This is a genomic window from Bradyrhizobium sp. Kon10 (genome assembly GCF_055807395.1).
In genome coordinates, this window is sequence record NZ_JBVVOZ010000009.1 from 1 (window position 1) to 217500 (window position 217500).

Genomic DNA, 217500 nt, shown 5'->3' on the forward strand with positions numbered 1-217500 from the left:
CCCAGGTCCAACTCGCAACCGGGCTCTCGCGCACCAGAGAGAAATCGACCTCTTTGCCGACGGCGCCTCAATTTACCACTTTTGCCAACCCGCGAAAAGTTTCATTCAGCGCGCGTCGGCCCTCAAGGCCGGTCCCAACTCGCAATGACGATGGGCAGGCAGCCCGCCTACCTGCAGGACAATCCCGCGTCGATCGTGGTCCAGAAGCCGCAATGTTCCGGCGTGACCATCGGCGCGCCGGCGCGGGCTTCGAACAACAGGATCGTGACGCTGAAGACGAGCAGTGCCGAGGAGAAGATCCAGAAACGGTTGCGCATGGGGATGCGTTTAGTCGACATCGTGGTGGAACTATGGCGCGGACATTGGCTGAAACCGCGCTCAGGCGCGATCCGTAGTTTCCCGGTCGGCCATGATGTTCCGCGCAGGCCCCGCTTCGGAACGCGTGTAGCCCGGATGGAGCGGAGCGCAATCCGGGAATCGGCAGCGCCATTACCGCGCCAGCCATTCCGCGACCTGCTTCTGCGAATCGGTGCGGGCCTCGGCGTCGGTGCCGAGATGGCCGTGCTCGGGCGTGGCGGCGTCGCTGCTGCCGGCCGCGGCGTGCAGCGGCGTGTTGGCGCGGTCGAAATCGTGGTAGGCGCCGGGATAGACCACGATGCGTGTGAGCGCGCTGCGGCCAAGCGCGCCGTCCACCATCTGGCGGCAGGCCGGCGGCGACGAGACATCGTCCTTGCCGCCGATCAGCACCAGCGTCGGCACCCGCGTGCTCCAGCCGAGGCCTGCGGAAATGCGGCAGTCCGGATAGAAGGCGATGGCGGCGCGGAAATCCGGGGCGGCATCGCGCGCCGCGTTCTGCGGGCGCACCGCCCAGAGCAGCGCGCTGGCGCCATTGGCCCAACCGATCAGGCTGACGCGGCCGCGCGCCACCCAAGGCTGCTTCATCAACCAGGCGCGCGCCGCCACGACATCGGCGACACGTTCGCGCCGCGCCTTGACGTGCGTCTCCTTGACCCGGCATTGCGGCCCAAGCTCGCGCGAACCGTAGCTGTCGGGCAGCAGCACCGCATTGCCCGCCTTCAGCAGATCTTCGGCCCAGTCGCGATAGCGCGGCAACACCGGATCGGAATGGCCGCCGAGCCCGCCGCAGCCATGCAGCGCGATCACGGTCGGAAACGGCCCCGCGCCATCGGGTTTGTAGAGCTGCGCGTGCAGGATTCCGGCCGGCAGCGGAATGTCGACCTGCTGCGGCGCAGGTCCTGAGGCCGCGTACGCGGCCGACATCAGAAGTGACAGGAACAGGGTGGTAAGTCGAAGGCGCATCGGACGATCCTTCGCCGCAGCACTATCATGCGAAAACAGCAGAAAAACATCACAAATCGGTGGGTTTGACGGGCGGACAAGCCACCCTATTTATGCTAGATCAGACTCATCACATCATGGCCTCCGGTTTTGCGGACAGGCTTTCCACGGAGACTTCCAACCGTGCTCAACAAGTTCGGCCCCTCGGGCCACGGCGAAGCGCAAGTGCAATATCTCGACGGCGATTTCCGCGTGATCTCGCCGGGGACCTTCGTGCGCTGCGCCATCACAGACACGCGGATCCCGCTCGACGAATTGAAGTACTGGAGCGTGGACCTGCAAGAGGCCTACGCCACGCCCGCCGCGGTGCTGCAGCGGCATTTTCCCAACGCACCGAAGCCGTGATTCCGTGCGAGGGCACAGGCGCGACGTGCCACGACCACCTCTGCACAATCGAGACGAAGAACGTGGGCACGCTTCCGCTTTGCCCACCCTACGAGATCTGAATCGATAGGGGTTCTGCGATGAACGTCGCGTGAATGGCGGGGCTAACCCACCCTACGCAATCATCGTGTGGAAAACCTGCGCTCGCGCGCCTGGTAGAGATGATCGCTGATCAGGCGGCGGAGCGTCGCGAGATCGTCGAACGCGAGCTGAACCGCGAACGGCACGATGCCGTCCGGCACGCCGTTGCTGCCGTGCAGGCGCGCAAGATCCTTTTCCGTGGTGACCAGCGTGAGCTGCTCGCGCGTCGCATCCGCCGCCAGCGCGGCGAGCTCGGCTTGCGAGAACATGTGGTGATCGGCGAACGGACGCGTGCGCGCGACCTCGATGCCGCTGGCGCGTAAGGTGCGGAAGAAGCGCTCGGGATCGCCGATGCCGGCGAACGCAAGCACCGGTTTGCCAACCAGCCGCGCGACGGAGGCGGCGTCCGGCTTCAACCGCGCCCGCAGCACCGGCTTGCCGCGCGCGGAAATTGCCGCCGCGACATCATCCGCGGCCCGGCCATCGCCAATCAGCACCAGCGCGTCGGTGCGCGCGAGCTGCGCCTGCAGCGGCGCGCGCAAGGGACCTGCGGGAAACACCTTGCCGTTGCCCAGGCCGCGCGCGCTGTCGATCACGATCAGCGAGGCGTCCTTCATGATGCGCGGGTTCTGAAAGCCGTCATCCATCAGGATCACGGTCGCCGCTTGTGACTTGGCCAGCGCCACACCTTCGAGCCGGTCGCGCGCCACCGCAACAGGCACGTCGCGCACCATCATCAGCGGCTCGTCGCCGACATCGGCTGCGGTGTGGCGCGCGCGATCGACCATCACCGGACCCTGCAAACGCCCGCCATAGCCGCGGCTGAGCACGACCGGCGTCTCGCCGAGCTCGCGCAACAGTTTGGTCAGCGCAAGCACGGTCGGCGTCTTGCCGGCACCGCCGACATGATAGTTGCCGACGCAGAGCACGGGAATGCCGGCGTCAGCGCCCTTGCGCATCATGCGGCGGGCCGCGATCGCGCCATAGAGCGCGCCCAAGGGACGGAGGAGATGCGATCTCGGAGAACGTGGCCGGTACCAGAAGGCCGGCTCACGCATTGGCGGCTCCCATCTCGATCCGCAATTGCATCAGATACGGCTCGAGCGCGGTCATGGTGCGATCCAGCGCGCCGCCGAGCTGCGCGACGACGCCGTGGCCTGCCTGCTGCATCTTGTCGCGCACGGCGGGATCGGCGAGCAGCTGACCGAGCTGCTTGACCAGGGCCTCCTGGGTCTCGGCCAGACGCGCGCCGCCGCTTTGATCGAGCGCCGCATAAACCTCGGCGAAGTTGAAGACGTTCGGACCATGCACGATCGCCGCACCGAGCTTGATCGCCTCGATCGGATTCTGTCCGCCATGGCGGATCAGAGATCCGCCCATGAACACGATGGGCGAGAGACGATAGAACAGGCCGAGCTCGCCCATAGTGTCGGCGACATAGACGTCGGTCGCTGCTGTCGGCAGCTGCTCGCGCGAGCGCAGCGCCGGCTTCAGGCCCGACGCGGTGATCATGCCCGAGATCGAGGAGCCACGCTCCGGATGCCGCGGTACGATCACGGTCAGCAATTGCGGGAAGATACCGACCAGGCTGCGATGCGCCGCGACCAGCATCTCGTCCTCGCCCGGATGGGTCGAGGCCGCGACAACGATCGGCCGCCCCCGCGTCATCGCCATCAGCCGTTCCAGCTTTGCGGGATCGGCCGGCGGCGCCGTCACGTCGAGCTTGAGATTGCCGGTGGTGACGACATCGCGGCCGCCGAGCGCGGCAAAACGCTCGGCATCGGTGTTCGATTGCGCCAGGCAGATGTCGAACCGCGACAGCAGCGCCGAGATGGTGCCGTACATCCGCCGCCAGCGCGGGAACGAACGCGGCGACATCCGCCCGTTGATCAGCACCATCGGCACCCGGCGCGCAGCACCCGCCAGGATCAGGTTCGGCCACAGATCGGATTCGATGAACAGCGCCAGCGACGGCTTCCAATGGTCGAGGAAGCGCGCGACATAGCGCGGGGAATCGTAGGGAACGTATTGATGGATGACGTCGGGCGGAAAGCGCTTCGCCACGACGGCAGCCGAGGTGACGGTGCCGGAGGTGAGCAGGATGCGCAAATTGAGATCGCGCAATCGCTCGATCAGCGCAGCCGCGGCCAAGACCTCGCCGACGCTGGCGCCATGGATCCAGACCAGCGGGCCGTGCGGCCGCACGTCCCGGCTCAGGCCCCGCCGCTCGCCGACGCGCGCGGGATCCTCCTTGCCCTGCTTCAGCCGCCGCTTGATCAGCGCAGGCGCAAGCGGCACCAGGCCGCTGGCGAGGCGCCGATACATCCGCAGCGTCATGGGCAGCGCATTAGCCATCTTGGGGTCCCGGGCGGCCAAGCCGCGCATAGGCGCGGCGGGTCGCTTCGTTCAGCGTGTCCTCCAGCTCCTGCCGCAGCGCTTCCATGGTGGCGGCATCGGCATCCGGCGGCACCCTGATTTCCTTGATGCCGACCAATGCGCCCCGCCCGAATGGCAAATTGATGGTGGTGCGGTCCCAGTTCTTAAGCCGGATGAAGCGGCTGGTCGCCATCGCGAAAGGCATGATCGGCCGCCCCGATTCCCGTGCCAGCATGATAATGCCGAGCCCGGCCACGCGCGCGCGCTTCGGGACATCGGCGGTCAGCGCGACATTACAGCCGTCCTGCAGCGTCCGCACCATCTCCTTGAAGGCGCCGACGCCACCTTTGCGGTGGAAGGCGCTGCCATGGTCGCCGGAACCGCGGATCAGACCGATGCCGAGCCGCTCCACCGCGATGGCGTTGAACTCGCCGTCGCGATGCCGGGAGATCAGGACCTTGGCCCGGTAGGAGTCCTTGTTCCTGATGAAGGGCGTGAGGAAATGCTGGCCGTGCCAGAAGGCGAAGATCGCCGGAATCTGCGGCTCGACGATGTCATAGACGTCCGGCGGATCGAACGCGAAGCGATTGGTCCGCCAGACCAGACGCAGATACTCGGCCGCCAGAAACCCGACGGCACGCTGAAACCAGCTGCTCCGCAGCGTGTTGCGAAGCAGTTTTTTCAACGCGCCTTCGATTCTTGATTCGGATCGAGCAGCCGGTGGAGATGGACGATGAAATAGCGCATCTGGGCGTTGTCGACCGTGCTCTGCGCCTTGGCCCGCCAGGCGGCGTGCGCGGTCGCATAGTTCGGATAGAGGCCGACGACCTCGACGTCGTCCAGGTTCTTGAAAATGTTGTGCTCGAGATCGAGCAGTTCGCCACCGATCACGAGATGGAGCAGTTGTTGCGGGGCACTATCTGGCATGGGTTCTCTTCCTAGCGGGCTGCCCGGCAAAGCAGTGTTCGACAAGCACGACGAAAGCGCGTCAGGGCAAGGGACGATCTCGAAAATGCGAGACGATGCTCGCATGACGATCGCGGCCCGCTGCCACCAGCACCCCGTGCGTGACTTCCCGGCGGTTATAGAGGATGGGGTCTCCGGAGAGGTCGCTCATCCTACCATCCGCTTCCTGCACGATCAAATCGGCCGCCGCAAGGTCCCAATCATGGCTGTTGCCACCCGCAAAAGCCGCATCCAGCGCACCATGGGCGACCCGACACAGCCGCAGCGCGAGCGAGCCGATTCGCGGATGCAGCTTGATCTCGCCGAGGGACGGCTTCAGTCGCTCGACCAGGGGCTTCGGGCCGGCGACCCGCGAAAAGTCCAGCCGGGATCCGGATGTCGCCCGCACCGGCGCGCCGTTGAGCATCGTGCCCTGGCCGCGGGCCGCGAAAAAGAATTCGCCGCTGGTCGGCGCGAACACCGCGGCCAGCACCGGCGAGGCATCCTCGACCAGCGCCACGCTGACGCACCAATCGTCATGGCCGCCCAGATAATTGCGCGTGCCGTCGATGGGATCGACGATCCATGTCAGCCGCCGCGACAGCCGCGCCGAATCATCGGCGCTCTCTTCCGACAGCCAGCCGTAGTCCGGCGTGGCGCCGCGCAGCCGTGCTTCCAGCAGGTCGTTGACGGCGATGTCGGCTTCCGAGACCGGCGAGGACGCGCCCTTGGTCCACTTTTTCAGCTCGGTCCGAAACATCGAATGCGCCAGCGCGCCGGCGTCCCGCACCGTCTCTTGCAGCAGCGCTGCGTCACGCGTCAGGATGGATTGGTCCAGGGAGTCAGCGTCCGCCAAGCGTCAAGCCCTCGATGCGCACCGTCGGCGCATTGATGCCGTAGCGGAACTCGAGATTGTTCGCAGGCTGCATCGACTTGAAGATCTCGAACAGGTGCCCTGCGATCGTGACTTCGCTGACGGGATAGGTGAGCTCGCCATTCTCGATCCAGAACCCGGAGGCGCCGCGGCTGTAATCGCCGGTGACGCCGTTGACGCCGGAGCCGATCAAATCGGTGATGTAGAAGCCCTGCTTGATGTCGGCGATCAGCTCGGCAGGCGTCGGCGTGCCCGGTTCGAGATGCAGATTATAGGGTCCCGGCGACGGCGAGGACGACACGCCGCGATGCGCGTGGCCGGTGGTGGTGAGCCCGAGCTCGCGCGCGGTGGCGCAGTCGAGCAGCCAGGTCGTCAGCACGCCCTCGTCGATCAGCGCCGTTCTCTTCACCGCGACGCCTTCGGCATCAAAGGTCTGCGAGCGCAGGCCGCGCTTGCGCAGGGGATCGTCGATGATGCGGATATTTTTGGCGAACAGCTGCTGACCGAGCTTGTCCTTCAGGAAGCTGGTCTTGCGCGCGATCGAAGCGCCGTTGATGGCGCCGACGACATGGCCGACCAGCGAGCCCGCGACGCGCGGATCGAACACCACCGGCACCTTGCAGGTCGAGACCTTGCGCGGATTGAAGCGCGCCACCGTGCGCTCGCCGGCGGAACGGCCGACGATGTCCGGGGCGAGCAGATCGGCGGCATGCGGTGCCGAGGTGAAATCGTAGTCGCGCTCCATGCCGGTGCCTTCGCCGACAATCGCCGTGGCCGAGATGCCCTGGCTGGAGCGCAGATACGAGCCGTGGAAGCCGGTGCTGGTGACCAGCACCATGCCGCCGATGCCGGCAGAGGCCGAGGCGCCGCCGGATTTGGTCACGCCCTTCACCCCGAGTGCTGCAGCTTCGGCTTCGAGCGCGCGGCGCTCGAGCTCGGAAGTCGCGGGCACGTCGGGATCGAGCAGATCAAGATCGGGGAAGTCGCGCGCCAGCAGCGCGGGATCGGCAAGTCCGACATATTTGTCGTCGGGCGCGACCCGTGCCATCGCGACGGCGCGCTCCGCAAGCTTGGTCACGGCATCGCCGCTTGCGTCATTGGTCGAGACCACCGCCTGGCGCTGGCCGACGAAAACGCGCAAGCCGACATCGTCGCCCTCGGAACGCTCGGATTCCTCAACGCGCCCGTCGCGCACCTCGACACCTTGCGAGATGCCGCGCACCGCGACCGCATCGGCCGCATCCGCGCCGGCGCGCTTCGCCGCCTCGACCAGCCGCTGTGCGAGATCGGAAAGCGCGGACTGATCGAACAGGTCGCGATTGGCCTTGTCCGAATTTTTGGGCGACAGCGTCGAGTTCGCGGATGGTGAAGGGTTCACAAACGAAATCCTGTTGCGGCGGGAAGTTTCGGGGCGATACCGGCCTCAACACCAGATGTGCCCAATTGGCACGGACTTCAAGCTTTTTCAGCCCGTCAAAAGCTCAGATTCGCCGCTTGCGCGCAACGTCTCGTCAATCATGCGCGCCAAGGTCTTGTCAATCATGCGCGGCGGTGAGGTTGGATTAACCAGCCTTTTTAAGCGGTTTCGGAAGCGGCTCGCGCTAAGGTCCTCGCATCGACCGGGAACATAATCCTGGCGGGGAGACTAAAGCCGTGAGGCGTCAAACAGCAACATGTGGGGCCAACCCCACCGGGTCGAGCCGCAGCCTGCGGCTCGACCCTCTTTCCCTTCCGGTCCGCTTCGATGCGCATGATCCGCGCGCCGACGGATACACACGGCAAATCGAACTTCATCGCGAGCGTGTCGTGTTGCGCCGTGCCGTCCAGGGCATGCGGATGGCGATCAATGTCCGCGTCAGCGACTTCACCGGTGTCGCGCTGCGCGGCAATGACGAAGCCCAGAGCCTCGTCCTCGTGCATCGTGATCCTTCGCTCTCCGTTCCGCTGCTGATCAGCGCCGATGGCGATGAGCTCAACGAAGCCTGGGCGATCTGGAGCGAGATCTTCGCGCTGCCGCAGCTCGACGAAGGTGCACGCAAGCCGGCGCCGCGCCGTCGCCGCGCCAACGCGATCCGCGCCCGCCGGCCAAAGTTCCTGACGCGCCGTCGTACGGCCATGACGCGTGAGCTCCCGGTTCATCGCGAAGAACGCGAGATCATCGCGAGGAGCTAAAGCGGCACCTACGGTGCCGTAGGGTGGGTTAGCCGAAGGCGTAACCCACCAAGATTTATCCGCGCGCAAAGAAAGTGGTGGGTTACGCTTCGCTAACCCACCCTAAGAAACTACCCAGCCCGCGTCACCGCGTCGGCGAGCAATCCTGCGAACAACAACAGACCCGCATGCTTGTTCGAGTAGAACACGCGCTTGCAGAGATCGGGATCCTCGATCCTGAGCCGCCTGATCTGCCACGCCAGATGCGCGGCGAAGGCCGCAAGCCCGACCCAGGCCGGCCAGCGCGCATCGCCTGACGCGAGCGCGACGCCGATCAGCATCACCGCAAGCCCATAGAACAGGATCAGCGCCTGATGCGTATGCGCGCCGAACAGGCGCGCGGTGGATTTGACGCCGATCAGCGCGTCGTCCTCGGTGTCCTGATGCGCGTAGATCGTGTCATAGCCGATCACCCAGGAGATCGCGCCGGCATAGAGCACCAGCGCCGTCACATCGATGCGGCCGAAGGTGACGGCAAATCCCATCAGGGCGCCCCAGGAGAAGGCGAGCCCGAGGACGATCTGCGGCCACCAGGTGATGCGCTTCATGAAGGGATAGATTGCGACGATCAGAAGCGAGGCGATGCCGGTCGCAATCGCAAAGCGGTTGAATTGCAGGAGCACCACCAGTCCGATCAGGGCCTGCACCACCAGGAAAGCCAGCGCCTGCTTCGCGCTCACCTGCCCGGACGGCAGCGGCCGCGAGCGGGTGCGCTCGACCTTGGCGTCGAGGTCACGGTCGGTGATGTCGTTCCAGGTGCAGCCCGCCCCCCGCATCACGAAGGCGCCGATGAAGAACAGGACAATGGTGAGCGGCAGCCGGCGGACGTCGTGCGCCATGGCCGCGGTGAGTGCCGCCGACCACCAGCACGGCATCAGCAGCAGCCAGGAGCCGATCGGACGGTCGAAGCGCGACAATCGCAAATAAGGCCGCGCCCATTGCGGCGCGAGCGTATCGACCCAGTTGCCGGTGGAATCGGCAACGCGGGCGGATGTATCGCTCATCGGGTCAGAACGTTGCCGTTGAGCGTGTCGAAGGTGCTGCCGCCCTTCTTGCCGGCATTGGCTTCCGGCGCCGAGCCCGAACCAACCACCTCACTTAGCGACGGGCCGGCCGGTCCGCGCGGCTGTTGCGCGACCATGCAGACCTTCGTCTGCATGGCCTCGGTATTCTTGTGGCCGCTCTTCATCTGCTCGCCGATCTGCGGCGGGATTCCGCATTTGGCGGCATGCGTTTCGATGTACTTGATCATCTTGAATTCGGCCTGGCTGAAATTCTTGATCAGCTTGCAAGCCTCGTCCGGTGGGGCATGGCGGTCGCTCGCGGCCTTGATCAGCTTGCCGCGTTTTTCGGCGTCCTCGCGGAGCGGGATGAACGCCTTCATGCAGTCCTCGCCGGGACCGCTTTGCGTCGGGGGAGCCGCGCTGAAAGCGCCGGCGCCGCCGATGGGCGCGGCACCTCCCGTGGGGAAGGATGCTTGCGGCGCGCCGCCGACGGAGGCGACCGGCGCCGAGCCGTTGACGGGCGGAAACGCCGGATCGGGCGCGGTCTGGCCCGGCAGCGGCGCCGGGAAGCCCTGCGCGTAAGCTGCAGCGGCCCCCAAGGTGACCATGGCGGCAGTGATCGGAACCATCAAACGACGGATCATCAAGATAGTCTCTCCGGCAGGAGCTACGGGGGTTCGGCGTCTTCCCAATTGAAGCGCAACCAGCGTCTTCGCGCTTTTACGATTCCCGCCGGCGCTTAACAACCCGTTGAATAGGGCAAGAGCGCGGCGCGGGGACGCACCGGTTCGGCAATATTTACCCCCGAAATGGCTGCTTTCGGCTAAGAACGGCGGCAAAACGGACCTTTGAACGATGCCCTCCCACGATTTTCGCGCTCCCCGCCTGTTCGTCGATACCCCCCTCACCCAGGACGCCAGGGTTCCGCTCGACCGCGACCAGAGCAATTATATCGGCAACGTGCTCCGGCTCTCGGCTGGCGCCCCGATCCTGGCCTTCAACGGCCGCGACGGCGAATGGCAGGCCGCGATCGAAGGTCGCAAGCGGCCCGACAACCTCGTGATCCTCCAGCAGGCTCGTGCCCAGGACACCCTGCCCGACCTCGCCTACGTCTTTGCCCCGCTCAAGCATGCCCGGCTGGACTACACCGTGCAGAAGGCCGTCGAGATGGGTGCGGCCATCCTGCAACCGGTCCAGACCCGCTTCACGCAGGCGTCCCGCGTCAACACCGAGCGCATGCGGGCCAATGTGATCGAGGCGGCCGAGCAATGCGGGATCTTGAGCCTTGCTGCGGTGGCCGAGCCGGTGCCGCTCGAGCGCTTCCTGGGCCAGCGCGACCCCGACAGGCTCCTGGTCTTCTGCGATGAGGCGGCGGAGGTCGAAAACCCCATTCATGGTCTGCAAGCCGCGCGCGAGGCCGGGCACGACCAAGGCAGAATTGGCATCGACGTGCTGATCGGCCCGGAAGGCGGCTTTGCCGAGGAAGAGCGCGCGCTGCTGCTGCGGCAGCCCAGGATCCTGCGGCTCGCGCTCGGCCCGCGGATCCTGCGCGCTGACACGGCCGCCGTAGCGGCGCTGGCGCTGGTGCAGGCGGTGCTGGGCGATTGGCGTGGCAGCTAGCCCCGCCTTTCCTTGGAGCGTCGTGAATCAAGAGCCGCGGAGGCCGCGGTGTCACCAAGCCCTGATTCCGAGTGCTAGTCTTCGAAGAAGCCGGGATGTTTCGCGACAAAAGACTGCAATTCGCGCGACACGCGATCGAGATGATTCGCCATTTCGTTCTTTGCCTGATCCGGCTCATGCGCAGCAATCGCGCGGAATATCGCCTCGTGCTCGCGGAGGGTTCCCTCGGGCCGTCCCGGCTCCGGCAGCAGCGTGCGGCGAACTCGCTCAAGATGAGTTCGGATCGGATCGAGGACTTCGCCAACCCGCCCCAGATGCAAGCCCTCAGTCATCTGGCGATGAAATCGGGTGTCGAGTTCGTGGAAACCCTGGAGATCGCCGCTGTTGATGGCGGCCATTTGGTAGGCGAGGTTCTGACCAAGCGCCGCGATCGCATCGTCCCGCATGTCGGCCGCACAAACCCCCACGACCTCTACCTCCAGCGCGCGCCGCATCAACATCCATTGCCGCACATCCTCAAGGTGGATCTTGGCCACGTAAGAGCCGCGTTGCGGCTCAACGACGACAAGCCCCTCAAAAGCGAGTCGATTGATCGCGGTCGTGATGGAAAGTCGAGACACTTCGAAAATTGCACACCACTCGTTCTTGTCGATTGGGGCGTCCGGCGCGAGCGCGCCCGACACGATGGCTCGCTTGAGTGCCAAATAGGCCTGGTCGACTTTCGATCCGCCCGCCCGACGTGCGGCGGCCGTTCCTCCGCTGAATCCGCCGAGTGAATGCATGCTGTGGTCCTATGGCTGACGTTCACATGTCCAGTGGCGCGGGAGCAATTGTGGACACCAAGAGGCTTGACGAGCAGCAACTGATATAACTAGCATATCAGAAAAGCAACAAACGAACACTTGGCACGCGACATCTCCAAAGACTTTGGCGCGCCGGGAGGAGATTAGCCCGATGGAGACACGCTTCGGCGCCCTCGGAGGAGAGGATGATCGGGCCGCGGACCGCTCCCCCCGTATGGTCGAGATGAGCCGGGCCCGCGCGCCGACCGGGCAGGTCGTGCTTTCTGCGGAACGCGTCTCGAAGTCCTTTGCCGGCGTAAAGGCGCTCAATAACGTCGACTTCGATCTGCGCTGCGGTGAGGTGCACGCGCTGATGGGCGAGAACGGCGCCGGCAAGAGCACCTTGATGAAAATCCTTGCGGGCGTGCATACGAGCTATCAGGGGACGATTCAGGTCGGTGGCCGGGCCGCCGCATTTGCCGGCGTGCGCGATGCTGAAGAGGCCGGCGTCGCGATCATCCACCAGGAGCTCAATCTCGTTCCCGAGCTGAGCATTGCCGATAACATCTTTCTCGGCCGCGAGCCGCTGATCGGCGGCATGCTGATCGACCGCCGCCGCATGGTCAAGGCGGCGGAGCGTCTGCTGCACCGTCTCGGCGTCTGGATCGCTCCCGAAAGTCGGATCGCCGACTTGCGTGTCGGCGAGCAGCAATTGGTTGAAATCGCCAAGGCACTATCGCTCGACGCCCGCATCCTCATCATGGACGAGCCGACCTCTGCATTGTCGTCGTTGGAATGCGAGACCCTGTTCAAGATCGTCCGACAACTCGCAAGCGAGGGCGTCGCGATCATCTACACCTCGCATCGGATCGAGGAGGTGCTCGATCTCGCCGGCCGGGTGACGGTGCTGCGCGACGGCAGGCACGTTGTCACGGCTCCGATCGGTGACTTGTCGCGCGGCGCGATCATCTCGGCGATGGTCGGCCGCGACATGGTCACAAGCGATCGCGGTGCGGCCGCGCAAGGCGGTGCGAACGTCCTTTCTGTGGATGACCTGACGCTGGACACGCTCGGTCCGCACGGCTGGCGCCGGATGTTGCACGGCGTCAGCTTTCAGCTCAGGCGCGGCGAGATCCTCGGCATCGGCGGCCTGCTCGGTTCCGGCAGGACGGAGATCCTCGAATCTATCTTTGGTGTCGCAAACGGTTGGCGGGGTGGCACCATCGCGATCGACGGCACAACCGCCGATATCAGCTCGCCAACGGAGGCCTACCGCCTCGGTGTCGCGCTTGTGAGCGAGGATCGCAAAGAGCGCGGCCTGCACCTTGCGGCCTCGATATGCGACAATATCGCCCTGCCCTCGATCGGCGCGCTGTCGCGCTTCGGCCTGCGCGCCGTCGCGCGTGAGCGCGCCCTGGCGGCCGACATGGTCGGCCAGCTCTCGGTCCGCTGCACCGGCATCGATCAGACGGCAGCAGCGCTCTCCGGCGGCAATCAGCAGAAAGTCGTGATCGGCAAATGGCTCGCCACCGAACCACGGATTCTTCTGCTCGACGAGCCGACCCGCGGCATCGATATCGGCGCGAAGCAGGACATCTACCGGCTGATCTTCGATCTCGCCGCGCAGGGCCTCGGCATCGTCGTGGTCACCTCCGAGATGCCGGAACTTCTTCTGTTGTCCGACCGCATCCTGGTGATGTGTGAGGGACGGCAGACCGGAATCCTGCCGCGCGACTGCGCGACGCAAGAGACGGTGATGCGTCTTGCAGCGCCAGGCATGGCAGCGTGGTCGCAGGAAACATTGTCATGAAGGCGTTTCTTCGGCTCTTGTCCCGGACCAAGCTTTACTGGGGGTTGCTGCTCATCTGCCTGGTCGGTGCGCTCACCTCGCCGCATACGTCATCCGGTAACAACATCTTCCTGTCCTACGGCAACCTGACCGACGTGCTGCGGCAGGTCTCGATCACGGGCCTGGTGGCCACCGGCATGACGATGGTCATTCTGCTCGGCGGCATCGATTTGTCCGTCGGCTCGGTCATGGGCTTTTCGACGGTGATCTGCGCGATGCTGCTCACCAAGCCCGGCTGGACCGCGGCCGCGGTAATGGGCGTTCCGGCGGCGACGCTCGTGAGTGGCGCAGCCATTGCGCTCGTTGTGCGCTTCATTGTCCGCGGGTTGGCGCGAGGCCGTGACGTCGGCGCGGGGCGGCGCCGCGAACTCACCGTGTCGCGCTGGCACGGCCTGTGGATTCCCGCGCTGCTTGGCCTCCTCGGCGCCGCCGCAATGGCGTGGTGGACGGCAAGCCAGGCGACGGCCAAGTTCGGGGTTCTCGGCGTTCTCCTCGTCGCGCCGTGCCTGGCGCTGCTGCTTGGGGCGATCAACGGGATCTTGACCGTCGCGGGACGTTTGCAACCTTTCATTGCCACGCTGGCCATGATGGTCAGCGCACTCGGCATCGCCCGTCTCACCGCCGGTCAGGACAATGCCGTCGTGCCGGTCTATACCGGCACCAACGCCACCGAAGCGTTCGAGCTGCTCCGCTCGATGCTGTGGGGCGTGCTGCCTGTGCCGAGTGTTTTCTTCCTCGCGGCGATCATCCTGTTCGGCGCGCTCCTGCGCTTCACGACCTTTGGACGCTACGCCTATGCGATCGGCGGCAACATCGAGGCCACCAAGCTTTCGGGCATCAAGGTCGCCCAGGTCCAGCTCACGGCCTATCTGCTGTCGGGCCTGTTGGCGGGAATTGCGGGGGTCCTGTTCGTCGCGCAATACCGGCAAGGCAAGCCGGACGCCGGCGCCGGACTCGAGCTCGACGCCATCGCCGCCGTCGTAATCGGCGGCACCAGCCTGATGGGCGGGCGAGGTGGTCTCGCCGGCACCTTCGTCGGCGTCCTGATCTTCGGTTTGCTGTCGGACATCCTCCAGCTTCAGAATATCGACTCCAACGTCCAGCTGCTGATGAAGGGGTTGATCATCGTCTGCACCGTGCTGGTGCAGGAGCAGAATCTCGGCCAGCTCATCGCGCGATGGCGGTTCAGCCGATCGCCGGAAGCCAGTGCCGATCCGAAAACAGCCGAATCCTGTCGGCTGCCAAGCGCCGCCAAGGCGCAATTTGCAAGGGAGGATCTCGATGAAGCGTCGTGAATTCCTAAAACTGTCGACCACCATGGCCGGCGCCGCGATGACGATCTACGTGCCGGCCGGCTGGAGTCCCGCCAAGGCCGCCGCGAAGTGGAAAGTCGGCTTCAGCCAATGCACCACGCTCGAGCCGTGGCGCGTGCAATTCAACAAGGATATCCAGGCCGAGGCCAAGAAGCAGCCCGACGTCGAGCTCATCATCACCGACGGCCAGGACAAGACCGAGAAGCAGGTCGCCGATTGCGAGAACCTCGTTGTCCAGCAGGTCAACGTCCTCTTGATCTCACCCAAGGAATCGGCGGGCCTGACCGGGGTCGTCGAGAAGGCGATCGACGCCAAGATTCCGGTCATCGTGCTGGATCGCAACGTCGACACCAAGCGGATCACACAGTTCATCGGCGGCGACAATGTCGCGATCGGCAAGGCCGCCGGCGAATATGCCGTGAAGCTGCTCGGCGGTCCCGGCAAGGCGACCGGCAACGTCGTCGAAATCTGGGGCGGAATGGGCACGCAGCCCGCACACGACCGGCACGACGGCTTCCATGCTTTCACCGACAAGGAACCGGGCATCAAGAACCTGCTCAACAATCAGTCGGGCGACTGGAAGCAGGACAAGGCCTACAACATCATGACGACTGCGCTGCGCAACAACGAGAAGATCGACCTGGTCTATGGCCATAACGATCCGATGGCCTATGGCGCCTATCTCGCGGCCAAGGACGCCGGCCGCGACAAGGATATCAAGTTCATTCTTGGCATCGACGGCCTGCCGGATGAAGGCGTGACCTGGGTCAGCAAGGGGCAGCTCACGGCGACATTCCTCTATGCAACGCCCGGAGCCGAAGGGCTGCGGCAAGCTGTCAAACTCTTGAAGGGCGAAAAGCTCGAGCCGGTCATCACCTTGCCCACGATGCTGATTACGCGGGACAACGCATCGGAGATCCTGAAGAAGAACGGGCTGCTCTGAGCTCCTTATCTTCAGGCCGACGCAACAGCTGACAGAGTCTGGTTCGGCCTGGTCGAACCAGACTCTGTCTTGGTTTGGATTGTCCTGCTGGTTGCGGGATGGCATTGGACCGGCTGCCAAGACTCATCGAGGTATGACATGAGCGATCCGATCTTCGGCCGAAGCGACGGTGTGTGGCTGAACGAACCGGAACAATGGACCGCTCGCGAGGATGGTCTTGAGATGGTCACTGATCGAGCCACCGATTTCTGGCGCGAAACCCATTACGGTTTCAGCCGGGACAGCGGGCATTTCCTGGGCTTCCGCACCGCCGAGGCATTCACCGCCGAGCTGCGCGTCCAAGGCGATTTTCGGGCGCTGTACGACCAGGCGGGCATTATGATCCGGATCGACGCGGAACGTTGGGTCAAGGCCGGACTCGAATTCTCCGACGGCCGCGCCATGCTTGGCAGCGTTCTGACCGACGGACGATCGGACTGGGCGACAGCCCCCTATGAGCACGACGCCGGCGACTTCCGGATGCGCGCAACCGTAAAGAATGGCGTCCTTCGCTTGCAGGTCTCGCCCGATGGCAAGCTCTGGCCGCTTATGCGATTGGCACCATTCCCCAAGGCGAACTCGTTCCTTGTGGGGCCGATGGCCTGCACACCCGAGCGGGCCGGACTGAGGGTCGTTTTCTCGGCATTTCGCCTCACGGCGCCGCTTGGCAAGGATCTACATGATCTGAGCTGAGGTCAGCCTCTGTTGCATATGCCCCCGGGCGGCCGCGGGGTTGGGCCATTGCCGATCTCCAGAGCCGATCGGCGCAGCCACGCCGCAATCCAGTTCATATCGAGTCCAGGGCACGGCGACCGACTGTTAAGCGATTGATCCTTTGGAGGTCGAAACCGCTTTCGGGCCATGCTAAGGGCTGCGCCACTCCCGTCCCTTCCCTTGCCCTGCCCGGTTCCACCGGGACAATGGACCCCGAGATGACCGCGACTGCCACCTCAAATGCTGCCGGCTCCGCCGCCTGGGCGGATACGCTGCTGTTGTCGTTCGCGCAGGCCGGCTATGTCAGGGCCGAGCCCGCGATCCTGCAACCGGCCGAGCCGTTCCTCGATCTCTCCGGCGAGGACATCCGCAAAAGCCTGTATTTGACGACGGACCTGTCCGGCGAGGAGCTCTGCCTGCGCCCGGACCTGACGATTCCGGTGGCCCGCGATTATCTGGCCTCTAGCCGGGCCGGCCAGCCGGCCGGGTTCAGCTATCTCGGTCCGGTGTTCCGCTACCGCAGCGGGCAGGCCAGTGAATTCCTGCAGGCCGGCATCGAATCGTTCGGCCGCCAGGACCGCGCCGCGGCGGATGCCGAGATGCTGGCGCTGGCGCTGGAAGCAACCGCCGCGTTCGGCGTCCGCGACGTCGAGATCCGCACCGGCGACGTCGCGCTGTTCAATGCGCTGCTCGATGCGCTCGACCTCTATCCGGTGTGGCGCCGGCGCCTGGTCAAGGACTTCAACCGCAAGATCAGCCTGGAGCAGGATCTGGAACGGCTGGCGCGCACGACCGCTACCACCCGCAGTGAATATGAGGGCGTGCTGGCCGCGCTCGCCGGCTCCGACCGCAAGGCGGCGCTCGCGTTCGTCTCCGATTTGATGTCGATCGCCGGCACCACCAATGTCGGCGGCCGCACCACGGCCGAGATCGCCGACCGCTTCCTCGAGCAATCGACGCTCAAAGGCGGCGCGCTGCCGCGCCAGGCCATCGCCGTGCTCAAGCGCTTCCTCTCGATATCGGGCAATCCGGATGAGGCGATCGCCGGGCTGCGCGCGCTCACCACCGATGCAAAGCTCGACCTTGCCGCTGCGATCGACCAGTTCGAAAGCCGGGTCGGCTTCATGGCCGCGCGCGGCATCGACGTGAAGGGCACGCGGTTCTCGACGGCGTTCGGGCGCGGGCTCGACTACTACACCGGCTTCGAATTCGAACTGCATCACAGGGGCAACGGCACCGAGCCGCTGGTCGCCGGCGGCCGCTATGACGGACTGATGACCCAGCTCGGTTCGCCGGATCCGATTCCGGCCGTCGGTTTCTCGGTCTGGGTGGACGCGCTGACCGGAATCGGCCGCAAGGTGGGAGCTTGAGCATGAGCGCGCCGTTCGTTCTGGCCGTTCCCTCCAAGGGCCGCCTTCAGGAGAACACCGAAGCCTTCTTCGCCCGCGCGGGGCTTAAGTTGTCGAAGGCCGGCGGCGCCCGCGACTATCGCGGCACGATCGTGGGGCTCGATAATGTCGAGGTCGCCTACCTCTCGGCGAGCGAAATTGCCTCGCAACTGTCGCGCGGGGTGGCACATCTCGGCGTCACCGGCGAAGATTTGGTACGCGAGACCATCGCGGATGCAGACGAGCGCGTGTCCCTGATCGAGGGATTGGGCTTCGGCTATGCCGACGTGGTCGTCGCCGTGCCGCAGGCCTGGATCGACGTCCGCTCCATGGCCGACCTCGACGATGTCACCACCGGCTTCCGCGAGCAGCATCACATGCGGATGCGGGTCGCGACCAAGTTCATCAACCTCACCCGCGCGTTCTTCTCGAGCCACGGCATCGTCGACTATCGCATTGTCGAAAGCACCGGCGCGACCGAAGGCGCGCCGGCGGCCGGGGCCGCCGAGCTGATCGTCGACATCACCACCACCGGCGCGACGCTCGCCGCCAATGGCCTGCGGGTGCTCGACGACGGCATGATCCTGCGCAGCCAGGCCAATCTGGTCGCCTCGAAACATGCCGACTGGTCGCCTCAGGCCCGCGAGACGGCGCGCGTCATTCTCGATCACATCGCGGCACGGGCGCGGGCCAACAAATACCGCGAGGTCCGCACCCGCTTCCGGCAGTGCGACGATGCCCTGCTCACCGAGGCCCACAGCCGCTTCGGCGTCGAGACCCCGTTTGGCGGACCGACCTCGTCGGGCATGCTGACGCTGCACTGCCCACCGGGACAGCTCTACGCGCTGGCAAGCTTCCTGCGCGAGCATGGCGCCGAGACCGTCTCGGTGGTCTCGCTCGACTATGTGTTCGACCGTGAGAACCCGCTCTTCGCCAGGCTCGACGCCTTCCTGCGGCAGTGAACCTCCAGGTCCGTTCAGCATGGCGACAGGAAACGGCAGCTACCATATGCTGTTGAGACGACTTGCAAGACGACTCGAACGCCTCTGGAACCTTGATCGATGACGCTGGGCTCTGACGTTTCCGGCCTGACGACCAGCGCGGCCAGTGCCGCCGCGAAGGGATTGTCGATCGTCGTCCCCGTCTACAACGAGGCGGCGGGCCTGGTGTCCCTGCACCAGCGCATCTGCGATCTCGCCAAAACCTTGCGGCAGCGCTATCGCCTCGCCTGTGAGGTCGTTTATGTCGACGACGGCAGCGTGGACGCGTCGCTGTCGATCGCACGCAGCCTGCCGGCCGATACGGTCGACGTCCAGGTGGTCTCGCTGTCACGCAATTTCGGCAAGGAGGCCGCGCTGATGGCCGGGCTCGACCACGCCCGCCTCGGCGCCGTCATGTTCATGGACGGCGACGGCCAGCATCCGCCCGCCATGGTCGAGCAGCTGGTGCGGCACTGGATCGAGGACGGCTATGATGTCGTCTACACCGCCAAGGCGCATCGCGACAATGAGCCGTTCCTGCGCCGGCTCGCCGTGCACGGCTTCTACGCGCTGATCAATTGGGGGGCCCGCCAGAAAATCCCGGAGGACGCCGGCGACTTCCGCCTGCTGTCGCCGCGCGCGGTGGCGGCACTCCGGCAGCTGCCGGAGCGCAACCGCTTCTTCAAGGGTCTCGCAAGCTGGATCGGCTTCCGCCAGATCCGGGTCGATTACGAGCCGGCGCCCCGCATCCATGGTGTGACAACCTTCAGCGCCGCGCGCCTGCTTGGTCTGTCGATCGAGGGCGTGACGTCGTTCTCGGTGGCGCCGCTGCGCTTCGCCAGCCTGCTCGGCGTCATCCTGGCCGGGGGCGCCTTCCTGTTCGGCCTGTCGATCCTGTGGGAGGTCCTGACCACCGGCAAGCAGGTGCCCGGCTATCCCTCGCTCGTGATCGGCCTGATGACGATCGGCGGCGTGCAACTGATCATGATCGGCATCGTCGGCGAATACATCGGAAAGATCCTCTCCGAATTGAAGGCGCGCCCGATCTACTTCGTCGCCGAGCACAGCGAAAAGCATTTTGAGGCCGGCAAAGCCGACGACGCGTCGAGCAGGACGGCGGCCGAATGAGCCCGGCCGCGACGCCGCGGCGGATCTGGCTCTGCGCCGACGACTACGGCATCAGCCCGGGCGTCAACCGCGCCATCCGCGACCTGATCGAGCGCGGCCGCCTCAATGCGACGTCGGTGATGATGGTCGGTCCCGCGATCGAGCGCCGCGAGATCGATGCGCTCCAGGCCGCGGCGAAGGCGAGCCCGCGTTGCGCGATCGGACTGCATGTGACGCTGTCGGCGCCGTTCCGGCCGCTGACCATGCATTTCCGCCCGCTCGACGGCGACATGTTCCTGGCTTTCCCCAAGCTCCTGCGCGCGGGCGTGATGCGGCGTCTCGACCGCGAGTTCTTCCGCAACGAGGTGAAGGCGCAATCGGCGGCCTTCGCGGAAGCGTTCGGCCGCGCGCCGGATTTCGTCGACGGCCACCAGCATGTGCAGCTGTTTCCGCAGGTGCGCGACGGCTTCATCGATGCGGTCAGCGAAGCCGCGCCAGGCGCCTGGGTGCGCCAGGGCGGGCGCGACCTGCCGCTGGCGCAGCGGCTCAGCTCGCCGAAGGCGCTGCTGCTCGATATCCTCAGCGCGCAATTCCGCCGCCGCGCCGGCCAGGCAGGCCTCAGCTTCAATCCGGGATTTGCCGGCGCCTATGACTTCACCCGCGCCGCCGATTTCGGCGCACTGATGCGGCAGTTCCTGGAAGGCCTCCCCGAGGGTGGCCTCGTGATGTGCCATCCAGGTTTCGTCGACGACATCCTCACCGGCCTCGACCCGATGACCGACGTCCGCGAACGTGAGCATGCCTATCTCAAGAGCGACGCATTCGCGGACCTGCTCGCGGCCAGCAATGTGACACTGGGATGAAACCGGCGAAAGCTGGCCTGCGGGGCAGCTTGTCGCATACCGAAATTTAATCCGGCCGCCACTGTTGGGGCCACAATGGAACCCTACATCTCGGTCACGCTTGTTTCGCGCGAGGGAGATACACCATGACGCCGCAGGAACGCCAACTCGTCGACGAGCTTTTCGACCGGCTTTCGAAACTGGAAAATGCACCGCGCGATCCCGACGCGATCGCCGCGATCTCCGACGGCTTACGCAAGGCACCCGGCGCGGTCTATGCGCTGGTGCAAACCGTGCTGTTGCAGGATGAGGCGCTGAAGCGCGCCCATGCCCGCATCCAGGAGCTGGAGGCGGGACATGCGCCAGAGCAGGCGCAGTCCGGGGGCTTCCTGGATACGATGCGCGAGACCTTGTTCGGCGCGGGCACCTCGCGCAGCTCGGTTCCGAACGTGCCGCCGCGCGACCAGCGGCCAGTCTGGAATAGCGGCGGGGCGATGCAGCAGGCACAGCCTGGTTATGGCCAACCGTCTTACGGACAGGCTCCCGGTCAGGGCTACGGCCAAGGTTATGGCGCCCCACCGGTCGGCGGAGGCGGCGGCTCGTTCCTGGGGACGGCCGCAGCGGCCGCCGCAGGCGTTGTCGGCGGCTCGCTGCTGCTCTCGAGCTTCCGCGGCATGATGGGCGGCGGATCGCACCAGGCTTTTGGCGACAGCAGCGCGTTTGGAGACCGCGGTGGCAGCCCATGGGGCGGCAGCGACCAGTCCGGCGGCTCGCTCGCCCGCGATGCCGGGCTCAACGATATCGGCTCGAGCCGTGATCGCGGCGAGCAGCGCCAGAGCTTCGCGGATCAGACGAACAACGACGACCAGAACGACAACAATCAGAACGACAATGACGACGGCAATGTCGACCTGGCCGACGACGGCGATTTCGGCGGCGGCGACGACGGCGGCAGCGATTACGCGTGAGTTGCCTGCCCGCCAAAGCGGCCGCCGAATAGGCGGCCGTTTCGATTTTGCAGGTCTTGCTCAGAACTTCCTTCTCCCCTTGTGGGAGAAGGTGGCGCGAAGCGCCGGATGAGGGGTTCTCTCCGCGAATTGACTTGCGAGAGAAGTGATTGCGGAGAGAACCCTCACCCGTCTCGCCGCTTACGCGGCGATCCACCCTCTCCCACAAGGGGAGAGGGAACAAACCTCACATCACCACGACCTTGGTGCCGACGTTGACGCGGCCGTAGAGGTCGATGACGTCCTCGTTGCGCATGCGGATGCAGCCGGAGGAGACGTTGGTACCGATGGTCCAGGGCTCGTTGGAGCCGTGGATGCGGTAGAGCGTCGAGCCAAGATACATCGCGCGCGCGCCGAGCGGATTTTCCGGGCCGCCCTCCATGTGCCGCGGCAAATCGGGACGGCGTGCGATCATTTCAGCGGGCGGCGTCCAATCCGGCCATTCGCGCTTGGCCGTGATCGACTTCACGCCGGACCAGGTGAAGCCGGGGCGACCGACGCCGATGCCGTAGCGCATGGCCTTGCCGTTGCTCTCGACGAGATAGAGGAATTTGTTCGGCGTATCGACCACCAGGGTGCCGGCGCTTTCCTTGCCGCTATAGTCAACAAGTTGTTTTTCGAACCTCGGATCAAACTGGCGCTGCCGGGGATCGACGCTCTCCTGCTGCACGGCTGCGCCCTGCATCTGCGGCTCGCCCATCGGCGGCAGACGGCGCGGGTCGTTGTAACCGGGCTGCTGCTGATACATCGGCTGCTGCGGTGCATAGGCGGGACCGCGGCCGGGCCCATCGCCGAAGAGGAACTCGATGAAGCCTCCGCCCATGTTCGCATTGGAGGCGACGCGCACCGGCGCCGGCTGCACCTGCGGCTGGTAGAGCACCGCTGGCGGATCGTTCGGCACGCTATTGTCGAAGGCGCTGGCACTGGTCGCGCCGGCAACGAAGGTGCAAGCGCTGCCAAGCAGCGCGACAGACATTTTCTTGAACATCGACGTACTCTGTACTGTTTCGTCTAGTTGCATTCGCCGTCGAACGCGTCTGGCTGATCCGCGTCCTCGACGTGGTCAATAAAGAGCAAAAGCCGTTTTGTTTGGTAAACGGAAGCCGCGTTTCGATTCACCATCTCGTCAGGCGAAGGGCAATTTGGCGATCAGCGTTTATTTTCGGTGAACACCGCAAGTGCATGGTTAATCGCCGGTTTTCACGCCGTCGCGCACCGCCGCACAACAGTTCCGGCTGTGAACTTCGTGTTAAATCGGTTCTGCCTAAAAAGACGCGTGAGTGAGGTGGGGGGAGTATCCTGATGGCAATTCACCGCAAACGTTTTCGTGTCGAAGATATCGTCGGTGGCGAAATGCCAATTCTTGACGAAACCGAAGAGGCAGGCCCGATGCATAGCGAGATCATGGCCGAGCTGCGTGCGATCCGCGCACAGATGGCCAAGGGCAGCGTGCCCTTGTCCGGCAGCGCAGCCATGGCGGTGATCGACGCCACGACGGAGCAGGAGCTCTCAGACGCCCGCGTCAAGCTCGAGACCTACCGGGCCCAGATCGAACAGTGCGAGAAGCTGAAGGTCGAGCTCGACCTGATCCATGACGCCATCGACCGCACCAAGCGCGAAATCGCGACCCTGCACGGCAAGAGCTTCGACGGCGGCGAAATGGCCAAGGTCAATGGCGAGCTCGGCGCCGTGGTCGGTGGTACCGAGCAGGCCACCCAGCAGATCCTCGAAGCCGCGGAGTCGATCGACCAGGCGGCCAGCGCGATGACCAAGGTGCAATCGGCCGACCAGCAGAAGCGGCTCGCCGACGACATCCAGGAACGCGTCATCTCGATCTTCGAGGCCTGCAACTTCCAGGACTTGACTGGCCAGCGCATCAGCAAGGTCATGGGCACGATGAAATTCATCGAGCAGCACATCAACGCGATGATGGAGATCTGGGGCGGCGTCGACGCCATCAAGTCCCACGTGGTGCCGCAGGCCGACAGCCGCAGCGACGACGAAAAGCTCCTCAACGGCCCGAAGCTCGCTGGCGACGTCGGCCACGCCTCGCAGGACGATATCGACGCGCTGTTCGACTGAGTAGGCGCGACAGAGTAAAAAACAAAACGCCGGCGCAAGCCGGCGTTTTTTGTTTATTGTCTTGCACAGCTGCTTCCCTTCTCGCCCTGTGGGAGAAGGTGGCGCGAAGCGCCGGATGAGGGGTTGTTTCAGCAAACTCGAAAGTGAGAGTTTAACGCGGGGAGAGAAACCCCTCACCCGTCTCGCCGCGCTACGCGGCGATCCACCCTCTCCCACAAGGGGAGAGGGAAAGAAGCAGCGCGGTCCGCCTTACGCCCTTGGTGCGCAGCGGACGTAGACCATGTTGCCGTAGCGGGTGGCGGCGTCCTTGTCGACGAAGCGGGTGATCATGACGCGGCCGTCGAAGGAGACGATCTCGCGGTCCTGCTCGCCGGGTGTCGGGCCGGGCGGGCCGATATAGTTCTTGCCGCCTGGCGAGCCCTTCAGCCGCAGTTCCTGCGGGGTCGCCTGGTCGGCCAGATGCATGACCACGCCGCCGGAGGTGCCGGCGCCGATCACGTAGGGATTCTTGCACTGGGCCCGCGCAGCCGCCTCGGTGCGGGCGCGATCGGCCGGGTTCTGGAACGAGGCCAGACCCCAGCGGCCGACGATCTCGTCGGCACGGATGGACGCCGGCATTTCCGGCGCCTGGCCGGGCTCGGACTCGGGCGCCGGCTGCGACGACGAGAAGGACGGCAGGCTCATGCCGCCGCCGCAGGCGCCAAGCAGCAGCGCCAGGCAAGAGGCCGCCGCCAGATGGGCAACCGTGCGCGCATGTGCTGAACTGATCATCGCTTCCCCCCAAACAAGACCACGGCCGCACCCCTCCCGCAGCCAAGCGCAAAAATGCTGCCGGAGCAATGACGTCCTGATATACGCCCGCACCGGAATCGAGCTTCCGAACTCACCATCCTATATCCGCCTCACCAATCGCTTAACCACCTTTGCTTGACAGGATCGCAGCCAAGCCATATTCCCGGGCGTACTATTAGCACTCGGAAACACCGATTGCTAAGCGCGCCGTTCGATCCTCGGGAAGAGGGTGGATGGCAGCGCTGCCCTCACCCACTTCCGCTGCTTTCGGAAAACCGAGCCTCCAAAGGGAAACGTCATGGCTAAGTCCAAATTTCGTCCACTGCATGACCGTGTCGTGGTCAAACGTATCGATGCCGAGGCAAAGACCAAGGGCGGCATCATCATTCCCGACACCGCCAAGGAGAAGCCGTCCCAGGGCGAAGTCATCGCCGTCGGTCCCGGCGGGCGCGACGAGGCCGGCAAGCTGATCCCGATCGACCTCAAGGTCGGCGACCGCGTGCTGTTCGGCAAATGGTCGGGCACCGAGGTCAAGATCGACAACGAAGATCTCCTGATCATGAAAGAGTCGGACATCATGGGCGTGATGGCCTAAGGCCAGAGCCCTGAACGGCCGCTGAATACCATGCCCGGATCGTCAGATCCGGGCATGCATCGTTCCGCCGGGTTCGACCCACGGATCCCGGAATTGATGCGACGAGCACACAAGACACATCACCAAACAAGACACATCACGAATAACAGGGATTGCAGATCATGGCTGCCAAGGACGTCAAGTTTTCCGGAGACGCGCGCGATCGCATGCTGCGCGGCGTCGATATTCTCGCCAACGCCGTCAAGGTGACGCTCGGCCCGAAGGGCCGCAACGTCCTCATCGAGAAGTCGTTCGGCGCGCCCCGCATCACCAAGGACGGCGTCACCGTCGCCAAGGAGATCGAGCTCGAGGACAAGTTCGAGAACATGGGCGCCCAGATGGTCCGTGAGGTCGCTTCCAAGACCAACGACCTCGCCGGCGACGGCACCACCACTGCGACCGTGCTGGCCCAGGCCATCGTGCGCGAAGGCGCCAAGTCGGTCGCCGCCGGCATGAACCCGATGGACCTCAAGCGCGGCATCGACATCGCGGTCGCAGCCGTGATCAAGGACATCGAGAAGCGTGCCAAGCCGGTCGCCGCCTCCTCCGAAGTCGCCCAGGTCGGCACCATCTCGGCCAACGGCGACAGCGCCATCGGCAAGATGATCGCCCAGGCGATGCAGAAGGTCGGGAACGAGGGCGTCATCACCGTCGAGGAGAACAAGTCGCTCGATACCGAAGTCGACATCGTCGAGGGGATGAAGTTCGACCGCGGCTATCTCAGCCCCTACTTCGTCACCAACGCCGAGAAGATGACCGCCGAGCTCGAGGACGCCTACATCCTCCTGCACGAGAAGAAGCTCTCCGGCCTGCAGGCCATGCTGCCGGTGCTGGAAGCCGTGGTGCAGTCGGGCAAGCCGCTCGTCATCATCGCCGAGGACGTCGAGGGCGAGGCGCTGGCCACCCTGGTCGTCAACCGCCTGCGTGGCGGCCTCAAGGTCGCCGCCGTCAAGGCGCCGGGCTTCGGCGATCGCCGCAAGGCCATGCTGGAGGACCTCGCGATCCTCACCGGCGGCCAGCTCATCTCCGAAGACCTCGGCATGAAGCTCGAGAACGTCACGGTGAAGATGCTGGGACGTGCCGGCAAGGTGGTGATCGACAAGGAGAACACCACCATCGTCAAGGGCGCCGGCAAGAAGCCGGAGATCGAGGCGCGGGTCGGCCAGATCAAGGCGCAGATCGAGGAGACCACCTCGGATTACGACCGCGAGAAGCTCCAGGAGCGGCTGGCCAAGCTCGCCGGCGGCGTCGCGGTGATCCGCGTCGGCGGCGCGACCGAGATCGAGGTCAAGGAAAAGAAGGACCGCGTCGAGGACGCGCTCAACGCCACCCGCGCCGCGGTGCAGGAAGGCATCGTCCCCGGCGGCGGCGTCGCGCTGCTGCGCGCCAAGAAGGCGGTCGGCCGTCTCACCAACCCCAATGCCGACGTCCAGGCCGGCATCAACATCGTGCTGAAGGCACTGGAAGCCCCGGTCCGCCAGATCTCCGAGAACGCGGGGCTCGAAGGCTCCATCGTCGTCGGCAAGATCCTGGAGAACAAGTCCGAGACCTTCGGCTTCGACGCCCAGAACGAAGCCTATGTCGACATGGTCGAGAAGGGCATCATCGACCCCGCCAAGGTGGTGCGCACCGCGCTCCAGGACGCCGCCTCGATCGCCGGCCTGCTGGTCACCACCGAGGCCATGGTCGCCGAGATGCCCAAGAAGGAAGCGGCCCCGGCGATGCCGGCCGGCGGCGGCATGGGCGGCTTCTAGGCCGTCCGTTCCATTGCAATGTTGCGAAGGCCGCCTCCGGGCGGCCTTCTTTTTTGCCGACCATGGCCCAAGCTTCAACCGGCGGCCAAAACCCATTACGGTGGCGCCGATTCTATGTTCGAGCATGATGTTTTCGGAAAACCGCTTCACACTTTTCGCTAACGCGGCCCTCCGGGTCCAGATCATGCTCCATTGCTCGAGGACGACGTCGATGCGCGCGCTGCTGGTTTGCCCGACAATTCTTTTGGCCGCTCTGCTTGCGGGTTCGCCGCATTCCGCCTCCGCCCAGATGAAGCTTTCACCGAAGGCGGCGGCGCCCGGCGGCACGGAGACGCGCTATTTCACCTCGATCGACGGATTGATGGACGGCAATGCCGACGTGATCCTGAAGGAAACGCGCTCGGGCAAAACGGTGACGGCGGCCGTGCTGGACGTCTGCTACCCCGTCGCAAAGAATTCCGACCGCAAGGACCGCTTCGTCGTCAATCTCCAGGTTGCCGGCCAGACGCTGACCGGCACCACGCAGAGCCTCGGCGAGAAGGCGCCGGTCACCGTCAAGCTCTCGCGCAAGCCGACCGGCGACACCTTCGAATTCCGCGGCCAGATCGGCATCGGCCAGAGCGTGACCGAGGTGACCTCGCCGGACAATTCCGATCTCAGCGAGAAGGAATTCCTCGACAACCAGACCACCGACGACGGCATCACGCCGCAGCCCAAGGATTTTACCGAAGTCTCGCCGGAAGCAATCGCGGTCAAGGTCAAGCTGGACGCGGCGACCGACTTTCTGAAGAGCCTCAAAGGCCAGGATGTCGAGGTGACGCTGGCGAGCCTCACCGTCGGCTGCGACGCGCTGCGCGCCGGCGAGCAGACCATCAACATGTCGGTCGATCCGGAGCGCTCCGCCGCACTGCTCGCGAAATTCAAGGCGACGCCGGGCGTCACCGCCGCAGGCTGGACCTCCGGGATGGCCGAGATGGACCGCACCATCCGCATCGCCGCGGCCGACTGGCGCGACGGCGACAGGATCAACCGCGACAAGCTCGCCGCTGCGGTTGCGGGTGTGCTGAGCCGGACGCTTGCGGCCAAGCCGGTCTCGCAGGCCTTCAACCCCGCCACGGGCAAGCTCAAGCTGGTGTTCAAGCGGCCGAACCAGGATTTCCCGGCCCTCGAACTCACTGACACGATCGAGGTCGCAGGCCTTGTCGCCGCCGACAAGCCGGGGACGACCGACAAGCTGATGCTCTGGATCGGCAGCCCTGCGACCACCACCGCCGACGAGAGCAGCGGCGCGAAGCTCAATTTATCGGATGAGGCGGCAGCCGACGAGGAGAGCGACCAACCTGACGACAACGGCTCGATCGAGGCGCTCACCAGGGAGCTGAAGGGCCAGCGCTGGGACGCCGACAAGTCGGTGTGGAAGTAGGTCGGGTGTTGGCGCGCAAGCGCCGCCGATCCGAAGCTCGGTGAGTGCAAACGCGGCTGCTGTCTTCGAGTGAGCTGATAGCTCGCGGTGACTAAGGCCTGCTTCTCTTGAAGATGCTGCGTTTGCTGGCCATGAGGAAATCCGCGAACAGCCGGCTCACCGGCGGAAGTGTCCGTTGCGCTCGCTTGATCAGGCCGACCGGGCGCGAAAAATTGGTGTCACTGATCTTCCGGCTTCGCAGCGAGGGTTCGGCAACAATTTCCCGGGCTGAGGCGGGGAGGATGGTCAGGCCGATCCCGGCGCGCACCATGCCGATCGCCGTCATCATGTAGGTGGCCTCGGAGGCTGGCGTGGGCAGAAGCCCCGCCCGGTTGAACGCCAGATCGGTGACGGCGCGCACACTGGTGCCCTGGTCCATCATGACGAGCGGATAGTTCGCCAGCACGCGTGCCGTGATCCGTCGCTGCTCGCCGATCGGATGCTTGTCGGGATAGACGACGCTCATCTCGTCGTGCGCGGTGAAGATGGTCTCGATGTCCGGGAATGACACGTCGCCGCCGGTCAGGCCGAGATCGACATCCTCGGACCGGATAAGCGCCAGCACACGGCTCGCGATCACGTCCTTCAACGCGAAGGTCACGCCGGGATGCTGCGCGCGAAATCTCCCGATCACGTCGGGCAGGACACCAGCTGCGAAGGACGGCAATGCCGCGATACGGACCACACCGCGCTGCTCGGAGGCGTCACCCCGCGCGTCGCTGAGAACGGAGTCGAGATCCTGCAGAGTGCGTTCGAGTGCGGGCAGCAGCTCGCGCCCCATCCTGGTCAAAGCCACCGAACGCGGATTGCGGTCGAACAACTTGAGGCCGAGCGAGGCTTCGAGCCGCTTGATCTGGACCGTGAGCGTCGGCTGCGAAACGTGCAGCGCGGATGCCGCCTGTGTGAAGCTGCGCAATTTCGCGACCGCCACGAAAGAGCGGAGCTGCCTGACGTTGATATCCATAGGCTTTGTCTATTGCTGGCATTGAATAAATTCAATTGAATAATCGGAAGCCGCGCGCTCAATTCCGCCCAACCGCCGGGCACGAGTCCGGAACAGACATCAGGTGGGAGATATGCTCAATTTGGCGTGGCTGGGACTCGCGACGATCGCGGTCCTGCTTGTGGCGATTATGACGAAACGCATGTCGCCGCTGATCGCTCTCATCCTCGTACCGCTGGTTGCCTGCCTGCTGGGCGGCTTCGGCTGGGACACCAGCAAGTTCATCGTCAGCGGCCTGCAAAGCCTGGCCCCGGTTGTCGGCATGTTCGTGTTCGCGATCCTGTTCTTCGGGATCGTGACCGACGCCGGCATGCTCGACCCCATCATCGACCGGATCCTGCGGACCGTCGGCACGAGGCCGACGCGGATCGTCATGGGTACGACGCTGCTCGCACTGCTGATCCACCTCGACGGCTCTGGAGCGGTGACCTTCCTCATCACCATCCCCGCCATGCTGCCACTGTACGATCGTCTCGGTCTCGATCGGCGTATTCTGGCCTGCGCGGCGTCGCTCGCCGCCGGCGTGAACTTCCTGCCCTGGACCGGCCCGATGATCCGCGCATCGGCTTCACTCAAATTGCCGATACCCGAGATCTTCAATCCGCTGATCCCGGTTCAGTTGGTCGGCATCGTCTTCATCTTTGGCGTCGCCTATTGGCTCGGTCGCAGGGAGGAGAAGCGGCTTGGCCTCGAGAAAGGCGCGGCGATCGACATGACCGCTCGGCGGACGCTCTCCGAATCCGAGCTCAAGCTGCGGCGTCCCGACAAATTCTGGATCAACATCCTTCTCACCATCCTGGTCCTCGGCATCATGGTCGCGCTCGGCGACAAGCTGACCCCGGCGATCGTCTTCATGGTCGGGACCTGTCTTGCGCTGCTGATCAACTACCCGAATGTCGATGCGCAGCGCCAACGCATCGATGCGCATGCCAAGGCGGCGCTGTTGATGGCGTCGGTGCTGCTCGCAGCCGGCGTCTTTACCGGCATCATGCAAGGCTCGGGCATGCTGAAGGCGATGGCGCAGGCGGCGGTCGGATTTGTGCCTGCAAGCGCGGCCAAATTCATGCCGGTTGCACTCGGGGCGATCTCCATGCCACTTAGTCTCCTGTTCGACCCCGACTCCTTCTACTTCGGCGTCTTGCCCGTGGTGGCGGAGGTCGGTGGCCAACTCGGCGTCCCCAAGGTACAGCTGGCGCAGGCCGCACTGCTCGGACAGATGACGACCGGTTTCCCCGTCAGTCCGCTCACGCCGGCCACCTTCCTGGTGGTAGGATTGACCGGGATTGATCTGGCCGATCATCAGAAATTCTCGATCCCGTTTTTATTCGCGGCATCTCTTGTGATGACGATGGCTGGCGTCCTGTTCGGCATTTTCACGTTTTAGCGAGATCTCCGATGCGAACACTCCGGATTGGATCAGGTGCGGGCTATTCCGGCGACCGGATCGAACCAGCTGTCGAGCTCGCGGTGCACGGCAAGCTGGATTACCTCGTGTTCGAATGCCTGGCCGAGCGCACGATCGCGCTGGCGCAGGCAGCCAGGCTGAAGGATCCGGGCGCGGGCTATGATCCGCTGCTGACGACCCGGATGCGGGCGGTGCTGCCCGCTTGCCGTGCGAACAAGGTTCGTATCGTCACGAATATGGGAGCCGCCAATCCGGTATCGGCCGCCGAGGCGACGAGAGCGATCGCCCGTGAACTGGGGCTGGCTGGGCTCAAAGTCGCCGCGGTGACGGGCGACGACGTTCTCGCTGCGGTGAGGACGCCGCAATACCAGCTTGACATCGGCGGTACGGTGAACGAGCTGGGCAACCGTATCGTTTCCGCCAACGCCTATCTGGGCGGTGCATCCATCGCGCAGGCCCTGGCGCTCGGCGCCGATGTCGTCATCACCGGTCGCGCCGCCGATCCCTCGCTGTTCCTCGGGCCGCTGCTCCACGAGTTCGGTTGGGCGTTGGACGATTGGCCGCTGCTAGGAAAGGGAATACTAGCCGGGCATCTGCTCGAATGCGCCGGCCAGATCACCGGCGGATATTTCGCCGACCCGGGCCGTAAGGATGTCGAAGGGCTCGCCCGCCTCGGCTTCCCGATCGGAGAGGTGCGGGAAGATGGCGATCTCGTCATCACCAAGGTCGCCGACTCTGGCGGCCAGGTCACGGCCGCCACGGTCAAAGAGCAGTTGCTCTACGAGATCCACGATCCCGCGCGTTATGTCCAGCCGGATGTGATCGCAGACTTCTCCCAGGTGCGGATCGATGAGGTCGGCCAAGACCGCGTCCACGTCACCGGAGCAGGCGGCGTGTCGAAGACCGGTCAGTTGAAGGTCTCCGTCGGTTATGTCGACAGCTACATCGGCGAAGGTCAGATGTCTTACGCCGGCCCGGGCGCTGTCGCGCGCGGCAAGCTCGCCTGCGAGATCGTGCGCGAGCGTCTGGCGCTGACGGGTGTCAAGTTGACCGAGTTGCGGAGCGATCTGATCGGCGTCAGCGCCTTGCACGGTGAGGGCCGGTCCGAGAGCCACGACCCCTACGAAGTCAGGATTCGCATTGCCGGGCGTGCCGAGACGCTCGCAGAAGCGGCACGCGTCGGCGAGGAAGTCGAAACGCTCTACACCAATGGCCCGGCCGGCGGTGGCGGGGCCTGGAAATCGGCGCGCGAGGTGATCGCGGTCGCATCGACCCTCGTTCCCGAAACACAAGTCACGACGTCAGTCCGAATCTTCGAAGCATAAGCCGCCCGGCTCAAGGGTGCAGACGAACAGGAAACGTACGCTAACCCCGGATCTTGAACAGCGAGCCTCCTCATCATGAAGTTGCGCGACATTGCCCACTCCCGCACCGGAGACAAGGGCAACACATCGAACATCTCGCTGATCGCCTACGATCCGAACGACTACGAGGCGCTTCGGTCTTACGTCACAGCCGAGCGCGTGAAGCAGGCCTTCAGTGGCATCGTCATCGGGACTGTCACCCGCTATGAACTGCCGTCGATCGGTGCCCTGAACTTCGTGATGACCGGCGCTCTCGGCGGCGGCGTCACGCGATCGCTTGCACTGGACGCGCATGGCAAGTCGCTGAGTTCGCTCTTGCTGGACATGGATGTGCCCGACACCCTGCATTCCGCGTCAAGGAACGGATGATTGGAAAGCGCTAGTTTCCGTTGGTGCGGAAGCGCAGCGGCTTCGGGCCGATCAGGGTCAGCATGTCGCCCTGGCGCTTCCAGGTCTCGACGGCCGCGAGCGCCGCGACGAGATCGTCGTCGGCCTGGGCCTTTGCCGGCGGACAGGAACGGTCCTGAATTGGACCGGGCACGAAGATCACGGTGTTGCCGGCAACCGAAAACTGGCCCCTGCCGGCCTTGCACCACAGCTCGAGCACGACCTCGCCATTGTCGCCGATCTCGATGTTCGGGATCCGTTTCGAGCCGGGCTGGGGCACTGCCTCGAGCGTCATCTCGGTGCCGAAGGGGAAGCCCTCTTCCGCACGTGCGATAGTGGACATCGCAAGCACCGCAGCCGCCGCACATACCATCCGCTTCAACGAAACCATGAGACCTCTCGACCGACCCGATTTGCCGATCTTCTATAAGACGGCGAGGCGTTTGAGAAGGTTCGCCGATTCAAGCCACAAAAATCCCCGCAGGACGAGCCCGCGGGGATTTGCGTCGAAGCCGGACGTCGCCCGCTATTTCAGGACGAGCGCCGTGAACGGCCAGACATAGGCCTGCAACGTCACGAACACGCCGACCAGCGAGGCCAGCACGATCGAGTGCCAGAACACGAAACGCAGGATCTTGCCCTCATGGCCGTACCAGTTGGTGGCGGTCGAGGCGACCACGATCGATTGCGCATCGATCATCTTGCCCATCACACCGCCGGACGAGTTCGCCGCCGCCATCAGGATCGGCGACAGGCCGAGCTGCTGCGAGGTGATCTTCTGGAGGTTGCCGAACAGGATGTTCGAGGACGTGTCCGACCCGGTCAGCGCCACGCCGAGCCAACCGAGCAGCGTGCCGAAGAAGGGATAGAGCACGCCGGTTGCGGCAAAGGCGAGACCCAGCGTCGCGTCGACCCCGGACAGCCGCGTCAGCGTGCCGATTGCGAGCATCGCCGAGATCGTGATCAGCGAGATCGCGCAGAGCCGGATGGTGCGGCCATACTCGGTCAGCAGCCTGCCGGGACCGACGCCCATCAGGAAGCCTGAGATGATCGCCGCGATCAGCATGCCCGTACCCGTGAACGACAGGTAGGTGAAGCCGAACACCGCGCCTTCCTTGGTCGGTGCTGGGGCCACCGGCGGCATCTTGTTGATCATCTGGTGCAGTTCGGGAACGGGATAGTTCCAGGTGAAGATGCCGTTTGCCCAGGTCTTGAACGCGCCGTTGCCCCAGATCAGCATCACGATGCAGACGATGATCCACGGCAGCAGCGCGCTGAACAGTTCGCCCTGCGTGAGCGGCGTCTTGTCGAGCGGTTTTGCCGTGGCCATGGTCGAAGCTGATTCATCGTGACCGCGCAGTGCCGGCGATAACCAGAGCTGCCGCGGCTGCCACACCTTCAGGAACAGGATCAGAGCGCCCATCGAGATGAGTGACGCGCCGATATCGACGATCCAGGGATTGACGTAGTTCGAGATCACGAATTGCGGGACCGCGAACGATACGCCGGTGACGAGGATCGCCGGCCAGATGTCCTTCATGCCCTTCCAGCCCGCGAACGCCCACACCACCCAGAACGGTACAATCAGCGAGAACAGCGGCAATTGCCGCCCGACCATCGCGCCGAGAATGTAGGGATCGAGCCCGGTGACCGAGGCGAGACCCTGGATCGGCGTGCCCAGCGCACCGAAGGCGACCGGCGCGGTGTTGGCGATCAGCGACAGGCCGCTAGCCGCGAGCGGCGAGAAGCCGAGGCCGATCAGCACGGCACCGGTGATCGCCACCGGCGTGCCGAAGCCCGAAGCGCCCTCGAAGAAGGCGCCGAAGGAGAAGGCGATCAGCAGGAGTTGCAGCCGCCGGTCCTCGGTGACGCCGCCAACAGCACGCTTCAAAAGCTCGAAGCGCCCGGTCGTCACCGTCACCTGGTAGAGGAAGATGACGTTGAGGACGATCCAGCCGATCGGAAAGAAGCCGGTCACGATGCCCAGGATCGAGGCGCGGATCGACATGTTCACCGGCATCGTGAAAACGAAGATCGTGATCAGGTTGGTCACGATCACGGCGACGATGGCTGCGATGTGAGCCTGAACGCGCCCGCTTGCGATCAGGACCAGCAGCGTGACGACCGGTACCGCCGCCGCGATCGTCGACAGCACCGGGCTGTGCAGCGGATCGTAGATTTGATTCCACATAATCTTCCTCCCCCACGCGTTTATGTGGCAAGGCCGCCAGCGTGGATGCGGAGCCTGCCTGGCGTGATGCTGAGGGCGCCTGTGCACTTTTTGCGAATCTGTTGCGAATGCGGCTGTTCCCGCCCGCTCACAAGCCCGCGAAGTCCCGGAGGCCCCCACCCCGCGCCGTTGCGCCCATGCTAGGGTCGCAAGCCCGGACAAGCCAACGCAAATTGCACAATTTGCGACTTTAGTCTAAGCGCGCCTATCCTCGCCATTGCTCAGCCGTTTGGCTTCGGGCATTAGCGCACACCCCCGCAGGAGACTGAGCTCTGTGAAGAACATCAGCGCCACGCTCGCGACCGTCTGGCGAATCGCCGGCCCCTATTTCCGATCGGAGGACAAATGGGCCGGCCGCGGCCTGCTGGCCGCGGTGATCGCGATGGAGTTGGCGCTGGTCGCGGTCAATGTCCTGCTCAGCCAGTGGCAGAACCGGTTCTTCAACGCACTTCAGGCGTATGAGCTCGATAATTTCGTCAAGGAGATTTGGATCTTCCTCGTCCTCGCCACGATCTATATCGCGTTGCAGGTCTACAAGCTCTACCTCAACCAGTGGCTCCAGATCCGCTGGCGGAATTGGCTGACGGGGCGCTATCTTGGCGAATGGCTCCAGGGCGCCACGCACTATCGCATGCAGCTCAAAGGCGATGCGGCCGACAACCCCGACCAGCGCATCACCGACGACGTCAGGAATTTCGTCGAGCAGACGCTCAGCATTGGCTTGGGTCTGCTTTCGTCCATCGTGACGCTGGCGTCCTTCATGGTGATCCTGTGGGGACTGTCCAACAAGGCGCCCCTGCATCTTTTCGGCACCGATATCGTCATTCCCGGCTTCCTGCTCTGGTCTGCGCTGGCTTATGCCATCCTGGGTACGGCGCTGACGCACTGGGTCGGCGCACCGCTCATCAATCTTTATTTCGAGCAGCAGCGCTATGAAGCAGACTTCCGTTTCAACCTGATGCGGGTACGCGAAAACTCCGAACAGATCGCGCTGCTCAAGGGAGAGGGCGCCGAACGCGAGGGACTGTTGCGCCGCTTCGGATCCGTGATCGAGAACTGGTACGCGATCATGAGCCGGACCAAGCGCCTCACCACCTTCACGGCGAGCTACGGGCAGGCCGCGGTGATCTTTCCCTATGTGGTGGTGGCTCCGGCCTATTTCGCCAAGAGCATTCAGCTCGGCGACATGATGCAGACCGGCTCGGCATTCGGCACCGTACAGGATGCGCTGTCGTTCTTCGTGACATCCTACCGCACGATCGCAGAATGGCGCTCGGTGGTCGCCCGTCTCGACGGCTTCGAGATGTCGGTCAACTCCGCAGCTCACCTCGCAGAGCACGAGCCGACCATCGGCCTCGCGCCGTCCGCCAGCGGCACGGCAATCGCGCTCGAGCAGCTGCTGGTGAAACTGCCCAACGGCAAGCCGCTGGTCTCGGCCGACGCTTTCGCCATCCGCCCGTCGGAGCGGGTGCTGGTCACCGGGCCGTCCGGCTCCGGTAAGTCGACGCTGTTTCGCGCCGTCGCGGGCATCTGGCCGTTCGGCACTGGCAACATCGCCGTGCCCGGCAACGCCAAGCTCATGATGCTGCCGCAACGCCCCTATTTCCCGGTCGGCCCGCTCGCGGATGCCGTGGTCTATCCTGCCGAGCGCGGAATGTTTCCACCCGAGCAGATCGAGAATGCGCTGCTCGCGGTCGGGCTGCCCGATCTGGCCGAACGGCTCAACGAGGACGGCCATTGGAATAGAATGCTGTCGCTCGGCGAGCAGCAGCGCCTGGGGCTCGCACGCGCGCTGCTGCACGCGCCCGACTACCTGTTCCTGGATGAGGCCACCGCGTCACTCGACGAGCCCTCCGAGGCCCGGCTGTATCGGCTGTTGGCGGACAAGCTGCCGCAGGCGACCATCGTCTCGATCGGCCATCGCTCGACCCTCGACGCCTTCCACACCCGCAAGGTGGCGATGGTCGAGGACGGCGACGTCCACGTCCTCAGCGATGAGCGGGCCAAGGCGGAGCCGAGCACGGCGGGCTGAGGCGCAAGATGAGCCCGGCCGCTCCGACTGCGAACTGAAACCAGGCCTTCCCGATTGCGAAGTCGGCAATCCTGTTCACCGACATCTCCGCATTGTCATGGCCGGGCCTGTCCCGACCATCCACGAGTTATGTCACGGCGCCAGAGAACGCGGAGGCCCGGGCCTTCGCCTCGCCGAAGCGGCTTCGGCCGCGCAGGCGGGACAAGCCCGGGCATGACGATCCGCGGAGCGACCTGAGACCAAAGCAAAAGGGCGGCAGATTGCTCTGCCGCCCTCGTCAAGTCGTTCGGGAAGAAACTTACTTCAGGTTGCTCATCGCCGTCAGGTCGAAGGACAGCTTGGCGATGCCCGCCGAGCCGCACCAGTTTGAGCCGGCGCCGCCCGGGTTGATCGGGGTCACGTTGGTGGTGCCGGTGGCGTTGAAGGCGCTGGTGAAGGCGTTGCAATCACCCTTGTTCAGGTCGGTGCCGGAGTAACGCAGATCCAGCGTGAACACCTTGTAGGTGAAGCCGACGCCGAGGTTCCAGGTATTGTAGTCCTTGTAGGGGATACCGTTGGCGAAAACGGTGCCGGCACCGGTGCCGTAGAAGGCGTCCGACGTGCCGAACCACTGCCGGCCGAACTCACCCGAAACGTACATGCCGACGCCCGATGCGCCAAACGTCGTGCTCGGCGCGGTCCACTTCGCGGTCAATGACGCGTAGTTGCCCCAGGCGCCCGAGTTCAGGAAATTCGGCGAGTAGAACTCGGTCGCGCCGACCGTCCAGTTATCGTTGATGGTGTAGTTCACCTTGCCATAGACTTCGAAGAAGCTGACGTCCTTCTTCATGACGTTGCCATCGCCGAGAAAGATGGTCGTGGTGCTGACCGGGCAAACGCCGCCGCCCGGAATGCCACCGGTGAGCACGTTGTCGGCGCAGCTTCCACCCGGGTACAGGTAGCCCCAGACACCGATGTCGAAGGCGAAGGCGCCGAAGGTCGGGCGGATACCGCCGTAGATATCGACTTCAGCGGCAGCGCGGTTGGCGAAGGAGATGCTCTCCGCGGACACGCCGACGTAGAGCTGGAGGTCCTTGGTAACGTTGTAGCGCGGCTCGAAATAGGCAGCGACCGAGGGCTGGTGGTTCGACTGAGTGACACCGCGGAAGATGTAGTCGCTCATGATCGCGCCGCCGAAGGCGACGTCCCAGGGGTCAAACGCGGCCACCGGAGGCGCCTTCACGGCCTTCAAGGGCATATCCGCCGCGAAAGCCGAACCCGTCACCATTGCCAGCGCCGTTGCCAACAAAGTCACTTTCTTCATCTCGATCCCCAATACCAGTTCTAGACCCCGGTCGAGCTCCGGAGGCCCCCCGGGACACCCGACCTGATTGCAAATTTCCTAACTGCGGCAACTTGGATCGAGGAACCCCAACCGTGAAGCAAAAAACACGGGCATCTGCCGACTTTTTGGGCGTTCTGACGATTCCACGAAAGGTTGTCAGTCGGTGTTGCTTCTAGACCACATGATTTGCATGCGATCGGGCACAGGAGAGGCCGTGGAAGTACGGAAAGCTCAGGGGGCGTGGCCTCCACGCTACGAATCAAGGTGAGGCGAGGAGCAGCGGCCGCCAGAAGCGTCTACAAGGATGCAAAAAGGCCGCAGCGTCGCCGCTGCGGCCCTTCTGTCTGGAGTCGCTCTGAAGGAGGTAGGAGAGGGTCTCAGCCCTGCCCTTCGGCCGACGCCCCGTCCCCCGCGGATGAAGGCATCGCCCAGCTTGTCTCTGCTGCCGGCTCGGCAGCGGGAGCCGGTGCAGCCGTCGGAGCCGGCTTGGCCTTGGTCGCGCTCTTCTTGGCGGCGCTCTTCTTGGGCGCGGCTTTCTTCGCGGCTTTCTTGGCAGCCTTCTTCGGCGCAGCCTTCTTGGCCGATTTCTTTGCAGACTTCTTGGCGGCCTTCTTCGCTGATACCTTGCCCGACTTCTTCTTGCCGGCCTTGGTCGCGGTCTTCTTCTTCGCCGCTACAACCTTTTTGGCCTTTTTGGCCTTCTTGCTTTTCTTCTTCTTCGCTTTCGCCATCGTGGTCCTCCTGTTGTCGCCGAACAATGGTCGATCGGGGTCTTCAGCCGTCACCTCGGGACGAAAGCTCAGCTCGACGAATTCAATGCCGGCCGCGACCCGCCCGTAGCCCAATCGAGAAGCTCAATCGTGTGTACGACCGGGACTGACGTGCCACTGGCAATCTGCACCATGCAGCCGATATTGCCCGCGGCAATCATGTCCGGCTTGACGCTCGCGATGTTGGCGACCTTGCGATCGCGCAACCTGCCCGCAAGGTCGGGCTGGAGAATGTTGTAAGTCCCCGCCGAACCGCAACACAAATGGCTCTCCGGCACATCTTTCACCACGAATCCATTCTTGGAAAGCAATTCTTTCGGAAGGCCTGTGATTTTCTGCCCGTGCTGCAACGAACACGCGGAGTGATAGGCGACGACGATGTTGTCCTGTCGCGTCGTCGGCGCGAGTCCGAGACCGGCCACGTATTCGGTGATGTCCTTTGCGAGCGCGGATATCCGCGCGGCATCGGCGGCAAACGCACGGTCCTCGCGCAGCAGGTAGCCGTAGTCCTTGATCACCGTGCCGCAGCCGGACGCCGTCACCAGGATGGCGTCGAGCCCCTCGCCTGCCGCCTCCTTCCGCCACGCCGCAACGTTCGCGCGGGCGCGTGCCAGCGCGTCATCGTCATGGCCGAGGTGATGGGTGAGCGCCCCGCAGCATTGTTCGTCCTTGACCAGGACGACCTCGATGCCGTGCCGGGTCAGGAGACTGATGGCGGCCTGGTTGATGCGCGGCGCCAGCACCTGCTGGGCGCAGCCCTGGAGCAGCGCGACCCGCCCGCGCTTCTTGCCGAAGGCAGCAAACACGCTGCCGGCAGCGGGGCCCGGCGGCGGCAACCGGCCTGGCGCCAGCGCCAGCATCGCCTTGATCCGCTGGATCAAGCCGGGGGTAGCCGACGGTCGCGGGGTCGGCAGGAAGACCGCGAGGGGCCGGGCCAGCCGCGCCAGCTGCATACTCAGGCGAAACCGCTGCGGGTCGGGCAGGACGAACGCCAGCACCTGACGCAACAGCCGCTCGGCCAGCGGCCGCCGATAGCGCTGTTCGATCCTGACCCGGGCCTGGTCGACGAGGTGCATATAGTTCACCCCCGAGGGGCACGTCGTCATGCAGGCAAGGCACGAGAGGCAACGGTCGACATGCTTGACCACCTCCGGCCTCGGCGCCTGGTCCTTCTCCAGCATGTCCTTGATCAGATAGATCCGGCCGCGCGGGCTATCGAGCTCGTCGCCGAGCAGCACATAGGTCGGGCAGGTTGCGGTGCAGAAGCCGCAATGGACGCAGGCGCGCAGGATCTTGTCGGCTTCCGCGATGTCGGGATCAGCGAGCTGGGCCAGTGAGAATTCGGTCTTCATGCCGCAGCGCCCCGCGTCAGTCGTCCCCGGTTCAAAATGGTCTTTGGATCGAAACTGGCGCGGACCCGTTCGCTCAGGGCGGCGACGCCGGCCGGTTGCGGATGGAACACATCGATACTGCGCCTGACGTCCTCGGCCGCCCTGATCAGTGTGGCGTGGCCGCCGACGGCATTGGCGTGACGGCGCACCGCCGGGGCGTGCGCATCATCCTTCGGCGGCAGCGCGGCCCAGATCAGTCCACCGCCCCAATCGTAAATGAGCTCGCCGCCGGTCTCGCGCGCCAATTGCGTGCCGAGGACCGCCCCGGAAGCCGGCGGACAGACGATCCGCCACACCGGCCACGGCCCCAGCGTGCCGCTTGCCGCGAACGGCAGGACGTCGCGGATCGTGGCCCACAGCGCTGACGACGCGGCGTCCTCGATGAGGGTCGCGGTTCCGAACGGTGCCAGCAATTCGCGCAGCGAGCCGGCGCGATGGGCGGTGGACGCGGTAATGCCTTCGAGCCGCAGCACGGTGAGCGCATCGCCCTCGCCCGCGATGTCGCCAAGCCCGTTGGTCCCAGCCCGGAAGTCCGATTTCGGCAGGTGCGCCGCGCCCGAGACATCAAAGGGCGAGCCGAGCGCCGCGGTCATCGCCTTGTTGGCGGCGGCATCATCGAGCCCGCGCAGCAGCAGCGTCCGTTCGGCTTCGGGCTTCGGCATCACCTTCAGCGTGACCTCGGTCATCACGGATAGGGTGCCCCACGAGCCGGCGAGCAGCTTGCAGAGGTCGTAGCCGGTGACGTTCTTCACCACCTTGCCGCCGGTTTTGAAGCTGTCGCCGAAGCCGGAGACGGCATGCGCGCCCAGCAGATGGTCGCGCGCGCCGCCCGCCTTGATCCGTCGCGGCCCGGACAGCCCGGCCGCGATCATGCCGCCGATGGTTCCGAGCGCGGGCGTGCCGAGCAGCGGCGCCGTATCGATCGGCTCGAAAGCAAATTGCTGATTCTTGGAATCAATCAGCGAGAGCACGTCCGCGACCGGCGCTCCGGCCTGAAGCGTGACGATCAGTTCGTTGGGCTCGTAGGCGGTCACCGCGCTCAGCGCGGAGAGGTCGAGCACGGCATTGGTCGCCATCATGTGCCCGATGCTGCGCTTGCTGCCATGGCCGATGATCTCGAGCGGCTGCTCATTGGCAATCGCCGCACGCACCACCTCTTCGACGTCTCTGGCGTCTCTGACCTTGAGCGTATCCACGGATGAGCGGGTAGCGAAATTCGGCCCCAAAATCAAATGCGGCGTAACGCCGGGGAGCATTGCCGGCACAATCGGAAGCGGCCCCACGACCACACTTCGATCGCGACGGAAGCGTTCACGACATCGACAGTTCGATCATCGGCGAACCAAAGCCAGCGGGGCCGCGGCTACAAGTCTGCACCGATCGCGATCGAGAACCGATGGAGACAGACATCATGAACCACTATGCCACGCAGAAATCTCTCAGCGCCGCCGTCGATGGAGGCGGCCTGCTCGTCGTCGCGCAATGGGAGGCCAAGCCGGGCGAGGCCGACAAGGTCGCCGCGATCCTCGACCGCTTCCTGCCCGAGGCGCAGCGCGAGGACGGCGTCAAATTGTTCCTGATCTCCCGAGCCAAGGACAATCCGGCCCAGTTCCTGTTCTACGAACTGTTCCGCGACGAGGCGGCGTTCAAGGCGCACCAGGACAGCGCACATTTCAAGACCTGCATAGCCGGCGAAGCGCTGCCGTTGCTCGCCAAGCGAGAGCGGACTCAATACGGGCTTCTGTAAGTGCTCCCGGAGGGAAGAGCTTGCCTCGCAAGCCCCTTCCCTCCGCGCGATCGCCTAGAAGCGCGGGATGTCCGGGAAAGCCAGCTTGCCCGCGTGCACATGCATGCGGCCAAGCTCGGCGCAGCGGTGCAGCGTCGGAAACACCTTGCCGGGGTTGAGCAGGCCCTGCGCGTCGAAGGCGCATTTCAGGCGCTGCTGCTGGTTGAGGTCGATCTCGCTGAACATCTCCGGCATCAGGTCGCGCTTCTCGATGCCGACGCCGTGCTCGCCGGTGAGCACGCCGCCGAACTCGACGCAGGCGCGCAGGATGTCGGCGCCGAAGGCCTCGGCACGCTCGATCTCGCCCGGCTTGTTGGCGTCGTAGAGGATCAGCGGGTGCAGATTGCCGTCGCCGGCGTGGAACACGTTGGCGCAGCCGAGCCGGTATTTCTCCGAGAGCTCCCGGATGCGCGCCAGCGCCTTCGGCAGCGCGCCGCGGGGAATCGTGCCGTCCATGCAGAGATAGTCCGGCGAAATGCGGCCCACCGCGGGAAACGCGGCTTTGCGGCCGGCCCAGAACAAATTGCGCTCGGCCTCCGAGGTCGAGATCTGGCACGTTGTCGAGCCGCAGCCGTTCGCGATCGCCTCGACGCGGCTGATCAGCTCGTCGACCTCGATGGAAGGGCCGTCGAGTTCGATGATGAGGAGCGCCTCGACATCGAGCGGATACCCGGCATGAACGAAGGCTTCCGCGGCGTGAATCGCCGGCTTGTCCATCATCTCCATGCCACCGGGAATGATGCCGGCGCCGATGATCCGTGCCACGCATTCGCCGGCCGCCTCGACTTGCGCGAAGCCGACCATCAGCGCGCGCGCCGTCTCCGGCTTTTGCAGGATGCGCACCGTGATCTCGGTAATGACGCCGAGCAGGCCTTCGGAGCCGGTGATGACACCCATCAGATCGTAGCCGGAATTCTCCGCCGTCTTGCCGCCGATGCGCAGGATTTCGCCGCTCATCAGCACGATCTCGCAACCGAGCACGTTGTTGGTGGTCATGCCGTATTTCAGGCAGTGCACGCCGCCGGAATTTTCCGCGACATTGCCGCCGATCGAGCAGGCGATCTGCGACGACGGATCGGGTGCGTAGTAGAAGCCGGCATGTGCCACCGCCTGGCTGATCGCGAGATTGGTGACGCCGGGCTCGGTGACGACCGCGCGGTTGTCGAAATCGATCTCACGGATGCGCTTGAACTTGCCGAGGCCCAGCAGCACGCCGTCTTCCAGCGGCAGCGCGCCGCCGGAGAGCGACGTGCCGGAGCCGCGCGGCACCACCTTGATGCCCTGCCCGGCACAATATTTTAGGACGAGCGAAACCTGCTCGGTGGTATCGGGCAGCACCACGACCATCGGCGGCTGCCGATAGGCCGTCAGCCCGTCGGATTCATAGGCCCGCATCTCGGCGGCGCTGTCGATCACGCCTTCGCCAGGAACGATCGCACGTAGCGCTGTAACGATCTCGGCGCGGCGGGCGAGCACGGCCTCGTCGCTCGCCGGCATCATGATGGCCATGACGCATCCTTCATGACATATCCTTCCGGCTCGAGAGCCCACGATCAATTTGTCGCGCCAAATCAACCACGTCCGAGGTGGTTTGGGTAGGCCATCGAAAGTCGGAGCGACGATCTCGGGCGAGTTCGCTCTGGGACAAGTCCGAAATCTTGAAACCTGTCATGGTTTCGTGGCTTGTCGAAGCCGAGCGGGCCATGCCAAAAGCGGCAGGTTCGATGGTCGCCGATCAGGCCACAGACCCACCAGGGAAGAGACGAAGAGCACCCGATGAAAAAACTGACTTTTGGCGCGCTGATGATTCTCACCATGACTGCCACGGCCTCCACCGCGATGGCGCAGGATGTCGCGGCCGGCAAATCGTCGTTCAACAAATGCCTGGCCTGCCATGCGATCGGCGAAGGCGCCAAGAACAAGGTCGGTCCCGAACTCAACGGGCTGGACGGCCGCAAGTCCGGCACCGCACCGGACTACAATTATTCGGATGCAAACAAGAATTCCGGCATCACCTGGAACGAGGCGCAGTTCAAGGAATACATCAAGGACCCGAAGGCCAAGATCCCCGGCACCAAGATGGCGTTCGCCGGCATCAAGAGCGAGAACGAGATCAACAATCTCTGGGCTTACGTCTCGCAGTTCGACAAGGACGGTAAGATCAAGCAGTAAGCGGGCGCAATGCGGCCGCTAGTCAGCGGCCGCGTTCACCGAAGCGATCTTGCCTATCATGGTCTTGATTTCAGTCTTCACGAGATCCGGCACCGCGTTCTGCACCATGTGACCGAGATCGGGCAGCACGATCAGTTTTGCGTTCGGCACCGTCGCTGCGAACGGGCGGGCGTGGATGTTGGTCGAGACGGTCTTGTCGGGTTCGCCGGCGATGATCGTGACAGGCGCCTTGATCGCGCCATAGCGTGAGACTTGCGCGGCGACCGACGCCTTCAGCGTCACCAGGTCATAGGCATTGGCGATGAACTCGCGCGGGCGCAACAACAGCGGCGTCGCGGAATCCTTTACGAATCCGTCCGGCATCGTCTGCGGCAGGAAGACGTCGCGCGCGCCGGACTCGGCGACGAAATACCCCAGCGGCAGCGTGACGGTGTAAGCGAGCAGCGGGCCGATGACGGGGGTCGCGATGATCTCGTTGTAGCGCCCGACCCCGCCGCGCCAGGGATGGGTGACCGGCGCCAGCATCACGAGGCCGGCGACGCGGTGCGGATGATCGAGCGCCAGCCGCGCGCCGAGCGCGCCGCTCCAGGAATGCACGACGAAGAGCGCGCGATCGATGCCGAGCCTGCCAAGCGCCTCGTCGATCATCCGCGCCTGGATCTCCGGCGTCGAATCCTGCCGCCGCGCCCGCGTGCTCCAGCCATGGCCGGGACGGTCGATCAGGATGACGCGATGGTCTTTTGCGAGGAGATCGCCGAGTGGCCGCCGCATCACCACGAGATTCGAGCTCGCGCCGTGCAGCATCACAATGGGCAGGCCGGTATCGCGCGGACCGATGTCGACGACGTGAAGCGTCGCGCCCTCGACTTCGACCATCCGTCCCTGCGGCGGAAACGCGCGTTGCACGGCGATAATTCCCGCCTGCGTGACCAGCGCCAGCAAAGCCAGCGCCGTCATGACTGAGATCACGAGCATGGAGAGAGTCCGGGCGATCCAGGGCACATCGCAGCTACGGGTCTCGCCACGCCGCAGTTTCGGTCCCCAAGCAGCGCTTCCACTGAAAAGGAGGGGGCTGTGGATATGTGCATAATCTCGATCCGCAAAAGCACAGTAGAATCAACGTCCTTCCTAAGTGACCCACGAGCCTGGGACAGCTTCATGCAGTCGTCATCGCGGCTTCCATATAATCGCCACGGTCGGTTCCGCCATCTAGACGCGGGTGGGCGCCGATCCTCCCCGCAATCCACAGGAACGCGGGAATGGCCGGCAGATTGTCCTGGTTTGAACCGGAGGATTTTTGATGAGCTTCAGATCGAACGACACCGCGATCGAGGAGATCGTGGCGAGTTGTAGCGGCGACCTGCGCGGTGCGGTGCGTGCGCTGCTCCTGATCAATGAGCATCTCGAGGCGGAGCTTGCCAAGGCCTATGCCGCAGCGGCCGATCACGGCCTCACTGAGCGCGCTGGCAACGTCCTGCACTGACCCTAGTTCGCGCTGTCCTCGGCCTTGTCCTCGTCGGGGGTGACCGCGGGACAAGCACGGATGGTCGAGCGGGCGAGCTTGGCATCGGCCTTGGACTTGTAGGGGCCGTCGCCGAACCAGATGTCGCCAATGATGACGGGATTGCTGGTCACGATGGTGCACGTGCCGGTGGCGCGATTGCCGATCACCCAGAACATGCCGTCGGCCAGACTTGCCGTCCCCGACGCCAGCAGCAAGCTAACCGCAACGATCAAACGCTTCATGGCTTTCGCTCCTGCCATGCAGGTAGGCTTGCCGGCGCGCCGACAATACCCCTCGCAATGCGACGCATGCGATCGTGGTTAACCCGCGCAGGCCGCACTCGCTCAAGAAATGATCGAGTTGGAGGTTAGATGTCGCGGCCTTCGACCTTTTCGGTCAGCGCCTTGACCTGATCGGGTATCTTCTCGAGGTGCGGATTGATGGCAAGCGCCTTGCGGTAGGCCTCGAGCGCCCGTTTCTCGTCGCCCACTTCCTGCATGATCATGCCGAGGCCCGCGAGCGCGCCGAAATGGCGGGGCTCCCGGGCCAGCACTTGCTGGATGTCGGCAAGCGAACGGCCATAGTCGTTCTGCATGTAATACAGCGTGGCGCGCCGGTTCCAAGCTTCAATGTAATCGGGCCTGAGCTTGATGACGGAATCCAGGAGCTTGATCGCGATGTCGATCTTCTGCGCGTCGACCGCGGTCTTGGCCCGCGCCATCAGAAGCGCGGCGGTGTCGCTGGGGGTCTGGAGCCAGATCGCCCAGATCCGCGCCTCGACATGCTTGGCGCTGGCCTCGTCAGGGGCGGCCTTCAGCGCGCCGAACAGGAAGTCGAGATTCTTGCCGCGGTCGACTTTCGGCAGCTTGGCCGGCGCCTCCGGCAATTTCTTCTGCTTCGAGGGCGGTACCGGATCATTCTGCGCCTGAGCCGGAGCGAGGCCGCCGGTTCCCAAAACGAGGGCCAGACACAGGGTGCGCGCGAAAAGGAATCTCACTGCCATGGTGAAAGTGTAAACGCGCAAAGCCGCCCTTGCAAAGCAGGGGCGGCGTCAAACTCGTGTGAGACCGTGGTCTTGCGGGGCGCGCTTCGGGCCGCCGACAGGGCGTATCAGCCCTGGCGAGCCTTGAAACGGCGCTGCACCTTGTTGATCACATAGACCCGGCCCTTGCGGCGGACCAGGCGGTTGGCACGGTGGCGACCGCGCAGCGATTTCAGCGAGTTACGGACCTTCATGGCAGAATCCTGAACGTTCGAAAGGCCGTGTTCGGCACTACCGTTTCGGCACGCGCGAATGTGGCAAAATGAGATTTTCCCCGCCGGCGGACGACCGCCCGGGACGGGGCGGTTCTTAAGGCATGGCGGGACCGCATGTCAATGTTAACTGCCCCGGTCCGAACCGGCAAAATCGTGAAAACAACCCCATGCACAGTAGAAACGGCCGGATCGGCCCGATTCCGGCGATTCGCGGCCAAGCCTGGCAAAGACTTTTGCGACCTGCGGTTTGGGGCCGGCAACGCCTTGTCAAATTCGTTATATCCTATAATCAATTTGGCAACCCGTCGGGAGGAAACCAATGCCCAAGCTGAAGCTGCCCAATATCGACGACGTCGTCGCCATCGACATCCATACCCACGCCGAGGAGCCCTGCGGCACCCATCCCGACGACGGCTATGACGACTTCCAGGCGCAGATGGCCGACTATTTCAAGTCGCCGCACAAGCATCCGCCGACCGTGCCGGAGACCGCGGCCTATTACCGCTCCAAGAACATCGCCGCGGTGATCTTCCCGGTCGACGCCGAGCGCGAGACCGGCTTCCGCCGCTATAAGAATGAGGAGATGCTGGAGATCGCCTCCGACCATCTCGACGTGCTCATCCCGTTCGTCTCGATCGACCCGCACAAGGGCAAGCTCGGCGTGCGCGAGGCGCGCAAGCTGATCGAGGAATACGGCGTCCGCGGCTTCAAATTCCATCCGACCATGCAGGGCTTCTACGCCAACGACCGCATGGCCTATCCACTCTACGAAGAGATCAACAATGGCGGTGCGATCGCGCTGTTCCACACCGGCCAGACCGGCGTCGGCTCGGGCATGCCGGGCGGCATGGGGATGCGGCTGAAATATTCCAACCCGATGTACATGGACGATGTCGCGGCTGACTTCCCCGACCTCAAGATCATCCTCGCCCATCCTTCCTTCCCCTGGCAGGAAGAGGCGCTGTCGGTCGCGACCCACAAGCCGAACGTCTATATCGACCTGTCCGGCTGGTCGCCGAAATACTTCCCGCCGATCCTCGTGCGCTATATCAATTCGATCCTTCAGGATAAGATGCTGTTCGGCTCGGACTGGCCGGTGATCACGCCCGACCGCTGGCTTGCGGACTTCGCCAAGATCGACATCCGCGACGAGATCCGGCCGAAGGTGCTCAAGGCCAACGCAAGAAAGCTGTTGGGGATCTAGCGAGGTCAGCGTGACGATCAAAGCCGTCGTCTTCGACGCCTACGGGACGCTCTACGACATCCAGTCGGTCGCGGAGATCACCGAGGACGCGTTTCCCGGCTACGGCGAAATCATCACGCAGGTCTGGCGGATCAAGCAGCTCGAATACACCTGGTTGCGCTCGCTGATGCGGTGCTACCAGGATTTTTCGGCCGTCACGCGGGACTCGCTATCCTATACGCTGCGCATGCTCGGGCTCAGCTATGACGTCGAGACGTTCGATCGGGTGATCGAGAAATATCTGCAGCTCGATCTCTATCCGGATGCAGTGGCAGCACTTGGCGCATTGAAGCCACGACAACTCGCCATTCTCTCCAACGGCAGCCCGGACATGCTCAATGCGCTGGTGCGCAATTCCGGCCTCGACCGCCTGCTCGATGCCACCATCAGCGTCGATGCCAAGAAGATCTTCAAGCCGAGCCCCGAGGCCTACGCGCTGATCGGCGAGGTGCTCGGCACCAAGCCCGATGAGGTTCTGTTCGTCTCCTCAAATCCTTGGGACGCCGCGGGCGCGAAATCGTTCGGACTAAACGTCGCATGGATCGAGCGCGTCACGCCGGAAGCGATGGCGCTGGCTTGCGTCGAGAACGAGCTGGTGGCACCGCTGACCCTGTTCAAGGCGATCCGCACCCAGATGGACGAGCTCGGATTTGCGCCGGACCATCGGATCCGCACGCTCGCGGAGCTGCCAAGAATCGCCTAAGCAATCGCCGCCTGCCCATAGCCTGTAATGAGCCGACTGGAATGAGCCTGGAATCCGTTCGCGCCTTCTTCGCCGAAAAATCCCCCGACATCACCGTCATGGAATCGCCGATCAGCTCCGCCACGGTGGCGCTGGCCGCCGAGGCCTATGGCGTCGAGCCCGGCATGATCGCCAAGACATTGTCGCTGCGCGTCGGTGAGCGCGTGATCCTGATCGTCGCGGCCGGCACCTCGCGCATGGACAACAAGAAGGTCAAGGCGGCGTTCGGCGGCAAGCCGAAGATGCTGGGGCTGGAAGAGGTTGCCGAGATCACCGGGCACGAGGTCGGCGGCGTGTGCCCATTCGGACTGAAGTCACCACTGCCCGTTTATTGCGACGTCTCGCTGAAGGCGTTCGACGTCGTGGTGCCGGCGGCAGGTTCGACCCACAGCGCCGTGCGCATCACGCCCGAGCGGCTGGCCGAGCTGACCGCGGCCGAATGGGTCGATGTGTGCGAGGTCAGGGCGTAAGGCGGCTTCGGCGCCCCACGCCTGATGCATTTGCCGGTCAGGGAGGCTAGCATAGCAACCATGACCGACGATAAAGTGAAACGACGACTGACCACAGTCCTGTGCGCTGACGTGTACGGCTATTCTCGTCTGATGGAAGCAGACGAGACCGGAACGCTGGAGACGCTGCGCCGCTACCGCACCGCCATTGCGCGATTGGTCGAGCGTCACGACGGCCGCATCGTGAATACCTGGGGCGATGCCGTGATCGCCGAGTTCGCCAGCGTCGTCGAGGCCGTGCAATGCTCGGTCGAGATTCAGCAGGAAATCGCCCATCAGGATTCTGACGCGCCTCAGGCGAACCCGATGCGGTTTCGCATCGGCATCAACCTCGGCGATGTGATGGTGGACGGCTCCGACATCTATGGCGACGGGGTCAATATCGCGTCGCGCCTGCAAGAACTCGCCGAACCCGGCGGCGTCGTGATCTCGAGCTCGGTCTACGATCAGGTGCACAACAAATTATCCGTTGGGTTCGACTGTCTCGGTCAGCGCCCCCTGAAGAACATTGCTCCCCTGACCAGCTATCGGCTGACCTTGGGCGGACAGACTGCCGCGCAAGGGAGCGTCCCGATCGAGGAAAGCCCCGCTCCGCGAGGGGCATCTCGTGCTTCGCGAACTGGCGACAGCCACGAGCCGTCCTCCTGGACGCAAATCGTGTCGGATGGACTAGCGAAGCTGCCCCGCCCGGTGGCAGCAGCCCTTACGGTGTCGGCCTTCCTGATCGTGATCAATCTTTTCACGAGCCATAAGATCTGGTTCCATTGGCCGGTCGCAGTTATTCTCTTCGGTGTCGCCTTGCGGACGGTGCTGGGACGTCGACCTGAATCGGACCGCAAGCGAGAGCGTTGAACGAGCGGCACGACCGCATCGTCGCGCCTGCCGCTGCTTGGCATGTGGCTAGGGCACCGCTAATCGTCGTCGTCAAAGGGACGCGGTTGCGCGGGCGGAGGCGGCGGTGCAGCGTTGTAGCGCGGCGGCGCGGCGCGATTGCGCGGGACCGGTTGCTGCGGCTGCACCTGGTTGTTGGACTGGAACACCGCACGACATCCGCTCGAGAGCTGGGTCGTGTTCTGCTGCAAGCAGGCGACGATGCGGTTGACGTCTGGAATCTGGCTGCTGCACAGGCGCCAGACATCCGGGGTGCAAGCCATCTGCTGTTCCATCGTCCCCCGATAGTCTTCGGCGGACGCAGCCTCCTGCGCGACGATACCGCCGATCGCAAGCGCCAGGCCCAGCGCAATCCGCTCTGTTCGCATGTCCGATCCTTCCCGTTCAGTCAAAATCTCCCCAATCAATGAGGCGCGGGATGGTTCTGGACCAACAAAAAAATGTGAAAGCGAAACTGGAACCTATTCGACCTTGCCGATCTTCTTGACCGCCACGATGAGCCTCGCGCTATCGACTGCGACGAAGTCGGAAAATGCCGGCGCATCCTGATAGGCAACGAGACTGCCCGAGGCTTCAAACGTCCTGAGCACGTCCGGGCTCGTCATCACCTGCCCCATCGCTTGCCGCAGCCGGGTCGCGATCGGCTCAGGAAGAGCATTCTGCGCAAACAGCCCGGCCCAGATGTACATCTCGACATCCTTGTAGCCGAATTCCTGGAAGGTCGGCACGTCGGGGAAGCTCGCGATGCGCTGTGCGCCGCAATTGCCGAGCACGCGCAGCTTGCCGTCGTCGACCTGCGGCTTCAGCGTGACCGGTGCCGCCGCGATCGCCTGCACGGTGCCGCCGAGCAGCGCGGTCAGCGCGGGACCAGCGCCGCGAAAGGGCACGTGCAACAGCTTGATGCCGGCGCTGTTGGCGAACATCTCCATCGCCACATGCAGCGTGCCGTAAGGGCCGGACGAGCCATAGGTGATCTGGCCGGGTCGCTGCTTCGCATCCTCGACGAAATCCTGCGCCGTCTGCCATGGCGCGGAGGCCGGCACCGCGAGCAGCGTGGGGTCGGCCAGCACGCGCGCGATCGGCATGAACTGGGAGACCTCATAGGTGACGGGACGCTCGAACAACCGGTCGGCCTCGGGGAGCACCGCCAGCGAGGACAGCGTCATCAGCAGCGTATGGCCGTCCGGCTCGGCGCGCGCTGCGGCGGCATTGCCGACCGATCCGCCGGCCCCGCCGGCGCGGTTGTCGACGATGACGGACTTGCCGAGGATGCGCTCCAGCGCCTGCGCCAGGGGGCGTGCCGCGAGATCAGCCTGGCCCCCGGCCGGGAATGGCACGATCATGGTGATGTTGCGGGTGGGATAAGTTTGCGCCAAGGCTTTGTCAGGCAGCGCGGCGCGCAACAACGGCAGCGTGGCAGCGGCGCGCAGGACGTCGCGTCGATCCATGGCAGATCCCTCCCCGATCTTTTCTTGTTTCGCTCTCAGCCTAGCGCAGCGACCGGCAAGAACAAGATTTTTACCAAGCATTAACCATGTTCGGCCCGGTCAGGAACGCATGCTCCGAGCCACCGTTGCCCTGCCAGGAGGGGTGCCATGGGAAAACTTGCAACCATCGACGTCGCCCTGGACGAGATGCTGGTGAATCTTGCGGCGATCGTCCTGCGGCTTTCAAAGCCCGAAATGACGCGCACGCCGGAAGCGCGGCGCGCCCTGGTGCAGTCGGTCCATCAATACGCGGTCTGCGCGGCGCGCTCGACCGATCCGCGCGTCCACGAATGGAAGTCGCGGCTCGATGAGACGCTGAAGCCGAAGCTGCGTGTTGTCGCGCGCGACGGGATGAAGGTGCCGTAGCCGGAGATGATGGGCACGCTCCGCTTTGCCCACCCTACGATCGCTGTGCAATGAGATGCCGTAGGGTGGGCAAAGGCGCGCTCTTCGCGCGACGTGCCCACCATCATTCGCCGAACTGCCCGGCAATGTCCCGCATATCCCCTCCCCAATCTGCAGGAAGGGTGCCTTGATCGACGTAGCGATGGAAGCTGCTGAGGGGCCAATCGCAAACGCGCGCGACAAGCCCATGTTTCACCGGGTTGAAGTGAATGTAGTCAACGTGGCGCTCCAAGTCGGCGTCGTCCCGAATTGCGTGCTCCCAATAGCGGCGCTGCCAAATGCCCTTCTCGCGCTTTTTCAGTTTGCTAGTCGAGGGGGTACCGGCTTCCAGGCCACGCGAAAACCCAGCTTTGATCAGATTCCAACGCGATGAAAAATCGACATCGCCGTCCGGCAGCATCCAAATGGCGTGCAGGTGGTCTGGCAGAACGCAAATTGCGACGGTCTCGAATGGCTGGCGCTCAAACACGGTTCGGTAGATTCGTCTCAGGCGATCAGCTTGATCGACGAGCAGTGTGCTCGAGCGATCTGCGAGCACGACGGTGAAGAAGAACATCCTGCCCTGTGCGCGCCGATATCGAGACACTTGCGATCCTCTTAGGCAAAGCCGTGGGCACGCTGCGCTTTGCCCACCCTACGATAGCTGTGCTCGGACGATAGACTAGCGAGGTCTCGCAAGTGGGCAAAGGCGCAAAGCGCCGTGTCCACCAAGGTGTCTATCCGGCCTTTCCAGCTTTCTTCGGTCGCCGCTTGCAGGTACCTGGCAGTTTCGCCGCGAGAAAATCGCCGAGTGCTTCCACGCGCGCTGGCCTTGGGCCGCCGGGTGGCGTCACCAGATGTACGGCGCCTTCGGCCTGCTTCCAGTCCTTCAGGAGCACCTCGACCTCACCGGATGAAATGGCATCGCCGACGATGAATTCGGGAAGCTCGGCGATGCCGAGGCCGGCGAGCAACGCCGGCATCACGGCCTCGCCATTGTTGGCGCGAAGCTGGCCACCCGGGCGCACGCTGGCCTGCTCGCCGGCCGCATTGGTGTAGTGCCAGACATTGGGCGTGGAGAGATAGGCGTAGCTGAAGCATTTGTGCTCGGCGAGATGCATCGGATGCGTCGGCCGGCCGTGGCGCTTGAGGTATGACGGCGCGGCCACCGTGAAGCGCGGCATGGTGAAGAGACGCCGCGCGATCAGCGAAGAATCCGGCAGCCGCGCGATCCGCACCGCCATATCGAAACCTTCGCCGATCAAGTCGATGGTCGCATCGCTCAGGTGCAGGTCGACCGAGACTTCCGGATAGGTTTCGAAAAACTCCGGCAGCAACGGCGCTACGGCCTTGACCCCAAACGTCATGGGCACCGCGAGCCGCACCAGCCCGCGCGGCGCCACCGATTGCGCCAGCGCCTCGTTCTCCGCCGCCTCGCCGTCGCTCAGAAGGCGGGTCGCGCGCTCCGCAAGCTTGTGCCCGGCGTCGGTGAGCGCGAGCCGTCGCGAGGTGCGGTTGAACAGCCGTGCGCCGAGCCGCTCCTCCAGCCTGGTCACGGCCTTGGACACGGTTGCCTTGGACATCATGAGTTCGGCCGCGGCCGCCGCAAACGACCGTAATTCCACGACTTTTGCGAAGATCGCGAGCGCCTCGAAGTCCGGAAGTTTTGCCATGGCCGCCGCCCAATTGGGATGTTTAATGAAACAATATGTTTCGACAGTTTCTATTTCTATACCACAGACAGAGACTTATCCAAGGGTCGACGGCGGCTTTGGCGCCTGAGGCGTCAAGCTCAAGCAAAGGATTATGCAGATGATCGAACTCAGACCTTTCAACAAGCTCGGCGGCGCCGATCACGGCTGGCTCAAGGCCAAGCATCATTTCTCCTTCGCGAGCCACTATGACCCGGACAACATGGGTCACGGCGCCTTGCGGGTGTGGAACGACGACGAGATCGCGCCAAACACCGGCTTTCCCGCCCATCCCCACGCCAACATGGAAATTATCACCTATGTGCGCGAGGGCGCGATCACCCATCAGGACAACCTCGGCAATGAGGGGCGCACCGAGGCGGGCGACGTGCAGGTGATGAGCGCCGGCAGCGGCATCCGCCACTCCGAGTACAATCTCGAGCCGACCAAGGCGCGCATCTTCCAGATCTGGATCGAGCCGATGCTGCGCGGTGGCCAGCCGACCTGGGGCTCGAAGCCGTTCCCCAAGGCAAACCGCTCGGGCAAGCTCGTCACCATCGCGAGCGGCGACGCGAACGACAAGGACGCGCTGCCGATCCGTGCCGATGCCCGGGTGCTGGCGACCACGCTGAAGGCGGGTGAGACCGCGGAGTACGAGCCCGAGAGGTCGCGACACCTTTATCTGGTGCCGGCGGCAGGTGCCGTCGAGATCAACGGCGTGCGCGTCAACGCGCGGGACGGCGCCGCAATTCGTGGCGAGGCCAGCCTGAAGATCACAGCCCTGGAAGACTCCGAGCTCGTGCTCGTCGACGCGGCCTGAGCGCACCACTCCTGCCAATCAAACAGTCACCTTCAATCCCAACGGAGACCACCATGACCAAAGTTCTCGTTCTCTATTACTCTGCCTACGGCCACATCGAAGCGATGGCGAACGCGGTCGCCGAAGGCGCGCGCGAAGCCGGCGCCACCGTCGACATCAAGCGCGTGCCGGAGCTGGTGCCGGCCGAGGTCGCCAAGGCTTCGTACTACAAGGTCGACCAGGCCGCTCCTGTCGCCAAGGTCGAGGACCTCGCCAATTACGACGCGATCATCGTCGGCACCGGCACCCGTTTCGGCCGCATGACCTCGCAGATGGCGAACTTTCTGGATCAGGCCGGCGGGCTCTGGGCCAAGGGCGCGCTGCATGGCAAGGTCGGCGGCGCCTTCACGGCGACCGCGACCCAGCATGGCGGACAGGAGGCGACACTGTTCTCGATCATCACCAACCTCCTGCATTTCGGCATGGTGATCGTCGGCATGAACTACGGCTTTGCCGGCCAGATGAAGCTCGACGAGGTCACCGGCGGCGCGCCCTACGGCGCCACCACAATCACGGGCGGCGACGGCAGCCGCCAGCCCAGCGCCAACGAGCTCGCCGGCGCGCGCTACCAGGGACGTGCGATCGCGGAAACCGCCAAGAAGCTGCACGGTTGAGATTCACTATCAAGCCTCGCAATCGACTGCATGGCTGATGCTATCGGGGCGGCGTTCTCGTTCGGGAATGCCGCCCTATCTATCGTCGCAGGAGCGACGCGAATGGCTTTCGAATTTCTCTTTCTGGCGCAGATGATCCGCAGGCCGGTGCAGGCGCTGACACGGCGCTGGTATTGCCGCAGCCTGTTCCGCGCCTCCCGCGGCCGGTTTCACTGCGCCGGGTGCGCGGGATCATGAGGCGTCAGGCCTGCGTGATGTCCGCATGCGGCGGAATATCGATTGCCGGTGCAAATGCAGGCGCAGTCGAAAGCCACCAGCCGTCGCCGGCAAACCAGCAGGTGTCGTCGGGCGTGTCCCGTCTCCGCAACGACTGCACGCGCTCCCATCCTCTTGCGAACGCCTCGGCCAAGCGCCGGCCGGCATCCGCATCCTGCAGTCCCGCGCAACCGATGAACTGGGCTCGCCCTAAGAATTTGGCGGGCCAGGCCAGGCCCTGATCGGGGCGCGTGACCATCAGCATGCCGCCGAGCACGCCCTCCGGGGCCAACGGAAACACCAGTCGCCCGCCGGGCCGCAACGTCTCGAGCCATTCCATGGCGGGCTGCGCCGCGCCCGCACAGACGTAGATCACATCAGCCCTTGGCAGATCGGAGGCAATGCCCGAGCGCTCGCGCAGCTCGACTGCAGTGATGTCTTTCAAATTCTCGCGCGCGAGTGCCGCCAGGCGTTCATCGATCTCATAGGCATAGACGCGGCCATTGGGACCGACGAGCTCGGCGAGAATAGCCGTGTAGTAGCCGGTGCCCGCGCCGATCTGGAGCACGGTCTCACCTTCCTTCACGTCACAGCCGCCGAGCCAATAGGCGTGCGCGCCGGGCATGCCGATATTGACGCCACGCGCGGCATCCAGCGCCAGAAGCGTATTCTGATAGAGGAAGGCGGGATCATCGTCGGGCGTCACGACATAAGGATGCCCGCCGAGCGAGATCGACCACGGCCCGGGTCCGGCAAAGGGCTCGCGCCTGACGTTGCGAAACGCCTGCTCGATGCGGGGGTCGGGGGCTTTGGCGGCAGCGCAGATCAATTGCGCATAGAACGCGCGATATTTGTTCGAACGATCGTCCATGTCGCCTCCAGGCTTTGGAGACAACGATAGCACAACGATTGCGATATTCGAGCGACCGTTGCAACCAGGGGCGCTGCGCGATTCAGCGTCTCTTGGCCATGGCCCGCGCGACCAACGCTGCAAGCTTTGGATGCCGGCGCAGGCCCTGCGCGGCATGGTCGCGCAGGACAAAAGGCAGACCGCGCCAGGACAGCGCGATGCTGACATCGGTCAGCGGGACCTGCTCAGCGCCGAACCGGCGCTTGTAATCGTGATTGCCGATGCTGAGATCGAAGCGCCGCACGCCCTGGGCATGCAGCGCTGCCATGGTGCGCTCGGTCACCAGCAGGCCCGGCGAGCAATTCGCCCAGGCCTTGCCGGCATGGCCGATCCGCAGCAGGAAATAAGTTGCGCCGTATCGGACGCCGAACGTGGTCGCGACAATGCCCTCGTCGCAGGCGAGCGCCGAAACCACCGCATAGCCTTCCGCAATGCCCTGCCGCGCGACATCGCGGTAGAAGCGGGCGTGGACCTCGTTATTGAGGACGAATGGCGAGCCCAGCAGCTGCATACGCTCCTGCTGCTGCACGTCCATCACGTCGAGCAACTCGTGCGCGCGGGCAATATCCGTCGCGATTTCGAACCGGGCGCCGGCATGACGGCTGAACACGCGCCAGCAGCGCGGCATCTGCATGCGCTTGATCGACGCCTGATAATCTGCGTAGTCGTCGCCGGTCAGCACGAGGTTGCCGTTGAGCGAGCATGAGCCGAACCGGCCGAGCGACACCAGCGGATTCGGTTTGGCGCCGACATAGGCCGGCATCTTCTTGAAGCGAAGCAGGTCGAAGCGATCGGGCAAGGCGCGCAAACCATCGACCAGCGCCGCGCTGACCGCCTCTGCGCCGGCCGCATCGAAGCTGGCGTCGCAGGCCAGGATCGGAGCGTTGTTGTCGGAGACGCCGAGATCGGCAAACTCGACGACGCGGATGCCGCGTCTGATATGGCTGAACATCGGCACCATCGCGATGTCCCTGCCGGTCGCCGTGTCGGTGATGACTGCGATCAGCGGCGCCGCGCCGTGAAAGGCCTCGTACCAGGCAGCTAACCAGTAACCATGCTGGAACGCGGTGCGATGTCCAGCGTTCAGGCGCAATGCGGCCGGCCGCCAGTCGCGCAAGAAATCGACTGAGATTCCCGACGTGCTGGATACCTGACCGTCTAATTGCTCGACGCTGAGAAACGCCATTTGGGGGGGCATACGGTTACTGAACGTGTCCAGATAGATTATGTTTTGCCGCAGACCACAAGTTACGTCGCTGCTTATCGTTAAGCCGATACCGCCGTACGGAGCGTGACGTCCTCCTCTGTGTCCATATGAAACGGACCGCTGCGACGAGTTGTCAGCGAGCGGGTTCCATTGGCGCGACGCATTGGAATCTGGCCAGGAAATGCAATCCGGCGACCGCAAGCGCGAACATGAACCAAACCGGATTCTGCCGCTCGAGCAGGAAGGTCTCGGTCGTCCCGAAATACAGGCCAAACAGCCAGATGGTCAGAAACAGCTTGCCCAGCGCGTTGCTGCGGTTGTGGGCCTGGACCTGCTGGAAATTGCGCAGCGGCCCGATCACGAAGATGAGGACGACCAGCAGCAGGCCCGGCAGGCCGATGTTGACGGCGACGTCGAGCCAGCTGTTGTGGCTGTGGGCCGCGGTCACCGCCCATTCCGATCCCTGGGTGGTCTGCCGCTCCGTCACGCCGTCCCAGAACGCCGTGTAGCCGTGACCGGTGATCGGCTTTTCCGCAACGGCAGCGAGCGCAAACTCCCAGACCTCGGAACGGCCGGTGAAAGTGGGATCGACCGGCAGCGCTCGCGTGATGCTGCCGAGCACCGGGCTCATGACACTGCCAACCGTCAGCAGGTTCATCACGATCAGCGGCCCAAAGCAGATGATCCGCTTCAGCCACAGGCTCCGGGTGACGTAGACCAGCGATGCCAGGGCATAGATGGCAAGACACAGAACCGACGACGTCTTGCCGCCGGTGAAGACCAGGAAGATGCCGGCAAGCAGCGCGATAGCAGGCCCCATGACGAAGGAGCCCACGGCCGACAGGTAAATGCCGACATAGACCAGGATGCTCATGACCGGCGAGGCGGTGTTCTTGTGGCCAAAACTGCCGCGCCAGTCGCCGGCAAGCTGCGGCTCGCTGATGTCGAGCCCGCTGTGCATCGAATATTGCGGGGCAAAGAGAACGCCGAGATAGCACACGATCAGCAGCACCAGCGCGGCGCCGCCGAGACAGAGAGTGAAGCTCCGCTGCGTCGGGGGCAGCAAAGGCAGCAGGACCGCGAGCGTGGTTGCGCTGGCGGCGAGCACGAAGCGCTGGGTTGAGACCTCGCGGTTCTCGGAAAATGCGAGATCGATCAGCATCCAGCCGAGCAGGCAGAGATGCAGGGGCGTGACCAGGCTTCTGAGCGAGGCCGCGTCGGTGGTGAAGGTGAGCAGCACCGCGACCACGGCGAGCAATCCGAACGAGATGTAGGTCGTCGCCAATCGTCCGCCAACGACGGTGGCGACGTCGGGGTTGCGCAAGTCTGGAAACGGATCGAGCGTTATCAGGACCAAAAGCAGGGCAGCGACGGCAACAAGACAGCGCGCCGCGCTCACGACGTTGAGCCTCGCCAGTTCGTCGCGCAGCGCATGGCCGACCGAGCGGGCCTCGACGTCAGTCATGTCTGCGACGCTGCGATCCATGCCTCAAGGCCGGGTGGGACGATGCGGGACCTCGGAAGCCTAGCCCATCCCCGTTAACCATCCGTCAACCAGCACGCCGGAAGCGGCAGGAACCCGGCTCTGCCGCGCGACGCTGCGCGCGATCTCGTAATATTGCAGCGCGCGCTGCTCCAGCGTGAGATTGTCGAGGATGTAGCCTCGCGGATCGAATTTGCCCATGGTGCAGCCGGCCCAGAAATCGGTCCAGCGGTGCTCGAAGCCGGGGCGGTCCGTGAATTTGAGCCCGCAGCGATCATCCCAATAGGGTACCGACGACACCGGCTCGAACCGCACCCGGTGCGGATAATAATCGGGATCCGGCCATGGACCACCGGGATCCCAGGCAAGCACCGGCACACCGCAGGACAGCGCCTGCTGATAGGCGATGCCCTGGCTCTCGTTCTGGCACAGGAAAATCATCGCGCGGGCGTGTCGCAGCGCGGCCTGATAGTCTTCCTCCTGGTAGCTGCCGTAACGCAGCTCGGTGAACGAACGGCCTTCCCTGGTGAGGCGCGCGCGGACCGGCTCGACCAGCTCAGGCACGTAACGCTCCCGGTCCCAGCTGACCTTGTCGTAGAGCAGGACGTCGACGTTTTTCTCGCCCGGGCGGGAGGGCGCCCACAAATCAGTGTCGATGCCGACGGGCCAGGCTTCCGTCTCAGGCCAATGGGCCCGGTACATCTCGGCATACCACGGACCGGGCACCAGGAATTTCCGGACTGGAAGCCGCTTGAACAGGTCGGGATCGTCGAACGGATGGTTATAGGCACAAACGCCAAGCAGGATCGGGTTCTTCCATGCAAACTTGTCGAGCAGGAAAGCGCGGCCGAGGATGCAGGCGACTTCCTCCGGGTGCTGCGCGATGTAGCCGTAATCGTTGACGCGATAGCGGATGCCGAGCCGGTCGAGCCCCGCACAGAGATTGAAGAACACGCGCAGCTGCCCGCTCATCCGCGGCTCGCCGAACAGCATCTTGCGCGCCATGCGACGCAGATGACGATCGCCGGGAAACCAGCGATCGTCCTTGTCCTCGTAGAACAGGTTGAGGATCATGGCGTCGGGATCGTAGTCGAATGTCTTTGCGGGCACTGGGTCCATCCGCGGCATCAACAGCTGCATTCTCGCACGAGACCGGCTGTCGCACCTCTGAAAAGGCTGCGACAGACATAGCGCCACAGGTTTAACGCTAATTGACGAAACCGACGACGCGACGGCCTTCGCGACAACGATTTGATCGTTATGCGGGTATCATCCGCGCCAGCCCAGACTGCGATTGCCGACAGCCTGGTTAACAGATCCTTAAACACGACGAGCCATCGCTTGACCCTCACCGACGCCATGCTCGATGCATCCGCCGCCGCGCCCGCGGCGGCGAGTGCGCGCGCGATGCCGCCTGTGGTGTCCGTTGTCATTCCCGCGAAGAATGCCGCGGCCTATATCGGCGAAACCATCGCAAGCGCGCTGGCGCAAACCGATGTCTGCGAGGTGATCGTCGTCGATGACGGCTCGACCGATGCTACCGTGGCGATCGTCCAGGCCGTCCGCGATCCACGGCTGTGCCTGATCATGAACGATGCCCGCGGCGTGTCGGCTGCGCGAAATCTCGGCGCACGAGGCGCGCGCGGGGACTGGTTGATGTTCCTCGATGCCGATGACCGGCTGCGACCCAATGCGGTTGCGATATTGCTGGTGACGGCGAAGGCCGCGCCGCGCGCGGTGGTGGCCTACGGCGACTACAACACGATCGACAGCGCGGGCCGCCCGATCGGCCGCCGCGGCCTCCTGAAGGGGCGCCGCAAGCCCTCTGGCAACGTGCTGGCGCGGCTCGCCGGCGGCAATTTCATTGTCAATGGCGGAATCATGCTCGTGCGCGCCGACGCCTTCCGAACGACCGGCGGCTTCGACGTCTCGCTGCGATATTGCGAGGACTGGCATTGCTGGTGCCGCCTCGCGGCGCTCGGTGAATTCGCGTTCGTGCCCGAGCTTCTGCTCGATTATCGGCTGCACACGGCCAACACCATGAACGCCGCCATGCGGACGCCGCAGGATTTCGTTCCGGCGGTCGCGCGCGTCTTCAGCGATGAGCTGATCCTGTCCAGGCTGCCCGCGAATGCCGCATCGCGGCTGCGGCAGGCGGCCGAGATTCATCTCGTGACCTATTCGGCGACACAGGCGGTCCGCTTCGGCCGGTATCGCGACGCCCTCGCCTATCTCGGCATGATCGGTCGGCGATCGCCGAGGGCGATACCACGATCCGCGATCAAGATCGTTCTGGCTTATTTCGGAATCTAGCGGCTGACGCGTCAGGAAACGATCTTCGAGGCCTCATAGGGCTTCGGATCGTAACCGAATGCCGCGAGTGCAGAGCCGACGGCCACCAGCATCGGGTGCATCGCGACGATCGCTTTCGATGACGTCAGCAGGCGAGCCGAGCGTACCAGCGACAGCGGCAGCCGTCCCAGGGTCTGCGCAAACACCCGCGCCCGCGCGCCCGCGCCCTGCGCGGCTTTGGACTGCGCACGATAGTTGATCACCCCGATGCGGAGGCTCCGTTTGGCGATCCAGCCGAGGCTGGTGCGGTTCTGCGGCACCGTCTCGGTGATAACGGCTTCCGCCGTCCAGTGGAAGGTCAAGCCGGCATTGCGGCCGCGATAGAAGAAATCGCAATCGCCGCCACCGAGGAGATTGAAGCGCAAATCGAAAGCCGGACTGCCGAGCCGCTCGAACGCGGCGCGCGTGATCAGGCAATTGCCGCAGCCGTAGATCTGCGGCACCGCGCCGGTGTAATCGTAAGCGGGACAGAACGCGGGATGATGCGCGAGCCAGGGTTGGCTGTCGTCGTCGAACACTGGCAGCACCGGTCCGCCGACCACGTCGGCACCGGTCGCCTCCGCGGTACGGACCATCAGCTCGAGCCAGTCGGGCGAAGCGATCTCGTCGTCGTCGATCATCAGGAAGCAGGTCGCGGCGGGAAACAGCGCCTGCGCCGTCTCGAACGCGGCGTTGATCGCCTGACAATTGCCCTGCCGCTTCTCGACCAGACAGATCCCCTGGAGTTTGCCGGCGGCGAGATATTCGGCAGCGACCGGCGCACTCGCGCGCCCTGCCGCATCGTTCTCGACCATGACCACGGCGAAAGAGCGCGGGGTGCGCTGACCGACCAGCGAATCCAGCGTCAGCCGCAGATGGTCGGGGCGGCGGAAGCAGGGAATGCAGACGACGATGCCGACCGAGAGATCAATGACGCGCGAGCTCGCGGCGATCTCCCGGTTGGGATCACGCACGGCATCCGAGATCCGGCTGGCGGACAAATCGATCGGGATCAGCGTCATGGCGACTTAGATGCCTGAGATAAGTTGAAAAAGGCCTTGCACCAGAAAGGGATTTGCGCCGATCGCATGCACCGGCGCCGTCTCGCGACGGCACAGCGCCGCGGGACAGATCCGTCCCGAAATGGGTGGCGGGCTTTAGTCGCGAAACCGCGCCACACAGCTTGTCTCCCGACGATGCAGAGGTCCCATGATGCGCTTAACTGCTTTTGCGTGTTTTCCCGGCGAATTTCTTCAAGTGTGATACTGCAATTCGCAGTCCAAAGCGCCCGCGAGGTGCGACACGGACGATGCCGTAGTTAACGCGAGGGCACATTAACCCGACCGTAAGCACCGCGACCGGTGACACGATGCGGCATCAGATTTGCTCTTCGGGCATGTGGGATCTTGCCTGTAAATTTGAGTCGAACAAGCGCGGTCAAAAGACATGAACAAGTCAGCCACGATCGATTTCGCGACAGCTACCCAGACTCCGGTGCAGACCGGGGGGCTGCTCGAGCTTGTCCCCGGCGAAGCCCGCGACAGCCTGCTTGCCATTCACGACGTCTTGCGCCGCGAGTTGCCGCAAGGCCCCGTTGCCACCTACGAAGCCGGTGGCGGCTCCTCCAGCTTCCTGCCCGTCGACGTGCTCAGCCGCAGCCACGTCACCGTCGTCGACATCGACCAGGACCAGATCCGCAACAACGTTTACGCACAGGAGGCGATCCTCGGCGACGTGCAGACCTATCGCTTTGGTCCGGACACCTTCGACGTCGTGATCTGCTACAACGTCATCGAGCACCTGCCCGACGTCGAGGCGGCGCTGCTGAACTTCCGCGACGCGCTCAAGCGCGGCGGGATGATCCTGATCGGCGCGCCCAATCCGCGCTCGCTGTCCGGCGTCGTCACCAAATACTCGCCGCACTGGTTCCATGTCTGGTTCTACCGGCACATCCGCGGCATCAAGACCGCCGGGCTACCCGGCGAGGCGCCGTTCCCGACCTTCTTCCATCCCCTGGTGACGCTGTCGCGGCTCGAGGCATTTGCGGCCGCCAACGGTCTCGAGACCATCTACCGCCGCGAGGTCGAAAGCCCGCGCTATCCCGAGATGCGCCAGCGCAAGCCGCTGTTCGCCGCCCTCGTCGACGCTGGCGCCGCCGTGCTGAACGCGGTGCTTCCGCGCGGCACCGACGTCCGCCGCGGCGACTATCACGTCATCCTGCGAAAACACTAACGGCCATGCGTGCGCAGCCATGGTCCCAGCAGCTTTGCCGTCCAGCTGCGAAGGCGGACGCGCGCGTGCCAGGCGGCAAGCGTGGTAACGAACCGTTAATCAGCGAGGGATCTGCGCATCGGAACGGTCACAATGACGCGGCAAATGGCGCGGTGCGCTTAAACGCTTTGTTTGCCATTTCGGTGAATAGTCCCTCAATGAGTATGGTTAATTTTCCCTGTTGCGTTGATTGGACACCTATATCCCGGGTGTGTGGCGTAGAGCGAAGAGTAACCCCTCAGCCCGCGGCAGCTGGAATGGAAGCTGGGGATCATGCTTGACTACAACCAGCCAATAGACCGGAGCAGGTCGGAGGCCCCGCAGCGGGGGTCCGAGGCCGGCTTCAACGTGCTGGAGCTCGTCAGCCTGCTCTGGCGGCGCAAGATCGCGATTGCCTCCGCGGCCCTGATCGGCGCGTGCCTTGCCGTCACCGTCGGCAAGGGCTTGACCTCCCGCTACACCGCGACGTCCCAGCTCTATGTCGATCCGCGCGAGCTCCAGCTCGTCGACCGCGAACTCACGCCGCGCGCGCAGGACGTCTCCGGCATGTCCATGGTGGTGGAGAGTCAGGCGCGCCTGATCACCTCCAACAGCGTGCTGTTGCGGGTCATCGAGCAGGCGAATCTCGACAGGGATCCCGAATTCGGTGGCGGAGGCGGCAAGAGCGCGACATCGTCGCTGCTCGGCCTGATCGGACTGCAGCCCCGCGCGCCCTCCCCCGCGGAGAGCCGGGACGTGCAGCTCGCGGCGCTCGACGCGCTGAACAAGCACATCACGATCCGCAAGACCGATAAGAGTTTCATCGTCGATATCGAGGTCTGGTCGACTGATCCGGCGAAAGCAGCCATGCTCGCCAATACGCTGACCAATACCTACCTCACGGAGTCCCGCAACTCGCAGGCGCTGGCTGCCCGGCGCGCCACCAGCGAACTGTCCGGCCGGCTGAAGGAACTGCGCGAACGACTGCGCAACGCCGAGACCGCACTTGCCACCTACAAGGCCCAGAACAATTTCGTCGGCACCCAGGACGCGCTGATCAGCGACCAGCAGCTCTCTTCCAGCAACCAGCGGCTTTCCGCGGCCCGCGCGGCGACGATGGATGCGCAGGCGCGGCTGGACCAGATCGAGGCGAACAAGCGCACGGCGGCGGATGCAGGCGCGATCCCCGAAGCGCTGCAATCGCCGACGATCGCAAACCTGCGCGCGCAATATGCCGACGCCCGCAAGAAATATGCGGAGCAGACCGCCGAGCTCGGACCGCGCCATCCGGCGCTGCGCCAGACCGAGAAGCAGGTCGAGGATCTCAAGCGCAACATCAGCGAGGAGATCGACCGCTTCGCCCAGTCCGCTAAGAACGACCTGACGCGCGCCCGCGACTACGAAGCCTCGCTCAACCGGGCGCTGGAAGCGCAGAAGCGGCAGAGCGTCCAGCTCAGCCAGGCCGCGGTGCGCCTTCGCGAGCTCGAGCGCGAGGCCGATGCGAGCCGCGATGTCTATCAATCCTTCCTCAAGCGCTCGCGCGAGACCGAGGAGCAGGAGACACTCAACACCTCGGCCGCCCGAATTATCGGCGAGGCCACGGTGCCGCAGCGGCGCTCGTTCCCACCGGCGATGAGCCTGTTCGCCATGATTGGTTTCATCTTCGGTGGGCTTGCCGCCGCCTGCTGGTTTGTCGCGGCCGAGCATTTGTTCGCGGGCGCGCCCCAGCCGAGGCGTCGTGAGCGCGCGCCGGAGCCCGTGATGTCGAAGGATCCGGCGATCGCCGCGTCGCCTCCACCGCCGCTTTCGCTGGTCGAAAAGCCGGTGATCGCCCGGCTCCAGGAAGCCGACGTCATCCGCACGCTCGGCGCCATTCTCGCCACCGGTGGCAGCGTCGATCTCACCCGGCTGGGCTGGCCGACGCTGCGCCCCGGATTTCCGCTGACCACGCTGCTCAACGCCTTGCGCGACATGCGCGCCGCAGTAACACGGCGCGCCGGCAAGGCGATGCCGGTGATTGCTCTCGTCGGCGCCGGCGAGACCGTCGGGCGCAGCGTGACCGCGCTGAATTTCGCGCTCGCGGCCGCGCGCGACGGCAGCCGCGTCCTGATGATCGACGCCGACCCTCAGGCCCACATGCTCTCGAACAAGGTCAACCGCACCGGCAAGACCGAGCCGAACAAGCTCGGCTGGCTCTCCATCGGCAGCAATCTCGCGCGCGAGATCGGAACCGTCAACGGCATCACAGTGTTGCCGGCTGCCGAGGGCGACGCCGCCAAGGTGACGGACACGATCCGCAAGGCGATCGCGCAGGCGCGCTCTGCCGCCGGCTATGATCTCGTCATCCTCGACGGCCCGGCGATGCCGTTCTCGGCCGCCGGCCGCAAGCTGCTCGACAACGCCGATGCTTTGGTCGCCGTGCTGCCGACCAACCTCGATATCAACGAAAGCATGGAAGAGATCCTGGCCGCGCTCGGCGACGCCGAACGCAAACTCGTCGGCGTGATGCTCGACGAACTCACCCCCGCAGCCCAAACGCGCCAGCGAGGCAAACAATATGCTTGAGCGCCGCGTCAATCTTGAAGGACGGGCCGCGACCGCCGAGGTGCCACGGATCACCGTCGGCGGACTTCGCATGGCGGCGCTCGACCTCGAAGCTACCGCTGATTTCATGATCGAGGCCACCGACCCGCGTCATCGCATCAGCCGGCCGCTGTTCCTGACGTCCGCCAATGGCGAGGTGCTGGCACGCTGCGCGACCGAGCCGCAGACCGAGCGCCTGTTCCGCGCCGCCGATCTGATCAACGCCGACGGCCAGCCGCTGGTGGCGGCCTCGAAACTGCAGTCCTGGTTTCCGCTGCCGGAACGCGTCGCGACCACGGACTTGTTCCATATTGTGGCGCGCAAGGCAGAAGCCGCCGGCCGCAGCTTCTACATGCTCGGTGCCAGCGAGGAAGAGAACGCGGCGGCGGTCAGGAAAATCCAGAACCTGTATCCGAAACTCAAGATCGTCGGATTCAGCCACGGCTATCTACGTGGCGACGCGCTCCGCGCCAAAGTGGAAGAGATCAATGCGCTGGCGCCAGACTATCTCTGGGTTGCGCTCGGTGTTCCTTCCGAGCAGGCGTTCGTCGAGGAATTCACGCCGCTTCTGACCAATGTCGGCGTCATCAAAACATCCGGCGGTCTGTTCAATTTTTTGTCGGGCAGCCGATCGCGCGCGCCGCGATGGATGCAGAAAATGGCGCTGGAATGGGCCTGGCGCACCTGGCTCGAGCCGCGCCGCCTGTTTTGGCGCTATTTGACCACCAACCCCCGCGCGATCTATCTTCTCTTCCGCCGCAACAAGCCCTTCAATCGCTGAGAAGAGTAGAAATCGACATGACCGATCAGCCGACCGTCCTCGTCACAGGAGGCGCGGGCTATATTGGCTCGCATGCCTGCCGCGCCCTGGCCGCTGCCGGCTACCGGCCCATCGTCTATGACAATCTGTCGACAGGTCATCGCAGCTTCGTTGCCGGAGAGCTTGTGACAGGCGATCTGCTCGACGGCGCGGCGCTGGCGCGCGCATTCGCGGACCACAAGGTCACGGCGGTGATGCATTTCGCGGCCGCAAGCCTCGTCGGCGAGTCCATGATCGACCCGCAGAAATATTACGTCAACAATGTGCAGGGCACCTTGTCGCTGTTGCAGGCGATGCGCAACGCCGGATGCCACCGGATCGTGTTCTCCTCGACCGGCGCGGTCTATGGCAACGCCGATTCCAAGGAACTGCCGGAGGATTTTCCCTGCGCACCGATCAACCCCTACGGCGCATCGAAGTGGATGATCGAGCGCATGCTCGCCGATTACCGCACGGCCTATGGCTTCGGCGCGTTCTGCCTGCGCTATTTCAACGCCAGCGGTGCCGATCCGGCCGGCGGCATCGGCGAGCTGCGTGACAACGAAACGCATCTCATTCCGCGCGCCATGATGGCGCTGCAGGGCCATGTCGATTTCGCCGTGTTCGGCGACGACTATGACACGCCCGACGGCACCGCGATCCGCGACTATATCCACGTCACCGACCTCGCCGCGGCGCATGTCGCCGCGCTGAAGCTGTTGGAACAGGGACAAGCCGGCGGCAGCTTCAATCTCGGCACCGGCACCGGTTTTTCGGTGCGCGAGATCCTGACAGCCATCCGGCAGGAGACCGGACGCGAGGTGCCGCATACCATCAAGCCACGTCGCGCCGGCGATCCGACCTATCTCGTCGCCGACCCCTCCGCCGCGCGAAAGGTGCTGAAATTCGTGCCGCGCCATTCCGACCTGGCCACCGTGATCCGCACCGCCTGGGCCTGGCACCAGAAGGCACATCCGCGAAGGCCGCATTAGACTCCCGAATAGCGCCTTGCCGATCGGGACCGCGTGCTGCTAAAGAGACTGTGACAGTCGGCGTGGCAACTTTCCCGGTCGCCGCGCGTTCCTTGTCTGGCCGCCGATGGAAGCGGCACGTCTGGCTCAACCTCTAGCGAGCCATTTTTTCACAGCGAAGACCACAATCGAGTTCGCGCATCGACCTGCTTTCAGGCGCGACTCTGGGAGAACGAATGCATCAGGCCGCAAGCCTGCAATTCGAGCGCGTCATGGACGAACTCGTTGTCTGGCACGCCGTGCCGGAGGACGAACGCTCGGCGGCACCGGCCTGGTGGTGGGGCCCGGCGATGGCGGTGTTCGACGCGCACGAGCCGATGCGACACGCCTGGTGTCGTGAGCTCGGCCTGGGCGACGGCTCAACCTATGCCGAAGCTGCGCATGTTCTTCTCGCGCTGTTCGCCGAGCAGACCTCGCCGTCCTGGCCGGATGATTTTCCTCGCAAAGCGGAGGTCGAGAAACACGATGTCCGCGAGCTGCACCCGCAGCCGTCAGACGACAGCACGTTTCAGCCGTGACAGCACGGCTTCCTTTAATGCGGGATCCGTCTCCGGCTGCAGCGGCGGCGCTTCGGGCGGCACCATCGGCCGCAGCAGCGCGGCCATCTGCCGCGCCGGCACGGGCTGGGAGATCAGGAAACCCTGCATCTCGTCGCAGCCATGGGTGCGCAGGAACGCCTCCTGCTCGGCGTTCTCGACGCCTTCCGCGACCACGGTCATGCCGAGCGCCTTGCCCATGCTGATGATCGCCTGTGCGATCGCCTGATCCTCCGCGTCCTGCGGCAGGTCGCGCACGAAGGAGCGGTCGATCTTGATGGTGTCGATCGGGAAATGCTTCATCAGCGACATCGACGAATAGCCGGTGCCGAAATCGTCGATCGCCAGGCGAATACCGCGGCTTTGGATGGCGTCGAGCACTTTGATCGCACGTCCGACATTGCGCATCATCATGCTCTCGGTGACTTCGAGCTGGAGCAGCACCGGCGACATGCCGCTTGCGGCGAGAGCCTCGTCGATATCCTGCAACAGATGCTCGTCGACGAACTGGCGCGGCGACAGGTTCACCGCCATCGATACCGGCAACAGGCCGCGTCGCTGCCAGGCCATGGCCTGCGCGCAGGCCTCCTTCAGCACCCAGCGGCCGATCGGCACGATCAGTCCGGTTTCCTCGGCGAGGGGGATGAACTGTGCCGGCGAGATATTGCCGAGATCGGGATGCGCCCAGCGCAATAGCGCTTCCACGCCGGTGATCTGGCCGGTTACCATGTCCACCTTGGGCTGGTAGTTCAGCGAAAACTGCCCGCGCTCAAGCGCTCGACGCAGCGCACTTTCGAGCGAGAGCCGCTCGATCGACTGCGTCTTCACTTCCTTGGAGAAGAAGCGATAGCCGTTCTTGCCGTCCTCCTTGGCGAGATACATCGCCATGTCGGCGTTCTTGGTCAGCGTCAACGCGTCGGCACCGTTGGCCGGATACATCGCAATGCCGATCGAGGCGGTGGTATGGCACTCATGGCCGGCCAGCTCCATCGGCTTCGCGAGCACGTTGAGCAGTTCCGTCGCGATGCGCTGGACGTCGTCGATCGCGCCGCACTGGTCCAGGATCACCACGAACTCGTCGCCGCCGAGCCGCGCCACCACGTCGCTTGCCCGCAGAGCGCCGCGCAATCGGTCGGCGATTTCGAGCAGGAGCAAATCGCCCGCCTCGTGGCCGAGCGAATCGTTGATGACCTTGAACCGGTCGAGATCGATGAACAGCACCGCGAAACGATGGTCATGGCGCTCCGCCGCATCGATTGCCGCGCGCAACACGGAATTGAAGGTCTCGCGGTTGGGCAGGTTGGTCAGGCTGTCATAGGAGGCGAGATACTCGATCCGTTCGTCAGCCTTGTTCTTCTCCTCGGCGCGATCGAAATTCTCCATCGCGAAGGAAACGTTTTCGGCGAGACGCTGCAGCAGTTCGACGAACTCGTCGGTAAAGGCGACAGGCTCCGCCGACAGGTAGATCATGACGCCAACCGCCTGGTCGTGCGCGACCAGCGGGAATGCCGCGCCCGAGCGCGCCCCGTCGCCCCGTACGATGGCGTGGAAGGCGCGAACGCGATCGTCGTTGAGATAATCGTTGCTGATGCAAGGCTGGCGCGTGCGGAACGCCGTGCCGCTCATTCCGCGACCTTCCGGGCGATCGGGGTCGATGGAGAGGCGGACGGTGCGCGTGGTGCCGGACGCAGGCCCGGCGTCGGCGACGATTTCCAGCTGGTCGCTATCTGCCCTGACGAGCGCGATGGCGGTCGAGGTGAATTTTCCGCCATTCGAGGCTGCAAGGCAGACGAGCTCGAACAGTTCGGCGCGCGACTTCGCCCGCATGATCGCCTCGTTGGTGGCGCTCAGCGACGCAAACATTCGCGTCAGGCGTTCCTTCTGCACCTCAGTGCGGGCCTTCTCCTCGGCACGATCGAAATTGTCGAGGGCGAAAGAGACGTTTTCAGCCAGGCGTCCGAGCAGTTCGACCAGATCGGGTGTGAACGTATTCTCTTCCGGTGCGAGAAAAAGCAGGATGCCAATCGGCTCGTGGCCGGCCCGCAGCAGTGGGAAGCTGGCAGCAGCCCGGGTTCCATCCTCGATCGCCTTGGAATGCCAGTGCACCGACCGCGGATCGTTCTGATAATCATTGATGACACTGGCCCGGCGGGTCCGCAGCGACATCCCTATGATTCCCTGGCCCTCCGGATGGTCGGCGGAAACAAGGCAGGTGCGCCCCACCATTCGTTCCTGCAGGCGTCCCTTCACGGCGAGCACCCGGACGAGTTCACGTTTGTCGTCCAAAATCCCGATCGTCGCGGAGGCGAACACCCCGCCGAGCACGGCGGCCTGGCACGCGACCTCGAACAGCTCCTCGCGCGTCTTGGCACGCATGATGGCTTCATTGGTGGCGCTCAGCGCCTCGAACATGCCACTCAGGCGGTCACGCTGCTTGTCGGCCCGCGCTTTTTCATCGGCCCGATCGAAATTCTCCAGCGCGAAGGCGACGTTGGCCTGGAGCTTGCGCAACAGCTCGACGAATTCGTCCGTGAAAGTGCCGCGCTCGCGCGAGTTGAACAGGAATACACCCTCGACCCGGTCGCCGTTGAACAGCGGCAGGGCGGTCGACGACGCGATGCCGTTGCGACGCGCGCTGGCGTGCCAGGGCTTCAGGCGGACGTCGGCCAGAACATCGTTGCTGATGCAGGGCTGCCGCGTCCGGAACGCAGTGCCGGTCAGCCCACGACCCTCCGGCACCTTGTCGCTGACCGGCAATCTGAAGGTTCGTACCTCAGCGGCGTTCGGTCCGAAGGATGCGACAACGCGAAGCAGCCCCGTGTCGCCGTCGAGCAACGCGATCGAGGTCGAGGCGAACTTCGCGCCCTGCACCGTGGCTTCGCAAACCAGATCAAACAGTTCGCTGCGCGACTTTGCCCGCAGAATGGCCTCGTTGGTCGCGCTTAGCGCCGCGTACATGCGCGCCAGCCGTTCCTCCTCCAGGGCGATCTGGGCCTTCTCCTTATCGCGGTCAAAGTTCTCGAGCGCAAAGCATACGGTTTCGGTCATGCGCAGCAACAGTGCGACAATGCCCTCGTCCTTTGCCCAGGCTTTGCTCACGAAGAAAAACAGCACGCCGATGCTGGTGCCGCGCTTGATTAACGGAGCTGCCACGCAGGCGACGGCGCCGGCATTGACGTTGGTCTGCTCCCAGGTCGTCCCCTTGGTACGATTGACGAGGTCGTCCTCGACAATCGCCTTCTGGCTCCGGAACACCTCACCGGAGATGCCCCTGCCGTAGGGGCTCTCAGCATCGATCGAATAGCGCGAGTGTTTGATCAGATCCAGATTTTGTCCGGTCGCTGCCACCGGGGTCAGCCATTCGGAACCCGGCTCGCGCAGCAGGACGAAAGTCGCAAGCGATTTGCCGCTATACACAGCAGCGTCGCAGACCCGCTGATATAGATCCTGGTCGGTGCTGGCGTGCAGGATTGCCTCGTTCGTCGCAGTGAGGGCGCCAAACATGCGGTTGAGCCGCCGCACTGCCCGCTCGCCATCCAGGCGCGCTGTCTCGCGCGCGAAATTCTCCAGCGCATGTGAGATATTGCTCGACATCCGCTCGAACAGCGAGACCATCGCCTCGTCGAGCGTGCCTGCCCCCGAGCGCGTCACAAACAACACCCCGATGCTGCGACCGCCACAGATCAGGGGAAGCGCCGCGGCTGCACCGACACCGGCCCCAACCGCGCCTTCGCGCCACGCGAGCGAGCGCGGATCGTTGAGGTAATCGTTGCTGATGCAGATCCTCTGGCTGCGAAAGGCTTCGCCGCCGACGCCCGATCCCTCCGGCGTGCCGGCCTCCGTGGTGATCTTGATCGCACGCAGCCGCGCCATGTCGTCGCCGCAGCCGGCCGCAAATCGCAGCCGCTGGCCATCCGGCTCCGCCAGGAACACGGCGACAGCCATGAAGTCCCCACTCGAAAACCCGCCGTCGCAGACCTTCTGGTACAGCTCGTCCGGAGACTTCGCGTAGAGGATAGCTTCGTTGATGGCGCTCAACGCTGCAAATGTGCGCGCGAGGGTCGTCTGCACGATCTCAACTCCCCGGCATTTCTGCCATTTCTCCCGGGTAGCTTTATGAAGCCGATCGCCTAAGTGGTGGTTATTGGCCCCCGCAAACCGTCAATCAAAGTGAACCAGCTGCGAACAGCTGTCGCGAAACTGTCGGAAATCCCGCTATACCGGATGGCGGTTTCGGCCGAAGACGCGCTCCCTTTACGAATTTGCAGCCCTGTATTGGTTTACAGGAGATTGATATCGCACCTGTGCTTTGAGACGATGGCCTCCAACGAACGATAGCCCGCCAAGGGCGAGACCTGAGGAAGCGCCATGCCGATCGTCAACGCCGAACGCCTGACGCGCATTGGCGCGGCGCTGCTCGGGGCTGCGGGGGCCTCCGAGGAAGAAGCCGACGCGGTCGCCGTCGGCTGCGTCAACGCCAATCTCGCCGGCCACGACTCCCACGGCATCATCGCGGTTCCCGTCTATATCGATCGCATCAAGGCCGGACATATCGTTCCCGGCGCCAAATGGACCATCGTGCAGGAATCCCCGACCACGACCGTGATCGACGGCCAATGGGGTTTCGGCTTCCACGTCAACGCCAAGGCGATGGCGCTGACGATCGAAAAGGCGAAGACGGCGAACGTGGCTGCCTGCACCGTATTCCGGCAAAGCCATGTCGGCCGGCTCGCCGCCTATCCGCTGATGGCGATGCGCGAGGGCATGATCGGGATTGCGACGGCGGATTCCGGCCGCTCGCCGAAGCACGTCGCGCCGTTCGGCGGCAAGGAGGCGCGGCTCGGGACCAACCCGATCTCGATCGCGGTGCCGTCCGATCTCGAGGCCCCCTTCTATCTGGACATGGCGACCTCGGCGGTCGCGGCCGGCAAGATCCAGCTCGCGGTCGCGCGCGGCGAGGAGATTCCGGCCGGATGGATCATCGATGCCGACGGACGCCACACCACCGACCCGACCCAATATCGCAAGGGCGGCGCGCTGCTGCCGCTCGGCGGCAGCGAGGGCTACAAGGGCAGCGGCCTGGCCACAATGGTCGAGGTGCTCTGCGGCCTGCTCACCGGTCTCGGGTTCGGCGTCGAGCCGACCGGCCGGCACAATGACGGATGCTTCATGGCGGTGTTCAACGTCGCCGCGTTCCGCCCGCTGAAAGAGTTCAAGCGCGAGGTCGCGGAGTTCGCGCGCTATCTGAAATCGACGCCGCCGTCCGAGGGCAGCAAGGGCGTGTTCTATCCCGGCGAGATCGAGGGCCTGCGCGAGCAGCAGCGGCTGCGCGATGGCATCGAGATCGAGGATGCGACCTGGGACAAGCTGCGCGGATTGGCGCGTGAATACAGGCTGGAAACAATTCTCGATCTGGGTTGATGGGATTCGGAGAACAGCAGCATGAATCGGCAGATGGTCCTGGTCGGATTCCTTCAGGCGCAGAATTGCACGAATTTGCCGAGCTCCTGGCGGCATCCCGACTCGCGCGCCGATTCGATGTCTGCGGATTATTATCAGGAGATCGCCAGGATCCTCGAAGCTGGCAAATTCCACATGGCCTTCTTCGACGACCGCCTGGCGATGCCGGACCGGTACGGCAACGACCACGCTCACACCGTCGAATACGGCATCCGTTGCGTGAAGATGGATCCGCTGATCGTGCTGACGGCGATGGGCCTCGTCACCGACAAGCTCGGACTGGGAGCGACCTGCTCGACCACTTACTACGAGCCGTTCGACGTCGCCCGGCGCTTTGCCACGCTCGACCTGATGTCGGGCGGGCGTGCGGGCTGGAACGTCGTCACGTCGCTGAACGACGGCGAGGCGCTCAACATGGGCCGCGACTCTCATCCCGAACACGATTCCCGCTATGACCGCGCCGACGAATTCATGGAAGTGGTGCTCGGCCATTGGGACACCTGGGAAGACGGCGCGCTGATCATGGACAAGCAAAGCGGCCGCTTTGCCGATCCGTCCAAGGTGAAGCGGCTTGATCACATCGGAGCGGCGTTCAAGTCGCGCGGACCGTTCACCGTGCCGCGCTCGGACCAGGGCCATCCCGTGATCATCCAGGCCGGCGCGTCCGGCCGTGGCCAGCGCTTCGCAGGACGCTGGGGCGAGGTGATTTTCACCGCCGCGCGCAACCTTGCCGCGGCGAAGGAGGGCTATGCCGCCGTGCGCAACGAAGCCGCGAAAGCCGGCCGCGATCCGGAAGCGATGTTCCTCTGCAATCTGACGACGCCGGTCTGCGCCGCGACCAAGGCGGAAGCCGAAGACAAGATGGCGCTGATCAACAAGCTGCCGCTCCAGATCGACGCGCTGTCGCTGCTTGCGGAAGCCCTCAACTACGATTTTGCCTCAAAAGATCTCGACGAGCCGCTGACGACGGAAGAGCTGAAGAGCATGCAGGGCATCTTGGGTATCCGCGACGGCGTGCTGAAGAATTCGGGCAAGAGCAATCCGAGCGCCCGCGACTTCGTCACCTTCTCCGGCCGCGGCCAGGTCCAGGATGCGATGGTCGGCGGGCCCAAGGAGATCGCGGACAAATTCGAGCAGATGTTCGTCGAGCGCGGCTGCGACGGCTTCGTCATCGCCGCGACCCATGTGCCCGGCTCCTATGCCGATTTCGTCCAGCATATCGTGCCGGAATTGCAGCGCCGCGGCCTGTTCCAGAAGGATTATCGCGGCAAGACGCTGCGCGAGAATCTTGGGCTGATGCGGCCGGCTGCCGGCGCCTGGAAACTGCAACCGCGCGATGCCGCGGAATAGCGAGGACATGACATGCGCTGGCTGAAATTCACGGCGTCGGGCGAGACCTCCTGGGGCATCGTCGAAGGCGACCAGGTGATCGCGGTCCATGGCGACCCCTTTGGCGAATGGCGGCGCACCTCGCGCGTGCTTCCCTTGTCGCAGGTGAAGATCGAGCTACCGCTGATCCCGCGCACCTTCTACTGTGTCGGGCTGAACTATCTGAAGCATCTGAAGGAGGCCGCCGACAAGCGCGGCGAGGTGCCTGCCGTGCCCGAGAGGCCCGAAATCGGTTATCGCGCGCAGAACGCGCTGATCGCACATGACGAGGAGGTCGTGATCCCGTCATTTGCGACGGAGAAGATTCACTACGAGGGCGAGCTCGTCGTTGTCATCGGCAGGAAGGTCAAGCACCTGACCGCGGCCGACGCCATGGCGTGCGTGTTCGGCTACACCATCGGCAACGATGTCAGCGAGCGCAGCTGGCAGAAGGCCGATCGCAGCCTGTGGCGCTCGAAGAATGTCGACACGTTCAAGCCGATGGGGCCGTGGATCGAGACGGATGCCGATCTCGAAAAGATGGAGACCATCGTCCGGGTCAACGGCAAGGAGACCAACCGCTTCCACACCAACGACATGATCTTCGGCGTGGTGCCGTTCCTGGTCGAGCTGACCAAGTACTTTACGCTATGGCCCGGTGACGTGATCTGGATGGGCACGGACGGCGCCTCGCCCGACATCAAGCACGACGATGTCGTGGAGATCGAGATCACCGGTATCGGCACGCTGCGGAACAGGTTCGTGCGGGAGGGCTAGTGGCGCCCGGCACCTCAAGTCGTGGCGCTTGATCGGCCCTTCACATGGTCGATAAAGGCGCGCAGCTTCGGCATGATTTGTCGATTGCCGGGATAGTACAGGAACACACCCGGTGTCATCGGCGCGAATTGCTCCAGCACGCGGACGAGCTTTCCTTCCGTGACGGCGCCCGTGGCCAGCGGTGCCGGCACTTGCGCAAGACCCACGCCTTCGACCGCGGCCCCGAGCATCGTGGGAAAGTCGTAGGCGATGAAAGGTCCCGAAACTGCAATCTCGATCGAACGACCGTTGTCGTTGAGCGACCATGGTGCGAGCGCACCGCTCGATCGTCGCAATCTCAAGCACGCGTGCTGACGCAGATCGTCCGGGCGCTCGGGCCGGCCGCGGCGGCTGAGGTAGGCCGGGCTGCCGACGATGGCGAGAGGTAGCGGCTTGGTCAGCCGCACCGCGACCATGTCTGGCGTGATGAACTGGCCCATCCTGATGCCGGCATCAAACCCTCCGGCTGCGAGATCGACCATTTCTTCGCTTGCGGCAAGCTCCACCTCGATCTCCGGAAACGCCTGGCAGAACGATGCGACCAGCGGCTCGAGCAGGATCGGCACGACCGAGCGCGGTACGGTCAGTCGCAGGAGACCGGCCGGCCGTTGTCCGAGCTCACGGGCCGCCCCGCTTGCCGCGATCAGTTCTTCGAAGGCAGGTCTTGCGCGCGCCAGGAATCTTTCGCCGGCTTCGGTCAGACCGACGCTGCGGGTCGTGCGGATGAACAGCGCCGCGCCGACGCGCGCCTCGATCGCGCGTATCGCCTGACTGATGGCCGAGGGCGTCACCCCGAGTTCAGCGGCCGCGCGGCGGAAACTGCGGTGCTGGGCGACACTGAGGAACGCCTCCACGCCGTCCAGCGCACCGTGCCTGACTGTGAAGTTCTGCTTCATAGCCCGTCAACATTATCGCGAATAGTCGCGCGCGCAAAGCGGCCTTACATCCGGGTTGCAAATGAGCCGCCTCGGAGATGCGAAATTGATGAAGCCAATCCGCAATGCCGCCCTGGCACTCGCCCTCACACTGACAGGTGTTACCGCCATGACCGAACCATCCCTTGCCCAAGCACAAGCGCCAGCCCTCGCGACCACCGGGGTCATGGTCATCCTGACCGCCAAGGCGGGCATCACACGTGAGCAAATCATGGCCGTGATGCCCGAGGAAATCAGGCAGACCGTTCAGCTCTATCTCAACGGAAAAGTTCGCGAATGGTACTCGCGGTCCGATGGGCGCGGAGCCGTGTTCCTGCTGGACGTCAAGGATGTCGCCGAAGGGCACGCGATCATGGATGGCCTGCCGCTCGCCAGGCAGGATCTCATCGACCACGAATACATCGCGGTCGGCCCGCTGATGCCGCTTCGCCTGCTCATGACCAAGCCCTGAGCACGGCCGAACCGGATCGACCGGCTTCGAACCCCACCCGACCTCACAAGGACATCCGAACGTGCCACCGAGCTTCAACCTTCCATTCGTCCTCAGCGTCGCCGGCGCTTTCCTGACAACCTCGGTGGTCGCCGTCGTCTATGTTTGGCCGTTTGTCCGCGCGATGCCGCGCCATAATGCCTTGAGACTTCTCGCGGCTTTCCATGCGTTCAGGTTCTTGGGGATGAACTTCCTCGTTGCCGGATTCGTGTCTCCGCAGTTGAGCCCGGATTTCGCCAACGCAGTCGGGTGGGGAGATCTTATCGCCGCCACTCTCGCGCTCATTTCAATGGCGGCGCTCTCCTGGCGCTGGTCGATCGCCGTTCCGATGGTCTGGATATTCAACATCTGGGGTACGCTGGATCTTCTGAATGCGTACTACATGGGCGTGAAACTGCAGAATCCCGGCCTGTTGGGCGCCGGCATTTATATCCCGGCCGTGTACGTGCCCCTGCTGCTGGTCAGCCACGTTCTCATCTTCATGATTCTCTTGAGGCCCGAGCCGAAAGAACAGACGGCGTGACACAGGGAGCGGATCGCGAACTGCGACCTGCCGGCCGCGCAAGGTGCCTCAAAACGGCAGCATCACGCTGGTCTTGATTTCCTTCAGGACCACATTGCTGCGAACGTATCGGATGCCAGGGATGCGGAACATGAATTCGTCGAGGAATCTGTTGTAAGCGGCCATGTCCTGCACCACGACGCGCAAGTGATAATCAGCATCGCCGGTGGTCGCAAAGCACTCCAGCACCTCGCGCCGTTTTGTCACCCGCGCGACGAACTCATCGACGAACTTTGCATCGTGCCGCTCCAGCGAGACGTGGAGAATTGCGGACATCGCAAAGCCCGCCTGCTCGCGCGCGACCAGCGCAGCATAGCCCTTGATGACGCCGGTCTCCTCCAGCGCGCGCACCCGGCGCCAGCAGGCCGAGGTGGACATCCCGACCTCATCCGCAAGCTGCTGGTTGGTGGCGCGGCCGTCCTTCTGGAGATGAACGAGAATCCGCGCGTCCTGGTCTTCAATCATGGAAGCTCCTCAATTCGATAGAATCTACCAAATTTGACCAGTAACTGCAAAACACCACCAGATTTATGCCCTATATGGGATGAATAGGTAAGACCTACCAGCGTCGCGGGCCTAACCTTCGGCCATCCGGCAGGAAGCCGTGCGAGGCCCGCCATGGACGCTACTCCGTCACTCGACAGCTACGAGCTCTCCGACCGCTACGACCGCGAGGAGGGCCGCGTCTTTCTCACGGGCACGCAGGCGATCGTCCGCATCGCGCTCGATCAGGCGCGGCGCGACCGCGCGCGCGGGTTGAACACCGCCGGCTTCATCTCGGGCTATCGCGGCTCGCCGCTTGGCGGCGTCGATCTCGAGCTCTGGCGGATCAAGGAGCAGCTGAAGCGAGACCGCATCGAGTTCCTCCCTGCCGTCAACGAAGACCTTGCGGCAACCGCCGTGCTCGGCTCGCAGCAGGTCGAGACGCAAGCCGATCGTGAAGTGGATGGCGTGTTCGGGCTTTGGTACGGCAAAGGCCCCGGCGTCGACCGCTCCGGCGATGCACTCAAGCATGGCAATGCCTACGGCTCCTCGCCACATGGCGGCGTGCTGGTGGTCGCCGGCGACGATCATGGTTGCGTCTCGTCGTCGATGCCGCACCAGTCCGACGTCGCCTTCATGAGTTGGTTCATGCCGACACTGCATCCGGCCGATGTCGGCGAATATCTGGCGTTCGGCGAATATGGCTACGCGCTGAGCCGCTTTTCCGGCATGTGGGTCGGTTTCAAGGCGGTCTCGGAGATCGTGGAGTCCGGTGCATCGGTCGCGCTGCGGCCGCCACGCACCTTCCGCACGCCCGACTTCACGCCGCCGCCGGGCGGCCTGCACTATCGCTGGCCCGATCTGCCCGGCCCGCAGATCGAGGAGCGACTGGAGGCGAAGAAGCACGCGGTCTACGCCTTCGCAAAAGCCAATCCGATCGATCGCCGCATCTACGACATTGCGAACGCCAGCTACGGCATCGTTACCACAGGCAAGGCGCATCTCGATCTGATGGAAGCGCTGCGGCTGATGGGCCTCGATGAAGCCGCCTGCCGCAACATCGGCATCGACATCTACAAGGTCGGCATGGTCTGGCCGCTCGCGCTGCACGACGCCATGGACTTCGTGCAGGGCAAGCGCGAAATTCTGGTGGTCGAGGAAAAGCGCGGCATCATCGAGAGCCAATTCAAGGAATATTTTTACGACTATCCGGGTGCCAAGCCGGAACGCATGGTCGGCAAGCATGACGAGACCGGCGCGCGGCTGATCTCCTGGACCGGAGAATTGTCGCCGCGCGGGTTGGCTGCGGTGCTCGCACGCCGGCTCGATCCAATGTTTCCCGGCCTCAATCTTGGCGCGCGCGCCGCAGCCTTGTCGCCGGAGGCGGAGCGAACGATCAGTGTCCCTGGTGCCACGCGCACGCCCTATTTCTGCTCAGGCTGTCCGCACAACACATCCACCAAAGTGCCCGAAGGCTCGAAGGCGCTGGCGGGCATCGGCTGCCATTTCATGGCGAGCTGGATGGACCGCGAGACCTCGTCGCTGATCCAGATGGGCGGCGAAGGCGTGAACTGGGCCGCATCATCTCGGTTCACCGGCCACAAGCACATCTTCCAGAATCTCGGCGAAGGCACCTATTATCATTCCGGTTCGATGGCGATCCGCCAGGCCATCGCGGCCAAGGCAAACATCACTTACAAAATCCTGTTCAACGATGCCGTCGCCATGACCGGCGGCCAGCCGGTCGACGGCCCTGTCAGCGTGCATGCGATCGCACACAGCGTCCGCGCCGAAGGCGTCGCGCGCATCGCGCTGGTGTCGGACGATCCGTCGCAGTTTTCGCCGGCGGACTTGCCTGATGGCGTCACCATCCATCCACGCGAAGAGATGGACGCCGTGCAGCGCGATCTGCGCGACCTCTCCGGCGTCTCGGTGCTGATCTATCAGCAGACCTGCGCCACCGAAAAGCGGCGCCGACGCAAGCGCGGCCAGATGGCCGATCCAAGACGCTTTGCCTATATCAACGACCTCGTCTGCGAAGGCTGTGGCGACTGCTCGGTCGAATCCAATTGCCTCAGCGTCGAGCCGAAGGAGACGCCGTTCGGCCGCAAGCGCCAGATCAATCTGTCGGCCTGCAACAAGGATTTTTCCTGTCTCAACGGCTTTTGCCCAAGCTTCGTCACCGTCGAAGGCGCCACGCGCCGCGCCAAGGCCGCAAGCCAGATCGACGCAGTCGCTCGCGCTTCCACGCTGCCCCTGCCCCCGCCCGCCCCGCTCGATCGTCCCTACGATTTGCTCGTGACGGGCGTCGGCGGCACCGGCGTGATCACGGTCGGCGCGCTGATCGGGATGGCCGCGCATCTCGAGCGCCGCGGCGTCTCGGTGCTCGACTTCACCGGGTTCGCACAAAAGTTCGGCCCGGTGCTGAGCTACATCCGCCTGGCCGCGTCACCTCAGGCGCTGCACCAGGTCCGCATCGACCAGGGCGCGGCCGATGCGCTGATTGGCTGCGACCTCGTGGTGAGCTCCTCGCCCAAGGCTTCCGGCACCTATCATCGCGGCACGCGCGCTGCCGTCAACACCGCGGAAATGCCGACCGGCGACGTCGTGCGCTTCCGCGACGCCGATCTCGCCTCGCCTGCCCGCCTGCGTGCAATCGGCCGCGTGATCGGCGACGGCAATCTCGATGCGATCAACGCCAACGCGCTCGCCGAGCGTCTGCTTGGCGATGCCGTCTATGCCAATATCATCATGCTCGGCTTTGCATGGCAGCACGGCCTCGTGCCGGTCTCGCTGCAAGCGCTGCTGCGCGCGATCGAGCTCAACGGCGTCGCGGTCGAACGCAACAAGCAGGCGTTTGCCTGGGGCCGGATCGCCGCCGCCGATCCGGACTTTTTGCCGAAAACGAACGACGCACCCGGAGCCGAGACGCTCGATCAGCTCATCGATCGTCGCGCCGATTTCCTCAGTGCGTATCAGAACACGGCCTACGCCGCGCGTTACCGCGCGGTTGTCGCTAGGGTCCGCAATGCCGAAGCGGACCTGGACAGCGAGGTGTTGACCGAAGCGGTCGCGCGCGCCCTGTTCAAGCTGATGGCCTACAAGGACGAGTACGAGGTCGCGCGCCTGCACATGCAGAGCGGCTTTCTCGACGAGCTGAAGCACGAGTTCGAGGACGGCTTCAGCGTTCAGTACCACCTTGCGCCACCCTTCCTGCCATCGGAGCGCGACGCGCGCGGCCGTCCGCGCAAGCGCGCTTTCGGGCAATGGATCCAGACGCCGCTCGCCATTCTGGCGCGGCTCAAGGTGTTGCGCGGAACCCGGTTCGATCCGTTCGGCTACACAGCCGAGCGCCGCAGCGAGCGGGAGCTGATCGGCTGGTATGAAGGCGTGATCGACCGGATGCTCGGCGAACTCGACGCCACGCGCCTGCCCGATCTCGTCGCAATCGCCAAAGCGCCGATGGAGATTCGCGGCTATGGTCCGGTGAAGGAAGCCGCAATCGCCCAGGTGAAGCCTGAGGTCGAGCGCCGGCTCGCCGATCTGGCAGGATCCTCGCCGGCAAAGATGCGCGCCTATGGTTGACGCCGCGCCGGCGAGGCTTCAGCTTCAAACCCGGAGAGGCTCCCTTATGGAGTCCGTGCAATCGGGTGATGCATCATGGATTTGGACAAGTTGACCCTGACCCAGGCCGCGGCGGATCTCCGCGCCGGAAAACTGACCAGCACGGCGCTCACGCGCGAAGCGCTCGCCCGCGCCAAGGCCAATACCGAATTGAATGCCTTCGTGACCCTGGACGAGTCCGGCGCCGTGAAAGCCGCGGCGGCATTCGATGCGACCAGCGACAAAGCCAAGCCGCTCGGCGGCGTTCCGATCGTGATCAAGGACAATATCGAGGTCGCCGGGCTGCCCTGTAGCGCCGGCACACCGGCGCTGAAAGATTACGTTCCGAAAGCCGATGCGCCGGTTGTCGCAAAGCTTCGCGCTGCAGGCGCCATCATCATCGGCAAGACCAGCATGCATGAGCTGGCCTTCGGCATCTCCGGCTACAACGCCGCGTTCAAAACCGGCGCCGAATTCGGCGTGCGCAACGCCTATGATCGCGCCCTGATCGCCGGCGGCTCCTCGTCGGGAACGGGCGCGGCGATCGGCGCACGGATCGTCGCGGGCGGGCTCGGCACCGACACCGGCGGCTCGGTCCGGGTGCCCGCCGCCCTGAACGGATGCGCGTCGCTGCGCCCGACTGTCGGCCGCTATCCGCAAGCGGGCATCGCGCCGATCTCGCACACCCGCGACACGGCAGGCCCGATGGCCGCGACCATGGCCGATGTCGAACTGCTCGACCGCGTAATCGCCGGTGGCGAGGCCGTTGCGCCGGCCGATTTGAAGCAGGTGCGGATTGGCCTTGTGAGATCGATGCTGACCAATCTCGACGCCGATACCGACGCTGCCTTCCAGGCTGCGGTCGCGGAAATGAAAGCAAGGGGCGTCACGGTGGTCGAGATCGTGATGCCTGAGCTCGCCGAGCTCAACGGCCAGGCCGGCTTCCCCGTTGCGCTATACGAAGCCTATGACGACATGGTTGCCTATCTCGCGCACACCGGGACCGGCATCACCATCGAGGCGATGGCGAAGGAGATCGCCAGCCCCGACGTGAAGGGCACCTATGATGGCCTGGTGATCCCGCGCAAACTGCCCGGTCCCGACAACACGCTGGTCGATGCCAGGCCGATCTACGACGCCGCGATCAGGACCGCGCGACCGGCGCTTCAGACGCTTTACGCTCGCACCTTTGCCGACAATAAACTGGATGCTATCGTCTTCCCGACCACGCCGCGCGTGGCCATTCCCTCCAACCCGGAGTCCAGCAGTCTCGAGAATTTCGGCCTGTTCATCCAGAACACCGATCCCGGCAGCAATGCCGGGATTCCCGGCGTCCAGATTCCGATCGCGCTGGGCGCTGCCAGCAAGTTGCCGATTGGCCTTGAACTCGACGGCGCCGCCGGCAGCGACAAACGGCTGCTTGCGATCGGCATGGCGCTCGACGCCGTGTTCGGACGGCTGCCGCCGCCGCACCTCTCATGAATATGGATTGATCAGCTTCTGCTGCTCGGCGCTGTGCGCCACCAGCATGTCGATGAAGGTCCTGACCTTGGCCGACAGATGATGACGATGCGGATAGACCGCGTTCATCGACATCTCGACCGGACGATATTCCGGCAAGAGGCGCACCAGCCGGCCGGCTTCGAGATCGTCGCTGACCAGGAATCCCGCCATCAGGCAGATGCCCGCGCCTTCCAGCGCCATGTTCCGCAAAGCTTCTCCGCTGTTGGTGACGAGCCTGCCTGAAATGCGCACCGATGCCGGCGTCCCCTTGCGATCGAGAAAGCGCCACTCGTCACCAAAGGGATAGTTCAGGTGGCGTCCGCAATTATGCTGCGTGAGTTCATCGAGTTGCTGCACGCGGCCGTGCCTTTCGAGATAATCATGCGAGCAGCACAGCACGTGCCGCCACGTGGCGAGGCGGCGGACGATCAGGCTGGAATCCGGCGGCGCAATCATGCGCAGGGCCATGTCGTATCCCTCCTCGATCAGATCGACATCGGCCTCGCCCATGCGCAGGTCGACCTTGACCTCGGGATAGGTAGACAGGAGCTTGGCCACGACAGAGGCGACCATCGGCACCATGTGGGTGGCGGCGTGAATCCGCAACGTGCCCCGGGGCACCGAGTGCAGCTCGCTCGCGATGTCGTCGGCCTGCTCGAGATCGGCGAGGATCTGCGTTGAGCGGTCGTAATAGATCTGGCCGATTTCGGTGAGGCTCACCTTTCGCGTCGTGCGGTTGAGCAGCCGGACCCCGAGCCGGTCTTCCAGTGCCTGGACATGGTTGCTGACCATGGTCGTCGACATGTTGAGCCGGCGGCCGGCCGCGGAAAACCCGCCGTTCTCGACCACCCGGACAAAGGCCGTGAGGCTGGTGAAGCGATCCATGGCTCAAGCTCCGATTATCCGTCTGTGCTGGATAATGCTTCCAATATTTGAGGGATTATCACAATGGACGGGACAGCGCATCTTGACGCTTGAAAACAGCGCCCCTTCGGACCGGGACGCTCGGGATCCGGAGGACGTCATGTCGAATGCTTCTTACGTAGCTGAATCAAATGGGAAAATTAATCTTCGCCCGTCCCGGCAGGCGATCAAGCGGGCGGCGCTCGGCCTGGTATTGGCACTGGGCGTCGCGGTCGCCGGCGATTTTGGTTACGATTACCTGACCACGGGCCGCTACCTCGAATCGACCGATGACGCCTATGTGAAGGCCGATTCCACGATCGTCGCGCCGAAGGTTTCGGGCTACATCGCCCAGGTGCTGGTCGGCGACAACGAGAGGGTCAGAGCGGGCCAGGTTCTGGCCAAGATTGACGACCGCGACTTCCAGACCGCGTTGGGCCAAGCCCGCGCCGACGTCGCCGCAGCCGAAGCCTCGGTGCGCAATCTCGATGCCCAGCTCGAGCTGCAACAGCCGATCATCGAGCAGAGCACCGCCGATGTCACGGCCGCAGAGGCCAACCTGAAATTCGCGCAGGAAGAGCGTGCCCGCTACGACGATTTGATGAAGTCGGGCTCCGGCACGATCCAGCGCGCGCAACAGACCGACGCGGCTCTGCGCGCCAGCAGCGCACAACTTCAGCACGCGAAATCGGGCCTGCTGGCTGCGCAGCGCAAGGTCGATGTGCTCAGCACTCAGCGCGCCCAGGCCGCAGCCCAGCTCGAACACGCCCGCGCGGTGGCGCAGCAGGCCCAGCTGAATCTGTCTTATACCGAGATCACCGCGGCGGTCGACGGGACAGTCGGCGCCCGCTCGCTTCGCGTCGGCCAGTTCGTGCAGGCCGGCACCCAATTGATGGCGGTGGTGCCGCTCGACGCGGTCTATGTGGTCGCGAATTTCAAGGAGACGCAGCTCACCCATGTGCGCGCCGGCCAGCCGGTCGAGCTGCGTATCGACAGTTTTCGCAAGCAGACCCTGCACGGCCATGTCGACAGCCTGTCGCCGGCGAGCGGGCTCGAATTCGCTTTGCTGCCGCCGGACAACGCGACCGGCAATTTCACCAAGATCGTGCAGCGCGTGCCGGTGAAGATCGTGCTCGACGACCACGGCCTGACCGGCCTGCTCCGGCCCGGCATGTCGGCCGAGCCGACCATCGACACCAAGGCCACCGTGCTGGCCGAGCGGGAGACCGCCAAGCGCATGGCCGAAAGCATTGTGCGGCGAAACGGCGGCTGACGCCGAGAGGATCGCGGCAGGATTATCAAGTCCTGCCGGATGATCCTTCCAGAACTTCATCGATTATCGAAACGACCCGCCTAATGCATCCTGTCTCCACACCCGAGACGAGGCCTCCATGAGCACGCTCCAACCGGCCGTCGACGCCGCTTCCGCCCCCAGCCTCCCCGCCGCGGCTGCCGCCACGCAACTGGTGTCAGCCAAGACCTGGATCGCCGTGATCGGCGCCACGCTTGGCGCGTTCATGGCGGTGCTGAACATCCAGATCGTCAACGCCTCGCTCGCCGATATCCAGGGCGCGATCGGCGCCGGCATCGATGACGGTGGCTGGATCTCGACCTCCTATCTCATCGCCGAGATCGTGGTGATCCCGCTGTCCGGCTGGCTCGCGCAGGTGTTCTCGATCCGGATTTATCTCCTCACCAACGCAATCCTGTTCCTGCTGCTGTCCGCCGCCTGCGCGCTGGCGCAGGACCTGCCGCAGATGATCGTGCTGCGCGCGTTACAAGGCTTCACCGGCGGCGTGCTGATCCCGATGGCGTTCACGCTGATCATCACGCTGCTGCCGCGCGCAAAACAGCCGGTCGGGCTTGCGCTGTTCGCCTTGTCGGCAACCTTCGCGCCGGCGATCGGGCCGACCATCGGCGGCTATCTCACCGAGAACTTCGGCTGGCAGTACATCTTCTACGTCAACGTGGTGCCCGGCGCGATCATGGTCGGCATGCTCTGGTACGCACTCGACGCGAAGCCGATGAAGCTGTCGCTGCTCGCCGAGGGCGACTGGGCCGGCATTATCACCATGGCGATCGGCCTGGCCGCGCTTCAGACCGTGCTGGAGGAAGGCAACAAGGACGACTGGTTCGGCTCGCCGTTCATCGTCAAGCTCACGGTTATCGCCGCCGTCGCCCTCTCCGCTTTCCTGGTCATCGAACTCACGGTGAAGAAGCCGCTGTTGAACCTGCGACTGCTGGTCCGCCGCAATTTCGGCTTCGGCATGCTTGCGAACTTCCTGCTCGGCATCGCGCTGTACGGCTCGGTGTTCATCCTGCCGCAATATCTGTCGCGCATTCAGGGCTATAATTCCGAACAGATCGGCATGGTGCTGGCATGGACCGGCTTGCCGCAGCTCGTGCTGATCCCGCTGGTGCCGCGCCTGATGCAGCGCTTTGACGCGCGGATCATCATCGGCATCGGCTTCGTCCTGTTCGCAGGCTCGAACTTCATGAACATCTATATGACAAACGACTACGGGTCCGACCAGTTGCTCTGGCCCAATATCGTCCGCGCGATCGGGCAGGCGCTGGTATTGACGCCGCTGTCGGCGGTGGCGACCGCGGGCATCGAGCCGGAGAATGCGGGCTCGGCCTCCGGCCTGTTCAACATGATGCGAAATCTCGGCGGCGCCGTCGGCATCGCGCTGCTCCAGACCGTGCTGACCAAGCGCGAGCAATATCACTCCAACGTGCTGATGCAGTCGGTCTCGGTGTTCGAACAGGCGACCCGCACGCGGCTGGAGCAGCTCACGCAATATTTCATCAATCACGGCGTCCTCGACCGTGTCGATGCCGCGCATCGTGCCTATGTCGCGATCGGCCATGTCGTGCAGAAGCAGGCCTATATCCTCGCCTTCAGCGACACGTTCTACCTGCTCGGCATGGCGCTGATCGTGGCCTTGATGGCCGTGCTGTTCCTGAAGAAGGCCGGCCAGGCCTCGGCCGGCGGAGCCCACTGAGCTCAACCCAGCAAGGAGAACGACCATGAAACCGCGCATGAACTTCTACCAGGCCGCCCCGGACACCATCAAAGCACTGAACGCGCTGGAGATGCAGATCCAGTCGACGGGACTCGAGAAATCGCTGATCGAGCTCGTCAAGATCCGGGCTTCCCAGATCAACGGCTGTGCCTTCTGCATCAACATGCACACCGAAGACGCCCGCAAGCGCGGCGAGACCGAGCAGCGCATCTATCTGCTCGACGCCTGGCGCGAATCCCCGCTCTATACCGAGCGCGAGCGCGCCGCCCTGGCCTGGACCGAGTCGGTGACGCTGATCTCGGAGACGCGCGCTCCCGACGACGTCTACGAACAGGTCCGCGCGCAGTTCTCGGAAGAAGAGACGGTCAACCTGACCATGCTGATCGCCACCATCAATGCCTGGAATCGGCTCGCGATCTCGTTCCGCGCGGTGCACCCGGTGAAGGTGAAGGCGTCGATGGCGTGAGGCATTGACGCATGGAGGCCAAACTGCCTCAATACATTCGACTGTCATGCCCCGGCTTGACCGGGGCATCCAGTACGCTGCGGCTCCTCGCGTCAATCACTCCCGTCACGGAGTACTGGGCGGATTCAACCGGTCGTCGCAACAGTTCGTGTATGGCTCAGACCGCCGTCGCCTTGGCGAATTCCACGTAGATCTCGCGCAGACGCGTTGCCATCGGGCCGGGCTTGCCGTCGCCGATCGCCTTGCCGTCGATCGCGACCACCGGCTGCACGAACAGCGAGGCCGAGGTAGCGAAAGCCTCCTTGGCGGCCAGCGCCTCGGCGACCGTGAAAGCGCGCTCCTCGACGCGAAGCTGGCGCTCTTCGGCCAGAGCCACCACCGCCTTGCGGGTGCAGCCCGGCAGAATGGTATTGGAATTCTGGCGCGTCACGATGACGTCGTCCTGGGTCAGGATGAAGGCCGACGACGAGCCACCTTCGGTGACGTAGCCGTCCTCCAGCATCCAGGCCTCGCCGGCGCCGGCTTCGGCCGCGGCCTGCTTCGCCAGCACCTGCGCCAGCAGCGCCACGCTCTTGATGTCGCGCCGTTCCCAGCGGATGTCGGGCACCGTGATCACGTTGATGCCGGTCTTCGCCGACGGGGCATTGATGATGTCCTTCTCGGACGTGAACATCACCAGGCTGGACTTCACGTCGCCCTTGGGGAAGGCGAAATCGCGGCCCTTGTCGGCGCCACGCGTCACCTGGAGATAGACGAGGCCGCTCTCGACCTTGTTGCGCGCGATCAGCTCCTTCTGGATCGCGGTGATGCGCTCGACCGTTTCCGGCAGCCTCAGCTTGATCTCGCCAACCGAACGCTCCAGCCGCGCCAGATGCGAGGCGTTGTCGACCAGCTTGCCGTCGAGCACGGCCGAGACCTCGTAGATGCCGTCGGCGAACAGGAAGCCGCGGTCGAGCACCGAGACCTTGGCATCCGAGAGCGGGACGAATGAGCCGTTGACGTAGGCGATCGAGTCCAAGGCAGGTCTCCTGGCGGTGGGGAGGGGATTTGGCGCGCTTATACGGGAAATGGGGGCGGCGATCACCTCTCTATTCGTCATTCCTGGGCATTCGCGCAGCGAATGAGCCCGGAATCCATTTAGCCTCGTACAATGCCGCCCGATGGATTCCGGGCCCGCGACGACGTCGCGCCCCGGAATGACGGCGGAGTTAGTGGGAGAGAATCTTCGACAAGAACTTCTGCGCGCGGTCGCTGCGCGGCTTGCCGAAGAAATCGTCCTTCGGCGCGTCCTCGACGATCTCGCCGCGGTCCATGAAGATGACGCGATTGGCGACCTTGCGGGCAAAACCCATCTCGTGGGTGACGACCATCATGGTCATGCCGTCATGGGCGAGGTCGACCATGACGTCGAGCACCTCGCTGACCATTTCGGGGTCGAGTGCCGAGGTCGGTTCGTCGAACAGCATCACGATCGGGTCCATGGCGAGCGCGCGGGCGATCGCCACGCGCTGCTGCTGGCCGCCGGACAATTGCGCCGGAAACTTCTGCGCCTGTTCCTTCAGGCCGACGCGCTCCAGCAGCTGCATGCCCTTCGCCATCGCCTTGTCGCGCGAGCGGTCGAGCACCTTTTGCTGGGCGAGGCAGAGGTTGTCGATGATCTTGAGATGCGGAAACAGCTCGAAATGCTGGAACACCATGCCGACGCGCGAGCGCAGCTTCGGCAGATTGGTCTTGGGATCGTTAACCTTGGTGCCGTCGACGCTGATGTCGCCCTTCTGGAACGGCTCCAGCGCATTGACGCATTTGATCAGCGTCGACTTGCCGGATCCGGAGGGTCCGCAGACCACCACGACCTCGCCCTTGGTGACGCTGGTGGTGCAGTCGGTCAGCACCTGGAAAGTCGGGCTGTACCATTTGTCGACGTGGCTGATTTCGATCATGACGGGCTCTAACGGATGATGGCGATACGCGCCTGGAGGCGGCGGACGCCGAAGGATGCGATACAGGAGATGGTGAAGTAGACCACGGCGGCGAACAGATACATCTCGACCAGACGGCCATCGCGCTGCGCGACCTTGCTCGCCGCGCCGAGGAAATCCGTGATCGACAAGACGTAGACCAGGGAAGTGTCCTGGAACAGCACGATGGTCTGCGTGATCAGCACCGGCAGCATGTTGCGGAAGGCCTGCGGCAGCACGACGTAGCGCATGGTCTGGGCATAGGTCAGGCCGAGTGCGTTGGCCGCGGCCGGCTGGCCGCGCGAGATCGACTGGATGCCGGCGCGCATGATCTCGGAGAAGTACGCTGCCTCGAACATGATGAAGGTGATGAGCGAGGACGCAAACGCGCCGACACTGATCGGTCGGGACGCGCCGGTGACCCATTGCCCGATATAGGGCACCAGAAAGTAGAACCAGAAGATCACCAGCACCAGCGGCAGCGAGCGCATGAAATCGACATAGACGCCGGCGATGCGGCCCAGGATCTTGAAGCCGGAGAGCCGCATCAGCGCGATGGCCGTGCCGAAGACCAGGCCGCCGAGTGCAGACAGCCCCGTCAGCATCAGCGTGAACGTCATGCCCTCGTAGAACAGATAGGGCAGCGCGCGGCGGATGACCTCGAAATCGAAATTGCTGAACATGCTATTTCCCCGTGATGTAGCCGGGGATCGCGACATAGCGCTCGAGGAAGCGCATCGCGGTCACGACGACGGCGTTAACGAGGAGATAGAGGATGGTCGCGGCAGTGAAGGCCTCGAACACCTGGAACGAGAATTCCTGCATCGAGCGGGCCTGTCCGGTCAGTTCCAAGAGGCCGATGGTGATGGCAACGGCCGTATTCTTGATGGTGTTGAGAAACTCGGACGTCAACGGCGGCAGGATAATGCGGAAGGCCATCGGCAGCAGAATGTAGCGGTAGGTTTGGACTGTCGTCAGGCCGAGCGCAGTCGCCGCCATCTTCTGCCCGCGCGGCAGCGAGCCAATGCCGGCTTGCAATTGCACCGCGACGCGTGCCGACATGAAGAAGCCGATGCCGATCGCCGCCGTCCAGAACGGCGCATTCGGCAGTTGCTTCAACCAGAGTCCGGCGGTTTTCGGCAGCAATTCCGGCAGAACGAAGAACCACAGGAAGAGCTGCACCAGCAGCGGCATGTTGCGGAAGAATTCGACATAGGCAAAGCCGAACCAGTTCGCCCCCTTCGACGGCAGCGTGCGCATTACGCCGACGAACGAGCCGGTGATCAGCGCGATGATCCAGGCGAGCGCTCCCGTCTTGAGGGTCAGCACAAGTCCCGACAGCAGCATGTCGAGATAGGTGCCGGTCCCCATCGGGTTCGGCTGGAAGAAGATTCCCCAGTTCCAGTGGTAGTTCACGTGTCCCCCGCGCGAACGCGCCAGTCAGAGATGCCCCGGCGCTTATGCAAATGTCCGGCCACTCTCCCTCCAGAATGGCGGCAATACACTGCCTCACCCCGCACGCGGGGAGAGGCAAGCAGCATCTTACTTGTAGTCGTCCGGGTTCGGCGAGTCCGTGGGCTTGGCGAACTCGTGCTTCAGCTCGGGCGAGATCGGGGTGTTGAGGTTCAGGCCCTTCGGCGGGATCTTCTGGGTGAACCATTTGTCGTAGATCTTCTCGCCTTCGCCGGAGGTGTAGAGCGCGGCGGTTGCCGCATCGACCACCTTCTTGAACGGTGCGTCGTCCTTGCGCAGCATTATGCCGTAAGGCTCGGGCTTGGAGAACGCATCCTTGGAGATGACGTAGTCGGACGGCGTCTTCGAGCCCGCGACGAGGCTGGCGAGCAGGATGTCGTCCATCACGAAGGCGACCGCGCGGTCGGTCTCGACCATCAGGAAGGCTTCGGCGTGGTCCTTGGCCGGGATGATGTTGGCACCCAGGCTCTTGGCAACGTTAGCCTCGGTGAGCTGCTTGATGTTGGTGGTGCCGGCGGTGGAGACCACCGACTTGCCCTTGAGATCGTCGATCGACTTGAGGCCGCTCGACTTCTTGAAGACGTAGCGGCTCGCGGTCAGGTAGTGCGTGTTGGTGAAGGCGACCTGCTTCTGGCGCTCGGCATTGTTGGTGGTCGAGCCGCATTCGAGATCGATCGTGCCATTCGCCATCAGCGGGATACGCGTCGCCGAGGTCACCGGGTTGAGCTTGACCTCGAGCTTATCGAGCTTGAGCTCTTTCTTCACGGCGTCGACGATCTTGTAGCAGATGTCCATGGCGAACCCGACGGGCTTCTGGTTGTCGTCGAGATAGGAGAACGGGATCGAGGAATCGCGGAAGCCGAGCGTGATGGCCCCGGTGTCCTTGATGTTCTTCAGCGTGCCGGTGAGCTCCTCGGCGCCGGCCTGGCTGACGGCAAAGGTCGCGGCGAGCGCGAGCCCGATGCTACGGAAATGTTTCACTTTTTAGTCCCCTTTCAGGATGATGCGGCCGGATGCAAGCACAAATCGGCCCGGAATAGAATGTGACTTTTGGCTGGAGCGCGGCTCAGGTTAACGGGTGCGGCAATTCTCCGAGATCCCAGAACAGGCCGGCCATCACGGTCAGTGCCTCTTCGGTCAAAGGCAGCAGGATGTGCTCATTGGGCGCATGCTGGGAACAGCCGGGATAGGAGTGCGGGACCCAGATCGTCGGCAGGCCCAAAATCTCGGAGAACACGTCGTTCGGCAGCGAACCGCCGAAATTCGGCAGCACCGCCGGCGCCTTGCCGGTGGTCTGTCGCACCGAATCCGCCGCCCATTTGATCCAGGGGCTGTCGAAATCGGTGCGCGAGGCGGCAAAGCTCTGCGCCGCCCGCACCTCGACCATCGGAAAGCCCTTCTGCGCGAGGTGCGCGCGAATGGCCTCAATGAGACCCTCGACCTTGGTGCCGACCACGAAACGCAGTTGCAGCACGGCGTTGGCGTGGCCGGGAATGGCATTGGCCGGCTTCTCGATATTGCCGGATGACATCGCCAGCACTTCGAGCGTGTTCCAGGCGTAAAGCCGCTCGGGTGCCGACAGGCCCTCCTCACCCCAGTTCTCCGCGAGGGCGGGCTCGTTCTCGGTCGGCACCACCTGCACGTCGGCAAGGTAGCTCTTGATCTGGTTGGTGAGGCGCGGCGGCTTCAGTGCCTCGAGCTGGAGGCGGCCGTGGCCGTCGACCAGCGTTGAGATCGCATTGACAAGGATGGTCGCGGGATTGGCGAGCACGCCGCCCCAATTGCCGGAATGGTGGCCGCCATCGCGCAGATTGACGTCGAGATGGATGCGGACGCCACCACGGCAGCCGAGGAACAGCGTCGGACGATCCGCGGACAGACGCGGTCCATCAGAGGCCATGAACATATCCGCCTTGAGCGCCTCGCGATTGAGATCGCAGACCTTGCCGAGATCGGGCGAGCCGATCTCTTCGCCCATCTCGACGATGAATTTGGCATTGAAGCCGAGCTTGCCACCGCGGGCCTCGCGCACCGCGCGGAGCGCGGCCATGTTGATGCTGTGCTGCCCCTTGTTGTCGGCGGTGCCGCGGCCATAGAGGCGAGTCCCCGCAATCGTGGTGCGCCAGGGGTCGCGGCCGTCGCGCCACTCGCCCTCCATGCCGTCGACGACATCGCCATGGCCGTAGATCAGCACGGTCGGCGCGGATGCACTCTCATGATGCTCGGCGAACAGGAATGGCGCCTTGCCGCTGGGGGATTCGACCACGCGGCTAGTAAAATCGAGCGCGGCGAACGCCGGCACCATCTCCTGTTCCAAATAGCCGCGCAGCTCGGCGCCGCGCGACGGATTCTGGCTCTCGGTCCGGTAGGCCACGCGACGGTCGAGTTCGGCGAGGAACGCGCCGGACTGGAAATCGTCACGGGCGCGGGCGATGGCGTCGGCTCTGGTCATTGCTTTGGTTTTCACAGCTTCGAGGCGGGCGAGCGTAGCGGGCTAGGCCGGTTACCGAAAGTGGCGGGAAGTTGGGTCGCTCTTGATATCTTTTTGGGATTCGTTCTTGCTCTCTTGAGATCGGCTTGCCAAGGGCAGGAGCGCTGCTGATTTGGCCTTGCCAAGGTCGCGCGATATGCAAGAACTTCGCCAAGTCGGGGCGCACGTCTATCATTCGAAGAGCGCTCAGTACAGGGCGCCGAGGGACCAGCATGGCCAAACAGATCAGGCTCAACGCATTTGCGATGAACTGCGTCGCGCACCAATCACCGGGGCTATGGACCCATCCGCGTGACCGCACCGCCGAATACAACCGCCTGCCCTACTGGATCGATCTGGCCAAGACGCTGGAGCGTGGGCGCTTCGACGGGCTGTTCCTGGCCGACGTGCTCGGTGTCTACGACGTCTATGGCAACAGCCCTGACGCAGCCTTGCGCAATGCAGCACAGACGCCGTCGAACGAGCCGCTGCTGCTGCTCTCTGCCATGGCGGCGGTGACGCAAAATCTCGGCTTTGGCGTCACCAGTAATCTCTCCTTCGAGCCGCCCTATCCGTTCGCGCGGCGGATGTCGACGCTCGACCATCTGACCGAGGGGCGGATCGGCTGGAACGTCGTCACCGGCTATCTCGACAGCGCCGCCCGCGGCGCCGGCAAGGAGAAGCAGACGGGGCATGACGACCGCTACGACATCGCCGACGAATATATGGAGGTGGTCTACAAGCTCTGGGAAGGAAGCTGGGAGGACGGCGCCGTGCTGCGCGACCGCAAGCGCGGCATCTTCACGGATCCCACAAAAGTTCATCGCGTCAATCATGAAGGTGCGAACTACCGCATCAACAACACCATTCACCTCAGCGAGCCGTCGCCGCAGCGCACGCCGGTGCTGTACCAGGCCGGCACCTCGCCGCGCGGCCGGCAATTCGCGGCGCGCCACGCCGAATGCGTGTTCATGTCAGGACCATCGGCCAAGGTGATCGCGCCGCGCGTCTCCGCGATCCGTCAGGAGGCCGCAGCACTCGGCCGCAACCCGGCCGAGATCCTGATGTTCTCGATGATGACGATCATCCTCGGGCGGACGGAGGCGGAGGCGAAAGAGAAGTACGCCGACTATCGCCGCCATATCAGCCCCGAAGGCGCACTGGCGCTGATGTCGGGTTGGACCGGCGTCGACTTCTCCGGCTACGACCTCGACCAGCAGGTGCGCCACGTCCAGAACGACGCCGGCCGCAGCGCCATGGACAACGTCACCCGCGCCGATCCCGACCGCATCTGGACCGTGCGTGACGTGATCGAGCATGTCGGCGTCGGCGGCGCCGGCCCCGTCGTGGTCGGCACGCCGGAGACGGTCGCGGACAAGATCGAGGACTGGTTCGAGAAGACCGACGTCGACGGGCTCAACGTCGCGTTTGCGATCTCGCCCGGCGATTTCGAGGACATCGCCGACATGCTGGTGCCGGAGCTGACCAAGCGCGGCCGGTACAAGCCCGAATACGCCAAGGGCACGCTGCGGGAGAAGCTGTTCGGCGCGGGTCGTGCGCGGCTGGATGCGCCGCACCCGGCGGCGGAGTATCGGGTGGGAAAGACGGGATAGTTGCCACACCACGCTGTCATGCCCCGGCTTGACCGGGGCATCCAGTACGCCGCGGCCTATCGAGGAATCATAGCCATCTCTGGAATACTGGATCGCCCGATCAAGTCGGGCGATGACAGCTCAGAACGTGGCGAGCACCGGCGCGATGGCGCCACCTCACACCTTCCCGTCCACCATCACTTCGATCAGCTTCGTGCCGGGACGGTTGAACGCCGACGACAGCGTCGCCTTCAGCTCGCGGGGATCGCTGACCTTGATCGCCTCGCAGCCCAGCGCCTTCGCGATTCCCGCGAAATCCACCGGCGGATCGACGAAATCCATGCCGACATAATTATCGTCGCCGTGAAACGCGAGCAGGCGCTGCTTGATGATGCGGTAGCCGCCATTGTTAGCGATGACGACGTTGAGCGGCAGCTTGTGATGCGCGGCGGTCCATAGCGACTGGATCGAATACATCGCGCTGCCATCGCCAGAGAAGCACACGACGGGGCGCTGCGGATTGGCGATGCTGGCGCCGACCGAGGCCGGCAAGCCCCAGCCGATGCCACCGGAGGCGAGCCCGTGATAGCCATAGCGATCGCGGTGCGGACGCAGCGCCGTGACCTGGCGGCTGGAGGTGAGGCCTTCGTCGACGAGAATGGCGTTGTCAGGCATCGCCTCGACCATTTGCAGCACCAGCCAGTCGGGATCGATCGGCGCCCGACCGGCGCTCTTGCCGATCTGCTCGACTAGCGCGGCGCGGCGCGCGCTCCAGTTCTTCGGCGCGAGCTCGGCGAGGCGCTGCTTGGCGCGGCTCGCCAGTGCCGTGCCGCCCATCTGCTTCAGCACGGGGATCAGCGCGCGCAGGGTCTCCTTCAGATCTGCCTTGAGCGCGATCTCGACGCCATAGTTCTTGGCGATCTCCCAATCGGCTAGGCCGACCTGGACGATGCCGAGGTCATCCGGCAGCGCGTCGACCTCGCTATGGACCGACATCCGCAACGGATCGCCGCCGAGTGCGATCAGGAGATCGTAGGGCGCGAGCGTATCGCGCGCGACCTTCTGCACCCGCGGCAACGTGCCGACGAAGCTCGGGCTCTCGGAGAGGAAATGCGAACCATAGGGCGTCGAGGATTGATAGGCGGCAGCGCCCAGCAGCTCGGCAAGCTCGGCGGCCTCCTCGAGCGCATCGCTTTTCACCACCTCGTCCATGGTGACGATCACCGGACGCTCGGCCTTCAGCAGACGCGCGGCAAAAGCCTTCAGCGCCTCGTCCGACGGCCTTGTCCGGGCATCGATCCGCGTGGAGCGGCCGAGATCGATGCCGGCCTCGCTGTTCAGGATGTCGCCGGGCAGCGAGATGAACACCGGCCCGGTCGGCGGTGTCATCGCGACCTTGGCGGCGCGGCGCACGATGCGCGGCAGATCCTCCAGCCGCGTCACCTCGACCGCCCATTTCACCAGCGGCTCGGCCATACGCACCAGCGGACCATAAAGCACCGGCTCCATCAGACCGTGGCCCTGCTCCTGCTGGCCCGCGGTCAAGATCATCGGCGTGCCCGTGAACTGGGCGTTGTACAGCGAGCCCATCGCGTTGCCGAGGCCGGGCGCGACATGCACGTTGCAGGCGACGAGCTTGCCGGAGGCGCGGCTATAACCGTCCGCGATCGCGACCACCAGGCTCTCCTGCATCGCCATCACATAGGTGAGGTCAGGATGCTCCTTCAGCGCATGCATGATCGGCAGCTCGGTCGTGCCGGGATTGCCGAACAAATGCGTGATGCCTTCGTCCTTGAGCAGCGCGAGAAAGGCGGAGCGGCCGATGATCTTGTTCTTCATGCTTCCTCCAGCGCCCGCGACCGTTACCGTAAGGACGCGACGCATGATGGCCGAGGTCGCGGTATGCGCGCAAGGAAGTGTGTTCATGGCTGCCTTGCGCGCGCAACGAGAAGCTGGAAGGATAAGCTGAAACCGGAGGGACAGTCATGGCCTATGACGAAGGCACCGCCGCACGGGTTCGCAAGTTGCTGGCGGGACGACGCCAGGTCGCGGAAAAGAAGATGATGGGCGGGCTTTGTTTCATGGTGGACAACGTCATGTGCTGCACCATCAGCGGCCGCGGCGGCATGCTGTTTCGCGTCGGCCCACAGGCGCATGCGCGAATGCTGAAGGAGCCACATGCGAGTCCGATGGAAATGCGCGGGCGCATCATGACCGGCTTCGTGCGGGTCTCTGACGAAGGCACGCGAACCGATGCCGGGCTCAAGATCTGGGTGAAGCGCGCGCTCGATTTCGTGGCGACGATCCCTGCCAAGCCGCCGGTGAAGAAGGCTGCGCCGCGAAGGGCGGCGTCGGCCTACGCGAAGGCTAAAGCGCCTCCTCGCGGCCAAGCTCGAATGGGTCCTCGCCGGTAGAGCGTTTCTTCCTTTTCGAGCACTGCCAGACCACGCCGGGAAAGCCCTTCAGCGGCACCAGCGGCTCGCCGGTATAGGCCCATTCCTGGAGCTCTTCGATCGCGATGTGATAGAGCGGCTGGCGACCGGTGCGCTCGTTGAACAGCGCGCGGGGGATGTTGACCATGTGCGGCCCGCGCGGGCGTTCGTATGCAATCGGGGTGCCGCAATGAGAGCAGAAGCTGCGCGCGGTCTTGGTCGCCTTGTCCTCGTAGCGGGTCAGCGCGGCTTTCCCCGAAATGATGCGAAAGCGCTTTTTCCAGCTGCCGACATAGGTCGCGTAGGCCGCGCCATGGGCGCGCCGGCTGGCGGCGGAATGATCATGCCAGGCCCAGCGCGCGGGAACGTCGATCTCGAACGTGACCTTGCCGCAGAGGCATTGGCCCGTGGCGATCCCTGCGGCGACTGCGGCTTTGGCCATGATGTTTCCTCATCGTCATTGCGAGCGCAGCGAAGCAATCCAGAGTCGTCTCGCCGAGGCAGTCTGGATTGCTTCGCTGCGCTCGCAATGACGGAGTGTGTGGTGCGATTGCGCAACAAAATCAAGCTCGTCATTCCGGGGTGCGACGAAGTCGCGAGGCGGGAATGACGGTGGAGAAAGCTTACGCCGGCGTCAGCTCGTCATAGGCCGGATAGTCCGTATATCCCTTGTCCTCGCCGCCGTAAAACGTCGCGCGGTTGTACGGCGTGATCGGGTAGTCGTGCTCCAGACGGCGCGGCAAATCCGGATTGGAGATGAAGATGCGGCCGAAGGCGATGATGTCGGCGTGCCCCTCGCCGATCGCCGCATTGGCGGTCTGGCCGGTGAAGCCGCCGGCGGTCATCAGCACGCCGCTGTAGAGCGGGCGGAACAACAGCATCGCGGAGGGCACATTCTGCCAGTTGACCTCGGCTCGGCCGGAGCCGCTGGAACGCGGCTCGATGAAATGCAAATAGGCCAGACCGAGTTCGTCGAGCGCCTTCACCACGTGGGTGTAGAGCGGCATCGGATCGGCCTCGCCGGAAGCATTGGCGATGCCGTGAGGCGACAGCCGCACGCCGACGCGACCCGGGCCCCAGACGTCGATTGCGGCTTGCGTCACCTCCAGCAGGAGCCGCGCGCGGTTCTCGATTCCGCCGCCATATTGATCGGTCCGCCGGTTGCTGCGCGATTGCAAGAACTGCTCGAGCAGATAGCCGTTGGCACCGTGGATCTCGACACCGTCGAAGCCGGCGGCGAGCGCGTTCTTCGCGCCCTGCCGGAAGGCCTCGACGATGTCCTTGACCTCGTCCGTCTCCAGCGCGCGCGGCGTCTCGTAGTCGGCGATCTTGCCGTCGGCGGTCATCGCCTTCATGCCTTCGGCCTTGATCGCAATTGCCGAAGCCGACACCGGCAGCGCGCCACCATGGAAGGATGAATGCGAGACGCGGCCGACATGCCAGAGCTGGAGGAAGATGATGCCGTCCTTGGCATGGACGGCATCGACCACCTCGCGCCAGCCGGATATTTGCGCCTCCGAATAGATGCCGGGCGTCGCCGGATTGCCGCGGCCGTGCGAGAGCACCGGCGAGGCTTCGGCGATGATCAAACCGCCCGGCGTCGCACGCTGGCCGTAATAGTCGGCGTTGAGCGGACGCGGCGCAAAGCTGTCGCGCTCGGCCCGCATGCGCGTTAGCGGCGCCATCGCCACGCGATGCGCAAGCTTGTACGGACCGACCTGCAACGGTTGAAACAACGCCTCGAACTTCATATGGGCCCCGGACGCTTTGAAAGGATGCGGATCATATAGCGAGGGGCGGCCACCGGAAAAGGCGCCGCCCCCACCAAAAGCAGATATTCCCTCGCGCGGAACGCGAGAGAGGACAGGCTTTACGCTGTCTTGATCCAGACGGCCTTCACGTTGAGATATTCCTCGACATGCTGCTTGCCGGATTCGCGGCCGTAGCCGCTCATCTTGTAGCCGCCGAAGGGCATCGCCGGGTCCATCGCCTGGTAGCAGTTGACCCACACCGATCCGGCGCGCAAGCGTTTCGCGACCGCATGCGCCTTGCTGACGTCGCGCGTCCACAGGCCCGAGCCGAGGCCGAACGTCGTGGCGTTGGCGCGCTTGATCAGTTCGTCCATGTCCTTGAACGCGATCGCGGAGATGACGGGACCGAAGATCTCTTCCTGCGCGATCCGCATATTGTCCTGGACGCCCGCGAACACCGTCGGAGAGACGAAGAAGCCCTTGGACAGCGCGCCTTCGGTGACGCGGCCGCCACCGGCAAGCGCCTTGGCGCCTTCCTTCTGGCCGATATCGAGATAACTGGTGACGCGTTCGAGCTGCTGCTCGGAGACGAGCGGTCCGATCTGGGTATTGGGATCGAGGCCGTTGCCGACTTGCAGCTTCTTGCCGAATTCGGCGACGCGGCCGACGAACTCCTCGTAGATCGACTCCTCGACGAACAGGCGCGTGCCGGCGCTGCAGATCTGGCCGGAATTGGCGAACACCGCCATCGCCGCACCGGGCACGGCCGCATCGAGATCGGCATCCGCGAACACGATGTCCGGCGACTTGCCGCCGAGCTCGAGCGAAACACGCTTAAGGTTACCGGCCGAGGCGCGGATGATCGACTGGCCCGTAACATGCGAGCCGGTGAAGGCGACCTTGTCGACATCGTGATGCGAGGCGAGCGCCGCACCGGCGGTCTCGCCATAGCCCGGCACGACATTGATGACGCCGGGCGGCACGCCCGCTTCCATTGCGAGCTCGGCGATGCGCAGCGATGTCAGCGGCGCTTCCTCGGCGGGCTTCAGCACGACAGTGCAGCCGGTCGCGATCGCAGGGCCGATCTTCCAGATCGTCGCGGTCAGCGGGCCGTTCCACGGAATGATGGCGCCGACGACGCCGACCGGCTCCTTCAGCGTGTAGGAGAATATTTCGCCGGGCAGCGAGTTCTCGACGGTCTCGCCATGAATGGCAGTGGTCTGGCCGGCATAATAGCGCAGCATGCCCACGGCGCGCAGGCGATAGGCGCGGGTGCGGCTGAGCGGTGCGCCCATGTCGAGGGTGTCGAGCTGCGACAATTCGTCAAAATTCTTCTCGACGAGGTCGGCGAGCTTCAGAAGCAGGTTCTGCCGCTCGAACGGTTTGACCTTGCTCCAGGGCCCTTCGAACGCACGACGGGCGGCTGCGACCGCGCGGTCGATGTCTTCCTTGTCACCCTCGGCAACGGTTGCGAGCAGCTCGCCGGTGGCGGGGTTGTGGGTCTCGAAGCGCTTGCCTGAGGCAGCATCGACCCACTTGCCGTCGATCAACATCTGCTTGTAGGACCCGTTGGCGAACGGATGGCGCGTGATCGGAATAGCTTGCGACACAGCCATGGCTGCACTCCCTAGGTAGGATGATTGATTGGTTCGATCTGCGCTGGATCGTTGAGCTCCGTAGAATACAGCGACCGTGAAACTGGGTAAAGTCGGCGCGGAACGAAGACCTCGCATGCCGATTTGTGCAGGGTCGCGCGAGCGCCGTGCTATAGCGCGATCGAACGCCCCTCCCGGAGAATTGCCATGCCACATCCCGTCATCGCCAAGGATAATGTCGCCGTGATCACGGGTGGTGCGTCGGGCATCGGATTTGCCGCCGCCATGGCCTTTGCACGCGCCGGGATGAAGGTGTGCATCGCCGATGTCGATCATGCGAGGCTGCAAGAGGCAGCAACAAGATTGTCGTCGGCTTCGGGTGCCGCGAATGTGATGACATCCGTTGTCGATGTCAGCCGGGCCGAGACCGTCGCGGAACTCGAACGCGCGGTCGGCGCGCGTTTCGGCGGCACCGACATTCTCATGAACAACGCCGGCATCCAGCCGGGCAGCACGGTGTTCGGCGAGCCCGACAATTGGCAGCGCGTCATCGACGTCAACATGTGGGGCGTCATCAACGGCTCGCGCATCTTCGCGCCCGGCATGATCGCGCGCGGCAAGGCCGGCCTGATCATCAACACCGGCTCGAAGCAGGGCATCACAACACCGCCCGGCGACCCCGCCTACAACGTGTCGAAGGCCGGCGTGAAGGCGTTCACGGACGCGCTCCAGCACGAGCTGCGCAATACCAAGAATTGCCACATCACTGCGCATCTGCTGATCCCCGGCTTCGTCTTCACCGGGCTCACCGCCAAGGGCCGCACCGAGAAGCCGGCCGCAGCCTGGACGGCGGAACAGACCGTCGAGTTCATGATCGCGCGGCTCGACGCCGGCGATTTCTACATCCTGTGCCCGGACAACGACGTGCCGCGCGCGCTCGACGAGAAGCGTATGCTATGGGCCGCCGGCGACATCGTCGAGAATCGCCCGCCGCTGTCGCGCTGGCATCCGGACTATGCGGATGCATTCGCGAAATTCGTGAAGGGGAGTTAGGCGCTTTTCCTTCTCCCCCTGTGGGAGAAGGTGGCGCGAAGCGCCGGATGAGGGGTTGTATCCGCGAATACGACTGAGAGGGTGACTCGCGGATAGAGACCCCTCACCCGCCTTCGCTGCGCGAAGCCACCCTCTCCCACAAGGGGAGAGGGTGCAGTCGCGAAAGCCTACAGCGTCTCTTGCTGATGCCCGCAATTCTTACAGGCGAACTTGACTCTGGATTGGCCCTTTTCCGCCTGCACCCGGTTCGGGGCGCCGCACTTGCCGCAGACCGCCTCGATGCGGGTCGTGCCCTGCTTGACGACGATGGACTTCTTTTCCATCGATTCGCGGATCAGGCGCTCGGCCTCCTCTCGCAGCGATTGTTTCGACAAAGCTCGTCTCCGCCTCTGAAAGCGCGAGAGCCATATCGCACCTGCGTCGAAATCACAATCGGCAAAGCCTGCTCAGACCTCGACAATCACATAGCTGTCTTCGACATGCACCGGAAAGGTCTCGGCGACATACGGCCCCTTTTGCAGTTCCTCTCCGCGCTCGACCGCGACGGGATATGAGCGGATCTTGACCCGCTTCGGGTCGAACCAGGATTGGCCGTTGCGCATGTCGAATTCCCAGCCGTGCCAGGCACAGCGCAGCATCTCGCCGACGCGCGAGCGCTGGTAGACGCCGGGCTCGGGCGAGGTCAGCCGCGCGACGCAGGCCGCCTTTTCGAGCGGCGCGCCTTCGTGCGGGCAGCGGTTCAACAGCGCGAAGAACTCGCCATTGACATGGAACACGACGATGTCGCGGCCCGCGATGTCGACGACCTTGTTGCCGCCAGGCGGGATCTCGGTGGTGCGGGCGACGATGTGACGGGCCATGCTGGTGTCAGAACTTGTAGACCGCGCGGGCATTGGTCGAGAAGATTTTCTTGCGCTCGGCGTCGGTCAGCGGCGTCTTGAAGGCGAAGCGCGGATCGTCGAAATCCCAGTGCGGATAGTCCGACGAGAACAGCAGCCGGTCGATTCCGACCCATTCGATCAACGAGCGCAGATGCCGCGCCTCGTCTGGCTCGTCGATCGGCTGGGTCGTGAACCAGAAATGCTCGCGCACATATTCCGACGGCTTTCGCTTGAGGTGCGGCACCTCGCTGCGGAAACGCTCGAAATGCTGGTCCATCCGCCACACCGCCGACGGGATCCAGCCAAACCCGCCCTCGATGAAGACGATCTTCAATTTTGGGAAGCGCTCCAGCACACCCTCGATGACGAGACTCGCAAGCTGCGCCGCGATGGTGTGGGCGTTGGACTGGTGTTCCTCGACATAATAGGACGGCCAGCCGCCGCCGGTCGGCGCATGACCGCCGTAGCCGCCGACGTGGATGCCGAGCGGCAGGTCCAGCGTCTGCGCGCGCTCGTAGATCGGCCAGTAACGGCGGCGGCCGAGTGGCTCGTTGGCCCGCGGCGAGACGTTGATCTGGATGTACTCGCCGACTTTGGCGCAGCGCTCGATCTCGGCAATCGCCAGATCCGTGCCGTCCTGGCCGACCAGGATCGAGGCCTTCAGGCGTGGATCCCTGTGGGTCCAGAACGCCAGCTGCCAATCGTTGATGGCGCGCTGGATCGCGGCGCCAAATTCGAGGTTCTGCTGCGAGAAGATGAAGAGATCGAGCACCTGCAAGATCCCGAACTCGACGTCAAGCGGATCGAGATGCTGCTTCTGCATGAAGGCGAGGTCCGAGCCCGGCGGCCCGCCGGTCGGCGGCCAGGCATCGCGCCGCGCGATCAGCGGAGATGATCGCGGATAGGGCGTCGTGAAGAGATAGGGCGTGCGCAGATGGCTGCCATATTCCTTCAGATGCCGCTGCCAGCGCTTTGGCAGGAACTCGTTGAGGTCATCGATGGAATGCAGGCTCGGATGCACGTCGCAATCGACGATGCGCAGCCGCGTCGCGGCCGGCTTCTCGTCTTCGCGCAGCGGACGGTCGATCACCTCACTCATGAGAACCTCCAAAATCTAGTTGAGCGACAATCGCGGAAAGGTCTCCAGCGGATTGTCGACGCACATCTTCGAGATGATGCTCTTTGGCAAGTTCGGCGGGATCGGATCGTCGCCGTCGAACTGCCAGTGCGGATAGTCGGACGCGAACAGGAACATCTTGTCGGAACCGATCTGGTCGATGATCTCCTCGACGCTCCGCGCGTCGCCCGGCGCATCGAACGGCTGCATGGTGACGCGGAAATTGTCGCGGATGATCGCAGCCGGCTCGCGCTCGACCCAGGGCACCTCGACGCGCACGCCGCGCCAGGTTTTGTTGGCGCGCCACATGAAGGCCGGCAGCCAGCTCACGCCGGATTCCATCAGCACGACCTTGAGCTCCGGATATTTTCCGAACACGCCTTCGTAGATCAGGCTCAGGATCTGCGCCTGAAACGCCTGCGCCTCGACGAAGTAATATTCATAGCGATGCGAGGGCCAGCCAGCCGAACTCGGCGCCTGCCGATATTGCGTGCCGGCGTGGATCGCGAGCGGCAGCTGGTACTTTTCCGCGAGCTGATAGACCGGCCAGAAGTGCCGCCGCCCCAGCAGCGTCTCGCCCTGCACCAGCATCAGGATGGAGACGAAGCGATTGTCGCCGGCGCGGCGCTCGATCTCCTCGATCGCGAGATCCGGCGCCTGCATCGGCACCACGATGGAAGCGCGCAGGCGCGGGTCGCGCGAAAGCCACTCGGCAGCGATCCAGTCGTTGATGGCTTTGCAGAAATCAGCCGCCATGTAGGAATCGAACACCGCCTGCGCGCCATAGAGCACGTTGAGGATCGCGTGGCTGGCGCCGAGCTGCTCGAACGCGCCCTTCTGCACCATCGCGAGGTCGGAGCCCGGCTTAGTGCCGTCGGGCGGCCGCCAGTCGGCGCGGGCCGAAAACGGCATGCTCGGCGGATAGCTTGTGAGATCGAGCCCGTCGATCGCGCGGCTCACCACCTGTTCTTTCCAGTGATCGCTGAGATAGGGCAACAGCGTCGTGCGCGTGCCACCAACCGCCGGGTGGATATCGCAGTCGATCCGCGTCACCGCCATGGATGCTTCCTCGCGCAGCCCTTATTGGCGGGCATTCTGTGCGCCGCCCGCGCAGAGTGCTCCGGCCGGTGTGGCGGCGCAAGGGCGCAGGCCTGCGTGATCCGTCATGGCTCGGTTGCATTTCGCAGCTGCAACAAAGCGGCGTTCAAGAAATGCGAGCGCTCAAGGACGGCCCAGCTTCTGACTAATATTTCGCCTGTCGTATCGCGCCCGGCGCGCTTAGCTTTCGCAGCGTTTCCGTCCTCGCGCACTCTCCCCCGGAGTTCCCATGCCCCTCCTCATCCGCGGCGGCACCGTCGTCAATCATGATCACTCCCGCCGCGCGGACGTGCTGATCGAGGGCGACACCATCGTCGCGGTCGGCGCGTCGATCGATGCGCCCACGGGTGCCGCGATCATCGACGCCGGCGGCGCGTACGTCATCCCCGGCGGCATCGATCCGCACACCCATCTCGAGATGCCGTTCATGGGCACCGTCACCGCCGACGATTTCGAATCCGGAACGAAGGCGGCGCTGGCCGGCGGCACCACGATGGTGGTGGATTTCTGCCTGCCCGATCCCGGCCAGTCGATGCTCGCGGCCTATCAGGAGTGGCGGCACAAATCCGAGAAGGCGGCGTCCGACTACGGCTTCCACATGGCGGTGACGTCGTGGTCGAAGCAGATCTATGACGACATGGAGACCGTGGTCAAAACCTACGGCATCAACACCTTCAAGCATTTCATGGCCTACAAGGGCGCGCTGATGGTGAATGATGACGAGCTCTACAATTCGTTCGCGCGCTGCGCCCACCTCGGCGCCATGCCCGTGGTGCATGCCGAGAATGGCGACGTTGTCGCGCTGATGCAGGAGGCGCTGATCGCGCGCGGCGTCACCGGTCCCGAGGGCCATGCATATTCACGGCCGCCAGAGGTCGAGGGCGAGGCCACCAATCGCGCCATCATGATCGCCGACATGACGGGCACGCCGGTCTACATCGTGCACACGAGCTGCCGTGAAGCGCATGAGGCGATCGCGCGGGCGCGCGCGGCGGGAAAACGTGTCTACGGCGAACCGCTGATCCAGCACCTGCTGCTCGACGCGGGCGAATATCAGAACAAGAGCTGGGATCATTCCGCACAGCGCGTGATGTCGCCGCCGTTCCGCGACAGATCGCATCAGGACAGTCTCTGGGCGGGCCTGCAATCCGGCTCGCTCCAGGTGGTCGCGACCGATCACTGCGCCTTCACCACCGAGCAGAAGCGGTTCGGGCTCGACGACTTCAGAAAGATTCCGAACGGCACCGGCGGTCTGGAAGATCGCCTGGCGCTGCTGTGGACCGCGGGTGTGGCCACCGGGCGGCTGACGAAAGAGGAGTTCGTCGCGGTGACCTCGGCCAACATCGCCCGCATCCTCAACATCTATCCGCGCAAGGGTGCCGTCGCCGTCGGCTCGGATGCCGATGTCGTGGTGTGGGATCCAAAGGCAACGAAGACCATCAGCGCCAAGCGGCAGATGAGCCGGATCGATTACAACGTGTTCGAGGGCTTTTCCTGCACCGGTGGACCAGCCGCGACGCTGTCGCGCGGCCGCGTCGTCTGGAGGGATGGCGATCTGCGCGCCGAAGCCGGTGACGGCCACTATGTCGAGCGGCCCGCCTTCTCGCCGGTGCATGTCGCCAACTCGACCTGGAAAGAGCTGATCGCCCCGCGGGCCGTTAGCCGTGGCGCGGTCACCCCCTAGGAACGCAATGCTCGCGGGATGCGACGCCGTGAAGCGCGGCCGATGGCATGCGCCTTGCCTCTTTATGTCGCAAATCCGTTTCCCGAAGAGGCACCAATGACCGCATCACGTTTCGACATGAGCCGCCGTAACCTCGTCCTCGGCGGTCTCGGTGCCGCTGGAATGACGGCGATCGCGCCGCGCTTCGCCTGGGCGCAAGGGCGCGCGGAAACGCTGCTGGTGGTGCAGGAGCTCGGGCCGAACTCGCTCGACATGCAGGGCGTCGGCTCCAACCAGACCGTGAACGGCCTCTCCTGGAACTGCTACGATCGCCTGCTGACTTATGCGTCCAAGACGCTCGCAGACGGCACGACATCATATGACCGCGAGAAGCTCGCGCCTGAACTCGCCGAGAGCTGGGAAGTTGCCGCCGATGGCATGTCCTGCACCTTCAAGCTGCGGCAGAACGCGAAATTCCACGACGGCACGCCGGTCACGGCCAAGGACGTCAAATGGTCGTTCGACCGCGCCGTGAAGGTCGGTGGCTTTCCGACCTTCCAGATGTCGGCGGGATCGCTGGAGAATCCCGAGCAGTTCGTGGTCGTCGACGATTACACCTTCCGCATCGACTATCTGCGCCGGGACAAAATGCTGCTGTTCAACGTGGCCGTCGTCGTTCCCTTCATCATCAACTCCGAACTCGCGAAGAAGAACGCGACGGCCGACGATCCCTGGGCGCTGGCGTGGCTCAGGACCAACGAGGCCGGCGGCGGCGCCTACAAGATGGAAAGCTGGAAGCCGGGCAGCGAAACCGTGCTGTCGCGGTTCGACGACTGGACCAGCGGACCGCTGCCGAAGATCAGGCGCGTGATCGCACGCGACGTTCCTTCCGCCGGCACGCGCCGGGCGATGCTGGAGCGGGGCGATGCCGACCTCTCCAGCGGTTTTGCACCGCGCGATTTCGACCAGATCATCAAGGAGGGCAAGGTCAAGGTTTCCGGCGTCCCCATCCCCAACGCACTCTGGTCCGTGGCGCTAAATACCGCCAAACCGCCATTCGACAATGTCAAGCTTCGGCAAGCGATCGCCTGGGCGATGCCCTATGAGCAGATTCAGAGCAGCGCCTTCTTCGGGCGCGCCGTTCCGATGCATGGCGGCGCGGTGGATGTCTCAAAACCGGTGTGGCCGCAACCGTCTCCCTATGTCACCGATCTCGACAAGGCCAAGGCTTTGATGAAGGAGGCAGGATTCGAGTCCGGACTGGAGACGACGCTATCGCTCGACGCAGGGACTGCGACGGTCGGCGAGCCGACCGCCATCTTGATCCAGGAGAGTCTTGCCAAGATTGGGATCAAGGCGTCGATCGAGAAAATTCCCGGCGCGAACTGGCGCACGACGCTGAACAAGAAGGAGCTGCCGCTGGCGCTCAACCGCTTCAGCGGCTGGCTCGATTATCCCGAGTACTATTTCTACTGGAATTTCCACGGCAACAATTCGATTTTCAACATCTCCTCGTACCAGAACAAGGAAATGGACGCGCTGATCGACAAGGCGCGGTTCACCACGGATACGGCTGAGTACGAGAAGGCCGTGAAAGACTTCATCGCGCTCTGCATGCGCGACGTTCCCGTCATCCCGCTCAACCAGCCGATCCACGACGTGGCCATGCAGAAGGGCGTGTCCGGCTACGAGTTCTGGTTTCACCGCGAGCCGGACTACCGTCAGTTCGCGAAGGGCTAATTCTTGTCGACCACGCGGACGGCGCTTGAAGTCGCGCGCGGCTGGTCGATGGGACAGCCCCCTTTCCAGCCGCGCCGCGCTTGCATGCAGCATTGCCGGATCGAGCCGCGACCAGGGACTATCACCTAGATCGCAAACACCCAGGCGGCGACGATGGTACCGATGGTGACCAGGCCGGCGATGGTCCAGCCTGCGGCATATTCCAGTTCAGGGTGACCATTCGCCCGCATGATCTCGGCCGGATCGGCGGTATGCTTCCACTGCTCTGCCATGACAGCCTCGCACGTTTCTTCCCGCGTCTTATGTAAGTCGCGTCACCGGCCATTAGGTTCCATCACGGAAATGCGACGAACCGCGACGGCGGCCGGACGAGGAAGAGAGCAACTGGAATGACGCAGCTTGGTTTGTTTGCCGACCCGCGCGGCGGGCCCGCGGGGCTTCGCTACACTGACGATTTCATCGAGCCCGCCGTCGAGCAGGCCTTGATCGGCCGCATCGCAGCATTGCCGCTCCAGCGCTTCCAGTTCGGCGCCTTCGAGGGCAACCGCCGGGTGGCGTCCTTCGGCCATCGTTATGACTATTCGCTGCAAAGGCTGACCGAGGCCGAGCCGATTCCGGACTGGCTGCTGTCCGTGGCGCGGCAGGTCGAGGCATGGGCCGGGCTCGCGAGTGGCAGCGTGCGGCAGGTGCTCTGCACCGAATATGAGGCCGGCGTCGGCATCGGCTGGCACCGCGACAAGCCGCAGTTCGACAAGATCCTCGGCCTCTCGCTCGGCTCGGCCTGCAAATTCCGCTTCCGCCGTCGCAACGGCGATAGATGGGAGCGCCACACGCTCGAGGCCGCACCGCGCTCGCTTTACATGATGGACGGCGAGGCGCGGTCGCGATGGGAGCACAGCATCCCACCGGTCGAGTCGCGCCGCTATTCCATCACGTTTCGGACCATGAAGCCGGCCTAACAGCTCGGCCTGAACAAAAACCGCGAAAACAACCCCATGCACAGTAGAACCGGCTTGCCGCATCAGGCGCGGCCGCGCCGCGTAACCGTTTGGCGCCTCTGAGCAAAGCAGCCGCGCGGCGCAAAGGCGTGGGCCTGGGGAACTTGCCTTCCAATTGGCGTTTGCGTGCTAGAGTGGTTCCACGCGTCCCGCCGCGGAGCGAAGCCGAGACAGGGAGGCAAGGATGAAACCCAGCCGATTGATTCTCACCTGCGCGCTGGTCGTCGCCGGCGCCTCCCATGTCGCGGCCGCCTCCGGCGCTACGCCCAGCAAGATCTCGGGCTCCACCGCGCTGGCGCTCGCGGGCGTGATCGCGCCGCTGTCGCCGCAGCTGTCCGGCGCCGAGAGGAAGGCCATGGCGATGCTGTTCGCCGCCAACAGCGACATCCCTTACAAGAAGCCGATCGTGGTGACCGCTGATAGAATCGTCTGCCGCACCGGCAATGTCGACATCACCGTGCGCAGTTGCGAGGTGACGTTCGGCAAAAAGATCAGAAACGTGAACGGCGCGACGGCGAACGAGATCTTCGCCACCGAGGCGCTGGCCGGCGTTCCGTCCGACGGCGCGGCGGGATCGAATTTCGAGAGTCTGAGCCGGCTGAGCTGCACCATCGACCCCAATGCGATCAGGCAAAAGGACGGCAGCGGGGCGGATTGCACATTCGAGCCGGGAAATTGAACCCAGCCTGGAGAAGCCAAAGGTGCCGCGAAATCGCCGCAAGACGAACTGACTAATAAGGCGAATGGAAAAGACAGGCCAAAAGCGAGCCCCCATCAGGCCCGCAAGGCCGGCACCAACATGAAGAATTATCTCGCATTTTTCCTTGTTCTGACTCTCACTGCGGCGTCCGCGCATGGTCCGTTGCCGGCGCCGCTGACTGTCCCCTCTGATCTCGTCCGGGTGGGCCTCACGGACTCCGATACGATCGCCGGCGGCACAGCGCGGCTGTGCGATCAGGTCACCTTCTCGCGCGGGCTGCGCTACGGCGAGAGCGAGGCCAATGTGCTCGATGTCGCCGCCAGCACCACCAAGGCGGATACGCCACGGCCGGTGCTGCTGTTCGTGGCGGGCGACACCTTCACCGGGGACCGGTCCGCGCCGGAGCTCTCCCGCGACATCCAGGACGCCGCGATGTGCTTTGCCGCGCGCAACGACATGATCGGGGTGCGCGTGAACTACCGCCTGGCGCCGGCGGCGACCTGGCCCAAGGGTGCGACCGATGTCGCGGCGGCGCTGTCCTGGGTTCACGCGAATATCGACCTGTTCAACGGCGATGCCCGCGAGATCGTGGCGGTCGGCTATGGCGCCGGTGCCTTCCATGTCGCAAGCCTGTTGGCGCATCCCGAGCTCCAGACCGACCGCGCCGACGTCGCGGCCGTCGTGCTGGTGTCGGGCATCTATCGCGCCGGCAAGGACGCCAGCGACAGCGAAAAGGCCTATCTCGGCACTGACGCCAGCCAGTATGACAAGCGCTCGGTGTTTCCCGGCATCCTCAACGTCGAGGAGCCGATCCTGCTGGCCTGGGCCGCGGGCGATCCTGCAAACCTCGTGGTACAGGGCGAGATCCTGAAGAAGACGCTCTGCGGCGCCGGCCACTGCCCGCGCAGCACGATCCTGCGCAGCCACGACGGCATCGCCAGCGCATTTGGGCTGGACGGCTCCGGCGACAGCCTCGCCGAGCCGACCCTGTTGCTGGTGCATCAGCTCGAGGCGCGCGGGCTGCCGTAGACATCAGCAATTTCGGGAGCAATGTAGCGGGCGAAGGCGCGCGCAAGGCCACGCATTCCTTCCAGTTCATATATGTGACGCGCCACCCTCTTGCTTCAAGACCCCGCCTCCCCAGTAGAAGTCACGCCTCCTACCGAATCGGAGGTGGCAAATGACGGAACATGACGTGATCATCGTCGGCGGCGGTCCAACTGGATTGATGCTGGCCGGGGAGCTGGCCGTGGCCGGCGTGAACGCCGCGATCGTCGAGCGGCGTCCGAACCAGGACGTGGAGGGCTCGCGTGCGAGCGGTCTGCATCCACGGGCGATCGAGCTTCTCGATCAGCGGGGCATAGCGGATAAGTTCCTGCAGCAAGGGACCAAACACTACGCGGTCGCGCTCGCCGGCATTGTCCTCGACGCGCGCGACCGGCCGAGCCGCCACAACTACACGCTCGGGCTCTGGCAGGAAAAAATCGAGCGCGGTCTCGCCGACTGGGTCTCTGAACTCGCCGTGACGCTCTATCGAGGCTGCGAGATGGCCACTTTTGTCGAAGCAACCGAGCGGGTCGACGTTCACCTGACGGACGGGCGCAGGCTCGGTTCACGCTATCTCGTCGGCTGCGACGGCGGCCGCAGCCTCGTGCGCAAGACCGCGGGAATCGGGTTTCCCGGATCGGAGCCACAGGCGAGCTACCTCATCTTCGAAGCCGACATGAGTGACGAGCCGCCGCTTGGCATCCGCTACGGGGACCGGGGCCTGTATGCGCTGGGGCGGCTCGACGGCGGCGCGCGCGTGCGCGGCATCGTGACGGAGGAGCGGCTCGAGCGGGGCGCCAGCCCCACGGACGCAGATCTCAGGGCAGCGCTGCAAGCGGCCTACGGATCGGATCTGGGTGTCCATGAGATCACGTGGATGTCGCGGTTCACGGACGCCGCGCGGCAGGCGGAAGCGTACCGGAAGAACCGCATCCTGCTCGCGGGGGATGCCGCGCACGTCCACTCTCCCGTGGGAGGACAGGGGCTGAACGTCGGACTGCAGGACGCCGTGAATCTCGGGTGGAAGCTCGCCCAGGTGGTGAAGGGGATCTCAACCGACGCCCTGCTCGACACCTACCACGCGGAGCGGCATCCGGTTGGGGCCGCGCTGCTCGAGCTGACCCTGGCGCTCACCGCTCTCAATCGCGGCGACGAGCACACCACGGCGCTGCGCGGGTTCGTCGCCAATATGATGAAGATGGATCGGCCGAGGAGATGGTATTCCGCCAAGGTGTCCGGCCTGGACATCCGCTACGGCGAGGAAGGATGCCACCCTCTGCTCGGCAGCCGCATGCCCGATCTGGACCTTGTCACCGCCGATGGCCCGACGCGCGTATTCGAGCTGATGCGAGAGGCGCGGCCGCTCCTGCTCAATCTCGGCACGCCCAGCTGCGCCGTTCCCGCGCGCTGGGTCGAACGCGTCAGGCAGGTCAGCGCGACGATCACGGGAATCTGCGAGATGCCGGTGATCGGTGTCGTTCCGACCCCCGCCGCCGTTCTCGTCCGGCCCGACGGGCATGTCGCCTGGGTCAGCACAGGCAAATGCGAGGGTCTCGTGGATGCCCTCACGACCTGGTTCGGAGATTAGGCCGCAACAGCCGCGTTGGCCGGCCTGAGCGCACGCCTCTCCTTCGAGACGACCGCTCCGCGGTCTCCTCAGGATGAGGCTAAGCGGCATCGGCGCCCGTTGAAACTTCTGCCGTACACTCGGTCCTCATCCTGAGGGCCCGCCAAAGGCGGGCGTCTCGAAGGATGGCCACAAGCCCGCACTCAAATACGATCGCCCCCCCCCGCCTGTTGGAAGGGCTAGTGGGGGGTGCCACACGGGCACTCTTTCAAGCAGCGCGTCAGCACGCCTGCCGCTTCCATCGCGGCTGCCCGGCCACACGATCGCCCAACGCTTGACGTAGATCAACTCGCCTCGGTGCGGATTGAGCCGACCTCGTTGGGGGCCAACGACAAGGTGTCGAGCATGCGCGTCATCGGCAGGATGCTGTTGGTTGTGGCGGTCGCCTTCGCGTCGCTGGGAGCGATGTCCGAGCAACGCGCGGATCAACCCGCGGGCGAACCGGAAATCCGCATCGGCAATCTCATGCCGTATTCCGGACCGTTGTCCGAATTCAGCGCGATCGGCAAGGCGGAGGCCGCCTATTTCGACATGATCAACGATCGCGGCGGCATCAACGGCCGCAAGATCCGCTTCATCACGCGCGACGACAATTCCGATCCGGCGACCGCGCTGGAGCTCACGCGCAGTCTGGTCGAAAAGGACGATGTCCTCTTCATGTTCGGCTCGTTCGGCACGCCCGGCAACCTCGCCACGCGCCGGTATCTGAACGAGAAGAAAGTGCCGCAGCTTTTCGTCGCCTCCGGCGACGAGGCGCTGAGCCAGGCCAAGGCGTTTCCCTGGACCATGGGCTGGCAGCCGGCATTCCGGTCGGAAGGGCGCATCTACGCCAACTACATCCAGGCCTATTATCCGCATCGCAAGATCGTGGTGCTCTGGCAGAACGACCAGTTCGGACGCGCGCTGCTCAAGGGCTTGGAGGAAGGTCTTGGCGATTTGAACCGTCTCGTCCTCGTCGACATCGCCTTCGACATTGCCGACGAGCATCTCGAAGGCCACGTCTCGGTCCTCAAGCGCGCAGGCGCCGATATCTTCGTCTTTCTCGGCGTGCCGTCGACCGCGTCCAGGGTAATCCAGCTGGCCGCCTCGCTCAACTGGCACCCGGTCATGATCGTGAACGATGCGTCCGCCTCGATCGCCAATGCGATGGCGCCTGCCGGCCTGCAGAATTCGGCCGGAGTGATCTCGACCGCTTTTCTCAAGGATCCGAGTGATCCCGCATGGAAAGACGATCCTGCCATGAAGGACTGGTTCGCCTTCATGGACAAATATCATCACGTCGAAAGCATCAACAACAGCGCCGCGCTCTACGGCTACGCCGCGGCCGAGACGCTGACCCAGGTGCTGAAGCAATGCGGCGACGATCTGTCCCGCGAGAACGTCATGCGTCAGGCGGCTTCGCTCAGGAATTATCACCCCACCGTTGCGTTGCCCAGCATCAGGATGAATACCTCGCCGGACAGCTATCTGCCGATCAAGCAGACGCGGCTTGTGCAATTTGACGGCCGCTCCTGGCAATTATTCGGCGCGGTGATCGAGACGGCGTTCACGGAAGGCGCGGCGCGATGAGGTGACTTGCCACAATGTGATTCACAAGAGGTCGTCATGCCCGGGCTTGTCCCGGGCATCCACGTTCTTCGATCTGCAAAAGACGGTCGTGGATGGCCGGGACAAGCCCGGCCATGACGCTGCGGAAGCTTCTGAGTCCTCACGCCGGCTTCAGCGAGGCGAGTGCGCTTTCCAGCAGCGAGCGCACGCGCGCGGTATCGCCAGACTTCACCACCGCTGGGTCGAGATAGAGCTCGAGGCCGGGCGCGCGCTCGGTGATGATTCCGCTGCTCTCCGCTGAACCATCGTTGAGCGCATCGACCGAATACGGAATGATTTCGCGGCTGATGCCCTTCATGGTGATCGCGGGCAGCGCGTGGGCGCTGACGATGTCGCTGACGAGTGCAAAGCTCTCGTAGCTCAGGACAATGCCGCCGGGCTCGGCGATCGATTGCAGCCGCGCGGCGAGGTTCGCCTCGGCACCGATGATGGTGTAGTCCATGCGGTCGCTGCTGCCGAAATTGCCGACGTTGCAATAGCCGGAATTGATGCCCATGCGGGCCTTGAACGGCAGCTCGATGCCGGAGGCGCGCCACTTGGCATTGAGCTCGGTGAGGCGATGCTGCATGCGCCAGGCCATCTGGAGGCAGGCCTGTGCGTCGGCGCGGTCGCCCCTGGTCTCGGGATCGCCGAAGAAGATCAGCATGGCATCGCCGATGAACTTGTCGATGGTGCCGCCATATTCAAGCGCGATCGCCGACATCTCGGTGAAGTACTCGTTGAGCAGCTGGGTCAGCAATTCGGGCTGGAGCCGCTCCGCGGTCGCGGTGAAGTTCTGGATGTCGGAGAAGAAGATCGTCAGCTTCTTGCGCTCAGTGTGGATGGTGACGTCCTTCTGGCCGGAGAAGATGCTCTTGTAGACCTGGGGCGGGATGTAGCGCGAGATCTTCATCGAGAGCGCGGCGAGGAAGTCGTTGGCAGATTCGAGTTCCCTGTTCATGGTCTTGATGCGGCCGGCCTGGCGGCGCTGCAGCGAGAGGAAAGACAGGCCGCTGCCGGCGGCGATCAGGAAATACGCCAGCAGGAACTTGAACGAGAAGATGTTGGCGGCGATCGGCTGGGCGATGACCACCTCCTGGATTCCTCTGACATCGCCGACCTTCCAGTCCCGCTTCGGGCTCTCGGGATGGCTGTTGTGACAGCTGACGCAGGCCGGTCCCATCGTCACGGGGGCGATCAGGCGCACCTTGTCGTTGAAGAGCGAGGTATCGGTCTCGACGATCTTCTTCTCGGGGTCTGCGCGCAGGGCTTCCAGCGCGTCCTTCTCGAACGCGTCGAGCTGGTGCGGCGCCCGGTTCTGGAACGGAAAATCCGAGACGAAGCGGTAGGTGATATTTTCCTGCTGGGCGCCGATCACCCGCCCGAGTTCCAGCGACAGCGTGGCCGGGATCGGGATGGCACCGGGGACGGATTCATAATTGTGGATGACTTTGGTCGCGCCGTTCGGGTTGGCCAAAACCCGCCCGACCACGTTGGTCGCGTAATAGCTCCGCACGCTCGTGATCACCGAATTGAGATCCGCAGCCTGCCGGCGCAGCGCCGTCTTGCTCAGCTCAGTCAGGTCCAGCCACACCGCGACCGGCAAAGCGAGCAGCAGGAAGGCGATCGCGGCGCCCGTGACAAGGCTGCTCTTGCGCTGTTGTTCGGAAATCTGTTGTTTCACTCTGTGGCCCTTATCTGCATTTTTGTCGCAATTCCCAGGGATTGCGGCCCGGCATGCGGCGCCAGAGGGCCCGTGAACGCGAGCCCGCACAATCCCCATAGTATGGGAGTCGCCGCAGGCCGCTTTTCGTTTCACAATGCACGATTAAAATCGGCATTATTCTTTAGCTGCGCCGGAGACCGTCATGACCGAGACCATCCGCATCAAACGCTTCGTCGTGCGCCCCGTGATCGTGCCGATGAACCTGCCGCTCCAGACCTCGACCGGGGTGATCGCCAAGGCGCCGCTGGTCCTGATCGATTGCGAGACCGACCAGGGCGTGCGGGGACATGGCTATCTGTTCTCGATCACGCCGTCGGCGTTGAAGCCGCTGACGGCGATGGTCACGGAAATGTCAGAGCTGCTCACCGGCGACGAGCTGCTGCCGTTCGAGATCGAGCGCAAGCTGACCCAGCGCTTCACGCTGCTGGGTCTCGCCGGCCTGCAACGGCTGGCGCAATCCGGCATCGACATGGCGGCATGGGATGCGCTGGCGCGCAGCAAAGGCTCGCCGCTGGCCCGCCTGCTCGGTGGCGCGCCGAAGCCGGTCAAGGCCTATAATTCGAAGGGGCTCGGCATCATGCCGGCGGGCGCCGCGGTCGAAGAGGTGCACAAGCTGCTGGCGGAGGGCTTTCACGCCGCAAAAATCCGCGTCGGCCGGGCCGATGCGCGGGAGGATCTCGCCGTCGTGCGCGCGGTGCGAAAAGCCGTCGGCGACCAGGTGACGCTGATGTGCGACTACAATCAGGCGCTGACGGTGACGGAAGCGATCCGCCGCGGCGAGATGCTCGACGACGAGGGGCTGACCTGGATCGAGGAGCCGATCCGTCACGACGATTACGAGGGCTGCGCCCGCATCGCCGACGCGCTGCGCACCCCGGTCCAGATCGGCGAGAACTTTGACAGCGCTTTTGCGATGCAATCGGCGCTCACGGCTGAGGCCTGCGATTACGTGATGCCTGACGTGCAGCGCATCGGCGGCGTCACCGGCTGGCTGCGCGCGGCAGCGCTGGCGCACGCCGCCGGGATCGAGATGTCGACGCATCTGTTCTCGGAGGTGAGCGCGCATCTGCTCTGCGTAACGCCGACCGCACACTGGCTGGAATATGTCGACTGGGCCGATGCGGTGCTGGCGACACGATTGCAGATCAAGGACGGATTCGCGCTGCCGAGCGAGGAGCCCGGCAACGGGATTGCGTGGGACGAGGCGGCGGTCACCCGATATCTCGTGAGCTAGTCGTTGAAAGCGAGGCCCTTGGCAGCTTCGCCGGGAGGACCGGGTTCGACGATCCCAGCGCAATTGCCCTGCGGCTTTTTCCCGGCGAGCATGCCGCGGAAAAACGCGAGCGCATCCGGGAACGCCGCATGCAAGCCGCCATTATGCGTGTAACCGGGATAGGTCTTCCAGACCACGTCATTGCCGGCCGCGCACAGGGCCGCGACTTCGGCATATTGCCGGGTCGGCACCAGCGTGGAATCGGCAAGGCCGGTACCGAGCAGCACCGGCACCTTAAGGCGCACCGCTGGCGTGTCCGTAACCGGCGTCAACCGCGCCAACACATTGGCCATCGGCTCGACATAGACATTCTCGGCGGTGATGCCGTCGCGGCCCGCGATCTCGCGCATCTCCGGTGTGCAGCTTTCGCGCGCCGCCTTCAACACCGGCTTGCCCTTGTCGGCGACGAGATCGTCGGCCGACGGCGCGCCATCCGGCAACGATCCGCCGAGCAGCATCAGCGACGTGTAGATCGGCGAGCCGATCGCGGTGGTCTGCGGCGGCTTATAGGGACCATCGGGGAACGTGGACACCAGGCCCGTCGCGACGGTGGCGACGAGCGGCACATCGGGCGCGTAACTTTCCGCGATCACGGTCGCGCCTATTGCCGCGCCCGAGCCCTGCGACTGTCCGCTGACGAAAACCTTCGAAGCGAGCTTGCCGCGATATGCGGCGAGCGCCGCGCGCACGCCGTCGAGCACCGAGCGCCCTTCCGACTGCCAGATCAGATAGGGATGCGGCCCCGGTCCGCCGAGCCCCTGATAATCGGTCGCCACCACCGCAAAACCGTTCTCGAGCCAGCGCTGGATGTAGGTGGCATCGCGCGGCTTGTGCCCGGTCCAGGACGGCGCACAGACGTCCGACACGCCGAGCGTGCCGTGCGCCCAGGCCACCAGCGGCCAGCCTCCGGCCGGCGGCTCGCCTTTCGGCAGATAGAGCGTGCCGCTGACCGGTACGATGCCGGCGTGCCAGCGCACATCCGCCGACGTGTAGAGGATGCGCTCGGCGATACCTGCCGCCGTGATCTCCGGCTGCGCCAGCATCGGCTCGCTGCGCAGCATCACGCCGGGGCTTTCCGGCAGGGTTTGAGGCCCGCGATAAAAGGCGGACAAATCCCGATCGCCCACGCTCGGACCCACGGGAAGCGACGAGTCCGCGTGCGCCTGCGCCATCGCGAGGCCTGTGATGATGGCGAGCGCCATCGCGAATTTGGGGATCGGGGTTGTGAACATTGGGCATCTCCTGTCCCTTTGCGGCGTGCCGCATTCTTTGTTGGCGAGTCGACTGCCGCAGTAGTCCAGTTTCTACGTCGATTATGGAGACGTTCGCGCGGAGGTCCACGTCTTTTTCAGACCACGATTTTCTCAGACCACGTCTTTCTCAGACGTGCGCGGGATAGCTCAATCGGCCGCCGGGCAGGACGCGCGCGGCTGAGTTGATCGCCGCCTCCTCAACCTTTCCGGGTCCCAGAATGTGAAATACGCTCTCGCCGGCGGCGAGCAAATAATCGGTGATGATCCGGCGGTGGCACCGCCACCACAATGTCTCCGCGCACATGATGGCGCAGCGCTGCGCCTGCCCGAGTTCGCGCAAGTGAGCGAGGCCGTCGCGAAAGCTCTCGCTCATGGCGTAGTCGGCGTAGTTATGAAAGCTGTCGTTCTGCCAGAACGCATTGGTTTCGCGCGGCACCTCGCGCTTGCGGCTGCGCAGACCGCCGAGCGAGGCGATATGCTCGTAGCCGATCGACGCGGCTGCGAGCGCTTGCGGCAAGGTCTCGCGGTTGTACTGCGGATTGGTGCGCGAGCGGGGCACGGTGCGAACATCGGCAACGAGGGTGACCGAGGCGCCGTGCAACAATGCGATGAATTCATCGATCGGGCGTGTGGCGTGTCCGATCGTGAAAAATGGATGAGCCATGGCACGCTCTTGCTGTCTGTGCCGCAGCAACCGCAGCGCACGGCCAAGACGGCTCGTCAAGCCGGAGTTCGTCGCGCAGCGCCCGCCTGCGCCCTTTGGGCTTCGGCGTGGCATCCTTCTCTCGCTAGCGCGAGCGAAGGATGGTGGGCACGACAGGGATCGAACCTGTGACCCCTACCATGTCAAGGTAGTGCTCTCCCGCTGAGCTACGTGCCCTAGAGATATCTAGATCGGGTGGGGTCCCTATAACGGCTCAGGGGAGCGCGCGCAAGGACGGAACCGGCCGATTTAGGCCGCCAGCATCTTGTTCACTTCGCTGACCAATTCGCGCAGATGCACCGGTTTCGACAGCACCTTGGCATTCTTGGGGGCGTCCGAATCGGAGTTCAGGGCCACCGCGGCGAATCCGGTGATGAACATGATCTTGATGTCGGGATCGAGTTCCGAGGCCCGGCGGGCGAGCTCGATGCCGTCCATCTCCGGCATCACGATGTCGGTCAGGAGCATCTCGAACGGCTCTTCGCGCAACCGCTGATAGGCGGCCATGCCGTTGTCATGGGACGAGACCTGAAAACCGGCGTTTTCGAGCGCCTTGACCAGGAAACGTCGCATGTCGTTGTCGTCTTCGGCGAGCAGGATCTTTGGCATGGCTGGAACGTCGAATCCCCAAAGCAGTCACAACACAATCAGAAGGCATCGGCAGAGGTCACTAAGCCCGACAGAGGGTAAATTTCGAGTGAAAGTCTTTACCCTGGCGCCGACCGGCGCGCCCCCTTGTGAACCCGAACGCGGCGTGACGCAATCGACTAGCTCGGTGCGGTCCCCGCCTCGATGCCCGCAGGGTTAAGACATGTTCCAGTGTCGATCCCACTTTTTCGCTTGGCAGAATGGTTGCGATTCCGGACAATGACGACACATAAGAGCCGCTCGACCGGCCGAATCACGGATCCCTGCCTTGCCGGATCGTGCGGCGCCAGGATCTTTGGACGCCAGGATCTTGCGGCACGAAGGGACGAAGCCCGAGAAGATGACACGGTTTGACGGCGACAAGTCGCCAGCGTTCGAGATCGTGGAGCCCGCCGAATGGCGCGCGCCTGTTATCTTCAACTCGCCCCATTCCGGCTCGACCTATCCGGATCATTTCCTGAGTGCCTCGCGGATCGATCTGCCGACGCTGCGGCGCTCGGAAGATTCCTTCATGGACGAGCTGATCGGCCATCTCAGCGAACGCGGCTTTCCGACCGTGCGGGTCAATTTTCCCCGCTCCTATGTCGACGTCAATCGCGAGCCATATGAGCTCGATCCCCGGATGTTCACCGGCCGCCTGCCGAGCTTCGCCAATACCCGCTCGATGCGGGTCGCGGGCGGCCTCGGCACCATCCCGCGCGTGGTCGGCGACGGCCAGGAGATCTATCGCGAGCGGATCGCAGTCGACGATGCGCTGGCGCGGATCGAGACCCTCTACAAGCCCTATCATCGCGCGCTGCGCCGGCTGATCAACAAGGTGCACCAGATGTTCGGCACGGTGGTGCTGGTCGATTGCCACTCGATGCCCTCGGTCGGCGTCTCCCGCGACGAGCCGCGCCGGCCCGAAATCGTCATCGGCGACCGCTACGGCACGAGCTGCACGCCGCTTTTGCCGGACCGGGTCGAGGAGACCATGAGCGGGCTCGGCTATTCGATCGGCCGCAACAAGCCCTATGCCGGCGGCTTCATCACCGAGCATTACGGCAACCCGGCGAGCGGCCTGCACGCCGTGCAGCTCGAGCTCAACCGCGCGGTCTACATGGACGAACGGCGGCGCGAACGCGGCCCGCGCTTTGCGAAAGTGGCCGCCGACTTCGGAGTGCTCGCTGACGTGCTGGCGACGACGATCCCGTTCGGCGATCTCGGCCCGTTCCAGGCCGCAGCCGAATAGACGAGAGCTTTTTGTTCGGACCATCAGGTCCGCGCGGATCGGGCGCGGACGTGTTTCGCTTTGCGCCAACACGCGCGTTCAACTGAAAACAGGCCGAAAGAAAAAAGGGCCGCTTCTGATGAAGAAGCGGCCCAAGTCTAGGGAGGAAACGCCCAAGGAGGGCAGCGGTAACGCGAGAAGCGCTACCGCACCGCAACAATATGCGGCCGCGTCGCACAAAGTGCAAGGGCTTTTGAGCCGTTTCCCATGCAAAAACACATGGCTCAATTGCTCCCAGAGAAACCCAGATTCAGTTTCTTTGATAAGGAAATTCAATGGGTTGATAGCTGTTTGCATACGAACGAGGCAGGCTCGGAACTAAGCATTCAACTCAATGATCGATTGTTGCCCGAGAGATGGCCGATCCGAGGCAATAACCGCCGCATCCAAAATACCGGGGCGCAAGATCAAGACACTCTGCCTGTCTCCGGCGATTTGAGCTAGGCAGGTGCGAGCTTCACCCGACTTTCGTTTTGAGGATTCGGCCTGTGACGGTGATCGACTTCTCCGCCTTCATCGGACGGCTCGCCACCACGTCCGGCGAAACCATCCTGCCGTTCTTCCGCACCTCGCTGTCGATCGACGACAAGAGCAAGACCAAGGATTTCGATCCGGTCACGGAAGCCGACCGCGCCGCGGAAGCGGTGATGCGGCGGCTGATCAAGGCCAACTTCCCCCAGCACGGCATCGTCGGCGAGGAATTCGGCAATGAGCGCGAGGATTCGGACTATGTCTGGGTGCTCGACCCCATCGACGGCACCAAGTCCTTCATCGGCGGCTTTCCGATCTGGGGCACGCTGATCGCGCTGTTGCACAAGGGCGCGCCGGTGTACGGCATGATGCACCAGCCCTTCATCGGCGAGCGCTTCTCCGGCGACAACGGCTCGGCCATCTACAAAGGCCCGTCCGGCGAGCGCCGGCTCCAGGTCCGCCGCTGTGCCTCTCTTGCGGAGGCCACGACCTACACCACCAGCCCGCTGCTGATGAACGACCGCGACCGCGCCATCTTCGGCCGCATCGAGCAGGGCGCGCGGCTGTCGCGCTATGGTGGCGACTGCTACTCCTATTGCATGCTGGCGGCCGGCCACGTCGATCTCGTGGTCGAGACCGAGCTGAAACCCTACGATATCGCAGCCCTGATCCCGATCGTGACCGGCGCCGGCGGCATCGTCACCACCTGGGAAGGCAAGCCGGCCCAGGGCGGCGGCCGCATCATCGCCGCCGGCGATGCGCGGGTTCACGAAGAAGCCCTGAAACTGCTCAACGGCTAGTCACACCGCCGCCGCGCGCAGATGCTCCACCAGCATCTTCGCGGGCCGCGGCAGTGTCTTGAAGCTGCGCGCGCAGATCACGAGTTTGCGGTTGGCCCAGGCGTCGCGCAGACGGACCATGACGAGCGGCATCAGCCTCGCGCAGCGACGGGCGGCGGCTTCGGGCACGAGCGCTACGCCGACATCGGCGGCGACCATCTGGCAGATCGCGTCGAAGTCACGCAGCCGGGCGCGGTAATGCGGGCGCATGCCGAGCCGCGCCGCGTGCTTGGAAATATGGACCTGAAGCGCGGTGGCGCTGGTCAGTCCGATAAACTCGCAATCGCCGGCCTCCTGGAAATCGATCTGCCGGCGGCCGGCAAACGGACCGCGCCGCGACGTCACCAGCGTCAGGCGATCCTCGCTGAAGGCAAAGCGCTCGATATGGCCGGGCAGCGCGTGCTCGGCCGCGAAGCCGAGATCGGCAGCGCCGGCGGTGATGGCGGCCGCGATGTCGGTGCTCTCGCGTTCCTCGATGTCGATGGCGACGTCGCGATGCTCGCGCAGGAAGCCGGCGAGCGCCTTCGGCAGATGCTCCGACAGCCCGGAGGTGTTGGCGAGAAAATGCACGCTCGCCCGCACGCCGCTGGCAAAACCGGCGAGATCGCCGCGCATGGCATCGACCTGGTGAATGACGAGCCGCGCATGATCGAGCAGGCTCTCGCCAGCCGCGGTCAACTCGACGCCGCGACGCCCGCGCTTGAGCAGCGCGACGCCGAAGGCGTCCTCGAGCCCCTTGATGCGCGCGCTGGCCGAAGCCAGCGCCAGATTCGACCGCTCCGCGCCGCGGGTGATGCTGCGCTGGTCGGCGACCGCGATGAAGAGCTGGAGATCGACCAGGTCGAAACGCATCAGTTGCCTCCCCAAATGCTAGCCTTCGTCGTGCACGAAGGCTGTCTCCGTAACCTCCAGATTGTGCCGGCGCGCGGCTTCAGTCAATGTGGGCGGCATGATCGACCCGCTCCTGATCCTCATCGCCGCCGTTTTCCTGATCGCCGGATTCGTCAAGGGCGTGGTCGGACTTGGGCTGCCGACCGTCTCCATGGGACTGCTCGCCGTGAGCATGGCGCCGGGGCGCGCGATCGCCATCGTGATCGTGCCCGCCATCGTCACCAACATCTGGCAGACCTTTGTCGGCCCGCATCTGCGCGACATCCTCAAACGGCTGTGGCCGCTGATGATCGGCACCGTGATCGGATGCTGGCTCAATGCCGGCGCGCTGACCGGACCCTATGCGCGCTACGGCACGCTCGTGCTCGGCGTGCTGCTGGTGGTCTACGCCGTCATCGGGCTGAAGAAGTTTCAATTCCGGGTCGCGCCGCAGAACGAGAAATGGGTCGGCGGCGTGGTCGGGGTCGTCACCGGCGTGATCTCGGCCTCGACCGGCGTGCAGGTGATCCCCTCGATGCCGTTCATGCAGGCGATCGGCATGGAGAAGGACGAGCTGGTGCAGGCGCTCGGCGTGTTCTTCACGACAGCGACGATAGCGCTCGCCTTCAACCTCACCGCGGGCGGCCTGCTCACGCCGGCCAACGCCGTGCCCGGCGCCATCGCGATGGCCTGCGCCTTTGCCGGCATGTTCATCGGCCAGTCGGTGCGGGCGCGGATGCCGGCCGAAGCCTTTCGCCACTGGTTCCTGATCGCGATGATCCTGCTCGGCGTTTATCTGGCGGGCAGCGCGCTGGCCAAGCAATTCGCGTGAGACAAGTTACCGCGTCTCCAGCATGGCGACGCGGATGCCGAGATAGATGAAGAGACCCCCGAGGGCCCGGTTGACCCAGGCGATCACGCCTTCCGACTGCCTCAGGCGGTGGGCGGCCCTCGCCGCGAACGCCGCCAGCACCAGGCACCACAATGTTCCCGTGCAGATGAAGATCAGGCCGAGCGTCAGGAACGCGAGCGGCTTGTGGGCGGCGTCGGCTGCGACGAATTGAGGCAGGAAGGCCAGGAAGAACAGCGCGACCTTGGGATTGAGCGCGTTGGTGAAGACGCCCTGGAGGAAAACCCGCCGCAGCGAACTCCGCTCCGCCTCGTGCTTGTCCGCCGCCAACGTTGGCCGCGAGCACAGCATCTGAAGTCCCGTCAACACGAGATAGGCCGCGCCGACCAGCTTCAGGATCGAGAACGCGGTGGATGAGGCCATCAGGAGGGCCGAAAGGCCGATCGCGGCGCCCGCGACGTGGAAAAAGCAGCCGCAGCTGATGCCGAAGGCGGCAGCGGCCCCGCCTCGCCAGCCCATCTGCATGCTGCGGCCGATGACGTAGACCGTATCCGGCCCCGGCGTGACGTTGAGCAGGATGCCGGACAGGACGAACAGCCAGATTTCGTGAATGCCCAGCATGCGAGAGGCTCCCGCCGCCCCGGCCGGGCGGTCTGAAGGGGATTCGGCTTAATCGGTTCGCACCGCGTCGGCCACTACCGGAATTGCGTGGGGTTTGTATCGAATTTGCAATGTGGATCATAGTTTCGCTCGGCCTCATCTGCTCTATAAAGGCCGGGTTCTTGAAATGCGGGATTCGAGGCGGCTGCCACCCCGTGGCTGGTCCCCCTCCCTTGGAGCTCCGAGGATGGAAAGACGTCTGGCTGCCATCGTCTGCGCCGATGTCGCCGGCTATTCGCGGATGATGGGCAGTGACGAGGCCGGCACCCATGCCGCCTTCAAAGCCCATCGCAGCGCGATCCACCCCATCATCCTCAATCACGGCGGCCGCGTCGTGAAGAACACCGGCGACGGCTTCCTGCTCGAGTTTCCCTCCATCGTCGGCGCCGCCGAGGCGGCGGTCGCGATGCAGCTGCTGATGGCGGAGCGCAATCAGCATCTGCCCGCCGACCGCGCCATGCAGTTCCGACTCGGCATCCACATGGGCGACGTGATCGCCGACGAGGACGAGGTGTTCGGCGACGATGTCAACATCGCCGTCCGCCTCGAATCCGTGGCGAGCCCCGGCGGCTTCGCCATCTCGGCCAAGGCCTACAAGGAGGCCAGCAAACATCTCACCGTGCCGCTGGTCGATGCGGGCAACCACCGCTTCAAGAACATCAAGGACCCGGTCGGCGTCTGGACCTGGACGCACGAGGGCGCATCGGCGCTTGCGCCCGCGCTGAAGGAGGCATCCACCCTCGCGCAGCAGAACCGGACCGCGATCGTTGGCGTGCTGCCCTTCGCCAATCTCAGCGACGCCCAGGACGAATATTTCTCCGACGGCCTGACCGAGGATTTGATCCACGCGCTGTCGCTGCAATCCTTCTATCGCGTGCTCAGCCGCAACTCGACCTTCGCGTTCAAGGGCAACAACGCGAGCACCCGCCTGATCGCGCGGGAGATCGACGCCACCTATTTGATCCAGGGTTCGGTGCGGCGCGCCGGAGCCAAGATCCGCGTCACCGCCGAGTTGATTGCGCCGGAAACCGGCGAGCAGCTCTGGACCGGCCGCTACGACCGCGACATCGGCGACCTCTTCGCCATGCAGGACGAGATCACCACGAATCTGTCCGCCGCCATCGCCACCGAGATCGTCCGGGCCGAGGCCTCGGCGCCGGCGCGGCTCTCGACCGACGTGACCGCCTGGGACCGCTTTCTCAAAGGACTGTCGCACTATTACCGGCAGACCAAGGAGGACCTGAACGCCGCGGTCGAGCTGTTCCGGGAGGCCATCAGACTCGAGCCCAAACTGTCGATCGCACATGCCTATCTCGCCACGATCCAGCTCCAGAGCGTTCAGTTCGGCTGGGTCAAGGGCACGCGCCAGATGTGGGCCGAGGCGATGAGCCTCGCCGAAACCAGCGTCCGGCTCGACCCGCGCTCCTCCTTCGCCTTCTCGATCCTGTCCTGGGCGCACGCGCTGGAAGGCCATGACGAGGCGGCGATGGACGCCGCCAAGCGCGCGGTCGCCCTCAACCCCTACGACATGGGCGCCCGCGGCGTGCTCGGCATCTGCCACTTCGTCATCGGCGAGCATCGCCAGGCGATCGAGCTGTTTTCGATGGCAGCGCAGCGCGACAACAGCGACCCACGCTATCAATGGGCGGCGCTGAACGCGTTCAGCCATTATCTCGTCGACCAATACGACGCCACGCTGTCGTGGGCTCGCGAGCAGCTCTACGTCAATCCGAACCACTTGCAGGCCCTTGCGATCCGCGCCGCGGCGCTGGCGCAGCTGGGACGGACCGGCGAGGCGGTCGAGGCAACCTCCGTGCTCCTGAGCAATTACCCGACCCTGAACGTCGACCGGCACTTGCGGAATTTTCACTGGAAGCGGCCTGAGGACCTCGCACATTACCGCGACGGGTTGCTGAAGGCCGGCGTGCCGCTCGGCAAGCTCACTTTGGTCCAGAGCGACCTCAAACGCGCCGCCGAATCCTGAGCGCAAGCCGCGCGTGCGCCGCGATCTCGCGCTGGACATTATTGACACGACCGTGAATTCGGCCACACTTCGTCACACGCGGAAGTAGTAACATTGCGCCGCGTCCGCGCAGTCTGTTGGTTTGGAATTCCGCGCTCTATCAGAGCGTCATGCTTTTCACGTATCGCTGTTTTCAGGATTTTGGGCCATGCACGATCCCACCTCGAAACCCTTCGTTCCATCGATCGAGGTCTCGCCTGACAATCCCTGTCCGTTCCTGCGCGGTCTCGTTGGCGAGGGCTTTGTTGCCGGCGGGACCGTCCCGCTCAACACCCTGTCGCAGAGCATCGGGGCAGCGAGCGGCGAGACCGGCTTCAAGAAGGTCGGGGCGCGGATTGCGGCTTATCTGATCGCTCTCGGCGCGAACGGCGCCCTCCATTTGCCGAAGAGCATCTTTTCTGGCGCACAACTCGATCAGCTGCGCAACGGCCCGCTGGACAAGCACGGCGCCGGCTCGCGAATCCTCAACGAGCACGCTGTGGTGCAGGAGAGCGAGATCGAGCGTCTTGCGAGCTTCGGCCGCGATTACCCCGATCCCTGCGGCGGCGTCGAGCGCGGCCTGAACGAAGCCGAGATCACCACCTATATGCGCGCGAACCTCGCGCGCGCAGACAACAAGCGCTGGTACTTCCCGATCCTGATGAAGGGCGAATGGCCGGTGCTGCTGAACATCCTCGGCAAGGGCGAGGGCAAGAACCGATACCTCAGCGTGGCCGAGGTCCGGACACTGTTCGAAAAGCGCAAGCTTCCCGCTCGGATCGAGCAGCGGCTGCTCGACCAGCCGGTGCTGTCGCGCGGTCAGCACATCGCGCGCGGGATCGGCATCGCCGCAGCCGCGCTCGTGGTTGTCGCGCTGGCGATCGTGTTTGCGGTGGCCGAATTCCCCAACCAGGTTCGGGCGATCCTGCCCGAGAAATTCAAGGTGGCGCTGCCGCCGCCCCTGCCGCGGCTTCCCAGGACCACTACCGCCTATTGGCTCGAGCAGAACTGGTCGCTGGAGGACCGGTACTGGTTCCACCATGTGAGCCAGGGCACTGCGACATTCCCCGTACCCTATGCCTGGTTTGTCGCGCTGGAGCAGCCGACGTTCAACCTGTTCAGCAGGAACGGCATGTTGAAGGACAGCGCCTATCTCGAGCGCTTCGGCTTCATCCCGAGCCCGCAGACCATCCACACCGACGAAACCACGCTCCGCCGCTTTGGCTTTGCCAACGTCTACGACACGAACCCGGCCCCGCCGCCCTCAGGGCTCTGGAAGACGCCGGTCGAAAACGTGGACGGACTGCCGGTTGGGTTTGCTCGGCTGACCGGTGTCCTCGATCCCGCCTCGGGCCGCCGCGAGGAGGACAAGATCGGGCTGACCTGCGCAGCGTGTCACACCGGCCATATCCGCTACAAGGGCGTCGATGTCCGCTTCGACGGCGGACCCGCGATGACCGACCTGAAGAAGCTCGAGCTCGTGACGGGCCTGTCGATCGTCTACACCTGGAAGCTGCCGACGCGCTTCAAGCGTTTTGCCGATCGCGTGCTCGGCCCGAATGCCGGCGACGTGGAACGTCACGAATTGAAGCAGAAGCTCGGTGAGATCGGACAGTTCCTGCTCGACTGGCAGAACACGTATAACCAGACGATTGCCGGCAAGAAGACCTACGACGGCAAGGAGCAGCAGCGCGATACCGAGGAAGGCTTTGGCCGGCTCGACGCGCTGAACCGTATCGGCAACCAGGTCTTCTCGCAGGATTTTGCGCTCAGCGGGGTCGACGGTTTCGAAAAGAACCTGCATGCTCAGGACGCGCCCGTCAGCTTCCCGCCGATTTGGACAGTGCCGTGGTTCAAGTTCGCGCAGTATGACGCGTCGATCGAGCAACCGCTGATCCGCAATGCCGGCGAGGCGCTCGGTGTCACAGCGCTGCTCAACCTGTCTGACGGATATGCGCCGGACAAGATCTGGCGCTCGTCCGTCGCCCTGCAAAATCTGGAATGGATCGAGCGGCTCATAGCCGGCCCCGATACGCTGGCCGAGAAGAAGTTCAGTGGGCTCCAGGCGCCGAAATGGCCATCGCAGCTGTTCGGCGACAGCGCGTGGACGATCGACGACGAGCGCGTCAGCAAGGGCCGAAAGCTTTACGCGGAGATGTGCGCGGGATGCCATCTTGGACCCGTCAACGACCCCGCGTTCGATCAGGACTATTCGGCGAAGAGCCTATGGTCCCCGGATTCCAAACATTGGGAAACCAGCGGCACCAGCAAGGTGCTGGATCCGATCCAGATCCCGGTTACCCATGTCAACACCGACCCCGGGCAAGCCGAAGTGCTGGTGAAGCGGACGATCGAGGTGCCCGGTTTCCTCAAGGTCGACCCCGCACGCCAGCTCACTGCCTGGTGGGACTGCAAAGGTCTGAAGAGCACGGCCGAGATGCCGTACTCGCTCGCGCTTATGACCACCGTTGATCTCGTCGCGCGGAAGTGGATGAGCGAGGCGCAGATGCCGCAAGAGCAGCAGAAGGCGTGGTGGGGCGCGCGACAGAACTGCCCCAACCCGACGCCCGTGGCGGTCTATCGCACGCGGCCATTGAACGGCGTCTGGGCCACCGCACCCTATCTGCACAACGGCTCCGTACCCTCGCTCTATTGGTTGCTCAAGCCCGCGGCCGAGCGTCCGAAGAAATTCTGCATGGGCATGCGCGACTACGATCCGAAGCAGGTCGGCTTTGCCGTGGTCGACGGCGAAACATGCAAGACCGGCGAAACGCAATTCACGACGACATGGCCCGACGGCAGGGCCGTTGCCGGCAACAAGGTGGAGGGCCACTCGTTCGAGGGCGCGTCGGACGCGCCGAAGAAAGACGGTGTGATCGGACGCGGGTTCAAGGATGACGAGGAGCGCTACGATCTGATCGAGTATCTGAAGACGCTGTGAGCTGCCGCTTGCAGGGCGAGATCGGACTCCATCCACACCGTCATTGCGAGCGAAGCGAAGCAATCCAGTCTGTCTGCGCGCAGGCGGTCTGGATTGCTTCGTCGCAAGGGCTCCTCGCAATGACGGAGAATGAGGACTCTCCGCGAGCGCAATTCTCACTGCTCCCGCGGAGACTTCCCTCTCACTTGAACAGCGGCGTGCCAGGCACGAAGGCATCGAAGGCGGCCCAGAATTGCGAGCGGTAGCGGTCCTGCTCCTGGAGGATCTCGTGCTTCGAGCCGGCGATCACGAGATGAGAGCCGGCGCGCAGATGATAGGCGAATTCCTCGATCGCCGCGGTCGAAACCACGGTGTCGTTGGATGCCGCCAGCATCAGGATCGGCTGGCGGATTTCGGACGGATAGCTCATACCCTTGAAGGTTTTCATCGCCCTGAAGGCCGTATCGGCCCAGGCAACGGTCGGTGATGCCAGGCCGAGCGTCGGATCCTCCTCCAGGATCGCAGCATTGCGCGCGTAGCGCACGGGGTCGCTGGTAAGGGGATTGTTGATGAAGGGGGCGAGCCCGGTGAGGCGATCGCTGCCGCCGGGAACGTAGCTGCCGCCCTGCCCGGTCAGGCGCATCGCCTTGAGCAGCGCGCGTACCGGAAACGAGGTGGCCCGGCCGGGCAGGTCGATCATCGGCGCCGACAGCACCATGCGATCGAACCAGCGCTTGCCTGCATGCGCCACCCGCAGCATCACCGCGCCGCCCATCGAATGGGCGAGCGCGAAGAAAGGCGGCGGGCAATCGGGCAGCACCACCTGCTGTACGAAGCTCTCGACGTCGATCTCGAAGTCCGCGAAGTCGCGCACATAGCCCTTGCGCGGATCGCGCAGCCGGCGCGAGGAATGGCCCTGCCCGCGCCAGTCGATCATCGCCACCGCGAAGCCGCGATCGCGCAGGTCGCGCACGGTCTCGAAATACTTTTCGATCTGCTCGCTACGGCCGGTGAAGACGCAGACGGTGCCCTTGCGGTTCGCCGGCGGCGCCCAGCGCGCGAAGCGCAGTTCGGCGCCGTCGGGCGTCTTGATGGTGCCGCTGACGACGTCTTCGGGAACGGGATTGGACGGAATCGAGATCAGCGTCATGATTGGAGGGGCTGCTGAAGATCAAGGGGCGGGAGCGCCGAAAAGGCGCGAGTGCCGCCCTCTTGAACGCAGTTTCCCAAAACCCATATCATCACCGTGCAGGCCGCTACCAGTGTTTCGGAACCGGAACATCAGGCTGCACACAGACGAGGCCCGGCCCGATAGGCGGGCGGGTTACCAACAGTCGCTCAATGGAGGACTTGAACCATGCGTACCTACGATCTGACCCCGTTCTATCGTTCCACCGTCGGCTTCGACCGTCTCTTCAACCTGCTCGACCAGACGAGCTCGGACGGCAGCCCCGGCTATCCCCCCTACAATATCGAGCGCACCGGCGAGAACGCCTACCGCATTACAGTCGCGGTCTCCGGCTTCGCCAAGGATGAGCTCTCCATCGTCGCGAAGGAAAACACGCTGACGATCAAGGGCGGGAAAGTCGCCAACGAGAACTCGAAATCCGAAGTGCTCTACCGCGGCATCGCCGCGCGTGCCTTCGAGCGCGCCTTCCAGCTCGCCGATTTCGTGCAGGTGAAGGATGCCTCGCTCGAGAACGGGCTGCTTCACGTCGATCTCGTGCGCGAGATTCCCGAGGCCAAGAAGCCGCGCCAGATCGCGATCAACACCAGCGCGCAAGGCGCCCAGGCGATCGAGAACTCGGCCGCGCAGGCCGCGTAAAGCACGTAAGCCACTTCCAGGTTGCGAGAACGCCCCGGTGCCCCGGGGCGTTTTTTTCTTTGACGAACTCCCGCCCCCATCGTCGTCCTGGCGAAAGCCAGGACCCATTACCCCAAGGAGAGATTTGACGAAGACTTGTTGTTCGGTACTCCGGCCGCTCAAGATCGATAGACCTCGCGATATGGGTCCTGGCCTTCGCCAGGACGACACCTTGTACTTGGTCGCTTATTGCACTTTTTGCACTGCATCACAGGGCAGTGAGGAGGCGTAACGCCGCCGCCGCGTGCTCCGTCCTTTGGGGATCGAACCCAAAAAAAGACGGAGAACGATCATGACTCTCTGGCGCAGCCTTTTCGTCGCCGCGAGCCTGCTGGCAGCCCCCGTCAGCCTTGCCCACGCCCAGACCGCGCAGACCGTGAAGGCGAAGAACGTCGTGCTGGTGCACGGCGCCTGGGCGGACGGCTCGAGCTGGTCGGAGGTGATCCCGATCCTCCAGGCTGCGGGGCTCACCGTGACCGCCGTGCAGAATCCGCTGTCATCGCTGGCGGACTCCGTCGAGGCGACCAAGCGCGCACTGGCCGAGCAGGATGGTCCGACCGTTCTGGTCGCACATTCCTGGGGCGGCACCGTGATCAGCCAGGTCGGCACCGATCCGAAGGTCACCGGGCTCGTGTACATCGCCGCACGCGCACCCGACGCGAACGAGGATTTTGTCGCGCTCTCGAAACTATTCCCGACCGGCCCCGTCCGCGCCGGCATCGTCGAGCACGACGGTCTTACAAAGCTCTCGGAAGACGCCTTCCTGAAATATTTCGCCAACGGCGTCGCGCCGGAGCGCGCCAAGGAGCTCTACGCCGTGCAATGGCCGACGGCGGCCTCGATCTTTGCCGGCCGCACCACCGAGGCCGCCTGGCATTCGAAGCCGAGCTGGTACGCGGTGTCGAAGCACGACGACACCATCAATCCCGACTTCGAGCGCTTCCTCGCCAAGCGCATGAATGCCACCACCATCGAGCTCGATGCCGGCCACCTCTCGCTGGTGTCGCATCCGAAGGAGGTGGCGAACTTGATCTTGGAAGCGGCGGGGTATGGACGGAGCTGAGTGGCGGTTGTCACGATGCAAAAGGCGCCTGAGCGCTCAGGCGCCTTTGGTTGGCACAACTCTCTCCCAGCCGTCGTCCCGGCGAAGGCCGGGACCCATAACCACAGGGAGAAGTTTGACGGCGATTCTGAGTTCGGTACTCCCACCAGACTTAAATGATAGACCTCGCGGTATGGGTCCCGGCCTTCGCCGGGACGACCGGCTGGGTTTGGCTGCTCCGTCGCGTCAAACGATCCGCGCTACTCCAGTCCCTGCGCCGCCGGCATATCCTGGGTCGGCAGGATCGTTGGAGCGGGCTTGGCCTGACCGATCGTTGGCGCGACAGCTTGTGGCGCATCGGCGGGCTTGGCCGGCGCGGCGGCCGTTTGCTGCACGGGCTGCGCCTGGGCCTGTTGCGGTGCCGGCGCCGGCGCGGTCGGCTTGATGGCGGCGACCGGCGCCTCGCCGCGGGGCGGGGCGGCCTTCGGCATCGGGACGGTGCGACTGGCGACATGGGGGATCGAGGCGGGCGGGCGCGGCGGCCAGCCACGGATGGCGATCGGCGGCGGCAGTGCGCTTTGCGGGCCGTAAGGCGCAACGGCGTGCTCCTCATAGGGAGGCGCCATGCCGTAGGCATCAGCGGCCGGCATGAACCGCAAAATCCGCCCGTCGCGGGCGTCGATCACCAGCCGGCCGTTATCGCCGCGGCGGTCGATCACCGCGATGGTGTAGACGGCGCCGCGCAGGCGCGGGATCCCGAGCGGGGAGAAGCCGTTGTCGCGCAGCACTGTATAGACCTCGGTGGCCGGCAGCAGCGCCGGGCCGCGCTCGTCAGAGCGATAGCCGTAACGCGGCGGCGGTGGCGGTGGCGGGGCGGCTTCTGCCGGCTCGTAGGGTCCATCGAAATCCGAGACCGCGACGTAGGGCCCTGGCGCCACTCCGTTCGCCCGCACTTGGGACTCAGCGGCACTTGCCACCAGCGCCAGCACGGCGGCGGCCACACATCCTGTGAAAAACTTCATGGTCGACACGCTCCTGTCAGGCCCCCGAATGCCTCGCGCGCTTTCGCTTCTTGCGGCTTGGCGCGCCTTTCGAGGGTTGATCCGAAGCTTCATTGGGGATTTCGGCGTCGGCGCGGCCGGATCAGGGCGCGTTTGCTTCAAAACCGGGGCCGCGCGCCATGCGGAAAGCGGCGATTGACACTTCGGGAATCGGGACTTCCGCGCGCTTGTGTGTTACACAAAAATTTGGCAAGGTGGTTGTTAGGACAGGAAGACTGTCTCAATTTTGCTTGCGGTTCCGGCATAGGGATTGCAACGAAAGTCGGTGCTTTCGAGCGCCAGGAAGGCAACAGGCAAAGCCGTTCTCGGGGACGAAGAGCGCCTTGGCCTGAATTTAAGAAAATGCGGCTCGCAACGGACGAGCGGTGGCCCAGAAGCGGGTGCCGCGGAACGCCCAAGGTGCGCCGAAGATCGCGGTGAGGCAGCTTGCCGCATGGAGAGGACGAGGACATGAACGGGTCGCAATTCGAGCGCGCAAGCATCGTGGCAGAAGAGCTGTCGGCGACGGTCGCCTCGAAAACGGCTGATCCGATTCAGGAACACAATTCGCGCCCGCCGGCCGAAGGCCTCTACGATCCCTCGCTCGAAAAGGATTCCTGCGGCGTCGGCTTCATCGCCAACATCAAGGGCCAGAAATCGCACGAGATCGTCGCGGACGCGCTGAGCATCCTCTGCAACCTCGAACACCGCGGCGCTGTCGGCGCCGACCCGCGCGCCGGCGACGGAGCCGGCATCCTGGTGCAGATTCCGCACGCCTTCTTCAGCCGCAAGGCCAGGGAGCTTGGCTTCGCGCTGCCCAATCCCGGTGAATACGCCATCGGCGCGCTGTTCATGCCGCGCGACACCGCCTGGCGTAACGTCATCAAGAGCATCATCGCCGACCAGATCAAGGAAGAGGGCTTGACCCTGCTCGGCTGGCGCGACGTGCCGACCGACAATTCCTCGCTCGGCGTCACCGTGAAGCCGACCGAGCCCGCCTGCATGCAGGTGTTCATCGGCCGCAACGGCACCGCCAGGACCGAGGACGATTTCGAGCGCCGGCTCTACATCCTGCGCAAGTCGATCTCGCAGGCGATCTACCAGCGCCGCGACCGCGGATTGGCGGGCTACTATCCCTGCTCGATGTCCTGCCGCACCGTGATCTACAAGGGCATGTTCCTCGCCGACCAGCTCGGCAAGTACTATCCCGATCTGCACGAGAAAGACTTCGAGAGTGCGCTGGCGCTGGTGCATCAGCGCTTTTCGACCAACACCTTCCCGGCGTGGTCGCTGGCGCATCCCTACCGCATGATCGCCCATAACGGCGAGATCAACACGCTGCGCGGTAACACCAACTGGATGGCGGCGCGCCAGGCCTCGGTCAGCTCCGAGCTCTACGGCAAGGACATCAACCGGCTCTGGCCGATCTCGTACGAAGGCCAAAGCGACACCGCCTGCTTCGACAACGCGCTCGAATTCCTGGTGCAGGGCGGCTACTCGCTGCCGCACGCGGTCATGATGATGATTCCGGAAGCATGGGCCGGCAATCCTCTGATGGATGAAACGCGCCGCGCCTTCTACGAATATCACGCCGCGCTGATGGAGCCGTGGGACGGCCCCGCCGCGATCGCGTTCACCGACGGCCGCAAGATTGGCGCCACGCTCGACCGCAATGGATTGCGGCCGGCACGCTATCTCGTGACCAAGGACGACCGCATCGTGATGGCGTCCGAGATGGGCGTGCTGACCATCCCCGAGGACCAGATCATCACCAAGTGGCGGCTGCAGCCCGGCAAGATGCTGCTGGTCGACCTCGAACAGGGCCGCCTGATCCCCGACGACGAGATCAAGGCCGACCTCGCCCGCAGCCATCCCTACAAGGAGTGGCTCGAGCGCACTCAGATCGTGCTCGAAGATCTGCCGAAGGTGCCGACCACCGGCGTGCGCTCGAACCTGTCGCTGCTCGATCGCCAGCAGGCGTTCGGCTACAGCCAGGAAGACATCACCATCCTGATGACGCCGATGGCCTCGATCGGCGAGGAAGCGGCCGGCTCGATGGGCAACGACACGCCGATCTCGGCGCTGTCAGCCCGGGCCAAGCCGCTGTTCACCTATTTCAAGCAGAACTTCGCGCAGGTCACCAATCCGCCGATCGACCCGATCCGCGAGGAGTTGGTGATGAGCCTGGTCTCGATCATCGGGCCGCGGCCGAACCTGTTCGACCTGCAGGGCCTTGCCACCACCAAGCGCCTCGAAGCGCGCCAGCCGATCCTGACCGACGCGGACCTCGAAAAGATCCGCTCGATCTCGGACGTGGCCGAAACCCACTTCAAGTCGCGCACACTCGACACCACCTTCCACGCCGGCCTCGGTGCGGCCGGCATGGACCAGGTGCTGGACGAGCTCTGCGCGCGCGCCGAAAGCGCGGTGCGCGAAGGCGTCAACATCATCATCCTGTCCGACCGCATGGTCGGTACCGACCGGGTGCCGATCCCCTCGCTGCTGGCCTGCGCCGCCGTGCATCACCATCTGATTCGCACCGGATTGCGCACCTCGGTCGGCCTCGTCGTCGAATCCGGCGAGCCGCGCGAAGTGCACCATTTCGCCTGCCTCGCAGGCTACGGCGCCGAAGCGATCAATCCCTATCTCGCGTTCGAGACCATCGTCGCGATGAAGGACCGCCTGCCCGGCTCGCTCGACGATTACGAGATCGTCAAGCGCTACATCAAGTCGATCGGCAAGGGCCTGCTCAAGGTGATGTCCAAGATGGGCATCTCGACCTACCAGTCCTATTGCGGCGCGCAGATCTTCGACGCCATCGGCCTCAAGGCCGACTTCGTCGGAAAATTCTTTGCCGGCACGCATACCCGCGTCGAGGGCGTGGGTCTCGCCGAGATCGCGGAAGAGGCGGTGCGCCGCCATGCCGACGCGTTCGGCGATGCGCTGGTCTACAAGACCTCGCTCGACGTCGGCGGCGAATATGCCTATCGCAGCCGCGGCGAGGACCATGCTTGGACTGCGGAGTCGGTCGGGCTGCTGCAGCATGCCGCGCGCGGCAACTCGCTGGAGCGCTACCGCGCCTTCGCGAAGATCCTCAACGAGCAGTCGGAGCGCCTGCTGACGCTGCGCGGCCTGTTCCGGGTCAAGAGCGCCGAGGAAGAAAAGCGCAAGCCTGTCGCGCTCGACCAGGTCGAGCCGGCCAAGGACATCGTCAGGCGCTTCGCCACCGGCGCGATGAGCTTCGGCTCGATCTCGCGCGAGGCGCACACCACGCTCGCGATCGCCATGAATAGGATCGGCGGCAAGTCGAACACTGGCGAAGGCGGCGAGGAAGCCGACCGCTTCAAGCCGCTGCCGAACGGCGACAGCATGCGCTCGGCGATCAAGCAGGTCGCCTCCGGCCGCTTCGGCGTCACCACGGAGTATCTGGTCAACTCCGACATGATGCAGATCAAGATGGCGCAGGGCGCCAAGCCCGGCGAAGGCGGCCAGTTGCCCGGCCACAAGGTCGACGCCACCATCGCCAAGGTCCGGCATTCGACGCCGGGCGTCGGCCTGATCTCGCCGCCGCCGCACCACGACATCTACTCGATCGAGGATCTGGCGCAGCTCATCTACGACCTCAAGAACGTCAACCCGACCGGCGACGTGTCGGTGAAGCTCGTCTCCGAGATCGGCGTCGGCACGGTCGCGGCCGGCGTCGCCAAGGCGCGCGCCGATCATGTCACCATCGCAGGTTTCGAGGGCGGCACCGGCGCTTCCCCGCTGACCTCGATCAAGCATGCCGGCAGCCCCTGGGAGATCGGTCTCGCCGAAACCCACCAGACGCTGGTGCGCGAGCGGCTGCGCAGCCGCATCGTGGTCCAGGTCGACGGCGGCTTCCGCACCGGCCGTGACGTCGTGATCGGCGCGCTGCTCGGCGCCGACGAGTTCGGCTTTGCCACCGCGCCGCTGATCGCGGCCGGCTGCATCATGATGCGCAAGTGCCATCTCAACACCTGCCCGGTTGGCGTCGCGACGCAGGACCCCGTCCTGCGCAAGCGCTTCACCGGCCAGCCCGAGCACGTCATCAACTACTTCTTCTTCGTCGCGGAAGAAGTCCGCGAGATCATGGCGAGCCTCGGCTTCCGCACCTTCAACGAGATGATCGGCCAGACCCAGTTGCTGGACCAGACCAAGCTGGTCGCGCACTGGAAGGCCAAGGGGCTCGATTTCTCCAAGCTGTTCGTGCGGCAGAAGGAGGAGAAGGGCCAGAAGATCTACCACTCGGAGCGCCAGAACCATCATCTGGAGGCCGTGCTCGATCGTTCGCTGATCGAGAAGGCGACGCCCGCGCTCGACCGCGGCGCACCGGTGAAGATCGAGGCCGCCATCAACAGCACCAACCGTTCCGCCGGCGCGATGCTGTCGGGCGCGGTCGCCAAGATCTACGGCCATGCCGGGCTGCCGCACGACACCATCCATGTCAGCCTCAAGGGCACCGCGGGCCAGGCCTTCGGCGCGTGGCTGGCGCAAGGCGTCACCTTCGAACTCGAGGGCGAAGCCAACGACTATGTAGGCAAGGGCCTCTCGGGCGGCAAGATCATCGTCAAGCCGCCGAGGAACAGCAGCATCGTGCCAGAAGAGAGCATCATCGTCGGCAACACCGTGATGTACGGCGCCATCCAGGGCGAGTGCTATTTCCGCGGCGTCGCCGGCGAACGTTTCGCCGTGCGCAATTCCGGCGCGGTTGCCGTCGTCGAAGGCGCGGGCGATCATTGCTGCGAATACATGACCGGCGGCATCGTGGTCGTGCTCGGCAAGACCGGGCGCAACTTCGCGGCCGGCATGTCCGGCGGCATCGCCTATGTGCTGGACGAGACCGGCGAGTTCGACAAGCTTTGCAACATGGCGATGGTCGAGCTCGAGCCGGTGCTGTCGGAAGAGCTGATCAACGCCGGCACCTATCATCACGCCGGTGACCTCGAGGCGCATGGCCGCGTCGACGTGTTCAAGAACCTGCTCGCCTCCGACGTCGAGCGGTTGCACGTCCTGATCTCGCGCCATGCCAAAGCGACCGGCTCCAAGCGCGCCGCCGACATCCTTGCCAACTGGAAGGACTGGCTGCCCAAATTCCGCAAGGTGATGCCGGTCGAGTACCGGCGCGCGCTGCGCGAACTGGCCGCCAACGCGGACGCCGAGCCGAAAATCGCGATCGGGGCGTAGGCATCACACCCCGTCATTGCGAGCGAAGCGAAGCAATCCAGACTTTCTCCTCGGAAGCAGACTGGATTGCTTCGTCGCAAGAGCTCCTCGCAATGACGGTGAGGAAACAACAGACGAATTAGAGCGGCAGGGACTTCGGGTTTAATGGGCAAGATCACGGGTTTTCTCGAAATCGAACGGCATGACCGCAAGTACACACCGGTCGCCGAGCGCGTGAAGCATTTTCACGAATTCGTCGTTCCCCTCTCCGAAAAGGAAACGCGCGACCAGGCCGCGCGCTGCATGAATTGCGGCATTCCCTATTGCCACGGCACCGGCTCGGTCGCGCCCGGCACGCCCGGCTGCCCCGTCAACAACCAGATCCCCGACTGGAACGATCTCGTCTATCAGGGCAACTGGGAAGAAGCCTCGCGCAACCTGCACTCGACCAACAATTTTCCGGAGTTCACCGGCCGCATTTGTCCCGCGCCATGTGAAGCGTCCTGCACGCTCAACATCGACGACAACCCCGTCACCATCAAGACCATCGAATGCGCGATCGTCGACCGCGCCTGGGACAATGGCTGGCTCAAGCCCGAGGTCTCCGCCGTCAAGACCGGCAAGAAGGTCGCGGTGATCGGCTCGGGTCCGGCCGGAATGGCCTGCGCGCAACAGCTCGCGCGGGCCGGGCACGACGTGCATCTGTTCGAGAAGTACGCCAAGGCCGGCGGCCTGCTTCGTTACGGCATTCCCGACTTCAAGATGGAGAAGGGCATCATCGACCGCCGCGTGGCGCAGATGGAAGGCGAAGGCGTCACCTTCCACTACAACAGCCATGTCGGCGTCGACGGCAATGTCGATCCGCGCGAGATGCTCAACGAGTACGACGCGGTTGCGTTGACTGGCGGCGCGGAAGCACCGCGCGACCTGGCGATCCCCGGCCGCGAGCTCGACGGCATCCATTATGCGATGGATTTCCTGCCGCAGCAGAACCGCCGCGTCTCCAGCGAACCCCTCAATGGCGTGACCGAGATCCTGGCCGGCGGCAAGCATGTCGTCGTGATCGGCGGCGGCGACACCGGCTCCGACTGCATCGGCACCTCGCTGCGCCAGGGCGCGCTCTCCGTGACCCAGCTCGAGATCATGCCCGCCCCGCCCGAGCACGAGAACAAGGGCCTGACCTGGCCGAACTGGCCGCTGAAGATGCGGACGTCCTCCAGCCAGGCCGAAGGCGCGATCCGCGAATACGCGGTGCTGACCCAGAAGTTTTCCGGCGAGAACGGCAAGGTCAAGAAGCTGCACTGCGTGCGCGTCGACGACAAATTCAAGCCGATTGCCGGCACCGAGTTCGACCTCGACGCCGACCTCGTCCTGCTCGCGATGGGCTTCGTCCATCCCGTGCACGAGGGCCTGTTGAAGCTGCTCTCGGTCGAGCTCGACCCGCGCGGCAACGTCAAGGCCAACACGCTCGACTACCAGACCTCGCGCCCCAACGTGTTCTCGGCCGGCGACATGCGCCGCGGACAGTCGCTTGTGGTGTGGGCGATCCGTGAGGGACGGCTGTGCGCAAGATCGATCGATACGTTCCTGATGGGGAAGACGGATCTGCCGCGGTAAGCTTTAGGCGAGCTAATTACCACAACCGAGGCTGTCATCGCCCGCGAAGGCGGGCGATCCAGTATTCCAGAGACGGTAGTGATCGAGTCGAGAAGCCGCGGCGTACTGGATGCCCCGCCTTCGCGGGGCATGACAGCGGAATTAGTTCTGCAGCCTCACCCCGACCATCACCACCGTGCCCTGCGAGCTCGAGCCCGGCTGGTTCGAATCCAGGATGTCGTGGCGCAGCGTGCCCTTGATCCAGACGTTGCGGTTGAGCTTGTAGATCAGATTGCCTTCGAGCGAGTAGGTCTTGTCGTTGCGGTTCTGGCCCTGGTAGTCGAGCGTGCCGTAGGTGAATTTGCCCACGGCCGTGAGCCAGCGCCGGAAGTCGTGGTCGACTTCGGCGGAATAGGTGCGCACCAGCACGCCGGAGGAGCCGGGAATGGTGGTCTCGGCGATCTGGGTGTCGGTGAAGAATTTCACCGTGGTCAGACCGCTGGCGTTCCAGATCAGCGAGCCTGAGGTGAGGAAGCCCGAGAGCTGGCTCAGGCGCGGGTCGACATAGTTGCGCGCGGAATAGCCGACCGAGACTTCGCCGGTGAGAATGCGCGAGAATTCGAAGGACGAGCCCACCTTGGCGTAGCCGCCGTTCGAATCGCGGAGATAGCCGTTGCGGTCGGCGGCCTGATCGTGAACGCGGCTGTCGCCCTGGACCTCGACGAACGGCTTCAGTCCCGGCTTCAGCTCGTAGGAGAAGCGGCCGACGCCGCCATACTGGTTGAAGTCGCGATCATTGTTGCTGAAGGTCGAGCCGTCGGTGAGCTTTGAATCCGTGTAGGCGGTGCGGTCGACCGTGGCGCCGGCGGCGACCTGGAAGCGATTGAAGGTCTGGTCGAAGCCGAAGGTGCCGCCGTAGCTGGCGTAGACCGGATACTTCTGAAGGCCCGCCTGCACGTTCGGGCTGCCGGGATTGTCGGTGGCAAGCCGCAGCCGCAGTTGCGAGGTCAGCTTGAGATCGCGATCGACGTCGAAGCGGCCGTCGACATGACCGGTGAAATCCGGACGATCGATATCGACCGGCGAGGGCGAGGCAAAGCCGTCGATCGTGGCCGGCATGTTGTTGGTGTAACCCGAGAACGAGCCGCGCAGATCGGCCACCAGCGCGTGGCGCTCCCAGTCGGACATCACCAGGAGATCGGGCGCGACCACATAGACCGGCGAACCGATCGGCTTGTTGAGCCGCGCCGGGTTGGTGTCGTAGCCGGCCGAGAGCTCGAGGCCGCCCTTGATCAGGAAGCTGCCGGCGTAGTCGCCGACCGCGCCGAACGCATCGTCGTCGGCCTTGAGGCGGCGGCGTAACGGCTGACCGGGCACCGTGCCGGCCATCGCCGCCGGCACCGGCGCCTTATGCGCGGTCTCGGACGGTGGCGGCGCGATGCGCGGCGGGCCGAGGCTTCTGTCCGGTGTCGCCGGCGGCAGAGGCGAGCCGGGACCGGCGGCCCGCTTCGGCTTCGGCTGTCCCGGATAGAGCTTGGGTTGCTGGCGCTTGCGGTTGAGCGAGTCGTAGCCGGAGCTGCTCGCCCCGTTGGCGGCAGGCAGGCCGTAGGTCGGGACCTGACCAATGCGCGACGGCGCGGGCGTCTCGCGGCGCTTGCGCGGATCGTCGTTGGGATCCGGCTCCGCATCCGACGGCGCCTGCGGCACGGCGGCCGTGCGGCGCGTCGGCAGCGTGTCGGGCGCAGCGAAGCCGCCGCGGGTGGGATTGAAGAGGTCGGGCGTCAGGCTCTGGGCTGCCACCGGCGCAGTTTCCAGCGCCGTCAGCAGCAGGCATGGCAAAGCGGCGCGAAAGGCGTACGCGCGACGGCTCCGGCCCCTACCTGGAGGCGACTCCACGATGGAATAAACTCCAACGAATTCAGCTACTTCGACGACGGTCATCCACGAACCGCGGGAACCATCGTTAATGGAGTTAAAACAATTATGGTTAATGACCCGTTGCGGGTCCTGGGTCGCGCGTCGCCTCGTCGGTTTGGGCGTGCTAAAGCAAGCGCCAATTGACCGCCCTGGATCAGAGCATGCCGAGTTCGAAACCGCTGATGACCCAATCATCCGGCCCCACCCCCACAAGCGTCGAATCCGCGCTCCGCACGCTGGAGACTGAGAGCGGCGGCATCAACGCGCTCGCAGCTGCGCTGCGCGGCCCGCTTGGCGAGAGCTTTGCCAACGCGGTCGACCTGATCCGGCAGGCGAAGGGCCGCGTCATCGTCACCGGGCTCGGCAAGTCCGGCCACATGGCGCGCAAGCTCGCGGCGACGCTGGCCTCGACCGGCACGCCCGCCTTCTTCGTGCACGCCGCCGAAGCCGGCCATGGCGATCTCGGCATGATCACGACAGACGACGTGATCATGGCGCTGTCCTGGTCCGGCGAGCAGCCGGAGATGAAGAACCTCGTGAATTATTCGGCGCGGTTCGCGATCCCCATGATCGCGGTGACCTCGAACGCCGCCTCCTCGCTCGGCCAGGCCGCCGACATCGTGATCGAGCTGCCGAAGGCGCGCGAGGCCTGCCCGCACAATCTGGCGCCGACCACCTCGACGCTGATGCAGGCCGCGATCGGCGACGCCATCGCGATCGCGCTGCTCGAAGGCCGCGGCTTCACCGCGCTGGAGTTCGCGCATTTCCACCCCGGCGGCAAGCTCGGCGCGATGCTGAAATTCGTCCGCGATTACATGCGCACCGGCGCGGAGATCCCGGTCAAGCCGGTCGGCACCAAGATGTCGGATGCGGTGATGGAGATGTCCGCCAAGGGCCTTGGCTGCGTCTGCATCGTCAACGCTGCGAACGAAGCCATCGGCATCATCACCGACGGCGATCTGCGCCGCCACATGCGGCCCGATCTTCTCACGGCGTCGGTCGACGACATCATGACGAAGCAGCCCAAGACCGTGCCGCCCTCGATGCTCGCGACCGAGATGATCGAGGTGCTCAATGCGCGCAAGATCACGACGCTGGTCGTGACCGAGGCGAACAAGGTGGTCGGCATCGTGCATCTGCACGATCTGTTGCGGGCGGGTGTGGCGTAGGGTTTGCCCGTCATCCCGGGGCAGCGCGAAGCGATGAACCCGGGATCTCGAGATTCCGGGTTCACGCTTCGCGTGCCCCGGAATGACAGTGAGGGTGTGGCGCGCCCGCTCCACCGTCATTGCGAGCCACCGGGTCCGCGCAAAGCGCGGCCCGATGGCTCGCAATGACGGCGGACTACGCCGCCGCGACCGTCAGATTCGCACCGTCCACCTGCACCACCTTCACCCTCGTCCCGGCCGGTGTATCCGGACCCGCGACACGCCACACGGTGTCGCCGATGCGCACGGTGCCGTTGCCGTCGATGATCGGTTTCTCCAGCGTGAACTCGCGGCCCAACAACGCCTCGGTGCGCTTGTTGAGGAATGGGCTCGTGCTTGCGTCCGTCCGTCCGCGCGCCAGCCGGCGCCACACCGGCACGGCGGCGGCTGCGAACACCGCGAACATCACAAGCTGGATCTGCCAGGACATGACAAAGGCGAACGAGATCAGGCCGACCAGCAGGGCCGCAAGCCCCAGCCAGAACAGGAACACGCCAGGCGCCAGCACCTCCAGCGCCATCAGGACGAAGCCGAAGACCAACCAGTTCCAGGTGCCGAGCGATACGAACATGTCGGTCATGACACGACCTCTTTGAAGAGCGTTACCGCGGCGGCACCGTCGGCGGCGTGCCGCTGACCGGCGGCACCGAACCGCGGCGGGCTGCCGCTGTCGCGGACGCAGCGCTTTCGCCGAACGTCGCCTTGGCGATCTCGCCGATACCGGCGAGCGAGCCCAGCAGGCTCACGGCCTCTATCGGCAGCATGATGATCTTCTGGTTCGGCGCATCCGCAAACTGGCCGAACGCCTTGATGTATTTGTCGGCGATGAAGTAGTTCAGCGCAGCCACGTCGCCCTTGGCGATGGCTTCGCTGACCATCTGGGTTGCCTTGGCCTCGGCCTCGGCGGAACGTTCGCGGGCCTCGGCGTCGCGAAACGCGGCTTCCTTGCGGCCTTCGGCCTGGAGGATCTGGCCCTGCTTGGCGCCCTCGGCGCGCAGGATTTCCGACTGGCGCTGACCTTCGGCCTGGAGAATGTCGGCGCGCTTGACGCGCTCCGCCTTCATCTGCCGGCCCATCGCCTCGACCAGGTCGGCCGGCGGCACGATATCCTTGATCTCGATGCGGTTGACCTTGAGCCCCCAGGGCGAGACCGCGGCATCGACCACGCGCAGCAGGCGCTCGTTGATCTCGTCGCGATGCGACAGCACCTGGTCGAGGTCCATCGAGCCCATCACCGATCGGATATTGGTCATGGTCAGCACGATGATCGCCTGGGTCAGGTTGGCGACCTCATAGCTCGCCTTGGCGGCGTCGAACACCTGGAAGAAGGCGACGCCGTCGACCGTCACGGTGGCGTTGTCCTTGGTGATCACTTCCTGTTCGGGAATATTGATCACCTGCTCCATCATGTTCATCTTGCGCCCGACCCGATCGAAATAGGGCACGATCAGGTTCAGTCCCGGTGCCAGCGTGCGGGTGTATTTGCCGAAGCGTTCGATGGTCCAGTCAAACCCCTGCGGCACCGTCTTGACGCCGGCGAACAGCGTGATGATGACGAGCAGTACCAGGACAATCGCGAAAATATCGAAACCGCTCATATTTCCTCCAAGGCGGGAAAAAGACCCTTCCCGCGCTGTCATTGGTCGGGATCACGACCCTACCGGTTCAGCGGCCGCTCTTCACGTCGGCATCCACGCCATTCTGCACAAGACGCCACGGGAAGAAACGGCCACGATTATGTATTTGCGAAGCGCTCTTGAAAGCATGTAGGCGCAGACCTAGCGGCAAAGGTTAATAAACTCGCTGCTATTCAATGACCTCGTTCGCGGTCGCGAGCAGGTTTGGGGACAGCGTGACACCAAGCTCCCTGGCTGTCTTGAGGTTGATCGCCAGCTCGAACTTGGTGGGATTCTGGACCGGGAGGTCGGCGGCTTCCGCGCCCCTGAGGATGCGGTCGATATAGGACGCGGCGCGGCGCAGCTGCTCGGCGCTGTCCGTGCTGTAGGACATCAGCCCGCCCTCGTCGACGAAGCTGCGACTCCAGAACACCGCGGGCACGTGCGCCTCGCTGATCGCCGCGAGCAGATTGGCGCGGTTGGCCATGGTGAAGAAGTCCGGCAAGATCAGGAAGCCGCCGTCTTTGCGTGAGGCCAGCGCCGCGATACCTGCTGCATCATGGACCGGCGCGGGCTCGATCGTCACGTGAAGCGTCCGCGCGGCGTCCTCAATCGTGCGCAGCATGAGGGGCGCGAACGGTGCGGTGGCGGGATTGTAGACGATGACAACGCGGGACACTTTCGGCGAGATCTGCGTCAGCATCTCCAGCCATTTGCCGGCGAGCGGACCGTCGTAGTCGGTGAAGCCGGTGATGTTGCCGCCGGGATGAGCGAGGGTTTCGACAAAGCCCTGGCTGACGGGATCGGTGACCACCGCGAACACGATCGGGGTCGTCGCGGTACGCCGGCGCAGCTCTTCGACCGAGGGCGTACCGACCGCGAGCAGGATGTCGGGCTTGAGCGCGATCAGCTCATCGGCAAGCCCTGAAATCCGCGCCCGGTCGCCGGCGCCGCTGCGCCAATCGATCGTGAGGTTGCCGTTCTCCTTCCAGCCGTCGGCCGCGAGCGCCTCAACCAGGATGGCGCTGCGCGTCTGCCCGATCACGTCATCGGCGGCGGTGACCGAGAGCACCCCGAGCCGACGTTGCGCGGTCGGCTGCTGCGCCAGCGCTGAGACCGGCCATGCCGCAATGGTCCCAAGAAGCGCCAGACAGTCGCGGCGGTTCACGGAGCCCTCCCTAAACCCAGCCCTGAAGCTCGCGCAAAACCAGCGTACGGATCACGTCCATGCCGGGCCCGCTGTCGTTGAGGCAGGGGATCGCGGAAAACTGCTGGCCGCCGTTATGCTTGAAAATCTCCGCATTCTCCTGCGCGATCTCCTCCAGCGTCTCCAGGCAGTCGGCGGAAAATCCCGGCGTCACCACCGCGATGCGACGCACGCCCTCTTTCGCGAGGCGCTCCATCGTCTTGTCGGTGTAGGGCTGCAGCCATTCGGCATTGCCAAAGCGCGACTGGAAGGTCAGCAGCAGTTGCGTCTCGTCCATCCCGAGCCGGCGGCGCAGCGCCTCGGTGGTGGCGACGCAGTGACCCAGATAGGGATCGCCCTGCTCGACATAGGATTTCGGCATGCCGTGGAAGGAGGCGACGATCAGTTCCGGCTTGAACGGCAGCGACGCCAGATGCGCCTCGATCGAGGTCGCAAGCGCCTCGATATAGGCCGCGTCCTCATAGTAAGGCGGCGTCACCCGCAACGTCGGCTGCGCGCGTAGGCGCGAAAGCACACGGAAGACTTCGTCGCAGACGGTGGCCGAGGTCGGCGCGGAATATTGCGGGTACAGCGGCACGGCGAGAATGCGTTCGCATCCCTTTGCGATCAGCGCGTCGATGCCGGCCTTGATCGACGGATTGCCGTAGCGCATGGCCCAATCCACCACGACATGGGAGCGATCCGACAGCGCAGCAGCGAGCTTGTCACGCTGCGACCGCGTAATCGTCTTGAGCGGCGACTCGTTCCTCTCGGTGTTCCATATCTTCCGGTAATCGAGCGCCTTGGTCCGGGGACGGCTGCGCAGGATGATGCCGTTCAGCACCAGCTGCCAGATCAGGCCCTGGTCCTCGATGACGCGGGGGTCGGACAGGAATTCCTTGAGGTAGACCCGCACGCCGGGCGCATCCGCGGTATCGGGCGTGCCGAGATTGACCAGGAGCACGCCGACGCGCGGCAAGGCGGCTTGCACCGCCGGCTTCGCAGTCTCGAGGGGGACTATTGTCGTCATGCTCTGTTGCGTCGCGCGTTGCTCGGAACTTGTCAAGATTGGGCCGGTTTCGCTAGGGTCGGCGTGGAGGGGGAGGAACCATGACGCTGGCGGAATGGTGCGTATTCGGGGCGCTGCTGCTCTATCTCTTGACGATCGTCTCGATCAAATGGATCAGGTTTCGCGGCTTCGACAATTCGCGGCCGCGCGATCCCGCCTTCTACGAGGACGCCATTGCGCAGCGCGCGCTCGGCGCGCACCAGAACGGCATCGAGACCTTCCCGTTCTTCGCCTTCGCGGTGCTGCTTGCCGAATTCCGCGACTCGCCGCAGCGGCTGATCGACGAGCTCGCCGTGCTGTTCCTGATCGTGCGGATCGCCTACGTGCTGACCTATCTCGGCAACCGCCCGACGCTGCGCTCGATCCTGTGGAGCATCGGCTTTGCGATCAATCTCGGGATCTTCTTCATGCCGATGTTGAAGCGGTTCTTGCCGGTGTGACTCTTTTTTTCCTTCTCCCCTTGTGGGAGAAGGTGGCGCGAAGCGCCGGATGAGGGGTTCGATCCGCGAGCACAGCTGCAAGAGAATCGCCCGCGGAGACAACCCCTCACCCGTCTCGCCGCTACGCGGCGAGCCACCCTCTCCCACAAGGGGAGAGGGGAAGAGCTTAAAAACACGTCGTTCGCTCGGCCGCGATGTAGCCGAACAGCAGCCCCGCTCCGAACAGCAGCACGAGGCCGGCGGCTGCGAATTCGACGCCGCGCATGAACAGCGCGCCGCCGCCGTCGCGGCCGGCGCTGAGGCGGCCGGCGATGGTCTTGGCGGAAACGGCGACGACCGCGATGGCCGCGACCGTGATCGCGGTGCCCAACCCCATCAGCAGGGTGGCGGCGACGCCGGCCCAGAACAAGCCTTGGGCGAGCGCGAACACCAGCACCAGGATCGCGCCCGAGCAGGGGCGGATGCCAACCGTGAGGATCGCACCGAAGCCACGACGCCAGCCGCCGGGACCGGCAAGCTCGCTCGGCGCGGGGCCATGGGAATGGCCGCAATGCTCGTCGTGGACGTGGGCGTGCCCGTGATGGGCGTTGGCATGATGGGTGTGGGCGTGATCATGGCCGTGATCGTCATGCGCATCATGATGATGGTGATGACCGTGATCATGCTCATGCGGCACGCCCGCAATCGCCGGCACCGGCTGAGACGCCTGGAGCGCGCGGATGAAGGTGCCGCCCTTGACCCAGACCAGCCGCAGGCCGAACAGCGCGATCAGGCCGTAGCTTGCGATCTCGATCGCGCCTTCCGCCTTGCACATGGTTTTCGCGGTCGCGTTCAGCACCCAGGCCGAGATGCCGACGATCAGGATCGCCACCAGCGACTGCATCAGGGCCGAGGCAAACGACAGCGCGATGCCGCGCCGCGCGGTCTCGCGATTGGCGACGAGATAGGAGGCGATCACCGCCTTGCCGTGGCCGGGACCGGCGGCATGGAAGATGCCGTACGCAAACGAGATGAAGAGCAGTGTCCACACCGCCGAGCCGTCGGATTTGGCGGCGCGGATGGTCGCCGACATCTGGCGATAGAATTCCGACTGCTTTGCCAATAGCCAGCCAACGATGCCGCTGGCCTCTGGCTGAGCCGCCTGCGCCGGCCGCGGCGCACCAAACGGATTCTGCGCGAGGACATCGTGAAGCGCGGCATCAGCCAGGCCGAGCACGACGACAGCTGCGGCGCAGGCGAGAAGGCCCCGCGCGAACGGGGAGAGTTGCGGTTTCAAGGGCAATCCACCGTGATCTTGTTGGCGAACATCATGCCGAAATTGGCGTTCGGGCCATCCATGAAGGTCTGCTCGTTGAGCTTCTGCGCGGTCGCGGTGCCGTCGCTCGGACGCTCCAGCTTCATCTGGCAGCCCGCGGGCGCACCCACCAGCTTGACCGGATTGTCCTTGGCCATCTGGAAGTCGATGAAGAAGGAGCGGTCGAACACTTCCAGCATCAGCTGCTTCGGCTTGAGCGGGGTCTTCAGCGGCAAGGTGAAGTGCAGCGTCAGCACCGTATCCTTGTAGTCGAGGAAGTAGTCGACCGGCTCGTTGAATCGCTCCTTCTTGCCGTCGGCGCGCGCAAAGGTGAAGTAGGCGTATTCCTTCAGCGACTCGACATTGGTCTGCGCCAGCGGCCCGAGCTCCTCGCGCGTGTAGGCGCCTTTGGTCTTGCTCTCGAGACCCTGCACCGCATAGGCCGAGAACATGTCGTCAAAGGTCCAGGCGTGGCGCACGCCGGTAATCGAGCCGTCCGGTGCGTAGAGCAATTCGCTGGACGCGGTGATCCAGACATGCGGATGCGCGCACGCCGCACCGGCCCCGAGCGTCATCGCGGCGGCGAGCAGCCATCCCAGCAGGGCGCGCATGCCCGTCAGGCCGCCTTGGGAGTATCGAGCAGGCCGCGACGGCGCAGCAGCGCGTCCGGCTCCGGCGGACGGCCGCGGAAGGCCTCGTAGGCGGCTTCCGGATCGACCGATCCGCCGCTCGAATAGATGTCGTCGTGCAGGCGTTTCGCGACCGCCGGATCGAAGATGTTGCCGGCCTCCTCGAACGCGCCGAAGGCGTCGGCGTCCATCACCTCCGACCACATGTAGCTGTAATAGCCGGCGGCATAATGGTCGCCGGAGAAGATGTGGCCGAACTGCGTGGGCCGGTGGCGCAGCGAGATCTCTTCGGGCATGCCGATCTTCTCCAGCTCGCGTCTCTCGAAGGCGCGCACGTCCGCGGCTGCCGCGGCCGGCTGGGTGTGGAATTCGAGGTCGATCAGCGCCGAGGAGACGAACTCGACGGTGGCGAAGCCCTGGTTGAATTTGCGCGCGGCGAGGAACCGTTGCAACAGGTCGTCCGGCAAGGGTTCGCCGGTCTGGTAGTGCTTTGCGAACTGCTGGAGCACCTCGGGGCGTTCCTGCCAATGCTCGTAGAGCTGGGAGGGCAGCTCGACGAAATCGGTGAACACGGAGGTGCCCGACAGCGACGGATAGGTCACATTGGAGAGCATGCCGTGCAGCCCGTGGCCGAACTCGTGGAACAGGGTGCGGGCGTCGTCTGGCGAGAGCAGCGAGGGCTCGCCGCCGGCGCCCTTGGCGAAGTTGCAGACATTGATGATCAAGGGCGCGATCTCGCCGTCGAGCTTTTGCTGGTCGCGCAGCGAGGTCATCCAGGCGCCTGAGCGCTTCGAGGACCGGGCATAGTAGTCGCCGTAGAACAGCGCCTTGTGCTTGCCGTCCGGGCCCCTCACCTCCCAGACCCGGACGTCAGGATGCCAGACCGGAACGTCCTTGCGCTCCTCGAAGGTGATGCCGAACAGACGCGTGGCGCAGTCGAAGGCGGCGGCGATCATGTGGTCGAGCGTGAGATACGGCTTGATCGCGGCGTCGTCGAAATTGGCGCGCTGCAGGCGGAGCTTTTCGGCGTAGAAGCGCCAGTCCCAGGGCGCGAGCTTGAAATTGCCGCCCTCGGTCGTGATCAGCGCCTGCATCTCGTCACGATCGGCGAGCGCCCGCGCGCGGGCCGGCTTCCAGACCCGCTCGAGCAGGCCCCGCACCGCGTCCGGCGTCTTGGCCATGGAATCCTCGAGCCGGTAGGCGGCAAAAGTCGGGTAACCCAGCAGCGTGGCGCTCTCCTCGCGCAGCTTCAGGATCTCGACGATGGTTCCGTTGTTGTCGTTGGAATTGCCGTTGTCGCCGCGCGCCGTGAAAGCCTTGTAGACCTTCTCGCGCAGGTCGCGCCGGGCCGAGCTCTTCAGGAACGGCTCGACCGAGGAGCGCGACAAGGTCACGATGGCCTTGCCGGGCAGGCTGCGCTCTTCAGCCGCGGCCTTGGCCGCCGCGACGAAACTTTCCGGCAGGCCCTGACGATCGGCCTCGCCGAGCTCCATGAACCAGTCCTGCTCGTCGCCGAGCAGATGATGGCTGAAGCCGGTGCCGAGCTGGGCCAGCTGCTCGTTGATCTCGGCCATGCGCTTCTTGGCCTCTTCGGAAAGACCGGCACCCGAGCGGTGGAAGCGGGTGTAGGTGCGCTCCAGAAGGCGGAGCTGCTCCGGGTCGAGGCCGAGATTGGCGCGGTTCTCATGCAGCTGAGCGATGCGGCCAAACAGCACGGCATTCATCGTGATCGGATTCCAATGCCGTGCCATCCGCAAGGAGACCTCCTTGTCGATCTCCAGGATGGCCGGGTTGGAATGCGCCGAGACTAGGTCGTAGAAGACGGAAGCGACCTTGTTCAGAAGCTTGCCGGAGCGCTCCAGCGCCGTGATGGTGTTGGCGAAGTCGGGCGCGGCGGGATCATTGGTGATGGCCGCGATCTCCGCGGAATGATCGGCGAAGGCCTGCTCGAACGCCGGCAGGAAGTGCTCCGGCTGAATCTCGTGGAACGGCGGGGTCGCAAACGGCGTCACCCAGGCCTTCAGCAGCGGGTTGGTCTCGGAGTCCGTAGTTTGGCGGGTTTCTGACATCGTTGGTCCCGTTTTTGAGGCTCGATTGTTGGGCCGAGCTATAGCACGCCATAGGGCTTTTTTGGGCCATTTGGCCTTGCTACCGACCGCCTTTTCGAGGAGATTGCGGCCCTCGCAGACACGGACCCCACAGCACATGAACGCGCCTTCCTCATCCTCCCGTCAGATCGTCTGGCCGAACGTCATCACCGTCGTCAGCGCCGCCATCCTGATCGGCGCTGAGGTGTTCGGCGCGGCGTTTGCCGGCGGCTGGGCGCTCGCAATCCTGACCGGACTCGGCGAGCAGGGCGCGCACATCCTTCAGGCCGCGCTGTTTGCACTCGGCGTGCTCGTGATGACTGCCTTCATCCGCGCAGCTCGGCGCGTCGAGCCCTTCACGAAGCGCGGCTGACGCGTCTCGCGCGCGAGAGACACGCGCGCTGCGCCGAAAGCTTAACGCGCATTCATCTTCGGCGTCGCTCGCGCGACACTGCGCAAGCAGATGTTAGGCAATTCTGTTCGCAGCCTAAAAAATCTCTTGCGAACCAGAGTCAAAACACTTATGTGCGGACTTGCCCAATTTCGCACGTGCCTGTGGTCGTGTGTCAGTCGGTAGGTATCCGGACAAGAGGCCGGACAGCCGCCAAGGGGTGAAGAAGCCGAGGGGCTCTTCGGAAGTGTGGAAGTCGGAAGGCTCATAGCCGGAAGACGAAAGCAAACCCGGAGCGTCCAGCATCTCTCTCAAGAGATGCCTTGTCGAAGGTGACTTCACTCTTTGCAACCGTGACTGGCAGCCGGAGGCGAACCGGCGCACCCCGCTCTCAACGGGGGACGCGACTTAAAGCAACGACGGATCGGGCTTTTTTGGTCTCTACCGGCAGTCCAACGCCGGCGCGGGCTACTGAAAAGGCTTGTCCTTCATTGCCAGGTGTGCGGGCGGGAAAATTCCCAACCAATCCACGGCAGCACAGTCTGGTTTGAGTCTTTGGCTTGTCGCGCCTCCATCGCGCGATCTGGCCGGAGCGCTCTTATCCGACGTCATTTTTTGAACGGATCCCCGTCGCTGGGCCGTTTGGGAGAGTGCTATGACCGAACGTATTCAGGAATTCCTGCGCAACCGCCGCAGCGAGGGCCGGGACACCGAGCCCTGCCTCGTGGTCGATCTCGAAGTCGTGCGCGACAATTACCAGACCTTTGCCAAGGCGCTGCCCGACAGCCGCGTGTTCTATGCCGTCAAGGCGAACCCGGCGCCGGAAGTGCTGGCGCTGCTCGCGTCCATGGGTTCCTGCTTCGACACCGCGACGGTTGCCGAGATCGAGATGGCGCTGGCCGCCGGTGCGACGGCCGACCGCATCTCGTTCGGCAACACGATCAAGAAGGAGCGCGACATCGCGCGCGCCTTCGCGCTCGGCATTCGGCTGTTCGCGGTCGACTGCACCGCCGAGGTGGAGAAGGTCGCCCGTGCCGCTCCCGGCGCGAAGGTGTTTTGCCGCATTCTCTATGACTGCGCCGGCGCCGAATGGCCGCTGTCGCGCAAGTTCGGCTGCGACCCGGAAATGGCCGTCGAGGTGCTCGACGTCGCCAAGCGCCTGGGCCTGGAGCCGTGCGGCATCTCGTTCCATGTCGGCTCGCAGCAGCGCAAGGTGAAGGCGTGGGACCGTGCGCTGGCGATGGCCTCGCAGGTGTTCCGCGACTGCGCCGAGCGCGGCATCAACCTGAGCATGGTTAACATGGGCGGCGGCTTCCCGACCAAGTACCTGAAGGACGTGCCGCCGGTGGTGACCTACGGCCGCTCGATCTTCCGGGCGCTGCGCAAGCACTTCGGCAACCAGATCCCGGAGACCATCATCGAGCCCGGCCGCGGCATGGTGGGCAACGCCGGCATCATCGAGTCCGAGGTCGTGCTGATCTCGAAGAAGAGCGACGAGGACGAGGTGCGCTGGGTGTACCTGGACATCGGCAAGTTCGGTGGTCTCGCCGAGACCATGGACGAGTCGATCCGTTACGCCATCCGCACCCCGCATGACGGGGCCGACATGACGCCGTGCGTGCTCGCCGGACCCACCTGCGACAGCGCCGACGTGCTGTATGAGAAGAACCCGTATCCGCTTCCGGTGACGCTGGAGATCGGCGACAAGCTGCTGATCGAAGGCACCGGAGCCTATACGTCGACCTACTCGGCGGTGGCGTTCAACGGCATCCCGCCGCTGAAGACGTACCACATCTAAGCAGCCTCTCTCTCGAGGCCCGACGAACCCGGGAGCCGGTCCGCCGGCTCCCTTCCCTGACATCCTGATTTCTGACGACGCCTTGGACCGGCGTGCTTTTCGCACGCAGGTCTCAAGCGGGGACTGACGCGCCATGACCGCTCTTCGCAAGCCACAGATCGCCCTCACCTCGAAAGCCGCTCCGTTCGCGATCCGCAACGAGCGTGCTGCCGACGTCGCCGCCCGTGAAGCGCTGCTGGATGCCAGCTTTGGCGAAAACCGCCATGGCCGCACCTGCCAGCGGCTGCGCGACGGACGTGCGCCCGCTGCCGGCCTTGCGCTGGCCGCGCTGCACGAGGGGACACTCGTGGGGACCGTGCGGCTGTGGCACGTCAGCGCCGGAGGCAGGCCCGCTCTGGTCCTCGGACCGCTGGCGGTGGACCCTGCTTGCCGCGAGCTCGGGATCGGCGCCGCGCTGATGCAACAAGCGCTGGCCGCCGCCCGGGCGCGCGGGCATGCCGCGGTGATCCTGCTCGGCGATGCCTCCTATTACGCCCGCTTCGGCTTCTCGGCCGCCAGCACCGGCGAACTCTCGCTGCCCGGCCCATTCGAGCGCGACCGCCTGCTGGCGATCGAATTCACCGACGGCGCGCTCGATGGCGCCGCCGGGATGATCGTCCCGACCGGCGCGGCCTTGGCCAAACGGCGGCCATCGCGCGCTTTGCACGCGAACGCGGCTTAAGGGATTGCCATCATGGCGACGACCAAAGCCGCGTTTAGCGGCGATGTCCGGCCGCGCCTATTCCTTTGGGGTTGCGCGCGCCCCGGAAACGCCCTTTAACCCGCGAAACAGCCCTTCAGTCGAGGCCGAAACCGATGTCCCGTCGCCTGATCTCCACTGGCTCTCCCTTTGAGAAGACCGCCGGCTACAGCCGCGCCGTGATCGACGGCGAGTTCGCGTTCGTCGCAGGAACCACCGGCTATGACTACAGCACGATGACGATGCCGGCCGATGTCACCAGCCAGTCACGCAACTGCTTCAAGACCATCGAAGCTGCCCTGAAGGAGGGCGGATTCGAGATGGCCGACATCGTCCGCGTGACCTATTACCTCACCGACGTCAAAGACGCAGACGCGCATTTCGCTGTCTGCGGCGAAGTGCTCGGCGAGATCCGTCCCGCGGCCACGCTTCTGGTCGTCTCGGCGCTCTACAAGCCCGAGATGAAGGTCGAGATCGAAGCGACCGCCAAGCGCCGCAGCGCCTGATCCATCCCTCACAATTTGTCCGCCAGCACGTTCCGGAGAAACCATCCCATGAGCCCCGCCTCGCAGATCTACGCGAAGATCACTGGTCCCATCGTCATGGTCGGCTTCGGCTCCATCGGCAAAGGCACGTTGCCGCTGATCGAACGGCATCTCGACTACGACAAGTCGCGCGTCACCGTGATCGATCCCAAGGACGAGGGCCGCAAGGCGCATTGCGAGAAGCACAATGTCCGCTTCATCCAGAAGGGCGTGACCAAGGACAATTATCGCGAGTTGCTGACCCCGCTGCTCACCGAAGGCGGCGGCCAGGGCTTTTGCGTCAATCTCTCGGTCGACACCGGCTCCACCGACATCATGGAGCTCTGCAACGAGCTTGGCGCTCTCTATATCGACACCGTCAATGAGCCTTGGCTCGGCTTCTATTTCGATTCCTCGAAGGGCCCGGAAGCGCGCTCCAACTACGCCCTTCGCGAAGCGACGCTGGCCGCCAAGAAGGCGCGCCCGTCGGGCTCGACGACGGCCGTCTCGTGCTGTGGCGCCAACCCCGGCATGGTCTCCTTTTTCGTCAAGCAGGCGCTGCTCAACGTCGCCGCTGATCTGAAGCTCAACGCTCCCAAGCCGAAGACCAAAGCGGAATGGGCGGATTTGATGCGGCAGGCCGGCATCAAGGGCATCCACATCGCCGAACGCGACACCCAGCGCTCGAAGACGCCGAAAGAGCCGGATGTCTTCGTCAACACCTGGTCGGTGGAAGGCTTCCTGTCGGAAGGCGTGCAGCCCTCCGAGCTCGGTTGGGGCACCCACGAAAAATGGATGCCCGAGAATGCCCGGACCCACGAAGCCGGCTGCGGCGCCGCCATCTACCTGATGCAGCCCGGCGCCAATACGCGCGTGCGCACCTGGTGCCCGACCCGGGGCGCGCAGTACGGCTTCCTCGTCACCCACAACGAGTCGATCTCGATCGCCGATTACTTCACGGTACGCGACGGATCGGGCACGGCGGTCTATCGGCCGACCTGCCACTATGCCTATCATCCGGCCGACGATGCCGTGCTGTCGCTGCATGAAATGTTCGGCCGCGCGGCGAAGATGCAGGAAAAGCACCACATCCTCGACGAGAACGAGATCGTCGACGGCATCGACGAGTTGGGCGTGCTGCTGTTCGGCCACGACAACAACGCCTACTGGTACGGCTCGCAGCTCTCGATCGAGGAGACCCGCAAGCTCGCGCCCTATCAGAACGCCACCGGCCTGCAAGTGACCTCCGCCGTGCTCGGCGGCATGGTCTGGGCGCTGGAAAACCCCAACGAAGGCATCGTCGAAGCCGACGAGATGGATTTCGATCGCCTGCTGGAAATCCAGCTGCCCTATCTCGGCCCGGTGAAGGGTTTTTATACCGACTGGACCCCGCTGACGGATCGTCCGGGGCTGTTCCCGGAGGACATCGATACCAGCGATCCCTGGCAGTTCCGGAATATTCTGGTGCGGTGACGACGCGGACTTAATGCTCGTCATTCCGGGGGCCAGCCCAACACTCCGCTGTCATGCTCCGCGAAGGCGGGGCATCCAGTACGCCGCGGCCTCTCCGTATCCACGCATGGTCGCTGGAATACTGGATCGTCCGCTTTTGCGGACGATGACACCAATTGCATGGTGACCGCTTCTACTTCTCCTTGATCGGCGGCGCGATCTTCTCGGCGGGCGCTTGCGGCAGGGCCGGCTTGGTGGCCGCGCCCTGGGTCTGCGGATCGGGCCGCGCGGGCTCGGGCGCCGGGGTGGTCGGGCGCTCACCGCCGGGTTTTGATTCCGCCGGCGTCTTGGTCTGATTGTCCGAGGGCGTGCCCTGGAGCGGCTGCGTCCCCTGCGCCAGTTCCATCCGGCGTTCGGCCCGGATTTGCGCCAGCGACAGGCCCGAGATCACGACGCCAGCCACAAACAGCGAGCAGGCGATCAACACGTCTCGTGTCAGTTTGCCCTTTTGGTTTTTGCCGGCCATCTCGATCACCGCCTTTGTCCGCGGGATCAACGAATTTGCCCGACAGCGGTTCCGTGCCCGGCAAGACGGGAACCGCACGCCTTGCCCCGCTAGCGCGCCGCCATTAGTCCGTGGTGCTGACTTCCCAGGTGGCGTGGCGCACGCCCGGCAGGTGCTGAAGATCGGTCGCCACCGCATTGAGCTCGTTCGGATCGACCGCACTCGCAACCAGTTTTGCGACGATCTCCAAAACGTCCTCGCCAAGCTCGACCACGTCGACATCGGCCACCGAATATTTCGCGGCCTCGAGCTTGTCGATCAGACGGTCGCGCATGTCGGGCAACGCATCGGTCGCGACCGCGAGCTTGAAGTAGTAGGTCGCCTCCGAGGTCTTCTCGTTCAGCGGGATACGGTTGATGGCATTGACCAGCGACCGCAGCATGGTGTTGCCGGCGATGACGAACACGGTCAGCGCTGCCGCTTGCGCGACCATGTCGGCGCCGGCGCAGGAGCCGACAGCCGCGGAAGCCCACAGCGTCGCTGCGGTATTGAGCCCGCGCACGTCCATACCCTGCTTCATGATGACGCCGGCACCGAGAAAGCCGATGCCGGAAACGACATAGGCGATCACCCGCACCGCACCGTCCACGCCGTCCAGATGCATGGCGAGATCGACGAAGGCAGCCGCCCCGACCGCGACCAGCACATTGGTGCGCAGGCCCGCCGTGCGCTGCCGGTACTGCCGCTCGGCGCCGATCAGTGTGCCCAGCACGAAGGCCGTGAACAGGCTGACCAGCGTGTCGAGGAAATCAGCAATCTGGAAGGTCGTCAGAAACCGCATGGCCCCGTATACGGCTGGAACGATGACAGATCAAAGCTCCAGCAGTCCGCCCTCGCCATTTTCGTCGGCGAATGCCAGCAGCGTGCCTTTGGCATTCCAGGCCAGCGCGGAGACCGGTGGCGTGCCGTTGCGGCGGACCAGGATCTCGGCGCCGTCTTCCAGACGCACCATCAGCACGGTACCGTCGCTGTAGCCGGCGGCGAAGATGTCGTTCTTGGGGTGGCAGGCGACCACCGACACGCGCGCCTGCAGCGGCGCGAGCATGGCGGGCTCCTTGCCCATCGGGCCGTCCTTGCTGGCGAAGGGCCACAGGATGACGGTGTCGGCGCCGGAGGTCGCCAGCGCCTTGCCGCCCGCGCTCCACGACATCGAGCGGACGCGGCCGGGATAGCCGGTCATGCGCATGTGCCGGTTGTCCGCGAGCCGCCAACCGTGCAGCGCCGCTTCATGCATCGTGGTGACCAGGAACTTGTTGTCCGGGCTGAAGGTGACGCCGAGATGAGAACCGGCCCAGGGCAAGAATTCCGCGCCCGCCGCCATGTTGGGAAACCACAGCGTCGCGCCATTGTAATGCGCGATCGCGAGCCGCAGGCCCTTCGGCGCAAACGCCAGCCCGCCGACGGTCGAGGGCACCTCGATCGATTTTTCCTCGTTCTTGCCGCTCTTGACGAAGGCGAACTTGCCGGCCGACCAGGCGAACGCGCCGTCCGAATGCAGCGCCACCGCATCGATCCAGCGCCGCTTCGGATCGGTCGCGAGCAGCGTCACCTCGCCCTTGGCGTCGAGCGACACGACCTTGCCGTCGTCGCCGCCCATCACGAGGCGCTTGCCGTCGGACGCGGTCGAGAGAATGCCGCCGCTGTGCACGGCGACTTTGCTGATCTCGCCCTTGCCGTCGACCAGCGCGACATTCTCCTCGCCGCCGACGAAGGCGGCGCGGTCGCCAAGGAAATGTGCCGAGGTCACGCCCATGCCGAGCGTAACAGGCTTGACGCGATCGGTGACGGAGACGATCGAGGCGGAATCGGGAGCCGGCGTAAACTCTTTCATCACGAGACGATGCAGCTCTCGAAGCCCGTGCGAATGAGCTCTTCCGGCAATTCGCGACCGATGAAGACGAGGCGGCTTTGGCGCGGCTCGCCGTCCTTCCATTTCCGCTGGTGGTCGCCCTCCAGCATCATGTGCACGCCCTGGAACACGTAGCGGTCGTCATCGTCGTGGAACGCGAGGATGCCCTTGGAGCGCAGGATCTTGCCGCCCTCGACCTGCACCAGGTTCTGGAGCCAGGGCATGAACACGTTCGGATCGAGCGGCTTGTCGGTCTTGAGCGACAGCGACTGCATGTCCTCGTCGTGATAGTGCTTCAGGCCGTGGCCATGATCATGGTCGTGATGATGGTCGTGGCCGTGATGGTGGTCATGGTCGTGATCGTCGACCTCGAGGAAGTCAGGTTCGATGTCGAGGATGCGATCGAGGTCGAACGCGCGACGATCGAGCACGTCGGCCAGCGCCACCGAGCAGCGCTCGGTGCGGTGCAGCTTGGCATAGGGGTTGATTGCACGGATGCGGGCCTCGACCTCGGCGAGCTCGGGCTTTGTCACGAGGTCGGTCTTGTTCAGCACGATGACGTCGGCAAAAGCGATCTGGTTCTTGGCTTCGGGCGCGTCCTTGAGCCGGTCGGAGAGCCATTTGGCGTCCGCGACCGTGACCACCGCATCGAGGCGGGCGTTCTTCTGCACATCCTCATCGACGAAGAAGGTCTGGGCGACCGGCGCGGGATCGGCAAGACCCGTGGTCTCGACGATGATGGCGTCGAACTTGCCTTTGCGCTTCATCAACCCTTCCATGATGCGCACGAGGTCGCCGCGCACGGTGCAGCAGATGCAACCGTTGTTCATTTCGAACACTTCCTCGTCGGCGCCGATGATGAGGTCGTTGTCGATACCGATTTCGCCGAACTCGTTGACGATGACGGCGTATTTCTTGCCGTGGTTTTCCGACAGGATACGGTTGAGCAGCGTGGTCTTGCCGGCGCCGAGATAGCCGGTCAGGACGGTCACGGGGATTTTCTGGGAGGTCGCTTCAGACATAACAACTCCGGACGTAGGGCTTGTCGCGCGACGCGAGGCGGGGTGGCCCCCTGCCCTAATGGTCAAGCGCGCTGGTCAGGGCCTTTATATTGTGCCTGACCATGTCAATGTAAGTGGGTGCAGGCCCCTTTTCGCCGGTCAAACCGTCGGAAATCAGGGTCCCGCCGACCTTTGCCCCGGTCTCGGCCGCGATCCGCCGGATCAGCCGGTCGTCGCTGATATTCTCCAGGAAAACGGCCGGAATTTTTTGAGCCCGGATCTGGCCGATGATGCCGGCGATATCCCGCGCGCTGGGCTCGATTTCGGTGGAGACTCCCAGCGGGGCGATGAACGCGATGCCGTACTCAGCAGCGAAATAACCGAAGGCGTTGTGGGTGGAGATCACCCTGCGCCGCTCGGGTGGAATCTTGGCCACGGCGTCGCGGACCTCGCGGTCGAGCGTGTCGAGTTTTTCCAGGTAGGCTTTTGCCTGGGTGCGGAAGAAGTCCGCATCGTCCGGGTCGGCCGCAGCGAGCGCATTGGCGATGTCACTCACGTAAATCCTGGCGTTGGGGACAGACTGCCAGGCATGCGGATCGGCTGCCGAGCCGAGCTTCAGGGGCGCCACACCGTCGCTCGCGGTGACTACCTGCGCCTTAGCTCCGGAGGACTGCACCAGACGCGGCAGCCAGCCCTCCAGCCCGAGCCCGTTGACGATGACGAGCTTTGCGGCGGCGATCCGCTTCGCATCGGATGGCGTCGGCGTGTACACATGGACATCGCTGTCGGCGCCGACCAGCGTCGTGACGTTGACCCGGTCGCCGCCGACGTTCCGGACGAAATCGCCGAGAATCGAGAAGCTGGCGACCACGTTGAGCCGCTCCGCGGCGTGCAGCGGCGAGGCGATCAGCAACAGCACACAAACGAGAACACGCCGCATCGCCGTCACGCCTCCAGATGCCGGCCGGGAAACAGCTGCCGGACGATACCGCCGACGCGCCCGAACAGGACGGAGACGATGTAGAGCACGCTCGCAATCAGGATGATCGCGGGGCCCGACGGAACGCGGGTCTGGAACGACAGCACGAGGCCGGCATAGCCAGAGACAGCCGCGGCAATGACGGCAATGCAGATCATCACCGTGAGATCGCGCGACCAGAACCGCGCGATGCCGGCCGGCAGGATCATCAGGCCGACTGCGAGCAGAGTGCCAAGCGCCTGAAAGCCGTTGACGAGGTTGATCACGACCAGTGCGAGGAAGACGAGATGCGCAGGTCCGCCGGCACGGCTCACGGTGCGCAGAAACAAGGGATCGACGCTCTCGATCACCAGCGGGCGAAAGATCACGGCCAGCACCAGCAGCGTGATCGTGGCGTTGAAGGCGACAATCAGCAGGGTCTGGTCGTCCATGGCAAGGATGTTGCCGAACAGCACGTGCAGCAGGTCGATATTGGTGCCCTTGATCGAGACGATGCTGACGCCCAGCGCCAGCGAGGCCAGATAAAAGGTCGCGAGTGACGCGTCCTCCTTCAACCCGGTCGAGCGCGCGACCACACCGGAGAGGATCGCGACCGCAAAGCCCGCGATCAGGCCGCCCGCCGTCATCGCGAACAGATTGAGGCCGGAGAGCAGGAAGCCAACCGCCGCTCCCGGCAGGATCGCGTGTGCCATGGCATCGCCGACGAGGCTCATCCGCCGCAGCATCAGGAACACGCCGATCGGCGCACCGGCGAGCGACAGCGCGATGACAGCCGCGAGCGCCCGCCGCATGAACTCGAATTCGGTGAACGGACCGATCAGCGCGTCGTAGACCATCTGTGATCACGCCGCTCGCGAGCGGGCATCGTCGGCCGCGCAGGCCGCGGCACTGTCGTCGAACGCCTCGCACATCCGCATCGCAACCAGCAGGTTTTCCGGCGTCAGCACCTCCGCCGTCGGGCCCCACGCCACAGGCCCGCGCGCCAGCACCAGCGTCTCGCTGAAATGATTGCGCACCATCTCCATGTCGTGCAGCGCGGCCAGCACGGTACGGCCCTCGCCATGCCATTGCTTCACCAGCGCGAGCAGATCGGCCGTGGTCTTGCTGTCGATGGCGTTGAAGGGCTCGTCGAGCACGATCAGCGCAGTGTCCTGGAGCAGCACGCGCGCGAACAGCACCCGCTGCATCTGCCCGCCGGAGAGGGTGCCGATGGGACGGTTCTCGAAACCGTTCAGCCCAACGGCGCCGATGGCCCGCAGGATCTTGTCGCGCGCGGCCTTGCCAATACCGCCGAACAGGCCGGTCGCGCGCCACAATCCGGTGGCGACGAAATCGAACACCGAGATCGGGAAGCTGCGGTCGATCTCGGCGCTCTGCGGCAGATAGGCAATATCGCGGGAATCAAGCCCGCCGAGATGAATGCTGCCGTCGAGCGGCCTGAGGATGCCGACGATGCCGCGCAGCAGCGTCGACTTGCCGGCGCCGTTCGGGCCGATCACCGCAACCAGCGCGCCGGAGGCGACCTCGCCGCTGAGGTGGTGCACGGCCGGGTGCCGGTCATAACCAAGTGTCACGTTGTGGAAGTGCACGGCCGCCATGATCACCTCATCGCCAGCCAGACGACACCCCAGAGCACGACGCAAACGGCCATTGCGGCCGACAGGCGCGCGGCCATCGTCATGCGCAAGATCGACCAGGGCGCGGCTTGGGCCGGATGCGGCTGGGCTGCGTCATGGACATGGGCGTGGCTGTGGTCGTGCCCATGCGAATGCCCGTGGGCATGGGAATGGTCGTGATGATGGGTCGGGGACGCGGCGGGAACCATTCAAGGACGTTATATTATAACATTACGCCTGTCCACGCCCGGCTCAGGCTCGCTCGCATAGCAAAAAGGCGGCCGCGCACGCGGCCGCCTTTTTGTTTATGTCATTCCCGGGCGGCAAAGCCGAACCCGGAATCTCGAGATTCTCTGGTGCGGGAGCCCGCACCATAGTTCGATGCTGCGCATCGCCCCGGAATGACGGAGTGAAGCCTCAGACCTTGTCGAACAGGGACTCGACGTATTCCCAGTTCACGAGGTTCTCGACAAACGCCTTCAGATAGTCCGGACGGCGGTTGCGATAGTCGATGTAATAGGAGTGCTCCCAGACATCGACGCCGAGGATCGGGGTGGCGCCATGCACCAGCGGATTCTCGCCGTTCGGGGTCTTGGAGATCTCGAGCTTGCCGTTCTTGACCTGGAGCCAGGCCCAGCCGGAGCCGAACTGACCGACGCCGGCCGCCTGGAAGTCGGTCTTGAACTTCTCGAAGCCGCCGAGGTCCTCGTTGATCTTCTTCTCGAGCTTGCCGGGCAGCTTGGTGCCGCCGCCATTGGGCTTCATCCAGCTCCAGAAGTGAATGTGATTGTAATGCTGGCCGGCATTGTTGAACACTGCGGGGTTCTTGCCGAACGAGCCCTTGACGATCTCCTCAAGGGATTTGCCTTCCCATTCGGTGCCCTTGAGCGCGTTGTTGCCGTTGGTGACATAGGCCTGGTGGTGCTTGTCGTGGTGGAATTCCAGCGTTTCCTTCGACATGAATTGCCCGAGGGCGTCATAGGCGTAAGGAAGGGGGGGCAGCGTGAATGTCATGGGTTGTTGTCCGCAACTGATGGGGAACGAGGCTTAACGGTCACCCCTTATAGAAGGTTCCGCCGCCGTTAAATACCGCCAATTTCGAAAGGCCGGGATGCGAGGCACGGCCGGAAGGCACAATTTTGCCGCAGGCGCGCCGATGCTCGTCCCGACTTGATCGTCGCCGCAAAATATCATTGCCTTTGAACCGCTTATGACAGAACGAATGGACCACGCAGCCGGCATGCAAAAGACAGAGCAATGAGCATCGAGATCGATATTTTAAACGGTGACGCCTCGTGGTCGATCGCGGAGCCCTTGCATAGCGCGGTCTGGCCGCGCCACAAGGTCGAGAAGCAGCCTTGGGGTCACGTCGTGTGGGCCCATCCCGATCTACGTGTACTGATCGAGACGCCCGAGGACGGCCTCGTCTGCCATGTCGGCATCTACTTCCGCACCGTCACCTGGAACGGACAGAAGGTGCATGTTGGCGGCATCGGCGGAGTCTGCACGCGCGAGGACCGCCGCCGCCGCGGCTACGCCACCATGGCAATCGACGCAGCGGTGCACACCATGCGGGCCAACGAGGCGGTCCGCTTTGCGATCCTGTTCTGCGAACCGCACAATGTCGCCTTCTACGAGGCGCGCAAATGGCAACCCTTCAAGGGCGAGATATATTGCGAGCAGCCGGAGGGACGGATTCGATTCACCCATATGGCCCCCTACGTGTTCGACGTGGTGCGCGCACCGACGCTCGGCACCATCGACCTCTGCGGCCTGCCCTGGTGACGCCGGTGTTCGCTGGGGCAAATAAGCTCAGGAATGTGATTCCATCAGGCGTTGCACTATCCTGATTTGCTGCTATTGAGACGCCTCCATTCCAAGGCGCCCTCCACGACATTCAGATTTGCCGCCCTCGCTATCCTCCTGGCTGCGCTGCTTGGTGGGACTGCCGCGCAGGCGCAGAGCGCCGACGGGACCTGGCTTACTCAGGCCGGCGATGCACGCGTCAGGATCAGCAAGTGCGGCGGCGGCATCTGCGGCGTCATCGTCTGGCTGCGGGAGCCCTACGACACCGCGACCGGCCAGCCCGCGACCGACAGCAAGAATCCCAATCCCGCGCTCGCCAAACGCTCGATGATCGGATTGCCGCTGTTCAGCGGCATGCGGCCGGCCGGGCCGAGCAAATGGTCGGGCGAGATCTACAATGCCGACGACGGCAGCACTTATGCGAGCAGCGTGACGGTAACGGGCGCGGATTCGCTGCGGGTCGAAGGCTGTGTCGGTGCGCTCTGCGGCGGCGAGACCTGGACGCGGGCCGGACGCTAACTCGCGTCCGCCGGCATCGCCTTCAACGCCGTCGCTGCCGATGCGTAGCCGCCCCGCGCGCCATCGATGAAGTGGACGTGATCGCTGCGCAGCGCCGAGGGCGTGAAGCAAGTCATCATCGCGGCGTCCTGCTGATAGAGGCCATAGCGCACGATGCCGGCGCGTGCGGCCGTCGCAAGACGATCGCTCAGGTCGCGTTCGAGCTCAGGGGTACAATCGAGAATCATGCGCAGGCCGTCGTCATATTTTCGGAAGTCGGAGTTCTCGACCACCTGGCGCTTGTAGACCTTCGGCACGAAGCCGCCGGCTTTGATGTCGAAGTGCATCAGGAGATAGGCGAAAAGCGTGTAGGCGAGCACGGCGGCGCGACGCGTGAACAACGAGCCGCCGCGTTTCGCGCGGGCTTCATAGTCCAATCCCTGCGGCGGCCACGTCAGCGGCGGCCCCTGCGGCGGCACAGGACGGCCAGCATCCGGGCTGCGCTCGACCAGATGGATGATGTCCTCGATCACTTTTCGGAACGCCGTCGGATCCGCACCGCGCGCCGGCATCACCAGCACCGATAGGATCAGTCCGCGCGAGGCCGGAATCACCTCGAACCGGCAAGACAGGCCCGAGAGATCCGGCTGCGTGCCGGCGGGCGCTTCAGTGATGGCGAACTCGCCACGCTTCATCGCGGCGTCAGCCCAGTTCAACCCACCGCCGGAGAACATCGCATAGGACAAATTTGCCGACGGGCCGAACCGCGCGACGCGCACATCCAGGCCTTGCGCGCGGATGGCGCTCACCGGCACCAGCGCGACGCGCATCGTGAGATCGAGATCCTCCCGCACCCAGGTCGCCGTTGCGGCCAATGCTTCGCGGGCGCGGTCGAGATCGCCGGGCGCCACCGCAAAGCTCGCGCCATCGCCGCCGAACACGAAGGGGAATTCGCGCCCCTCCAGCGCGTTCGTCACCGCCGCGATCACGGCGGCGCCGGCCATGTTGACCGCCTTGTAACGCTGCGCCGCAATCGCCTTGGTGGAATCGACGATATCGGCGACGCCAATGCTCCAGTCCTCCGGCAACGGCGAATACAGCGCAGGGTCCATCAGGCTGGTGAACCCGCGAAAGACGGGAATGGCGCCGTAGAAGGATTCGCCTGATTGCATCTGGTTATGCCGCGATGGTTGGGAACATGTCCAAAAGAAATACGTGGCAAGTTCGATTCGGGTTCGCCGCCTGACGCGCCCCCTGCAATCATTGGCCGAAACGGCCTCGGACAACAAGATGAGGTCGCGCTGCAATGCCGCAACGGATCATTGATCGACGTCAAACGACCGGCCGGGGAGAACGACTAGGGTTGGGCCCTCTCCGGGGGTTCCACGGGATTTTCGAAGTGTCCGACTTCGCCAACAAGGACTCCACCGGCCCGGTCCGCCGGCGCACCGGGCTTGACCCGATCAGCGCGGTCAAGATGCCGGAACGATTGACCGCGGCCGTCGATGCCTGGGCGGAAACCCATCAGCTGTCGCGCTCGGATGCGATCTGCAAGCTGGTCGAACTGGGGCTGAACACTGTGCCTGCCGCACCGTCATCGACGCACACGGTCGCATCGGAAGCCACCAGGATCGAAGAGATCGCAGTGCAGGAGATCGATAGTCTGCTTGATCCCGACTTGCCGCCAGACGAACGCGAGCGCCGCATTCGGCGCCTCACCGAAGGGCCCCCGGAATTTTCACATGAGCGGGTCGATCTGCCAAAGCACGAACCGTGAGCACCGATAGGGCTAATGCAGCTTCTCATCCTCGCGCTTGCGCGATGCGGGCGCGGGCACGTTGTGACAGCCTACCAACCGGACGAATTGCTGCGGATACATTTCGTGGCCATGATCGCCGGAGTTTTGATGCGCCATCGGCGGGCTATGAATGTCGTCCGGCTTCGCGCGGGATGGCTCGGTCGGGCCGTAATTCGAAGCCGTCATGTTTGAACTGGCCATGGACTGCTCCTCGTGGATTGGGGCAGATCGATTGACGTAACTCAACGGATTGCGGCGCATCTTACGACCAAATCCGGCGGAATGACATTGCTCCGGATCAACTCAATTATGGCGAAGCGGGTTCCGCCTTACGCCGTGTTACCAGCGTCGATCGTGAACACCGTGCCCGTCACATTGCGCCCGCCTTCGCCGAGCAGATATTCCACCATACGCGCGACGTCGTCGGTCTCGGGCAGCCGGCGCAGCGCGCTGCGGCCGGCAATGCGCTTGCGAGCCTCGTCGGACAGATCGTGCGTGAGCTCGGTGTCGATGAAACCGGGCGCGATCGCATTCACCGTGATGCCGAGCTTGCCGACCTCGCGCGCGAGCGAGCGGGTGAATCCGGTGGCGGCGGCCTTGGTCGCGCCATAGACTGAGAGCCCGTTATAGCCCGTCGTCGCAATGATCGAGGAGATGTTGATGATGCGGCCCGCACCATCCGCCATCATCTGACGCGCGACATATTTGGTGAGAATGATCGGCGACAGCACGTTGAGCTGCACCAGTGCCTCGATCTCGGAATTATGCATGGTGGCGAGCAGGCCTTCGGTGCCGAGGCCGGCATTGTTGACGAGGCCAAAGATCGGGCCAAGCTCGTCGCGCACCAGCTTTGCGAAGGCCGGGATCGCATCGATGACGGCGAGGTCGCAGGCGCGGAAATGCAGACGTCCTTCGGACTCGGCGATCGCGGCCTTGAGCTCCTCGCTCTCGCGCCGCGCCGCCGCGATCACGTTGTAGCCGGCGCCAACCAGGCGCTTGCCGATGGCAAGGCCGATGCCGCGGCTACCGCCGGTGACGAGAACATTATGCATCGCTACGCGCCAATTTTCCGGCCGGGGTGACGTCGAGCGTTTCGACGAAGCGGATCACCGCCGGCACCTTGTGGGAAGAGAGCTGCGCGCGGCACTGATCCAGAATTTGATCTCGGATCTCCTTGACCCGCGCCGGATCGGTACCGTCGGCGAGGATCACGTCGGCGACCACGATGCCGCCGGTGATCGGGCTCTTCCGCGATTTGGCGCGCGACATCCGCACATCGGGATGACGGTTGATCGCGGCCTCGACCTCCTCGGGATGGACCTTCAGGCCGCCGATGTTGATGATGCCACCGCGGCGGCCGACGAAATAATAGCGGTTGCCGCGCAGCTCGACCATGTCGCCGCTGTCGACGAAACCGTCGCTATCGGTCAGCGCCGCAGCGTCGCGGCCGATATAGGCATGCGCGGTGCGGCTCGAGCGGATGCGGAGCGAGCCGTCGACGACCTTCATCTCGACGCCGTTGCGATTGCCGAGATAGTTTTCCGGAAAACCTTCCAGTCCGTCATTGACGGCGAAGCCGACACCGGCCTCGGTCGAGGCATAGGCGTGACCGACGGACGATCCCGGGAATGCGGCCTTCAGGGCGTCGAGCACCGCCTGATCGGCGATCTCGCCGGAGAGACGGACGTAACCCGGCGCGAATTGCGCGGCCGAGCCGCTCATCAGGAGCTTGCGCCAGTGCGAAGGCGTGCCGGAGATGTGGGAGACACCGCGCGCCTTCAGCCGCTTCACGTGATCGGCCAGCGGCTCGTGCGGGTCCGACAGCACCATCGAACCGCCCGAGAGAATGGCACGGAGGAAGATTTGCAGGCCGCCATAGCGGCGAATGTCATAGAACGTCGCCCAGACCGGCGCCGGCCCGCGCGCGGGTCCCTCGGCGACGATCGCGCCGGTCAGCGCTTCCAGCGTATGGCCGACGATTTTCGGAACGCCCGAGGTGCCCGAGGTCAGCATCAGCCATTCGGTCGCGCGCTCGGTCTGCGCCGGAGTGGCGGATTGGAGCGGAAATTGAGTGGTGACGACCAGCGCCACATTGGTATTGGCCCAGCGATCGGGCTCGTCGGTGACGACGGCATCGATCCCGGCATCCGCGATCAAGGCATCGAGATGCGCCGGGTTGAGATCCGGCGGGCAAAGCAGCAGACGACGGGCGATACCGTCGAGCTCGATCATGGCAAGGCCCGACCGCAGCTGGTCGGACAATTTCAGCAGCACCGCGCGGCCCGAGAGCTCGCGCAGGCGGCCGCCCAGGACCGTCAGCGACAGCATGTCCGTCAGCGAGACGACATCGTGCGCGTCCGACAGCGTGCGGCCCTTCAGTTCCGCGCCGAGATGGTCGCGAAGCGCAAAGATCTCACGCGGGGACATTTTCGTAGGCCCGCACGAAATCGCCCACGGTGGCGGGGAACGCGGCGTCCTCGGAAATGGTGAAGGGATCGACGCCGGTCTCGTCCTCGAGGCGCGCGACCAGGATCGCGAAGGCAAGCGAGTCGAAGCCCGTCTCGTGCAGGGACAGATCGTCCGTGAGTGCGGGAAGCGCGACGTGCTGTTCCTTGGCGATCTGCTGGATCGCTTCAATAACCTTAGACCTTACCGACATGGCTGGCTCACTTCCGTTATCGATCGTTCGTGTTGCGGCGGCTCTTGATGACCGCCCCTTGGCGCTGTGTTTACCCGACAGAAGTAAATGGGCTCTTGGACAATTCAGATAAAATTGGACCTATCTAGCGGATTTCGGTGCAGTTACAGCCTGATCGAGCCATCCACGATCTCTGCGTATGTTTCCGCATCGAGCGCGACATAGGCGCCGGATTTAGGCTCCGCCATGAACAGCGGATCGGAGATCGCGGCTGGATTGAACCCCTCCCGAGCCAATTCCCCCTTCTTCTGCTTGAACGTCTCGGTCGCATCGAGCTCGCCGGAGATGCGGATGAAGACCGGGCGGGCGTAGGCCGGCAGGCGCTGCGCGAGGTGCGCGGGCAGTGCCGCGATGTCAAAACCTTCGTTGACGACGATCGCGCTCATGCCGGCGCGGCCGTCCGCGCCGGGGATGCCGACACCATAGGTGGTGGCGTCGATCACGCCGGTGAAATCACGCACTGCGTCGTTGACTTCCGAGGTCGCAACGTTCTCGCCCTTCCAGCGAAAGGTATCGCCGATGCGGTCGACGAAATGAAAAAAGCCCTTCTCATCGAGCCGCATCAGATCGCCGGTGCGGAACCAGGCGTCGCCCTTGGCGAAGACATCGCGAAGAACCTTCTTCTCGGTTTCCGCGGCGTCGGTGTAGCCCTCGAAGCGGCCACCGCCCTGGTCGGCCGTACCGATGCGGCCAATGGCCTCGCCCGCCTCGCCACGCGCACATGCGATGCAAAGACTTTCCGCGTTGCGCAGCGGCGCACCGTCGCCGCGATCGAGCTTGACGAGACTTGCAGGGAAGCGATGCGCGAGCAGCGGTGGAATGCGCCCGATCGCGCCCGGCTGGCCCTCGACATTGAACAGGGAGAAATTGCCTTCCGTCGCCGCATAGAACTCGAGGATGCGGGGAATGCCGAAGCGCGCCTTGAAGTCCTGCCAGATGTCACCGCGCAGGCCGTTGCCGCAGGCGAGCCGCAAGCGATGGCGGTTCTCGTATTCCGACGGCGGCGCCTTGAGCAGATAGCGGCAGAGTTCGCCGATATACTGGAACAGGGTGCAGTCATGCCGCACGATGTCAGACCAGAAGCTCGAGGCCGAGAATTTTTCCGCGATCACAACGGAGCCGCCGGCGGCGAGCATGCTGCATGGTGCGACGATGCCGCCGACCGAGTGGAACAGCGGCAGGCAATCATAGAGCCGGTCCTGCGGCGTGGCTCCGGTGAGGCCGGCGAACCAAAAGCCCCAATTGAGGATACGGCGATGGCTGATGCTGGCGGCTTTGGGCAGGCCCGTCGTGCCGGAGGTGTAGATCAGCAGCGCGCGGTCGTCGATGGTGACGTCGCCATGTTCCCCTGGCGAGAGCGGGCCGTCGTCGAGCGCGGCAAGCGCGACGTCGATGGTGCGCTCGCTGCGTGCGTCACCGTGAGTCCACACCCTGGCTTCCGACTTCAGATGCGGCGTCGCGCTGTCCAGCATCTGCGTCAATTCGTGCGCGACGATAATGTGCGAGGGCTTCGCGACGTCGATGCAATGCGAGAGCGATTGCCCCACAAGCTTGGTGTTGATCAGCGCGACCACGCCGCCAACCCGGCTGATGCCGAGCCATGCCGCGACATAGTCGATGCTGTTCGGCATGATCAGGCCGACGGTGTCGCCCTTGCCAATGCCGACCGAGCACGCCCAGCGCGCGTAGCGATTGATACGCTTCGACAGGCCGTCGTAGTCGAGAGTTGCGTCGTCCGTGACCAGCGCGACGCGGTCGGGCTGGCGCCGTGCCCAGTCGTCGACGACGTCGGCGAATAACCGGCCCGGCAGCGTCTCGATCCGCGCGGTCAGCTCGATCGCCTTCAGCCAGATTTTTGAAGCCGATGGCGCGCGCGCTGCTCGGGGTTGATCGATGACGCCGGTGCTCATGCCGTTCATTCTTTTCGGACGGTATCTGCTTGTTCCCGGCAGCTTAGACCGCGCGTCCTGCCCAGATGTTAAGAGACAAGGTAAAACTCGGTTAGCCCTCGATTAACTGCGATCATCCTTTACCAAGCCGGTGGGAACAGCATGCGGCCTGGCGCGATTCTTGCGATACCAAATCCAGTCATTCGGGCGCGCTGGGCGCGTCCCCTCTGTCCCGCTTGCGGGAGAGCTGAACTGGAGGCCAGCATGATCACCCGGCGCCACTTCCTTCAGACCGCCGCCTCTGCAGCGGCCGCGCTCGCCGCGCCGCGCGCATTTTCCATGGGGAATCCGTCCTATCCGTCACGCGGCGTGAAATGGGTGGTGCCCTATGCTCCGGGCGGCGCCACCGACCTGCTGTCGCGACTGATCTGCCAGCGACTGTCCGACCGGCTCGGCCAGACCTTCGTGGTCGAGAACAAGCCCGGCGCGGGCAGCAATATCGGCACCCAGGCGGTGATCACCTCGGCCCCCGACGGCTACACACTGCTGCTCACCTCGACCGCGAACGCGATCAACGCGTCGTTCGACCCCGCGCTGGCTTATGATTTCAGCAAGGGCATCGCACCCGTTGCGGGCGTCGCACGCATTCCGCTGGTGCTGGTCGTCAACAATGATCTTCCGGTGAATAACGTCGCCGACTTCATCGCCTACGCCAGGGCCAATCCCGGCAAGATGTCGATCGCCTCATCCGGCATCGGCACCTCGCTGCATCTCTCCGGCGAACTGTTCAAGTCGATGGCCGGCGTGCAGTTCACTCACGTGCCCTATCGCGGCTCCGCGCCGGGACTGACCGACGTGATGAGCGGCCAGATCCAGGGCATGTTCGACAACGTCACCTCGTCCTTCGAGCTGGTCCGCGCCGGCAAGCTGCGCGCGCTGGGCGTCACCACGCGCGAGCGCTCGGAGATCTTGCCGGACGTGCCGCCGATCGCGGAGACGCTTGCCGGCTACGAGACTTCATCATTCTACGGCGTCGGCGCCCCGCACGACACTCCGCGCGAGATCATCGATCTGCTCAATCGCGAGATCGATGCGGCCCTGTCCGATGCCGAGATCAAGGCCCGCATCGCCGAGCTCGGCGCCATCCCGCTGCACGGCAACGCCGATGCGTTCGGCGGCATGCTGGGCGAGGAGACTGAGCGCTGGCGCAGAATTGTCGAGCTGTCGGGCGCGAGAAAGGAGTAAGCGAGAGGCAGACCGCGCTAGGTGAGTTCGGCCGAACAGGCTATCCTTGCCTCTACCTTGCGTTGTTCTGGCTACGACAGGGAGGCGACCGTGGCCCTCGACCCCTCACAGATTCCGGTTCAGGCAGCGCCGTTCGAGCAACCGCTGACCATTGTTGCCAACCGCCTCAGAGGCCAGAGACCAGTCAAGGTGGTCGCGATCGGCTCGTCCACGACGGCGGGCGAAGGCGGCATCGCACCCTATCCGCAACGCCTGCTCGCGGACCTTCGGATACAATTCCCCAAGGCGACAATCGATGTCATCAACCGGGGCGTCGGCGGCGAAGAGGCTCCTCAGGAGCTCATGCGATTCAAGCATGACGTCTTCGAGCAGAATCCGGATCTCGTGATCTGGCAGGTCGGAACGAATGCGGTCTGGCAATCGGCCGATCAGAAGCCTCCATCATTCGAAAAGACTACTCAGGCTATCCGTGACGGCGTCGACCAGATGCTCGCGGCCGGACGGATGGATGTGATCCTGATGGATTTGCAATATGTGCCGGCACTGCTGACACCGGCGAAGCAAGCCAGCGCCATCGCAATGGTCGACGCGATCAGCGAGATCGCGCATGCGAAGGGCGTCAACGTGTTCCGCCGCTTCGAGTTGATGCAGGGCTGGCACGATATCGCAAAGATTTCGTTCGACCGGATGGTCGACCCCGGTGACGACACCAGGCTGCACGCAAGCGACTGGACGACGGACAAGATGACCTGGCAATTGACCGCCGCGATCGACGCTGCGGTCAAAAAGGCGCAACCGTCCTGAGCCGCACCGGACGCTAACCCCTCCGCCTGTGGCGCGGACGCGGTTCGTTCCCCCGATAATACGGATTGAGATCGCAGGTCGCGGCGCGGCCGGAAGCCGTGGCGCGGCACTGCGGCAGCGAGGTGAAGGAACAGTCATACCAGTGCCCGCCGCCGCCGCTCATATCGCCGGTATAAACGTGCATGCAGACGGGATAGTTGGGATCGTAGGTCTGCGCTTGCGACGGCGCAGCCGCGAGCAAGGCACCGATGGTCACAATCAAGCCGAATAAGCAACGCATCAAGACTCTCCCTGGAAATCGCACTGCGGATCTCTACTGCCAGGTGAAGGAGCAGTCGAAATGACCGCCGCCTCCGCGCCAGGCCCGAAGACATCCGTGCATACCGGATAGCGCCGATCGATCATAGGTTTGGGCGCTCGCCGGTGCGACAGTTTGCAGCGTGGCAAACGCCAGCCTGGTCACGAATGGGGAGCGCATCGGAAACTTCCTCGAATCGGTGGCAGCGGCAGGCCGTTATGCCATTTCGATATGGCACAACACCGCGGGAGAAGCGATCGTTCCTCGCCAGACCTCTCCCGCTTGTGACGCACGCCTAAAACGGTTCAGGAGTGGGGCCCGCACTGGCCTGAAAGGAGGAAGAGCGGTCCGCTAAAGGCTGCATAGAACGCATATCTCACTGCTACCACTGCGTCCAACCTTCGACAAAGGTCGCAAGCGTTCGGCGCAGGATTCCGTTCGCAAGGCTGTTCGAAGGGTCTAATCTCCGCGTGATAATACCGGCTCCGGACCACCGAAGTTCTGGAGCCGTCAACAAACAAATGGGCTGAAGGAAACGCACATTCGCGCTCGAGCTCTCCCGGGCGCGGCTCCGCTTTGCGCGAGAAGATGCGCTGACCAGTCGATGGTGTCAGGGCATGCAAGAGAGCTTCTCGTCTCCGTTCATCCGCTATCCGATCGGCACCTCGCTGCTGATGGCGGGGATCCTGTTCGTCGGCCTCGTGGCGTATCCGCTGCTGCCGGTCGCACCGCTGCCGCAGGTCGACTTCCCGACCATTCAGCTCTCAGCGTCGCTTCCCGGCGGCAGTCCGGAAACCATGGCATCCTCCGTTGCCCAGCCGCTCGAGCGCCAGCTCGCGCAGATCCCTGGCATCACGCAGATGACGTCGACCAGCTCGCTCGGCTCGACATCGATCACCATCCAGTTCGACCTCAACCGCAAGATCGACGCCGCCGCCAACGACGTGCAGGCCGCGATCAATGCAGCAAGCGGTCAACTGCCGAAAAATCTGCCTTCGCCCCCCACCTATCGCAAGGTCAACCCGGCGGATTCGCCGGTCATGATCCTGTCCGCGACGTCGGACACGCTGCCGCTGACCGTCGTCAGCGACCGCACCGATGCGCAGCTCGCGCAGCAGATCAGTCAGATATCCGGCGTCGCGCAGGTGTTCGTCGGCGGGCAGCAGAAGCCGTCGGTGCGCATCCAGGTTGATCCGGCCAAGCTGGTGGCCAAGGGGCTATCGCTGGAGGACGTTCGGAGCCAGATCGCGGCCGCGACCACCGACAGCCCGAAAGGCAACATCGACGGCCCCAGGCGCGCGTACACGATCTACGCCAACGACCAGCTCACTCAGGCCTCGCACTGGCAGGACGTCATTGTCGCCTATCGCAACGGCGCGCCGTTGCGGATCCGCGACATCGGCCACGCCGTGGCAGGGCCAGAGGACATGAAGACGGCAGCCTGGGCCGACGGCAAGCGCGGCGTTTTCCTCGTCATTTTCAAGCAGCCCGGGGCCAACGTCATCGACACTGTCGACCGCATCAAGGCGCAGCTGCCCCGGCTGATCGCGGCGATCCCGCCTGCGATCGCGATCAAGATCATCAGCGACCGCACCATCACCATCCGCGCCGCGGTCGAGGACGTGCAGATCACGCTGATGACGACGATCGCGCTCGTGGTGATGGTGATCTTCGTTTTCCTGCGCAGCTTCTGGGCAACGATCATCCCGAGCATCACCGTCCCCCTGGCGCTGCTGGGAGCCTGCTCGCTGATGTGGGCGTTCGGGTACTCGCTGGACAATCTCTCCCTGATGGCTCTGACGATCGCGGTCGGCTTCGTGGTGGACGACGCGATCGTGATGCTGGAGAACATCACCCGTTACGTCGAGCTGGGCGAGAGGCCGCTTGCGGCGGCCTACAAGGGCGCGGCCGAAATCGGCTTCACCATCGTCTCGATCAGCATCTCTCTCGTCGCAGTGCTGATCCCGTTGTTGCTGATGGGCGGCATCATCGGCCGGCTGTTCCGCGAATTCGCGGTCACCCTGGCCATGGCAATCCTCGTTTCTCTCGTCGTGTCGCTGACGCTGACGCCGATGATGGCCTCCCGCTTCCTGCGCGCCAGCCACGAAGCCCGGCACGGTCGCTTCTACCAGTGGAGCGAGCGGATGTTCGAAAGGCTGCTCGGCGCCTACGGACGCGGGCTCGATGTCGCGCTGCGCCACAGCTTCGTGACGCTTTGTATCTTCTTCGCGACGGTCGCACTCTCGGTCTACCTCTTCATCCTGATCCCGAAGGGGTTCTTCCCGCAGCAGGACAACGGCTTCCTGACGGCCGTGTCCGAAATGCCCCAGGACATCTCCTTCACCGAGATGAAGCGACGCCAGGTCGAGCTCAATACCATCGTGCAGGCCGACCCTGCCGTGGATTCGATAGCGATGTTCATCGGCGGCGGTGGCACCGCGCTGAACTCGGGGCGCATGTACATCACTTTGAAGCCACTCGCTCAGCGCGACGCCGGCGCGCAACAGATCATCGCGCGGCTGCGGCCCAAGCTCGCCAAGGTCGAGGGCGCCAAGCTCTACATGCAGGCCTCGCAGGATGTTCGCCTCGGCGGACGCGCCACCCGCACCCAGTTCGAATTCACCCTGCAGGACGCCAATCTCGACGAGCTGAACGAATGGGCGCCGAAAATCCTCGACGAGATGAAAACTCTGCCGCAACTGCGCGACGTCGCGACGGACCAGCAGACCGAAGGCACGACGGTTCAACTGAGGATCAATCGTGACGCCGCCGCGCGCTACGGGATCCAGCCGCAGCTGATCGACGACACGCTCTATGACGCGTTCGGGCAGCGCCAGGTCACGCAATACTTCACACAGACCAACAGCTATCACGTCGTCCTGGAGATCGCGCCGGACCTGCAAGGCGAGCTCAGCACCCTCGACAAGCTCTATCTCAAGTCGCCGCTGACCGGCGACGAGGTGCCGCTATCGGTGTTCTGCAACTGGACCAATGTGCCGGTGCGACCGCTTGCGATTTCGCATCAGGGCCAATTTCCCTCGGTGACGATCAGCTTCAATCTCGCCGAGGGCGTGGCGCTGGGACAGGCGACCGACGCGGTGCTGCACGCGGTCGCCGAGATGCGCGCGCCGCCGAGCCTGGCGACGAGCTTTCAGGGCACCGCGCAGGCATTCCAGCAGTCGCTCGGCACCGTGCCGTTGCTGATTCTCGCCGCACTGGTCGTGGTCTACCTGATCCTTGGCGTGCTCTACGAGAGCTACATCCATCCCCTGACCATCCTGTCCACGCTGCCCTCGGCCGGCGTTGGCGCCGTCGCGATCCTGATGATCTTTGGTTTCGACTTTAGCCTCATTGCCTTGATCGGCGTCATTCTCCTGATCGGCATCGTCAAGAAGAACGGCATCATGATGGTGGATTTCGCCATCGCGGCCGAACGCGAGCAGCATCTCACCCCGGAGCAGTCGATCCGCCAGGCAGCGCTGCTGCGCTTCCGCCCGATCATGATGACGACGATGGCCGCCCTGCTCGGCGGCGTGCCGCTGATGCTCGGAAGCGGCACCGGAGCCGAAATCCGCCAGCCGCTCGGCTATGCCATGGTCGGCGGCCTTCTGGTGAGCCAGGCGTTGACTCTGTTCACCACCCCAGTCGTCTATCTCTACCTCGACCGCTTCTCCGACCGGCTCTCACGCTGGATGGAGAAGAAGCCGCAGGCCGATCCCGCGCGCGACGAGCAGACCGATCGCGCGGCGGAATGAGCGCAGCCAGGCATATCGCCCGGATTGGGATTACCCGCCCAGCCCCGGCAAGACGAGGCGGTTCAGCCGCGCCGCAAACGCCGCCGGGTCCTCCGGCAGCTCGCCGTCCAGAATCTGCGCCTGTTCGAGCAGGAGCAGGCTGAGATCATCGACCACCTTCGAGCCGGCCTGGGCCCTGGTGATCGCCGTGACCAGCGGATGGCGCAGATTGATCTCGAGGATCGGTTTGGTGCGCATGCCGCGGTTCTGCTGCGCCAGGATGCGCTCGAGCTCGCGGCTCGGCCCCTGGCTGTCAGCGACAAGGCAGGACGCGGAGCTGGTGAGGCGGGTCGAGGCCCTGACGTCGCTGACGCGCTCGCCGAGCGCCGCCTTGATCACTGCGATGGTGGCGGCCTCGTCGGCGGCCGGCTCGTCCTTTTTTGCCTCGTCGGTCTCGTCGACGCGCGGGATCAGGTCGAGATTGAGATCGCCCTGGCTCAACGACTTCAGCGGCTTGCCCTCGAACTCCGTCGGCATCGAGGTCCAGAACGCGTCGACGGGGTCGGACAGCAGCAGCACCTCGATGCCACGCGCAGTTGCCGCCTCGAGGCGCGGACTGGACTTCAGCCGCTCGATGCTCTCGCCGACCAGATAATAGATCTCGGTCTGGTTCGGCTTGAAATCGGCGATGACGTCCTTGAGCGACCGTTTCTCACCCGATGTGGTGGTAAAGCGCGACAACGCGAGCAGCTTTTCGCGGCGCTCGAAATCCTCGTAAATGCCTTCTTTCAGCACTGCGCCGAAGGCGTCCCAGATTTTTGCAAAGTTCTCCGCGTCCTTCTCGGCGAGGCTTTCGAGCTCGTTGACCACGCGGGTGGCCACCGCTTTGCGGATCTGCGCCAGCTGCGGATTGTTCTGGAGCATCTCGCGCGAAATGTTGAGCGGAAGATCCTCGCTGTCGACGACGCCGCGGACGAAGCGCAGATAGCCCGGCAACAGATCGGCATCATCGGTGATGAAGACGCGCCGGACATAGAGCTTGACGCGGCCCTTGCGCGAGGGCTCGAACAGGTCGAACGGCTTTGTCGACGGCGCGAACAGCAGCACGGCGTAGGAGTAGCGGCCTTCGGCACGATAGTGCAGCGTCATGGCGGGATCATCGAAGGCCGAAGCGATCTGCTGATAGGCCTTCTTGTAGTCCTCCGCGGTCAGCTCCGATTTCGAGCGCTGCCACAGCGCGCTCGCCGAGTTGATCTGGCGCGGATCGCCCTGTTCGGGCACGAGTTCGATGGGAAAGAGAATGTTGTCGGAATAGGCGCCGATGACGCGCTCGATCTCGTAGGTCTCCAGATATTTCTTCGCATCGTCCTTCAGGTGCAGGACGATCTCGGTGCCGCGCGCCACGCGCGCCGCCTCCTCGTCGCTCGCGCGCGCGATCTCGAAGCCGGAGCCGCCTTCGGAGCTCCAGGTCCAGACGTCGCTCTCGCCGGCGCGGCGGCTGATGACGACGATCTTGTCGGCGACCATGAAAGCTGAATAGAAACCGACGCCGAACTGGCCGATCAGGCCGAGGCCGTCCTTGGCTTCCTTCAGCTTCGACACGAACGCCTTGGTGCCGGAACGGGCGATGGTGCCGAGGTGGTCGATCAGCTCCTGCCGCTCCATCCCGATGCCGTTGTCGGCGATCGTGAGCGTCGTGGCGGTCTTGTTCGGGATGATGCGGATCTTGAGCGCGTCGCCCTCGCCCAGCAGCGCCGGATTGGCGATCGCCTCGTAACGCAGCTTGTCGCAGGCATCCGAGGCGTTGGAGATCAGCTCCCGCAGGAAGATGTCGGTCTCCGAATAGACGGAGTGCACCATCAGGTGCAGCAGTTCGGAAACCTCGGCCTGGAAGGGCTGCGTATGGGCAGCCGTATCTGACGTCGTCATGCGTTTACCCGGTCAGAATCAAAGGGAAGAAACCCGGGATATAACGCGAGGGGACAGGGGATCAAGTGCACATCAGAGATCGCCTCCTGGCGGAAAGGCGATGTATCCAGAGCCGTTGCGGATCAGGTCAGGCAGCGACCCGGCTGGAGCAGTTTTGCGACTTCCGTCAGGGAGCTGACCATGGGCTCGCAGGCGATCGTCGGCCTGTTGCGACCCTGCTTCTGCTGATTCTGGAGCACGAGCGGCGGCTTGGCATTGCCGGTTTCGATGATAGCGGGGACCCGCAGCAGCACGGACGTGTCGGCGAGGTCGTTCAGCCGCATCGACACGGTGCGGGTCGGAGCCGCCGCTGGCTTGAGGTCGGCGATCCGGTCGGCCTTGGTGGCACGATTGACAGTATCGCCCGGCTTGTCGGTCACCGCCTGCCAGCGGCCGGCGAGATCGTGGCCGAAGGCCAGCTGGGCGGCACTCAGACTAGTGGCAAGAGTGGCTGCGATCGCGGCGCCCAAAAATGCTTTATGAATCTGTGACATGAATGTCGGTCCCTCGCCCCATGGCGATCGCGGGAACAACGCAATGAGCCGGCCGGCAGTTCTCAATCGTTAAGATCACTTAACCGTGTGCGAGAATCGTCGCGGGCGATCAAAAAAGTTTGCACCGGCCTGGAACGACTTCGGGGGCCGGGAGTCGTCACAACAGCCGGCTATTCCCCCCTGCCCCATAAGCCGGTGACGTAGGGCGCGACTGTGGTGATGCCAGTCGCGCCTTACTTTTGTCTGGAGCTCACTTTTGTTTGCGGACTATTTGGCCTTCCCCGCCAGCCAGTCCCGCCCCTCGCCATAGAGCTGCTCGACTTCAGGCCCGGTCAGGCCAGGCATGTCGCGCTTGACCTTGTAGCCGATCAGCTCCTGCATGTAGGCGAGGTGGCGGTAGCCTTCGGGCAGCGCCGCCAGTGCCTGCTGGTCGAGGCGGAGGGTCGCCGCGGGATCGACCGGGTCGATCCGGTCCTTCTCGTAGATCGGCTGGCGGCGAACGATGCCCCATTTGCCTTGCCGCTTCTCCAGAAAATCATAGAAGCGGCCGGTGCAGACGACGTCGCAGAGCACGTCTTGCACCGGCGCGCGCTGCGAGATCGTCATCTTGGTCTGCGCGAGGGCGCGCTCGCCCTGAAGATCAATGCCGGTGCCGCCGAGGAAATGCAGGATGCGTACGCCCCTGGCGAACCCCTCCTGGCTGACCCGGATGAAATCCCGCGCCGGCCCCTGAAACCAGGTGGCCGACATCCAGCCTTCCTCGTGCCAGACGGTCGCAAACCGCTCCCAGTCGCCGGCGTCGCGCCAGACCGCCCAGTTCTCGACGAGGTCGCGGATGGCGAGGCGATCGAGCAGTTGTTGGTCCATGAACACGTCTCCGATGGCACTGCGGCTGCAAGGCGGCCGCTGCTGGAGGTATGAGCGGCGAATTCGACGTCCGTCAAGCGCGGCAGACGACGAGAAAAATCCGGCGCACCTTGCGGTACGCCGGATCAAATCCATTCGCTCCTTTAGGAGCTTCCCTACGCCGCCGGCGCCTTGGGCGCGCGGTTGCGCGAGTTGCGCTGGAAGAACAGCGCCTGGCTCGCGACCGCCGACACCATCGCCGGTTGGAACGGCTTGGAGATCAGGAACGCCGGCTCGGGGCGTTCGCCGGTGAGGAAGCGCTCCGGATAGGCGGTGATGAACACCACCGGCACCTCGAAGGTGCGCAGCAACTCGTTGACGGCATCGAGGCCCGACGAGCCGTCGGCGAGCTGGATGTCGGCGAGGATCAGGCCGGGCCGCTTGTTCTTGGCGAGCGCCACCGCGTCGGCGTGAGTGCGCGCGACGCCGACGACATTGTGACCTAAATTCTTCACCAGGCTCTCGAGGTCCATCGCGATGAAGGTCTCGTCTTCGATGATCAGCACGTCGGTGGCGATCTCGGCTGCCATCTCGCGTCCGGCGGCGTCGGCAAACCGACGCGTCTCGGCGACGTCGGTGCCGAGGATGTAGCCGACTTCCTCTTCCGAAAATCCCTCCAGCGAGAGCAGCAGGAACGCCTGCCGCGGCAGCGGCGTGATATTCGACAGCCGTCGCTCCGGCGGCATCGGCAGCGTCGCCACCTCGGAATCGTCGTTGACGGACACCGAATTCCAGATCTGGGTGAACAGCCGGAACAGGCCCGCGCGCGGCCCATGGCTCTCGTCAAGCACGGACGGATCTCCGAGCATGGCTTCCAACATGGCTGCGACATAGGCGTCACCGGAGGCCTGGCTGCCCGTCAGGGCGCGCGCATACCGGCGCAACAACGGCAAGTGCTCAGCAACAAGCTGCGAACGGGACATCCCCACTCCATTCATTTCGGACCAAAAACTTGGAAACAGGGAACTGTGAGGGGAGGCCCGGGTTCCCCTCCTGCGACTGATTACGTTTCAGGATAAGAAAAGTTCCCCCGAACCGGGAACTTTTTGTCGAACCTCGCATTGAGCCTATCCAGGGAACGGCTCCCGGTTGAGAAAACCTCTCTATTTTGCAGTCACTTAACTCGGGGAAACGTGGAACAGGTCATGAAAGATCTCAAGTCTCAAGCCAGCAAAAGCACGACCCCCGGCAAGGGAGGCCTCACTCCGGAGATCCAATCCCGGATCGGGCACCAACTGCGCGCCATGTACGACGACGTCGTCCGGCAAGGGGTTCCCGACCGGTTCGCGGAGCTCATCAAGAAGCTTGATGCGCCGGGAGGCGGACCTCAGGATGAGAATGGTGCTGGGGGCTCCAACGACAACCATGGGAGGGACTAATGCCTCTCACGAACTCCCTGCGTGACGACATCCTCGCGGCCGTGCCGAGTTTACGCGCGTTCGCGATCTCGCTCAGCGGCAATGCGGACCGCGCCGACGATTTGGTGCAGGAGACGCTGTTGCGCGCGCTTGCCAACATCGACTCGTTCCAGCCCGGCTCGAACCTGCCGGCGTGGCTGTTCACGATCCTGCGCAACCTGTTCCGCTCGGACTATCGCAAGCGGCGGCGGGAAGTCGAGGATGCCGAGGGCAACTACGCCAAGACGCTGAAGACGCAGCCCTCGCAGAACGCGCATCTCGAGTTCGAGGAGTTTCGCGTCGCGCTCGAGAAGCTTCCGCAGGACCAGCGCGAAGCGCTCATCCTGGTCGGCGCCTCCGGCTTCTCCTACGAGGATGCGGCCTCGATCTGCGGCTGTGCAGTCGGCACCATCAAGAGCCGCGTCAACCGCGCGCGCTCCAAGCTCGCGGCGCTGCTCTATGTCGACGGTGCCGAGGATTTCGGGCCCGACGAGACCGTGCGCGCCGTGATCGGCGGCAGCGGCGGATAGCGGCCGGCGTCAATCGACCAAAACGGCACTGCGAAGGCGGCCGTTCGCGCGGCCGTCTTGGCGCGCGCGTCGCTCACTCCTCGACGAACGTGACGGTGTCGGCGACGCTCGCGCGCGAGGTCCGGTAGCTGTTGACCTTGTGGGCGTGGTCGGCATAACCGAACGAGATGCCGCAGACGACGCGGCGGTCGTCGGCCAGACTGAAATGACGGCGGATCAGGCCCGAGTGACGCGCCAATGCCGCCTGCGGAATTGTGCCGAGCCCAAGCGCCTGTGCGGCGAGCATGAAATTCGAGACATAGGCGCCGCAATCGATCGCGCCGTAGATGCCGAGCGGCTCGCTGGTGTGAATGATCGCGACGTGCGGGGCGCCGAAGAAATTGTAGTTCTCCAGCGCCTGCCTGGCGTAGGCGCTTCTGTCGCCGCGGGCGATTCCGAGCGTGTTGTAGAGCTGAAAACCGCTCTCGCGGCGCCGATCGAGATAGACGCCGACATATTCGCGCGGCGGGGTGAAATCATAATCGTCGCCTAGGCCGCTGGAGGCCTCCTTGTAGATCAGCTGACGGAAACGCTCCTTGGCCTCGCCGCTGGCGATGACGACCTGCCAGGGCTGACTGTTGCACCAGGACGCCGTCCGCTGCGCCGTCGTCAGCACATGCTCGATGATGGCGCGGTCGACCGCTTGCGGCAGGAAAGCGCGCACGGAGTAGCGCTCGTTGAGGAGCTCTTCGAGCACGCGGATGCGATCGTCTTGTTTCACTGGTGCGTCCATGGATCAGCTCGCGCTCTTCTCTTCGTAGGGTGGGTTAACCGCTAGGCGTAACCCACCAGCTTCTGTTTCCGCGTCGACAGACGCGGTGGGTTACGCCTAGCGGTTTGCGCTTCGCGCAATCCGCTGGGCTAACCCACCCTACAAGTTACGTCTAACGCCCCTTGGTCGGGATCTTGTTGTACGGCACGTCCTTGTCGACACGGATGTCGCCCGGCAATCCCAGCACCCGCTCGGCGATGATGTTACGCAAAATCTCGTCGGTGCCGCCGGCGATGCGCATCGAGGGCGAGGACAGCAGCATCTGCTGGAACTGGCCGTGCGCGGTCTCCTCGTCGGTGCCGGTGAGAACGCCGGCCGCGCCCTGGAGGTCCATGGCGTAGGCGGCGATGTCCTGGAGCATCATGCCCGACACCAGCTTGCCGATGGAGTTTTCCGGGCCCGGCTGCTCGCCCTTGGACAGCGACGAGATCGCGCGGTAGCTGGTGTACTTCAATCCGCTCGACTTCACGGCCCAGCTCGCAAGTTTCGAGCGCACGGCGGGATCGTCGATGGCGAGCCCGTCCTCCAGCATCAGGTTGGAGCAGAACTCGAACATCTCGGGGACGCCGGTCGCGAGCCGCGATCCGATCGACATGCGTTCGTTCATCAGGGTGGTCAGCGAGACGCTCCAGCCCTCGCCGACGGCACCGAGGCGCTGGCTGTCCGGGATCACCACGTCGGTGAAATAGACCTCGTTGAACTCCTGCATGCCGTTGGCCTGCTTGATCGGCCGGACCTCGACGCCCGGGCTCTTCATGTCCAGAAAGAACATGGTGAGCCCCTTGTGCTTGGGCACGTTGGGATCGGTGCGCGCGATCAGGAGGCCGAAGTCGGAATAATGCGCGCCCGAGGTCCAGATCTTCTGGCCGTTGACGATCCAGCTGTCACCCTTCTTCTCGGCCCGCGTGCGCAGGCCTGCGACGTCCGAGCCCGCGGACGGTTCGGAGAACAGCTGGCACCAGATCTCCTCGCCGGAGGCGAGCTTCGGCAAATGCCGGCGTTTTGCGTCCTCGCTGCCCCAGGCCATCACGGTCGGACCGCACATGCCCTCGCCGATCTGGAACGGCTGCGTCAGCTTGCCGTAGACGCCCTCTTCCTGTTGCCAGATCACACGCTCGATCGGCGTGGCGCCACGGCCGCCATATTCCCTGGGCCAGTGCAGGCAGGCCCAACCAGCTTCAGCCTTCTTCTTTTGCCAGGCCTTGCCGACATCGACGATGTCGTGATGAGCGAGCCGGATCCGGCCGAGCGAGGATTTCGACAGCTCCTGCTCGAACTGTTTCGGCGCGTTGGCGGCGACCCATTTACGCGCGGTCTCGCGGAATGCGGCTTCCTGCGGCGTATCGTCGAAATTCATGGCGCTTCCCTTTTATTGTCATTCCGGGGCGCGCAACGCGCGAACCCGCAATCCAGAGGTTACCTACACGTCTCGAGATTCCGGGTTCGGCTCTTCGAGCCGCCCCGGATTGACGGCTAATTCCTTCCCTTTGTCGGGATCTTGTTGAACGGCACGTCCTTGTCGACACGGATGTCGCCGGGCAGGCCCAGCACCCGCTCGGCGATGATGTTGCGCATGATCTCGTCGGTGCCGCCTTCGACGCGCGTCCCCGGTGCGCGCAGCAGCATCGCCTGGAAGCGGCCGGCGACTTCGGCGTCGTCCGCTCCGCTGACCACGCCGGCTGCCCCCTGAAGATCGAGCGTATAGGTCGCGACGTCCTGAATCATCGATCCCGCTACCAGCTTGCCGATGGAGTTTTCCGGCCCCGGCCGCTCGCCCTTCGACAGCGCCGAGATCGCACGCATGCTGGTGTAGCGCAGCCCGCTCGCCTTCACCGCCCAATTCGCCAGCTTCGAGCGCACCGCGCGGTTCTCGATCGCGGGGCGGTCGTCGAGCATCAGGCTCGAGCAATAGTCGAACAGCTCGGGAAAGCCGGTCGAGACGCCCGCGCCAATCGCGCTACGCTCGTTCATCAGCGTGGTCAGCGAGACGTTCCAGCCGTCATTGACCTCGCCGAGGCGCTGGTGATCGGGAATGCGGACATCGGTGAAATAGACCTCGTTGAAGTCGGAGGCGCCGCTCGCCTGCTTGATCGGCCGCACCTCGACGCCGGGGCTCTTCATGTCCAGGAAGAACATGGTGAGGCCCTTGTGCTTCGGCACATTGGGATCCGTGCGGGTCAACAGGATGCCGTAGTCGGAATAATGCGCGCCCGAGGTCCAGATCTTCTGGCCGTTGATGATCCACTCGTCGCCGTCCTTCTCGGCGCGCGTGCGCAAGCCTGCGACATCGGAGCCGCCGGCGGGCTCCGAGAACAGCTGGCACCAGACCTTTTCGCCAGAGGCGAGCGGCGGCAGATAGCTGCGCTTATGCTCCTCGCGCGCGAACGCCATCATGGTCGGCCCGCACATGCCGTGGCCGATGATGAACATGCCGGAGAGCTTGCCGAACGGACCCTCTTCCTGCTGCCAGATCACGCGCTCGATCGGCGAAGAACCGCGGCCGCCATAATCCTTCGGCCAGTGCAGGCAGGCCCAGCCGGCATCGGCCTTTTTCTTCTGCCACGCTTTCGCGACGTCCAGAATGTTGGCGTTCTTCAATTGCGTGCGGCCGAGCGAGGATTTGTGCAGCTCCTCTTCATATTGCTTCGGCGCATTCGCCGCGATCCAGGCGCGGGCAGTGGCGCGGAATTCGGCTTCCTGCGGGGTGTCATCGAAGTTCATGGTGTCTCTCTTCTTCCGTCATTTCGAGGCGATGCGAAGCATCGAACCCGGAATCCAGAGGTTATCGAATCATTTCGAGATTCCGGGTTCGCCGCGTTGCGGCGCCCCGGAATGACATCACGCCGCGTTCTTCTTGCGCATGCGGTCGATCAACTGGTCTTCCCAATAGGACAGGCTGCCGAGTCCGAGCGCCATGGCATTGGCGCGGCGATAGTACATGTGGCAGTCGAACTCCCAGGTGAAACCCATGCCGCCGTGGACCTGGATGTTGTTCTTGGCACAGTGCTGGAACGCCTGCGTCGCGCTGATGCGCGCGGCGGCAGCCGCTTCCGGCAGTTCGGATGCGTTGGTCGAAAGCGCCCAGGCGCCGTAATAGCTGTTGGACCGCGCCAGCGTCGCCGAGACGTACATGTCGGCGAGCATGTGCTTGACCGCCTGGAACGAGCCGATCTGACGGCCGAAGGCGATGCGGTCGAGCGCGTAATCACGACCCATCTCCAGCGCGCGGTCGGCGCCGCCGACCTGCTCGAATGCGGACAGCACTGCGGCGCGGTCGAGCACCTGGGTGAGGATGCTCCAGCCCTCGCCGGCGGCGCCCAGCGGCTCGGCTTTGCAGTCCTTGAAGGTGATCTCGGCCTGCCCGCGGGTCGGATCGAGATTGGCGAGGCTTTTCACCTCGACCCCGCCGGCTTTGAGATCGACCAGGAACAGCGAGATGTCACTCTCGCGACCGCCCGTGCCCGTCCGCGCGGCGACGACGGCGAAATTGGCGATCGCGCCGTCGGCGACCGGCTTCTTGACGCCATTGAGCACGCCGTTTGACGCTGTGAGCTTGACGTTCTTGGGCGAAGGATTGCCCTTGCCCTCGAACAGCGCCAGCGTGCCGATCGCCTCGCCCGAGGCAATCGCCGGCAGCCATTTTTTCTTCTGCGCGTCGCTACCCGCGATCAGCAGCGCTTCGCCGGCGAGATAGACCGTCGAGGAGAACGGCACCGGTGCATTCGCCCGGCCCATCTCTTCGGCGATCACGCAGAGTTCGAGATGGCCGGCACCCGCGCCGCCGAACTCCTCGGGAATCGCGACGCCGAGAAAGCCCATCTCGGCGAGGCCCTTCCAAAGCTCCTTGTCATAGGGCGCCTTGCCGTCGAGCACCACGCGCACCGCCTTGGGCGAACATTTTTCAGCAAGGAATTTGCGCGCCTGATCGCGGAGCTGCTTCTGGTCGTCGGAGAAATCGAAGTTCATGGCGAATGACCTTTTTATTGTGTCGCTTGAATTGATGCCGTCATTCCGGGGCGTCGCGTAAGCGGCGAGCCCGGAATCCATATCGCCGCGCGGTATGCGGCCCAATGGATTCCGGATTCGCGCTGCGCGCGCCGCGGGATGACAAGTGAAGAGAAGTGCTTCATTTCAGCACGATCACATCCTGATCCGGCTTGTCGGCATAGAGCCGCTCAACCAGCGCGGCGCGCCGCTCGAGCCCGGCGCGCTGGTTGATGTAGCCCTTGTCGGTAAGCTCGTTGCCGTCGATCGAGGGCGGTTCGGCCATCAGCATCGCGCGCGCGATGATACGGCTGCTGGCGCCTTCACATTCGCTGTTGTGGGTTTCCAGCCCGCGCCTGAAGCAGGCGATCACCTCAGGATGCTTCACGGCGTCGGCGAAGCTCAGATCGGGATTGCCGACGAGTTGACGGCAGGCATGCAGGTTTGGCCAGGCGAGCAGGCCGATGAACGCCCGATCCTGCCCCGCGACCAGCGCATCATGCACGACCGGCGTTGCGGCCGCGATCGCATCGGTGCGCAGCGAGCCGACATGGACGAAGGTGCCGGTGGTCAGCTTAAAGTCCTCAACCACGCGTCCCGCAAAGATGATGCCCTGCACCGGATCGGAATCGTCGACGAAGATTCCGGCATCCCCGATGCAGTAAAAACCCTCCTCGTCGAACATCTTCTTGGTCAGGTCGGGCTGGCCGAAATAGCCGGGCGTGACGTTGACGCCGCGCAGCCGCAACTCGTATTTCGCGCCGCAGGGCACCATCTTCAATTCGACGCCGGGGAACGGCAGGCCGATCAGGCCGACGCGCTCGGTATCCCAATAGGTACCGGTCGAGGTCGGCGCAGTCTCGGTCGAGCCCCAGCCGGTGTAGAACACGATGCGCTCGCCGGTGGTCTTCACGGCCAGCGCCTGCATGCGGTCGTACAGATCGTCCGGCAGCCGCGCGCCGCCATAGGCCATGATCGAGAGGTTCTTGAAGAAGGAGCGGCAGAGCACATCGTCCTTCTCCATCGCCGCCGCGAGCGCGGCGTAGCCGGCGGGCACGTTGGCGTAATAGGTCGGCGAAATCTCGCGGAGATTCCTGATGGTCTCCTCGAGTTGGCCCGGCATCGGCCGGCCGTCGTCGATGTAGAGCGTGCCGCCCTCGACCAGCACCGGATGGAACGCGGCGTTGCCACCCATGGTGTGGTTCCAGGGCATCCAGTCGAGCACGGTCGCCAGCGGGCCGCCGGGCGCGCGCGGTCGCACCTGCATCATCATCACCGCATTGGCACACATCATGCGTTGCGTGTTGATGACGGCCTTCGGCATGCCGGTCGAACCGGAGGTGAAAAGCAGCTTGCCGACCGTGTCGGCCGTGATCTTCGCGATCGACGCGTCGACATCGGCGGTGACGGGCGTTGCCGCGAGCTCGGCAAAGCTGACGCTGTTGACGCCGTCGCAGGGTCGCACGACGTGAACGACAGTGACACCGGTGAGATCCAGCGCCTTCAGCGCCTTTTCGAAGGTGGGGCCGTCCTGCACCACCACGACGGCCGGCTTGATCAGGTCGAACAGATATTTCAGCTTGGCGTGGTCGTGGCTCATCAGGGAGTAGGCCGGCGACACCGGCGCGGCCGGCGAGCGCGCCTGCATCGCGGCCTGCGTCATCAACGCATGTTCGATCGAGTTGCCGGAGAGGATCGCGACCGGGCGGCCGTCGAGCCCGAGATTCAGCAGCGCCTGCGTCAGCGCATCCACGATGCGCTTGGCTTCGCCGTAGGAGAGTTTTCGCCATTCGCGATTGGGGCCGCCGCGCTGCGCAAGCCAGATGCGCTCAGGCGCGTCCTTCGCCCATTTGGCCAGGGAAGCCGGAAGGTGCTTCTCGTAAGCCTGCAGCGGAATGCGCGACTTCAGCACCACCGTGCCATCGTCGCGGCGCTCGACCTCGATGTCGCGCGCCAGCCACTCGACCTTGCGAAAGGCGGGCTTCGTCATCACCGCCGCCGCGCTCCCACTCATTTTGCGTCTCCCGGAATTTTTCGTCCTTTGCGGATCTTCGTTGTCAGCGCCTGATATAGACAGGCTTTCGCTTCTCAAGGAAGGCCCTGATGCCTTCCGAGAATTCCTCGGAGCGGCTGCACAGGACCTGATTGCGGTCCTCCATCGCGATGACAGCTTCCAGCGATCCGGCATCGATGCTCATGTTGAGACATTCTTTCGACAGTCGCAGGCCGACAGATGAAGCCGCGATCATCGCGTCGATATAGGGCTCGGCGGCGTCATCGAGATTGTCCTCGTCCACGACTTCCGAGACGAGCCCCACCGCAAGCGCGCGCTCAGCGCCGATGAAGCGCCCGGTGAGGATCAGCTCGGACGCGACAGAGAGGCCAACCAGGCGCGGCAAAAAATAGCTGGTGCCGATATCGCAGCCACCGAGGCCGAGCTTGATGAAGGCGCAGTTCATCCGCGCCGATTTCGTGGCGATGCGGATGTCGGAGGCAAGCGCCAGCGCAAAGCCGCCGCCAGCGGCCGCGCCCTGCACCAGCGCCACGATCGGCTGCGGACAGCGCCGCATCAGCATCACGATGTCGGCGATGCGCCGCTGCGAGTCCAGTGACTCGGTGACGCCAGGCGGCTCCTGCTGTCCGGCGCGGCGCGCCATGGCGGCTTTGAGATCAAGCCCCGCGCAAAAATTCCTGCCGGCGCCCTTCAGCACCACGACGCGCGTGTCACGGTTGCGCTGGAGGCCCTGGAAATAGGTATTGAGCGCATCGATCAGCGCGGGATCGAGTGCGTTGAGGTGCTCCGGACGATTGAGCGTCACGGTGTCAACGCCGTCGTTGTGCTCGATCAGCAGCGGTTGGGACATGAGGCGCCTCGTGCTTGCCGCCATTCGCGGTGCCGATTGCTGCGCCCTCTCCCCTTGTGGGAGAGGGCATGTACGCTGTGAGCCCGGACTTCGCTTGGGTGAGGGGTCTGTCTCCGCGGGTGCAAACCCCTCATCCGGCGCTTCGCGCCACCTTCTCCCACAAGGGGAGAAGGAAAGGGGCGGAGCTACCTCGGCGCCATACGAATCGCGCCGTCGAGACGGATGGTTTCGCCGTTGAGCATCGGATTCTCCACGATGTGCACGGCGAGCGAGCCGTATTCACTCGCATCGCCAAGGCGCGTGGGATGCGGTACCTGGGCGCCTAGGCTCTTGCGAGCCTCTTCGTTCAGGCCCATCAGCAATGGCGTCAGAAACAGGCCGGGTGCGATCGTGTTGACGCGGATTTTCTGGCTGGCGAGATCGCGGGCTGCCGGGAGGGTCAAACCGACGACGCCGCCTTTCGAGGCCGAATAGGCGATCTGGCCGATCTGGCCTTCGTAAGCGGCGACCGAGGCCGTGTTGATGATGACGCCGCGCTCCTCGCCGATCGGCTCGGCCGTGACCAGGCGCTCCGCGAACAGCCGCAGGCAGTTGAACGTCCCGATCAAATTGACGTTGATGATGCGGGCGAACTTGGCCAGCGGATAGACGCCGTCCTTACCGACGATGCGCTGCGAGCCGCCGATGCCGGCGCAGTTCATCAGCACGCGCGCGACGCCGTGGGCGGCTTCCGCCTTGGCGATCGCGCCCTTGATGCCGTCCTCGTCGGTGACATCGGCATGAAGAGCGACGCCCTTCACTTCGACGGCAACCTTCTCGGCGTTTTCCTTGTTCTGATCGATCACGCCGATCCTGGCGCCCTTGGCGGCCATGGCCCGGGCGGTCGCGGCACCAAGGCCCGACCCACCGCCGGTGATGAGAACGGCAACGTCTTTCAACTGCATCGCAAGCTACCTTTCCTTGGGCGTTTCTTCTCTAGACTTCTGAGTTCTGGCCGGATCATCCGGCCGCGGCAGCTTCCTCACCTTGCGTGAGGATGCCGCCGCAGATCAGCGTTTCCATGTGCTTGATATATTGCCGGCAGACGTCGTCGGTGACCGGGCCGACGCCGGTCGCGCGAGACATCGCGTGCCGGCCGAAGAACAGATGATCGCAGGCGCCGATCAGGCTGGTGTAGAATAGCACCGGATCGGTTTGGCGAAACTCGCCGCGGCTGACGCCTTCGGCGAGAAGGCGGCGATGAAAATCCAGCAGCGGCGCCACGAAGAACTTGGAGACTTCGTCGGCAGAGCCCGCAACGCTTTCGTGCAGCAGATAATGGATCAGCCGGTTCATGTAGGGAAAGCGGTGATAGGCGCGGATGATGCCACCGATATGCAGCTTCAGCTTCGCGGTTGGCGTGATCGGCTGCGCCAGCAGATATTCGAGGTGGGAGAGCTCCGTCCCCGCGTCCCGCTCGAGCAGCGCCAGCAGCAGGCCGTCCTTGTTGCCGAAATGATATTTGACCAGCGCGGCGTTGGCGCCGGACTTCTGGGCGATGTCGCTCAGCGAAATCTCGATCGACGAGCGCTCGATCATTAGCTCGCTCGCGGCCACGAGCAATTTCTCTGCCGTGGAATTCTTTCCGCTCGGGAGCCTGTTCGGTACGCTGGTGGTCACGGAGATCCCTGTTCTCGCCGTATGAGCGGGGCGCAGATAAGCCCAAGCAGCGCCTCCCCACAAGAGTTAATTGATCGATTGACTAAACGGTCTCGCACCCCTTAAATCCGTCCCGACAACCCAATTCGATACAGAACAATCCAGGGAGAGACCGAAATGGCCGAGGCATTCATCGTCGCCGCTGCGCGTACCGCCGGCGGGCGCAAGGGGGGCCGCCTCGCCGGCTGGCATCCGGCCGATCTCGCCGCCAAGGTGCTGGACGAACTGGTCGACCGCACCAAGGTCGATCCGGCTCTGGTCGAGGATGTGATCATGGGCTGCGTGATGCAGGTTGGCGAACAGTCCAACAACGTGGCGCGCAACGCGATCATGGCCTCGAAGCTGCCGGAGAGCGTGCCGGGCACCTCGATCGACCGCCAGTGCGGCTCCTCGCAGCAGGCGCTGCACTTTGCCGCGCAGGCCGTGATGTCGGGCGCGATGGACGTGGTGATCGCGGCCGGCGTGGAATCGATGACGCGGGTGCCGATGGGCTTGTCCTCGCAGCTTCCGGCCAAGAACGGCTTCGGCAATTACAAGAGCCCGGGCATCGAGCAGCGCTATCCCAACATCGTGTTCAGCCAGTTCACCGGCGCGGAGATGATGGCCGAGAAGTATGGCCTGTCGAAGAACGAGCTCGACGAGTACTCCTACAACAGCCACCAGCGCGCGATCGCAGCAACGCAAGCCGGCCACTTCAAGACCGAGATCGTGCCGCTGGAGATCACCCGCGCCGACGGCTCCAAGGACACCCACCACATCGACGAGGGTATCCGCTTCGACGCCACGCTCGACGGCATCAAGGCCGTCAAGCTGATCGCCGAGAACGGCAAGCTCTCCGCCGCCAGCGCCAGCCAGATCTGCGATGGCGCCTCGGGCGTGATGGTGGTGAATGAGCGCGGCCTGAAGCAGCTCGGCGTGAAGCCGCTGGCGCGCGTCCATCACATGACGATGATGGGCGGCGATCCCGTGATCATGCTCGACGCACCGCTGCACGCCACCCAGCGCGCACTGGAGAAGGCCGGCATGAAGATCGACGACATCGACCTGTTCGAGGTCAACGAGGCCTTTGCCTCGGTGCCGACCGCGTGGCTGAAGACCACCGGCGCCGATCCGGAGCATCTCAATGTCAACGGCGGCGCCATCGCGCTCGGCCACCCCCTCGGCGGCTCCGGCACCAAATTGATGACGACGCTGGTCCACGCACTGCATCAGCGCGGCAAGCGCTACGGCCTCCAGACCATGTGCGAAGGCGGCGGCATGGCGAACGTGACGATCGTGGAGCGGCTGTAGGCCGAGACGTCTTCACACCAATGATGTCGTCCCGGCGAAGGCCGGGACCCATAATCACAGCAGCCTGTGGTTAGGGCGAGCTGGGGCCACATGTAACTTAAATTACCGAAATTCGTGGTTATGGGTCCCGCCCCCCCGTGCGCAATTGCGCACTAGCCCGGGACGACATCTCGTGTGCCTTGGGACCGCGCTTATGACTCACCCCTCCATCCACGCCCGCACCACGCCCGACAAGATCGCCTACCAGATGGCCTCCACCGGCAAGGCCATCACCTATCGCGAGCTGGACGAGCTCTCGAACCAGGGCGCGAACGTGTTTCGTTCGCTCGGCCTGAAGGCCGGCGACCACATCGCGCTATTGATGGAGAACCGCCTTGCCTTCATGGAGATCTGCTGGGCGGCACAACGCAGCGGGCTCTATTACACCGCGATCAGCCGTTACCTGAAGCAGGACGAGATCGACTACATCATCGCCGATTGCGGCGCCAAGGTCGTGATCACGACGCCGAAATGCGCCGACCAGATCAAGGGACTGATCAGGGGCGCCGCCGGCGAACCAATCTTCTACATGATGGACGAGCCGCTGCCCGGCTTTCGCTCCTACGACAAGGAGGCCGCTGCGCAGCCGACGACGCCGGTCGCGGACGAGGTCGCCGGCTACGACATGCTGTATTCCTCGGGCACGACCGGCCGGCCCAAGGGCATCAAGAAGGCATTCGAGGGCAAGCCGATCGACGAGCCGAACGCCTTTTTGCGCGTGCTCTGCGCGAACATGTGCGGCATGAATTCCGACAGCATCTATCTGTCGCCGGCGCCGCTCTATCATGCCGCGCCCCTGCGCTTCAACATGATGGCGATCGCGCTCGGCGGCACCTCCATCATCATGGAGCATTTTGACGCCGAAGATTTCCTGAAGCTGGTCGAGACATACAAGGTGACGCAGTCGCAGCTGGTGCCGACCATGTTCGTGCGCATGCTGAAGCTGCCGGCTGACGTGCGCAACCGCTACGACGTCTCGACGCTGAAGGGTGCGATCCACGCCGCTGCCCCCTGCCCGGTCGACGTGAAAGCAAAAATGATCGAATGGTGGGGGCCGATCCTGATCGAGTATTATGCAGGCTCGGAAGGCAACGGCGTCACGGTCTGCAATTCGCAGCAATGGCTGGAGCATCGCGGCAGCGTCGGCCGCGCCGTGGTCGGCAAGATCAAGATTCTCGACGAGAACGACGAGGAGCAGCCGATAGCCGAGATCGGCACGGTCTATTTCGCCGACGCACCTGTTTTCACCTATCACAACGATCCTGAGAAGACGAAGAAGGCCTACAACGCAAAAGGCTGGTCGACGCTCGGCGACGTCGGCTATCTCGACAAGGACGGCTACCTGTATCTCACCGACCGCAAGTCCTACATGATCATCTCGGGCGGAGTGAACATCTACCCGCAGGAAACCGAGGACGTGCTCATCGCCCACCCCGAAGTGGCCGACGTCGCCGTGTTCGGCGTGCCGAACGAGGAGATGGGTGAGGAGGTGAAGGCGGTGGTGCAGCCGCACGATCCGAAGCGCGCCGGCAAGGAGCTCGAGGCCGAGCTGATCGCCTTCTGCAAGGGCCGCCTCTCCGCGATCAAATGCCCACGCTCGGTCGACTTCGAAGCCGAGCTGCCGCGCACGCCCACCGGCAAGCTGGTGAAGCGCCATCTGCGCGACCGTTACTGGCCGAAGGCGGCGGCGAAGATTTAGTGCGGCAACCTCAATCGAACAGGCTCGGCGTGTGGTTCACCAGCGCCCCTTCGATCTCGAGCATCTTCAATTTCGTCACCACGCCGCCGTTCGCGGAGAATCCGCCGGGCTTGTTGCCGGCCGCGAGCACACGGTGGCAGGGCACCACGATCGGGCACGGGTTGTGCCCGAGCGCCTGGCCGACATCGCGCGACAGCTGGACGCCGCCGAGGCGCTTGGCGATGTCGCCATAGGTCATGGTCTTGCCGGGCGGGATCGTGCGGGCGATCTCGTAGACGCCGCGATTGAACTCGGGCACGCCGTCGAGATCGAGCGGGATGTCGGCGAGATCGTCCGGCTCGCCCGCGAGCATCTTCACCATGCGGTCGATCGCCTCTCGCACCTCGGCCGTCGGCTCCGCCTCGCTGGCATCGGCATGGCGCTGGCTGATGCGCGTGCGGATCTTCTGCTCGCCGCCCATCGGCAGTTGCACGCCGTTGATGCCGCGAGGCCCCCAGGCGATGGCGCAGAGGCCGATCCTGGTCTCGAACAGGGTGAAATGCCGGTCGGTCATGGCTTGGTTCCTGGCTTGCGTCCTCGTCGCTAGCGCCCAGTGTGATCTGAAGCCAAATCTAGGCTTGGAAATAGTTGCGATCCACCCGGTTTCCGGGAATCTTGCACAGGAGTTCCGCTTCCCGCTCGCGAGCCCCAGAATGCAAAGCCTCCACGTCAACGGTTACGATATGCCCTATCTCGACGTGGGCGAGGACAGGGGCGGGCCGCCGCTGGTCTGCGTGCATGGCTCGCTCAACGATTTCCGCGTGTGGGGCTGCGTGCTCGGACCGCTGACACAGCGGCGCCGAGTCATCGCCGTCAGCCTGAGGCATTTCTTCCCCGAGCGGTGGGATGGGGTCGGCGACACCTATTCGATCGCCCAGCATGTCGACGACGTCATCGCGTTCATCGAGAAGCTCGATGTTGGTCCGGTCGACCTGATGGGCCATTCCCGTGGCGGACACATCTGCTTCCGCGTCGCGCAACGCCGGCCGGAGCTGCTGCGGCGGCTGATCCTGGCCGAACCCGGCGGCGAGCTCGATGCGAGCCTCGATCCCGACTATGCCGGCGGCCCCTCGCCGCTCCTGGCGCGCTTCACGGCCTCGGCCGAGAAGATCGCGGCCGGCGACGTCGACGGCGGTCTTGCCGTCTTCGTCGACACGCTGGAGGGCGTCGGCACCTGGCCACGGCTGCCGGCCATGGTGAAGCAGAACCTGCGCGACAACGCCATGACGCTGATCGGCCAGGTCCGCGACAATCGCCCGCCGTTCTCGAAGGTGGATGCTGCGTCGATCAAGATGCCGACGCTGTTCATCCTGGGGGCGCGGACCAAGGGGCTGCTGCCGAAGGTGCTGCATGCGCTCGCGGCGCATGTGCCGTACTCGAAGACGGCGGTCATCCCGAACGCGACGCATCCGATGTTCGAGCAGGCGCCGCAAAAATATTCCGAAGTGGTTCTCGATTTTCTGGCGGGCTGATCATGCAGACATTTCGCATCAACGGTTACGACATGGCCTATCTCGAAATCGGAGAGGGCCCGCCGCTGGTCTGCGTGCACGGCACGCTCGGGGATTTCCGCACCTGGTATTCGGTGCTTGGTCCACTGTCGCAATCGCATCGGGTGATCTCGGTGAGCCTGCGCCATTTCTTTCCCGAGCATTGGGACGCCGTCGGCGACGACTACAGAATGGCGCAGCACACAGCGGACGTAATTGCCTTCATCGAGCAGGTCAGGCCCCGGCCGGTCGATCTGATGGGGCATTCGCGCGGCGGGCACATCGCGTTTCGCGTGGCGCAGGCGCGGCCGGATCTGCTGCGCAGGCTGGTGCTGGCCGAGCCGGGCGGCGATCTGGACGCCAGCCTGCCGTTGCCCGAGGGCACGCCGGCGTATCCGCCGCTCGCCGCGCGCACCGCGCGTTCGGTCGAGATGATCCGCGCCGGCGACATCGAGGGCGCGCTGCAGAACTTCTACGAAGGTATTGAAGGCGACGGCTCGTGGCGGCGCGTGCCGGCGGCGGCAAAGCAGCAATTGCGCGACAACGCGCTGACATTCCTCGGCCAAATCAACGAGCAGCGCAGGCCCTACACGCTCGCCGACGCGCAGGCGATCAGGACGCCGACGCTGCTGATCGGCGGCGGCGCGACCACCGGCAGCCTGTCGATGATCTGGCGCGTGCTCGCCGAACATATCGCGGGCGCCAGGACGGCGGTGATTGCCAATGCCGGGCACTGGATGTTCGAGCAGGCGCCGCTGGAATATGGCGAGACGGTCACCGCGTTTCTGGCGGAGTCCACGACCAGCTAGAGAGCAATTTCTCGCGAAAACAACCCCATGCACAGTAGCCGAGCCAAGCAATATCAATGGCTTAGGGGATCCGGACATAACGCCAATAACGGTATCATAGTAGAGCTTGACGCTCCTGACCGGGCTCATCAGTCTCGATGTCGATTTCCACCGCGACAGAGATTGCGGGTCAATGGATTCCGGGTTCACGCTTCGCGTGCCCCGGAATGACAAGAAAACAGGAGGACGCCCGATGAAATTGTCCGAAGCGCAACTGGAGTTCTTCCATCGCGAGGGCTGGCTGTTTCTGCCCGAACTGTTCAGCCAGGAGGAGGTCGACTTGCTCGCGCGCGAGGCGGTCGGGATCTATGACACCAACCGGCCCGAAGTCTGGCGCGAGAAGAGCGGCGCGCCGCGCACGGCCTTTGCCGCGCATCTCTACAACGAGGCGTTCCGCATCCTGGGCGCGCATCCGCGCATGATCGATCCCGTCGTGCAGCTGTTCGGCGAACAGGTCTACATGCACCAGTTCAAGATCAACGCGAAATCGGCCTTCACCGGCGACGTCTGGCAATGGCACCAGGATTACGGCACCTGGAAGCGCGACGACGGCATGCCGGAGCCGCGCGCGATGAACATCGCGATCTTCCTCGACGAGGTGATGCCGATCAACGGGCCGTTGATGCTGGTGCCGCGCAGCCAGAACGCCGGCGATCTCGAAGCCGCTCATGATCTCGCCACCACGTCGTATCCGCTGTGGACGCTGGACGAGGCGACGGTGACGCGGCTGGTCGCGCAAGGCGGCATCGTGGCGCCGACCGGCAAAGGCGGTGGCATGCTGATGTTCCACAGCAACCTGGTGCACGGCTCTAGCGGCAACATCACGCCCTATCCGCGCAAGATCGTGTACCTGACGCTGAACGCGGTCTCGAACTACATCCGTACCCCCACGCGCCCGGAGTACATCGCGCATCGGGACTTCACCCCGATCAAGACGGTGGACGACGACGCGCTGCTGCGGCTTGCACGTGCGCCAAGGCAGGCGGCGGAGTAATCTGTCATTCCGGGGCGACGCGACGGGACCGCGCAAAGCGCGGCCCGGGAGCGTCGAGCCCGGAATCCATCGGGCTGCAGAGTCGGTGGATGAATGGATTCCGGGCTCGCGACTTCGTCGCGCCCCGGAATGACGAGCTTTGATATTTGCGCTCACTGGACATCCCCCATGAACCTCTTCCGCCTCCTCCAGGTCCGCGCCGCCGCCGGCAAGCCTGTCCGCGTCGCCCTGATCGGCGCCGGGAAATTCGGCTCGATGTTTCTGGCGCAGGTGCCGCACACGCCGGGGCTTCAGGTGCCTGTTATCGTCGACATCGACCGCGACCGCGCGCGCGAAGCCTGCCGCACCGTCGGCTGGGACGCAGATCGCATCGCCGCGACCGTCTTCACCGATGACGGCGCACGTGCGATTGCCGGCGGCGCGATGGATGTGGTGGTGGAGGCGACCGGCAATCCGGCCGTCGGCATCAGTCATGCGCGGGCGGCGATCGCGGCGGGCAAGCATATCGTGATGGTCAATGTCGAGGCCGACGCGCTGGCCGGCCCCTTGCTCGCCGAGGAAGCGCGCAAGGCCGGCGTGGTCTATTCGCTCGCCTATGGCGACCAGCCGGCGCTGACAGCGGAGATGGTCGACTGGGCGCGCGCCACCGGCTTTCGCGTCGTCGCCGCCGGCAAGGGCACGAAATATCTGCCGGCCTATCACGACGTGACGCCGGATAGCGTCTGGCAGCATTACGGTCTCACCGCGGGCGAAGCGCAGTCGGCCGGCATGAACCCGCAAATGTTCAACTCCTTCCTCGACGGCACCAAGTCGGCGATCGAGATGGCGGCGATTGCGAACGCGTGCGGGCTCGACGTGCCCGCGGACGGTCTGCTGTTTCCGCCCTGCGGCGTCGACGACCTGCCGCACATCATGCGTCCCCGCGACAAGGGCGGTGTGCTGGAACGCTCAGGCGTGGTGGAAGTGGTCTCCTCGCTCGAGCGCGACGGACGGCCGGTGTTTCGTGATCTGCGCTGGGGCGTCTATGTTGTGCTCGAGGCGCCGAACGACTACGCCGCCGATTGCTTCAGGCAATACGGCCTGAAGACCGACGCCAGCGGACGATATGCGGCGATGTACAAGCCCTATCATCTGATCGGGCTCGAGCTGAACATCTCGGTGCTGTCGGCGGCGTTGCGGGGCGAGCCGACCGGACAGCCTTACGGCTTCCGCGGCGATGTCGCCTCTGTGGCAAAACGCGATTTGCGCGCCGGCGAAATGCTGGACGGCGAAGGCGGCTACACGGTGTGGGGCAGACTGGTGCCGGCAGCTGCGAGCCTGAAAGCGAGCGCACTGCCGATTGGGCTGGCGCATCGGCTGAAGCTGAAGCACGACGTCGCCCATGGCGAGATCGTGCGCTGGAGCGATGTCGATTTCGATGCCAACAACGAGACGATCAGAACGCGGAAAGCGATGGAAGCGGCGTTTGCGAACCAGGGCCAGTTGGTGTCCTCGTAGCCGAGACTGATTGGCGCGAGTTGGGCATGTCCGCTATCCCATGCCTTGCGGGCCCCCGGCTGAATGCAAACATCTCCCGAGAGACAAATGACGAGGAGATATTCCCATGAAGGCGATCGTTGTAACGGACAAGGCCGCGGGAAAGGCCGGGATGAAGCTGGTGGAGCGGCCGGAACCGCAGGCGGCGATCAACGACGTCATCGTTCAGGTTCAGGCGTCGGGATTTGTCCCGACTGAGCTGGAGTGGCCCTCGACCTGGACCGATCGTCTCGGCCGTGGTCGAACGCCGTCGATCCCCGGGCACGAGCTGGCCGGAGTGGTCACCGCTCTCGGCTACGGCACGACCGGGCTGTCGGTGGGGCAGCGCGTGTTCGGCCTTGCCGACTGGTATCGCGACGGCACGCTGGCGGAGTATGTCGCCATGGAGGCGCGCAACCTGGCGCCGCTGCCGGGCGACGTCGACTACACGGTGGGCGCGAGCCTGCCGGTTTCGGGCCTGACCGCATGGCAAGGGCTGTTTCAACACGGCCGCCTTCAGGCGGGGCAGAGCGTGCTCGCGCACGGCGCTGCCGGCGCAGTCGGATCGATGGTGACGCAACTCGCGCGAGAGGCCGGCGCCTATGTCATCGGCACCGGACGCGCGGCCGACCGTCAGGCGGTGCTCGAGTTCGGCGCGAAGGAGTTCGTCGACCTCGACAACGACGCCCTCGAAGACGTCGGCCAAGTCGATCTGGTGTTCGACGTGATCGGCGGTGACATCCAGAAGCGGTCCGCAGGACTGATTCGAGCCGGAGGAACATTGGTGACGATCGTCGGGCCGGCCGAAGCGCGGCCCGCCAACGGCCTGGCAGTCGACTTCGTCGTCGAGTCCGATCGCGCCCAACTGAGTGAGATCGTCCAGCGGGTGCGGGATGGACGACTGCGGACGAACATCGGCAAGATCTCGAGCCTTGACGACGCCGTCGCCGCCTTGAATCCGACCGAGCGACGCAAGGGGAATACGATCGTCCGCGTTCGCCCCTGAGCGACGCCCGCCAATTGTTGCAGGCACGTCGGCGCTGTTCAGGTCGGGCGGGCTTTGAGGAACATGTCCGCTCCGAGTCCAAAAGCTGCGGTGGAGGCAAGCTCAGCTCGGCGTCCGGTTTACCGGCGACAGCCGACATCACGGCGGCTGAGGCGCTCTTCGGCTTAGGGGCCAATAACGGACCTCCCCATGATTGTGGGCAGGCCCGTTCCACTATCCCGTCGGCACAGTTCCCTTGACCGCCCAAGCCACACTCGCAAAGCTTCGCGGACCATCTGGTTGACCACACAGATAGGCTTCACGAACACTGGCCTTCACTTGCTCCGAGATGCTCTTGGTGAGTGTCGCTAAGAATGCAGCCAACGTGCCTTGGCCATTGATAAGTGGCAGCCAATAATCATCGAATTCGGCGAATTCCATTCGGATTGCGAGTGTCGCTTCAGTAACGTCTTGAAGTCCAGCATCGGCAAATGCGCCCGTCATCTCGTTGGGAAATGTCATCGGCCTGACTAGAGCGGCGCAACGCCGGGCGATGGAGTTGGGCTCGATTGCCGCAATGGTATCCCAGAAGATGCGCTGGCTGGGCATTCCTCCAAAGGTGTCCCAGACTGTGGCAGCAACAACACCACCTGGCCGTACGACACGAAACATCTCAGCAACCGCCTGCCGTGCGTTCGAGACAAAATGCAGGACCAGCATAGAGAGAGCGCGATCAAACTGGTTTTCGCGAAACGGTAATGCGCACGCATCGCCGCGCCGTGCGGCTATCCGACGGTCGGTGTTCCGCTGCGTCAGCGCCTCAACGAATTGTTCTTCGTAATCAATGGCCTCGATGCTTGAGATGTTCGCTCGATCAGGGATTAGAAACGTTAGGCTGCCTGTCCCACAGCCAACATCTATGATGCGCTCTCCATCCGCAGCACCGGCGAAATCTAGAAATAACGGAGCCAGACGCCTGCTCCATCTGCCCATATACTGGTCGTATCCGTCTGCGCCCTTAAATGAAGTTGGAAGACATATCTACCCTCGACCAATTGGTTCACAGTTCTTGAAGCAGATGCAGATTACGCGCTTCGGGCACAAGCTGTGATCGCACTGGCTGCGCGCGGCAGGTCAGCTTTGGGGCCAAAAGCTGACTCAGATGCCGACCGGGTCTCCGCTACGGGCAGCAGTCATCGTTCAATCGCCGACGGGTAGTGTCGCGAGGATACTACCCCTCGGCTGCGAATACGTAGCTGTTGCCATCCTTGGCCAGCGTGCCAACGTTCGGCATCAACCAGTGAGTACCCGAAATGGTGAGCTTGTCGGCGACCACGCGATCGAAGATCTTCCTTCGCGTTTCGACAGCCATTTGCGGATCCTGGTCGATAGAGAGCTGCCACTGGGGATTTGTCGAAATGTGTGGTGCAAGATTGACCACGTCAGCGCTGATCAGGAACTGTTCGCCGCCGGAGGTGACCAGATGCGCGACCATTCCCGGGCTATGGCCAGGCGCCTGAATGGCGTGCACGCCGGGCAGGAGTTCTGGTTCTCCCTCAAAGGTCCTGACGTTTTTCCAAGTCGCCACCGTGGCCTGAATTCGCTGGGCGAGGCCTTTGCGTGTCGGTCCGAGATCGATCGACTCGACCCCCGGGCGCGTCCACCACTTCAATTCCGCGGCGGGCACCACGATGTCGGCATCCGGGAAGACCTGCGCATCGCTCTCATTGTTCATGAGGCCATAAATGTGGTCGCCGTGGAGATGGGAGATGAGGATCGTCTTGACTGCCTTGGGGTCAAGGCCCGCCGCCGCCATGCTCTCGAATAACCGACCGTTCCCCTCACCATAAATCGGGTGACCGCCCGTACCCGAGTCGATCAGGACCACTTGATCGCGCAGCTTGAGCGCCATGACGATAAACCGCAGGGGCGCCTGATTATCGGGAAAACCGGCACCGCGCAACACGGTCTTGACCTGTTCGACGCTGACATTCCTGACCATGCCCTCCCGCAGCGGAACGTCACGCATGCCATCAATCAAAGAGAAGATTTCAATGTCGCCGACCTTGTATTTGCGGAAAGGTTGAGTGACGGACTGTTGAGCGTGAGCTGCGTCGACAAACGTGACCGGCCTGTCGAGTCCAAACGCGGCGTAAGCACCGGCTGCGCCAAGTGCCGGGTCCCGATGCGAGATATCGGACATCGTTCGGGACTCCCCGCTGACTGAATGGATCGAGCATATCAAGGGGGATGTGCACTGCACAAGGTCGGCTTTGGGTCAACAGCGGCGGTTTCGGCCGTGGGCAGTCAGGGCCGGTCTACCCTCAACTTCGGACATGACCGGGCACCGCCCGGGCGATTGCGATGGGCCAGCACCCGACAGGCTGGCGAGGAGCCTGCCGTCCGAAGGCTCGTAAGTTTTGATCGCTCAAGCTATCCTGATCATTGTCAAAGCCCGACTTGCCATTCATGGGAGAACAGCATGGCGCGTCTCGTTGCCTTATTGGTTGCTCTCTATTGCTATTTTCCGTCTGGACCTGTGTTTGCGGACGACGCATCGAAGCAGCTGGTCGGGAGTTGGAAATTGACCTCATGGACCATTCAAATTGTCGGCGGCGACGCCAGCGAACCATTTGGTCCCAACCCGAAAGGTAGAGCGCTTTTCACGCCTGACGGATATGCGGCCTTCATCATTGTGGGGGCAAATCGCAAGCCTGCAACAAACAACGACGAGACGGCGGCGCTCCTCAAGTCGTTGAATGTCTACACCGGAAAATTCACCATCGACGGAGACAAGTTCACGACCAAAGTCGACATTTCGGGCAACGAGCTCCTCAGCGGGCAGGATCAGGTGAGATTTTTCAAGCTAGACGGTGACCGGCTGAGCATCCGAACCGCTGAACAAGTCAGCTCCGTGGGCATCTATCAGGGTAAGAAAGTCGTCGGCACTCTCGCTTGGGAACGCGAACCTTGAGGGGGCCTGTGCATTTTGGCTCATTGCCCATTCGACAAACCACGCACTTTGAGCCGTGATCAGGTCTTTGCGCCCGAAGGCAATTCAAACTCGTCGCCCTCCGGGGCGGTCGGCGACCACCAGTGGGGATGAACCTCTTGCCAAAATTCTGGTTGAGAAGAGCTCGAAAGATCGTTCATCGCATAAGCCCTTTCACGCGGCGCGATCATGCAAAAAAGAACAATCAAGGTTACCCAGCGCGCACGAACGGTTGAGCCCTGCGCGACACCCATCACCTTCGCTGCTGCGCTAAAAATCACGATCACGTTCCCTGTCCCTTGCTCTCCACCTCTGCCACCGGCTGCATTGGGATCGCGGCGTCGGCTTTGCGCTTGGCCAGTTGCCAAAACAATGGGGACAGGTCGTAACATGGGACGCAACAGAGTTTTCAGAAGAACGAACCGCTTTGGGTCAATCGTCTCAGTTTCGGCGATCAGCCGCGCAGTTCCGGGCCTCCTCGATGAGCGGACATCGTCAGCATCGGCGGACAGCCACGGCGCAAAGACAACAGCCGCCCAAAGGCGGCTATTCTCTCCGATCCAAGGAACTTGGAGGCAACTCTAGCCGCCCGTGACCAAGAACGTTGTCACGCAGCGAGCCAATGTCCCTTGTGAATATCGAACTTCACGACGCCGTCGTCACGCATCTTCAGCAGGAGCGATTGGCAGTCGTCCTGATTCTTTATGTTCACGCGCTTCATGATTTCGAAAGCCTTCAGAGGCTTTTCGCGAAGCGCAATTAGAATCTTTTCTCGATCAGTCATTGGAGTTCCTAACATCAGCCTCGGCGACGGTACGCGTTGTGCAGATCGTCTGCAACGGGCGCGTTCGCCTGATGAGGTTCGTTCCGGGTCAGAAGCGACCTTTCCGCATGGCGCTCACTTACCGTTGAGCACCGGCAGTAGACATCACCCACGCCGGTCGGGAGGTCCGAGATGGGCCAAACGGAGTTCGCGGTACCAGCTTAACAATGGGTCAAGCGAGGGATGTCTGCAGTCCTGAACTTACGCTGCGGATAGACTGACACAACCTGCTACATTAGCCCTGTTGCGAAGACGAGGCGAGGTAAAATGGGCACACGAGCCGGAGCATGTCTTGGGTTAGCCGTATTGGTTACGTGCGTTTGCACGAACGCCGTCACGATGGCACAAGAGTTGGTCAGGTTCGACAGTGCTCCAGTCCGCCTTGGCCAGCTCCAGCAGCGCTTGGCGCGCGAGCGTGGCGAAGCCCCGAAGGCGGCGGAGACGATCGAGGGCTACCTCGCGAAGCCTGAGGGCGACGGCCCATTCGCCGCCATTGTGTCTCTCCATGGATGCGATGGACTTTCGAGAGATGACCGAAAGTCCATCGCTCAATCCGTGACCGGTTTGGGGTATGTGTCACTTGCAGTCGATAGCTTTGCGACCCGTGGCATCAAGGACGCCTGCACCAAACCGATGCCTGCCCTGATGCTTGCCCGCCAAGCTGATGCCTTAGGCGCTCTATCCTATCTTTCCAAACTTCCTTTTGTCGATCCTCAACGTATCGCTGTCCTTGGAGGATCGATGGGTGGAACGGTTGCGCTGGAATTAGCGTCGTCCCACCACGTGGAAACATTCGACGCTCCTCGGGATCTGAAGTTCAAGGCCGCGGTGGCCTATTTTCCGGGGTGCGGCTTTGCTTCCGAGGAACTCATCGTTCCCACTTTAATCCTGATCGGCGAACTCGACGACTGGTTGCCTGCGAGGGACTGCGAACTTTGGATGAAGCGGCGAGCCGACAGGGGCGCGCCGGTTAAGCTGGTCGTCTATCCCGGTGCCTATCACGCCTTTAGCGTTCCGGCTTTCGCCGACGGCAGGGAAATGTACGGGCACTGGCTCAAGTACGATGCGGAAGCGGCCAGGAAGGCAATCATGGAGACGCAGAGTTTCCTCTCTGCTCAATTCTCCCGTTGAGTGACAGCAAAGCGAATGCCCCATACGCGCTTGGAGCAGCTTCCGGTTGGTGCCGGAAGCAGACCTCGCAGCTCATTTGGCTTTTGGTGGCGTCACCCGAACTGCGCGACCACGGCCGACCACAGATGCCAGATTTCGGGAGACTTTTCATCGACGGCGGTCTGCACCATGACCAGCTTGGAGGGCGGATCAACGAGGATGCGCTGCCCGAGGTAACCCAACAGTGCGAATTGCCGTCTGCTGCCGGGAAACAGGTAGACCTGATAGCCGTAGCCGAACCCTCCCTCGGCCTTTGCCAGATACGTCTCCGAGGCGCGCACCGTGGTCGCATCAATCACCCACTGTGCAGGTATGATCTGTTTGCCCTCCCACTCTCCGTCGTGGGCCAGCAGACGGGCGAGTCGCGCGTAGTCGCGCAGTACCGCATTGAAGAACCCGTGCGCTACCTCACCGCCTTCCGCATCAATCAGCCATTTGGCGTCCGCTTCCGTGCCGATCGGCTGCCAGACTTTTTCCTGGAGATAGCCACACATTGATTGACCGGTCGCGTAACGCAGCACGAGACCAAGCACATCCGTTTCGATGCTGGCGTAATGGAACCGCGTCCCCGGCGGCGCGATCCGTTGGTTGAATTGCGCGATACTCGCGACGGTGCCTCTTTGGGAAAACCAGTGCTTGCGCACCATGTCGCCCCACAGGCGATCGAGGTCGTCTCCGCTGCCTTTCGCTTCGTCGTTCTCTTCACCGAATTTCACGCCAGACGACATGTGCAGCAGCGCGCGGATCGGCGTTGCACCGTATTCCGTGCCTTTCAAGCCGGGAACATAGGTCCCCGCAGCATCGTCGATCGACTTGATCGCGCCTTCCGCGGTCGCGATCCCTATCAGCATGCCGGTGATCGATTTTGCCATCGACTGCGACATCAGCCGGTCTCGATCGCTGCGGCCGTACTGATAGCGCTCAACCAGAATCCGGTCGTCCTTGGCGATCAACAGGCCCGTCACCGGATTGCGCGCCAGATAATCCGCAAGCGAAGCACGGTTTCCCTTGTACTGGTAGCTGACATCCGCCGGCGTTCGCTTGAATGGCCAGGCCGTGGCCGCGCGATCGACGCGACGGGTCGGGAATATCTCATCATAGTGACTGAATGCGCCGACGCGGTATTTTGGCGAGGCCGGATTGCCGGGCTGGTAGATCCGCCACCGGTCCTTGATCGGGTAGTTCTCGCCCGCGCCGTAAAGTTCGGCGTCCGGGCCATCAGCGAAAAAGGACGGACCGCCACCGAATTCCGCAGCCCAACTCCATTTCGCCGATGCCGCAACGCAGGTTGCCACAAGTCCGGTCAAGACAGAGCGTCGCGAGAGTGCTTTCCCGGCGCCGGTATCGGACTTTGAAGGACTTCTCATCGCTCGCACCCTCCATATCCCGCCGCCGAGCGTACGCGATGTCGTGCCGAGCGACCAAGCATCGGATGTCCGCTTGGAGTCAAAACCAGCGGTAGGCCTTGGCTCAGCCCATACCCGGTTTGCCCCAGCGAGCCGACATGGCAGGGGTTCGAGCGAGCTTCGGCCAAGGGCTCACTTCCGGACTCATGCATTGACTTAGTGCCAAAGTCGAAGTGTCAGGTTGTCTGTGATCGTCGCGTGATTTGCACGCCCAACGCTTCGGTCAGGAAGGCGCACTGCCCCGCGCTCGCTTCCTCGAAAATCTCGCTTGGATGGTACAGCAAGCCGAAATGACCGCCATCGATATCAGCCCACTGCTTACGGCAGCGCATCAGCCCAAAGACGGCCCTCGTTACGTCGGGATTGCAGTGAATCATCTCGTCGTCGCGACCGGCCATGAGCAGGGTCGGCCCGCGAATGAACGGCGCCGCCAGATAGGCGCTGAACGGCACCACCGTCGGTGGAATGACGCGAATGACACGGTTCTCCCACAATGTGCCATGCCGGCCGCCATAGTCGATGAACCAGCGGTAGGCCTGGATCGGCTTCAGCAGGGAGGGCGCGCCGATTTGATCGGCTGACACGACCGGTAGTGGTCCGGTCGTGGTTTCAGGCGTGCCGGTGATGTCGCCGCCGTCAAAGATCGTTTGCATGGTCTGGAAATGCCACTCGTCCGGCGGAAGCTTGGGCATTTCCATGCCGCAGGCCGGACATTGCACGGCGACCGCCGCATACCTCGGGTCGAGCGCGCCGACCGCCAGCGCAATCATGCCAGAACAACTATCGTCCCAGGCGGCGATCCTCTCGCTGTGGACGTCGGCGCGCGTGAGCAGATAATTCATGGCGTCGCGATAGCCGCGCGCCTGGAGCCACGGGTTGATCAGCTGACGCGGCTCGCCGCCGCTCAGCCCGAAATTGCGATGATCGTAGAGCAGCACAGCGAGGCCGGCGCGACAGAACACCTCGGCATAGCGATCGAGGCACATGGTGATGGTCGCTGTGGTGCCATGCGTCATCACTACGGTGGACCAAGGCGCCGCCGCCTGCGCAGGGCGGTAGAAGCGCCCGCGCAATGTCGCGCCTTGGGAAGGAAATTCCACGACCTCAAACATCGTGCCCCTCACCGGCTCGTGCCAAAGCCGGATCCTAGTGCGCCGACACTGCCGTGGCTACTGTCAGACGACGGTGCCACGTCCGAGTTGGGTCAACCGCGGAAATCGTCGGTTAATTCGATCACTTCGTCGGCCCTGTCAAAAGGCAACCCTCATTTTGGCGGGGCGCGACGGGTTTTTTTAGCCGGCTTGCTCTGCCGTGGTGGATGCCGTTTCAACTTGCGCAGGGCCTTGGCCTCGATTTGCCGGATGCGCTCGGGGGTTACCGAGATCTCCCGGCCGATTTCGTCCGACGTGTGCTCGGTGGCGCCGATCCCGAACCGCATGCGGAGCACGCGCTCTTCGCGCGGTGTCAATGGCCCGGTTATCTGGATTTTTTCCCTCAACATCCCATGCTCGCTCAGGAGCCAGACCGCGGGACTTTCTGTTTCCCGGAACATCGCAGCCAGCAGATCCACGCCGTTGGTCTCGCGTTTCAGGCTACGGACAGCCGCAAGGTGAACAACGCGCCGGAATGCGACAGTCGGAGTGGTCCGGCCTTCGTCGCCACTCATCACCCAGGTCTTTAGCTTCTCGTCGATGTAAGTCGTTGCGGCCTGCCTGAGCTCTGCAAGATCGACCTCGGCTGCCTTGATCGCGACCGAAGCATCGGGATCATCGAGCAGTGCGAGCAGCAGATGTTCAAGAGTCGCGTATTCGTGGTTTCGCTGCTCCGCGTGGGCAAGAGCCCTCTTCAACGTCAGGTTAAGTTCGGACGTAAAGCCCGAGGGCCACGTGACATTCGCAGGCTGCCTCTCAGCCGGCCTTGTATTGGTGGCAGGTGCTCCCCGAATTGCGGCAGCAAGCCTATTCCAATCCGGCAACCCGAATATCTGTGCAATGAGTTCAAGGCTTTGGCCGAGGGTGACGTTCGTGCCCCTGGAGGCGAGCGAGGCACGCAGTGTATGTGCCATAACTTTGGCATCACGATAATCGCGCATGGCTATTCCTTTGCTTCGACGCAACGGGAGATGCCAGTGCTTGCGTTGCTGGCCCGTTGCTCGGCAAAGGGCGCCGCACGATGCTGCGATACGTTCACCATACCCCGAAAGGTGCAAGCGGCAGGTCGTATCCACCCAGCGAAAATATGCGCAGCCGCCAAACTCTTGTCAACAACGGCACGGCGGGCTCTGCTTCGGGTCACAAGCGCTCCTCCATCAACCACTTCATTGTCATCGGCTTGCTGGATCGGCTCGACCCCAATCACACGGAGCGCACCCCGGCACTCAAATTCCCATCGCTCACCCCGACATCCGTTGCGCGATCATCTCGATCGCGACTCACCCTCAGATAGCTTTGCCTCTTCCAAATTGCCGGTACGGGAATGTTGTGATACAACCCTTGGCTGTCGGGGCGGCTGTTCCGTCCCGGATCTGGGGAGGTACCTTATGAGATTCTCGTTAGGCTTCGCCGTGCCGTCAGTCGTCGTGACCTTGTCAACCGCCTTGCTGTGCAGCAGCGCGGCAATGTCACAACCCACACCAAACTCGTCACTTCCCGCCGTCTCGGTCGAAGCGCCGAAGGAAAGAGCTACGGTAGTGCCGAGGCAGGGGCCAACGACCGTGACATCTCATCGGGCATCTCATCGGGCAACCGGTTTGTCAGCCGCTCAAAACCCGGTGTTCGCACCGAACACGGTGTTGGGCAGGATTGCCAGGCTGGAGAAATCCGCCAGCAGCTGCAACGGTGGTTGCGAAACGAGTTACAGGGTCGGCAACGCTCCCTGGGTCGGATGTAGCTATAGTGGCGGGGAGCCTTTTACCCATAGTGTCTCGCCGACGTGCCGAGATACACTCAGCTACAACACCTACGCGCAGTGCGTAGAGACCAAGAGTTTGCTTGGCGCGACCCCTAGAGAAACTCGATGGCTTTGCACCAGCCTGCTGGCTGGTGGCAAGTTGCCCGGCGAAAAGCAGGTCGCCGACGCCAGGCAATCGGGCCGCCGCTGATCCACGCGTCCCGACGGCTATGTCCTGAACACGGATAGCATGGCTCGAAAGCTTCGAGCCATGCGGAATGCCGCTTAGGGCCGACAGGTAGCATTTGCAACCGGACGATCAGAAGCACATCGATGCGCCGATCGGCTGCGGACGAGAAGCGCCTATCCGGATCTTCTCGCAGGACCTCGAGGCCTTGCATCCAGCTATCGTTCGAGCCAGAAAAGCATTGGAGGTTCGCCAATGCTGCTCGAAACCGGGGTCCGAGGTGGCGCATTGGCGCTGCTTGGCCTGCTTGCGATCATTGGTCTTCCTGGCACGCTCCGATCGCCGATCGGTCGCGCCACGCTGCTATTCGACCTCTGCGTCATAGCGTTCCTCATCGAAACGGCTCCCGGACTGCACGAGGATCTCGTCTGGTGGGTCATTCCACTGCGGATTCTCAGCAACTCAATCGCAGGCGTTTTCGTTGCGTGGGCCGAGACAGTATTCGGGGACGCTTCTCAGTCGACGCGATGGAGGTGGGCGGTCTTCGCTGCTCTCCTGCCGCTCGCAGGCGTGGCAACCTTGTCCGGCTCGAGCTTGGCGTGGGATGCGACGCATGCCGCGACGCTCATCGTGGCCGTGGTCGAAACCGGCCGGGTGCTTGCAGGACGCAAAGCAGACCTGGTGGAGGGGCGACGCCGCTTTCGGATCATTTTCGCCTGCGCTGTGGGTCTGGTCATCCTGGCAACAACAATGCTCGATGCAGCCGGCGTTCGCTGGCTGCCCGGTCTTTCGGCCGTGCTGGGCTTGGCGATGGTCGCCGCGTTGATGCGTCTGCGTGCTGTCATGCCTGAGCCAACGCTCGAACCGGCGCCGGGCGCGCAAGAGGGCCTTACCATCGCCGTCGCGGCAACGGACATGAGCGCCGAGGAGCGCCAATTGACGGAGCGGCTACGGCGGGCGATGGAGCAGGATCGCACCTACCGCGACCCAGAGCTCTCGGTGGATCGACTGGCCGAGCAATTGGGAGTCCCTGAATATCGCCTTCGGAGGACGATCAACCAGCGCCTCGGCTATCGGAACTTCACTGATTTCATCAACGAGCACAGGTTGAAAGAGGCGCGGGAGGCGTTGTCCGACCCTGCGCAATCGCGCGTCCCGGTCCTCACCATCGCCCTGGACGCCGGCTGGGGATCGATCGGTCCGTTCAATCGCGCGTTCAAGAGGCAAACTGGCCAAACGCCCACCGAATTTCGCCGTCGCACACTGGCCGATTTCGCAATCGGCCATGTTTTGCCGGATTCAGCCAGGCCGGACGCGACTTCCGGCAAGACCCCGACCTCGGCATGAGGCCTGATCCAGGCGCAAGCCGGAGGACAGGTCATGCCTGGAGAGAGGCCGAGTCATCGGCTTTTATATATCGACAACCTGCGTTGGTCGGCGATCAGCATGGTGATCGTCATGCACGCCGCCGTGACCTACTCGCCTTTTGGCGAGTGGTACTACCGCGAGCATCCCGAACTGAGTATCGGAGTGAAGATTGCCTTCGCTGCCTATCAATCCTTCCAGCACGCGGTGGCAATGGGTTTGCTCTTCGGCATAGCAGGCTTCTTTTCGGCCGGCGCCGTTGCACGCAATGGCGTGGGCAGCTTCATCCGCGAGCGGCTGCGGAGACTTGGCCTGCCCTTGCTGCTCTATCTGACCGTGATTGGTCCGCTGACCGAACATTTCGTCGCAGGGTCGTGGCGATCGAACCCGCCGCGCACGTTCGTCGAGGACTGGTGGCTGCACCTCCGTTCAGGGGAGCTATTCGACGGCTCGGGTCCCCTCTGGTTCTGCCTTGTGCTTCTCCTGTTCTCGGCCGCCTACGCCGTGGTGTGCCGGGCGCGCCCGCTACAGTTCGCTCCGCGCCATCCTCCTTCGGCAGGGGCTGTGTTGGGTTACGCGGCCTTGATTGCCATCGTGACCTTCGTCGTCGGCGCGATTTTTCCGAACGCGAGGACTGTTCTCAACGTCGATGTCCACGACTTTCCGCAATACCCGCTGATGTATGTGGCCGGAATTGCAGCATGGAAAGGTGACTGGCTGCGCCAGATCCCATCATCTGCCGGACGACGTTGGTTGTGGAGCGGGCTTTGGGTCGGGGCTGCGCTGTGGATCGTGCTGGTCGCTGCAGGCGGAGCCATGAGCGGCGACGTCTCGTCCTATGGCGGCGGTTGGCACTGGCAGGCTGCCGGCATGGACGCCTGGCGCTCATTCACCTGTCTTGCTCTCTCGTTGGGGGCAATCGTCCTCTACAGAGACCGCTTTGACCGCCAAGGACCCGTCGCTCGCTTCCTCACGCGCAATGCGTTCGGCGTCTACGTCTTGCACGCGCCGATCCTGGTCGCGATTACGCGTCTGCTGCATTTTTTACCTGCTTCCACTGGCCTCAAATTCGCGCTCGCCAGCCTGGGCGGCATCCTGGCAAGCTTTCTCATTGTCGGATTTGTGGCCCAGCGAACACCGGGTTTGCGCGCAGTTCTCTGACCGTCAGCGATGGATGACAAGCGGTGGTCGAGCGCAGGACGGCTATGGCCGCGGCCGTGCGCCGGCATGTGGAAGCCTACGATATGCTCGCCAAAACGATTTCGCGCAGCACGCGCGTCGGCGGAATCGACTGATCTTCGGCGTCGTAATTTCCGGCCGTCAAAGCGATGACGAGCTGCAACGCCGGAATAATGTATAGCCGCTGGCCGCCTTCCCCCTGCGCCATCCACATGCGCTCGAGCCGGCCGGGCGCCCATCCCTTCGGCTTGCCGAAAGCTATATCGAGAAGAAACCATTGGTAGCCGTAACGGCGAAGCTCGTCGCAACTGACGACCGGTGTCGTGCAACGCTTGATCCATTCCGACGGAACGATCTGCCGGCCATCGAGCTGCCCTCCGGCGAGCATCAACGTGCCGATCCGTGAGAGATCGCGCACCGACATTCGCGCGCCTGACGCAGCGAACGGTTCGCCATCAGGCCCGGAGGCCCATTCGGTCGGCCCCATGCCGAGCGGATCGAAAAGTGACTCACGTGCAAATTCATGCAGTGACTTGCCCGAACCCTTTGCGATCAAGCGGGCCAGCAAGGCGGTCGCTCCGCCACAATAGACCCAGTGGGTACCGGGCGCGTCGAGCATCGGCCGCTCCAATATGTAGCGATAGCGGTCGGGAGCGTTGTCCATGGCGATTTCGCTATTGCGAGGATCGGCATACGACAAGCTGGTCTCATCCCAATCCGATCCCAGGGTCATGGAGAGCGGGAATCCGGAAAGCAAGCTCGCCTCGGGCGCGGGGACCTTGCCTTGCTGGAGAGCGATCCCATACAGCAAGGCCACGATGCTTTTCGAGCAGGATCGCAGATCATGCATCGTCTCCGCCGCAAACTTGACCATCCCGAGATCGCCGACGCCTCTCTGCCGATCTTGACCTTCGAAATAGCGCTCGATGATCAGCTTTCCGTTCTGGAGCACAACAAGACCGTGGATATTCCACAGACGCCGCTCGGCAATGGCTTGATCGAGCCTTCGGCTCACCTCGGCGGCGAATCTGTCGGAAGCAAACGTAGCCTGTTGCTGCCCCGGAGCCGGCATGATCGGCAAGCCCAGAGCTGCTCCTCCGAGTCCTGAAAGTATCTGGCGACGATTTGGCACAGTCGAAACCCCTCATCCGGGACATGCCGCTTTATACCGAAGGGACAGCTTGCGGTGAAGGTCGGGTAGGGGTCATAGGAATACACCGCTCACGCGCCAGGGCACGAGAGCCGGCGGCACGGCCATGGGACCTCGACGTTGCGGCGGCCGGGTGTGACGATCAGCTCTTCGAAGCGCTCTGTGCCCACGCCAGAGATGCCGCAGTCAGCGGCACCGCGTCGCTGACTTCTATCACCGGGACGACGTTGACCTCGTTCCAGAAATTGTACTTCGAGACGAACGAGACGATCACCTTGGGATCGCTGGTCTCGACAAAAACGTAACCTCCATTGCCAGCGAGGTTCGACAGGAAGGCGTGGACCGTCAAACCATCCTCCGGCTTCCATTTGCTGAAGGCGGCCAATAGAGCGCCAGCGCCGGCAAAGTTTTCGGCATGAGTGAGCCCGGCGGTGCGGATTGTATATTCAATCATGTACCTCACGAAAATCTCCCTTTCAAAAATGAAACAGCTTGCCGGAGTTGCGTTGCGCTCCTTGGCTGCACGCCGCGGGGCATCAGCTGGCGGCAGGCCGATCAGACTGCCGCCAACCTTGAATTCAACTCGTCGACGTCAGGTCGCGCCGTCGACCGTCCGTCTCAACTGCCGGGCGGGGAGTACTTTCCCCGAAGCTGGCTTGCAGTTTGTCGGACCTTGCCGATCTCGTCCTGTGTCCAAAGCCTGATGAGGCTGACATTATGAATGGCGCCGGAGGCGACCACCGTGCCAGAAATCGCCGGTGCTGCACTGGGGTCAGGGACATCGAAGATGACCAGGACGCCCGGGCCTTCAGCAGCGGTGCTATACATCGATATCAGTTTTCCGCCGGCGGCTTCGATCAGGTTCTTGGCCGCTTCGTACCGATTGGTTTTGGGATTTTCCATGATGCTGTTGAGAGATCTTGGTGTGTATTGCCCTGTCATACAGAAATGCATGGTGACTTCCTCCTATCGGGGAATGTTCGAAAATTGAGACGTAAGATTTGCTTCGGGCTCAACAAAAACAGGCGGCTAAAGCCGTGTTGAGCGAAAGACCATAGGCCCTGCCGTGGGCAATATACCGCTCAGACTGGACGGGCGTTCGGCATGACCCGCTGGCGGCTGGTTGTTAGGCTACATCAATTATGGTCGTGCGGAAAAGATATTCTGATGCGTCAGTCATGGGCTGGCGCGACCACGCGGGGCGATGATGCCGGCAGCCGCACTAGGGATAGTCTACTCATCATTCTCAATGAGAGAGGTCGCCTTACTTTATCTTTTCGGGGGGACGTCCAAGACGTGCGCCAGAGCTTGATAGCCGGCGGTGATCGCGCTCTCGCGCGATTGAGACGATGGGACCATTGAAAAGTTCAGGACAAAATACGCCCGGGCGGCAGTTGGTGAAGGGCTATCGCTGACCAAAAGCTGCCACGGCTGGGCGTGCCAGAAGTGCCCGGCCATGCCCTCGCGCAACACGCCGCCCGCCAGCTGAATGGCCTCGATCCGCGCCTCCGCGATGCCGGGTAGCTCCACCCCGGTTTCATCGGTCACGGCAGTTCCGTCCAGAATATGGAAATGGTAACGCGGCATGTGGCGCTCCGATCTAAGGCGGGAGCGCAGTTGCGTCTCTCTGTCACCGGCAACGGCCTGAGGTCTGTCACGGCGATGGGTCGGCAACACGCGGCAAGCTGCGAGGTTCCTGTTCAGAGAAGCTCTCGCCGTGACTTTCTTAGTTCTCCCGCTTGCGCGCTTTGCGTCACCATTGCTTCCTGGGTGATGGGTCCTGGCTTTCGCCAGGACGACACCGTTGTGAGCAATACGCGGGGCGGCGCGACGCAAGAACACTCTCAGTTCTGGTCGTCGCCGAGGGCTGCGACCAGCTTGTCGTAATACTTGCCGACGAGATCGATATTGCCCTTGTTCTCGACCGCAGGCGCCGGCGTCTTCAGCGCTTCGTTGAGCTCGTCGAGCGCTTCCTTCTTGTCCTTGGCCGGCATCTTCTTGTCGGCCTGGACTTGTGCGATCTGGCTTTTGAGCACCGCTTCGCTGCCGACATATTTCTTGGACGCGGGATCGAAGCC

203 protein-coding genes and 1 tRNA gene (1 of these 204 only partly in view) are annotated in these 217500 nt (G+C 64.1%); 93 read left to right on the top strand and 111 right to left on the bottom strand.

Going from position 1 to position 217500, the window contains the following annotated elements; all coding sequences use genetic code 11:
- Positions 1-167 precede the first annotated feature (167 nt).
- Together AC0L2O_RS14725 and AC0L2O_RS14730 are read right to left on the bottom strand one after the other, a co-directional pair.
- Complete coding sequence (locus AC0L2O_RS14725; protein ID WP_473370226.1) at positions 168-317, bottom strand: hypothetical protein; 150 nt, start codon at positions 315-317, stop codon at positions 168-170.
- 172 nt (positions 318-489) lie between these two features.
- A complete protein-coding gene (locus AC0L2O_RS14730; RefSeq protein WP_473370227.1) occupies positions 490-1320 on the bottom strand; it encodes a dienelactone hydrolase family protein in 831 nt (276 codons plus the stop codon).
- A gap of 162 nt (positions 1321-1482) precedes the next feature.
- On the opposite strand from AC0L2O_RS14730, the gene AC0L2O_RS14735 reads away from it, so the two are divergent.
- A complete protein-coding gene (locus AC0L2O_RS14735) occupies positions 1483-1704 on the top strand; it encodes a DUF2093 domain-containing protein (protein ID WP_254134433.1) in 222 nt (73 codons plus the stop codon).
- Between the two features lie 161 nt (positions 1705-1865).
- Here AC0L2O_RS14735 and lpxK read toward each other — a convergent pair whose 3' ends face one another.
- From lpxK to AC0L2O_RS14765, 6 genes are all read right to left on the bottom strand, one after another.
- A complete protein-coding gene (gene lpxK, locus AC0L2O_RS14740) occupies positions 1866-2882 on the bottom strand; it encodes a tetraacyldisaccharide 4'-kinase (protein ID WP_473370228.1) in 1017 nt (338 codons plus the stop codon).
- Positions 2875-4209 carry a 3-deoxy-D-manno-octulosonic acid transferase gene (locus AC0L2O_RS14745; RefSeq protein WP_473370229.1) on the bottom strand — a complete coding sequence of 445 codons (1335 nt, stop codon included), beginning with the start codon at positions 4207-4209 and terminating at the stop codon, positions 2875-2877. Before AC0L2O_RS14745 ends, lpxK begins: the two co-directional genes overlap by 8 nt.
- A complete protein-coding gene (locus AC0L2O_RS14750; protein WP_473370230.1) occupies positions 4172-4885 on the bottom strand; it encodes a lysophospholipid acyltransferase family protein in 714 nt (237 codons plus the stop codon). Before AC0L2O_RS14750 ends, AC0L2O_RS14745 begins: the two co-directional genes overlap by 38 nt.
- The gene (locus tag AC0L2O_RS14755; RefSeq protein ID WP_369720956.1) at positions 4882-5127 is read right to left on the bottom strand and encodes a DUF4170 domain-containing protein; all 246 of its coding nucleotides are present in this window, start codon (positions 5125-5127) and stop codon (positions 4882-4884) included. The genes AC0L2O_RS14750 and AC0L2O_RS14755 overlap by 4 nt, the downstream gene beginning before the upstream one ends.
- Before the next feature lie 61 nt (positions 5128-5188).
- Positions 5189-6001, bottom strand: coding sequence for an inositol monophosphatase family protein (locus AC0L2O_RS14760; RefSeq protein WP_473370231.1), 813 nt, complete (start codon positions 5999-6001; stop codon positions 5189-5191).
- Positions 5988-7397 (bottom strand): TldD/PmbA family protein, encoded by a 1410-nt coding sequence (locus AC0L2O_RS14765; protein ID WP_369720954.1) that lies wholly within the window; start codon positions 7395-7397, stop codon positions 5988-5990. The genes AC0L2O_RS14760 and AC0L2O_RS14765 overlap by 14 nt, the downstream gene beginning before the upstream one ends.
- A gap of 275 nt (positions 7398-7672) precedes the next feature.
- Here AC0L2O_RS14765 and AC0L2O_RS14770 point away from each other — a divergent pair, with 275 nt between their 5' ends.
- A complete protein-coding gene (locus AC0L2O_RS14770; RefSeq protein WP_369720953.1) occupies positions 7673-8191 on the top strand; it encodes a DUF6101 family protein in 519 nt (172 codons plus the stop codon).
- A gap of 110 nt (positions 8192-8301) precedes the next feature.
- Here the strand turns inward: AC0L2O_RS14770 and ubiA are convergent, their stop codons facing one another.
- Positions 8302-9234 (bottom strand): 4-hydroxybenzoate octaprenyltransferase, encoded by a 933-nt coding sequence (gene ubiA, locus AC0L2O_RS14775; protein ID WP_473370232.1) that lies wholly within the window; start codon positions 9232-9234, stop codon positions 8302-8304.
- The gene (locus tag AC0L2O_RS14780) at positions 9231-9878 is read right to left on the bottom strand and encodes a hypothetical protein (protein WP_369720952.1); all 648 of its coding nucleotides are present in this window, start codon (positions 9876-9878) and stop codon (positions 9231-9233) included. The genes ubiA and AC0L2O_RS14780 overlap by 4 nt, the downstream gene beginning before the upstream one ends.
- A 211-nt stretch (positions 9879-10089) precedes the next feature.
- On the opposite strand from AC0L2O_RS14780, the gene AC0L2O_RS14785 reads away from it, so the two are divergent.
- Positions 10090-10854 (top strand): 16S rRNA (uracil(1498)-N(3))-methyltransferase, encoded by a 765-nt coding sequence (locus AC0L2O_RS14785; protein WP_473370233.1) that lies wholly within the window; start codon positions 10090-10092, stop codon positions 10852-10854.
- A 74-nt stretch (positions 10855-10928) separates the two neighbouring features.
- Here AC0L2O_RS14785 and AC0L2O_RS14790 read toward each other — a convergent pair whose 3' ends face one another.
- The gene (locus tag AC0L2O_RS14790) at positions 10929-11636 is read right to left on the bottom strand and encodes a GntR family transcriptional regulator (RefSeq protein WP_473370234.1); all 708 of its coding nucleotides are present in this window, start codon (positions 11634-11636) and stop codon (positions 10929-10931) included.
- Between the two features lie 235 nt (positions 11637-11871).
- Here AC0L2O_RS14790 and AC0L2O_RS14795 point away from each other — a divergent pair, with 235 nt between their 5' ends.
- The 9 genes from AC0L2O_RS14795 (at position 11872) to AC0L2O_RS14835 (ending at position 21779) form a co-directional block, all read left to right on the top strand.
- On the top strand, positions 11872-13446 hold the full coding sequence (locus AC0L2O_RS14795) for a sugar ABC transporter ATP-binding protein (protein ID WP_473370362.1): 1575 nt from the start codon (positions 11872-11874) through the stop codon (positions 13444-13446).
- Positions 13443-14780, top strand: a complete 1338-nt coding sequence (locus tag AC0L2O_RS14800) for an ABC transporter permease (protein ID WP_473370235.1) — start codon at positions 13443-13445, stop codon at positions 14778-14780. The genes AC0L2O_RS14795 and AC0L2O_RS14800 overlap by 4 nt, the downstream gene beginning before the upstream one ends.
- 37 nt (positions 14781-14817) lie before the next feature.
- Entirely contained in the window at positions 14818-15741 is a 924-nt protein-coding gene (locus AC0L2O_RS14805; RefSeq protein ID WP_473370363.1) for a substrate-binding domain-containing protein, read from the top strand.
- A gap of 138 nt (positions 15742-15879) precedes the next feature.
- Entirely contained in the window at positions 15880-16473 is a 594-nt protein-coding gene (locus tag AC0L2O_RS14810) for a DUF1349 domain-containing protein (protein ID WP_409191834.1), read from the top strand.
- 239 nt (positions 16474-16712) lie between these two features.
- Entirely contained in the window at positions 16713-17864 is a 1152-nt protein-coding gene (locus tag AC0L2O_RS14815; protein ID WP_409191833.1) for an ATP phosphoribosyltransferase regulatory subunit, read from the top strand.
- Positions 17865-17866: 2 nt separating this feature from the next.
- Positions 17867-18844 carry an ATP phosphoribosyltransferase gene (hisG, locus tag AC0L2O_RS14820; protein ID WP_473370236.1) on the top strand — a complete coding sequence of 326 codons (978 nt, stop codon included), beginning with the start codon at positions 17867-17869 and terminating at the stop codon, positions 18842-18844.
- 99 nt (positions 18845-18943) lie between these two features.
- A complete protein-coding gene (locus AC0L2O_RS14825) occupies positions 18944-19990 on the top strand; it encodes a glycosyltransferase family 2 protein (RefSeq protein WP_369720944.1) in 1047 nt (348 codons plus the stop codon).
- Positions 19987-20832 (top strand): ChbG/HpnK family deacetylase, encoded by an 846-nt coding sequence (locus AC0L2O_RS14830; protein ID WP_473370237.1) that lies wholly within the window; start codon positions 19987-19989, stop codon positions 20830-20832. Before AC0L2O_RS14825 ends, AC0L2O_RS14830 begins: the two co-directional genes overlap by 4 nt.
- Positions 20833-20957: 125 nt before the next feature.
- Positions 20958-21779 carry a DUF2076 domain-containing protein gene (locus AC0L2O_RS14835; RefSeq protein WP_473370238.1) on the top strand — a complete coding sequence of 274 codons (822 nt, stop codon included), beginning with the start codon at positions 20958-20960 and terminating at the stop codon, positions 21777-21779.
- A 226-nt stretch (positions 21780-22005) separates the two neighbouring features.
- On the opposite strand, the gene AC0L2O_RS14840 is transcribed toward AC0L2O_RS14835, so the two are convergent.
- Positions 22006-22806 (bottom strand): L,D-transpeptidase, encoded by an 801-nt coding sequence (locus tag AC0L2O_RS14840; protein ID WP_473370239.1) that lies wholly within the window; start codon positions 22804-22806, stop codon positions 22006-22008.
- 314 nt (positions 22807-23120) lie between these two features.
- Here AC0L2O_RS14840 and AC0L2O_RS14845 point away from each other — a divergent pair, with 314 nt between their 5' ends.
- The gene (locus AC0L2O_RS14845; protein WP_369720940.1) at positions 23121-23900 is read left to right on the top strand and encodes a protein phosphatase CheZ; all 780 of its coding nucleotides are present in this window, start codon (positions 23121-23123) and stop codon (positions 23898-23900) included.
- 249 nt (positions 23901-24149) lie between these two features.
- On the opposite strand, the gene AC0L2O_RS14850 is transcribed toward AC0L2O_RS14845, so the two are convergent.
- Complete coding sequence (locus AC0L2O_RS14850) at positions 24150-24671, bottom strand: hypothetical protein (protein ID WP_369720939.1); 522 nt, start codon at positions 24669-24671, stop codon at positions 24150-24152.
- A 319-nt stretch (positions 24672-24990) separates the two neighbouring features.
- Between AC0L2O_RS14850 and AC0L2O_RS14855 the strand changes: the two genes are divergently transcribed.
- The 3 genes from AC0L2O_RS14855 to AC0L2O_RS14865 all read left to right on the top strand — a co-directional run bounded on the left by AC0L2O_RS14855 (position 24991) and on the right by AC0L2O_RS14865 (position 28503).
- A complete protein-coding gene (locus AC0L2O_RS14855) occupies positions 24991-25287 on the top strand; it encodes a co-chaperone GroES (RefSeq protein WP_369720938.1) in 297 nt (98 codons plus the stop codon).
- A gap of 161 nt (positions 25288-25448) precedes the next feature.
- The gene (gene groL / locus AC0L2O_RS14860) at positions 25449-27080 is read left to right on the top strand and encodes a chaperonin GroEL (RefSeq protein ID WP_369720937.1); all 1632 of its coding nucleotides are present in this window, start codon (positions 25449-25451) and stop codon (positions 27078-27080) included.
- 211 nt (positions 27081-27291) lie between these two features.
- The gene (locus tag AC0L2O_RS14865; protein ID WP_473370240.1) at positions 27292-28503 is read left to right on the top strand and encodes a hypothetical protein; all 1212 of its coding nucleotides are present in this window, start codon (positions 27292-27294) and stop codon (positions 28501-28503) included.
- A gap of 91 nt (positions 28504-28594) precedes the next feature.
- Here AC0L2O_RS14865 and AC0L2O_RS14870 read toward each other — a convergent pair whose 3' ends face one another.
- Positions 28595-29506 (bottom strand): LysR family transcriptional regulator, encoded by a 912-nt coding sequence (locus tag AC0L2O_RS14870; protein ID WP_409191826.1) that lies wholly within the window; start codon positions 29504-29506, stop codon positions 28595-28597.
- Positions 29507-29618: 112 nt separating this feature from the next.
- Here AC0L2O_RS14870 and AC0L2O_RS14875 point away from each other — a divergent pair, with 112 nt between their 5' ends.
- The 3 genes from AC0L2O_RS14875 (at position 29619) to AC0L2O_RS14885 (ending at position 32683) form a co-directional block, all read left to right on the top strand.
- Positions 29619-30929 (top strand): CitMHS family transporter, encoded by a 1311-nt coding sequence (locus AC0L2O_RS14875; RefSeq protein ID WP_409191825.1) that lies wholly within the window; start codon positions 29619-29621, stop codon positions 30927-30929.
- An 11-nt stretch (positions 30930-30940) separates the two neighbouring features.
- Entirely contained in the window at positions 30941-32275 is a 1335-nt protein-coding gene (locus tag AC0L2O_RS14880) for an acyclic terpene utilization AtuA family protein (RefSeq protein ID WP_369720933.1), read from the top strand.
- Between the two features lie 75 nt (positions 32276-32350).
- Positions 32351-32683, top strand: coding sequence for an AtuA-related protein (locus tag AC0L2O_RS14885; RefSeq protein ID WP_473370241.1), 333 nt, complete (start codon positions 32351-32353; stop codon positions 32681-32683).
- A gap of 10 nt (positions 32684-32693) precedes the next feature.
- Here AC0L2O_RS14885 and AC0L2O_RS14890 read toward each other — a convergent pair whose 3' ends face one another.
- Both AC0L2O_RS14890 and AC0L2O_RS14895 read right to left on the bottom strand, forming a co-directional pair.
- The gene (locus AC0L2O_RS14890) at positions 32694-33092 is read right to left on the bottom strand and encodes an META domain-containing protein (RefSeq protein ID WP_473370242.1); all 399 of its coding nucleotides are present in this window, start codon (positions 33090-33092) and stop codon (positions 32694-32696) included.
- Between the two features lie 135 nt (positions 33093-33227).
- Positions 33228-34892, bottom strand: a complete 1665-nt coding sequence (locus tag AC0L2O_RS14895; protein ID WP_473370243.1) for an L-lactate permease — start codon at positions 34890-34892, stop codon at positions 33228-33230.
- A gap of 313 nt (positions 34893-35205) precedes the next feature.
- Here AC0L2O_RS14895 and AC0L2O_RS14900 point away from each other — a divergent pair, with 313 nt between their 5' ends.
- Positions 35206-36963 carry an ABC transporter ATP-binding protein/permease gene (locus AC0L2O_RS14900; protein WP_473370244.1) on the top strand — a complete coding sequence of 586 codons (1758 nt, stop codon included), beginning with the start codon at positions 35206-35208 and terminating at the stop codon, positions 36961-36963.
- Positions 36964-37261: 298 nt separating this feature from the next.
- On the opposite strand, the gene AC0L2O_RS14905 is transcribed toward AC0L2O_RS14900, so the two are convergent.
- From AC0L2O_RS14905 to AC0L2O_RS14920, 4 genes are all read right to left on the bottom strand, one after another.
- Positions 37262-38266 carry a TorF family putative porin gene (locus AC0L2O_RS14905; RefSeq protein ID WP_369720928.1) on the bottom strand — a complete coding sequence of 335 codons (1005 nt, stop codon included), beginning with the start codon at positions 38264-38266 and terminating at the stop codon, positions 37262-37264.
- 398 nt (positions 38267-38664) lie between these two features.
- Positions 38665-39018, bottom strand: a complete 354-nt coding sequence (locus tag AC0L2O_RS14910) for a histone (protein WP_409191820.1) — start codon at positions 39016-39018, stop codon at positions 38665-38667.
- 68 nt (positions 39019-39086) lie between these two features.
- Positions 39087-40409 (bottom strand): glycolate oxidase subunit GlcF, encoded by a 1323-nt coding sequence (gene glcF / locus AC0L2O_RS14915; RefSeq protein WP_473370245.1) that lies wholly within the window; start codon positions 40407-40409, stop codon positions 39087-39089.
- Positions 40406-41644: an FAD-binding protein gene (locus tag AC0L2O_RS14920; protein WP_473370246.1), complete on the bottom strand. Its 1239-nt coding sequence runs from the start codon at positions 41642-41644 to the stop codon at positions 40406-40408. The genes glcF and AC0L2O_RS14920 overlap by 4 nt, the downstream gene beginning before the upstream one ends.
- A gap of 215 nt (positions 41645-41859) precedes the next feature.
- On the opposite strand from AC0L2O_RS14920, the gene AC0L2O_RS14925 reads away from it, so the two are divergent.
- On the top strand, positions 41860-42195 hold the full coding sequence (locus AC0L2O_RS14925; RefSeq protein WP_473370247.1) for a putative quinol monooxygenase: 336 nt from the start codon (positions 41860-41862) through the stop codon (positions 42193-42195).
- Positions 42196-42249: 54 nt separating this feature from the next.
- On the opposite strand, the gene AC0L2O_RS14930 is transcribed toward AC0L2O_RS14925, so the two are convergent.
- Entirely contained in the window at positions 42250-43743 is a 1494-nt protein-coding gene (locus tag AC0L2O_RS14930; RefSeq protein ID WP_369720924.1) for an FAD-linked oxidase C-terminal domain-containing protein, read from the bottom strand.
- Between the two features lie 267 nt (positions 43744-44010).
- On the opposite strand from AC0L2O_RS14930, the gene cycA reads away from it, so the two are divergent.
- Positions 44011-44406, top strand: coding sequence for a cytochrome c-550 CycA (cycA, locus tag AC0L2O_RS14935; protein ID WP_369720923.1), 396 nt, complete (start codon positions 44011-44013; stop codon positions 44404-44406).
- An 18-nt stretch (positions 44407-44424) separates the two neighbouring features.
- On the opposite strand, the gene AC0L2O_RS14940 is transcribed toward cycA, so the two are convergent.
- Positions 44425-45381, bottom strand: a complete 957-nt coding sequence (locus AC0L2O_RS14940) for an alpha/beta fold hydrolase (protein WP_473370248.1) — start codon at positions 45379-45381, stop codon at positions 44425-44427.
- Between the two features lie 325 nt (positions 45382-45706).
- Between AC0L2O_RS14940 and AC0L2O_RS14945 the strand changes: the two genes are divergently transcribed.
- Positions 45707-45889 carry a hypothetical protein gene (locus AC0L2O_RS14945; protein ID WP_369720922.1) on the top strand — a complete coding sequence of 61 codons (183 nt, stop codon included), beginning with the start codon at positions 45707-45709 and terminating at the stop codon, positions 45887-45889.
- A 2-nt stretch (positions 45890-45891) separates the two neighbouring features.
- Here AC0L2O_RS14945 and AC0L2O_RS14950 read toward each other — a convergent pair whose 3' ends face one another.
- The 3 genes from AC0L2O_RS14950 to ykgO all read right to left on the bottom strand — a co-directional run bounded on the left by AC0L2O_RS14950 (position 45892) and on the right by ykgO (position 47146).
- On the bottom strand, positions 45892-46152 hold the full coding sequence (locus AC0L2O_RS14950; protein ID WP_369720921.1) for a hypothetical protein: 261 nt from the start codon (positions 46150-46152) through the stop codon (positions 45892-45894).
- Between the two features lie 125 nt (positions 46153-46277).
- Positions 46278-46913 (bottom strand): tetratricopeptide repeat protein, encoded by a 636-nt coding sequence (locus AC0L2O_RS14955; protein ID WP_473370249.1) that lies wholly within the window; start codon positions 46911-46913, stop codon positions 46278-46280.
- A gap of 107 nt (positions 46914-47020) precedes the next feature.
- Entirely contained in the window at positions 47021-47146 is a 126-nt protein-coding gene (gene ykgO / locus AC0L2O_RS14960; RefSeq protein ID WP_006611362.1) for a type B 50S ribosomal protein L36, read from the bottom strand.
- Between the two features lie 340 nt (positions 47147-47486).
- Here ykgO and AC0L2O_RS14965 point away from each other — a divergent pair, with 340 nt between their 5' ends.
- From AC0L2O_RS14965 to AC0L2O_RS14980, 4 genes are read left to right on the top strand one after another with little or no spacing between them, the layout of a single operon-like run.
- Positions 47487-48371, top strand: a complete 885-nt coding sequence (locus AC0L2O_RS14965; RefSeq protein WP_473370250.1) for an amidohydrolase family protein — start codon at positions 47487-47489, stop codon at positions 48369-48371.
- Between the two features lie 10 nt (positions 48372-48381).
- On the top strand, positions 48382-49113 hold the full coding sequence (locus tag AC0L2O_RS14970) for a haloacid dehalogenase type II (RefSeq protein ID WP_473370251.1): 732 nt from the start codon (positions 48382-48384) through the stop codon (positions 49111-49113).
- A 41-nt stretch (positions 49114-49154) separates the two neighbouring features.
- Positions 49155-49622, top strand: coding sequence for a YbaK/EbsC family protein (locus AC0L2O_RS14975; protein ID WP_473370252.1), 468 nt, complete (start codon positions 49155-49157; stop codon positions 49620-49622).
- Positions 49623-49682: 60 nt separating this feature from the next.
- A complete protein-coding gene (locus AC0L2O_RS14980; RefSeq protein ID WP_473370253.1) occupies positions 49683-50513 on the top strand; it encodes an adenylate/guanylate cyclase domain-containing protein in 831 nt (276 codons plus the stop codon).
- 59 nt (positions 50514-50572) lie between these two features.
- Here the strand turns inward: AC0L2O_RS14980 and AC0L2O_RS14985 are convergent, their stop codons facing one another.
- On the bottom strand, positions 50573-50920 hold the full coding sequence (locus tag AC0L2O_RS14985; protein WP_369720917.1) for a hypothetical protein: 348 nt from the start codon (positions 50918-50920) through the stop codon (positions 50573-50575).
- 93 nt (positions 50921-51013) lie between these two features.
- Entirely contained in the window at positions 51014-52000 is a 987-nt protein-coding gene (locus tag AC0L2O_RS14990) for a tripartite tricarboxylate transporter substrate binding protein (RefSeq protein ID WP_473370254.1), read from the bottom strand.
- 147 nt (positions 52001-52147) lie between these two features.
- On the opposite strand from AC0L2O_RS14990, the gene AC0L2O_RS14995 reads away from it, so the two are divergent.
- Positions 52148-52405: a hypothetical protein gene (locus AC0L2O_RS14995; protein WP_473370255.1), complete on the top strand. Its 258-nt coding sequence runs from the start codon at positions 52148-52150 to the stop codon at positions 52403-52405.
- 103 nt (positions 52406-52508) lie between these two features.
- Here the strand turns inward: AC0L2O_RS14995 and AC0L2O_RS15000 are convergent, their stop codons facing one another.
- On the bottom strand, positions 52509-53030 hold the full coding sequence (locus AC0L2O_RS15000) for an REP-associated tyrosine transposase (protein WP_473370256.1): 522 nt from the start codon (positions 53028-53030) through the stop codon (positions 52509-52511).
- A 130-nt stretch (positions 53031-53160) separates the two neighbouring features.
- On the bottom strand, positions 53161-54096 hold the full coding sequence (locus AC0L2O_RS15005; protein ID WP_473370257.1) for a LysR family transcriptional regulator: 936 nt from the start codon (positions 54094-54096) through the stop codon (positions 53161-53163).
- A 139-nt stretch (positions 54097-54235) separates the two neighbouring features.
- On the opposite strand from AC0L2O_RS15005, the gene AC0L2O_RS15010 reads away from it, so the two are divergent.
- The 3 genes from AC0L2O_RS15010 (at position 54236) to AC0L2O_RS15020 (ending at position 55824) form a co-directional block, all read left to right on the top strand.
- Positions 54236-54934: a pirin family protein gene (locus tag AC0L2O_RS15010; RefSeq protein WP_473370258.1), complete on the top strand. Its 699-nt coding sequence runs from the start codon at positions 54236-54238 to the stop codon at positions 54932-54934.
- 53 nt (positions 54935-54987) lie between these two features.
- Entirely contained in the window at positions 54988-55587 is a 600-nt protein-coding gene (wrbA, locus tag AC0L2O_RS15015; RefSeq protein WP_473370259.1) for an NAD(P)H:quinone oxidoreductase, read from the top strand.
- A gap of 102 nt (positions 55588-55689) precedes the next feature.
- Entirely contained in the window at positions 55690-55824 is a 135-nt protein-coding gene (locus AC0L2O_RS15020) for a hypothetical protein (protein WP_473370260.1), read from the top strand.
- A 4-nt stretch (positions 55825-55828) separates the two neighbouring features.
- Here the strand turns inward: AC0L2O_RS15020 and AC0L2O_RS15025 are convergent, their stop codons facing one another.
- The 4 genes from AC0L2O_RS15025 to AC0L2O_RS15040 all read right to left on the bottom strand — a co-directional run bounded on the left by AC0L2O_RS15025 (position 55829) and on the right by AC0L2O_RS15040 (position 60552).
- Entirely contained in the window at positions 55829-56713 is an 885-nt protein-coding gene (locus tag AC0L2O_RS15025) for a protein-L-isoaspartate O-methyltransferase family protein (protein WP_473370261.1), read from the bottom strand.
- Between the two features lie 82 nt (positions 56714-56795).
- Positions 56796-57938, bottom strand: coding sequence for a GNAT family N-acetyltransferase (locus AC0L2O_RS15030; RefSeq protein ID WP_473370262.1), 1143 nt, complete (start codon positions 57936-57938; stop codon positions 56796-56798).
- 154 nt (positions 57939-58092) lie between these two features.
- Positions 58093-59445, bottom strand: coding sequence for an O-antigen ligase family protein (locus tag AC0L2O_RS15035; RefSeq protein ID WP_473370263.1), 1353 nt, complete (start codon positions 59443-59445; stop codon positions 58093-58095).
- 39 nt (positions 59446-59484) lie between these two features.
- Positions 59485-60552: a glycosyltransferase gene (locus tag AC0L2O_RS15040; RefSeq protein WP_409191805.1), complete on the bottom strand. Its 1068-nt coding sequence runs from the start codon at positions 60550-60552 to the stop codon at positions 59485-59487.
- Positions 60553-60801: 249 nt separating this feature from the next.
- On the opposite strand from AC0L2O_RS15040, the gene AC0L2O_RS15045 reads away from it, so the two are divergent.
- Complete coding sequence (locus AC0L2O_RS15045) at positions 60802-61755, top strand: glycosyltransferase (protein ID WP_473370364.1); 954 nt, start codon at positions 60802-60804, stop codon at positions 61753-61755.
- Positions 61756-61766: 11 nt separating this feature from the next.
- On the opposite strand, the gene AC0L2O_RS15050 is transcribed toward AC0L2O_RS15045, so the two are convergent.
- Positions 61767-62795, bottom strand: a complete 1029-nt coding sequence (locus tag AC0L2O_RS15050) for a glycosyltransferase family 2 protein (protein ID WP_473370264.1) — start codon at positions 62793-62795, stop codon at positions 61767-61769.
- 424 nt (positions 62796-63219) lie between these two features.
- On the opposite strand from AC0L2O_RS15050, the gene AC0L2O_RS15055 reads away from it, so the two are divergent.
- The 5 genes from AC0L2O_RS15055 (at position 63220) to AC0L2O_RS15075 (ending at position 68954) form a co-directional block, all read left to right on the top strand.
- Positions 63220-64005 carry a class I SAM-dependent methyltransferase gene (locus AC0L2O_RS15055; protein WP_473370265.1) on the top strand — a complete coding sequence of 262 codons (786 nt, stop codon included), beginning with the start codon at positions 63220-63222 and terminating at the stop codon, positions 64003-64005.
- A 312-nt stretch (positions 64006-64317) separates the two neighbouring features.
- Positions 64318-66588 (top strand): exopolysaccharide transport family protein, encoded by a 2271-nt coding sequence (locus AC0L2O_RS15060; protein WP_473370266.1) that lies wholly within the window; start codon positions 64318-64320, stop codon positions 66586-66588.
- On the top strand, positions 66581-67387 hold the full coding sequence (locus AC0L2O_RS15065; protein ID WP_369720905.1) for a WecB/TagA/CpsF family glycosyltransferase: 807 nt from the start codon (positions 66581-66583) through the stop codon (positions 67385-67387). Before AC0L2O_RS15060 ends, AC0L2O_RS15065 begins: the two co-directional genes overlap by 8 nt.
- Positions 67388-67404: 17 nt before the next feature.
- Positions 67405-68397: a UDP-glucose 4-epimerase GalE gene (gene galE, locus AC0L2O_RS15070; RefSeq protein ID WP_473370267.1), complete on the top strand. Its 993-nt coding sequence runs from the start codon at positions 67405-67407 to the stop codon at positions 68395-68397.
- Between the two features lie 215 nt (positions 68398-68612).
- Positions 68613-68954 (top strand): hypothetical protein, encoded by a 342-nt coding sequence (locus AC0L2O_RS15075; RefSeq protein WP_473370268.1) that lies wholly within the window; start codon positions 68613-68615, stop codon positions 68952-68954.
- Here the strand turns inward: AC0L2O_RS15075 and AC0L2O_RS15080 are convergent.
- Complete coding sequence (locus tag AC0L2O_RS15080) at positions 68928-73043, bottom strand: GAF domain-containing protein (protein WP_473370269.1); 4116 nt, start codon at positions 73041-73043, stop codon at positions 68928-68930. The genes AC0L2O_RS15075 and AC0L2O_RS15080 overlap by 27 nt on opposite strands.
- A 297-nt stretch (positions 73044-73340) precedes the next feature.
- Here AC0L2O_RS15080 and AC0L2O_RS15085 point away from each other — a divergent pair, with 297 nt between their 5' ends.
- Genes AC0L2O_RS15085 through AC0L2O_RS15095 form a run of 3 tightly spaced genes read left to right on the top strand, consistent with a single transcriptional unit; the run spans position 73341 to position 76577 of the window.
- Positions 73341-74393: an Ldh family oxidoreductase gene (locus AC0L2O_RS15085; RefSeq protein WP_369720902.1), complete on the top strand. Its 1053-nt coding sequence runs from the start codon at positions 73341-73343 to the stop codon at positions 74391-74393.
- 21 nt (positions 74394-74414) lie between these two features.
- Positions 74415-75782, top strand: a complete 1368-nt coding sequence (locus AC0L2O_RS15090) for an LLM class flavin-dependent oxidoreductase (protein WP_473370270.1) — start codon at positions 74415-74417, stop codon at positions 75780-75782.
- 12 nt (positions 75783-75794) lie between these two features.
- Positions 75795-76577: a fumarylacetoacetate hydrolase family protein gene (locus AC0L2O_RS15095; RefSeq protein WP_369720900.1), complete on the top strand. Its 783-nt coding sequence runs from the start codon at positions 75795-75797 to the stop codon at positions 76575-76577.
- 14 nt (positions 76578-76591) lie between these two features.
- Here AC0L2O_RS15095 and AC0L2O_RS15100 read toward each other — a convergent pair whose 3' ends face one another.
- The gene (locus AC0L2O_RS15100; RefSeq protein ID WP_409191800.1) at positions 76592-77512 is read right to left on the bottom strand and encodes a LysR family transcriptional regulator; all 921 of its coding nucleotides are present in this window, start codon (positions 77510-77512) and stop codon (positions 76592-76594) included.
- Between the two features lie 88 nt (positions 77513-77600).
- On the opposite strand from AC0L2O_RS15100, the gene AC0L2O_RS15105 reads away from it, so the two are divergent.
- The gene (locus tag AC0L2O_RS15105; RefSeq protein WP_409192779.1) at positions 77601-78002 is read left to right on the top strand and encodes a hypothetical protein; all 402 of its coding nucleotides are present in this window, start codon (positions 77601-77603) and stop codon (positions 78000-78002) included.
- 61 nt (positions 78003-78063) lie between these two features.
- Positions 78064-78564 (top strand): hypothetical protein, encoded by a 501-nt coding sequence (locus AC0L2O_RS15110; protein WP_473370271.1) that lies wholly within the window; start codon positions 78064-78066, stop codon positions 78562-78564.
- A gap of 48 nt (positions 78565-78612) precedes the next feature.
- On the opposite strand, the gene AC0L2O_RS15115 is transcribed toward AC0L2O_RS15110, so the two are convergent.
- Positions 78613-79068 (bottom strand): Lrp/AsnC family transcriptional regulator, encoded by a 456-nt coding sequence (locus AC0L2O_RS15115; protein ID WP_473370272.1) that lies wholly within the window; start codon positions 79066-79068, stop codon positions 78613-78615.
- 153 nt (positions 79069-79221) lie between these two features.
- Between AC0L2O_RS15115 and AC0L2O_RS15120 the strand changes: the two genes are divergently transcribed.
- Both AC0L2O_RS15120 and iaaH read left to right on the top strand, forming a co-directional pair.
- The gene (locus AC0L2O_RS15120; protein WP_473370273.1) at positions 79222-82671 is read left to right on the top strand and encodes an indolepyruvate ferredoxin oxidoreductase family protein; all 3450 of its coding nucleotides are present in this window, start codon (positions 79222-79224) and stop codon (positions 82669-82671) included.
- Positions 82672-82746: 75 nt separating this feature from the next.
- Positions 82747-84171, top strand: a complete 1425-nt coding sequence (gene iaaH, locus AC0L2O_RS15125) for an indoleacetamide hydrolase (protein WP_473370274.1) — start codon at positions 82747-82749, stop codon at positions 84169-84171.
- On the opposite strand, the gene AC0L2O_RS15130 is transcribed toward iaaH, so the two are convergent.
- Positions 84166-85077, bottom strand: a complete 912-nt coding sequence (locus AC0L2O_RS15130; protein ID WP_473370275.1) for a LysR family transcriptional regulator — start codon at positions 85075-85077, stop codon at positions 84166-84168. The two genes, iaaH and AC0L2O_RS15130, sit on opposite strands and share 6 nt — an antisense overlap.
- A gap of 139 nt (positions 85078-85216) precedes the next feature.
- Here AC0L2O_RS15130 and AC0L2O_RS15135 point away from each other — a divergent pair, with 139 nt between their 5' ends.
- The 3 genes from AC0L2O_RS15135 (at position 85217) to AC0L2O_RS15145 (ending at position 88587) form a co-directional block, all read left to right on the top strand.
- A complete protein-coding gene (locus AC0L2O_RS15135; protein ID WP_473370276.1) occupies positions 85217-86368 on the top strand; it encodes an HlyD family secretion protein in 1152 nt (383 codons plus the stop codon).
- A 118-nt stretch (positions 86369-86486) separates the two neighbouring features.
- On the top strand, positions 86487-88100 hold the full coding sequence (locus AC0L2O_RS15140) for an MDR family MFS transporter (RefSeq protein WP_473370277.1): 1614 nt from the start codon (positions 86487-86489) through the stop codon (positions 88098-88100).
- Positions 88101-88125: 25 nt separating this feature from the next.
- Positions 88126-88587: a carboxymuconolactone decarboxylase family protein gene (locus AC0L2O_RS15145; RefSeq protein WP_473370278.1), complete on the top strand. Its 462-nt coding sequence runs from the start codon at positions 88126-88128 to the stop codon at positions 88585-88587.
- 157 nt (positions 88588-88744) lie between these two features.
- Here the strand turns inward: AC0L2O_RS15145 and AC0L2O_RS15150 are convergent, their stop codons facing one another.
- The 6 genes from AC0L2O_RS15150 to AC0L2O_RS15175 form a co-directional block, all read right to left on the bottom strand.
- Positions 88745-89605, bottom strand: coding sequence for a D-amino-acid transaminase (locus AC0L2O_RS15150; RefSeq protein WP_473370279.1), 861 nt, complete (start codon positions 89603-89605; stop codon positions 88745-88747).
- Between the two features lie 190 nt (positions 89606-89795).
- Positions 89796-90527 (bottom strand): amino acid ABC transporter ATP-binding protein, encoded by a 732-nt coding sequence (locus tag AC0L2O_RS15155; protein WP_473370280.1) that lies wholly within the window; start codon positions 90525-90527, stop codon positions 89796-89798.
- A gap of 8 nt (positions 90528-90535) precedes the next feature.
- Positions 90536-91228: an amino acid ABC transporter permease gene (locus tag AC0L2O_RS15160; protein ID WP_369720890.1), complete on the bottom strand. Its 693-nt coding sequence runs from the start codon at positions 91226-91228 to the stop codon at positions 90536-90538.
- Between the two features lies 1 nt (position 91229).
- On the bottom strand, positions 91230-91961 hold the full coding sequence (locus tag AC0L2O_RS15165; RefSeq protein WP_369720888.1) for an amino acid ABC transporter permease: 732 nt from the start codon (positions 91959-91961) through the stop codon (positions 91230-91232).
- Positions 91962-92087: 126 nt separating this feature from the next.
- Positions 92088-92999 (bottom strand): amino acid ABC transporter substrate-binding protein, encoded by a 912-nt coding sequence (locus AC0L2O_RS15170; RefSeq protein ID WP_369720887.1) that lies wholly within the window; start codon positions 92997-92999, stop codon positions 92088-92090.
- An 85-nt stretch (positions 93000-93084) separates the two neighbouring features.
- Positions 93085-94470 (bottom strand): M20 family metallopeptidase, encoded by a 1386-nt coding sequence (locus AC0L2O_RS15175; RefSeq protein WP_473370281.1) that lies wholly within the window; start codon positions 94468-94470, stop codon positions 93085-93087.
- A gap of 251 nt (positions 94471-94721) precedes the next feature.
- Here AC0L2O_RS15175 and AC0L2O_RS15180 point away from each other — a divergent pair, with 251 nt between their 5' ends.
- The gene (locus tag AC0L2O_RS15180) at positions 94722-96101 is read left to right on the top strand and encodes an LLM class flavin-dependent oxidoreductase (protein WP_473370282.1); all 1380 of its coding nucleotides are present in this window, start codon (positions 94722-94724) and stop codon (positions 96099-96101) included.
- A 156-nt stretch (positions 96102-96257) separates the two neighbouring features.
- Here AC0L2O_RS15180 and AC0L2O_RS15185 read toward each other — a convergent pair whose 3' ends face one another.
- Positions 96258-97919, bottom strand: coding sequence for a thiamine pyrophosphate-binding protein (locus AC0L2O_RS15185; RefSeq protein WP_473370283.1), 1662 nt, complete (start codon positions 97917-97919; stop codon positions 96258-96260).
- Between the two features lie 146 nt (positions 97920-98065).
- Here AC0L2O_RS15185 and AC0L2O_RS15190 point away from each other — a divergent pair, with 146 nt between their 5' ends.
- Positions 98066-98494, top strand: coding sequence for a TfoX/Sxy family protein (locus AC0L2O_RS15190; protein ID WP_473370284.1), 429 nt, complete (start codon positions 98066-98068; stop codon positions 98492-98494).
- On the opposite strand, the gene AC0L2O_RS15195 is transcribed toward AC0L2O_RS15190, so the two are convergent.
- The 3 genes from AC0L2O_RS15195 to AC0L2O_RS15205 form a co-directional block, all read right to left on the bottom strand.
- Entirely contained in the window at positions 98448-98954 is a 507-nt protein-coding gene (locus tag AC0L2O_RS15195) for a GFA family protein (RefSeq protein ID WP_473370285.1), read from the bottom strand. The two genes, AC0L2O_RS15190 and AC0L2O_RS15195, sit on opposite strands and share 47 nt — an antisense overlap.
- Before the next feature lie 181 nt (positions 98955-99135).
- The gene (locus tag AC0L2O_RS15200; RefSeq protein WP_473370286.1) at positions 99136-100263 is read right to left on the bottom strand and encodes an alkene reductase; all 1128 of its coding nucleotides are present in this window, start codon (positions 100261-100263) and stop codon (positions 99136-99138) included.
- 119 nt (positions 100264-100382) lie between these two features.
- On the bottom strand, positions 100383-101879 hold the full coding sequence (locus tag AC0L2O_RS15205) for an aldehyde dehydrogenase family protein (RefSeq protein ID WP_409191786.1): 1497 nt from the start codon (positions 101877-101879) through the stop codon (positions 100383-100385).
- A gap of 186 nt (positions 101880-102065) precedes the next feature.
- Between AC0L2O_RS15205 and AC0L2O_RS15210 the strand changes: the two genes are divergently transcribed.
- Positions 102066-102911 carry an SDR family NAD(P)-dependent oxidoreductase gene (locus AC0L2O_RS15210; RefSeq protein WP_369720879.1) on the top strand — a complete coding sequence of 282 codons (846 nt, stop codon included), beginning with the start codon at positions 102066-102068 and terminating at the stop codon, positions 102909-102911.
- A gap of 167 nt (positions 102912-103078) precedes the next feature.
- On the opposite strand, the gene AC0L2O_RS15215 is transcribed toward AC0L2O_RS15210, so the two are convergent.
- From AC0L2O_RS15215 to AC0L2O_RS15230, 4 genes are all read right to left on the bottom strand, one after another.
- Positions 103079-103285 carry a hypothetical protein gene (locus AC0L2O_RS15215; protein ID WP_028134265.1) on the bottom strand — a complete coding sequence of 69 codons (207 nt, stop codon included), beginning with the start codon at positions 103283-103285 and terminating at the stop codon, positions 103079-103081.
- Positions 103286-103357: 72 nt separating this feature from the next.
- On the bottom strand, positions 103358-103771 hold the full coding sequence (locus AC0L2O_RS15220; protein ID WP_409191784.1) for a Rieske (2Fe-2S) protein: 414 nt from the start codon (positions 103769-103771) through the stop codon (positions 103358-103360).
- Between the two features lie 7 nt (positions 103772-103778).
- Positions 103779-104891, bottom strand: coding sequence for an amidohydrolase family protein (locus tag AC0L2O_RS15225; protein WP_473370287.1), 1113 nt, complete (start codon positions 104889-104891; stop codon positions 103779-103781).
- Between the two features lie 15 nt (positions 104892-104906).
- On the bottom strand, positions 104907-105968 hold the full coding sequence (locus tag AC0L2O_RS15230) for an amidohydrolase family protein (RefSeq protein WP_473370288.1): 1062 nt from the start codon (positions 105966-105968) through the stop codon (positions 104907-104909).
- A 268-nt stretch (positions 105969-106236) separates the two neighbouring features.
- On the opposite strand from AC0L2O_RS15230, the gene hydA reads away from it, so the two are divergent.
- Together hydA and AC0L2O_RS15240 are read left to right on the top strand one after the other, a co-directional pair.
- Positions 106237-107691 carry a dihydropyrimidinase gene (hydA, locus tag AC0L2O_RS15235; RefSeq protein ID WP_409191781.1) on the top strand — a complete coding sequence of 485 codons (1455 nt, stop codon included), beginning with the start codon at positions 106237-106239 and terminating at the stop codon, positions 107689-107691.
- A gap of 96 nt (positions 107692-107787) precedes the next feature.
- Positions 107788-109410 (top strand): ABC transporter substrate-binding protein, encoded by a 1623-nt coding sequence (locus tag AC0L2O_RS15240; RefSeq protein WP_473370289.1) that lies wholly within the window; start codon positions 107788-107790, stop codon positions 109408-109410.
- A 125-nt stretch (positions 109411-109535) separates the two neighbouring features.
- On the opposite strand, the gene AC0L2O_RS15245 is transcribed toward AC0L2O_RS15240, so the two are convergent.
- Positions 109536-109682: a hypothetical protein gene (locus AC0L2O_RS15245; RefSeq protein WP_369720875.1), complete on the bottom strand. Its 147-nt coding sequence runs from the start codon at positions 109680-109682 to the stop codon at positions 109536-109538.
- 117 nt (positions 109683-109799) lie between these two features.
- Between AC0L2O_RS15245 and AC0L2O_RS15250 the strand changes: the two genes are divergently transcribed.
- The 5 genes from AC0L2O_RS15250 (at position 109800) to AC0L2O_RS15270 (ending at position 115351) form a co-directional block, all read left to right on the top strand.
- Positions 109800-110369, top strand: coding sequence for an alpha-ketoglutarate-dependent dioxygenase AlkB (locus AC0L2O_RS15250; protein WP_473370290.1), 570 nt, complete (start codon positions 109800-109802; stop codon positions 110367-110369).
- Positions 110370-110592: 223 nt separating this feature from the next.
- Positions 110593-111087, top strand: coding sequence for a hypothetical protein (locus AC0L2O_RS15255; RefSeq protein ID WP_473370291.1), 495 nt, complete (start codon positions 110593-110595; stop codon positions 111085-111087).
- Positions 111088-111207: 120 nt separating this feature from the next.
- Positions 111208-112137, top strand: a complete 930-nt coding sequence (locus AC0L2O_RS15260; RefSeq protein WP_473370292.1) for an alpha/beta hydrolase — start codon at positions 111208-111210, stop codon at positions 112135-112137.
- Between the two features lie 151 nt (positions 112138-112288).
- Positions 112289-113743: an FAD-dependent monooxygenase gene (locus AC0L2O_RS15265; protein ID WP_473370293.1), complete on the top strand. Its 1455-nt coding sequence runs from the start codon at positions 112289-112291 to the stop codon at positions 113741-113743.
- A 384-nt stretch (positions 113744-114127) separates the two neighbouring features.
- A complete protein-coding gene (locus AC0L2O_RS15270) occupies positions 114128-115351 on the top strand; it encodes an ABC transporter substrate-binding protein (protein WP_473370294.1) in 1224 nt (407 codons plus the stop codon).
- A gap of 139 nt (positions 115352-115490) precedes the next feature.
- Here the strand turns inward: AC0L2O_RS15270 and AC0L2O_RS15275 are convergent, their stop codons facing one another.
- Positions 115491-117053: an adenylate/guanylate cyclase domain-containing protein gene (locus AC0L2O_RS15275; RefSeq protein ID WP_473370295.1), complete on the bottom strand. Its 1563-nt coding sequence runs from the start codon at positions 117051-117053 to the stop codon at positions 115491-115493.
- A gap of 184 nt (positions 117054-117237) precedes the next feature.
- Here AC0L2O_RS15275 and AC0L2O_RS15280 point away from each other — a divergent pair, with 184 nt between their 5' ends.
- Entirely contained in the window at positions 117238-118329 is a 1092-nt protein-coding gene (locus AC0L2O_RS15280) for an enolase C-terminal domain-like protein (protein WP_473370296.1), read from the top strand.
- On the opposite strand, the gene AC0L2O_RS15285 is transcribed toward AC0L2O_RS15280, so the two are convergent.
- From AC0L2O_RS15285 to cpdR, 4 genes are all read right to left on the bottom strand, one after another.
- Entirely contained in the window at positions 118326-119600 is a 1275-nt protein-coding gene (locus AC0L2O_RS15285; RefSeq protein WP_473370297.1) for a lipase family protein, read from the bottom strand. The genes AC0L2O_RS15280 and AC0L2O_RS15285 overlap by 4 nt on opposite strands.
- A gap of 148 nt (positions 119601-119748) precedes the next feature.
- The gene (locus tag AC0L2O_RS15290; protein WP_473370298.1) at positions 119749-120285 is read right to left on the bottom strand and encodes a DUF488 domain-containing protein; all 537 of its coding nucleotides are present in this window, start codon (positions 120283-120285) and stop codon (positions 119749-119751) included.
- 141 nt (positions 120286-120426) lie between these two features.
- A tRNA-Val gene (locus AC0L2O_RS15295) sits at positions 120427-120501 on the bottom strand.
- 72 nt (positions 120502-120573) lie between these two features.
- Positions 120574-120933, bottom strand: coding sequence for a cell cycle two-component system response regulator CpdR (cpdR, locus tag AC0L2O_RS15300; RefSeq protein ID WP_007597092.1), 360 nt, complete (start codon positions 120931-120933; stop codon positions 120574-120576).
- Between the two features lie 379 nt (positions 120934-121312).
- Between cpdR and AC0L2O_RS15305 the strand changes: the two genes are divergently transcribed.
- Both AC0L2O_RS15305 and hisN read left to right on the top strand, forming a co-directional pair.
- Entirely contained in the window at positions 121313-122203 is an 891-nt protein-coding gene (locus tag AC0L2O_RS15305; protein ID WP_473370299.1) for an N-formylglutamate amidohydrolase, read from the top strand.
- 527 nt (positions 122204-122730) lie between these two features.
- Positions 122731-123513, top strand: a complete 783-nt coding sequence (gene hisN / locus AC0L2O_RS15310) for a histidinol-phosphatase (protein ID WP_369720863.1) — start codon at positions 122731-122733, stop codon at positions 123511-123513.
- On the opposite strand, the gene AC0L2O_RS15315 is transcribed toward hisN, so the two are convergent.
- Positions 123514-124404: a LysR substrate-binding domain-containing protein gene (locus AC0L2O_RS15315; protein WP_473370300.1), complete on the bottom strand. Its 891-nt coding sequence runs from the start codon at positions 124402-124404 to the stop codon at positions 123514-123516.
- Positions 124405-124501: 97 nt separating this feature from the next.
- On the opposite strand from AC0L2O_RS15315, the gene AC0L2O_RS15320 reads away from it, so the two are divergent.
- Positions 124502-125254 (top strand): sulfite exporter TauE/SafE family protein, encoded by a 753-nt coding sequence (locus AC0L2O_RS15320; RefSeq protein ID WP_473370301.1) that lies wholly within the window; start codon positions 124502-124504, stop codon positions 125252-125254.
- A gap of 6 nt (positions 125255-125260) precedes the next feature.
- Here the strand turns inward: AC0L2O_RS15320 and AC0L2O_RS15325 are convergent, their stop codons facing one another.
- A complete protein-coding gene (locus AC0L2O_RS15325) occupies positions 125261-125893 on the bottom strand; it encodes a LysE family translocator (RefSeq protein ID WP_473370302.1) in 633 nt (210 codons plus the stop codon).
- Positions 125894-126119: 226 nt separating this feature from the next.
- Here AC0L2O_RS15325 and AC0L2O_RS15330 point away from each other — a divergent pair, with 226 nt between their 5' ends.
- Together AC0L2O_RS15330 and AC0L2O_RS15335 are read left to right on the top strand one after the other, a co-directional pair.
- Positions 126120-127916, top strand: a complete 1797-nt coding sequence (locus AC0L2O_RS15330; protein ID WP_473370303.1) for an adenylate/guanylate cyclase domain-containing protein — start codon at positions 126120-126122, stop codon at positions 127914-127916.
- A 187-nt stretch (positions 127917-128103) separates the two neighbouring features.
- Positions 128104-130875: a di-heme-cytochrome C peroxidase gene (locus AC0L2O_RS15335; RefSeq protein ID WP_473370304.1), complete on the top strand. Its 2772-nt coding sequence runs from the start codon at positions 128104-128106 to the stop codon at positions 130873-130875.
- A gap of 181 nt (positions 130876-131056) precedes the next feature.
- Here the strand turns inward: AC0L2O_RS15335 and AC0L2O_RS15340 are convergent, their stop codons facing one another.
- On the bottom strand, positions 131057-132004 hold the full coding sequence (locus AC0L2O_RS15340; protein WP_369720858.1) for an alpha/beta fold hydrolase: 948 nt from the start codon (positions 132002-132004) through the stop codon (positions 131057-131059).
- Positions 132005-132211: 207 nt separating this feature from the next.
- On the opposite strand from AC0L2O_RS15340, the gene AC0L2O_RS15345 reads away from it, so the two are divergent.
- Both AC0L2O_RS15345 and AC0L2O_RS15350 read left to right on the top strand, forming a co-directional pair.
- Entirely contained in the window at positions 132212-132679 is a 468-nt protein-coding gene (locus tag AC0L2O_RS15345; protein ID WP_369720857.1) for an Hsp20 family protein, read from the top strand.
- Between the two features lie 331 nt (positions 132680-133010).
- Entirely contained in the window at positions 133011-133781 is a 771-nt protein-coding gene (locus AC0L2O_RS15350) for an alpha/beta fold hydrolase (RefSeq protein ID WP_473370305.1), read from the top strand.
- A 239-nt stretch (positions 133782-134020) separates the two neighbouring features.
- Here AC0L2O_RS15350 and AC0L2O_RS15355 read toward each other — a convergent pair whose 3' ends face one another.
- Complete coding sequence (locus tag AC0L2O_RS15355) at positions 134021-134782, bottom strand: hypothetical protein (RefSeq protein WP_473370306.1); 762 nt, start codon at positions 134780-134782, stop codon at positions 134021-134023.
- 489 nt (positions 134783-135271) lie between these two features.
- Between AC0L2O_RS15355 and gltB the strand changes: the two genes are divergently transcribed.
- Positions 135272-140005 (top strand): glutamate synthase large subunit, encoded by a 4734-nt coding sequence (gene gltB, locus AC0L2O_RS15360; RefSeq protein ID WP_473370307.1) that lies wholly within the window; start codon positions 135272-135274, stop codon positions 140003-140005.
- Positions 140006-140149: 144 nt separating this feature from the next.
- Positions 140150-141601: a glutamate synthase subunit beta gene (locus tag AC0L2O_RS15365; RefSeq protein ID WP_473370308.1), complete on the top strand. Its 1452-nt coding sequence runs from the start codon at positions 140150-140152 to the stop codon at positions 141599-141601.
- 141 nt (positions 141602-141742) lie between these two features.
- Here the strand turns inward: AC0L2O_RS15365 and AC0L2O_RS15370 are convergent, their stop codons facing one another.
- Positions 141743-143476 (bottom strand): outer membrane beta-barrel protein, encoded by a 1734-nt coding sequence (locus AC0L2O_RS15370; RefSeq protein WP_473370365.1) that lies wholly within the window; start codon positions 143474-143476, stop codon positions 141743-141745.
- A 182-nt stretch (positions 143477-143658) separates the two neighbouring features.
- On the opposite strand from AC0L2O_RS15370, the gene AC0L2O_RS15375 reads away from it, so the two are divergent.
- On the top strand, positions 143659-144666 hold the full coding sequence (locus AC0L2O_RS15375) for a KpsF/GutQ family sugar-phosphate isomerase (RefSeq protein WP_473370309.1): 1008 nt from the start codon (positions 143659-143661) through the stop codon (positions 144664-144666).
- A gap of 175 nt (positions 144667-144841) precedes the next feature.
- On the opposite strand, the gene AC0L2O_RS15380 is transcribed toward AC0L2O_RS15375, so the two are convergent.
- From AC0L2O_RS15380 to hemH, 4 genes are all read right to left on the bottom strand, one after another.
- On the bottom strand, positions 144842-145285 hold the full coding sequence (locus AC0L2O_RS15380) for an NfeD family protein (RefSeq protein WP_473370310.1): 444 nt from the start codon (positions 145283-145285) through the stop codon (positions 144842-144844).
- 22 nt (positions 145286-145307) lie between these two features.
- A complete protein-coding gene (locus AC0L2O_RS15385; protein ID WP_369720851.1) occupies positions 145308-146303 on the bottom strand; it encodes an SPFH domain-containing protein in 996 nt (331 codons plus the stop codon).
- Positions 146304-146511: 208 nt separating this feature from the next.
- Entirely contained in the window at positions 146512-147489 is a 978-nt protein-coding gene (locus AC0L2O_RS15390) for an ABC transporter substrate-binding protein (RefSeq protein ID WP_409191760.1), read from the bottom strand.
- A gap of 10 nt (positions 147490-147499) precedes the next feature.
- Positions 147500-148537 carry a ferrochelatase gene (gene hemH, locus AC0L2O_RS15395; RefSeq protein ID WP_473370311.1) on the bottom strand — a complete coding sequence of 346 codons (1038 nt, stop codon included), beginning with the start codon at positions 148535-148537 and terminating at the stop codon, positions 147500-147502.
- 80 nt (positions 148538-148617) lie between these two features.
- Between hemH and AC0L2O_RS15400 the strand changes: the two genes are divergently transcribed.
- Complete coding sequence (locus AC0L2O_RS15400; RefSeq protein WP_473370312.1) at positions 148618-149016, top strand: MAPEG family protein; 399 nt, start codon at positions 148618-148620, stop codon at positions 149014-149016.
- A gap of 166 nt (positions 149017-149182) precedes the next feature.
- Here AC0L2O_RS15400 and AC0L2O_RS15405 read toward each other — a convergent pair whose 3' ends face one another.
- From AC0L2O_RS15405 to AC0L2O_RS15415, 3 genes are read right to left on the bottom strand one after another with little or no spacing between them, the layout of a single operon-like run.
- Complete coding sequence (locus tag AC0L2O_RS15405; RefSeq protein ID WP_473370313.1) at positions 149183-150292, bottom strand: nickel/cobalt transporter; 1110 nt, start codon at positions 150290-150292, stop codon at positions 149183-149185.
- The gene (locus AC0L2O_RS15410) at positions 150289-150921 is read right to left on the bottom strand and encodes a DUF1007 family protein (RefSeq protein ID WP_473370314.1); all 633 of its coding nucleotides are present in this window, start codon (positions 150919-150921) and stop codon (positions 150289-150291) included. Before AC0L2O_RS15410 ends, AC0L2O_RS15405 begins: the two co-directional genes overlap by 4 nt.
- Before the next feature lie 5 nt (positions 150922-150926).
- A complete protein-coding gene (locus tag AC0L2O_RS15415) occupies positions 150927-153008 on the bottom strand; it encodes a M3 family metallopeptidase (RefSeq protein WP_473370315.1) in 2082 nt (693 codons plus the stop codon).
- A gap of 136 nt (positions 153009-153144) precedes the next feature.
- On the opposite strand from AC0L2O_RS15415, the gene AC0L2O_RS15420 reads away from it, so the two are divergent.
- From AC0L2O_RS15420 to AC0L2O_RS15440, 5 genes are all read left to right on the top strand, one after another.
- The gene (locus AC0L2O_RS15420) at positions 153145-153399 is read left to right on the top strand and encodes a hypothetical protein (RefSeq protein ID WP_473370316.1); all 255 of its coding nucleotides are present in this window, start codon (positions 153145-153147) and stop codon (positions 153397-153399) included.
- Between the two features lie 673 nt (positions 153400-154072).
- Positions 154073-155215, top strand: a complete 1143-nt coding sequence (locus AC0L2O_RS15425; protein ID WP_369720843.1) for a type III PLP-dependent enzyme — start codon at positions 154073-154075, stop codon at positions 155213-155215.
- Between the two features lie 133 nt (positions 155216-155348).
- Complete coding sequence (locus AC0L2O_RS15430) at positions 155349-155936, top strand: GNAT family N-acetyltransferase (protein WP_473370317.1); 588 nt, start codon at positions 155349-155351, stop codon at positions 155934-155936.
- 134 nt (positions 155937-156070) lie between these two features.
- A complete protein-coding gene (locus tag AC0L2O_RS15435) occupies positions 156071-156460 on the top strand; it encodes a RidA family protein (protein WP_473370318.1) in 390 nt (129 codons plus the stop codon).
- 48 nt (positions 156461-156508) lie between these two features.
- Positions 156509-157951, top strand: a complete 1443-nt coding sequence (locus AC0L2O_RS15440) for a homospermidine synthase (RefSeq protein WP_473370319.1) — start codon at positions 156509-156511, stop codon at positions 157949-157951.
- A gap of 172 nt (positions 157952-158123) precedes the next feature.
- Here the strand turns inward: AC0L2O_RS15440 and AC0L2O_RS15445 are convergent, their stop codons facing one another.
- The 9 genes from AC0L2O_RS15445 to AC0L2O_RS15485 all read right to left on the bottom strand — a co-directional run bounded on the left by AC0L2O_RS15445 (position 158124) and on the right by AC0L2O_RS15485 (position 164954).
- Positions 158124-158456: a hypothetical protein gene (locus tag AC0L2O_RS15445; RefSeq protein WP_473370366.1), complete on the bottom strand. Its 333-nt coding sequence runs from the start codon at positions 158454-158456 to the stop codon at positions 158124-158126.
- Between the two features lie 103 nt (positions 158457-158559).
- Positions 158560-159276 (bottom strand): MgtC/SapB family protein, encoded by a 717-nt coding sequence (locus tag AC0L2O_RS15450; protein WP_473370320.1) that lies wholly within the window; start codon positions 159274-159276, stop codon positions 158560-158562.
- Between the two features lie 30 nt (positions 159277-159306).
- Complete coding sequence (locus AC0L2O_RS15455) at positions 159307-160326, bottom strand: WD40 repeat domain-containing protein (RefSeq protein WP_369720838.1); 1020 nt, start codon at positions 160324-160326, stop codon at positions 159307-159309.
- The gene (locus AC0L2O_RS15460; RefSeq protein ID WP_473370321.1) at positions 160326-161366 is read right to left on the bottom strand and encodes a CobW family GTP-binding protein; all 1041 of its coding nucleotides are present in this window, start codon (positions 161364-161366) and stop codon (positions 160326-160328) included. The genes AC0L2O_RS15455 and AC0L2O_RS15460 overlap by 1 nt, the downstream gene beginning before the upstream one ends.
- Before the next feature lie 55 nt (positions 161367-161421).
- Complete coding sequence (locus tag AC0L2O_RS15465) at positions 161422-162285, bottom strand: metal ABC transporter solute-binding protein, Zn/Mn family (RefSeq protein WP_473370367.1); 864 nt, start codon at positions 162283-162285, stop codon at positions 161422-161424.
- A gap of 5 nt (positions 162286-162290) precedes the next feature.
- Positions 162291-163160, bottom strand: coding sequence for a metal ABC transporter permease (locus tag AC0L2O_RS15470; RefSeq protein WP_369720836.1), 870 nt, complete (start codon positions 163158-163160; stop codon positions 162291-162293).
- Positions 163161-163166: 6 nt separating this feature from the next.
- Positions 163167-163922, bottom strand: coding sequence for a metal ABC transporter ATP-binding protein (locus AC0L2O_RS15475; protein ID WP_473370322.1), 756 nt, complete (start codon positions 163920-163922; stop codon positions 163167-163169).
- A 2-nt stretch (positions 163923-163924) separates the two neighbouring features.
- The gene (locus AC0L2O_RS15480; protein WP_369720835.1) at positions 163925-164149 is read right to left on the bottom strand and encodes a hypothetical protein; all 225 of its coding nucleotides are present in this window, start codon (positions 164147-164149) and stop codon (positions 163925-163927) included.
- A gap of 208 nt (positions 164150-164357) precedes the next feature.
- The gene (locus AC0L2O_RS15485; RefSeq protein ID WP_188100064.1) at positions 164358-164954 is read right to left on the bottom strand and encodes a superoxide dismutase; all 597 of its coding nucleotides are present in this window, start codon (positions 164952-164954) and stop codon (positions 164358-164360) included.
- A 243-nt stretch (positions 164955-165197) separates the two neighbouring features.
- Between AC0L2O_RS15485 and AC0L2O_RS15490 the strand changes: the two genes are divergently transcribed.
- Entirely contained in the window at positions 165198-165725 is a 528-nt protein-coding gene (locus AC0L2O_RS15490) for a GNAT family N-acetyltransferase (RefSeq protein WP_473370323.1), read from the top strand.
- Between the two features lie 75 nt (positions 165726-165800).
- Positions 165801-166265 (top strand): DUF2147 domain-containing protein, encoded by a 465-nt coding sequence (locus AC0L2O_RS15495; RefSeq protein ID WP_473370324.1) that lies wholly within the window; start codon positions 165801-165803, stop codon positions 166263-166265.
- Here AC0L2O_RS15495 and AC0L2O_RS15500 read toward each other — a convergent pair.
- On the bottom strand, positions 166262-167416 hold the full coding sequence (locus AC0L2O_RS15500; protein WP_473370325.1) for a DUF3095 domain-containing protein: 1155 nt from the start codon (positions 167414-167416) through the stop codon (positions 166262-166264). The two genes, AC0L2O_RS15495 and AC0L2O_RS15500, sit on opposite strands and share 4 nt — an antisense overlap.
- Positions 167417-167634: 218 nt before the next feature.
- On the opposite strand from AC0L2O_RS15500, the gene AC0L2O_RS15505 reads away from it, so the two are divergent.
- Positions 167635-168021: a hypothetical protein gene (locus tag AC0L2O_RS15505; protein ID WP_473370368.1), complete on the top strand. Its 387-nt coding sequence runs from the start codon at positions 167635-167637 to the stop codon at positions 168019-168021.
- Between the two features lie 12 nt (positions 168022-168033).
- Here AC0L2O_RS15505 and AC0L2O_RS15510 read toward each other — a convergent pair whose 3' ends face one another.
- The 5 genes from AC0L2O_RS15510 to AC0L2O_RS15530 form a co-directional block, all read right to left on the bottom strand.
- Positions 168034-168243 (bottom strand): hypothetical protein, encoded by a 210-nt coding sequence (locus tag AC0L2O_RS15510; protein WP_369720830.1) that lies wholly within the window; start codon positions 168241-168243, stop codon positions 168034-168036.
- Between the two features lie 128 nt (positions 168244-168371).
- A complete protein-coding gene (locus tag AC0L2O_RS15515) occupies positions 168372-169094 on the bottom strand; it encodes an SDR family NAD(P)-dependent oxidoreductase (protein WP_473370326.1) in 723 nt (240 codons plus the stop codon).
- Positions 169087-170469, bottom strand: coding sequence for a class I adenylate-forming enzyme family protein (locus AC0L2O_RS15520; protein WP_473370327.1), 1383 nt, complete (start codon positions 170467-170469; stop codon positions 169087-169089). Before AC0L2O_RS15520 ends, AC0L2O_RS15515 begins: the two co-directional genes overlap by 8 nt.
- Positions 170456-170701 carry an acyl carrier protein gene (locus tag AC0L2O_RS15525; RefSeq protein ID WP_409191744.1) on the bottom strand — a complete coding sequence of 82 codons (246 nt, stop codon included), beginning with the start codon at positions 170699-170701 and terminating at the stop codon, positions 170456-170458. Before AC0L2O_RS15525 ends, AC0L2O_RS15520 begins: the two co-directional genes overlap by 14 nt.
- A 143-nt stretch (positions 170702-170844) precedes the next feature.
- Positions 170845-172659 (bottom strand): long-chain-acyl-CoA synthetase, encoded by a 1815-nt coding sequence (locus AC0L2O_RS15530; protein ID WP_473370328.1) that lies wholly within the window; start codon positions 172657-172659, stop codon positions 170845-170847.
- A 234-nt stretch (positions 172660-172893) separates the two neighbouring features.
- On the opposite strand from AC0L2O_RS15530, the gene AC0L2O_RS15535 reads away from it, so the two are divergent.
- Both AC0L2O_RS15535 and AC0L2O_RS15540 read left to right on the top strand, forming a co-directional pair.
- Complete coding sequence (locus AC0L2O_RS15535) at positions 172894-173874, top strand: Bug family tripartite tricarboxylate transporter substrate binding protein (protein ID WP_473370329.1); 981 nt, start codon at positions 172894-172896, stop codon at positions 173872-173874.
- Positions 173875-173964: 90 nt separating this feature from the next.
- Positions 173965-174678, top strand: coding sequence for an SGNH/GDSL hydrolase family protein (locus tag AC0L2O_RS15540; protein ID WP_369720825.1), 714 nt, complete (start codon positions 173965-173967; stop codon positions 174676-174678).
- Between the two features lie 13 nt (positions 174679-174691).
- Here the strand turns inward: AC0L2O_RS15540 and AC0L2O_RS15545 are convergent, their stop codons facing one another.
- Positions 174692-174958 carry a DUF3551 domain-containing protein gene (locus tag AC0L2O_RS15545; RefSeq protein WP_369720824.1) on the bottom strand — a complete coding sequence of 89 codons (267 nt, stop codon included), beginning with the start codon at positions 174956-174958 and terminating at the stop codon, positions 174692-174694.
- Positions 174959-175593: 635 nt separating this feature from the next.
- Here AC0L2O_RS15545 and AC0L2O_RS15550 point away from each other — a divergent pair.
- A complete protein-coding gene (locus tag AC0L2O_RS15550; RefSeq protein ID WP_473370330.1) occupies positions 175594-178731 on the top strand; it encodes a multidrug efflux RND transporter permease subunit in 3138 nt (1045 codons plus the stop codon).
- Positions 178732-178761: 30 nt separating this feature from the next.
- On the opposite strand, the gene htpG is transcribed toward AC0L2O_RS15550, so the two are convergent.
- The 4 genes from htpG to AC0L2O_RS15570 form a co-directional block, all read right to left on the bottom strand.
- Entirely contained in the window at positions 178762-180639 is a 1878-nt protein-coding gene (gene htpG / locus AC0L2O_RS15555; protein ID WP_473370331.1) for a molecular chaperone HtpG, read from the bottom strand.
- A 122-nt stretch (positions 180640-180761) separates the two neighbouring features.
- Complete coding sequence (locus tag AC0L2O_RS15560; protein ID WP_369720822.1) at positions 180762-181172, bottom strand: hypothetical protein; 411 nt, start codon at positions 181170-181172, stop codon at positions 180762-180764.
- A 267-nt stretch (positions 181173-181439) separates the two neighbouring features.
- The gene (locus AC0L2O_RS15565) at positions 181440-182039 is read right to left on the bottom strand and encodes a nuclear transport factor 2 family protein (RefSeq protein ID WP_409191740.1); all 600 of its coding nucleotides are present in this window, start codon (positions 182037-182039) and stop codon (positions 181440-181442) included.
- A 155-nt stretch (positions 182040-182194) separates the two neighbouring features.
- A complete protein-coding gene (locus AC0L2O_RS15570) occupies positions 182195-183001 on the bottom strand; it encodes a response regulator (RefSeq protein ID WP_369720820.1) in 807 nt (268 codons plus the stop codon).
- Between the two features lie 222 nt (positions 183002-183223).
- Between AC0L2O_RS15570 and AC0L2O_RS15575 the strand changes: the two genes are divergently transcribed.
- Both AC0L2O_RS15575 and AC0L2O_RS15580 read left to right on the top strand, forming a co-directional pair.
- Entirely contained in the window at positions 183224-183457 is a 234-nt protein-coding gene (locus AC0L2O_RS15575; protein ID WP_369720819.1) for a NepR family anti-sigma factor, read from the top strand.
- On the top strand, positions 183457-184005 hold the full coding sequence (locus AC0L2O_RS15580; RefSeq protein WP_082081453.1) for a sigma-70 family RNA polymerase sigma factor: 549 nt from the start codon (positions 183457-183459) through the stop codon (positions 184003-184005). The genes AC0L2O_RS15575 and AC0L2O_RS15580 overlap by 1 nt, the downstream gene beginning before the upstream one ends.
- A gap of 73 nt (positions 184006-184078) precedes the next feature.
- Here AC0L2O_RS15580 and AC0L2O_RS15585 read toward each other — a convergent pair whose 3' ends face one another.
- The 8 genes from AC0L2O_RS15585 to AC0L2O_RS15620 all read right to left on the bottom strand — a co-directional run bounded on the left by AC0L2O_RS15585 (position 184079) and on the right by AC0L2O_RS15620 (position 193242).
- A complete protein-coding gene (locus AC0L2O_RS15585) occupies positions 184079-184777 on the bottom strand; it encodes a nitroreductase (protein ID WP_473370332.1) in 699 nt (232 codons plus the stop codon).
- 151 nt (positions 184778-184928) lie between these two features.
- Positions 184929-186173 carry an acyl-CoA dehydrogenase gene (locus AC0L2O_RS15590; RefSeq protein WP_473370333.1) on the bottom strand — a complete coding sequence of 415 codons (1245 nt, stop codon included), beginning with the start codon at positions 186171-186173 and terminating at the stop codon, positions 184929-184931.
- A gap of 116 nt (positions 186174-186289) precedes the next feature.
- Entirely contained in the window at positions 186290-187537 is a 1248-nt protein-coding gene (locus AC0L2O_RS15595; RefSeq protein ID WP_473370334.1) for an acyl-CoA dehydrogenase, read from the bottom strand.
- 117 nt (positions 187538-187654) lie between these two features.
- Positions 187655-188782 carry an acyl-CoA dehydrogenase family protein gene (locus AC0L2O_RS15600; RefSeq protein WP_409191736.1) on the bottom strand — a complete coding sequence of 376 codons (1128 nt, stop codon included), beginning with the start codon at positions 188780-188782 and terminating at the stop codon, positions 187655-187657.
- A 160-nt stretch (positions 188783-188942) separates the two neighbouring features.
- Positions 188943-190814: an AMP-binding protein gene (locus AC0L2O_RS15605; RefSeq protein WP_473370335.1), complete on the bottom strand. Its 1872-nt coding sequence runs from the start codon at positions 190812-190814 to the stop codon at positions 188943-188945.
- A 43-nt stretch (positions 190815-190857) separates the two neighbouring features.
- The gene (locus AC0L2O_RS15610; RefSeq protein ID WP_473370336.1) at positions 190858-191664 is read right to left on the bottom strand and encodes an enoyl-CoA hydratase/isomerase family protein; all 807 of its coding nucleotides are present in this window, start codon (positions 191662-191664) and stop codon (positions 190858-190860) included.
- A 185-nt stretch (positions 191665-191849) separates the two neighbouring features.
- A complete protein-coding gene (locus AC0L2O_RS15615; protein ID WP_473370337.1) occupies positions 191850-192608 on the bottom strand; it encodes an SDR family NAD(P)-dependent oxidoreductase in 759 nt (252 codons plus the stop codon).
- A gap of 55 nt (positions 192609-192663) precedes the next feature.
- Positions 192664-193242, bottom strand: a complete 579-nt coding sequence (locus AC0L2O_RS15620) for a TetR family transcriptional regulator (protein ID WP_369720813.1) — start codon at positions 193240-193242, stop codon at positions 192664-192666.
- 237 nt (positions 193243-193479) lie between these two features.
- On the opposite strand from AC0L2O_RS15620, the gene AC0L2O_RS15625 reads away from it, so the two are divergent.
- The gene (locus AC0L2O_RS15625) at positions 193480-194652 is read left to right on the top strand and encodes an acetyl-CoA C-acetyltransferase (protein WP_473370338.1); all 1173 of its coding nucleotides are present in this window, start codon (positions 193480-193482) and stop codon (positions 194650-194652) included.
- Between the two features lie 193 nt (positions 194653-194845).
- Positions 194846-196390 (top strand): acyl-CoA synthetase, encoded by a 1545-nt coding sequence (locus tag AC0L2O_RS15630; RefSeq protein ID WP_473370339.1) that lies wholly within the window; start codon positions 194846-194848, stop codon positions 196388-196390.
- Between the two features lie 10 nt (positions 196391-196400).
- On the opposite strand, the gene AC0L2O_RS15635 is transcribed toward AC0L2O_RS15630, so the two are convergent.
- On the bottom strand, positions 196401-196943 hold the full coding sequence (locus AC0L2O_RS15635) for a methylated-DNA--[protein]-cysteine S-methyltransferase (RefSeq protein ID WP_473370340.1): 543 nt from the start codon (positions 196941-196943) through the stop codon (positions 196401-196403).
- A 139-nt stretch (positions 196944-197082) separates the two neighbouring features.
- Here AC0L2O_RS15635 and AC0L2O_RS15640 point away from each other — a divergent pair, with 139 nt between their 5' ends.
- The 5 genes from AC0L2O_RS15640 to AC0L2O_RS15660 all read left to right on the top strand — a co-directional run bounded on the left by AC0L2O_RS15640 (position 197083) and on the right by AC0L2O_RS15660 (position 202282).
- Positions 197083-197901 (top strand): alpha/beta fold hydrolase, encoded by an 819-nt coding sequence (locus tag AC0L2O_RS15640; RefSeq protein WP_473370341.1) that lies wholly within the window; start codon positions 197083-197085, stop codon positions 197899-197901.
- 2 nt (positions 197902-197903) lie between these two features.
- Positions 197904-198728 (top strand): alpha/beta fold hydrolase, encoded by an 825-nt coding sequence (locus AC0L2O_RS15645; protein WP_473370342.1) that lies wholly within the window; start codon positions 197904-197906, stop codon positions 198726-198728.
- Positions 198729-198960: 232 nt separating this feature from the next.
- Complete coding sequence (locus AC0L2O_RS15650; RefSeq protein ID WP_473370343.1) at positions 198961-199761, top strand: phytanoyl-CoA dioxygenase family protein; 801 nt, start codon at positions 198961-198963, stop codon at positions 199759-199761.
- 168 nt (positions 199762-199929) lie between these two features.
- Entirely contained in the window at positions 199930-201258 is a 1329-nt protein-coding gene (locus AC0L2O_RS15655) for an NAD(P)H-dependent oxidoreductase (protein ID WP_473370344.1), read from the top strand.
- A gap of 106 nt (positions 201259-201364) precedes the next feature.
- Positions 201365-202282 (top strand): NADP-dependent oxidoreductase, encoded by a 918-nt coding sequence (locus tag AC0L2O_RS15660; protein ID WP_473370345.1) that lies wholly within the window; start codon positions 201365-201367, stop codon positions 202280-202282.
- A 213-nt stretch (positions 202283-202495) separates the two neighbouring features.
- Here AC0L2O_RS15660 and AC0L2O_RS15665 read toward each other — a convergent pair whose 3' ends face one another.
- Both AC0L2O_RS15665 and AC0L2O_RS15670 read right to left on the bottom strand, forming a co-directional pair.
- The gene (locus tag AC0L2O_RS15665; protein ID WP_473370346.1) at positions 202496-203254 is read right to left on the bottom strand and encodes a class I SAM-dependent methyltransferase; all 759 of its coding nucleotides are present in this window, start codon (positions 203252-203254) and stop codon (positions 202496-202498) included.
- Between the two features lie 238 nt (positions 203255-203492).
- Positions 203493-204464: an MBL fold metallo-hydrolase gene (locus tag AC0L2O_RS15670; protein ID WP_473370347.1), complete on the bottom strand. Its 972-nt coding sequence runs from the start codon at positions 204462-204464 to the stop codon at positions 203493-203495.
- Between the two features lie 279 nt (positions 204465-204743).
- On the opposite strand from AC0L2O_RS15670, the gene AC0L2O_RS15675 reads away from it, so the two are divergent.
- Complete coding sequence (locus tag AC0L2O_RS15675; protein WP_473370348.1) at positions 204744-205235, top strand: lipocalin-like domain-containing protein; 492 nt, start codon at positions 204744-204746, stop codon at positions 205233-205235.
- A gap of 59 nt (positions 205236-205294) precedes the next feature.
- On the opposite strand, the gene AC0L2O_RS15680 is transcribed toward AC0L2O_RS15675, so the two are convergent.
- A complete protein-coding gene (locus AC0L2O_RS15680) occupies positions 205295-205540 on the bottom strand; it encodes a hypothetical protein (RefSeq protein WP_473370349.1) in 246 nt (81 codons plus the stop codon).
- A gap of 320 nt (positions 205541-205860) precedes the next feature.
- Positions 205861-206037: a hypothetical protein gene (locus tag AC0L2O_RS15685; protein ID WP_409191726.1), complete on the bottom strand. Its 177-nt coding sequence runs from the start codon at positions 206035-206037 to the stop codon at positions 205861-205863.
- Between the two features lie 378 nt (positions 206038-206415).
- On the opposite strand from AC0L2O_RS15685, the gene AC0L2O_RS15690 reads away from it, so the two are divergent.
- On the top strand, positions 206416-207207 hold the full coding sequence (locus AC0L2O_RS15690) for a dienelactone hydrolase family protein (protein WP_473370350.1): 792 nt from the start codon (positions 206416-206418) through the stop codon (positions 207205-207207).
- A gap of 92 nt (positions 207208-207299) precedes the next feature.
- Here AC0L2O_RS15690 and AC0L2O_RS15695 read toward each other — a convergent pair whose 3' ends face one another.
- From AC0L2O_RS15695 to AC0L2O_RS15705, 3 genes are all read right to left on the bottom strand, one after another.
- Positions 207300-208553, bottom strand: a complete 1254-nt coding sequence (locus AC0L2O_RS15695; protein WP_473370351.1) for a serine hydrolase domain-containing protein — start codon at positions 208551-208553, stop codon at positions 207300-207302.
- Between the two features lie 275 nt (positions 208554-208828).
- Positions 208829-209764, bottom strand: coding sequence for an alpha/beta hydrolase (locus AC0L2O_RS15700; protein WP_473370352.1), 936 nt, complete (start codon positions 209762-209764; stop codon positions 208829-208831).
- 152 nt (positions 209765-209916) lie between these two features.
- On the bottom strand, positions 209917-210744 hold the full coding sequence (locus tag AC0L2O_RS15705; protein ID WP_473370353.1) for a Clp protease N-terminal domain-containing protein: 828 nt from the start codon (positions 210742-210744) through the stop codon (positions 209917-209919).
- A gap of 1239 nt (positions 210745-211983) precedes the next feature.
- Between AC0L2O_RS15705 and AC0L2O_RS15710 the strand changes: the two genes are divergently transcribed.
- Positions 211984-213075 carry a helix-turn-helix domain-containing protein gene (locus AC0L2O_RS15710; RefSeq protein ID WP_473370354.1) on the top strand — a complete coding sequence of 364 codons (1092 nt, stop codon included), beginning with the start codon at positions 211984-211986 and terminating at the stop codon, positions 213073-213075.
- Between the two features lie 33 nt (positions 213076-213108).
- On the top strand, positions 213109-214254 hold the full coding sequence (locus AC0L2O_RS15715; RefSeq protein ID WP_473370355.1) for an acyltransferase family protein: 1146 nt from the start codon (positions 213109-213111) through the stop codon (positions 214252-214254).
- Positions 214255-214330: 76 nt separating this feature from the next.
- Here the strand turns inward: AC0L2O_RS15715 and AC0L2O_RS15720 are convergent, their stop codons facing one another.
- From AC0L2O_RS15720 to AC0L2O_RS15740, 5 genes are all read right to left on the bottom strand, one after another.
- Positions 214331-215344 (bottom strand): serine hydrolase domain-containing protein, encoded by a 1014-nt coding sequence (locus AC0L2O_RS15720; RefSeq protein ID WP_473370369.1) that lies wholly within the window; start codon positions 215342-215344, stop codon positions 214331-214333.
- Between the two features lie 220 nt (positions 215345-215564).
- Positions 215565-215876: a DUF3303 domain-containing protein gene (locus AC0L2O_RS15725; RefSeq protein ID WP_369726620.1), complete on the bottom strand. Its 312-nt coding sequence runs from the start codon at positions 215874-215876 to the stop codon at positions 215565-215567.
- Positions 215877-216040: 164 nt separating this feature from the next.
- The gene (locus AC0L2O_RS15730; protein ID WP_369720795.1) at positions 216041-216376 is read right to left on the bottom strand and encodes a GYD domain-containing protein; all 336 of its coding nucleotides are present in this window, start codon (positions 216374-216376) and stop codon (positions 216041-216043) included.
- 315 nt (positions 216377-216691) lie between these two features.
- Positions 216692-217009 (bottom strand): DUF6894 family protein, encoded by a 318-nt coding sequence (locus AC0L2O_RS15735; protein ID WP_473370356.1) that lies wholly within the window; start codon positions 217007-217009, stop codon positions 216692-216694.
- A gap of 257 nt (positions 217010-217266) precedes the next feature.
- A protein-coding gene (locus tag AC0L2O_RS15740) for a hypothetical protein (RefSeq protein WP_473370357.1) crosses the window boundary here: on the bottom strand, positions 217267-217500 show its final stretch. It continues 354 nt past the right edge of the window; 234 of the gene's 588 nt are visible here — the last part of the coding sequence; its start codon lies off the right edge, out of view — the gene reads right to left on this strand; it ends in the stop codon at positions 217267-217269.

Coding starts and splice junctions, on each gene's coding strand:
- AC0L2O_RS14725 (WP_473370226.1), bottom strand. CDS start 317: ATGCGCAACCGTTTCTGGATCTTCTCCTCGGCACTGCTCGTCTTCAGC.
- AC0L2O_RS14730 (WP_473370227.1), bottom strand. CDS start 1,320: ATGCGCCTTCGACTTACCACCCTGTTCCTGTCACTTCTGATGTCGGCC.
- lpxK (WP_473370228.1), bottom strand. CDS start 2,882: ATGCGTGAGCCGGCCTTCTGGTACCGGCCACGTTCTCCGAGATCGCAT.
- AC0L2O_RS14745 (WP_473370229.1), bottom strand. CDS start 4,209: ATGCGCGGCTTGGCCGCCCGGGACCCCAAGATGGCTAATGCGCTGCCC.
- AC0L2O_RS14755 (WP_369720956.1), bottom strand. CDS start 5,127: ATGCCAGATAGTGCCCCGCAACAACTGCTCCATCTCGTGATCGGTGGC.
- ubiA (WP_473370232.1), bottom strand. CDS start 9,234: ATGAGCGATACATCCGCCCGCGTTGCCGATTCCACCGGCAACTGGGTC.
- AC0L2O_RS14780 (WP_369720952.1), bottom strand. CDS start 9,878: ATGATCCGTCGTTTGATGGTTCCGATCACTGCCGCCATGGTCACCTTG.
- AC0L2O_RS14785 (WP_473370233.1), top strand. CDS start 10,090: ATGCCCTCCCACGATTTTCGCGCTCCCCGCCTGTTCGTCGATACCCCC.
- AC0L2O_RS14790 (WP_473370234.1), bottom strand. CDS start 11,636: ATGCATTCACTCGGCGGATTCAGCGGAGGAACGGCCGCCGCACGTCGG.
- AC0L2O_RS14795 (WP_473370362.1), top strand. CDS start 11,872: ATGGTCGAGATGAGCCGGGCCCGCGCGCCGACCGGGCAGGTCGTGCTT.
- AC0L2O_RS14800 (WP_473370235.1), top strand. CDS start 13,443: ATGAAGGCGTTTCTTCGGCTCTTGTCCCGGACCAAGCTTTACTGGGGG.
- AC0L2O_RS14805 (WP_473370363.1), top strand. CDS start 14,818: ATGACGATCTACGTGCCGGCCGGCTGGAGTCCCGCCAAGGCCGCCGCG.
- AC0L2O_RS14810 (WP_409191834.1), top strand. CDS start 15,880: ATGAGCGATCCGATCTTCGGCCGAAGCGACGGTGTGTGGCTGAACGAA.
- AC0L2O_RS14815 (WP_409191833.1), top strand. CDS start 16,713: ATGACCGCGACTGCCACCTCAAATGCTGCCGGCTCCGCCGCCTGGGCG.
- hisG (WP_473370236.1), top strand. CDS start 17,867: ATGAGCGCGCCGTTCGTTCTGGCCGTTCCCTCCAAGGGCCGCCTTCAG.
- AC0L2O_RS14825 (WP_369720944.1), top strand. CDS start 18,944: ATGACGCTGGGCTCTGACGTTTCCGGCCTGACGACCAGCGCGGCCAGT.
- AC0L2O_RS14830 (WP_473370237.1), top strand. CDS start 19,987: ATGAGCCCGGCCGCGACGCCGCGGCGGATCTGGCTCTGCGCCGACGAC.
- AC0L2O_RS14835 (WP_473370238.1), top strand. CDS start 20,958: ATGACGCCGCAGGAACGCCAACTCGTCGACGAGCTTTTCGACCGGCTT.
- AC0L2O_RS14840 (WP_473370239.1), bottom strand. CDS start 22,806: ATGTTCAAGAAAATGTCTGTCGCGCTGCTTGGCAGCGCTTGCACCTTC.
- AC0L2O_RS14845 (WP_369720940.1), top strand. CDS start 23,121: ATGGCAATTCACCGCAAACGTTTTCGTGTCGAAGATATCGTCGGTGGC.
- AC0L2O_RS14850 (WP_369720939.1), bottom strand. CDS start 24,671: ATGATCAGTTCAGCACATGCGCGCACGGTTGCCCATCTGGCGGCGGCC.
- AC0L2O_RS14855 (WP_369720938.1), top strand. CDS start 24,991: ATGGCTAAGTCCAAATTTCGTCCACTGCATGACCGTGTCGTGGTCAAA.
- groL (WP_369720937.1), top strand. CDS start 25,449: ATGGCTGCCAAGGACGTCAAGTTTTCCGGAGACGCGCGCGATCGCATG.
- AC0L2O_RS14865 (WP_473370240.1), top strand. CDS start 27,292: ATGCGCGCGCTGCTGGTTTGCCCGACAATTCTTTTGGCCGCTCTGCTT.
- AC0L2O_RS14870 (WP_409191826.1), bottom strand. CDS start 29,506: ATGGATATCAACGTCAGGCAGCTCCGCTCTTTCGTGGCGGTCGCGAAA.
- AC0L2O_RS14875 (WP_409191825.1), top strand. CDS start 29,619: ATGCTCAATTTGGCGTGGCTGGGACTCGCGACGATCGCGGTCCTGCTT.
- AC0L2O_RS14880 (WP_369720933.1), top strand. CDS start 30,941: ATGCGAACACTCCGGATTGGATCAGGTGCGGGCTATTCCGGCGACCGG.
- AC0L2O_RS14885 (WP_473370241.1), top strand. CDS start 32,351: ATGAAGTTGCGCGACATTGCCCACTCCCGCACCGGAGACAAGGGCAAC.
- AC0L2O_RS14890 (WP_473370242.1), bottom strand. CDS start 33,092: ATGGTTTCGTTGAAGCGGATGGTATGTGCGGCGGCTGCGGTGCTTGCG.
- AC0L2O_RS14895 (WP_473370243.1), bottom strand. CDS start 34,892: ATGTGGAATCAAATCTACGATCCGCTGCACAGCCCGGTGCTGTCGACG.
- AC0L2O_RS14905 (WP_369720928.1), bottom strand. CDS start 38,266: ATGAAGAAAGTGACTTTGTTGGCAACGGCGCTGGCAATGGTGACGGGT.
- AC0L2O_RS14910 (WP_409191820.1), bottom strand. CDS start 39,018: ATGGCGAAAGCGAAGAAGAAGAAAAGCAAGAAGGCCAAAAAGGCCAAA.
- glcF (WP_473370245.1), bottom strand. CDS start 40,409: ATGAAGACCGAATTCTCACTGGCCCAGCTCGCTGATCCCGACATCGCG.
- AC0L2O_RS14925 (WP_473370247.1), top strand. CDS start 41,860: ATGAACCACTATGCCACGCAGAAATCTCTCAGCGCCGCCGTCGATGGA.
- AC0L2O_RS14930 (WP_369720924.1), bottom strand. CDS start 43,743: ATGGCCATCATGATGCCGGCGAGCGACGAGGCCGTGCTCGCCCGCCGC.
- cycA (WP_369720923.1), top strand. CDS start 44,011: ATGAAAAAACTGACTTTTGGCGCGCTGATGATTCTCACCATGACTGCC.
- AC0L2O_RS14940 (WP_473370248.1), bottom strand. CDS start 45,381: ATGCTCGTGATCTCAGTCATGACGGCGCTGGCTTTGCTGGCGCTGGTC.
- AC0L2O_RS14945 (WP_369720922.1), top strand. CDS start 45,707: ATGAGCTTCAGATCGAACGACACCGCGATCGAGGAGATCGTGGCGAGT.
- AC0L2O_RS14950 (WP_369720921.1), bottom strand. CDS start 46,152: ATGAAGCGTTTGATCGTTGCGGTTAGCTTGCTGCTGGCGTCGGGGACG.
- AC0L2O_RS14955 (WP_473370249.1), bottom strand. CDS start 46,913: ATGGCAGTGAGATTCCTTTTCGCGCGCACCCTGTGTCTGGCCCTCGTT.
- ykgO (WP_006611362.1), bottom strand. CDS start 47,146: ATGAAGGTCCGTAACTCGCTGAAATCGCTGCGCGGTCGCCACCGTGCC.
- AC0L2O_RS14965 (WP_473370250.1), top strand. CDS start 47,487: ATGCCCAAGCTGAAGCTGCCCAATATCGACGACGTCGTCGCCATCGAC.
- AC0L2O_RS14975 (WP_473370252.1), top strand. CDS start 49,155: ATGAGCCTGGAATCCGTTCGCGCCTTCTTCGCCGAAAAATCCCCCGAC.
- AC0L2O_RS14980 (WP_473370253.1), top strand. CDS start 49,683: ATGACCGACGATAAAGTGAAACGACGACTGACCACAGTCCTGTGCGCT.
- AC0L2O_RS14985 (WP_369720917.1), bottom strand. CDS start 50,920: ATGCGAACAGAGCGGATTGCGCTGGGCCTGGCGCTTGCGATCGGCGGT.
- AC0L2O_RS14990 (WP_473370254.1), bottom strand. CDS start 52,000: ATGGATCGACGCGACGTCCTGCGCGCCGCTGCCACGCTGCCGTTGTTG.
- AC0L2O_RS14995 (WP_473370255.1), top strand. CDS start 52,148: ATGGGAAAACTTGCAACCATCGACGTCGCCCTGGACGAGATGCTGGTG.
- AC0L2O_RS15005 (WP_473370257.1), bottom strand. CDS start 54,096: ATGGCAAAACTTCCGGACTTCGAGGCGCTCGCGATCTTCGCAAAAGTC.
- AC0L2O_RS15010 (WP_473370258.1), top strand. CDS start 54,236: ATGATCGAACTCAGACCTTTCAACAAGCTCGGCGGCGCCGATCACGGC.
- wrbA (WP_473370259.1), top strand. CDS start 54,988: ATGACCAAAGTTCTCGTTCTCTATTACTCTGCCTACGGCCACATCGAA.
- AC0L2O_RS15020 (WP_473370260.1), top strand. CDS start 55,690: ATGGCTTTCGAATTTCTCTTTCTGGCGCAGATGATCCGCAGGCCGGTG.
- AC0L2O_RS15025 (WP_473370261.1), bottom strand. CDS start 56,713: ATGGACGATCGTTCGAACAAATATCGCGCGTTCTATGCGCAATTGATC.
- AC0L2O_RS15030 (WP_473370262.1), bottom strand. CDS start 57,938: ATGGCGTTTCTCAGCGTCGAGCAATTAGACGGTCAGGTATCCAGCACG.
- AC0L2O_RS15035 (WP_473370263.1), bottom strand. CDS start 59,445: ATGGATCGCAGCGTCGCAGACATGACTGACGTCGAGGCCCGCTCGGTC.
- AC0L2O_RS15045 (WP_473370364.1), top strand. CDS start 60,802: ATGCTCGATGCATCCGCCGCCGCGCCCGCGGCGGCGAGTGCGCGCGCG.
- AC0L2O_RS15050 (WP_473370264.1), bottom strand. CDS start 62,795: ATGACGCTGATCCCGATCGATTTGTCCGCCAGCCGGATCTCGGATGCC.
- AC0L2O_RS15055 (WP_473370265.1), top strand. CDS start 63,220: ATGAACAAGTCAGCCACGATCGATTTCGCGACAGCTACCCAGACTCCG.
- AC0L2O_RS15060 (WP_473370266.1), top strand. CDS start 64,318: ATGCTTGACTACAACCAGCCAATAGACCGGAGCAGGTCGGAGGCCCCG.
- AC0L2O_RS15065 (WP_369720905.1), top strand. CDS start 66,581: ATGCTTGAGCGCCGCGTCAATCTTGAAGGACGGGCCGCGACCGCCGAG.
- galE (WP_473370267.1), top strand. CDS start 67,405: ATGACCGATCAGCCGACCGTCCTCGTCACAGGAGGCGCGGGCTATATT.
- AC0L2O_RS15075 (WP_473370268.1), top strand. CDS start 68,613: ATGCATCAGGCCGCAAGCCTGCAATTCGAGCGCGTCATGGACGAACTC.
- AC0L2O_RS15085 (WP_369720902.1), top strand. CDS start 73,341: ATGCCGATCGTCAACGCCGAACGCCTGACGCGCATTGGCGCGGCGCTG.
- AC0L2O_RS15090 (WP_473370270.1), top strand. CDS start 74,415: ATGAATCGGCAGATGGTCCTGGTCGGATTCCTTCAGGCGCAGAATTGC.
- AC0L2O_RS15095 (WP_369720900.1), top strand. CDS start 75,795: ATGCGCTGGCTGAAATTCACGGCGTCGGGCGAGACCTCCTGGGGCATC.
- AC0L2O_RS15100 (WP_409191800.1), bottom strand. CDS start 77,512: ATGAAGCAGAACTTCACAGTCAGGCACGGTGCGCTGGACGGCGTGGAG.
- AC0L2O_RS15105 (WP_409192779.1), top strand. CDS start 77,601: ATGAAGCCAATCCGCAATGCCGCCCTGGCACTCGCCCTCACACTGACA.
- AC0L2O_RS15115 (WP_473370272.1), bottom strand. CDS start 79,068: ATGATTGAAGACCAGGACGCGCGGATTCTCGTTCATCTCCAGAAGGAC.
- AC0L2O_RS15120 (WP_473370273.1), top strand. CDS start 79,222: ATGGACGCTACTCCGTCACTCGACAGCTACGAGCTCTCCGACCGCTAC.
- iaaH (WP_473370274.1), top strand. CDS start 82,747: ATGGATTTGGACAAGTTGACCCTGACCCAGGCCGCGGCGGATCTCCGC.
- AC0L2O_RS15130 (WP_473370275.1), bottom strand. CDS start 85,077: ATGGATCGCTTCACCAGCCTCACGGCCTTTGTCCGGGTGGTCGAGAAC.
- AC0L2O_RS15135 (WP_473370276.1), top strand. CDS start 85,217: ATGTCGAATGCTTCTTACGTAGCTGAATCAAATGGGAAAATTAATCTT.
- AC0L2O_RS15140 (WP_473370277.1), top strand. CDS start 86,487: ATGAGCACGCTCCAACCGGCCGTCGACGCCGCTTCCGCCCCCAGCCTC.
- AC0L2O_RS15145 (WP_473370278.1), top strand. CDS start 88,126: ATGAAACCGCGCATGAACTTCTACCAGGCCGCCCCGGACACCATCAAA.
- AC0L2O_RS15155 (WP_473370280.1), bottom strand. CDS start 90,527: ATGATCGAAATCAGCCACGTCGACAAATGGTACAGCCCGACTTTCCAG.
- AC0L2O_RS15160 (WP_369720890.1), bottom strand. CDS start 91,228: ATGTTCAGCAATTTCGATTTCGAGGTCATCCGCCGCGCGCTGCCCTAT.
- AC0L2O_RS15175 (WP_473370281.1), bottom strand. CDS start 94,470: ATGACCAGAGCCGACGCCATCGCCCGCGCCCGTGACGATTTCCAGTCC.
- AC0L2O_RS15180 (WP_473370282.1), top strand. CDS start 94,722: ATGGCCAAACAGATCAGGCTCAACGCATTTGCGATGAACTGCGTCGCG.
- AC0L2O_RS15185 (WP_473370283.1), bottom strand. CDS start 97,919: ATGAAGAACAAGATCATCGGCCGCTCCGCCTTTCTCGCGCTGCTCAAG.
- AC0L2O_RS15190 (WP_473370284.1), top strand. CDS start 98,066: ATGGCCTATGACGAAGGCACCGCCGCACGGGTTCGCAAGTTGCTGGCG.
- AC0L2O_RS15195 (WP_473370285.1), bottom strand. CDS start 98,954: ATGGCCAAAGCCGCAGTCGCCGCAGGGATCGCCACGGGCCAATGCCTC.
- AC0L2O_RS15200 (WP_473370286.1), bottom strand. CDS start 100,263: ATGAAGTTCGAGGCGTTGTTTCAACCGTTGCAGGTCGGTCCGTACAAG.
- AC0L2O_RS15205 (WP_409191786.1), bottom strand. CDS start 101,879: ATGGCTGTGTCGCAAGCTATTCCGATCACGCGCCATCCGTTCGCCAAC.
- AC0L2O_RS15210 (WP_369720879.1), top strand. CDS start 102,066: ATGCCACATCCCGTCATCGCCAAGGATAATGTCGCCGTGATCACGGGT.
- AC0L2O_RS15220 (WP_409191784.1), bottom strand. CDS start 103,771: ATGGCCCGTCACATCGTCGCCCGCACCACCGAGATCCCGCCTGGCGGC.
- AC0L2O_RS15225 (WP_473370287.1), bottom strand. CDS start 104,891: ATGAGTGAGGTGATCGACCGTCCGCTGCGCGAAGACGAGAAGCCGGCC.
- AC0L2O_RS15230 (WP_473370288.1), bottom strand. CDS start 105,968: ATGGCGGTGACGCGGATCGACTGCGATATCCACCCGGCGGTTGGTGGC.
- hydA (WP_409191781.1), top strand. CDS start 106,237: ATGCCCCTCCTCATCCGCGGCGGCACCGTCGTCAATCATGATCACTCC.
- AC0L2O_RS15240 (WP_473370289.1), top strand. CDS start 107,788: ATGACCGCATCACGTTTCGACATGAGCCGCCGTAACCTCGTCCTCGGC.
- AC0L2O_RS15245 (WP_369720875.1), bottom strand. CDS start 109,682: ATGGCAGAGCAGTGGAAGCATACCGCCGATCCGGCCGAGATCATGCGG.
- AC0L2O_RS15250 (WP_473370290.1), top strand. CDS start 109,800: ATGACGCAGCTTGGTTTGTTTGCCGACCCGCGCGGCGGGCCCGCGGGG.
- AC0L2O_RS15255 (WP_473370291.1), top strand. CDS start 110,593: ATGAAACCCAGCCGATTGATTCTCACCTGCGCGCTGGTCGTCGCCGGC.
- AC0L2O_RS15260 (WP_473370292.1), top strand. CDS start 111,208: ATGAAGAATTATCTCGCATTTTTCCTTGTTCTGACTCTCACTGCGGCG.
- AC0L2O_RS15265 (WP_473370293.1), top strand. CDS start 112,289: ATGACGGAACATGACGTGATCATCGTCGGCGGCGGTCCAACTGGATTG.
- AC0L2O_RS15270 (WP_473370294.1), top strand. CDS start 114,128: ATGCGCGTCATCGGCAGGATGCTGTTGGTTGTGGCGGTCGCCTTCGCG.
- AC0L2O_RS15280 (WP_473370296.1), top strand. CDS start 117,238: ATGACCGAGACCATCCGCATCAAACGCTTCGTCGTGCGCCCCGTGATC.
- AC0L2O_RS15285 (WP_473370297.1), bottom strand. CDS start 119,600: ATGTTCACAACCCCGATCCCCAAATTCGCGATGGCGCTCGCCATCATC.
- AC0L2O_RS15290 (WP_473370298.1), bottom strand. CDS start 120,285: ATGGCTCATCCATTTTTCACGATCGGACACGCCACACGCCCGATCGAT.
- cpdR (WP_007597092.1), bottom strand. CDS start 120,933: ATGCCAAAGATCCTGCTCGCCGAAGACGACAACGACATGCGACGTTTC.
- AC0L2O_RS15305 (WP_473370299.1), top strand. CDS start 121,313: ATGACACGGTTTGACGGCGACAAGTCGCCAGCGTTCGAGATCGTGGAG.
- AC0L2O_RS15315 (WP_473370300.1), bottom strand. CDS start 124,404: ATGCGTTTCGACCTGGTCGATCTCCAGCTCTTCATCGCGGTCGCCGAC.
- AC0L2O_RS15320 (WP_473370301.1), top strand. CDS start 124,502: ATGATCGACCCGCTCCTGATCCTCATCGCCGCCGTTTTCCTGATCGCC.
- AC0L2O_RS15325 (WP_473370302.1), bottom strand. CDS start 125,893: ATGCTGGGCATTCACGAAATCTGGCTGTTCGTCCTGTCCGGCATCCTG.
- AC0L2O_RS15330 (WP_473370303.1), top strand. CDS start 126,120: ATGGAAAGACGTCTGGCTGCCATCGTCTGCGCCGATGTCGCCGGCTAT.
- AC0L2O_RS15335 (WP_473370304.1), top strand. CDS start 128,104: ATGCACGATCCCACCTCGAAACCCTTCGTTCCATCGATCGAGGTCTCG.
- AC0L2O_RS15340 (WP_369720858.1), bottom strand. CDS start 132,004: ATGACGCTGATCTCGATTCCGTCCAATCCCGTTCCCGAAGACGTCGTC.
- AC0L2O_RS15345 (WP_369720857.1), top strand. CDS start 132,212: ATGCGTACCTACGATCTGACCCCGTTCTATCGTTCCACCGTCGGCTTC.
- AC0L2O_RS15350 (WP_473370305.1), top strand. CDS start 133,011: ATGACTCTCTGGCGCAGCCTTTTCGTCGCCGCGAGCCTGCTGGCAGCC.
- AC0L2O_RS15355 (WP_473370306.1), bottom strand. CDS start 134,782: ATGAAGTTTTTCACAGGATGTGTGGCCGCCGCCGTGCTGGCGCTGGTG.
- gltB (WP_473370307.1), top strand. CDS start 135,272: ATGAACGGGTCGCAATTCGAGCGCGCAAGCATCGTGGCAGAAGAGCTG.
- AC0L2O_RS15365 (WP_473370308.1), top strand. CDS start 140,150: ATGGGCAAGATCACGGGTTTTCTCGAAATCGAACGGCATGACCGCAAG.
- AC0L2O_RS15375 (WP_473370309.1), top strand. CDS start 143,659: ATGCCGAGTTCGAAACCGCTGATGACCCAATCATCCGGCCCCACCCCC.
- AC0L2O_RS15380 (WP_473370310.1), bottom strand. CDS start 145,285: ATGACCGACATGTTCGTATCGCTCGGCACCTGGAACTGGTTGGTCTTC.
- AC0L2O_RS15385 (WP_369720851.1), bottom strand. CDS start 146,303: ATGAGCGGTTTCGATATTTTCGCGATTGTCCTGGTACTGCTCGTCATC.
- hemH (WP_473370311.1), bottom strand. CDS start 148,537: ATGACGACAATAGTCCCCCTCGAGACTGCGAAGCCGGCGGTGCAAGCC.
- AC0L2O_RS15400 (WP_473370312.1), top strand. CDS start 148,618: ATGACGCTGGCGGAATGGTGCGTATTCGGGGCGCTGCTGCTCTATCTC.
- AC0L2O_RS15410 (WP_473370314.1), bottom strand. CDS start 150,921: ATGCGCGCCCTGCTGGGATGGCTGCTCGCCGCCGCGATGACGCTCGGG.
- AC0L2O_RS15415 (WP_473370315.1), bottom strand. CDS start 153,008: ATGTCAGAAACCCGCCAAACTACGGACTCCGAGACCAACCCGCTGCTG.
- AC0L2O_RS15420 (WP_473370316.1), top strand. CDS start 153,145: ATGAACGCGCCTTCCTCATCCTCCCGTCAGATCGTCTGGCCGAACGTC.
- AC0L2O_RS15425 (WP_369720843.1), top strand. CDS start 154,073: ATGACCGAACGTATTCAGGAATTCCTGCGCAACCGCCGCAGCGAGGGC.
- AC0L2O_RS15430 (WP_473370317.1), top strand. CDS start 155,349: ATGACCGCTCTTCGCAAGCCACAGATCGCCCTCACCTCGAAAGCCGCT.
- AC0L2O_RS15435 (WP_473370318.1), top strand. CDS start 156,071: ATGTCCCGTCGCCTGATCTCCACTGGCTCTCCCTTTGAGAAGACCGCC.
- AC0L2O_RS15440 (WP_473370319.1), top strand. CDS start 156,509: ATGAGCCCCGCCTCGCAGATCTACGCGAAGATCACTGGTCCCATCGTC.
- AC0L2O_RS15445 (WP_473370366.1), bottom strand. CDS start 158,456: ATGGCCGGCAAAAACCAAAAGGGCAAACTGACACGAGACGTGTTGATC.
- AC0L2O_RS15450 (WP_473370320.1), bottom strand. CDS start 159,276: ATGCGGTTTCTGACGACCTTCCAGATTGCTGATTTCCTCGACACGCTG.
- AC0L2O_RS15455 (WP_369720838.1), bottom strand. CDS start 160,326: ATGAAAGAGTTTACGCCGGCTCCCGATTCCGCCTCGATCGTCTCCGTC.
- AC0L2O_RS15460 (WP_473370321.1), bottom strand. CDS start 161,366: ATGTCTGAAGCGACCTCCCAGAAAATCCCCGTGACCGTCCTGACCGGC.
- AC0L2O_RS15465 (WP_473370367.1), bottom strand. CDS start 162,285: ATGCGGCGTGTTCTCGTTTGTGTGCTGTTGCTGATCGCCTCGCCGCTG.
- AC0L2O_RS15470 (WP_369720836.1), bottom strand. CDS start 163,160: ATGGTCTACGACGCGCTGATCGGTCCGTTCACCGAATTCGAGTTCATG.
- AC0L2O_RS15475 (WP_473370322.1), bottom strand. CDS start 163,922: ATGGCGGCCGTGCACTTCCACAACGTGACACTTGGTTATGACCGGCAC.
- AC0L2O_RS15480 (WP_369720835.1), bottom strand. CDS start 164,149: ATGGTTCCCGCCGCGTCCCCGACCCATCATCACGACCATTCCCATGCC.
- AC0L2O_RS15485 (WP_188100064.1), bottom strand. CDS start 164,954: ATGACATTCACGCTGCCCCCCCTTCCTTACGCCTATGACGCCCTCGGG.
- AC0L2O_RS15490 (WP_473370323.1), top strand. CDS start 165,198: ATGAGCATCGAGATCGATATTTTAAACGGTGACGCCTCGTGGTCGATC.
- AC0L2O_RS15500 (WP_473370325.1), bottom strand. CDS start 167,416: ATGCAATCAGGCGAATCCTTCTACGGCGCCATTCCCGTCTTTCGCGGG.
- AC0L2O_RS15510 (WP_369720830.1), bottom strand. CDS start 168,243: ATGGCCAGTTCAAACATGACGGCTTCGAATTACGGCCCGACCGAGCCA.
- AC0L2O_RS15515 (WP_473370326.1), bottom strand. CDS start 169,094: ATGCATAATGTTCTCGTCACCGGCGGTAGCCGCGGCATCGGCCTTGCC.
- AC0L2O_RS15520 (WP_473370327.1), bottom strand. CDS start 170,469: ATGTCCCCGCGTGAGATCTTTGCGCTTCGCGACCATCTCGGCGCGGAA.
- AC0L2O_RS15525 (WP_409191744.1), bottom strand. CDS start 170,701: ATGTCGGTAAGGTCTAAGGTTATTGAAGCGATCCAGCAGATCGCCAAG.
- AC0L2O_RS15530 (WP_473370328.1), bottom strand. CDS start 172,659: ATGAACGGCATGAGCACCGGCGTCATCGATCAACCCCGAGCAGCGCGC.
- AC0L2O_RS15535 (WP_473370329.1), top strand. CDS start 172,894: ATGATCACCCGGCGCCACTTCCTTCAGACCGCCGCCTCTGCAGCGGCC.
- AC0L2O_RS15545 (WP_369720824.1), bottom strand. CDS start 174,958: ATGCGTTGCTTATTCGGCTTGATTGTGACCATCGGTGCCTTGCTCGCG.
- AC0L2O_RS15550 (WP_473370330.1), top strand. CDS start 175,594: ATGCAAGAGAGCTTCTCGTCTCCGTTCATCCGCTATCCGATCGGCACC.
- htpG (WP_473370331.1), bottom strand. CDS start 180,639: ATGACGACGTCAGATACGGCTGCCCATACGCAGCCCTTCCAGGCCGAG.
- AC0L2O_RS15560 (WP_369720822.1), bottom strand. CDS start 181,172: ATGTCACAGATTCATAAAGCATTTTTGGGCGCCGCGATCGCAGCCACT.
- AC0L2O_RS15565 (WP_409191740.1), bottom strand. CDS start 182,039: ATGGACCAACAACTGCTCGATCGCCTCGCCATCCGCGACCTCGTCGAG.
- AC0L2O_RS15570 (WP_369720820.1), bottom strand. CDS start 183,001: ATGTCCCGTTCGCAGCTTGTTGCTGAGCACTTGCCGTTGTTGCGCCGG.
- AC0L2O_RS15575 (WP_369720819.1), top strand. CDS start 183,224: ATGAAAGATCTCAAGTCTCAAGCCAGCAAAAGCACGACCCCCGGCAAG.
- AC0L2O_RS15580 (WP_082081453.1), top strand. CDS start 183,457: ATGCCTCTCACGAACTCCCTGCGTGACGACATCCTCGCGGCCGTGCCG.
- AC0L2O_RS15585 (WP_473370332.1), bottom strand. CDS start 184,777: ATGGACGCACCAGTGAAACAAGACGATCGCATCCGCGTGCTCGAAGAG.
- AC0L2O_RS15590 (WP_473370333.1), bottom strand. CDS start 186,173: ATGAATTTCGACGATACGCCGCAGGAAGCCGCATTCCGCGAGACCGCG.
- AC0L2O_RS15595 (WP_473370334.1), bottom strand. CDS start 187,537: ATGAACTTCGATGACACCCCGCAGGAAGCCGAATTCCGCGCCACTGCC.
- AC0L2O_RS15600 (WP_409191736.1), bottom strand. CDS start 188,782: ATGAACTTCGATTTCTCCGACGACCAGAAGCAGCTCCGCGATCAGGCG.
- AC0L2O_RS15605 (WP_473370335.1), bottom strand. CDS start 190,814: ATGAGTGGGAGCGCGGCGGCGGTGATGACGAAGCCCGCCTTTCGCAAG.
- AC0L2O_RS15610 (WP_473370336.1), bottom strand. CDS start 191,664: ATGTCCCAACCGCTGCTGATCGAGCACAACGACGGCGTTGACACCGTG.
- AC0L2O_RS15615 (WP_473370337.1), bottom strand. CDS start 192,608: ATGCAGTTGAAAGACGTTGCCGTTCTCATCACCGGCGGTGGGTCGGGC.
- AC0L2O_RS15620 (WP_369720813.1), bottom strand. CDS start 193,242: ATGATCGAGCGCTCGTCGATCGAGATTTCGCTGAGCGACATCGCCCAG.
- AC0L2O_RS15625 (WP_473370338.1), top strand. CDS start 193,480: ATGGCCGAGGCATTCATCGTCGCCGCTGCGCGTACCGCCGGCGGGCGC.
- AC0L2O_RS15630 (WP_473370339.1), top strand. CDS start 194,846: ATGACTCACCCCTCCATCCACGCCCGCACCACGCCCGACAAGATCGCC.
- AC0L2O_RS15635 (WP_473370340.1), bottom strand. CDS start 196,943: ATGACCGACCGGCATTTCACCCTGTTCGAGACCAGGATCGGCCTCTGC.
- AC0L2O_RS15640 (WP_473370341.1), top strand. CDS start 197,083: ATGCAAAGCCTCCACGTCAACGGTTACGATATGCCCTATCTCGACGTG.
- AC0L2O_RS15645 (WP_473370342.1), top strand. CDS start 197,904: ATGCAGACATTTCGCATCAACGGTTACGACATGGCCTATCTCGAAATC.
- AC0L2O_RS15650 (WP_473370343.1), top strand. CDS start 198,961: ATGAAATTGTCCGAAGCGCAACTGGAGTTCTTCCATCGCGAGGGCTGG.
- AC0L2O_RS15655 (WP_473370344.1), top strand. CDS start 199,930: ATGAACCTCTTCCGCCTCCTCCAGGTCCGCGCCGCCGCCGGCAAGCCT.
- AC0L2O_RS15660 (WP_473370345.1), top strand. CDS start 201,365: ATGAAGGCGATCGTTGTAACGGACAAGGCCGCGGGAAAGGCCGGGATG.
- AC0L2O_RS15665 (WP_473370346.1), bottom strand. CDS start 203,254: ATGGGCAGATGGAGCAGGCGTCTGGCTCCGTTATTTCTAGATTTCGCC.
- AC0L2O_RS15670 (WP_473370347.1), bottom strand. CDS start 204,464: ATGTCCGATATCTCGCATCGGGACCCGGCACTTGGCGCAGCCGGTGCT.
- AC0L2O_RS15675 (WP_473370348.1), top strand. CDS start 204,744: ATGGCGCGTCTCGTTGCCTTATTGGTTGCTCTCTATTGCTATTTTCCG.
- AC0L2O_RS15685 (WP_409191726.1), bottom strand. CDS start 206,037: ATGACTGATCGAGAAAAGATTCTAATTGCGCTTCGCGAAAAGCCTCTG.
- AC0L2O_RS15690 (WP_473370350.1), top strand. CDS start 206,416: ATGGCACAAGAGTTGGTCAGGTTCGACAGTGCTCCAGTCCGCCTTGGC.
- AC0L2O_RS15700 (WP_473370352.1), bottom strand. CDS start 209,764: ATGTTTGAGGTCGTGGAATTTCCTTCCCAAGGCGCGACATTGCGCGGG.
- AC0L2O_RS15705 (WP_473370353.1), bottom strand. CDS start 210,744: ATGCGCGATTATCGTGATGCCAAAGTTATGGCACATACACTGCGTGCC.
- AC0L2O_RS15710 (WP_473370354.1), top strand. CDS start 211,984: ATGCTGCTCGAAACCGGGGTCCGAGGTGGCGCATTGGCGCTGCTTGGC.
- AC0L2O_RS15715 (WP_473370355.1), top strand. CDS start 213,109: ATGCCTGGAGAGAGGCCGAGTCATCGGCTTTTATATATCGACAACCTG.
- AC0L2O_RS15720 (WP_473370369.1), bottom strand. CDS start 215,344: ATGCCGGCTCCGGGGCAGCAACAGGCTACGTTTGCTTCCGACAGATTC.
- AC0L2O_RS15725 (WP_369726620.1), bottom strand. CDS start 215,876: ATGATTGAATATACAATCCGCACCGCCGGGCTCACTCATGCCGAAAAC.
- AC0L2O_RS15730 (WP_369720795.1), bottom strand. CDS start 216,376: ATGCATTTCTGTATGACAGGGCAATACACACCAAGATCTCTCAACAGC.
- AC0L2O_RS15735 (WP_473370356.1), bottom strand. CDS start 217,009: ATGCCGCGTTACCATTTCCATATTCTGGACGGAACTGCCGTGACCGAT.